This window comes from Nostoc sp., from assembly GCF_036917095.1.
Classification (GTDB): Bacteria; Cyanobacteriota; Cyanobacteriia; order Cyanobacteriales; family Nostocaceae; genus Nostoc.
In genome coordinates, this window is record NZ_JBALFH010000015.1 from 346029 (window position 1) to 576714 (window position 230686).

General features: G+C 43.6%; 188 protein-coding genes, 1 tRNA gene, 13 pseudogenes and 1 riboswitch (2 of these 203 only partly in view). Of the genes and pseudogenes, 118 read left to right on the top strand and 84 right to left on the bottom strand.

The features are described 5' to 3' along the window. Positions 1-456, bottom strand: partial view of a transposase gene (locus V7L01_RS05630; RefSeq protein ID WP_335032703.1) — the 5' portion only. 156 nt of this gene lie to the left of the window's left edge; only the first 456 of its 612 coding nucleotides appear in the window; its start codon is at positions 454-456; the stop codon falls past the left edge of the window. A 551-nt stretch (positions 457-1007) separates the two neighbouring features. Between V7L01_RS05630 and V7L01_RS35345 the strand changes: the two genes are divergently transcribed. Both V7L01_RS35345 and V7L01_RS05640 read left to right on the top strand, forming a co-directional pair. Beyond that, complete coding sequence (locus V7L01_RS35345; RefSeq protein WP_442936947.1) at positions 1008-1151, top strand: HNH endonuclease; 144 nt, start codon at positions 1008-1010, stop codon at positions 1149-1151. Continuing rightward, positions 1138-1380, top strand: a pseudogene (locus V7L01_RS05640) (zinc ribbon domain-containing protein); the annotation flags it as partial. The gene V7L01_RS35345 and the pseudogene V7L01_RS05640, both read left to right, overlap by 14 nt. Positions 1381-1429: 49 nt before the next feature. On the opposite strand, the gene V7L01_RS05645 reads toward V7L01_RS05640, so the two are convergent. Next, positions 1430-3772: a hybrid sensor histidine kinase/response regulator gene (locus V7L01_RS05645; RefSeq protein ID WP_335032705.1), complete on the bottom strand. Its 2343-nt coding sequence runs from the start codon at positions 3770-3772 to the stop codon at positions 1430-1432. Between the two features lie 77 nt (positions 3773-3849). On the opposite strand from V7L01_RS05645, the gene V7L01_RS05650 reads away from it, so the two are divergent. After that, on the top strand, positions 3850-4131 hold the full coding sequence (locus V7L01_RS05650) for a hypothetical protein (protein WP_335032707.1): 282 nt from the start codon (positions 3850-3852) through the stop codon (positions 4129-4131). Positions 4132-4459: 328 nt separating this feature from the next. Here the strand turns inward: V7L01_RS05650 and V7L01_RS05655 are convergent, their stop codons facing one another. Next, complete coding sequence (locus V7L01_RS05655) at positions 4460-4849, bottom strand: aquaporin (RefSeq protein WP_335033172.1); 390 nt, start codon at positions 4847-4849, stop codon at positions 4460-4462. A 108-nt stretch (positions 4850-4957) separates the two neighbouring features. Then, on the bottom strand, positions 4958-5161 hold the full coding sequence (locus V7L01_RS35350) for a transposase (RefSeq protein WP_442936948.1): 204 nt from the start codon (positions 5159-5161) through the stop codon (positions 4958-4960). A 1106-nt stretch (positions 5162-6267) separates the two neighbouring features. On the opposite strand from V7L01_RS35350, the gene V7L01_RS05665 reads away from it, so the two are divergent. Next, on the top strand, positions 6268-9840 hold the full coding sequence (locus V7L01_RS05665) for an NB-ARC domain-containing protein (RefSeq protein WP_335032709.1): 3573 nt from the start codon (positions 6268-6270) through the stop codon (positions 9838-9840). 338 nt (positions 9841-10178) lie between these two features. Here V7L01_RS05665 and V7L01_RS05670 read toward each other — a convergent pair whose 3' ends face one another. Beyond that, positions 10179-10391 (bottom strand): hypothetical protein, encoded by a 213-nt coding sequence (locus tag V7L01_RS05670; RefSeq protein ID WP_335032711.1) that lies wholly within the window; start codon positions 10389-10391, stop codon positions 10179-10181. 74 nt (positions 10392-10465) lie between these two features. Then, a complete protein-coding gene (locus tag V7L01_RS05675) occupies positions 10466-11302 on the bottom strand; it encodes a hypothetical protein (protein WP_335032713.1) in 837 nt (278 codons plus the stop codon). 1688 nt (positions 11303-12990) lie between these two features. Here V7L01_RS05675 and V7L01_RS05680 point away from each other — a divergent pair. From V7L01_RS05680 to V7L01_RS05685, 3 genes are all read left to right on the top strand, one after another. Then, entirely contained in the window at positions 12991-13662 is a 672-nt protein-coding gene (locus tag V7L01_RS05680) for an AraC family transcriptional regulator (RefSeq protein ID WP_335032715.1), read from the top strand. Positions 13663-13749: 87 nt separating this feature from the next. Further along, positions 13750-13893: a hypothetical protein gene (locus V7L01_RS35355; RefSeq protein ID WP_442936939.1), complete on the top strand. Its 144-nt coding sequence runs from the start codon at positions 13750-13752 to the stop codon at positions 13891-13893. Next, positions 13838-14533 carry an ankyrin repeat domain-containing protein gene (locus V7L01_RS05685; protein ID WP_335032717.1) on the top strand — a complete coding sequence of 232 codons (696 nt, stop codon included), beginning with the start codon at positions 13838-13840 and terminating at the stop codon, positions 14531-14533. Before V7L01_RS35355 ends, V7L01_RS05685 begins: the two co-directional genes overlap by 56 nt. 639 nt (positions 14534-15172) lie before the next feature. On the opposite strand, the gene V7L01_RS05690 is transcribed toward V7L01_RS05685, so the two are convergent. After that, positions 15173-15889 (bottom strand): SDR family oxidoreductase, encoded by a 717-nt coding sequence (locus V7L01_RS05690; protein ID WP_335032718.1) that lies wholly within the window; start codon positions 15887-15889, stop codon positions 15173-15175. Between the two features lie 984 nt (positions 15890-16873). Between V7L01_RS05690 and V7L01_RS05695 the strand changes: the two genes are divergently transcribed. The 3 genes from V7L01_RS05695 to V7L01_RS05705 all read left to right on the top strand — a co-directional run bounded on the left by V7L01_RS05695 (position 16874) and on the right by V7L01_RS05705 (position 21055). Further along, the gene (locus V7L01_RS05695; protein WP_335032720.1) at positions 16874-17644 is read left to right on the top strand and encodes a pentapeptide repeat-containing protein; all 771 of its coding nucleotides are present in this window, start codon (positions 16874-16876) and stop codon (positions 17642-17644) included. 293 nt (positions 17645-17937) lie between these two features. After that, positions 17938-18960 carry an NADP-dependent oxidoreductase gene (locus tag V7L01_RS05700; protein WP_335032722.1) on the top strand — a complete coding sequence of 341 codons (1023 nt, stop codon included), beginning with the start codon at positions 17938-17940 and terminating at the stop codon, positions 18958-18960. Positions 18961-19651: 691 nt separating this feature from the next. Beyond that, complete coding sequence (locus tag V7L01_RS05705) at positions 19652-21055, top strand: collagen-like protein (RefSeq protein WP_335032724.1); 1404 nt, start codon at positions 19652-19654, stop codon at positions 21053-21055. A gap of 3 nt (positions 21056-21058) precedes the next feature. On the opposite strand, the gene V7L01_RS05710 is transcribed toward V7L01_RS05705, so the two are convergent. Continuing rightward, on the bottom strand, positions 21059-21619 hold the full coding sequence (locus tag V7L01_RS05710; protein ID WP_335032726.1) for a nitrate transporter: 561 nt from the start codon (positions 21617-21619) through the stop codon (positions 21059-21061). Positions 21620-22394: 775 nt separating this feature from the next. Beyond that, positions 22395-23855 (bottom strand): MocR-like pyridoxine biosynthesis transcription factor PdxR, encoded by a 1461-nt coding sequence (gene pdxR, locus V7L01_RS05715; RefSeq protein ID WP_335032727.1) that lies wholly within the window; start codon positions 23853-23855, stop codon positions 22395-22397. 94 nt (positions 23856-23949) lie between these two features. On the opposite strand from pdxR, the gene V7L01_RS05720 reads away from it, so the two are divergent. Together V7L01_RS05720 and V7L01_RS05725 are read left to right on the top strand one after the other, a co-directional pair. Further along, positions 23950-24618 (top strand): pyridoxamine 5'-phosphate oxidase family protein, encoded by a 669-nt coding sequence (locus V7L01_RS05720; protein WP_335032729.1) that lies wholly within the window; start codon positions 23950-23952, stop codon positions 24616-24618. Between the two features lie 237 nt (positions 24619-24855). Continuing rightward, the gene (locus tag V7L01_RS05725; RefSeq protein WP_335032731.1) at positions 24856-25260 is read left to right on the top strand and encodes a DUF4112 domain-containing protein; all 405 of its coding nucleotides are present in this window, start codon (positions 24856-24858) and stop codon (positions 25258-25260) included. 50 nt (positions 25261-25310) lie between these two features. Here V7L01_RS05725 and V7L01_RS05730 read toward each other — a convergent pair whose 3' ends face one another. From V7L01_RS05730 to V7L01_RS05750, 5 genes are all read right to left on the bottom strand, one after another. Then, complete coding sequence (locus tag V7L01_RS05730; RefSeq protein WP_335032733.1) at positions 25311-25802, bottom strand: DUF1499 domain-containing protein; 492 nt, start codon at positions 25800-25802, stop codon at positions 25311-25313. A gap of 446 nt (positions 25803-26248) precedes the next feature. Beyond that, a complete protein-coding gene (locus V7L01_RS05735; protein ID WP_335032735.1) occupies positions 26249-26521 on the bottom strand; it encodes a GlsB/YeaQ/YmgE family stress response membrane protein in 273 nt (90 codons plus the stop codon). 412 nt (positions 26522-26933) lie between these two features. Beyond that, a complete protein-coding gene (locus tag V7L01_RS05740; RefSeq protein ID WP_335032736.1) occupies positions 26934-27668 on the bottom strand; it encodes a nuclease-related domain-containing protein in 735 nt (244 codons plus the stop codon). A 142-nt stretch (positions 27669-27810) separates the two neighbouring features. Beyond that, complete coding sequence (locus V7L01_RS05745; RefSeq protein WP_335032738.1) at positions 27811-27981, bottom strand: hypothetical protein; 171 nt, start codon at positions 27979-27981, stop codon at positions 27811-27813. 110 nt (positions 27982-28091) lie between these two features. Beyond that, positions 28092-28667, bottom strand: a complete 576-nt coding sequence (locus tag V7L01_RS05750) for a TIGR04376 family protein (RefSeq protein WP_335032740.1) — start codon at positions 28665-28667, stop codon at positions 28092-28094. 249 nt (positions 28668-28916) lie between these two features. Here V7L01_RS05750 and V7L01_RS05755 point away from each other — a divergent pair, with 249 nt between their 5' ends. Both V7L01_RS05755 and V7L01_RS05760 read left to right on the top strand, forming a co-directional pair. Continuing rightward, entirely contained in the window at positions 28917-30425 is a 1509-nt protein-coding gene (locus V7L01_RS05755; protein ID WP_335032742.1) for a DUF3131 domain-containing protein, read from the top strand. Between the two features lie 546 nt (positions 30426-30971). Then, on the top strand, positions 30972-32459 hold the full coding sequence (locus tag V7L01_RS05760) for a helix-turn-helix domain-containing protein (protein WP_335032744.1): 1488 nt from the start codon (positions 30972-30974) through the stop codon (positions 32457-32459). Positions 32460-32603: 144 nt separating this feature from the next. Here V7L01_RS05760 and V7L01_RS05765 read toward each other — a convergent pair whose 3' ends face one another. From V7L01_RS05765 to V7L01_RS05775, 3 genes are all read right to left on the bottom strand, one after another. Continuing rightward, a complete protein-coding gene (locus V7L01_RS05765; RefSeq protein ID WP_335032746.1) occupies positions 32604-34322 on the bottom strand; it encodes a PRC-barrel domain-containing protein in 1719 nt (572 codons plus the stop codon). 32 nt (positions 34323-34354) lie between these two features. Next, on the bottom strand, positions 34355-34540 hold the full coding sequence (locus V7L01_RS05770; RefSeq protein WP_298906380.1) for a hypothetical protein: 186 nt from the start codon (positions 34538-34540) through the stop codon (positions 34355-34357). A 372-nt stretch (positions 34541-34912) separates the two neighbouring features. Further along, on the bottom strand, positions 34913-35362 hold the full coding sequence (locus tag V7L01_RS05775; RefSeq protein WP_335032748.1) for a CAAD domain-containing protein: 450 nt from the start codon (positions 35360-35362) through the stop codon (positions 34913-34915). A 712-nt stretch (positions 35363-36074) separates the two neighbouring features. Here V7L01_RS05775 and V7L01_RS05780 point away from each other — a divergent pair. Continuing rightward, on the top strand, positions 36075-36962 hold the full coding sequence (locus tag V7L01_RS05780) for a DUF2382 domain-containing protein (protein ID WP_335032750.1): 888 nt from the start codon (positions 36075-36077) through the stop codon (positions 36960-36962). A gap of 400 nt (positions 36963-37362) precedes the next feature. Further along, a complete protein-coding gene (locus tag V7L01_RS05785; protein ID WP_335032752.1) occupies positions 37363-40509 on the top strand; it encodes an MFS transporter in 3147 nt (1048 codons plus the stop codon). A 296-nt stretch (positions 40510-40805) separates the two neighbouring features. On the opposite strand, the gene V7L01_RS05790 is transcribed toward V7L01_RS05785, so the two are convergent. From V7L01_RS05790 to V7L01_RS05800, 3 genes are all read right to left on the bottom strand, one after another. Further along, positions 40806-41786, bottom strand: a complete 981-nt coding sequence (locus V7L01_RS05790; protein WP_335032754.1) for a 2-dehydropantoate 2-reductase — start codon at positions 41784-41786, stop codon at positions 40806-40808. A gap of 30 nt (positions 41787-41816) precedes the next feature. Further along, positions 41817-42335 carry a GNAT family N-acetyltransferase gene (locus V7L01_RS05795; RefSeq protein ID WP_335032756.1) on the bottom strand — a complete coding sequence of 173 codons (519 nt, stop codon included), beginning with the start codon at positions 42333-42335 and terminating at the stop codon, positions 41817-41819. Between the two features lie 106 nt (positions 42336-42441). Continuing rightward, a complete protein-coding gene (locus V7L01_RS05800; protein ID WP_335032758.1) occupies positions 42442-43311 on the bottom strand; it encodes an inositol monophosphatase family protein in 870 nt (289 codons plus the stop codon). 353 nt (positions 43312-43664) lie between these two features. Between V7L01_RS05800 and V7L01_RS05805 the strand changes: the two genes are divergently transcribed. Continuing rightward, positions 43665-43835: a hypothetical protein gene (locus V7L01_RS05805; RefSeq protein ID WP_335032760.1), complete on the top strand. Its 171-nt coding sequence runs from the start codon at positions 43665-43667 to the stop codon at positions 43833-43835. 64 nt (positions 43836-43899) lie between these two features. Here V7L01_RS05805 and V7L01_RS05810 read toward each other — a convergent pair whose 3' ends face one another. The 3 genes from V7L01_RS05810 to V7L01_RS05820 all read right to left on the bottom strand — a co-directional run bounded on the left by V7L01_RS05810 (position 43900) and on the right by V7L01_RS05820 (position 45897). Further along, on the bottom strand, positions 43900-44505 hold the full coding sequence (locus V7L01_RS05810; RefSeq protein ID WP_335032762.1) for a PEP-CTERM sorting domain-containing protein: 606 nt from the start codon (positions 44503-44505) through the stop codon (positions 43900-43902). A 232-nt stretch (positions 44506-44737) separates the two neighbouring features. After that, positions 44738-45478, bottom strand: a complete 741-nt coding sequence (locus V7L01_RS05815) for a cobalt-precorrin-6A reductase (RefSeq protein ID WP_335033173.1) — start codon at positions 45476-45478, stop codon at positions 44738-44740. Continuing rightward, positions 45478-45897 carry a DUF1636 family protein gene (locus tag V7L01_RS05820; protein WP_335033175.1) on the bottom strand — a complete coding sequence of 140 codons (420 nt, stop codon included), beginning with the start codon at positions 45895-45897 and terminating at the stop codon, positions 45478-45480. Before V7L01_RS05820 ends, V7L01_RS05815 begins: the two co-directional genes overlap by 1 nt. A 352-nt stretch (positions 45898-46249) precedes the next feature. On the opposite strand from V7L01_RS05820, the gene V7L01_RS05825 reads away from it, so the two are divergent. Beyond that, positions 46250-46323: transfer RNA gene (locus tag V7L01_RS05825), tRNA-Val, on the top strand. Between the two features lie 43 nt (positions 46324-46366). Here V7L01_RS05825 and V7L01_RS05830 read toward each other — a convergent pair. From V7L01_RS05830 to V7L01_RS05840, 3 genes are all read right to left on the bottom strand, one after another. Then, positions 46367-46516 carry a hypothetical protein gene (locus V7L01_RS05830; protein ID WP_335032764.1) on the bottom strand — a complete coding sequence of 50 codons (150 nt, stop codon included), beginning with the start codon at positions 46514-46516 and terminating at the stop codon, positions 46367-46369. Positions 46517-46588: 72 nt separating this feature from the next. Beyond that, complete coding sequence (locus V7L01_RS05835) at positions 46589-47632, bottom strand: phosphatase PAP2 family protein (protein ID WP_335032765.1); 1044 nt, start codon at positions 47630-47632, stop codon at positions 46589-46591. Between the two features lie 137 nt (positions 47633-47769). Next, positions 47770-48414: an HMA2 domain-containing protein gene (locus tag V7L01_RS05840; protein WP_335032766.1), complete on the bottom strand. Its 645-nt coding sequence runs from the start codon at positions 48412-48414 to the stop codon at positions 47770-47772. Between the two features lie 436 nt (positions 48415-48850). On the opposite strand from V7L01_RS05840, the gene V7L01_RS05845 reads away from it, so the two are divergent. Continuing rightward, positions 48851-51226, top strand: a complete 2376-nt coding sequence (locus V7L01_RS05845) for a WD40 repeat domain-containing protein (RefSeq protein WP_335032767.1) — start codon at positions 48851-48853, stop codon at positions 51224-51226. Between the two features lie 9 nt (positions 51227-51235). Here the strand turns inward: V7L01_RS05845 and V7L01_RS05850 are convergent, their stop codons facing one another. The 4 genes from V7L01_RS05850 to V7L01_RS05865 form a co-directional block, all read right to left on the bottom strand. Further along, positions 51236-51814: an HMA2 domain-containing protein gene (locus tag V7L01_RS05850; RefSeq protein ID WP_335032769.1), complete on the bottom strand. Its 579-nt coding sequence runs from the start codon at positions 51812-51814 to the stop codon at positions 51236-51238. A 518-nt stretch (positions 51815-52332) separates the two neighbouring features. Continuing rightward, the gene (locus V7L01_RS05855; protein WP_334839511.1) at positions 52333-52641 is read right to left on the bottom strand and encodes a DUF5132 domain-containing protein; all 309 of its coding nucleotides are present in this window, start codon (positions 52639-52641) and stop codon (positions 52333-52335) included. Between the two features lie 70 nt (positions 52642-52711). After that, positions 52712-54964 (bottom strand): heavy metal translocating P-type ATPase, encoded by a 2253-nt coding sequence (locus tag V7L01_RS05860; RefSeq protein ID WP_335032770.1) that lies wholly within the window; start codon positions 54962-54964, stop codon positions 52712-52714. Positions 54965-55184: 220 nt separating this feature from the next. Beyond that, positions 55185-56393: an HMA2 domain-containing protein gene (locus V7L01_RS05865; protein ID WP_335032771.1), complete on the bottom strand. Its 1209-nt coding sequence runs from the start codon at positions 56391-56393 to the stop codon at positions 55185-55187. Positions 56394-57800: 1407 nt separating this feature from the next. On the opposite strand from V7L01_RS05865, the gene V7L01_RS05870 reads away from it, so the two are divergent. Both V7L01_RS05870 and V7L01_RS05875 read left to right on the top strand, forming a co-directional pair. Continuing rightward, on the top strand, positions 57801-58823 hold the full coding sequence (locus tag V7L01_RS05870) for a serine hydrolase (protein ID WP_335032773.1): 1023 nt from the start codon (positions 57801-57803) through the stop codon (positions 58821-58823). Between the two features lie 331 nt (positions 58824-59154). After that, positions 59155-59649: a DUF6174 domain-containing protein gene (locus tag V7L01_RS05875; RefSeq protein WP_335032775.1), complete on the top strand. Its 495-nt coding sequence runs from the start codon at positions 59155-59157 to the stop codon at positions 59647-59649. 559 nt (positions 59650-60208) lie between these two features. On the opposite strand, the gene V7L01_RS05880 is transcribed toward V7L01_RS05875, so the two are convergent. The 6 genes from V7L01_RS05880 to V7L01_RS05905 form a co-directional block, all read right to left on the bottom strand. Next, positions 60209-60652, bottom strand: coding sequence for a nitrogen fixation protein (locus V7L01_RS05880; protein WP_335032777.1), 444 nt, complete (start codon positions 60650-60652; stop codon positions 60209-60211). Between the two features lie 34 nt (positions 60653-60686). Further along, positions 60687-60974 (bottom strand): hypothetical protein, encoded by a 288-nt coding sequence (locus V7L01_RS05885; RefSeq protein WP_335032779.1) that lies wholly within the window; start codon positions 60972-60974, stop codon positions 60687-60689. A 422-nt stretch (positions 60975-61396) separates the two neighbouring features. Continuing rightward, the gene (xylB, locus tag V7L01_RS05890) at positions 61397-62860 is read right to left on the bottom strand and encodes a xylulokinase (protein WP_335032781.1); all 1464 of its coding nucleotides are present in this window, start codon (positions 62858-62860) and stop codon (positions 61397-61399) included. A 27-nt stretch (positions 62861-62887) separates the two neighbouring features. After that, a complete protein-coding gene (locus tag V7L01_RS05895) occupies positions 62888-63262 on the bottom strand; it encodes a GNAT family N-acetyltransferase (protein WP_335032783.1) in 375 nt (124 codons plus the stop codon). 150 nt (positions 63263-63412) lie between these two features. Further along, positions 63413-64900 carry a mannitol dehydrogenase family protein gene (locus V7L01_RS05900; RefSeq protein WP_335032785.1) on the bottom strand — a complete coding sequence of 496 codons (1488 nt, stop codon included), beginning with the start codon at positions 64898-64900 and terminating at the stop codon, positions 63413-63415. Further along, positions 64857-65207 (bottom strand): TOBE domain-containing protein, encoded by a 351-nt coding sequence (locus V7L01_RS05905; protein ID WP_335032787.1) that lies wholly within the window; start codon positions 65205-65207, stop codon positions 64857-64859. Before V7L01_RS05905 ends, V7L01_RS05900 begins: the two co-directional genes overlap by 44 nt. A 493-nt stretch (positions 65208-65700) precedes the next feature. Between V7L01_RS05905 and V7L01_RS05910 the strand changes: the two genes are divergently transcribed. The 3 genes from V7L01_RS05910 to V7L01_RS05920 all read left to right on the top strand — a co-directional run bounded on the left by V7L01_RS05910 (position 65701) and on the right by V7L01_RS05920 (position 68021). Next, positions 65701-66021, top strand: coding sequence for a hypothetical protein (locus tag V7L01_RS05910; protein WP_335032789.1), 321 nt, complete (start codon positions 65701-65703; stop codon positions 66019-66021). A gap of 108 nt (positions 66022-66129) precedes the next feature. Next, positions 66130-66834 carry a mobilization protein gene (locus tag V7L01_RS05915; RefSeq protein ID WP_335033177.1) on the top strand — a complete coding sequence of 235 codons (705 nt, stop codon included), beginning with the start codon at positions 66130-66132 and terminating at the stop codon, positions 66832-66834. A gap of 98 nt (positions 66835-66932) precedes the next feature. Further along, positions 66933-68021 carry a nucleotidyltransferase domain-containing protein gene (locus tag V7L01_RS05920; RefSeq protein WP_335032791.1) on the top strand — a complete coding sequence of 363 codons (1089 nt, stop codon included), beginning with the start codon at positions 66933-66935 and terminating at the stop codon, positions 68019-68021. A gap of 87 nt (positions 68022-68108) precedes the next feature. On the opposite strand, the gene V7L01_RS05925 is transcribed toward V7L01_RS05920, so the two are convergent. Continuing rightward, positions 68109-68405 carry a hypothetical protein gene (locus V7L01_RS05925; protein WP_335032793.1) on the bottom strand — a complete coding sequence of 99 codons (297 nt, stop codon included), beginning with the start codon at positions 68403-68405 and terminating at the stop codon, positions 68109-68111. A 175-nt stretch (positions 68406-68580) separates the two neighbouring features. Further along, positions 68581-69705, bottom strand: coding sequence for a magnesium chelatase ATPase subunit I (bchI, locus tag V7L01_RS05930; protein WP_335032794.1), 1125 nt, complete (start codon positions 69703-69705; stop codon positions 68581-68583). A gap of 450 nt (positions 69706-70155) precedes the next feature. On the opposite strand from bchI, the gene V7L01_RS05935 reads away from it, so the two are divergent. The 9 genes from V7L01_RS05935 (at position 70156) to V7L01_RS05975 (ending at position 82034) form a co-directional block, all read left to right on the top strand. After that, positions 70156-71406, top strand: a complete 1251-nt coding sequence (locus tag V7L01_RS05935) for a glycoside hydrolase family 10 protein (protein WP_335032796.1) — start codon at positions 70156-70158, stop codon at positions 71404-71406. A 646-nt stretch (positions 71407-72052) separates the two neighbouring features. After that, positions 72053-72940: a pirin family protein gene (locus tag V7L01_RS05940; RefSeq protein ID WP_335032798.1), complete on the top strand. Its 888-nt coding sequence runs from the start codon at positions 72053-72055 to the stop codon at positions 72938-72940. Positions 72941-73054: 114 nt separating this feature from the next. Next, complete coding sequence (locus V7L01_RS05945; RefSeq protein WP_335032800.1) at positions 73055-73330, top strand: DUF5132 domain-containing protein; 276 nt, start codon at positions 73055-73057, stop codon at positions 73328-73330. 1189 nt (positions 73331-74519) lie between these two features. Then, positions 74520-78095 carry an NB-ARC domain-containing protein gene (locus V7L01_RS05950; RefSeq protein ID WP_335032802.1) on the top strand — a complete coding sequence of 1192 codons (3576 nt, stop codon included), beginning with the start codon at positions 74520-74522 and terminating at the stop codon, positions 78093-78095. A gap of 266 nt (positions 78096-78361) precedes the next feature. Continuing rightward, positions 78362-78544 carry an ATP-binding protein gene (locus tag V7L01_RS05955; RefSeq protein WP_335033179.1) on the top strand — a complete coding sequence of 61 codons (183 nt, stop codon included), beginning with the start codon at positions 78362-78364 and terminating at the stop codon, positions 78542-78544. Positions 78545-78705: 161 nt separating this feature from the next. Continuing rightward, positions 78706-80745 (top strand): GAF domain-containing sensor histidine kinase, encoded by a 2040-nt coding sequence (locus tag V7L01_RS05960; RefSeq protein ID WP_335032804.1) that lies wholly within the window; start codon positions 78706-78708, stop codon positions 80743-80745. A gap of 97 nt (positions 80746-80842) precedes the next feature. After that, positions 80843-81226 (top strand): response regulator, encoded by a 384-nt coding sequence (locus V7L01_RS05965; RefSeq protein ID WP_334842248.1) that lies wholly within the window; start codon positions 80843-80845, stop codon positions 81224-81226. A gap of 114 nt (positions 81227-81340) precedes the next feature. Beyond that, positions 81341-81502, top strand: coding sequence for a hypothetical protein (locus V7L01_RS05970; RefSeq protein WP_335032805.1), 162 nt, complete (start codon positions 81341-81343; stop codon positions 81500-81502). Beyond that, positions 81441-82034 (top strand): Uma2 family endonuclease, encoded by a 594-nt coding sequence (locus V7L01_RS05975; protein WP_335032806.1) that lies wholly within the window; start codon positions 81441-81443, stop codon positions 82032-82034. Before V7L01_RS05970 ends, V7L01_RS05975 begins: the two co-directional genes overlap by 62 nt. A gap of 38 nt (positions 82035-82072) precedes the next feature. On the opposite strand, the gene cheB is transcribed toward V7L01_RS05975, so the two are convergent. The 11 genes from cheB to V7L01_RS06030 all read right to left on the bottom strand — a co-directional run bounded on the left by cheB (position 82073) and on the right by V7L01_RS06030 (position 95561). Then, positions 82073-83203: a chemotaxis-specific protein-glutamate methyltransferase CheB gene (cheB, locus tag V7L01_RS05980; protein WP_335032807.1), complete on the bottom strand. Its 1131-nt coding sequence runs from the start codon at positions 83201-83203 to the stop codon at positions 82073-82075. Positions 83204-83557: 354 nt separating this feature from the next. Continuing rightward, positions 83558-85912, bottom strand: coding sequence for a hybrid sensor histidine kinase/response regulator (locus V7L01_RS05985; protein WP_335032808.1), 2355 nt, complete (start codon positions 85910-85912; stop codon positions 83558-83560). 27 nt (positions 85913-85939) lie between these two features. Continuing rightward, positions 85940-87520, bottom strand: coding sequence for a methyl-accepting chemotaxis protein (locus V7L01_RS05990; RefSeq protein WP_335032810.1), 1581 nt, complete (start codon positions 87518-87520; stop codon positions 85940-85942). 21 nt (positions 87521-87541) lie between these two features. After that, the gene (locus V7L01_RS05995; RefSeq protein WP_335032812.1) at positions 87542-88948 is read right to left on the bottom strand and encodes a HAMP domain-containing methyl-accepting chemotaxis protein; all 1407 of its coding nucleotides are present in this window, start codon (positions 88946-88948) and stop codon (positions 87542-87544) included. Between the two features lie 100 nt (positions 88949-89048). After that, on the bottom strand, positions 89049-89228 hold the full coding sequence (locus V7L01_RS06000) for a hypothetical protein (protein ID WP_335032814.1): 180 nt from the start codon (positions 89226-89228) through the stop codon (positions 89049-89051). A gap of 240 nt (positions 89229-89468) precedes the next feature. Then, the gene (locus V7L01_RS06005) at positions 89469-90926 is read right to left on the bottom strand and encodes a methyl-accepting chemotaxis protein (RefSeq protein ID WP_335032816.1); all 1458 of its coding nucleotides are present in this window, start codon (positions 90924-90926) and stop codon (positions 89469-89471) included. A 463-nt stretch (positions 90927-91389) separates the two neighbouring features. Then, positions 91390-92451, bottom strand: a complete 1062-nt coding sequence (locus V7L01_RS06010; protein WP_335032818.1) for a chemotaxis protein CheW — start codon at positions 92449-92451, stop codon at positions 91390-91392. After that, positions 92441-94000, bottom strand: coding sequence for a CheR family methyltransferase (locus tag V7L01_RS06015; protein ID WP_335032820.1), 1560 nt, complete (start codon positions 93998-94000; stop codon positions 92441-92443). The genes V7L01_RS06010 and V7L01_RS06015 overlap by 11 nt, the downstream gene beginning before the upstream one ends. A gap of 375 nt (positions 94001-94375) precedes the next feature. Then, a complete protein-coding gene (locus tag V7L01_RS06020; RefSeq protein WP_335032821.1) occupies positions 94376-94993 on the bottom strand; it encodes a hypothetical protein in 618 nt (205 codons plus the stop codon). A 30-nt stretch (positions 94994-95023) separates the two neighbouring features. Then, positions 95024-95458: a WG repeat-containing protein gene (locus V7L01_RS06025; protein WP_335032823.1), complete on the bottom strand. Its 435-nt coding sequence runs from the start codon at positions 95456-95458 to the stop codon at positions 95024-95026. After that, complete coding sequence (locus V7L01_RS06030) at positions 95436-95561, bottom strand: WG repeat-containing protein (protein WP_335033181.1); 126 nt, start codon at positions 95559-95561, stop codon at positions 95436-95438. The genes V7L01_RS06025 and V7L01_RS06030 overlap by 23 nt, the downstream gene beginning before the upstream one ends. A 91-nt stretch (positions 95562-95652) precedes the next feature. Between V7L01_RS06030 and V7L01_RS06035 the strand changes: the two genes are divergently transcribed. The 3 genes and pseudogenes from V7L01_RS06035 (at position 95653) to V7L01_RS06045 (ending at position 97335) form a co-directional block, all read left to right on the top strand. Further along, positions 95653-96354, top strand: a complete 702-nt coding sequence (locus V7L01_RS06035; RefSeq protein ID WP_335032825.1) for an SDR family NAD(P)-dependent oxidoreductase — start codon at positions 95653-95655, stop codon at positions 96352-96354. A 161-nt stretch (positions 96355-96515) separates the two neighbouring features. Beyond that, positions 96516-96590, top strand: a pseudogene (locus V7L01_RS06040) (DUF1993 family protein); the annotation flags it as partial. A gap of 220 nt (positions 96591-96810) precedes the next feature. Then, positions 96811-97335: a hypothetical protein gene (locus V7L01_RS06045; protein WP_335032827.1), complete on the top strand. Its 525-nt coding sequence runs from the start codon at positions 96811-96813 to the stop codon at positions 97333-97335. A 612-nt stretch (positions 97336-97947) separates the two neighbouring features. Here V7L01_RS06045 and V7L01_RS06050 read toward each other — a convergent pair. The 4 genes from V7L01_RS06050 to V7L01_RS06065 all read right to left on the bottom strand — a co-directional run bounded on the left by V7L01_RS06050 (position 97948) and on the right by V7L01_RS06065 (position 103891). Next, positions 97948-98736 (bottom strand): aminotransferase-like domain-containing protein, encoded by a 789-nt coding sequence (locus V7L01_RS06050; RefSeq protein ID WP_335032829.1) that lies wholly within the window; start codon positions 98734-98736, stop codon positions 97948-97950. 135 nt (positions 98737-98871) lie between these two features. Next, positions 98872-100437 (bottom strand): hydantoinase B/oxoprolinase family protein, encoded by a 1566-nt coding sequence (locus V7L01_RS06055; RefSeq protein WP_335032831.1) that lies wholly within the window; start codon positions 100435-100437, stop codon positions 98872-98874. A gap of 117 nt (positions 100438-100554) precedes the next feature. Continuing rightward, positions 100555-101370 (bottom strand): TrmH family RNA methyltransferase, encoded by an 816-nt coding sequence (locus V7L01_RS06060; protein ID WP_335032833.1) that lies wholly within the window; start codon positions 101368-101370, stop codon positions 100555-100557. A gap of 427 nt (positions 101371-101797) precedes the next feature. Continuing rightward, positions 101798-103891 (bottom strand): hydantoinase/oxoprolinase family protein, encoded by a 2094-nt coding sequence (locus tag V7L01_RS06065; protein WP_335032835.1) that lies wholly within the window; start codon positions 103889-103891, stop codon positions 101798-101800. A 311-nt stretch (positions 103892-104202) separates the two neighbouring features. Then, positions 104203-104345: riboswitch (cobalamin riboswitch) on the top strand. 299 nt (positions 104346-104644) lie between these two features. Between V7L01_RS06065 and V7L01_RS06070 the strand changes: the two genes are divergently transcribed. From V7L01_RS06070 to V7L01_RS06080, 3 genes are all read left to right on the top strand, one after another. Next, a complete protein-coding gene (locus tag V7L01_RS06070; RefSeq protein ID WP_335032836.1) occupies positions 104645-105055 on the top strand; it encodes a DUF1636 domain-containing protein in 411 nt (136 codons plus the stop codon). Between the two features lie 162 nt (positions 105056-105217). Then, entirely contained in the window at positions 105218-105682 is a 465-nt protein-coding gene (locus V7L01_RS06075) for a hypothetical protein (protein WP_335032838.1), read from the top strand. Positions 105683-105700: 18 nt separating this feature from the next. Then, positions 105701-106561, top strand: a complete 861-nt coding sequence (locus V7L01_RS06080; protein WP_335032840.1) for a class I SAM-dependent DNA methyltransferase — start codon at positions 105701-105703, stop codon at positions 106559-106561. Positions 106562-106692: 131 nt separating this feature from the next. Here V7L01_RS06080 and V7L01_RS06085 read toward each other — a convergent pair whose 3' ends face one another. Next, positions 106693-109581, bottom strand: coding sequence for an ATP-binding protein (locus tag V7L01_RS06085; RefSeq protein ID WP_335032842.1), 2889 nt, complete (start codon positions 109579-109581; stop codon positions 106693-106695). Between the two features lie 104 nt (positions 109582-109685). Between V7L01_RS06085 and V7L01_RS06090 the strand changes: the two are divergent. From V7L01_RS06090 to V7L01_RS06105, 4 genes and pseudogenes are all read left to right on the top strand, one after another. Then, a pseudogene (locus V7L01_RS06090) lies at positions 109686-109991 on the top strand (ISNCY family transposase); the annotation flags it as partial. A gap of 821 nt (positions 109992-110812) precedes the next feature. Further along, the gene (locus tag V7L01_RS06095) at positions 110813-112504 is read left to right on the top strand and encodes a multicopper oxidase family protein (RefSeq protein WP_335032844.1); all 1692 of its coding nucleotides are present in this window, start codon (positions 110813-110815) and stop codon (positions 112502-112504) included. A gap of 266 nt (positions 112505-112770) precedes the next feature. Beyond that, positions 112771-113406: a dTMP kinase gene (gene tmk, locus V7L01_RS06100; protein WP_335033183.1), complete on the top strand. Its 636-nt coding sequence runs from the start codon at positions 112771-112773 to the stop codon at positions 113404-113406. 502 nt (positions 113407-113908) lie between these two features. Beyond that, on the top strand, positions 113909-116398 hold the full coding sequence (locus V7L01_RS06105) for an S-layer family protein (RefSeq protein WP_335032846.1): 2490 nt from the start codon (positions 113909-113911) through the stop codon (positions 116396-116398). A 340-nt stretch (positions 116399-116738) separates the two neighbouring features. On the opposite strand, the gene V7L01_RS06110 is transcribed toward V7L01_RS06105, so the two are convergent. The 7 genes from V7L01_RS06110 to V7L01_RS06140 all read right to left on the bottom strand — a co-directional run bounded on the left by V7L01_RS06110 (position 116739) and on the right by V7L01_RS06140 (position 124522). Continuing rightward, positions 116739-120701, bottom strand: a complete 3963-nt coding sequence (locus V7L01_RS06110) for a PAS domain-containing hybrid sensor histidine kinase/response regulator (RefSeq protein WP_335032848.1) — start codon at positions 120699-120701, stop codon at positions 116739-116741. Between the two features lie 153 nt (positions 120702-120854). Continuing rightward, positions 120855-121217, bottom strand: a complete 363-nt coding sequence (locus V7L01_RS06115; protein ID WP_335032850.1) for a PAS domain S-box protein — start codon at positions 121215-121217, stop codon at positions 120855-120857. A gap of 174 nt (positions 121218-121391) precedes the next feature. Continuing rightward, the gene (locus V7L01_RS06120; RefSeq protein ID WP_335032852.1) at positions 121392-122336 is read right to left on the bottom strand and encodes a M48 family peptidase; all 945 of its coding nucleotides are present in this window, start codon (positions 122334-122336) and stop codon (positions 121392-121394) included. A 399-nt stretch (positions 122337-122735) separates the two neighbouring features. Continuing rightward, complete coding sequence (locus V7L01_RS06125; protein WP_335032854.1) at positions 122736-123143, bottom strand: VOC family protein; 408 nt, start codon at positions 123141-123143, stop codon at positions 122736-122738. Between the two features lie 99 nt (positions 123144-123242). Continuing rightward, positions 123243-123653, bottom strand: a complete 411-nt coding sequence (locus tag V7L01_RS06130; protein ID WP_335032856.1) for a VOC family protein — start codon at positions 123651-123653, stop codon at positions 123243-123245. Between the two features lie 30 nt (positions 123654-123683). Beyond that, positions 123684-124127, bottom strand: a complete 444-nt coding sequence (locus V7L01_RS06135; RefSeq protein WP_335032858.1) for a YybH family protein — start codon at positions 124125-124127, stop codon at positions 123684-123686. Between the two features lie 35 nt (positions 124128-124162). Then, positions 124163-124522: a YciI family protein gene (locus V7L01_RS06140; RefSeq protein WP_335032860.1), complete on the bottom strand. Its 360-nt coding sequence runs from the start codon at positions 124520-124522 to the stop codon at positions 124163-124165. Positions 124523-124707: 185 nt separating this feature from the next. On the opposite strand from V7L01_RS06140, the gene V7L01_RS06145 reads away from it, so the two are divergent. The 7 genes from V7L01_RS06145 to V7L01_RS06175 all read left to right on the top strand — a co-directional run bounded on the left by V7L01_RS06145 (position 124708) and on the right by V7L01_RS06175 (position 131798). Beyond that, positions 124708-125970, top strand: coding sequence for an RNA polymerase sigma factor (locus tag V7L01_RS06145; protein ID WP_335032862.1), 1263 nt, complete (start codon positions 124708-124710; stop codon positions 125968-125970). Between the two features lie 103 nt (positions 125971-126073). Further along, the gene (locus tag V7L01_RS06150; RefSeq protein ID WP_335032864.1) at positions 126074-127138 is read left to right on the top strand and encodes a BMP family protein; all 1065 of its coding nucleotides are present in this window, start codon (positions 126074-126076) and stop codon (positions 127136-127138) included. 263 nt (positions 127139-127401) lie between these two features. Then, positions 127402-128874: an ABC transporter ATP-binding protein gene (locus V7L01_RS06155; protein ID WP_335032866.1), complete on the top strand. Its 1473-nt coding sequence runs from the start codon at positions 127402-127404 to the stop codon at positions 128872-128874. Between the two features lies 1 nt (position 128875). After that, positions 128876-129451, top strand: a complete 576-nt coding sequence (locus tag V7L01_RS06160; protein WP_335032867.1) for a zeta toxin family protein — start codon at positions 128876-128878, stop codon at positions 129449-129451. Next, entirely contained in the window at positions 129444-129626 is a 183-nt protein-coding gene (locus tag V7L01_RS06165; protein ID WP_335032869.1) for a hypothetical protein, read from the top strand. Before V7L01_RS06160 ends, V7L01_RS06165 begins: the two co-directional genes overlap by 8 nt. A gap of 117 nt (positions 129627-129743) precedes the next feature. After that, positions 129744-130784 (top strand): ABC transporter permease, encoded by a 1041-nt coding sequence (locus tag V7L01_RS06170; RefSeq protein WP_335032871.1) that lies wholly within the window; start codon positions 129744-129746, stop codon positions 130782-130784. A 75-nt stretch (positions 130785-130859) separates the two neighbouring features. After that, the gene (locus tag V7L01_RS06175) at positions 130860-131798 is read left to right on the top strand and encodes an ABC transporter permease (protein WP_335032873.1); all 939 of its coding nucleotides are present in this window, start codon (positions 130860-130862) and stop codon (positions 131796-131798) included. 102 nt (positions 131799-131900) lie between these two features. Here the strand turns inward: V7L01_RS06175 and V7L01_RS06180 are convergent, their stop codons facing one another. The 4 genes and pseudogenes from V7L01_RS06180 to V7L01_RS06195 all read right to left on the bottom strand — a co-directional run. Continuing rightward, positions 131901-132920: an isopenicillin N synthase family dioxygenase gene (locus V7L01_RS06180; RefSeq protein ID WP_335032875.1), complete on the bottom strand. Its 1020-nt coding sequence runs from the start codon at positions 132918-132920 to the stop codon at positions 131901-131903. A gap of 475 nt (positions 132921-133395) precedes the next feature. Beyond that, positions 133396-134049 (bottom strand): RNA ligase family protein, encoded by a 654-nt coding sequence (locus tag V7L01_RS06185; RefSeq protein ID WP_335032877.1) that lies wholly within the window; start codon positions 134047-134049, stop codon positions 133396-133398. A 273-nt stretch (positions 134050-134322) separates the two neighbouring features. Then, complete coding sequence (locus tag V7L01_RS06190) at positions 134323-135318, bottom strand: type I restriction endonuclease (RefSeq protein ID WP_335032879.1); 996 nt, start codon at positions 135316-135318, stop codon at positions 134323-134325. Positions 135319-135515: 197 nt separating this feature from the next. Then, a pseudogene (locus tag V7L01_RS06195) lies at positions 135516-136040 on the bottom strand (nitrogenase component 1); the annotation flags it as partial. A gap of 190 nt (positions 136041-136230) precedes the next feature. On the opposite strand from V7L01_RS06195, the gene V7L01_RS06200 reads away from it, so the two are divergent. The 3 genes from V7L01_RS06200 to V7L01_RS06210 all read left to right on the top strand — a co-directional run bounded on the left by V7L01_RS06200 (position 136231) and on the right by V7L01_RS06210 (position 139894). After that, positions 136231-137655, top strand: a complete 1425-nt coding sequence (locus tag V7L01_RS06200) for a hypothetical protein (protein ID WP_335032881.1) — start codon at positions 136231-136233, stop codon at positions 137653-137655. Between the two features lie 143 nt (positions 137656-137798). After that, positions 137799-138557: a hypothetical protein gene (locus V7L01_RS06205; protein WP_335032883.1), complete on the top strand. Its 759-nt coding sequence runs from the start codon at positions 137799-137801 to the stop codon at positions 138555-138557. 152 nt (positions 138558-138709) lie between these two features. After that, entirely contained in the window at positions 138710-139894 is a 1185-nt protein-coding gene (locus V7L01_RS06210) for an ARPP-2 domain-containing protein (protein WP_335032884.1), read from the top strand. Here the strand turns inward: V7L01_RS06210 and V7L01_RS06215 are convergent. Beyond that, complete coding sequence (locus V7L01_RS06215; protein WP_335032886.1) at positions 139814-140545, bottom strand: type IV secretion system DNA-binding domain-containing protein; 732 nt, start codon at positions 140543-140545, stop codon at positions 139814-139816. The genes V7L01_RS06210 and V7L01_RS06215 overlap by 81 nt on opposite strands. Before the next feature lie 144 nt (positions 140546-140689). Between V7L01_RS06215 and V7L01_RS06220 the strand changes: the two genes are divergently transcribed. From V7L01_RS06220 to V7L01_RS06345, 26 genes and pseudogenes are all read left to right on the top strand, one after another. Then, positions 140690-146716, top strand: a complete 6027-nt coding sequence (locus V7L01_RS06220; protein WP_335032888.1) for an AAA family ATPase — start codon at positions 140690-140692, stop codon at positions 146714-146716. A 69-nt stretch (positions 146717-146785) separates the two neighbouring features. Beyond that, a complete protein-coding gene (locus tag V7L01_RS06225) occupies positions 146786-147415 on the top strand; it encodes a response regulator transcription factor (RefSeq protein WP_335032890.1) in 630 nt (209 codons plus the stop codon). Between the two features lie 245 nt (positions 147416-147660). Beyond that, complete coding sequence (locus tag V7L01_RS06230; protein WP_335032891.1) at positions 147661-147948, top strand: hypothetical protein; 288 nt, start codon at positions 147661-147663, stop codon at positions 147946-147948. Positions 147949-148422: 474 nt separating this feature from the next. Next, positions 148423-149229: a class I SAM-dependent methyltransferase gene (locus tag V7L01_RS06235; protein WP_335032892.1), complete on the top strand. Its 807-nt coding sequence runs from the start codon at positions 148423-148425 to the stop codon at positions 149227-149229. A gap of 264 nt (positions 149230-149493) precedes the next feature. Further along, the gene (locus V7L01_RS06240; RefSeq protein WP_335032893.1) at positions 149494-150384 is read left to right on the top strand and encodes a 4-hydroxybenzoate solanesyltransferase; all 891 of its coding nucleotides are present in this window, start codon (positions 149494-149496) and stop codon (positions 150382-150384) included. Positions 150385-150586: 202 nt separating this feature from the next. After that, complete coding sequence (locus V7L01_RS06245) at positions 150587-156571, top strand: AAA family ATPase (RefSeq protein WP_335032894.1); 5985 nt, start codon at positions 150587-150589, stop codon at positions 156569-156571. A 7-nt stretch (positions 156572-156578) separates the two neighbouring features. Continuing rightward, positions 156579-157208 carry a response regulator transcription factor gene (locus V7L01_RS06250; RefSeq protein WP_335032895.1) on the top strand — a complete coding sequence of 210 codons (630 nt, stop codon included), beginning with the start codon at positions 156579-156581 and terminating at the stop codon, positions 157206-157208. 207 nt (positions 157209-157415) lie between these two features. After that, complete coding sequence (locus tag V7L01_RS06255; protein WP_335032896.1) at positions 157416-157973, top strand: DsbA family protein; 558 nt, start codon at positions 157416-157418, stop codon at positions 157971-157973. Between the two features lie 114 nt (positions 157974-158087). Continuing rightward, positions 158088-158900, top strand: coding sequence for an alpha/beta fold hydrolase (locus tag V7L01_RS06260; protein WP_335032897.1), 813 nt, complete (start codon positions 158088-158090; stop codon positions 158898-158900). Positions 158901-159121: 221 nt separating this feature from the next. Next, a complete protein-coding gene (locus tag V7L01_RS06265; RefSeq protein ID WP_335032898.1) occupies positions 159122-160750 on the top strand; it encodes a GMC family oxidoreductase in 1629 nt (542 codons plus the stop codon). A 105-nt stretch (positions 160751-160855) separates the two neighbouring features. Then, positions 160856-161767: an SDR family NAD(P)-dependent oxidoreductase gene (locus V7L01_RS06270; protein ID WP_335032899.1), complete on the top strand. Its 912-nt coding sequence runs from the start codon at positions 160856-160858 to the stop codon at positions 161765-161767. Positions 161768-162067: 300 nt separating this feature from the next. Further along, positions 162068-162499 (top strand): cupin domain-containing protein, encoded by a 432-nt coding sequence (locus V7L01_RS06275; RefSeq protein ID WP_335032901.1) that lies wholly within the window; start codon positions 162068-162070, stop codon positions 162497-162499. Between the two features lie 85 nt (positions 162500-162584). After that, the gene (locus V7L01_RS06280; protein WP_335032903.1) at positions 162585-163334 is read left to right on the top strand and encodes an SDR family oxidoreductase; all 750 of its coding nucleotides are present in this window, start codon (positions 162585-162587) and stop codon (positions 163332-163334) included. A gap of 125 nt (positions 163335-163459) precedes the next feature. Continuing rightward, entirely contained in the window at positions 163460-164329 is an 870-nt protein-coding gene (locus tag V7L01_RS06285) for an alpha/beta fold hydrolase (protein WP_335032905.1), read from the top strand. 116 nt (positions 164330-164445) lie between these two features. Further along, complete coding sequence (locus tag V7L01_RS06290; protein ID WP_335032907.1) at positions 164446-165333, top strand: alpha/beta fold hydrolase; 888 nt, start codon at positions 164446-164448, stop codon at positions 165331-165333. 89 nt (positions 165334-165422) lie between these two features. Continuing rightward, positions 165423-165791 carry an alpha/beta hydrolase fold domain-containing protein gene (locus tag V7L01_RS06295; RefSeq protein WP_335033185.1) on the top strand — a complete coding sequence of 123 codons (369 nt, stop codon included), beginning with the start codon at positions 165423-165425 and terminating at the stop codon, positions 165789-165791. A 69-nt stretch (positions 165792-165860) separates the two neighbouring features. Beyond that, positions 165861-166382, top strand: a complete 522-nt coding sequence (locus V7L01_RS06300) for a cytochrome P460 family protein (protein WP_335032908.1) — start codon at positions 165861-165863, stop codon at positions 166380-166382. A gap of 142 nt (positions 166383-166524) precedes the next feature. Then, a complete protein-coding gene (locus tag V7L01_RS06305; RefSeq protein WP_335032910.1) occupies positions 166525-166737 on the top strand; it encodes a hypothetical protein in 213 nt (70 codons plus the stop codon). Continuing rightward, positions 166656-167684 carry an alpha/beta fold hydrolase gene (locus V7L01_RS06310; protein WP_335032912.1) on the top strand — a complete coding sequence of 343 codons (1029 nt, stop codon included), beginning with the start codon at positions 166656-166658 and terminating at the stop codon, positions 167682-167684. The genes V7L01_RS06305 and V7L01_RS06310 overlap by 82 nt, the downstream gene beginning before the upstream one ends. Positions 167685-167782: 98 nt before the next feature. Next, a pseudogene (locus V7L01_RS06315) lies at positions 167783-168121 on the top strand (GMC oxidoreductase); the annotation flags it as partial. A 122-nt stretch (positions 168122-168243) separates the two neighbouring features. Then, a complete protein-coding gene (locus V7L01_RS06320; RefSeq protein WP_335032914.1) occupies positions 168244-168387 on the top strand; it encodes a hypothetical protein in 144 nt (47 codons plus the stop codon). 92 nt (positions 168388-168479) lie between these two features. Next, positions 168480-168857: a hypothetical protein gene (locus V7L01_RS06325; RefSeq protein ID WP_335032915.1), complete on the top strand. Its 378-nt coding sequence runs from the start codon at positions 168480-168482 to the stop codon at positions 168855-168857. Positions 168858-169044: 187 nt separating this feature from the next. Beyond that, a pseudogene (locus V7L01_RS06330) lies at positions 169045-169212 on the top strand (ISKra4 family transposase); the annotation flags it as partial. A 362-nt stretch (positions 169213-169574) separates the two neighbouring features. After that, positions 169575-169766, top strand: a complete 192-nt coding sequence (locus tag V7L01_RS06335; protein WP_335032917.1) for a hypothetical protein — start codon at positions 169575-169577, stop codon at positions 169764-169766. A gap of 82 nt (positions 169767-169848) precedes the next feature. Then, positions 169849-176808 (top strand): PAS domain-containing protein, encoded by a 6960-nt coding sequence (locus V7L01_RS06340; protein ID WP_335032919.1) that lies wholly within the window; start codon positions 169849-169851, stop codon positions 176806-176808. Beyond that, a complete protein-coding gene (locus tag V7L01_RS06345) occupies positions 176795-177424 on the top strand; it encodes a response regulator transcription factor (protein ID WP_335032921.1) in 630 nt (209 codons plus the stop codon). Before V7L01_RS06340 ends, V7L01_RS06345 begins: the two co-directional genes overlap by 14 nt. 93 nt (positions 177425-177517) lie before the next feature. On the opposite strand, the pseudogene V7L01_RS35360 reads toward V7L01_RS06345, so the two are convergent. Beyond that, positions 177518-177647: pseudogene (locus tag V7L01_RS35360) on the bottom strand (IS5/IS1182 family transposase); the annotation flags it as partial. 37 nt (positions 177648-177684) lie between these two features. Continuing rightward, positions 177685-178104 (bottom strand): hypothetical protein, encoded by a 420-nt coding sequence (locus tag V7L01_RS06350; RefSeq protein ID WP_335032923.1) that lies wholly within the window; start codon positions 178102-178104, stop codon positions 177685-177687. A 177-nt stretch (positions 178105-178281) separates the two neighbouring features. Here V7L01_RS06350 and V7L01_RS06355 point away from each other — a divergent pair. From V7L01_RS06355 to V7L01_RS35365, 19 genes and pseudogenes are all read left to right on the top strand, one after another. Continuing rightward, positions 178282-178440 (top strand): annotated as a pseudogene (locus V7L01_RS06355) (transposase); the annotation flags it as partial. 374 nt (positions 178441-178814) lie between these two features. Next, positions 178815-179420, top strand: a complete 606-nt coding sequence (locus V7L01_RS06360) for a DsbA family protein (protein ID WP_335032925.1) — start codon at positions 178815-178817, stop codon at positions 179418-179420. Between the two features lie 60 nt (positions 179421-179480). Further along, positions 179481-182258 (top strand): PAS domain-containing protein, encoded by a 2778-nt coding sequence (locus tag V7L01_RS06365; RefSeq protein WP_335032926.1) that lies wholly within the window; start codon positions 179481-179483, stop codon positions 182256-182258. Positions 182259-182267: 9 nt separating this feature from the next. Further along, a pseudogene (locus V7L01_RS06370) lies at positions 182268-182940 on the top strand (response regulator transcription factor). A gap of 328 nt (positions 182941-183268) precedes the next feature. Continuing rightward, positions 183269-183826: a DsbA family protein gene (locus tag V7L01_RS06375; RefSeq protein WP_335032928.1), complete on the top strand. Its 558-nt coding sequence runs from the start codon at positions 183269-183271 to the stop codon at positions 183824-183826. A gap of 99 nt (positions 183827-183925) precedes the next feature. Then, complete coding sequence (locus V7L01_RS06380) at positions 183926-184738, top strand: alpha/beta fold hydrolase (protein WP_335032930.1); 813 nt, start codon at positions 183926-183928, stop codon at positions 184736-184738. A 274-nt stretch (positions 184739-185012) separates the two neighbouring features. Beyond that, entirely contained in the window at positions 185013-185600 is a 588-nt protein-coding gene (locus tag V7L01_RS06385) for a Dps family protein (protein WP_335032932.1), read from the top strand. 116 nt (positions 185601-185716) lie between these two features. Beyond that, positions 185717-187288 (top strand): GMC family oxidoreductase, encoded by a 1572-nt coding sequence (locus V7L01_RS06390; protein ID WP_335032934.1) that lies wholly within the window; start codon positions 185717-185719, stop codon positions 187286-187288. Between the two features lie 738 nt (positions 187289-188026). Further along, on the top strand, positions 188027-188776 hold the full coding sequence (locus V7L01_RS06395) for an SDR family oxidoreductase (RefSeq protein WP_335032936.1): 750 nt from the start codon (positions 188027-188029) through the stop codon (positions 188774-188776). A gap of 53 nt (positions 188777-188829) precedes the next feature. Then, positions 188830-190290, top strand: coding sequence for a SidA/IucD/PvdA family monooxygenase (locus V7L01_RS06400; RefSeq protein WP_335032937.1), 1461 nt, complete (start codon positions 188830-188832; stop codon positions 190288-190290). Further along, positions 190244-191452, top strand: coding sequence for an alpha/beta hydrolase (locus tag V7L01_RS06405; RefSeq protein WP_335032939.1), 1209 nt, complete (start codon positions 190244-190246; stop codon positions 191450-191452). The genes V7L01_RS06400 and V7L01_RS06405 overlap by 47 nt, the downstream gene beginning before the upstream one ends. Before the next feature lie 309 nt (positions 191453-191761). Beyond that, entirely contained in the window at positions 191762-192157 is a 396-nt protein-coding gene (locus tag V7L01_RS06410; protein WP_335032941.1) for a DUF6130 family protein, read from the top strand. 411 nt (positions 192158-192568) lie between these two features. Next, positions 192569-192814, top strand: coding sequence for a hypothetical protein (locus V7L01_RS06415; RefSeq protein WP_335032943.1), 246 nt, complete (start codon positions 192569-192571; stop codon positions 192812-192814). A gap of 52 nt (positions 192815-192866) precedes the next feature. Beyond that, positions 192867-193271 (top strand): DUF302 domain-containing protein, encoded by a 405-nt coding sequence (locus V7L01_RS06420; protein ID WP_335032944.1) that lies wholly within the window; start codon positions 192867-192869, stop codon positions 193269-193271. Between the two features lie 218 nt (positions 193272-193489). Continuing rightward, complete coding sequence (locus V7L01_RS06425; RefSeq protein WP_335032946.1) at positions 193490-194137, top strand: cysteine hydrolase; 648 nt, start codon at positions 193490-193492, stop codon at positions 194135-194137. Between the two features lie 28 nt (positions 194138-194165). Then, positions 194166-194531 carry a hypothetical protein gene (locus V7L01_RS06430; RefSeq protein ID WP_335032948.1) on the top strand — a complete coding sequence of 122 codons (366 nt, stop codon included), beginning with the start codon at positions 194166-194168 and terminating at the stop codon, positions 194529-194531. 247 nt (positions 194532-194778) lie between these two features. Beyond that, positions 194779-196197, top strand: coding sequence for a mercuric reductase (locus V7L01_RS06435; RefSeq protein WP_335032950.1), 1419 nt, complete (start codon positions 194779-194781; stop codon positions 196195-196197). A gap of 75 nt (positions 196198-196272) precedes the next feature. Next, on the top strand, positions 196273-197220 hold the full coding sequence (locus V7L01_RS06440) for an L-lactate dehydrogenase (RefSeq protein WP_335032951.1): 948 nt from the start codon (positions 196273-196275) through the stop codon (positions 197218-197220). A gap of 8 nt (positions 197221-197228) precedes the next feature. Next, a pseudogene (locus tag V7L01_RS35365) lies at positions 197229-197391 on the top strand (IS982 family transposase); the annotation flags it as partial. Between the two features lie 73 nt (positions 197392-197464). On the opposite strand, the gene V7L01_RS06445 reads toward V7L01_RS35365, so the two are convergent. From V7L01_RS06445 to V7L01_RS35380, 12 genes and pseudogenes are all read right to left on the bottom strand, one after another. After that, the gene (locus V7L01_RS06445) at positions 197465-197638 is read right to left on the bottom strand and encodes a hypothetical protein (RefSeq protein WP_335032953.1); all 174 of its coding nucleotides are present in this window, start codon (positions 197636-197638) and stop codon (positions 197465-197467) included. Between the two features lie 302 nt (positions 197639-197940). Beyond that, the gene (gene tehA, locus V7L01_RS06450; protein ID WP_335032955.1) at positions 197941-198918 is read right to left on the bottom strand and encodes a dicarboxylate transporter/tellurite-resistance protein TehA; all 978 of its coding nucleotides are present in this window, start codon (positions 198916-198918) and stop codon (positions 197941-197943) included. Between the two features lie 670 nt (positions 198919-199588). Continuing rightward, positions 199589-199765, bottom strand: coding sequence for a DUF1427 family protein (locus tag V7L01_RS06455; protein WP_099102416.1), 177 nt, complete (start codon positions 199763-199765; stop codon positions 199589-199591). A 55-nt stretch (positions 199766-199820) separates the two neighbouring features. Further along, positions 199821-199880, bottom strand: a pseudogene (locus V7L01_RS35370) (hypothetical protein); the annotation flags it as partial. 6 nt (positions 199881-199886) lie between these two features. Further along, positions 199887-200375 (bottom strand): annotated as a pseudogene (locus V7L01_RS06460) (hypothetical protein). Continuing rightward, the gene (locus V7L01_RS06465; RefSeq protein WP_335032957.1) at positions 200372-200503 is read right to left on the bottom strand and encodes a hypothetical protein; all 132 of its coding nucleotides are present in this window, start codon (positions 200501-200503) and stop codon (positions 200372-200374) included. The pseudogene V7L01_RS06460 and the gene V7L01_RS06465 overlap by 4 nt, the downstream one beginning before the upstream one ends. Continuing rightward, positions 200500-201528 (bottom strand): phosphogluconate dehydrogenase (NAD(+)-dependent, decarboxylating), encoded by a 1029-nt coding sequence (gene gnd / locus V7L01_RS06470; protein WP_335032959.1) that lies wholly within the window; start codon positions 201526-201528, stop codon positions 200500-200502. Before gnd ends, V7L01_RS06465 begins: the two co-directional genes overlap by 4 nt. Positions 201529-201710: 182 nt before the next feature. Further along, positions 201711-202181, bottom strand: a complete 471-nt coding sequence (locus V7L01_RS06475) for a hypothetical protein (protein ID WP_335032961.1) — start codon at positions 202179-202181, stop codon at positions 201711-201713. Between the two features lie 133 nt (positions 202182-202314). Next, a complete protein-coding gene (locus tag V7L01_RS06480) occupies positions 202315-203628 on the bottom strand; it encodes an NAD(P)/FAD-dependent oxidoreductase (protein ID WP_335032962.1) in 1314 nt (437 codons plus the stop codon). Positions 203629-203778: 150 nt separating this feature from the next. Further along, positions 203779-204318, bottom strand: a complete 540-nt coding sequence (locus tag V7L01_RS06485) for a general stress protein (protein ID WP_335032964.1) — start codon at positions 204316-204318, stop codon at positions 203779-203781. Between the two features lie 75 nt (positions 204319-204393). After that, positions 204394-204558 (bottom strand): LuxR C-terminal-related transcriptional regulator, encoded by a 165-nt coding sequence (locus V7L01_RS35375; protein WP_442936940.1) that lies wholly within the window; start codon positions 204556-204558, stop codon positions 204394-204396. Positions 204559-204582: 24 nt separating this feature from the next. Further along, positions 204583-204792, bottom strand: coding sequence for a hypothetical protein (locus V7L01_RS35380; protein ID WP_442936941.1), 210 nt, complete (start codon positions 204790-204792; stop codon positions 204583-204585). 596 nt (positions 204793-205388) lie between these two features. Between V7L01_RS35380 and V7L01_RS06495 the strand changes: the two genes are divergently transcribed. The 17 genes and pseudogenes from V7L01_RS06495 (at position 205389) to V7L01_RS06575 (ending at position 221058) form a co-directional block, all read left to right on the top strand. Continuing rightward, the gene (locus V7L01_RS06495) at positions 205389-205529 is read left to right on the top strand and encodes a hypothetical protein (RefSeq protein WP_335033193.1); all 141 of its coding nucleotides are present in this window, start codon (positions 205389-205391) and stop codon (positions 205527-205529) included. Then, positions 205526-205804: a hypothetical protein gene (locus V7L01_RS06500; protein ID WP_335032965.1), complete on the top strand. Its 279-nt coding sequence runs from the start codon at positions 205526-205528 to the stop codon at positions 205802-205804. The genes V7L01_RS06495 and V7L01_RS06500 overlap by 4 nt, the downstream gene beginning before the upstream one ends. 20 nt (positions 205805-205824) lie before the next feature. Continuing rightward, entirely contained in the window at positions 205825-207831 is a 2007-nt protein-coding gene (locus V7L01_RS06505) for a sensor histidine kinase (protein ID WP_335032967.1), read from the top strand. A gap of 169 nt (positions 207832-208000) precedes the next feature. Beyond that, entirely contained in the window at positions 208001-209110 is a 1110-nt protein-coding gene (locus V7L01_RS06510) for a hybrid sensor histidine kinase/response regulator (protein WP_335032969.1), read from the top strand. Positions 209111-209494: 384 nt separating this feature from the next. Then, positions 209495-209767, top strand: a complete 273-nt coding sequence (locus tag V7L01_RS06515) for a hypothetical protein (protein ID WP_334861970.1) — start codon at positions 209495-209497, stop codon at positions 209765-209767. Positions 209768-210221: 454 nt separating this feature from the next. Continuing rightward, on the top strand, positions 210222-210431 hold the full coding sequence (locus tag V7L01_RS06520; protein ID WP_335032971.1) for a hypothetical protein: 210 nt from the start codon (positions 210222-210224) through the stop codon (positions 210429-210431). Positions 210432-210495: 64 nt separating this feature from the next. Continuing rightward, entirely contained in the window at positions 210496-212160 is a 1665-nt protein-coding gene (locus V7L01_RS06525; protein WP_335032973.1) for an FAD-dependent oxidoreductase, read from the top strand. A 106-nt stretch (positions 212161-212266) separates the two neighbouring features. Further along, a complete protein-coding gene (locus tag V7L01_RS06530; RefSeq protein ID WP_335032975.1) occupies positions 212267-213664 on the top strand; it encodes an ATP-binding protein in 1398 nt (465 codons plus the stop codon). A gap of 649 nt (positions 213665-214313) precedes the next feature. Continuing rightward, positions 214314-215366: an aliphatic sulfonate ABC transporter substrate-binding protein gene (locus tag V7L01_RS06535; protein ID WP_335032977.1), complete on the top strand. Its 1053-nt coding sequence runs from the start codon at positions 214314-214316 to the stop codon at positions 215364-215366. A gap of 352 nt (positions 215367-215718) precedes the next feature. Then, on the top strand, positions 215719-215955 hold the full coding sequence (locus V7L01_RS06540) for an RRXRR domain-containing protein (protein ID WP_335032979.1): 237 nt from the start codon (positions 215719-215721) through the stop codon (positions 215953-215955). Between the two features lie 31 nt (positions 215956-215986). After that, on the top strand, positions 215987-216658 hold the full coding sequence (locus tag V7L01_RS06545) for a cysteine dioxygenase family protein (RefSeq protein ID WP_335032981.1): 672 nt from the start codon (positions 215987-215989) through the stop codon (positions 216656-216658). After that, positions 216645-217403 carry a class II aldolase/adducin family protein gene (locus V7L01_RS06550; RefSeq protein WP_335032983.1) on the top strand — a complete coding sequence of 253 codons (759 nt, stop codon included), beginning with the start codon at positions 216645-216647 and terminating at the stop codon, positions 217401-217403. Before V7L01_RS06545 ends, V7L01_RS06550 begins: the two co-directional genes overlap by 14 nt. Before the next feature lie 251 nt (positions 217404-217654). Continuing rightward, a complete protein-coding gene (locus V7L01_RS06555; protein ID WP_335032984.1) occupies positions 217655-218779 on the top strand; it encodes a sulfonate ABC transporter substrate-binding protein in 1125 nt (374 codons plus the stop codon). A 107-nt stretch (positions 218780-218886) separates the two neighbouring features. After that, positions 218887-219708 (top strand): NADPH-dependent oxidoreductase, encoded by an 822-nt coding sequence (locus V7L01_RS06560; RefSeq protein ID WP_335032986.1) that lies wholly within the window; start codon positions 218887-218889, stop codon positions 219706-219708. An 18-nt stretch (positions 219709-219726) separates the two neighbouring features. Then, a complete protein-coding gene (locus V7L01_RS06565; protein WP_335032988.1) occupies positions 219727-220053 on the top strand; it encodes an SDR family NAD(P)-dependent oxidoreductase in 327 nt (108 codons plus the stop codon). A gap of 72 nt (positions 220054-220125) precedes the next feature. Continuing rightward, a pseudogene (locus tag V7L01_RS06570) lies at positions 220126-220473 on the top strand (SDR family NAD(P)-dependent oxidoreductase); the annotation flags it as partial. 177 nt (positions 220474-220650) lie between these two features. Next, the gene (locus V7L01_RS06575; protein ID WP_335032990.1) at positions 220651-221058 is read left to right on the top strand and encodes a hypothetical protein; all 408 of its coding nucleotides are present in this window, start codon (positions 220651-220653) and stop codon (positions 221056-221058) included. Positions 221059-221164: 106 nt separating this feature from the next. On the opposite strand, the gene V7L01_RS06580 is transcribed toward V7L01_RS06575, so the two are convergent. Further along, positions 221165-221662, bottom strand: a complete 498-nt coding sequence (locus tag V7L01_RS06580; RefSeq protein ID WP_335032992.1) for a GNAT family N-acetyltransferase — start codon at positions 221660-221662, stop codon at positions 221165-221167. A 125-nt stretch (positions 221663-221787) separates the two neighbouring features. Continuing rightward, a complete protein-coding gene (locus tag V7L01_RS06585; RefSeq protein WP_335032994.1) occupies positions 221788-222216 on the bottom strand; it encodes an MAPEG family protein in 429 nt (142 codons plus the stop codon). A 178-nt stretch (positions 222217-222394) separates the two neighbouring features. Here V7L01_RS06585 and V7L01_RS06590 point away from each other — a divergent pair, with 178 nt between their 5' ends. Both V7L01_RS06590 and V7L01_RS06595 read left to right on the top strand, forming a co-directional pair. After that, positions 222395-222784: a hypothetical protein gene (locus tag V7L01_RS06590; RefSeq protein WP_335032995.1), complete on the top strand. Its 390-nt coding sequence runs from the start codon at positions 222395-222397 to the stop codon at positions 222782-222784. A gap of 22 nt (positions 222785-222806) precedes the next feature. Further along, positions 222807-223241, top strand: coding sequence for a hypothetical protein (locus V7L01_RS06595; RefSeq protein ID WP_335032996.1), 435 nt, complete (start codon positions 222807-222809; stop codon positions 223239-223241). Positions 223242-223262: 21 nt separating this feature from the next. Here V7L01_RS06595 and V7L01_RS06600 read toward each other — a convergent pair whose 3' ends face one another. Continuing rightward, a complete protein-coding gene (locus V7L01_RS06600; protein ID WP_335032997.1) occupies positions 223263-223646 on the bottom strand; it encodes a nuclear transport factor 2 family protein in 384 nt (127 codons plus the stop codon). Between the two features lie 192 nt (positions 223647-223838). Between V7L01_RS06600 and V7L01_RS06605 the strand changes: the two genes are divergently transcribed. After that, on the top strand, positions 223839-224051 hold the full coding sequence (locus V7L01_RS06605; RefSeq protein WP_335032999.1) for a hypothetical protein: 213 nt from the start codon (positions 223839-223841) through the stop codon (positions 224049-224051). A gap of 39 nt (positions 224052-224090) precedes the next feature. On the opposite strand, the gene V7L01_RS06610 is transcribed toward V7L01_RS06605, so the two are convergent. Next, on the bottom strand, positions 224091-230686 hold the 3' portion of the coding sequence (locus V7L01_RS06610) for an amino acid adenylation domain-containing protein (RefSeq protein WP_335033001.1). Its footprint extends 1963 nt past the window's final position; only the last 6596 of its 8559 coding nucleotides appear in the window; its start codon lies beyond the right edge, outside the window; it ends in the stop codon at positions 224091-224093.

Below are 230686 nucleotides of genomic sequence, written 5' to 3' on the forward strand. Positions count from 1 at the left end.
AATAATGCCGGAGCCGGGATTGAGTTGACGGAAATCAGCGAGAAGATGGTGAGATAAATTGACCATGAAGAATGCCAAATTAGCAGCATTAGTCACCGCAGTTTGACTCAAGTTCATAAAGTCTTCCAATCCCCAAAGTTGCTTGGCATCACGGAAGTTAAACTCGATTTGAAAGCGGAGTTTGTAGTAATCTATTATTTTGTCGAATGATAATTCCAAGTCGCTAGAAAACAGAATTACATGGCTGCAAGCATGAGTTTTAAGGTCGGTTTTGACCAAAATCACTACATTGACAGCCTGGGCAAATTCTTTATGAAGAAGAGTGGCTTGATAAATATCAGTTTGAACTTCATCCTCAATACCACTTTGGCATAAATATTTGTCAGGTATATTACGATTGATAAAATGTCGAGCATGGGCTGTTTGTGGGTTTTGAGTTGTCGTTGTGAGAAACAATAACTCTACTACGGCAGCCCTATCTCTTCAAACTTTGCGATGCCTGCGGTGTTCTCGTTGCCATCGCACCCCAGCTTGGAAATTTATGCGAAGACAATAACTCTATTACATCATCCCTCCGAATTCATACTCTTATTTTGGCTAAGGTATTGTTACTCATTACTTATTACGAGCCGTGAAGCGTAAAGCCCCCGTCATTCATGCGGGGGATATAAGCGAATAGCTGAAGTGCGACCCGTTGGCTCTAAATAAGTAGAAAAACTTAAGGACGAGCCGCAAGGAACCAACCCTTCGTATCGGTTGGAACAGAACCTTGACAACTGAATGACCATGAGGGTGTGAATCCCATGCGGTTACAGACACATAGTGACGTAGAAATTATACGCCATGTGAAAGTTAAAGGCGAAGTCAGCCCCTATGACGGAGATTTGATTTACTGGAGTACAAGAATGGGCAAAAATCCCGAAGTTCCAAAGAAAGTGGCAACACTTTTAAAGAGACAGAAAGGTAAATGCGCCCACTGCGGACTATATTTCACAGAAGAATCGGTGATGGAAATTGACCATATCATTCCTAAGTCAAAAGGAGGAAAGAGTGAGTATAAAAACCTTCAATTACTATACCGACATTGCCACGATGAAAAGACTGCCTTTGATGGCAGTCTGGGTAACAAATCTGGCTGTAAACAAAAATAAAAATAAACTTGTTGTATTTATTGATAGATGGTATCCCAGCAGTAAAACTTGTTCAAACTGTGGACATATTCTAGATAGTTTAGATTTGTCAGTTAGAGAGTGGCGTTGTCCAACTTGTCAATCAGTGAATGGACGCGATGAAAACGCCGCCAAGAACATTCAAGCAGTCGGGGCATCGACTGTTAGCTTAGGTGATGTTAGACAGTCTCAGGCTGCAATTGCTGTTTGAAGCTAGAATCCCCCGAATTTAGCGGAGCGCATTCGGGGGAGTATGTCAATTATCCCTTAGTTTTCTCCACGAGGCTGGCGACTAGAGCAGCCAACTGTGTTGCTTCAATCGGTTTGGGGAAGTGTGTTTGATAACCTGAAGAAATCGCCTTGAGCCTATCTTCTTCGCCTCCAAAGGCTGTTACCGCTACGGCGGGGATTTGACCACCTACTTTCATCTCCCACTCCCTGACTTTTCGGATAAAATCATAGCCGTCCTCTTCTGGCATACCGATGTCGCAAAGGATTACGGTAGGTTTCCAGGCTAACACCTCTTTTAGCGCTTCTGCTGCACAAGCACAGGCGCGCACTTCTGCTCCGTGCTGCATGAGTACTGTTGAAACAAGATATCGAGCCTCAGGTTCGTCATCAACCACAAGTACCCGCACATCCTGAAGCCCGTGCAGGCTTTTGTATGGTGAAAACATATCATCGGCAGATGTCATTGGTGGAACGCTAATGCTCTCCCGGCGGGCAATCACAGGAAGTTTAACAGTAAAAGTTGCCCCCTTGCCCTCACCGTCACTATCAGCGTGCACTGTCCCACCGTGAAGCTCGACTAAGTGACGGGCGATCGCCAGACCTAACCCCAAGCCGCCAAACTTCCTTGTAGTTGAGCCGTCGGCCTGGCGGAAGCGCTCAAAGGCGTGTGGCAGGAATTCTGCCTTGATACCCACACCAGTATCGCGCACTATAACCTCGACAAGTGAGTTAGCCATCTGAAGCTTTACTTCAACCCGCCCACCCTGAGGCGTGAATTTAACCGCGTTCGAGAGCAGGTTCCATAATACCTGCTGAAGCCGATTTTGGTCTCCTAAGACAAGTTCCACATTAGTAAGTTGTAGCTGTAAATCGATGCCTTTAACTTCAGCGGCGTGGCGCACCGAATCGAGCGCATTGACAATTACGATGGCTAAGTTTAGCGGTTGTGGTTCGAGACGGAGTTTCCCAATGATAATCCGCGATGTATCGAGGAGGTCATTCACCAGTTGTGCCTGGGCTTTAGCGTTCCGCTCGATGGTATCGATTGCTCGCTGTGTCTTTTCTCGATCGAGCTTCCCAGCACGCAGCAACTGGGCCCAGCCGAAAATGGCGTTGAGAGGGGTTCTAAGTTCGTGCGAGACGGTAATTAAGAACTCGTCTTTGAGGCGGCTAGCGGCCTCAGCCTCAGCCCGCGCTGCTTCGGACTGCTTTAAGTGTTCGTCCCGCTCGCGCTCTCGCTCTTGAAGAAGGTCAGCCGAAAATTCTAAGGCTTGGCCTAACAAGACTATTTCCTTAATAGGTGAGGGACTGATGCGCGGATATTCACCTTTGGCGAGTGCTTCTGCGGCACAAGCAGCCGAGGCTATGCCCTGAGAAATCCACCGCGAGAGGACGAGAGCGCCCACGCCACTTACCACAAGCAACGCCAAACCAGATCCAACAACGAGCCACATTGCGCGGCGAGCTGGACTTTCAATAACTTCAATGGGAACGACGACGGCGGTCGTCCAGTGAGAGAAATTGGCTCGCCTGAAGCCAACGTACACTGGCGCTCCCTCCAAGGTAGTCTCGCGGTAGACTCCCTCGGTTGCTGACGCGATTCGCTTCAGAAAAGATGGCGTACCTCGTTGCCCCACAAAGCGCTCAGGATTGCGAGTCCGAGCTACAACAATACCGCGATCGTCAATGACAGTGCGCGTCCACTCCCCATCAATAGGTGTCTGAGTCTTAACAACACTGGCGAGTGCCTTCGGGGTGATAACAGCGGTTAGCACATACCGTAACTTGCCTGAGCGAATTACTGGAACGCGGATGGGAAAGGCCCATTTTCGCCCTCGATTTCCAAAGGCCAGGGAACCCACTGTCGGCTGACGTGTTTCGACAACACGTCGCAGGCTCTTAAGCTCGTTTGCTAGGGGTAGCGAAATGCCAAAGGGAACAGAGGTGTTCGCCACCTGCTGCCCGTCCGGCATTAGGAGGATCGCGCATAACCAAGTCGGCTGTGTCTGCACTGTGCGCTGTGCTTCGTTATAAAAGTTTTTTAATTCACTTTCGTCGAGCCGATCGGAGGCTGCCAGTGCTTGGAGTGTCCTGGTTGTGCTGGAAACCTCGCGCTCTACATCTTCGGTGAGATTGCGTGCCGCCAGAATTAAGCGGTGCTCTGATGCCGCACGCTCCTTGAGCGAGAGTCTGTGTACAACAGCAACAGCAAAAAGGACAATTGGGAGTAAAACCCCTGTCACAAGTAACACAAGATGCCACTTAAGAGGTAGCGTGCGTCCGCCGAAAGCATTCAAGTCGTCATTTCTACTTGTTTTAGGCAAACCGATTCCCAAGTGTGAGAATAATTCGGTTTTATTTAATCTTGTCACGCTCTTTTGCTGAAAGCACACCAAGTTATTTGTGTGCTGTAATTATTGGATTATAACTACCTATTAATTTTGTACAAGTGATAGTCCTAAAATATTTTCTCTTCATTAAGGCAATCCTCAAAGACCTTTCCCAAATCCGGTACATATGCGAACGATCGACTATATTCGCATACTGCCTCGGCTTGCCACATGAAAAAGAACGAGTCTTTATCATTCCCTACCCCCAAGAAAGCACTTGTGCAGAGAACGGGGAGCAGAGGAGAAAGTTGGAGTGGGATCTGTGCGGTTTTGTCAGATTCGGTAAACAAGGTGCGATGACCGTCGCAGGCATCGCCATCGCTAAATCATTTTACCAGTAGTAAAAATTATTTATATTTTATAAAACGTCTTAGTACTTAAAAATCAAAGATGAGTTTGAGTTACAACTTGCTTGCGCTCTCTTCTTTAGAACTCTTGCAAAAGTGTTTTGTGGTATAATTAAACGCTTGACCATTTGTGAGTAGGACAATGATATTGTAGTGAGAATAGAGAAAGCCAAATAGCTTACTTCAAAGAAATTTAATGCCTCATCGTTTTCTCTTTGTGTCGAATCGCAAATTGTTAGGACTTACGCATCGTAAACGTAAGGATATTCTTGGTTTAATTTCCTAAGAACTCCCTAACTTTGGACTAGAATTTTTAACCTTCCTATTCGTTTCGGTTGTAGTTACAACGAAAAATACAGCGTTTATGGTTGTGATGGTGTAGCTTGGCGCATTTGACGGCAGAATGGCCAAATAGATACGAATACATCCCCCCTGCTGACAACATCCCAATCGGCGGCACGATGATATACAGCCAGAATGCCGTCCAAATCTGAGCCGAAAAAGCAGAGGCAAAACTCCGGGCCGGATTCATGCCAAAGCCTGAGAGAGGAGCTTCAAAGGTAACGTAGAGCATCACCAGGCATCCAGAAAACAATCCAGTGTAGCGATTGAGCTTTGGATTATTGCTGGTGAGTAGCACCATCATCATCATTATGAAAGCGATCGCAATTCTAGTAAAGCAAGTGTAAATTGGCGCTTTAAAATTACGGATGCACGCAAAAAAATGGGACGGTTATATCCGGATGTCTCACCAAGCATTGTTGAGTTGCCAGACTACTAGGTTCACGGAGTGCGGATACTCTTACCCAAAGGCACAAGTTTATCGTGAATCCTTAACCAGGTATCGTCTTGACTCCATGTCCAGCAAATTTCCATAAACAGTTTGCCAAGCGGGAAAATCCCCTGGTAAGCCTCTCCATGTACATCCCTCACACAACACATATAGAATCGCGTTGACAACGGTGTATATAGCTATGCTCTGAGGACGGCCTCCTGGTTTTGGTGATGGAAACTCTTGTGCAATTAATTCCTACTGTTCCCAAGTCAGGTTGCTAGGATATGCTTTAGTCATTTGCTCACGAGGTGCTGATGCTTACAATTTCAGCTTAAACCTTCTGAGCGAATCGCACTAAGAAAAGGGAAAATCGTTGAGGCAGCTCTTGTGCTCTTGAGCAAAGGAGCAGGGGAGAAAGAAGAAATTTTAGGCATTGCGTTCAGATATTTAGAAATTCCCCTCTGCCCCCCTGCTCCCGTGCCCCTGGAGCATCCCTACGCCGCTTACCTTTCACCTTAACTTAGTGCCATTCCCTTGTGAGCTTTCTTACAATAGCCCCCTACTTTTAAAACATCCTCTAAGTATGGGTTCCCAAAGTTACCAACAAATTTCGCTACTGTCGAAATATTTTTTAAGTGAGCCTACCATCTCTTGAATTACATCGCTCTTTGTTCGCTGCATTTTCTCACAGTATCCCTCTAAAATTATTTTATCTTCTAGCGAAAATTGAATTGTTAAGTTAGCAGCATTTTTTCCTAGCCCTTGTAATTGACTTTTAATGACTTTTCAATTACTATCACATAGGAAACTAAGAGTAATCCAGATAAAAATAAAATGATAAACAGTAACTTTTAATTTGCTCTTATTAGAATAAATACCTGGTAATTAAATTCAGGAGATATTTAACCAATATAATTATAGCTATTGGGTATGATTTTGCAAATCAACTTTTAGCTTGCGAATAACATAGTTTACCGTTTAATAATATCAAGGTTAGCTTAGAGGATGTTTGAAAAGTTTTCGGCGAATATAATTCGCTACTACACAGGCTAAGTCCACCTCCGTGGACTAATACAAAATTAAGGTTTTCAAACCCACGCAGGTGGGTTTCGTCTGTGTAGCCGCGACTTCCAGTCGCCAGGGCTGTAATAAATTAGACTTTTCAAAGAACCTCTTAAGCTGTTGTACTCTTTCGGTTTTAGCTATCTGAAATCAAACTTCTAAAATCGTTGCTGATACTAGTTTTTACCGATTGTTTAGCTTTTTTACAACAACTCTAATTTACTAATAATTCCCTTTTCTACACGCCACTGATAGCAACCTATTACTCCAAATGCAATTCTTCCTAAGAAATTATGAAACAGGAGAAACCCAAACGCAATCGTGGACTTATACTGACTCGTGAAGGCTGGCAAAAGCTTCAGAATGCCAAACTTGAGTGGGAATTTAGGGAAAACAATGGCTCCAAGTCTACCTTAGAAGAATTAAGCGAACAAGCTGGGATCACTCCTGTCACCTTCAGAAAGGTACTCACTCGTGAAACCGGGGTTGACAAACGGACGCTTGTTCGTTTGTTTATGATGTTTAATTTAGAATTGGATAAAAGCTATTATACAAGCCGAGAAAACGATCGAGAAGCCTCGAAAGCCCCCAAACGTGTTGATTGGGGAGAGATGGTGGATGTATCTGTTTTCTATGGACGCAGAGATGAACTGTCTCTCTTGGAACAATGGCTGATCCAAGAACGCTGTCGAGTAGTGGCGCTGTTGGGAATGGGAGGAATTGGTAAAACCTCTCTGGCTGCCAAGCTAGCACAAAAGGTTCAAGGATGGTTTGAGTACGTTATTTGGCGATCGCTCTACAATGCTCCCTCGCTTTTTGACCTACTGGCAAATTTAATTCTATTTTTCTCTCACGAGCAGGTTTTAGAAACTGACTTACCAAAAAGTGTAGATGGAAGAATATCACAACTAATTGAATATTTGCAACAACAGCGCTGTTTGCTGGTATTAGATAATGTTGAGACTATTCTGCAAACAGGGGCTTATGCTGGATGCTATCGAGAAGGCTATGAAGATTATGGCTTACTGATCGAACGATTGGGACAAGTTATGCATCAAAGTACCTTGGTGCTGACTTCTCGTGAAAAACCCAAAGACATAGCGTCACTCGGAGGAGAAACACTGGCTGTTCGCTCATTACAACTCAGTGGTTTAGAGATAGTAGCAGGGCAAAAAATCTTTGAAGCCAAGGGTTTTTCTGGCTCAGAGTCAGAATTACCAGCAGTAGTCGAGCGTTATGCAGGCAATGCCCTAGCTTTGAAGATAGTAGCGACAACGATCCAAGATGTTTTTGATGGTAATGTTGGTGAATTTCTGCAACATTACACGGCTGTTTTTGGCAGCATTCGCGATCTGCTAGACCAGCAGTTTTCGCGCTTGGCAAATTTAGAGAAGGATATAATTTACTGGCTAGCAATCAATCGCGAGCCTGTTTCCCTATCAGAAATACGAGAAGATATTGTATCGCCAATACCACCACAAAACTTACTGGAGGCCCTAGAGTCTCTGGTAAGGCGATCGCTAGTTGAGAAAAGCACAGCACTCTTCACACTGCAACCTGTAGTCATGGAGTACGTGACTCAGCGATTGATAGAGATAGTTTGTCAAGAGATTGAAACTCAGAATATTGATTTGTTCAGGTGTCATGCTTTGATGAAGGCGACGGCGAAAGACTACGTGAGGGAAACTCAAATTCGCGTAATTCTGAAGCCACTTATAGATGGCTTGGTCACTGTCTTAAGAAGCAAAAGAAACCTAGAAAATCAGCTGACTAAAATTATAGCAAAGTCACGAGAAACATCACCGCTAGAACACAGTTATACAGCTGGGAATGTTCTCAATCTGCTTTGTTATCTAGGAACTGACCTCAGCAGTTATGATTTTTCTTTTCTGAGTGTTTGGCAAGCAGACCTGCGGAATGTGAAATTGCACAATGTCAATTTTCAAAACGCCAATTTTGATAGGTCTATTTTTGCTGAAACCTTTGGTGGTGTTTCGTCAGTAGCCTTTAGCCCTGATGGAAAATTTTTGGCAATGGGTGATACTGGTGGTGAAATCCACTTTTACCAAGTTTCGGATTGGAAGCACCTTCTAACTTGTAAGGGACACACTAACTGGATTCCGTCACTAGCCTTTAGTCCGGATGGTAGTATCCTTGCTAGTGGAAGCAGTGACTATACCGTGCGCCTGTGGGATATTAGCAGGGGGCGATGTCTGAAAACGTTTCAAAAACATAGCAATGAGATTTGGTCAGTAGCCTTTAGTCCGGATGGTAACACGTTAGTCAGTGCCAGTAACGATCGCACAATAAGGCTATGGGATGTTAGCACTGGTGAATGCCTGAGAACTTTTTCGGGACATACAAATTGGGTAATATCGGTAGCCTTTAGTCCAGACGGACAGACCTTAGCGAGCGGTAGTGATGACAACACAGTCAGGTTGTGGGATATTAGCAGTGATGAATGCAAAAGAATTTTTCATGGACATGATGATGGCGTAAGGTCAATCACTTTCAGTCCTGACGGTCAGATACTAGTAAGTAGTAGTGACGATCGCACAGTGAAATTGTGGGACTTAAACACTGGTGAATGTATCAAAAGTCTACATGGGCATCGTGCTCCGGTTTGGTCAGCTGCAATTAGTCCTCAAGGCAATTTCATCGCTAGTGGCAGTCTCGACCAGACGGTGAGGCTATGGAACATTAGCACTGGTGAATGTCTTAGAACTCTTGAAGGACATTCTGGTTGGGTGCTTTCTGTTGCCTTTAATTTGCAAAGCGATCTTCTTGCCAGTAGCAGTGATGACCAAACCATAAAAGTATGGAACGTTAGCACTGGTCAATGTCTTAAAACTTTCATTGGGTATACTAGCAATTCCTGGTCAGTTGCCTTTAGTTCAGATAAAAGAACGCTGGCAAGTGGCAGTCAAGACCGCGCAGTGAGACTATGGGATCTCAATACGGGTCAAGTTTTGCAAGCTTTCCTGAGACATGGTGGTGCGGTTCGATCGGTTGCCTTCAGTCAAGATGGGCAAATGTTGATAAGCGGCAGTGACGATCGAACGATGAGGCTATGGGATGTGAATACCGGTCAAGCCTTGCAAACTTTCCTGGGACATCGGGCTGCGGTTACGTCAGTCGCCTTCAGTCAAAGTGGGCAAATGTTGGTAAGCGGCAGTGACGATCGAACGGTGAGGCTATGGGATGTGAATACGGGTCAAGCCTTACAAACCTTCCTGGGACATGATGCTGCGGTTGCATCAGTCGCCTTCAGTCCAGATGGGAGGACAGTGGCGAGTGGTGGATGGGATCACACAATAATGTTGTGGGATGTCAATACTGGTGAGTGCAAAGAAACCCTAAAAGGACATAAAAATTGGGTTTGGTCAATTGCTTTTAGTCCAGATGGTGAACTGCTGGCAAGCAGTGGTTATGACGGAACAATCCGGTTGTGGAGTGTCAAAAATAGTACTTGTTTCAATATTTTTCAGGTTGGTGAGAATAATTCTATCGTTAAAACAGTCGCCTTTAGTGAAGATGGTCAGACCCTAGCCAGTAGCAGTCCCGATCACACAATAAAGTTGTGGGATGTCAGTACTGGTGAGTGCAAAAAAACCTTGCGTGGACATTCGGCCTACGTCTGGTCAGTAGCTTTTAGCCCAGATAATCAAACTTTGGCTAGTAGCAGCATTGACGATACAATTCGACTTTGGAATGTGAGCGCGAGTGAGTGCTTAAAGATTTTGAAGCCCAAGAAATTATATGAGGGAACAAATATTCAAGAGGTTACAGGTATAACTGGCGCAACGATTTCTATGTTGAAACTTCTGGGAGCAGTTACTTCCGAAAATAGCTTATCTAACAGTTAAATTACTCCAGATATGCTCTGACTATTAGCCACAAGTTTGAAAGCTCTATAAGCTTTGTACAAAGTAAAAGATGTAATAATAAACAGGACAAAGCCAAAGACTTACAAAGATTAGTTATACCAAACCTGAAGAGACTACACTCTCTAGAGAAACTCACTACTAAATATGACTGAAATATCAGGTTATAAGCGTTAATCCCTGACTGTCTATTTGTCACAGTAGTTAGGTTTAAACAGCCTCAAAGCTTCTTTAAACACTCACCTGATAGTGACTAGACAATCAGGGACATCAAGTGTTAGCTCAAACCTGATTTATTAAAATACACAGGCAAGTAACAACTAAAGATCGCCGCCGTCAATGTCACTTGGCAATCCTCGCGCGAACTCCCTAAGCATAATGCTTTCCAAATCGATCTCCATGTCGTTCAAAACCTCTAAGCTATTTATAATGAGGCTGCAATAATCGGGACTCAAAAATTGCCGATCGATAACTGTAGCTGGTGTAGTTTTCATTGATTGCAGATCGATAACTGTAGCTGTTGTAGTTTTCATTCTCTTCTCCTTGTAGTTATTTGAGTTATATTGTTAAAGGTGTTTTAGACGAGTTGTCCTTGGTTGTTCGGTTACTAAGTAAGCACTAGTGGTTTCAAAACATTCTGAATTTCCTCATCTGATATGTAGTGTTCCTTGGGTGGGCTAAAGCGCAACAATGCTGCTTTGTAACAGGCTCTCGCAACGCGGACACGCTCATCATCACTAAGCTCTGCAATCATCTCAATCGTCTCCTCTACATGCTTCACATCACTGCCAACGGCACTATGTACCCGCAGGCAGCGGGTAGCATTGGTATCCGGTGGTAGCAATGCCTCTACCATCTGGATATACTCCACTCCTCTACATATCGCTAGGCGTTCCCCCGTATAGGAATACCCCACGCAATCGATTGGATCTGAGTCCCGCACGCTTCTGGTAAAGCAATCCATCAAAGCCTTTGCAGCAGGAGGAACAAGTGCTTCCACAACAGCTTCGGCTTTATATCCCATCGACTGGATATCGAGCAAGGCAAGTTGGTCGTGACCCGCTTCCTCTCTGGCTTTTTCTGTAGCCCATTGTGCTAAACTCTTGCGGTTTGCTGAAGCAAAGCCTTGAGCAGCTTCCTCCATCAGTTGAGTGGTGGAGTGGCACAGATGGTAAAGACCTGTAAGTCGCCATACCCAGCGTGTACGGGTCAGTTTTGGTGGTCTGCGATCGCTCTTGACTGTGTACCAAGCATCTGCGATCGCTCTATCTAAAAGCTTCTGAGTTTGAGCTATCCTCTCTGCATCACTTATATTTGAGGCAAAGCGATCGCCACTTGTTGCAGAATTGGCTTGATGCTTTTGAGTGTAATTAGCAGTCTTGAACGCTGTTTCGTCAGGCACGAAACACGCTGAATCAGTTTTAATTAAAAATTCACTACGCATATTTCCTTTCTCACTTAGGGTTGCTACAGAATTGGGGCAAGTCACTCGTGGCAATATAGAGTTGTTGCTAAATAAGCTAAATAACCCATGAAATCCAGCACAGCAAGCATTTCGCCCGATGGTTAAAATGTAGACAGTACAATGGGTTGAGCTATTTGAGGCGTTATTGAGCGACAATTCCAAAAAATTGCCAGTCAAGTAACTAAATTGAACTGTGTTACAGCTTGTGCTATTGGAATCCTAGAGGAATGCGATCGCCTACGGCCGGCAGTTACGCCATCGCACCCCCCGAAATACCAAATGCATATTACATTTCTATGCCTTTCAACATCTTGACCACCACCTTGGATAGCAAAATAGGGGAATTTGCTGACTTTCTTTGAGAAACGCAATTGAACATTGCGAGTTTCGCTAGACATTCGCAAGAAAAGAGGTAGTTAAAGATGACTTAGATGGCGAGAAAATCCCATACCCTTAGGACTTATGTATTGACAGAAACCTTATTGACAAACGGCTTCGTTTCTGTGTAAGGTTTAGGGAAACTAACAGGAAGCTTTTATTCTATAAGTAACAAATGAATTGCACACAGGATGTGTTTCATTAACATTCTGCATCTCAATATCCAGCTAAAGTGCCTTGCTGGAACTCAAAACCGTTCGGCAGCAGACTCAATCTGCACCCGAAGGAGTTCATCCAGAGGCAATGTAGACGAATCTAAAGTTTCGCAGAATTGCTTATTGCTCATCTTACGCACCCTCATCTATGTGGTTGATTGACAGATGCCTGTTGGAGTTAAGTTTGCTAACTTTACAAAACTTTTGCAACTCAAGATAAGAAACTTAAGATAAAGATAAGTTCTTTTTTTCCTGTGACATTTTCCCCTTCAAATTTTAAGTTGAACAGACAAATGTACTATTTAGCTTAAAAAGCTTGATATATAGGCAATAGCGCGATTTCAGTTGTCAAAAACCTACATCTGTAAAAACTGATTTGGCAAAGCATAACACCTTCGTGCAGCTTTGCATAAGTTCTTAGCGAATTAAATTTGGTAAGACTGTGCGTCCCTTTGGGCTTACTTTACGCTCCCGCGTACCCTTCCCTACGAGATGCAAATTTTAGCAAAATTAGCAAAACCTATTATTTACATTTACTATCGGCTAAAAACCGCTTCAGTTGGAACTTTGCCTAAAATCCAACTGAAAAACACAAACTTTTCCGCTTAAGTTTTCTATCTTAACTGGCTAAAACCAATCTTGAAATAGATAATTATACGCAAAGCCCTTAAGAGAAATACTCACTCTCAAGGCGTCTTACCATTAACTTACCCGGTTATATCCCCCAATTGATGCACGGGGGCTTTCCCCTCTAATTTCGCTGGCTGCTATGTGTAAACATTCTGGACAATAATGTTTTGCTTTTCGATTCCTTTTTGTAAGGAGCATACCCTTAGCAGAAACTTAATTTCCTTTTTAGCAGCATATTACTGTCTAAGAATAAATATCATAATAGCGCTTCCAAAAAAAAGTTAAAACTTTCTAAAAAGTTTCTTCATCTATCTTGAAGTTTTAACGACCAGCCCTTTCAATCTGGTGGAATTTCTCCTGATTTTTAGTGTTAACGTTTCCTTTACTTCAGATCATCTGAAATGAAATCCAAGTGTATTTAATACAATGAATGAGGCTAAAGTGATGGACTCTAATTACTTATTAAATGACATTGACTCTTATAACGTTAACATCGCTATTAATACGGCGATACTGACAAGTTTTGAAAAGTTCTTGCTTCAGTCCCAACCTTTGTTAAACCATGTTTTTCGATTTATTGAGACAAATTATCATAATTCAATTAGTCTTAGAGAGGTGGCTGAGGCGGTCAGTCGATCCCCTGCCTACCTCACCGACCTTGTACGGCGAGAGACTGGAAAAACCGTTCTCTGTTGGATTGTCGAGCGTCGTATGGTAGAAGCACGGCGTCTGCTTATCGAAACAGACCAGTCGGTAGAGCAGATTGCTGAAGCTGTAGGCTATCTAGATAGACGCCATTTCGGTCGCCAATTTCTTCGGTTTCACAATACAACCCCGCAAACATGGCGAAGATCGCATCGGAGTAAGAGCATCCCATGTTGGCAAAGAGTCCCAGAAAAGGCAAGTTCAAGCGAATTAATTAACCAGGAAACCACAACTGTAAGTTTTGCAGAAGCTCAACGGTTGCAAGCCTGTATCCAAGAGATTGCTGCAATTTTTAATAAGAGTACTGTTGCTAATGAAGTACTTATGTTAAAAAGCGAAAATGGTTCTGTTGCAAAAATAGACAATGGTTTGATACAGATAACCTTAGTCTCAACTTGCGAATCGTGTTGAAATCATTTTCGACTTTTATTTAAGTTTTGGAGACTTGCAGTTTAGCATTATCCAAGAACCATTAAAGAAGAGGATAAAGCCCGTCTAGTGGAGAATTTGGTTGATAGCTTGAAGTCTGCAAAGCGGGAATTTCAACTGCGACAAATTCTCCATTTCTACAACGCAGACTTAGAATATGGCATTTGTGTTGTTCAAGGTCTTGGTATCGATATTGTTTTTTGGCGTTGCTGAATCAAGGGATGATTCTTGTGGGGTGGGCGACACGAGCGCCCTGAAATACAAGGGACGGGCAAGATGCCCATCCCACAAAACTAGCAAAATCATCCCGCAAATATGCAACGCCTGTTTTTTAAACAGCCTAGAAGTTTTTAATCGTACAAATATGAGTACTAATTTAGTTGCTGCGGTAATTAATAACAACCTTAAAGACGCTAAAAAATTCATTGAAACTGGCGTAAACGTTAACCAAACAGACAGGAGTGGAAATAGCCTCTTGCTGGTCAGTTCTGCTAACGGCCAATCAGAAATGGTGAAACTACTCCTTGACGCTGGTGCTGATATTCACGCGGTTGACTCAAATATGAAGGCCACTGCACTCCATGCCTCTGCCTATTTGAAACATCCAGAGGTCATGAAAATTCTGATTGAATATGGGATTAATATAGATGCTCAGGGGCCTTATAACGGATATACTGCCCTACACGATGCAGTTTGGCAGGACAATATTGAAGGAGTCAGGCTCTTGGTAAACGCAGGTGCTCGCTTAGATATCAAAAGTAATAACGGAGACACTCCTTTAGATATTGCCAAAAAAAGTGGGCGTAAAGAGATTGTTGCCATGCTTTCTGGGTATAAAGCTCACTGTGCTTGAATCTCAAACTTATTAATTCCTACTTGTGTTACCTAAATACTAGACCTGCCTTATTTTCAAGGCAGGTCTATTAATTAAACTGATAAATAAAGTGGCGATTGTATTTCAATATCTCAATTTTATCAAGGAAAGCAATCGCCTAAATGTAGGTTTTGTTTTTTGAAAAACTACGTCAGTCGCTCATTGGGGAAGCCCCCCAAAGTTCTGATAGTTGGAAGCCTGCACTCAGACTTATTTTTGCAAAGCGCCTGCTCTTTTATTTTTCACATCAAGCATTTTTGTCAAGTCCTTGAGTAGTTATCCAACCACTCCTGAAAGCTTTTTCACTTCAAGGAAGGCGATAGAGATATTTGTCAAAGAAGGGTTTGGTAAGCTAATCGGTATTTAAGTTGCATGAAGGTAGGGCTGAAGCCAGGGCTATTTCGTTCTAGACAGAAACCGCCCAGAACTGAAGTTCCGGGCTAATAGCTAAAGTCCGTTAAAACGGACTATAATCTTTTCTCAGTCGTCTTTAGACGACTTTTGCTATTAGACTCAGAATTCATTTTGAGGCGGTCTAGATGAGAATGAAATAGCCCTAGGGCTGAAGCCCTTACTACAAGCGAATCATTATTGGAAAAATGAATGACGATTAGCTTATTACACTGGTTCAGCGGCTGGAACTACCAAAAGCCTGGGAATGAGGACGTTACCTGGCTGTTCTAAGATGAAACGAACACAACGGGCGATGTCTGCTGGTTGCAGTACGCCTCCTGAATAGACGAAATCCTTTTGCTGTTCTCCCCATTTGTCGTATAAGCCCGTATCTACAGTACCTGGGGCAATACTTGATACACGAATATCGGTTCCTGCAAGTTCTACGCGCAGGGAATCTGTAAAGGCCTCGATCGCAAATTTAGTACCGCAGTAAGCAGCTAGTTGGGGAACTGTTTTTAGCCCAGCAATACTTGAAGTATTGATTAAAAATCCACTACCAGATTCCTTGAAGTGCCGCAGTGCCGTGTAACCTATCCTGTAAGCAGATTCTACATTGACTCGAACCATCTGGCAGATTGCTTCGATATCGACACTTTCAATTGACCCCACAGTCATCACGCCTGCATTGTTAAAAACTACATCAAGTTGGCCAAAGGTTTGGATGGCAAAGTCTACCAATTTTTGTGGCAATTCAGGGTTTGTGATCTCACCGGGAACGACTTTGGCATGTTTTAGATTCGACGCGAGGCGTTCAAGTTTGTCTTGCGATCGCGCTGTAAGCACTAAATTCATGCCTGCTGCATCTAGCTCTTTGGCAACTGCTTCGCCGATACCACCACTAGCCCCGGTGATAATAACAACTTTATTTTGTAAATTCATGCACTTCTCCTTTTAGTTTATCGATGAATATGTTGTTTGGACTTTGCCGATTCTAATGTTTTCTCCCTAATAACTGGATTAATAGCGGAAATAGTGTAGTTACTTAATGCTTGTTGCCTAAATAAAAATAACGACAACCACAATTTTTTAGCTATTTTTGTTGATTGCAACCTGGAATTGCCTTTAGTCTAGAAATTACAAAACACTATTACAAGGGTTAAATTTTTGAAGGAAGTTTGTATTCTTTCGCTTGTAGCGTATGTCAAACTAGCTTTTAAGTTTGACTTGATTTCGCTAAACCATATTTAAGTACAACAAAGAAAAACGTAGGCGCAAAGGACACAAAAAAAGAAGTTAAAATGGTTTGGCGCAGCATCATAAAAAAATGGTACAAGAAGATATTTCCGAATAGGAAAACCCAGGTTCAGCAACAATTACTCTTACTGCTGTTGAAATTCCATAATTGACAGGGGAAGAACAAAGCGATCGCAGCCAATCCAGAACAGCAGATTTTAGAGTTTCCTCAAGATAAAGCTATCGTTAAATACGGATATTTAGATTGAAATTGTTGCAGTAGAAAATTAACCCCTGACGATGACTGCCAGAGGCTGCTCAATACAGTTGGTATGAGGCATTCCTATCGCCTACCTAATCATTAAAGACATGGAATATCCACTCAATCATCTGTGCGATCGCTGACAAAATTGGTTGCCAGAATTTGATAAAAGAACTTAGTACCGTGGATACAAATGCATCGAGTGATAGGCAGCACTTATATTTAGACCTCTTGCAAATTCATAAATGGTCTTACCCTTCATCCCTGCATCCATTGCCTCTGGCAAGGAATACAGGGTCAGTTACTGAAATTTACAAGTGATATAGGCAACTACAGAGGGCAAATTGTTGAGATTTCTCATATCATAGGCTGAGGTATAAATCCGTCTCAGTTAATGTTGAATATTGAGTAAGAAATATTACGCGAATATGAAAAAGCAAATTTTAGGCGCAGCAGCATTTTTAACCACGATTAGTTTGACAACAACCGTACAAGCTGCAAATTCTGAACATGTTAGGCAGTTATTGGCAACCAAACAATGTCAAAACTGTGATTTGACTAGTGCAGGTTTAGTGATGGCTGACTTATCTGGAGCCAATTTGAGCGGTGCTAATCTCACAGGTGCTAACCTCAGTCGTGCAAACTTGAGCGGCGCAGATTTGCGGGGTGCAAACTTGAGCGGCGCGAGTTTATTTGGTGTTAATCTGAGCGAAGCTAAATTTCGTGGGGCAAATTTGGCGGGTGCTGATTTGAGAAATACCTATCTAGCAAATGCAGAACTGACTGGTGCTTACTTGAATGGCGCTAATTTCCAGGGTGCAGTTGGTATACCATTACAAATTGCTTCATCAGAAGAATTTTATGCTTGGGGTGTAGCAGAAGCGCAAAAAGGCAACCAACAGCAAGCAATCAGTTATTTTAATCAAGCGATCGCTATTAAACCAGAATATGCGGGTGCTTATTTAGCTCGTGGTGTCGCCCGTTACCAAATACTAGATAGACAAGGTGCATTCCAAGATGCCCAAGTTGCTGACAAATTGTTTACATCCCAAAACAACAGCCTTGGAACGCAAACAACCCAAGCTTTTATTAAAGAACTGCAAACACCCGTAAATGAGAAGCTAAGTGCTGGTAGCCCCAGTTTCGTTGACTTTTTGGGAAGTCTTGGCTCAGTCTTGCTCCAGTTCTTCCCTTTTTAAGGGAGAAAGTTGAAATAATTCCCAGTGGCTAGCAATCAGGTAGTTGGTGGTTTGTCGGTAACAAGTGAAATCGGCGGGAATCCAATCCCTTCATGGGGTAGTAGGAATAGCCGCCCGCCTCCAAAGTCATTATTCATTGGTATTAATGACTTCGATTTCCGTGGGATTAGTTAAGTTGACTTACTAATAATATTTTCCTTTAAGTGTCACACTAAAGATGGAAATGTTTGGTGAACGGACGCATATATCTGTGCGCTCATCAATGGTCAGATTGATTTCGCGGAAAATAACTTATGTCTGATTCAATTAACAAACAAATCACCCTTAAAAGTCGTCCAGTCGGCGAACCAAAGGAGAGTGATTTTGCTTTAGTAGAAACACCAACTCCCGAACCGGGTGAAGGGGAAATTCTTAGCCGCACCATTTATCTATCTCTCGACCCTTACATGCGTGGCCGCATTAGTGCAGGCGAATCTTATGCTGCATCAGTAGAATTGGGTTCAGTTATTGTGGGTGGTACAGTCAGCCAAGTAATTAAATCAAATCATCCTCAATTTCAAGTTGGAGATTTTGTTCTTAGCAATAATGGTTGGCAAACTTATGGTGTATCTAAGGGTGAGACACTGCGTAAACTCGATCCTACTCAAGCACCTTTATCCTATAATCTAGGCGTATTGGGTATGCCTGGTCTGACTGCTTATGCTGCTCTACTTGATATCGGTCAACCAAAAGAAGGTGAAACTGTTGTGGTTTCAGCCGCTTCTGGTGCTGTCGGTGCAGTAGCAGGCCAAATTGCCAAAATTAAAGGTGCGCGAGTCGTGGGAATTGTCGGGAGTGACGAGAAGCGGGATTATATAGTTGAAGAATTAGGTTTTGATGTTGGCATTAATCGCAAAACTCAAGAGCTTGATTCAGCGCTCAAAGAAGCTGCCCCTAATGGCATTGATGTTTACTATGACAATACAGCAGGTGTAATTTTAGAAGCTGTGTTGCAGCAAATCAACCTTGGGGCAAGAATTCCACTAGTAGGTTTGATTTCGGAGTATAACGCTACATCTACTCCAGCAGGGCCTAATTTAAGACCACTACTAATCAAACGGGCTTTAATCAAAGGTTTCTTAGTTAGTGATTACCAACATCGGTTTAATGATTTTTTGCATGATGTTTCTGGATGGTTGCAGTCTGGTAAACTCAAGTATAAAGAAGATGTAGCTGTTGGTTTAGAGAACGCTCCTGGTGCATTCATTGGTTTACTTCGAGGTGATAATTTTGGCAAGCTGATTGTTAAGGTTAATGACGACCCAACAGCAGCTTAATCGATTAGTAAGCTTGATATGTGCTACGTTGACACAAATCATCTCATGTCAGCTTGATTACTTATTAAACCTGAAGAACCTTACCCCGCCAAAGCTACGCTTTGTCTCCCTGCCCCTAATCCCCAGAGGGGACCCCGAGTTCCCCGCAAGCGGCTACGGTGTGCACACAAGTCGGATTACCCCCCTTAATCCCCCCTTGTAAAGGCTGCCGTGTATACATAAGTCGTTCTCTACCCACATTTTTGTCAAAGTGAAACTGTCACACTCACCGATATCCCGCCCAGAACTGAAGTTCAGGGCTGATAGCTAAAGTCCACTAAGCGTGGACTAAATGATTAATCCAGTCCACGCTTAGTGGACAGTAGCTCTGAGACTCGGAATTCATTCCGAGGCGGAATAGAAACGCAGTGCGAGATTTATTAACAAAGATATGGCTGCGGTAAGACTTGTGTGTACACCGTAGCCAATACATATGGGGAGGGTTAGGGTGGGGTAATTCGAGGAGTGGTAAGTGATTCGATAACTTGCGTGTACACCGTAGCCGCTTGCAGGGAGGGGTGTAATGACTGTGGTTAGCATAACCAATTATGCGGACATGATATCAGTAATACATTACTGGACAAAAGGGAGCAAATTGTTGAAATTCAGCGTCAGGAGTAGATAATTCAACTAAAGTTTTAGGTGTAACTAGATGCACAATGGTTTTAGGATTAAGCTGCCGCTACTGCTGACATTCTGCTTATTTACTAGCTTTTTGCCTGCCTCTGGTTCAGTTTTATGTCCAGCCGTTGCCTCTGACGAATACTATAAAGTAGCCAGAAATGATGGCAGAGATGGACGCACAGGAAGCGATGGGCGATCGGGTAGAGATGGTGGCAGTGGTGAAAACCAAAATATTTTTGTTAATAGTTCACCCGTTAATCTTGACTTGTCGGGTAAAGATGGTGAAGACGGAGAAGACGGAGAACATGGCGATCGACCTGACTGTGGTTACCAACGCGAGCGCGTCAGCCATGACATAAATGCACCAGATGGTGGTAATGGCGGTAACGGTGGCAAAGGAGGAGATGGGGGAAATGGTGGTTCCCTCACAGTGTATTACAGCAATTTGGCCGACTTACGGAACGTTTCCGTTCGGGCGACTGGTGGGAAAAGCGGGCGCGGCGGTAGAGGTGGCAACGGTACTGAGGGTTGTAACTGTCACAGACGGAGATGGGAAGTGAAAACCTGCAACGGAACTCCTGGTAGCCCTGATTATAAGTGTACTGAAAAGGTTTATCGATGTAGCGATGGTAGTGATGGGCGAGATGGCAGCGATGGTAGCGATGGTAGCCAAGGGCGCTTAGGAACTTTGAGTATTGTGAATAGCAAGGAACCTTTGGCAGCTGATAGTCCAACTGTGCAGGTAGCAATTTCGGAACTGACAAACAAACAGTTCAACCTCTCGAAGAATAAGTGGAATCAACGTATAGGGGCAGCTTCTCTACTTGCGCCTGGTTCTGCGATCGCTGATAATTACCGTGAGTTTGAACAGCGTCTAGAACAGGCTTTTCAAATAGTTTGGCAAGAAAGACAACCTATCGCCAGCTTTGGCAATCAAGCTGTAACACTAAATTTAACTGACAGCAAAGAAGTAGAAGTTACTTTTCCTGAGGATTTATGGGTTGAGGGTAGCACCAAAAGTGAGGCTAACTTGACAACATTTACTGTTAACTATGCCATTCCCAAAAAAGATGTTACCCGGTTAGCTGTGGCAGAGTTTGCCGATGCAGGACAAAACCTCAACTTAAAAATAGTCGATTTGGCAGCAAAGTCTGATGCTATTAATACTCAATTTCGCGTGAAATTCCGCGCCCAGGATAGCTTGCACGGTTTTTCTGGCTACAAAACTGAATATGAAGGGGATATTCCTAACGAACTTGTGACTCGTGACTACAACCGTTTTACTCTAGCTTTAGGCAAGCTCAAAATTCCTGATGAAGCTTTACGCCCTGGTGTCAACGTTGATATTGAAGTCGTAGCAACTCGTTCTTTGGGAATACGTTCTGCGAAGCAAACTATTAGCTGGCAGGGTGCAATCCGCAAGCCTAGATAAAATTTAGGAAGGTTTTTTCCCATCAGAAACCATTTGCGAGAGAATATAGGCTGCGAAATCTAGTAATTGATCTAGCAAAAAGCCAATGATACCGATGTAGATAATCGTCTGGATTATGTAATCGGCATTGCCAGCTTTATAAGCATCCCAAAGGGTAAATCCAAGTCCTTTTGGGCCGATTAACATTTCTGTACCAATAACTATAAACCAAGCTACCCAAATGCTAACTTTCAAAGCGTGAAATAGATGAAATATAGCTACTCTAAAGTTTTTGTTCTGTCTATGAAAATGCCGCATCCCTATTGCCGTATTAATAATCATCGTCCAGAGAGTTCCCAAAAAAACTACTATGATAGCAGCCGATTCGCTCTCTTGAAATGCTATTAGGGCAATAGGTAGCAAAGCTATAGGGGGGATACTATGCGGTATCTGAAATATCAGCCTAAATAGCTGATAAATCATGTTATTAATGCCTATGAAATATCCGATAAAACTACCTAAGACAACGGCTGGAATGTAACCGACAAATAACCGTTGCAGGCTAGCTAAAATGTCTAAAAACATATTATTCTCTCTGCCTCAGTTATCATAGAAAATATTTGGTAAATACTGTGGCAAAAACACAAAATAGCGATTTTAAAAGTGTATTTAATTACATGTTGTCTTTGAACTACCCAAAATTTTTGATATTTTCTCCTCCTTGATGGCTAATCAAAAACTTAGGTATTCTTACGATGTGGTAGTAGTAATACAAAGAAGAGGTAAACTTGGCTTTACTAAACCTTATCAGAAAAATAAATCCTGATTAGTAAATTAAATACAATTTCCAGAATTCACTTGCTTGATAATTGTACCAATACCAATTATTTGTGAAGCTGCACGAGATCGAGCTTGGTCAGACTTGGGACTTGAGCAAATTGTTCGGGAGCAATCTTATAGGTAATAGACCTCTTGGATAAATCAAAAATAAAGAACCCCACCCCGCATTTGAGTAAAGCAAACGCTCCCCTCCCCGCAAGCGAGGAGGGGGTGGGGTGTTAAGGATTTATATAAGAGGTCTAATCTGTATAAATAAGAATATCTAAAATTTTTAATATTAAATAAATCAGGACTTACGCAAGAACTCTCTGAAACTCTTATTCCTTTGTGTCCTTTGCGTCCTTTGTGGTTCGTTTTATCATAGTTTTGCGTAAGTCCTATAAATAACAAAGTTTGTTATTAGTAATACAAAATATTTTTAATATAGTAAGAATTAGAGGTAATTTGTCAAGCAAAAATAAAAATACTTTAGGGTAGCCAGTGCGCCGCTTGGATTCTAAACTGTTTTACTGGCATTCGCTTAAGCCCCCAAAATTACCTGAGCTAATCGGCGTACTCCTTCCTGAATTTGCTGCTCATTTAATTCAGCGTAACCCAAAACAAATTCACTACCAGGGCTATTATTTAAGTAATAGGGATGGGCTGCGCTAATACCTAACCCAAGCTGGGCAGCATTCTGGACTATTACTTCATCACTCATATCTGTATCTATTTTGACCATCAAATGCATTCCAGCGTTATCCCCTAGAATCTGGACTCTATCGCCAAACTGGGAAATTAAAGACTGCACCAAAATTTGCCGCCTTTGGTCGTAAAGCGATCGCATTTGTCGGATATGACGTTCTAGATGTCCTTCGCCAATAAAATCTGTAAGGGCGTGCTGTTCTAATAAACTACACTGACGATCTGTTAACCATTTAGCACGGGTAAATATATGCACCAAATTATCTGGCAATACTAAATAACCCAGACGCAAAGCCGGAAAAAGTACCTTGGAAAATGTGCCGATATAAATAACTGAATTGCCCCGATCTAATCCTTGTAAGGCTGGTATAGGATGACCACTATAACGATATTCGCTATCATAGTCATCTTCAATAATTATCGCTCCCGATTGCTGCGCCCAATTTAATAATTTTAACCTGCGCTCTAAGGATAGCACCGCCCCTGTAGGAAATTGATGGGAGGGAGTGATGTAAATAAGTTTAATGTTGGAGGTTGTTGTCAGGTTAGTAACCTCCAAACCTGATTTATCCACAGATATAGGAAACAAACAAGCTCCTTGGGACAAAAAAGCTCGTTGCGCTCCTAAATAACCAGGTTCTTCCACAGCAATCAAGTCACCTTTGTCAATCAGCAGGCGTGCGATCAAGTCAAGTCCTTGCTGGGAACCACCAATAATAATGATTTGCTCAGAAGTACATTTTACTGCTCTGGAACGAGAAAGATAAGAAGCGATCGCTTGCCGTAGTGGTTGATATCCCATTGAGTCGTTAGCATAATCAAGCACACTTGGGTGAGAACGGCAATGGCGAGATAGTAGTTTGCGCCACAAGTCTATGGGGAACTTATCAAATGCTGGCCGTCCATAGGTAAAGTTGATCTGCAATTCTAGTTCTGGTAAGCGTAAGAATGCTTTATTATTCAAATTTTTGCCATAGGCTGATAGTGTTATTGATGAATTAGTGGCTGAAGAAATTGACTCAATCGGTGCAGTATTGAGCAGATCGTCAGGGAGTCGATCGCAAACGAAAGTACCCGATCCTAGAATTGTTTCTAAGTAGCCTTCACTCAGCAGCTGTTCATAACTTTGGGTAACAGTGGCGCGGGAAATACCGAGAGATTGAGCAAGCGATCGCGTTGAAGGTAATCTTTGTCCTGGCGTTAATCTCCCTGAAAGAATCTGAAGTCGTATTTCTTCATAAACTTGGCGATGCAGTGGTATATCTGCTTGGGAGTCGATAAGGATCGCAAAGTCCATAGGTAAAAGTGGACTGGTAGTTTAGTAAAAAAGTGGCACTTGTATTATGCCACTTTCAGAATTACTCTGGCGATGTAGAGTTCAAATTCCAATCATGAATCAACAAGAGTCTCCTAGCCAAAGAACAACTATCAAACGCATACCTCAAAGGGGAAGCTATGAGTCTGAAATTATCTATCAAATTTTGGATGAAGGATTAGTTTGTCATGTGGGTTTTGTCGCAGACGGACAGCCTTTTGTAATCCCCACAGCTTATGGACGAATTGACGATACCTTATATATTCATGGCTCACCAGCTAGTCGGATGCTACGCTTCCTCCAGCAAGGTATTGATGTCTGCGTCACAGTAACTTTACTTGATGGTTTGGTACTGGCGCGATCGGCTTTTCATCATTCAATGAATTATCGCTCGGTGGTAGTATTTGGTACGGCTACACTTGTAGAGGATTCAAAGCAAAAATTAGCTGCTCTGAAAGCATTTACAGAACATGTTATACCTGGACGTTGGCAACAAGTGCGATCGCCTAGTCGCAGTGAATTAGCTGGAACGGTAGTGCTATCTCTACCTTTAGTTGAAGCTTCGGCTAAAGTTCGCACGGGTGGGCCAAATGATGATGTCTCTGATTATCAACTACCAGTATGGGCTGGAGAAATTCCCTTGCAATTAAATGTGGCAAAACCCATTACTGATTCAGGCTTACATCCCCAAATTGACGTACCTGCATATATCAGCAACTACACTAGACCAAAAGCTACGCCGTAGCCTCAAACAACACAAAGAAAAGCTTTCCCCCCTACCTCCCCTGCTTCCTCTACCTCCCCTGCCCCCCTGCCTCCCCTGCTCCCCTGCTCCCCTGCCTCCCCTACCTCCCCTGCCTCCCCTGCCTCCCCTGCTCCCCCAATTCATCCCAATATTCTGCAACCCCCTTTTTCTTTCTGACGGTACAAGACAAAGAACTAAAAATGGTGCAAATTAAGAGTAGTGTAAATATCAGAAATTATGGACGCTGCAAAACGCCTTGCTACTCTCAATCGCATCCGCAAACTTAGCCGCTTGATGGATACATCCATACGCATCCCTCTAACAGGTTTTCGCATTGGAATAGACCCAATTATCGGTTTGGTTCCAGGTGCTGGTGATTTAATCAGTACAGCGTTTTCAGCTTACATCATATTTTTAGCTACCCGTTTTGGCATCCCACGTCAAGATTTAGCCAAAATGATTTTCAATGTTGGTTTGGAAACAGTGGTTGGTAGTGTGCCTTTAGTGGGTGATTTATTTGATGCTTTCTATAAGTCTAATATTCGCAATTTGGCAATTTTGGAGCAACATCTAACAGTAGTTGAACCAGAACTCAAAGAAGTGTCTGATGAACTTTACTCTCGTAAGTTCAGCCAAGTTTAAGTTAGTCGTCATAGCATCATTAACCTTGGCATTCCTCACGGATAGTAAAATCAAATCTTTAAGTCCAAGAGAGCCAAACGAATTTGTTCCACACGCCTGCGGTTGACACCAAGATCCGACTCTCCTACGCGAGATGCCGAGCGCAGATGAATTACTGATTCATCGCTGGGGAAATAAAATTCTACATCGTCAACAAATTTAAAGATGCGGCTTTTAGAGAGAGCATGGATGTAATTAGGAGTCTGTTCTATTACTTCTGTACGGGGAACAACAGTGAGAACTTTTAGTAAAGTTTCTCTAGCCGCATCGCGATCTAGATGATAAGTAATCGGCTCGACGGCATGTTTGGCATCAGCATTTTGGCTCACGACACAGTTATCTGAAGCTGGACAAGCAGTAAGATGGCCATTATCAACTCCCAAGCCAGAAGAGGCAGCCCAAGTGGCAGCAGGAAGCATTAAACTACTAATCAAAGTTAGGAGTATTGCAAAAGTGATACTCCGCAAAAATCGCTGCCGGAACGCTGTTAACAGATGGGACACGATCAATTTACTCCTCAAGGTTTAAATAGCACTCAATTATTTTCGGTCATTTTGGATGAGCGCTGCGAGTTGTTGGTTCGCCCTAAAGAGTATCATCCATCCAGCCACAAGGATAGTCCCAATGCACACGCGCTGTGTAGTATCCGTCAAATTCAGTTTATCCACTACAGGTAGCGATGCCTACGCACTTTCAATTTATTCTTTAGGGTGAGGCGATCGCTCTCGCAGTGCAACTTTGACTTCCAAGAGTTACCCGACATCGCCTCTTGGTATTTACTTCTCAATTTTCTCTCTACGAGACGCTGAACGCGAATGCTTTAACAACAAAAGAATATTAGCGCCTACCTATATATAGGCAGGCGCTATTGTTTTATTTCAATTCAGGGAGAAAATATAGTTAAATGAGTTCCCTGATGTTTACTATTAATTAATTCCAATTTAATTGATTACACAGCACTGCGACTATTTAGCAAGTTCCACAAGAAAACAGCGACAATCGCCCCAAGAACTGCTACTGCAATACCGGGAATACTGAGTGTGGGGGCGGCTAATGTCAAGGTTCCTGTACTGAAAAACACACCCAAACTACCACCAACAAAAGCACCGATAATTCCTAATACGATTGTTCCTAGAATTCCGCCGCCTTGATGACCGGGGTAGATAGCCTTTGCAATAGCACCAGCAATTAGACCTAAAACAATCCAAGCAAGAATATTCATTGGTTTGATTTGATAAACGTTTTTTACCTGACAAATACACAATAGCAATCCGAACATTGACATTCAATCTACCAACGGAATCAATTATTAATAGCCTTGAGGATGAATGCTGTTACTTCTCGTGATATACCTCTTAACGCAATAGCTTGGGTTAATAAATTTATCTTTTAAGGCAGGGCGAGAAATAAAAGCTTAACCCAAGCGTATTAACCCCTAACCGAGATGGATAATATATAAAAAAAGCTCCTAGTAGGTCTAATACTGGGAGCTAATCAATTCATTGCTTGATAATTGCAGTATATACATTTTTAATGATTTATCTCATCTTGTTGAAGAATTAAGCTAAGGTTTGAAAGCAGATACTCAATGCGATGGCGTAACCGCCCGCCGTAGGCATCGCACTTAAATTTACTCAACTTGTAGGATTCAGGCGCTTAACAGGTTTGGGCTTAGGAATCGGTTTAGAAATTGGGGTAGTGTTTGTAGGCAGCGTCAAGTTTTCAACTGCTTGGGCAATCGCCTGTACTTGCATTGGTGTTAAACAATCAGGAAAACTATTTATCATCTGTAGCAGTGCAGGGATACCTTGCAAAACCGGAACTGAGCAATCATTTGCTCCTATCCATTTAGCAATTGGGAAGACTACTGGAGCCGCAACAAACCCATTAGGAAGGTTAGGCATTAATGGAGTAATCCACTGACTAAACATTTTTTGATGGTAAATACTTTGAGAAGTCGGACTATTGTCAACTGCTACCCAATTGTTACCTTCACGCCTTTTCCATTTATCTTTGTAAGCGCTAAATGAACCTTTCCAGGTTTTGACTTCTACTAAAAAGACACCACCCTCACCAATAATTAGATGGTCAATTTCCGTTAAAGAGCCTGAATTAGTGGGGATTAAGGCATTATTAAATATCACCCACGTATCGGGGAAAGATTGCAAAAGTAACGATACTCCCCATTCCCCCATATTGCCTTTGAATTTATTTGTGGCTTGATTAACTTCAAATATCAATGAACCTAACCCACCCAAAAAGCCATCACCTAATGTTTCATGAATTTCTTGGTGTTTACTAGATTTTTTGGTGTCGATTTTTTGTTTGAATACTGCCCTAAGTGAGGGTGATTGTTGAAGAGTTCTCATAAAATTTTGGTAACATTTCTCAGTAACCGCTATTTTTAGAGTTCCCAAAATTGGAGGGAAATTACTCTCTCCAACAGATGTCAACGGCGGGAACCACCGCTCTGACTTTTCGCTGCAACAGGTTACGCCGAATGGCACTAAGTTAAGCTGAAAGGTAAGCGGCGTAGGGATGCTCCAGGGGCACGGGAGCAGGGGGGCAGAGGGGAATTTCTAAATATCTGAACGCAATGCCTAAAATTTCTTCTTTCTCCCCTGCTCCTTTGCTCCTCTGCACCCCTGCTGCCTCAACGATTTTCCCTTTTCTTAGTGCCATTCGGGTTACGCCAAAGCCTAAACTTTAGTCAATAAACATGGCTTAATGCGATTAATTTAGGCTTTGTTGAGAATAAAATTTTCCAACTGGCTTCTACCCGTGTTTTGCGATTATTTGCCTAGATTCCGCTTCATTTGTTCTAACTCATCCTGAGTTTCCCAGCTCCGAAACTTCTCTTCTAAGTCATCAAAGCCACCAGAAAAACTGCTAGCTTGATTCGACCAACCACTGGTTTCAAAACGCTGCTGAGTTTGCGATTTAGCACGGGCTGTCTGTGCTTCGGCGGCTTTAGCTTGCACCTCCTGTCGCCGCTGCTGAATTTTTCGCAGTAGTTCCTGAGATTGGTTAATCCGTTCTTTCAGCCCTTGCATGTGTCCCCAACGCTGATTTCCTTCGCGCAACAAGGCTGCTTCTCGCTCGCCTGCCGCAGCCGCTAAATCCTCTCTGCCAGCGTTTTTGGCTTTTTGAATACGGATATGCCAACGTTGAATTTCTTGAGCGGTGGACAGAATTTCTTCTTGCGATCGCTTTTCTTGTAATTTTAAATCTGCGATCAGCTTTAATGTGTCTTCCTCTTGCTCACGCAGCTGTTCTAGCAGCGCTTCTAACTCCAAATGTGGATTGTTACGCAAGAATTCTTCTAAACGGTTTTCTAAAAACCGACTCAAATCATCAAATAAGCCCACTGCTAGAACTCCAGAGATTGGGTGCGTGACTATTTTATTGTAGTAATTATCATCGTGGACGGAATCTAAATTTTAGCAAAACAGAATTCAGGATTAAATTCTGTTGACAATCCTTCGGGAGTCACACTTCTACATCCCGTAAAAAGTCAGCGGAACTTCTGGGTGTTAGTTAGATTTCAAAGTTGGGAAGAATGTATTTGGTGAAACTACGCAAACAACACTGAGTTATAAAATAAGGCTTTAATCGGTATGAGTTCTGATTTTCAACCGCCACCTAAGAGCTTGTCCATGCTAGCTACTGTCGGAGGAGTACTTACCGCTGTAATCGCGATCGCAATTTTAAATGTTTGGTCTAAGCAACTTTCCAAGGCTTCTATAGAAAAACCTGAAATATCAAAATCCCAAACTGCTGCACAGCAACCGCAGAAACCCCAACCCGCTGTCTCTAGTGCTCAAGAAGCTGAAATAGTTGCCAGCCTTGATGCGAAATCTGTAGTTTTGCCAGGTCAATCTATTCCTAAAAACCAACTAACAGTAGCCATAATTCCCTATGTTGCTCCTGGAGTTGGAAAACTGACCCCAGAGGAAACGACAACAGCCCGTCAGGCTTGGTCATACTTCCAGCGCAACTGGAACGATGAAACTGGCTTGGTCAATTCCGTTGATGGCTTTGCCTCCGTAAGTATGTGGGATCAGACAGCAGCGATCGCAGCTTTGGTCAGTGCTAGAGAACTCAATATCGTGCCTGCGGCTGAGTTTGATGCCAAAATGAGCAAAATGTTGAAAACACTGGCATCTATGCCCTTATACAAAGGAGAACTACCCAACAAAGTCTACAATGCAAAAACCCTCGTACCCGTTAATTATGGTCAACTAGAAAAACGCGAAGAAATTGGTTGGTCGGCTATTGATTTAGGGCGGATGGCAATCTGGTTGAAAATTGTCGGGGCAAAATATCCAGAGATGCGATCGCTTTCCACAGACGTTTGGAAACATTGGCAAGTCAAGCGTCTGACCGAAAATGGTCAAATGTACGGTACTGCCGTTATCAAAGGCAAAGAACAGTACAACCAAGAAGGTCGCTTGGGCTATGAGAATTATGCTGCCTATGGTTTAAAGCTTTGGGGATTGGATGTAAAAAAAGCTTTGGATTATCAATCCCATGCTGCCTTTGTCGATCTTTACGGACAGGGAATTCCTTACGACCAACGTGACTATAAAAATTCTGGAGCCAATAACTACGTTCTGAGCGAACCCTATATTTTAGATGGCATCGAAACTGGGTTTCAAGCTTTGCCTAAAGCCTATGCCGATCGGATTTTAGCTGCTCAAGCAGCGCGTTATGAAGCCACAAAACAATTAACCGCTGTTACCGAAGACAACCTAGATCGCCCGCCATACTTTGTTTATAGCAGTTTGTTTGTCAACGGAGAACCTTGGGCAACCATTGCAGATACCCGACAAAAGCACAACGATTTACGATTCCTCAGTGCCAAAGCTGCGATCGGTTGGCATGTGCTTTATAATACTACTTACACCACGCAGTTATTTGATTTTGTCCAAGCTAACCTCAAATCTAAAGACGGCTGGTACAACGGCTTTTATGAGTCTCTGCATCAGCCCAACAAAACTCTTACCGCCAACAATAATGGCGTAATTCTGGAGAGCTTGCTATATAAGCAAGTTGGACAACCGCTCACCGTTTGGGCAGGAGTCAAAAGCCAGAAGTCAACTGAGAGGGCTATCAGAACACGGTAAGTTACAGTTAAGATTCTCAGACCATGAAAAAATTGGCGTTGCATAATAGAGGGATAAATTGAGTCCATCTACTGTGCAATGTCCATACCGTGGATCTCAGCAATTCTCATAATGAGAATTGTTATCATGACTTGAAGAGTAAAACTAACTGATAGAACCTGAAAGCTGTTGATTGATATTTAGATAGAGCTTTAAGTCTTATGTATCAAAAACTATAAATATTGCTGCGCTTACCCTGTTGTAATTAGGAACTTGCTAATACCAATTTAATGTGAAGTTGCACATATCTTGATCCCCCTAAATCCCCCGATAAATTGGGGGACTTTGAATTCCCCCCTTTTTAAGGGGAGCCAGCGCGGTCTTGGGGTCTCCCCAAGTGGAGCGACTGGCGTGGGCTAGGGGGGATCGAATTCTATGCAGCTTCAGAAAGAATTGGTATAAGAATAAATTATTCCAGTTAAAAACTTATAAAATAGTTGTATTCCAACAGTTTTCACGGTTATTGTCTACCATTTTTACCCACATGAGCAGCGTATTTTTAGAGAGATGAAACAGTTAGCAAAAACGTTACAGAGTAAACTTTTTCATCTTTTTCAGCAGGTAATAGCAATTACCATTTACCGTAATCCAAATCCAAACAAAACTAATGTTGCTCTTGATGAAGAAATTGTAGAAGACCCGACTGCCCAATTATCAAAGCAAATTCCTCTTCCAGACAGAGTTAAGAAAGATGGGCAAAAGTTACTGTTAAATAACCCGTATCCAGCTAAACCCCGACAATTCAAAAAAGCTTCCTTATTTCCTGACAGTAAGACTAGTATTGCTGCATTGTCGCTAGTTTTGCATGGAGTCGCGGAAGTCTTATCTCAAAAAATGAATCTGTCATGGAAAGATCGAGTAAATAATACTTTCAGCTACGAAAAAGAAATTGAAAGTGGAAAAGGAAAAATCTTTTACTATGTAACAGATAATCCCGAAACCCCACAACCAGAAACTCTGGCCGAAGAGGCTGCTCTAGTTGTTATAGATCAATTTGACCCCAGGGCGTGTGCAATTCACCTGATTTACTGTGCCTTAGTAGCTAGCCTAGATAAACCTTGGCAAGGCAATTTTATCATAGATGATAGGCAACTACTTGAATACACAGGGCTTGTTAAACGCAGGGACTTATGCAAGCATGAAAAATTGAGTATTTTGTACCACTTGTTACGGCAACCTGCTCAGGTACTAGCCTGTATCACATGGCCTAAACAGGGTAAAGTGGGAGCTTTTACTGTTGCTGATTTAAAGATTTGGGATGTTAATATAATACGAGATTTTCAAACAGATAAAGCTGGCAATCACAAGCTAGTGGGTTTAAAGGTAATCGGTCAAGCTGGAGTATGGACAAAATACTTCCTCAACAAATCTAAATACCACTACCACACTGGAATTATTACCAAGAAAACCGTACAGAAACTATTTAGCATTGGGAAACAAAATGCTGGCGCGGCTAGAATATTAGTTTGGCTAACCTTCCAAATCCAGCCAGAATTCCAGGATTGTGTAATAGGTAAGACTTTGATGGAGATTGCTTACAGTGCAGACAAAGTATCAACAGCAGAGCAAGACAGACAACTGAGACGGCAAATGGCTGATGACTTTGAAACTGACTTGAAAGTTGTCAAAGAAGCAGGATGGCAAGCAGAACTTGAAACAGGCCCAGCTTGGTTAACAAGCAGCAAAAGCACTAAAAGACCTATAGGTTACTGGAGTGAAATACTGAATTCTAAATGGCGTTTTCATCTACCAGTAGAAGTAGAGTCACGCTTGATGGATTCAAATCAGCTAAGTGCAAACAATATCCAGCCTCTATCAGGTAATGCGATCAGAGAAGCTAGAAAAGCAAAAGGCTGGTCTAGGGCATTTTTCGCTACAACGATGGGAAAAAGCGTTTCCTGGGTTGATGCAGTCGAGACGGGTACACGTAAGGTTTCTCAGAAGGACTTGCCTAAGTTGCTCAACACACTGGAACTACACCTTAACAGGTATTGATTTCAACTAAAATTGAATAATTTGACAAAAAGCGCACTCTAGATGATGCCTGTTACCGCAAATAAATGCGATAACCACAGCAGCAATTGAACCGGATAAAGCACAACACACGAAAAAAATGCCCAAAGGCATTAAAGTCGGGCATTAGTTGACTGAGATTGATTTGCCTTCAAGTTGCGATCGCCCATTATCGTGATGCGACAGGGCCGCCATTCCATGTTCTTGGGCACGTAGTTCTCGATCGGATATTTCTGGTTCTTTAATATAGACCGAACTAAGTAAGATATTTAGGACTCCACTTTCTTCAGCCTGACGCACAGCAGAATGCGTAATCAATTCACCCACATTCAGAATCACGTTGTCTTCTGGATCGAGAATGACGCGGGTAACTGGACGACCCAGTGCAAGTTCAATTCGTTGCTTCCTCATTGCCCGTGTGCTGCGTCTTTGTAGCATTTCTGCCTTCTGTTTCAAGGCTTGCCAGAAAGTGTTGAGGTTCTCTTGAGCGACACTTGCCCCCTGGCGCAGTTGAACTTTGGTTTCTAACCATGTGTCACTTGTGGTAGAACGAACTGCGGTTGCTAGAGCCAGACCAGCAGCGTTGAGTAATTCTGCTTGTTTGCCATAAGTCTGGGCACGAGCAAGGACGGATTCAGTTACAATCTGCCCAGATGCCGCAATAATTAAGCCATCTTCAGCACGCACCGTTTGTAGGACTCTGCGCCCTCTTACCTGCTGGATCGCCTGTGCTGTCAGCCCATTAACGGAGTGACGTAGGTTAGCAGCACTGCTCATCGTTGCACTCCCGATTCGTTTGCTAGTAGATTCTGTTGCTGCTTGCAAATTGCGGGTGATATTGGCAGTTAGACTGCCACCCGTGGCTCGATAGAGTTCATCGAGGATACCTATGCGCTCGGCCGCTTCTGCATCGACTAGCGTGACTGACTGCCCCTGTAGTAGGAGTACACTACCGTCTGGAGTTAGCACATCCCGCTCAACATGCTTGCCAATCACATATACTTTTTGCTTTTCAGGGTCAACCAAATTGTTTGTCAGGGAGGCAGCTGCATCTCGATTCAGGTCTTGCAGTTTGCTGCTAGTAGCATCAGTTGCTGCTTGCAGTTGCTCACCTGCATTCTGGCTTGCTGACTGTAGCCTGCGGTTCACATTCTCTACTGAGCTTTGCAGTTGCTCACCTGCATTCTGGCTGGCTGACTGTAGCCTGCGGTTCATGTTCTCTACTGAGCTTTGCAGTTGCTCACCTGCATTCTGGCTGGCTGACTGTAGCCTGCGGTTAGCCGTTTGAGCCGATTCTTGCAACCTGTCTTCAGTTGCTTGGACGGCTCCCCGGATACCACCGACCTGTTCTTCCATCATCTGAGCAGTTTCTGGAGGTACAAAGGCAACATCGTCACCAATTGTCAGTGCTTCGGGAGCAGGAACGAACGATCGCCCCGAATAAGCATCGGCAAATACACCGCCAGAAACTTCGTATCCTTCCACCAGTCCACTATGCTCATCAAAGAACAAATCCACCAATCCACCAAGGTAAAGTCCCTCAGTGGTCAGAATTCTCGTTCCTCTTAGTACGATATTCTGGTGCAGAATCTCTTTAATTGCAGGCACACGATGTGCTTTAACAACAGATTCTTTCGATTTAACTACGATCGCATCGAACCCGATCGCTAGCACCTCTTGTAGGGGAATTACTTTTGCATCCCGAAACAGTCCCTTCTCTTCAACCAGGAAACCCAAAAGTTGATTGCGTTTGCAATCAAAAATTAAATCTAGAATTCGCTGAATTTTTTGACCCTTGTCAGAGGTGACGACTACTTTATCGATCGCATCACTACCTTTACGCATTTATCTATCCCTTGCAGTTATTATTGATTGGGTTATTTAGTGACTTGTTCGTTGGTTGGCTGAATTTTTAGCTGAAAATATCGTCCCTCTCTGCCAAAACCGGGAACAATATCTATAACGCCAAAGTATTCCATAAATACCCCAAAAATGGCGACAAGGATGATGAGAACGGTGATGTTTGCTCCAGTATTAGAGCGCTGTCCTACGAGTCTAGGCATTTTTTCCCTCTTATTTATTGTTGTTTTTTTATCGCCAAGCTTGCTGTAAAAATCAGATAAGGTTGTTTACATCATTATTAATTGGACTTATCTATCTATCTGCCGCCATCTGCCATCGCTCAGTTTTTTGTTTAATAATAAATTCCACAAAAAATATGAGCATTTTATTATTTGGATTTCCCTTAGCAGTGGTTTGAGCCATTTTAATTAGCGCTCGTACTGGTGATGGGGCGACTTAGTTTAACGCACACCCCTATATATCTGTACAACGATCGAGTAAAAAGCCGAGTTTTACTTGAGCACAAGTATTTCAATAACACAATATATGGCGAAAAACAAAGTTTTTCATTCGCCGCTATACTGTAGTTAGCTCTAAGTCTGGGATTCTTGTCTGCCTAGAATTTGTTTTTTAAGCAAACGAATTTCTCCTGCTAATTCTTGCCGAGTAGAATCTTTAAGCAAATAGCGAAAAGTAAACCAAATTGTGTAACCCAGTCCAATGAACTGTAGAATTGGAGAAACTAATGGAATACCATTTATTGCGTTCAGTACTGCGAGAAATATTCTCAGTGTCGTAACCGTTATCACAAGCAAAGCAAAGCTGATAATTGGTAGTTTGTATTCTTGGTAAAACCTACCTATGTACTCAGGTAGTTGTGCCAAAAATGTAGAAATCTGTCTACCAATTCTTTGCCATTGTTCTTCAGTTTCCGAGGCAGGCGGTAACATTGCCAAGTTTGTAGCCTCTGAACCTTTAAGTGCTTCTATCCGGTTTTGGGAGGCAGCATCGACGTATTGCTGTTGCTCTAATTCAGTTTCCATAATTCTCTCCTAATTTTCTGCAATGAGAATAGTTTTAAAGTTTAGACTTTGTTGCTATCAACTTTGGCAACGGTTGCTTTAATAATTACATTTTTAACGCTTTTTATTTCCTTAACGATGAACTTTTGACTCTATACAGTTTCATGGCGGCAGTCAACAATGATAACAGCAGACTCTTCACTGTTGTTATCAAAACTCACTGTTTGACGAACTCGTCGGTTGTTACCTGCGGAGGCATCATCAATAATGAAATCCTCAATTCCTCGCCGTTTGAGAATCGCTTCCGCACGCTTACTCTCAGTAGCATTACCTTTAATTATTACTAAGTGAGCGGCTCTATTGAAGCGATCGCTTAATTTATTAGGGCTTTGATAAGATTAACGCATTTTCATATTAGTTTATCATCAATCTCTTGGAGTAAGTTTTTTTTCTCTAGACTGAGATCGGAGTTTCAACTCAAACAATAAGCGCTAACAAAATATCAAGATATTTGATTTAAATGTAAGGTTTTAAGAAATTTACTTAGCTGAAACTTCTGATTACATATAAATTTAGCTGAGTTTTCATCTGACATTTCCGGCTAGAAAGTAGTCACGAAAATGCTAGAACATAGTCACAAAATATTAATTAAAAGAGCTTGTCCAAAAATTTTATCTAAATTGAATGTGCTAAATTATAAAAAAGAAACAGCACGTTTTTAAGGAACAGAATAATGCCGCTCCAAAAAATAAGTGAATTTGATACAGACTACCGGAATGCTATTCAAGGTAACGACATCAAAGGAATGGATGTATATGTTCAGGGAACTGATGAGAAGATTGGCACAGTAAATGATGTTGTAGTAGACGACCAAGGAGCATTCCGTTATTTAATTGTTGACTTAGGCTTTTGGATTTTTGGTAAGAAAGTATTACTACCAGTAGGGAAATCGCGTATTGACTCTAGAGCAAACCGTGTATATGCTGTTGGGATCGCAAAAGAGCAAGCGGAAAATTTGCCTGAATATCAAGAACACACAGCGCTTGATTACGACTATGAAGAACGGGTGCGTGGAGGATATCGCACACCGTCTGTAGAAAGTTCGGGTGCGGTAGCATCGACAGATGGTCGTACTGCTCCGACTTACGATCGCAACAACTACACATATGCAGACGACGCGGATCTGTATGATGTCAACGCTCATGAAGACCAAACCTTCAAACTCTACGAAGAAAGGCTGGTTGCCAACAAACAGCGCCGGAAAACTGGAGAAGTGACAATTGGCAAGCACGTTGAAACAGATACTGTAAGAGTTTCTGTTCCAGTGGAAAGAGAGCGAGTCGTGATTGAGCGAGTTACTCCTCAAGACGCAGGCGAAGTTGTGTCGCCTCAAACAGCTAACTTCCGCGAGGGCGAAGTAGCTCGGATGGAAATTTATCAAGAAGTTGCTGATGTCCACAAAGAAGCTTTTTTACGGGAAGAAGTCAGAGTGCAGAAAGTTGTAGACAAAGAAACCGTTGAAGTTGAAGATACCATTCGACGTGAAGAGTTAGATGTTGATGCTGATGGTCGTACTATTGAGGAAACAACTGGTAATAAGTTGCCCAAAGACCGTATTTAAGAAAACTGCTTTTAGCCTTCATCGCTTGTCAGACAGCACAGAAATTCTAGGCTGAGTCTGGAATCTCTTCAAGGGTTTTCGGCATTTTTGCGATCGAGCAAATGTATTTGCTTTCTATATGGGTTCGCAAGAGTTGTAGAGATCCCCAATTAGATTTAATCTACTGATTTAGCCACAGGAGAGACTTCTTTAAATCAGAAAGCGCCAAGTCTGCGTTGGCCGAACTTGTCGGCACGTTTTTTCTGACGCTTGCTGCACTCTCCTCAGCAAACTGGCATCTTTCACATATCATAGCCATCCTGACATCTTCCAATCCGTGATGGCTTTGAGATATTGTCCTGATTAAGTTCTTTTTTTCGCAAGTGGCAATGTCTAATTGAGATCGAACAAGGAAAATAGAATGTTTACAATTGCAGATTTTACACTGTTTGGTTTAGCACCGATGACAATGGCTCAGGAAGTTTTAACTCCAGAACAAGCATCGCTTGTTTTTTCTGGGCCGAAATTTTTGGTGGCGTTACTTGCTGGTATATTGATGGCATTTGCTTTTCAATTGCTATTAACAAACTTCTCGGTAGCTGTAGGAATTTCAGCTTTAGGCGGTAACGAAAGTTCTGATGAATCTGAAAGCTTGGGTGGAACGATTCGCAAAGTTGAAACAGCGGTCGGTCTTTGGGCGCTTGTTACCGCAACCATTGCCTTATTTGGTGCTTGCTTTTTAGCGGTGAAACTCAGCTTAATTGATAGTGCGCTCTTAGGAGCGATTATCGGTGTAGTCATTTGGTCTGCCTATTTCACAGTCATTATGTGGTTAGGTTCGAGTGCAGTCGGCTCCTTGATTGGTTCTGTTGTTAGCACTGTTACAAGTGGTATGCAAGGAATCATGGGTACAGCAACTGCGGCTTTGGGTGCTAATGCTGCTAAAAGTCAGATGGTTTCTACAGCTGAAGAAATCACCGCCACCGTTCGTCGGGAACTCACATCAGGTTTTGATGCTGATAGTATCAAAAATACATTACAAAGTTCTTTATCCGGTGTACAGTTACCGCAGCTGGATACCAAACAAATCGGCTCTCAATTTCAGAAGCTGCTCAAAGAAGGAGACTTACAATCAATTGCTGATAGTAACTTACTAAAAAATGTTAATCGCCAGACTTTTGTTGATTTAATTAGCTCTCGCACAGACTTTTCCAAGTCAGATGTTAATCGGATTGCAGACCAATTGCAAGGTGCTTGGAATCAAGTTGTGAAAGGGGCAAATCCCACAGATCAAATAATTAATTTACTTCAACAAGCATCACCAGAAGAATTGCAACCTGAAAAACTAGTTGAAAAAATTCAGCAATTAGCAACAGTTGGAGGTGGAAATGGTAAGCAAGGCAATGGAATAGTTAAGAAAGCTATTGAAGTTGGCTTAGGTGCGGCTTTACCTGCGGTGATGAAGCGGGTTGACTTTGCACAAATAGATGTAGAAAAAGTTGCTCAACAGCTACAAAACTTGTCAGGGAAAGTTCAGGAAGTAGATGTTGATAAAATTACACAACAGTTGCAACAACTTAAAGACCAAGCAACCCAGCAAGCAAGTAAGCTTAGTAGTTCTGTAGCTGAGAAATTACCTACACTTCCAAATAATACTGTCAAGACAGATATAGAAGAATACATCTTGAGTTCTTTCCCTTGGCACTTTAACCGCATCACAATCCAAGAGGAATTTAAAGAAGTCATCTTTGACCCGAATGCTAATCCAGGAAATGTCAGACGGGAATTGGAGGAATTAAACTTAGAGTATTTTGCTAACTTGCTCAAGCAACGGGAAGATATCAGCGAAGCAAAAGTCAAAGAAATTTCTGAGCAGATGGAAAGCATTCGCACGGAAGTTTTAAAAACTGTCAAGCAGGCAGATACAACCGAAAAATCACAAAATCTTCGCACCCGTCTAGAAGATTATCTGCGTTCAACTGGGAAGGAAGAACTCAACCCAGAAGGTATTGAGCGAGACTTGACGAAGTTGCTAGAAGACCCAGAAAGCGGCATTGAAGATTTAAGTCAGAGATTTTCGGAAATTGACCGCGATACTTTGGTGAAGTTACTAGCTGACCGCGAAGATATCTCAGAAGAGGAAGCTAATAATATTGTTGGTCAATTTGAACGTACTCGCGATCGTGTCTTAGGTCAGGCAAAAGAACTGCAAGAGCAAACCAAAGCAAAAGCTGATGAGTTGCGGCAAAAGGTAGAAGAGTATCTGCGTAATACCAATAAAGAAGAACTCAATCCTGAAGGTATTAAGCGCGATTTTGTCACACTGTTAGAAGACCCACAAGCCGGAGTCTCCGCCTTAAGAGTCAGATTATCACAATTTGACCGCGATACTTTGGTTCAATTATTGAGTCAGCGGCAAGATTTGAGCGAGTCACAGGTAAACCAAACCATCGACCAGTTGCTCACAGTCCGGGATAACGTTTTGCAAGCTCCGCAAAAAGCCGCCGAGACAGCAAAACAGCAGTACGAAAAAACCACGAGTACTATTAGTGAATATCTCCGCAATACCAACCTGGAAGAACTCAACCCTGAAGGTATTCAACAAGACTTGCAAAAATTATTGGCTGACCCCAAAGAGGGCGCTGATGCACTTAGAGAGCGGCTTTCACAAGTAGATAGAGAAACTTTAGTCAAGCTGCTGACGCAACGGGGAGACTTGAGCGAGGAGCAAGTAAACCGCACCATCGACTCAACAGAACAAGCTATCAATAATATTGTCAAAGCACCGCAACGCTTGGCAAACCGTGCTACTCAAAAAGCGCAGGAATTTGAAGCTTATCTAGAAAACTATCTGCGTAACACTAATAAAGAAGAACTCAACCCGGATAGTATCAAGCGCGATTTGCAATTGTTGTTGTCTTCTCCCCGTGTTGGTGTGTCTTCTTTAGGTGAGCGTGTTTCTAAATTCGACCGTTCTACACTCGTAGCTTTGTTGTCCCAACGTGAGGATATTTCAGAAGAAGAAGCTAACCGCATTGTGGATCAAATCGATTCTGTGCGTAACTCGATTGTCGAACAATATCAGCAGATTCAGTCAAAGGTGCAATCGGCACTTGATGGTATTTTCGACTCTGTTCGCAACTACCTCAACTCGCTAGATCGTCCCGAACTCAATTATCAAGGTATACAGCAAGATTTTGCTAAAGTGTTTGACGATCCGCAAGCTGGATTTGAGGCTTTGCGCGATCGCCTATCTTCAGTAGACCGTGATACCCTAGTTGCTGTACTCAGTTCGCGTGAAGATATTTCTGAAGCGCAAGCTAACAAGATTATCGACAAAATCGAAGGCACACGGGATAGCGTACTGCACCAAGCCGAACGCATCCAGCAAGAAACTCAAAAACGCCTCAGTGCAATCAAAGAGCAAGCACAAAAGCAAGCAGTTGAAACCAAAAAAACTGTCGCAGGTGCTGCTTGGTGGTTGTTTAACACAGCTTTTGTTTCTTTGGCAGCTTCCGCTATAGCGGGAGCTTTGGCTGTATCAGGTTTTGACCTATTTGGTTACTGACTTTTCACGGCATCTGGAAAACCTCTCTCTAAATCTCTCTCCTTTAAGGAGAGAGACTTTGAATTTCCCCCTTCCCGCATCGGGAAGGGGGTTAGGTTTTTCGTGGACTTTTCCACATAACGTGAAAAGTCAGATTTGGTTAAGAGTTCTACGAATTCATACTTAAGCCTCTGTATTAAGAGGCTTTCTTATCTAAACTTGATTTAATTACCTCAAATTTTCGCCTGTATTAATTAGGAATTATAAATTAGTATAAATCTTCATAATGATAACAATCCTCATTATGAGAATTGCTGTCAAATCTTTAGTTTAGTCGCCTCTAGCAGCTTGACGCTGGCATAAATAGCATCAATATAAGGTGTGGGAATTTGAGTAAGTTTTCCCAATTCTGCCACCGCACCTACAATAGCGTCTATCTCCGTAGCGCGTCCAGCTTCAATATCTTGTAGCATTGAGGTTTTATGAGCGCCAACATTTTCTGCCCCATTAATTCGCTGTTCCAAAGTGATGCCAAACTTTATACCCAAGTTTTCTGCGATCGCTTGAGTTTCAGTCATCATTTGCCGCGCTAGTTCGCGGGTGAGGGGATAGCGACAAATATCCTCTAAAGTAGCGCCAGTCAGGGCACTGATCGGATTAAATGCCACATTTCCCCACAACTTGATCCAAATTTCCGTGCGAATTTGATTGCGGATTGGGGCTTTGAATCCTGCCTGTTTGAGAGTTTGTGCTAATAATTGGATGCGTTCTGTTTTAGTGCCGTCGATTTCACCGAGAGTAAAGCGATCGCCTTCAATATGCTTAATTACACCTGGTTCAACTATCTCAGTTGCTGGGTAAACAACGCAACCGATAGCGCGTTCAGCACCGATACTAGCTTCAATAATCCCATCTGGGTCAACAGATTGAATCCGCGTACCTTCATATTCATCACCATGCCGACGGAAATACCACCAAGGAACGCCATTTTGGGCTGTCACCACCATCGTGTGAGCATCGTAGAGTGAAGGGAGAAAAGGTGCGATCGCAGGTAGACTGTGAGCCTTCACAGTTAAAATTACTATATCTTGTGGCCCCGCTGACTGAATATCGTTAGTTGCCAGAGACGGAATAGCAATTTGGCTAGAACCATCTGCCATCAGCAACTTCAGCCCATTTTTTTGAATCGCCTCCAAATGAGAACCACGCGCAATCAGCGTCACTGCTTCACCAGCCAGTGCCAGTTTTGCTCCTAAATATCCACCAATTGCACCCGCGCCAACAATACAGATTTTCATTTTGTCAAAAGAATCTGAATTAATTATCTATTAGGGTTTGCGGTACTGTACTTCGTGGTCGGATTCATCTTGGTTAGACTCAATATTTTGGAAAAATGCCGATCTGACAAATCCCAGATTATGTAGTAAGGCAATAGAACGGTGATTTTCTACATCAACGTCAGCGCGAAAATCAAGATTTTGGTATGTCTCAACTAAATAATTCATCATCCACTTCAACGCTTCGAGCGCATAACCTTTTCCCCAGAAATTAGGGAAAAGCACATATCCAAGTATTGCACTATTATCTATAGTAATTGTTGCTTGAACATATCCAACGTAGCATTTCTCTATAAGAGAGTAGACAGCCCAGTTCAACCAAATCTCGGTTCCATCTGGTGATTGACGACGTGCCAAAACCATGTAGCGATCGCGAAGCGATTGAACGCTTTGTGGCGGCACATCTTCAATAAAGTTGTATATACTCGTACTCTGTAATGCATCAAAAAGCAGTTCGGCATGATATGGTTCTAGTGGTTCTAAACAGAGTCGTTGAGAGGACATTTTCATTTGTGAGCCAGTTACTTACGAGTCTAGTTTCAAAATGCAAAAACCTTATTATGCGACAACTTTCCCGAACAAAAGTACATTACAACAGTACCCGATATTGTAACCCTCAAACAACTAGGCTTTCCATCGCTGACAGCAGGTGTTGATGAACAGATTTTGAGGCAGCTACGATTAATCCAGGCAGACTATAGTTTTGACAAGTATGCAATGGCGGTAAAGTCGAACCGTCCAGAGTAGTCACAATCCAGCCAGCCTCTTTCGCAATAAAAGCGAGTGCAGCACTATCGAGAAATTTGCCAGATTTGACAACTGCTCCACTCAAGTCGCCACTTAGAATACCATTGAGATTGGGAATTTGAATATCACTAGAGTAATCAGCCGCTATATCGATTACTTGATATCGATCTTTTAGTAAATGGGCAATCGAATTCATTCCCCATCCCAACAAAATAGCAGGTTTGGCGGATGTTATGTCTAACGGGCCACAGGCTTCTAAGTCCATTTCCAGAGTCCCTTTAAAAGCACCTTCGCCTCGAAGGGCGTAAAAATAAATGTTTTGGGCAGGGGAAATGGCAATTACTGCTTCAAAGTCATCCGAATTTAGAATACCCAGAATAATTTGGTAATTAGAATGTCCATCCATGTAAAACTTCGTGCCATCAATCGGGTCGAGTGTGACTAAATAATCACCTTCTGAACCGAGTTCGGTAGCGCGAAAATATTTAGTGTTATTAGAACTTTCATATTCTTCACCATAAAAGCGAATATCTGGGAAAGTTCCCAGTAAAACTACTTCTACCAGATTTTGAATAGCCACATCTGCATCAGTAAGTGCAGCACTAAAAAAGTTGTTTCCTTGCTCTTTGGCAGGAAGTGCAGCAATTTTTGGTTGAAGAAAATGGGCATAGGCTGCTGCTACTTTGAGATGGGGGAGTAAAGTCTCCAAAATTAGTCGAGTAGTTGGTGTTGTGGACATTGCAGCAAACTCCTTGTAGAAATAATCTACCGTTGGCAGGGCGATATTATTCTATATCTAGACAAAATTACGGTATCATATGGATGCAATGATACCACCGTTGCTATATTACTCTAATCTGTATGTCTCAAAGAGCCTATAGAGAGATCGCAATTTTTATCACAGTGTACGCACCTCATTTTCCTTATGAAAAAGTTTGATGCTACGAAAAAGATGATTGCAGTAGTTAAAATAGTAGGAACATAGTAGAAAACTTTCGATCTCAATCCCTAAAAGGTAATATTAGGAATCCAACTAGAGTCTTGCTAAATATAGTCAAAACAAAAACCTTATCTAGCAAACTTTAAGTCAGCTTGGCTTTACAAAAATCAAATGGGATTCCTATCGAGTTAGGTCAACCAGAGGCTTTTTTGGAGGTCATAGCCATGATGGGAATATATTTGTTTTTAGTTTGCTGCTTTCTTTGGCTAATTGGTTTAGCACTTTTGGCGGAATTTTTCCTTTATGAAGAAGAGCAACAGTAGTAAGGGTGAGCAATGAACTCCTTCACTCTCTTGAAGGAGTGATTGTGAGTTTTTATTGATGGTTTTAGGAAACTTTTTCGAGCTTCTTGTGGGTGAATTTGGATAGCTTGCTACGTTTGAGTGCTGAAGGTGCGCCGAGAGTGCCGACGACGAGTAAGCTAAGGATAGAGCTGGGTTCAGGCACAGTGATTATGGTTGCAGAAAAACTAATGGGTAACTCACTATCTTCCAATCCCAAATTTTCAAAACCTGGTATGATTGGCGGCGCAGAAAAAACCTCTAAATAACCTGGTGTCGGTAAAAAACTAGCGAAAAATGGACTAGAATAGTTTCCTGCCGAAGTGGAATACCCAAAACCGTCACCTGTTAACTGCTGAGTATTAAGACTAATTAAATTGTCAACATCAAAAGGTTCGTTTCCCGGTATTGGAGTCTCGGCGGCTTGCAGACCAGTAATTGTTTCACCATTTCGTGTACCAGTAATTCCAGTAATTAGGTAAAAACCCAAATCGTTAGGGGTGTCATCAGTGATGAAAGTACCACTCGCAGCTATGCCAGTACCAGAATAATTCCAGTTCCAACTTAAAGCAGAGGCGGCTGGCATTGTCCCGAAAACTAATCCAAATGTGGTGATGAGGGCTGTGGCAGTAGCAACTGTTAGATTTTTCATAGAGGTTGTTAGTGCGATCGCTTTTAGCACACCAAGGGCGATCGCGGATCTTCTAGAGGGTTCCCGTGTATTATACGAAAATTGGGAAAGGTAGTATTATTTGGGCAAGGATAATTCAAGAAGCATAAATTCAATCTGTTCGCTACCAAGATAGAAGTGGTACAGCAGATGCCTCTATTGATGCGGTAGTCGGTTTTTCCTTGTCCGATCGGTAGCTTCTGCCATTGCACAATTAGTGCAACTTGTCAAATAGCCATGCCAAAGCACCATCAACATCAGTAACCTGCTCCCCTGGCGGTATGGCTGGACGATTTACCATAACAATCTTCACGCCCAGTTCTTGCGCTGCAATAATCTTGGGCTTTGTGGCATCGCCACCGCTATTTTTACTGACTATGGTATCAATCTTGTTATGAATCAGGATTTGTCTTTCATTATTGAGGGTAAAGGGCCCGCGATCGCACAATACCACCCCTGGCGGCACTAAAGCATCATCGGTAGGAGGGTCAATCATCCGCATCAGAAACCAAATTTTCTCTAGGCGAGCAAAAGCGGCGAGTTCTTGCCTCCCAACCGTCAAAAAGACCCGCTGTGCCTGGTTTGGCAGAGATGCCGCTGCTGCTTCAACGCTGTCAACTTCAATCCAGCGATCGCTACTTCCTTTTTCCCAAGGCGGACGAATTAACATCAAACGGGGTACTCCGACTTCGGTTGCAGCATCTGCCGCATTAAAGGAAATCTGAGTAGCAAAAGGATGGGTTGCATCAATTAATAAGTCGATTTGCATTACTCGCAGATAGCTAGCCAATCCAGCCACACCACCGAAGCCTCCAACTCGTAAATCGCCCAACGGAACAGATGGTTCGCGGGTGCGGCCAGCAAGAGACGTGATTGCTTCTAACCCTTGGAGATTCGCCACTCTGGCAGCTAGTTCTGCGGCATCTCCCGTCCCGCCCAGAATCAAAACGCGCATCATTGAGATAAAGGTGGAATTTTTGCCAAAATGCCTTTTTTCAGCGCTTCCGGACGCTCTGACCAAGGTAATAAACCATCAGCTTTTACATAGTATTGAGCAGCACATTCTAGTACCGCAGATGCACTACCATCAACGGCTAAATCACCAAATAAATATGTTAATTTTCCTTTGGCAGCAAAAGCAACTACACAGGAACGATTACAAGCACTCATGCATTCAACTTCCTGGATTGGGAATTCATCTCGTAACTCCCAATCTTGTGCAAGCTGCTGAAGTTGGTGTAGAAGTTTTTGACCACCACTTTCACCTAAGCGTTTTCCATCTTGCCAAACGCTAGCACAAGTTTTGCAAACAAATAAAGTATGGTCAGCAACATTCAAGGGGCTAGCTGGAGAAATATTTTCAGTAGTAGTCATCTGTACCTCGCAGATATGGGGAACTGATAAATCTATTTCGGCGGGCATCCTGACTCACTCAATTTGAGATTTTCGATTACTTAGTTCCTTAATCTCAAATTGGTTCACAGTTGCTCCCAAGGGCCGGATTTGCACCGAACTTTAAGAGTTACCTCTGGTAGCTGCTCCCCACCAGAACCGAATAACCTTATCGATCATACACTAGGGTCATCTAAGAAAAGAATATTACCAATGCTAGAAACCCTGTTTTTGCTACAGGTGGAAGATGTTAAATCATACAGTTCGCCTGATTTGGGTATTTATCTTGCTCGATCGCAGAAGTATATGCTAATATCAATAATTGTGTGGTTAAGGACGTATAGCTCAGTTGGTTAGAGCGCTACGTTGACATCGTAGAGGTCACTGGTTCGAATCCAGTTACGTCCATTTTTCTTTTACAGTGACTAGATTATTTGTCGTTGGTGACTAATTAACTGTCGTCAAGACAACTTAGTGCATCAAAATCCATTGATAGGTATAGTTTACCATTTTCCCTATTCGTGCAACAACCAACGGCTTCATAAGTTGTGCGATCGCAGGGTTCCAGTAAACTTTGAATTACCTCTAAGAAAGTCGGCACAGTAAAACCAAACTGTGTGCATAAAAGTAAATTCAGGATACCGTATTTTCAAAAGAGCCGCACCGTAATTATTTACGCCAACCTACTTAGCTTGACTTGGGCTTCTTCTGAGAGTTGCTTCCTAGTAACCTCCAAGCTAAGAATACAGACAATCAACCACAGTAAACCTGCCCCGTAGCCAGCTGTCACATCAGTTAGCCAATGTACTCCAAGATAAAGCCGACTGAAACCAATCGCAGCAATTAAAACAATAGTCAAGCCATAAATCCAAAAGCGCCATTCAGGAAATTGCTTTGCCAGAATATAGCCGATAAAACCGTAAATCACTATTGAAACCATTGCATGGCCGCTGGGGAAACTGTGTTGACCCACTTTAATAATATGTTTCCACAGTGCTGGACGCGCTCTACCAAATAATAGTTTCATTAAACAATTTAGCAAGGTTGCGCCTACTCCAGCTATACCCAAGATAGTTGCTTCCCGACGACGATTATAATATAACGGACTAATTGCCAGCCCTAAAGAAGATAAAAGTATTACTAGTGGATCGCCAAGAAAAGTGATACTAACCATGATGCGATCGCGTAGTGGTGTATGCAGTTTCTGAATCAAGAGCAAAATGGCTTCGTCAAGATTATATGCATACAACAGTCCGGTGACGCATACAAGAGCGCCAACAGCCCCCAATACCGGAATAAGTTGACTACCTGTTTGGTTTAATTGTCGCTGCATGGATATTTGAGGAAGTACGGCTGAATCAAATATGTTTCGATTATTACTCCTAACGGAAGCAGTATTTTCTTTAGTGACTGCGGTAGAAGGAAGTGATTTACTGCTTTTTTGCCGATAATCTAAGAGGATGTCTTGAATTAGGAGAGCGATCGCATTTAAACTCTTATCTGGAGTAAAAATAACAAGCACATTCCCTGTGTAACTATTAGCACTAGCTCGCAAGATTATTTTCTGCTCTAATAATCTCGATTCAAGGTATCTTTTAAAAGCTTCTGAATGATAAAGTCCATTTACCTTATATCTAGCTCTTCCTTTAACAGCAGTATGTATTGGTTGAACCCAATGATTTTCATTGAGAAGTTCATCGAAATAAGCTGTACCCATTTTTTTTTGATTGGTAATAGGGACATTTGGACTGGGGGCTAGGGAAGAGAGATTTTCATGGGTTCTGAGGGAGCGCAGTTATTTCAAGGCTACTTACTCTTAACCATCAATAATATTAATGGTCACTGTATTGGCAACTACACAGCCTTAACTTCCCTCAAAGGTTGCAGTTGTAAAGGCTGGGACTTCACCTCGTCATTGCCGCGCAATCGCCATCGCTTGTTGGGCAAGATAAACATGGTGGCAGATTTTAGCCTCTTAATTATGCTTCTTGAGGTAGAAAGTATCCGTTCCCAAACGTCTGTTCTAACCCTTCGATACACAATAACATTACGTGCTTGGTTGATTTTGCGTGTACTATCAATTAAGTTGATTAGAGCGTCAAAGATAGTCCCTATGATTGATTTGGTCGTTACCTCTTTTGGCAAAACCACATTTTGGGCAGTTTGAATTAGACTGACCAGATGCTCGCGCATTTGATTATCTGAAATTACACCTACTTGATAATTGATGACGATGGATGCAGCTTTCGGGTTAGCACGAACATTTGTAACCTTAGTGTCGGATTCTATCACCAATTTGAGTTGATTAGCATACTCAGGATCTTTGGCTAATAGAGGAATCCGAAAACGAATGCGTCCAGGTATTGCATGGACAATGCTATATAATATCTTTTTAGATGGTGCTGTTTTATTAGCTACGCTTTTAGCTACCTTTTTTGATGGTAAACGCAGATTAAGGCTAAAATTTTTGTCAGAATTAGACCGTTTCATAGAAGTCATAAGAACAATTTTTATTTTAATAAATAAAAAGCAAAAACGACGCTTATAAACTTATCTATTGATGCTCTCAGAGAGCGTTTTATTAAACTGCATTGACTTTACTTTAGTTATACCTATTCTTCTGAGTGAAAAAATCTATCCCAGTAGTGAATCTAGCTGTCGCTGCTATCAGGTTGATTAAGTTTCTTTAACACTACGTTTTGCTAATAATCTGATAAATACTCTCTCCCCTCTGTTAAATGATTATCATTTTTATTTCTATTTTCTTAAGTATATATTCGTATTAAAATGTCAAAATTTTAACTTGTAATAGTTGGACTACTATATTCCCAAGTAGTAAAATGAAGAGTATATATGAATTTACTGGATGGCAGTATTGGCTTAATTTCATGCAAGCGTTGCTTGTTTATTTTATTTAGTTTCTAGGTATGTGTTTATGCAGCAAGGGTTAAAGTTACTAATTCAACTGGTACTAGAGTTTGCACCTGTTGTTGCAGAGCTAGTACAAAAGAGAAGTAAAGATTTAGCTCTGAGTAAATATGAATCGATTGAAGTAATTCCCGAAATACTCAAAGTTCTAAATCCTTCAAATAAAAAAAGCAGTTATGCTGAAGACTTTGAACAAGAAAGAATTTTCCAACAGCAATTAGTAGCCAACAATCAGCAAACGCAATTAAGAATAGCTGCCCAAGAGCGAGAAACAGCACTCAAGTTGCCAGAAGTCAATAAAATTCTTGATAGCTGGCCCTTAAGATTATATCCTTCACAGATTTTAGACCGCACCAATTACGGGCGCACTCCACTGAAAATTTTTATTGCTCCTCCTCAGATACATTTTGACCAATTTAACGATAATAGAGATGAAACAATTTCCCAAATTGAGTTAATGTTGGCTGAAGGATTACGAGATTTTCTCAATAAACATTACTCTTTAAACAGTCAAGTTAGACCAACAGAATTATTGGCAGGAGCTTGGGATAGTAAGCGTTTTCACAGTGAATCAAGTATTAAGGCTCTGTTTGGAATGTTGAAGACAGAGCCAACTTTGATTTTAGAGTCAGAAAATGATGGCAATTATTTAAATTTTCGGATTGCCTACTGGGGTTTGGGACAAGGTAATTATTATTATAAAACAATTGCTCGTTTACCTTATCGAGAGATTTTGGAAGAGTCTGCTAAAAGACGGGCGTTAGAATGGAAAAAAATTAGAGATGAACTCCTGGCATTGGGAGAAGAAAACGAGGAAATTAATCATATTGGAAAAGACAATATTGTAAATTTGGCAATTTTAGAAAAGGTAGAAAAATGGAATGAAAAAGGAATTGATATTAGTAAGTTATCCTTACAATATCAAGTCAACCGTCAAGATTTTGAAAACCTTTGCCAGGTTTTGATTACTTATCACTGTTTGGTTGCAGGTTGGATAGCAGATGTTTACCACCTGGTTAATCATGGTATACCTCCGCTACTACCAGAGTTGCTGCCGAGTTTGCTGTCAGATACTTTTGATTTACAATCAGTACAGGTTATCGCTTCAGGTTACAAGCAAGTTTACCAAGCTCTAGAAAATGAGCGTTGTTACTGGATTCCAGAATTGGCTTTGCAATTAGCCCAGAGTTTATCTCATTTAAGCGATGCCTACGGTGGTAAACTACGCTCTTGGGCAAATGAACAGCTAAATTATTCTGTGAATACATGGTTACAACTACGCCAAATATCACTACAGGATTCTACTAACCCGCTTCAGGCAATGCAATCAGCCGTCAGCATCAAAGATGAGGAATATGTCAAAAAGTTAAGAGAATATTTTGTTGCAGTGGGTGATAGTCAGAGTCTTGCTGATGTTGAGAAAATTTTGAATTGCGTCGCCAACCTCAAACACCAAGTTGCACTACAACATATTGTTCTCAGCCATACCCTAACTGGACATTCAGAAAAAGTGACATCTGTCGTGATTAGTCCTGATTCTGAGAGTTTAGTTACCGGATGTGCAGATAAAACCATCAAGGTATGGAATCTTAAAAGCGGCAAACTTATTCGCACCCTCACAAAAGATTTAGGCGAAATTTCTTCTGTTGCAATTAGTCCTGATGGACATTATCTCGCTGCTGGTAGTTCCCAACATCCCAAAAGTAATGTCAAAGTATGGAAACTCAATTCTGACAAACTAATCCACACTCTGTTAGGACATCAAAAACCGGTTAACTGCATCGCCATCAGCCCTGACGGACAAATTCTTGCTAGTGGCAGTAATAAAATCAAAATTTGGAATTTGCATAAAGGCGATGCCTACGGCGGGCTATGCCAACGCATTTGTACCCTTTGGCATTCATCCGCAGTTAATGCTGCTGCTATCAGCCCTGATGGTACAATCCTTGCTAGCGGTAGTTCTGACAACAAAATTAGGCTGTGGAACCCACGCACGGGCGATCCATTACGCACCCTCAACGGGCATTCAGGCGGGGTGAAATCAGTAATCATTAGTCCTGATGGAGAAATTCTCTTTAGCGGTAGCACAGACAAAACTATCAAAGTTTGGCATCTATCTACAGGTAAAGTACTACACACATTGACTGGACAGACTGGACATTTAGAAGAGGTAAGATCCTTAGCTGTTAGTCCTGATGGAGAAATTCTCTTTAGCGGTAGCGCAGACAAAACCATCAAAGTTTGGCATTTGCGGACGGGAGAATTACTGCAAACTATTACAGAACACTTAGGAGCAGTAAACTCTATTGCTATTAGCCGGAATGGTCAATTTCTTGCTAGCGCTAGTTCTGATAAAACCATCAATATTTGGCAGATTAATTAAGCTTTTTAGTTACTCGTTTGGTGATTGTTTTTGGCTAGTTCCGTGCAACTTAATAAAGCTATCAAAAGCATACCATGCTAAAACATACCAAGGAATAACTTCTAACTGCAACCCTTTATTAAGTAATTGCCGCAGCGAAAGACTAGCTAATCCCAAAGGAAAAAGAATCCGCAGATCAAAAGCACCGTATGTTGACTGTTTGACGCGCTGGTTTAAGTCAACAACCGCAGATGATACTCCTGCTGCTGCCTCGGTGTTACCCTCGGTAACATCGGCAAAAATTATTCCTAAATCTTTAAGTGTTGCTAGCACATTTTCTAGACTGCCATCTTTACCATCGTGATTGATAAGAATACTGCCATGATGGACATTTGTCTTAACTTCAGTAATATGATAGTTTACTAACAAAGCATTGGCGATGCGTTGCATCTTTTCTGCTTGACGATGGGAATGAGCCACTCTTAACCGCAATCTTCCGGGGGTTGAACTTACAACTTTTGTGGATATCGGTTTTGGTGATGTTTTGAAAGTGGGTTTGTCTAGAATTTCCGGCATTTTATTGTAAGTGCTATAACCATTTGTCAACATGCAACCACCTTTTTTACTTGTGTGATAGTGGATTTTTTGTTGTGGGTTTGTTGTTTACAGGAATGGGTGGAAAATTAAGGAAAACGAACCGCAGAGGACGCAGAGAACACAGAGGAAGAAGAGGAGCGAGAGAGTTTTTGCACTATCTTGCACTAGGGACTTTCAAAACATAAATTATATTATGTCCGCTTGATTACTTATTAAACCCGGAGAAACCCACCCCGCCAAAGCTGTGCTTTGTCTGCCCTCCCCGCCTGCGGAGCTACGGTGTACACACAATTCTTCTAGAGTTACTCCACAGCCTTTGATCCCCCCAACCCCCCTTAAAAAGGGGGGCAAAAACCTTTCAAAGTCCTCCTTTTTAAGGAGGATTTAGGAGGATCTACAAGACTTTGGTTTTGTATAGAGATGTGTGTACACTGTAGCCTGCGGGGAGGGGCTGGGGGTGGGGTTCTTTTATTAGGGGAATTGGAAGTCGCCTATGGCAAAAAATTTAACTTGCTAATGGGCTGATGAAATTACACACCATTATCGGCGACATTATCGCCATTGGTGGCAGTGGCTTCAAACACGGGGGTTTCTTTTTCATCAGCAAGTTCTGCTCTGGCTTCGGCTACCATGTCTTCCCAGGTTTCGCCCATTTCTGCAATGGTTCCTTTGCTTCTTTCATAAAGACCAATTCCGCCTTTAATGACTGATTTGACTAAGGGTTTACCAACTCCAGCGACAATGGGCAGGAGAACGGGTGCTAAGAGGACTGCACCAATTCCGGCTATAATACCGGGAGCGCCTGCATCTTCAACAAAATCACTAATTTTAGGTGCCATGTTCAATTTTCTCCTATTAATTAAGAAATCTCGGAAAGCTTTTTAAGATACTCTTGTCGGCATAGTTGGATCATCTTGCCGATGGTAGAGCTTTATGTTGACGATTTTTAAGAATTGGACGCAAACCGTTGACTCCGGCAACTACAGTTGAGCCATTGTTGACTACTGTTGCAGCTAAGGGGTTAAGACCAAAGAAAACGGCGATCGCCATTGCTGCTAAATTAGGAAAGGCAACAAGTGCTGTGTTTTGCCGAATCAATTGCTTGGCTTGACGAGCGATCGCGATCGCTTCTAATAAACTATGCAAGTCATTCTGCATCAACACTAAGTCTGCTGTCTCGCGGGCGATCTCAGAACCGTTGGCAAAGGATACGGAAACATCGGCGTAGGCTAAAGCTGGCGAATCGTTGATCCCATCGCCTACAAATGCAACCGTTTTACCTTGTTCGTGCAGCTGGCGGACAACTGTTGCCTTTTGTTCTGGAAAAGCTTCGGCGTGAGTATGCGTTGGCAAAATACCAAGTTCAGCAGCTACAGCAGTAGCAGTTCGCTTATTATCGCCGGTTAGCATGTGAATTTCTACACCTTCGACCGTCGAAAGTGCTGCGATCACTTCCCGGCTTTCGGGACGAAGAAGGTCACTATATTTAATAATACCTTGAAGTTGACCGTTGCTAGCTACATAAATCGCTGAATTTGAAGATTTTTGCTGACCATTTAGCGCTTCGGTGTCAATGCCACTGGTACGCAAAAAGCGATCGCTCCCAACATAAACTGTCTCTCCATCAATCTGAGCTTGCACCCCCAAACCTAGTTGATAATCCCACTTGCTACGCGGCAAAATTTCCACTTGCTCTGCTTGGGCATAGCGAACAATTGCTTCTGCTACTGGATGAGTTAAACGTTGTTCGGCGGCGGCGGCCAATTCCAACACTCGCAATCTTGAGGTTGCTGGATTGAGACTTTCCACACTGACAACATCGACTTCTCCCTTAGTCAGTGTCCCCGTTTTATCAAAAACTATGGTATCAACTTCTGCTAGTTGTTCTAACGCTCGTCCGCTACGAATCAGAATACCCCGTCGTGCAGCATAAGTTAATGCTGCTAAAACTGTTGTGGGGACGGAGACTCGAATACCTGTAGCAAAGTCTAGAGTTAAAACGCTGGCTGCCCGTGAAGGATTGCGGCTTGCGGCAAATACTGCCCCACCAAGTAGCAAAGTTGGCACAACAGCTTTTTGAGCAAATTTCGTGGCATAATTCTCCATCCGGGTATCGTGGACAGGCGCTTCTTGCATTAACTTAATGCTCTGTCCGGCGCGGGTATCATTGCCTATCCATTCTGCAAGAATATAAATTCGTCCTTCTCGTACCAGCGTTGAGGCGAAAACTGGTTGTCCCTTTTTCTTCAGTACCGGCATCGACTCGCCAGTTAATTTCTGCTCATCTAGCAGGGCTTTACCTCGCAAAATGCTACCATCAACCGGCACTTGTTCGCCAGGGTAAACAATCACTGTATCGCCACGCTGCACATCTTGAATGGGAATTTGTTGCTTGTCGCCATTGCGTTCCACCCAGACGAATTGCCCTAGAGAACTAAGTAAATCTAGAGTTTGTTGAGCAGAAGAACGAGCCGTGCGATCGCGGATATTTTCGCCTACTTCAATTAAACCCAGCATCAGCGATGGTGTGAGAAATTGCCCTTGGAAGGTAGTAATGGCGATCGCCATCAGATCCAAAAAGTCAATATTCAATTTTCGCTCTACCCTAATACCTTCCCAGGCTCGTTGGACAACGGGAAGTGTAGCAATGGCGATGGGAAGCACCACTATCAACGGTGGGATCGGTAATCCTAACGGCCCCCCTAACACTGCTAAAGTAGTTGCAACGGCGGAGAGTTGTAAACCTGGCCAAGATGCCTCTTTTTCCGTTTCCGATATAGATGTAGAGTTTTTGAGAACGACTACCTCACTAGCAGCCTGAATCAAATCATGAAGGTGCGATCGCATCTTCCCATCGGAAACTTTATCAGATTTATAAGTAACTGCAACTGACATCGCCGCAGGCTTGACACGGACATTCTTCACCAGCCCATCTGCTGTTAACAATACTTCGAGACGCTTGGCATAATCTGCATCAGTGCGTAAGCGAGGTAAGCGAAACCGCAGTCTTCCCGGAATTGTATGGACAACGCTGTAGGTAACGTTGGGTAACTCTTCTTGAGAGTGTCCATTAGTCTCAATTAAAGAAACTTTTCCATTCCCTTCCAACACAGGGAATTGAGATTTTGGGGGTGATGGTAGTTGCACTGCTACTTTTGCCATAACTTTTCTTTAATCCAAAATTGTTACACTTCGATGAAAATCAGGCTCTTTCCTGGGGTAAAGAGAGCAAATTAGCCACCAATCCTGCGAGATTGATTAGCTATCAAAAGTTTGATTATTTGCCATCTTCTGGACTCGTCGGCTAACTTATCGTTGTAGGTAAGCTAAGTTTATGAGCCACGGCGTTTCAGAGTCAGGGCGATCGGGTGCAATATTACGTTTATAAAGGGAAATTCGCCATAAACCCTAAGGAAACACACATCGCAGGCGATTTTAGATTACTCCATAGACTGGATAACTCTGGAGTAGGATGATTTGCCGTTGTTGCGTCTGTAACTTCAGCAGTCTGAACAACGGGAGTAGTATGATGATTTGCCGTTGTTGGATCTGTAACTTCAGGCGTCTGACTAACTTCTTCTAGAGGTTGGTTAGCCGTTGTCATCCCTACTGTTGGTGGGTTTATCTCCAACGCTAATTCCATCAGACTCACCCAATAAGATAATGGAATATCACGAGACTGATAAGCGATCGCAATCGATGCTGCATCAAAATTCACACGCACGCTTGTAACTTGAGCATCGGTTTTCACTATTCTCTCAAGTCGCCGCCCATAAGCTCGATTTTCAGCGATTTTCGGCACATTCAACCGAATACGTCCGGGAATTTGATGAACTACGCTGTAGTCAATCTTTGCAGGCGCTACCACCTCATTAGCGTTATCAACATTTGTTGACTTTTCTTGTTGAATAGTAGATTTGCGCTCTTCTTTTGATAATGCCGACTCAGATTTTATGTCGCTTTTTATCCCAGAACTGGTATGAGAATTTTTGCTGTCTGATGTCGAAACTTGAGAGCCAAGATAACCAATTACACCACGAGTTGCATCCGCCGCAATCATATAAACTGGAATCGATACCCAGCCATGAATTCCCAATCCTCCTGTTACCGCCAAGCCTGTCATCATCGGAATTAAGGAAATACCTTGCTCTTTCCAAAATGAAAGCGATTTCCAAGCTGCAAAGGGATCGGCGTTGCTAGGTGAATCAGACGAAGCTGGCGGCTGTTGGATCTGAAGATCGGATTTTAGCGCCAAAATTTGCGGGAATGACAGTTTATGTTCATCAAAATTAATTACCAAACTGCCCGTTTGCTGATTTACAGAAACTTCCCTCACTCCCTCTAAGGAGCGTAAATCTTGGGCTATGCTGTCTAGTATCGAGTTAAGACTACTGTCAGTAGTCCGGAGTCGCACGCGCCCGGCAGTTAAATGAACTATTTGCAAGCCAGCTGAGGGCTGTGACTCCGTTGACTCTGCCATCGGTTTAGTTGTATTATGATTAACTTTATTACTTTGTTGTGTAGAGATTAAGTCAGATGAGATTTTACCCGAAGGACTTAATTTTTCATGATTACTGATACTTTTAGTCATTTCCTCGATTACCCAATAGCTCAATCAAGCAATAGGTTAACAACAGGTTAAATGTAACACGTAGCTTTGGGGCTAAATCTATTTCTTCCGGATTATTTTCTATTAAAACTTATTAAGATTTCCTGTTCATATTCTTATTCAGTAAATACGTCTAAAGTCAGTAAACCAAAAATTTTTTTAATGTAGCAGACTGTCAAGCCTTAGCAACCAATCAGTTTGTGGGCAATTTATACCAATTCTTTCTGAAGCTGCATAGAATTCGATCCCCCCTAGCCCACGCCAGTCGCTCCACTTGGGGAGACCCCAAGACCGCGCTGGCTCCCCTTAAAAAGGGGGGACTTTGAATTCCCCCAATTTATCGGGGGATTTAGGGGGATCAAGATATGTGCAACTTCACATTAAATTGGTATTAGAAGCTTTTGAAGCACAGCTACAAGCCGACTCTAGCCTAGAACACGAAACAACAACTTAGATAGTCGTCCTACCACGACAACCAAGCCGAACACGAACATGATGAAGGGATTAATGTGGTGCAACTACTGCTAGTCCAAGCATTTGAGCCATCTGTCCTAGTCAAACACTTGCAAACATTGATGTAATAGCAAGAAAGTTATCGAATCAAAGGATTTGTAGCAGTCCGAGAAAAGCCCTGTATCTAGTATTACAGCGAGTAAGTAATTGGCTTGACTACTTATTTCTTAAATGCTTGGTTAGCAGCACCCGATACCGTACTATTGCAAAGACACTTCATTAACGCTGATATTCTCGACGCGGTAGATAAGTATAATCACTAAAAAGATGTTGTATTTTTGTTGGAGTACGGTCATCAAGCTGGATTTATCTATTTAGCTAATTTACCAATTACACTACCGCAATGTTACCAAGCTGTACGCAGATAATGAGCAGAATTACAACCAATATTCATCCCCACAGAGAGAGAAAAGCTATATCAAGATTAATTCAACATAAAATTACTATAGCTGGAGTGAAACCTTTTGCAGGTAACTCTCCTGGAGACTTCTGGAGCAGTTAGAGAATCCTAAATAACTAATGAATATTGGTCATTTTTGACCTTTTAGTTTCCGCTTTTTAATCAGTTCAATTGCAGGTGCTTTCTTCATTCCTGTTGCCATATATAAATCATAGCTGGTAAAACTAAAGCTGCAATCTTAATCTCTGAGCCTTTGTATAAATTATATAATTAGTTGACTGTAATATATGTAAAAATTATGTACTCATATTTTGCTTTTAGTTCCTAGTTTTTCTTTCCCAACTTGCAGAAAACTATGCTATCTATATATCTTGACATGGAAAATCTTAGTGAATATTATGTCAATCAATCCGGATTTGATTTACTTATCCGGAAAATCTCTGTAAAGAAATCCACCTCTATCCTCACACCACTACATGAAACTACGCTGGCTCTTACTTAGCTTCACAAGTATTCTTCTATTGTCGTCGCCAGTAAGGGCGAATCCTAGCATAAATCAAGTTGACAGCGCAGATGTCGCGATTGGAAATCAATCAGATTTACAACTACCAGAACTTAAATTCATTCCTCCAACTACCTCAAGCGATGTTGTTAACCCAACAGGTACTCCTAAATACACTGGTATAGTTCCTCTAGGACGAGAAATATCGGAACTACAAACTCCAATTAAAGCATTAATGGCTCGTTACAGATTCCTCACCCCCGGAATCTTTTTTATGGACTTAGAAACAGGGGATTATTTAAATATCAATGGTGGTCAAGCTTTCTCTGCCGCTAGTACAATTAAGTATCCGATTTTGATTGCCTTGTTTCAGGGAATAGATTCAGGGAGAATCAAACTAAGCGAAACATTGGTGATGCAACGCAAACATGTTGCTGGTGGTTCTGGAGATATGCAGTATCGGCGGGTGGGAACTAAGCTTAGTCTTTTGGAAACTGTAACCAAAATGATGACTATTAGCGATAACACCGCTACAAATATGATTATCGACCGTTTAGGCGGTAAGGCAAATTTAAATCAGCGGTTTCAGTCTTGGGGATTACAAAGTACTGTGATTCGCAATATGCTAGGAGACTTTCAAGGAACTAATAAAACTAGTGCGAAAGACTTAGTACGATTGTCAGCTTTGATTGCAAATAATCAGTTAATTTCTGATACAAGTCGCTCTCAAGTTTTTGGTATCATGATTCGTTGCCATAATAGAAGCTTACTCCCATCTGGTTTGGGTTCTGGAGCAAGTATAGCTCACAAAACAGGCACTCTGCGGTTTGTACTGGGAGATGCAGGTATCATTGAAACGCCATCAGGTAAGCGTTATTTAGCAGGAATTTTTGTGCGAAGACCAAATAATGACGAAAGAGCAACAGCTTTTATTCGTCAAGTTTCCCAGATAGTCTATGGCTACTTTGAGCAAGCAAAAGTTAGCCATCTACCTTAATTATTGACGCTTAAGTTTGCATTTACCCTAAAGTCAGATGAGCCGTTTAGCCACAAATTTTTAGTGAGTCAAATTGTGTAATTTCTTGGTGCTGGGTTTGCTAAATCTGTCCTAAATTCATTTTGGCTTCCTGGTATTTGGCATTGAACTCCAAAGCTTTTTGATAGCAAGGGATGTCTACGACGGGCTACGCTTACGTTTCTTCGATCTGTCTTTGTTGTTGCAGTACAATGTACTACAATAGTAAGTGAGTATCAAAAATAAATTCACTGTTTTGGTAATCACATTGAAGCACGTTAAAGTGAGCAATTAGAGTTAAGGATAGATTTATATGCGCTTGCCAATGGCAATTAGTGCCTTTTTAGTGATGTCTTTGGGTTTGAATGCACCTGTTATGTCTCAACCTCCTATACAGGTAGCGCAAACACCAGCGTTGAATAGTTCCACAATTGAACAATTTAAGATTAATTATCGATTATGGAGACAGCAAAAAATCTCTAACTATCGCTATGAATTCACTAGAAGTTGCAATTGTTTACCTAAAGCTACAGAACCAGTGATTATTGAAGTACGTAACGGTGTCACAACTTCTATCACTTCTAAAGCAACTGGTCAACCAGTAGATGGACAATTGTTTCAAAAATACAATACTATTCCTAAACTCTTTAATATCATTAAAGATGCGCTCATTCGGAGAGCGGCAAATCTGACTGTACAATATTATCCGAGAATCGGCTACCCAACTCAAATTAACATTGATTATAATAGTCAAATCACTGATGATGAAATCTTCTTCACAATTAGTAATCTGCAAAAAATCAAGTAAATACAGCTAACAAGAGCATTCATATAATAGAGAGTTATTGACTTGTAACAAAAGGCTACTTAAGTCAATAACTCTCTAAAACTTGAAGCAGGAAAACCAAAAATATCTAAATAACGCGATGTGCAACTTATTCTTAGAACCCCGCTTCCATTCCTCTCCCCGAAAGGTCGAGAGGCTTTGATTCTTGCTCCCCCATCGCTAGCTCTTAAGGGGCTGGGGGTTAGGTTTGAAATAAAGTTGCACACGGCGCTAAATATAACAACCCACCCCTTAATTCAACTAGTTCTGTATCAGCAGATATTGGAGGTGGGTTGCTTTTGTTATTTTGTAGATGTAAATTTTATTTAGAAATCGGATTTTAATCGGTGGCAGTAGTAAGCAAGCGGTGTAACTGTTAGAAAGTCTGAATTTGATGCAATTGTTTACATCTGGAATAATATAGCGGTTCTCAGTTGAGTGAGGTACAAGAACCCCACCCCCAACCCCCTCCCCGCAAGCGATGAGGGGGCTATGATGTACTTTCCAGAAAAATTTGTTTGATGATGAGCAGTATCATCACTTACTCGGATAAGCTGGCTTGAGGTGTTGCTGCTTCATGCATACTTTTAGAGGGATTGTAATTATCAGTAATAACTTGAGGACAACGCATACAAGCTGCCTGACCTTCTTGTTGCCACCAACGACAATTTCGGCGTATGGAACAGGGAGGCAGCTGTTCTACTACCGCAGATAATTTATCGACAATTTGCATTGCTAGACGGCAGTCTCTACCATCAAAATACTGGCAACCTTTGCTAGCACAAGGGGCTGCCGTCCGAAAAATTTCAGTAGGTGTAACTGGGCTAGCCAAAGCTAGTAATTCATTCGTGATAGGTATTGATTGCTTGAGATAAGTGACAATTGGCTCTGTCACCGTTCCAGCGATGACACCAAAGACGACACTATCAACCATTTCTGGTCTAGCACTGGGGCAAAGAGTAGTCTGATTATCACTAATTTCCATCAGTGGAGCCTCTAACGAAAAGTATTTGTTATAGTTAACCGCTTGTGATGCTATTTGGTGTGATGCTATTTGGTGTGGTGCTATTTTGTAATAGTTCTGGTTTAATCGCTGGACAAACAGCTTGGAACCCAATTATAGTCGGGTCTACAGGCGCAATAGGTTGAGTAGCATTAGTCAAACCGCCAGCAATATTAGCTGCTTCCTCATCGGATAAACTTGTATAACCATCCTCAAGTTGTAGAGCTTCGTTTCGTCTTACTAGTGCATTTTCTACTGCCTGCTTAATCAAGTCAGTAATTTCAAATCTTGGTTTCCCTGCCATATATATGTTCCCCTGAATTTTCAACTTTAGTTAGGAATCCGTTGCCTAAGAATAGATGTTTTTTACATGTAATAATCTATACGCCATAACTATGCAAAAACCCTGGATTACTTATTAAGTAGCGCAGAGCGTATCTGGGTGTTTCAAACAAACATTTTGCCAATGAGCTACACCTCAGCATACTTGACCTTCTCAATTTAATTGAGCGATAACTAAACTATATCCAATTGGTTTTTGCTTGTAGCAATTTGAATTTTCTAAATTCACTTTTATTATCCTAAATCAAAAGAAATTTATTTAGCTAAATATTAAAACTTTAATCGGACAGAACTGAAATAGTTATGTCCCTAAAATACCTCCTGCCGTTTTTTAGCTTATCGAACTCACGTTGGATTAATCCTGCTTTTGGCGCTGGTGTTCTGTCAACGAACAGCTTTCAAGGTATTGTAAAGTAACTTATAGCGCTTAAACCCTGCTTCATACAAAGGATTTGCCTGTGGCTTTACCACATTACTGTCCTGCGATCGCATCTTGAGTGCAGCTTCTAAATTAGGGTAGGCACCAACCCCCACCATTGCCAAAATAGCTGCTCCATAAGCAGCTCCTTCTTCAGCTTTGGGAGCAATGAGTTCTGTTTGCAAAACATCTGCCAAAATTCTTAACCAGATGTGACGTGCGCCTCCACCCGTTGCTAAAAGTTGCTCGACGGGAGCGATCGCGCTGATAACTTCTAACGCTTCTCGCAAGCTGAATGCAACCCCCTCTAGAACAGCACGAGTTATATCCGCTTGCGTATGAGCTAATGACAAATTCACCAAAGCACCCCGACTATCTGGATCGAGGTGGGGACTGCGCTCTCCTGAGAGGTGGGGCAGAAATAGAATACCACGAGCACCAGGCTGCGATCGCTCTGCCATATCCATCAGATCGGTGTAAGATATATGCGATGCAAATGTATCTTGATACCAACGCAAAGAACCACCAGCCGCCAGCGTTACTCCCAAGAGATGATAGCCACCATCCACATGACAGAACAAATGTACTCGACCTTCTGGATCGGGAATTGGGCGATCGCACGGTGCAAAGATAACTCCCGATGTACCAATACTCAAGCTACCCCGATTTAAATTGCTTGATGAAATGCCCAAACCGATTGCGGCTGCGGCATTATCACCTCCGCCTGCAACTACAGGTAATCCCACAGGTAATCCCACACGGGCGGCTATTTCTGATTTCAACTTTCCAGCGATCGCGGTAGATTCTATTACTGGCGGGAACAACGCTGGATTGATATTGAGAGCATGGAGAATATCTCTATCCCATTGCCGATTTGCCAGATTCAGACAGCCGACACCAGACGCATCAGATGGTTCTGTGACTGCTTCACCCGTTAGCACATATCCCAGATAATCTTTGGGCAAAAGAATCTGCCACAGCCGAGCATAGGCTTGTGGTTCTTCAGTCCGCAACCATAGGAGCTTTGGCAGTTGAAACCCTGTAATTGCCGGATTTCCAGTGCGCTGGATCGACTCCTGACGGGGAATGGTGGCTTCAATCTCAGCAACAGCTTTACCCGTGCGCTGGTCATTCCACAAAATTGCTGGTCTAATTGCTTTGCCTTGGGCGTCGATCGGAACCATGCCATGCATTTGTCCAGATAAACCGAGGGCAATCGGCCGATGTCCGTTTAGCTGTTGACTAATATTGAAGAGAGCATCTAAACTTGCTTCGACCCAATCTGATGAGTTCTGCTCCGTCCAACCGGGTTGTGGAGTTAACAGGGGATAGCTTCTGGTAGACTGAGCGATAATTTGCCCTTGCAGATTAACTGCGATCGCTCTTACTCCTCCTGTACCTAAGTCTAAGCCAACTACGATGTCGCTCAATTGCTCCTCCAAATCCTGAATCGCGAACTAACCCAACTTCTTAAAGTACCTGGCGACTGGGAACAGCCCAAAACCAAGCTTTTCATAGGTACAACGTGCCGGGGCATGACCTGGATCGCCTCCGGTTTCAACCATAGCAACAGACATCCCAGCAACTTTCATCCAATCAAGAGCGAATTCCATCAAAGCGGTACCAATGCCTCGACGTTGAGAGTCTGGATCGACGGCGACCATATAGATTTCTCCCATACTGCTCTCAGAGTGGAGTTTCACAGCTACAAAGCCCAGGATTGAACCGGAGTCGATGGCAACCCACACCTTTGTATCCGCAGCAGCACAGACTTCCTCGACAGCATGAAGCTGGCTTACACGCCAGCCGTCGGGATAGAATGAACGGTACACGTCAAGATCCATCGCTTCTTGAAGCGAATCAAAAACCGGAGTCCATGCCCGAATAGAAAGGCTCTTGATGGCATCAAGGTGACTGTCTTCGTATGGTTCAATTCGCATTTCGGTATGGACTCCACTTAATAATCGAAAATCGGTTTTCTATCAGAATCGAGCTAACGTTTCTTTAGCTCCAAACTCATACAATCTGCGTAAATGGTTCGTAACTGCATCGACAAAAAGCGGTGACTGGGATAAATCGCCAAAAATCTCAGTTAGGTTGAGCAATGGTTTGGCATCGGAGCCGCTGGAACGGGCTAGTTGAGTCAGAGTACCTCCTATTGGGTCATCAATGGGAATGGGATTACCTTGGTCGTCCTTGCCGTTGAGGTAACGGAACCAAGCTGCAACTGTTAGGCTCATGTAGTCGATGGCTCCTCCTTGGTGCAGCGCATCGCGGACTGAGCCGAGTACAAATTTTGGCATTTTAGCGGAGCTATTGAGGCAAAGACGCGGGAGTTGATCCCGAATCTTGGGATTGGCAAAGCGTTCAATTAAGGTATTTTTATAATTATCTAAATCAATTCCAGGTACAGGTTGGAGCGTCGGCGTAACTTCTGCCATCAAACGATCGACAGCTTGCCGAATCAATGGATCGGCCATGACCTCATGAACGTAGGTGTAACCTGCCAAGGAGCCGAGATAGCCAATCAACAAGTGACTCGCGTTGAGTAACCGGATTTTCATCATCTCATAGGGATGAACATCGCTAGTCATCTGAACGCCAACTGATTCCCAATCAGGTCTACCTGCGCTGAAATTGTCTTCAACTACCCACTGAAGAAACGGTTCGGCAACAACTGGAAAGGCATCATCGATATTAAATTGTTCCGCCACCATTTTGATATCTGCTGGGGTTGTGGCGGGGGTAATGCGATCGACCATGCAGTTGGGAAAGGCAACCTGTTCGGCAACCCAATGTCCCAATTCCGGGTTCTGCATTTGGGCAAATGCGGTTAACATTTTGCGGGCAATGTTACCGTTACCTTGCAAATTGTCGCAGGACAATACGGTAAACGGTGCGATTCCCTGTTGACGGCGGCGATTAAGGGCAGCTGTCAAAAAGCCATATACTCCAATTGGCCGATCGGGATGCTGCAAATCGTACTGGATTGTCGGGTGATTGACATCAAATTCACCGCTACCTTCAATATAGTAGTAGCCGCCTTCGGTAATTGTGAGGGTGACGATGCGGCATTTGGGATCTGCTAAGGTATCAATTACTGCTTGGCTGTTATCTGGGGCAAACAAATACTGGGTGATTGCCCCAATTACACGAGCGCGATCGCCTTCTGTGGATCTTTCAACTAAGGTATACAAACAATCTTGAAAATTCAGTGCATCCCGCATCCGTTGATCGAATTCTAGTAGCCCAACCCCGCAGATTCCCCATTCACTACCAGGATTTTGATGAAAGTAATTATCTAAGTATAATGCCTGATGTGCGCGATGGAACCCACCCACACCGATATGGACAATACCGTTAGTGATTTGATGGCGATCGTAATTGGGTACGCGAACGTTATTTCCTAAATGAGACAGAGATGCTTCATTCAGCTTGATTGCCGATCCTGTGCTGATATTGCTGTTCATGGGATTCATTCAGAGTTAGATGGTGACGATGAACTTTGGGAATGGCTTCACCGTCTCGATCGAACAAATGGCAAAGCTCACCGTTAATGTAAATAGGGACGTAATCGGGCATAATGGCTGGATTATCTCGGTCTGTTTGCACAACTATGGTCTCGCTACCCCCAATTTTGATGTAGCGATCGGTTTCTTTGCCCAATCGTTCTACGGCTAATACTTCGCCATTCACCCTTGGGTTATTGCGATCCTCATCAAATAAGTTTTTGATTTTATGCTCTATTTTTGGGCAAAAGCTCAATAAATAAATCATACCAATCTGATTGCGATCGCGAGTATTTGCAACAATTCTTCAATAAAAGGTTAAAAATATGACGATAAAAGCAACCTATCTAGCTTGCTTGCTCGTCAGAACGTCCAGGTTACTGGAGGAGAATATAATTTGGAAGATAATTGAGCAAAAATTATATCTTTAGGTATATGCTCGAAACAAAGCGATCGTACCTTTGATAGGTACATAGCTTTTAAAGATGGGATATGGGAAAATCGGCTCTCGGAGCGATCGCTAAAATTTAGGGCTGCTGAAGCGAGGACGGATTATTTCTTATACTATGTATGTCGTAATAAATATTTAACCGAAGCGCATCAATAAATTTATTTGCTCTGAAACTCAACGGTTCCTGGAGAATTCCGCTCCCCTGCCTCTCTGGTCAGAGATTCTTTCGATTAATATGTATGATCTTATAATCACACAAGAGAGTGTGGTGATAGGATTAATTAAATTTTGAGCCAATTCAACAGAACGGATGGTACACAGAACCCCAGGACAGAAGATTCCTATTGATATCCAAGCGGCTCTAGCTTCCCTAGAAAAGCTAGAACAGAAAGATAAAGAAGAACTATCGCTCCCAGAGAGTGTTTACTTTTTGCAAAATCAGCTTCCATCGGCTCTGAAGAAAGGTTATAACTATCAAGACCTTTCTGAGATCCTAAAAACTCAAGAAATGAAAGTTTCCGCAGCGACATTCAAGCAATACTTAACTGAGATTGAGGAAGAAAAACGTTCTCGTAAAAGAGAGGTTAAACCAAACTTCAGAGATTCAAGTTCAGCAAAAATCAAAGGATGAGATAAAGGCATTTCAGAAAACTACCAAAACTAATAGGCGGCAACCGCCAAGTTATAAGCCTGGGAAAAATGTATTAGACAAGTTTAATAAGTATTAGGGGTGGCTGTAATGCCGACAATTCATTTGGTGGATGGTGAAAAAGGCGGGGTAGGAAAGTCTCTCTTTACTAGGACAATGATTCAATATTGTCTGGATAAGAAAATCCCGTTTGTACCAGTGGAAACAGATAGATCGAATCCAGATGTAGCAGGGGTGTATAAGGAGATATGTAAGTATGCTGTGTTTAGTGAAAACGAACGACAGGCAGATAAGGCAGATAGAATATTTGAGTGGGCGATAGAGAGGCCAGTAATTGTAAATTTAGCCGCACAATCGCATAGAGCAGTACAAGGGTGGATTGACTCTAATCAATTAATTGAACTAGGGAGTTCGCAAGGAGTGATGTTTTGCAAATGGTTTGTATCGACAGGAGGATACGACAGCATCAACTTGTTTGCTCAGTCAGTGAATACCTACGGTGAGAAAATCCCTCATATTCTAGTGAGGAACTTCGGGCTGTGTGATGATTGGGAGCATATAGAGTCAGACTTAAACTTTCAGAAAATAATAAATAAATATAAGATAAAAGTTATAGATTTTCCGAAGTTAGCATATAAAGAAAGAAACATAATTGACCAAAATCGCCTGACGTTTGCAGAAGCAAGAGAGTCTAGAGATTTAGGGGTAATTGGCAGACAGAGAGTAGTGAATTTTCTCAAGCTTGCTTATAGTGCTTTTGAGAAAGTAGGTATCTGGTATGAAAAAGTTGAATAGCAAAGCCCTCTATTAATCTCAATTTAGTCTTTCTCTGCTTCCTATCTCCCCACCTGCCTAACTCATAAGTTAGGATGACTATATTTTAATCAGGTGATATGAAAAGAATAGAAGTTGAGCAAAGAACTATTTTTATTGGTTTGGCTGGTAGCCACGGCTATGGTTTAAATCGTCCTGATTCAGACTTTGATTATCGGGGAGTATTTATCGCACCCAAAAGGTACTACTTGGGATTCGATCGCATAGAACAAAAAGATGCTGGCTGGGATGAACCAGGAATATTTCCCTTCGTGGATGGCAACAAAGACACAGTTATATATGAATTAAGAAAAATCCTCCAGTTATTAGCGGGCGCAAATCCCAATGTTTTAGAATTACTGTGGTTAAATAACTATCCATTTTTAAACGCTGTGGGGCAGCATTTAATCGATCGTAAACAGTTATTTTTAAGCAAGAAGGTAAAACATACTTACACTGGTTATGCTTTTGCCCAAATTAAAAAAATGGAAACTCATCGCAAGTGGTTGTTAAAGCCACCGCAAAAAAAACCAATACCATCTGACTTTTCCATAGAAGACGAAACCCCCCTCAGCAAAGATGAGCTAAATGCTTTTTTGGAGTATCTTTATAACTTAATCAGAGGGCGGATTGAGTTTTTGGAAGAAGCAGAACAATTATACCAATTGCTGACAGCAGATATTGATTTTAAAGGGGTGTTAAAACAATATACTTTACCCGACGAAACTTTAGAATATACCCAACAGTTGACCAATAGCCGTAAAGATTTTATCCGTCTGCTTCAGAAAAGTCAAAGCTATCAAATAGCTTTAAGAGAATGGAAGGCTTACCTATCTTGGCAGGAAAATAGGAATCCGGCTAGGGCAGAAATGGAAAAAAAGTCGGGTTATGACCTCAAACATGGGATGCACTGCATTAGATTATTACGCAGTGGAGTAGAAATATTGCGGCAAGGTGAAGTGATTGTAGATAGGAGAATAGCTGGTGATGTTGAGGATTTAAAAGCTATTTTAAAGGGTGAGTATTCTTACGAACAGGTGATGAAAATGGCAGAAGATTTGGTTGCCGAAATGGAAATTGTTTACGAACAATCTGCCCTACCTCACAAACCTGATTTGGAGCAAATCAATGAGTTGTGTATGGAATTGGTGGAAATGCAGAATTGGTAAATGAAAAAGTTAGCAGCGGAGCCAGAAACGCTCCGCCTGCGGTTAGGAGTTAGGAGTTTCTAATTAATTTCTCACTCATAACCAATTTTATAAACTGTACATTAAGTTAGCAAAGCCATAGAGGCTAATGATGAGCAATATAGATGTTGCTAGTTGGGTAATTCGCGTCTGGGGTGAGGGGGCGATCGCTTCCCGCACTAAGATAGAAATAGATGCCCCAATTATTAAGCTCAAGCATAAAATTAAATATGGTCTATCGCGTAAAAAACTGTCTATTGCCAGCAGTGCGATCGCTAATAACAGCATCAATAATTCTATAAACCTGGGCGGATCGTATTGGCTAGATAGAATAAAGCTGTTGAACCAAAAAGACCAAAATCTCATAGTCAGTGCTGAATGTTGAGTGAGGAATTAAAGTTGTCAGTTGTGAGTTATATACTCAGTACTAAGTGCTGAGTGAGGAATTAAAGTTGTGAGATATGAAGCAGCTTTCCATTCAAAACTCTTAACTCTTAACTATTCACTGGAGGCGGAGCGTTTCCGGCTCCGCTTCTAACTTTTAACCCCTAGCACCTAACTTTTGACCTGTGCCATTTTTTTGTGCAATATCACTTTCTGGTAGTTCGACGCCAAAGACGCGGCTAAAAACTTTGGCGACTTTATAGCCAGAATCAATCGATTCTAAGGGGTCTTTCCGCAGCCTGTGACGCAAGCATAGCGTAATTACACGGTGAATATCATCAACTGTAACTTCAGTCCGTCCTTCGTATGCTGTTAAGGCTTTGGCGGCGCGGTTACTAACAATGTCACCCCGCAAACCATCTACATCCAGTTCTGAGCAGACTTCAGAAATTTTTACCCGTAGTTCATAGTCAATTTTCACTTCTGGCAAAAGCTGTTGAGCATTGACAATTTGCTCTTGCAGTGCTTCTTGCTGGGGTTTGTAATTTTCGAGAAATACTGGAGGATTTTGGTCAAAATCTGCCCGTTGTTCTACGATTTGTACCCGCAAGGCTGGTTCTTTGACGGTGTGAATTTCTGCGTGCATCCCAAAGCGATCGAGCAATTGGGGGCGTAGTTCGCCTTCTTCCGGGTTTCCAGAACCCACAAGAACAAAACGCGCTGGGTGACGAATAGAAATACCCTCCCGTTCTACCGTGTTCCATCCACTCGCGGCGGAGTCGAGTAGCACGTCTACGAGGTGGTCATCTAGTAAGTTGACTTCATCCACATAAAGAATGCCTCGGTTAGCTTTTGCCAGCAGTCCCGGTTCAAAGGCTTTAACACCTTCAGATAAAGCTTTCTCGATGTCGATTGTGCCACAAACTCGGTCTTCTGTAGCTCCTAGCGGCAGGTCTACCATTTGGACTTTTTTGTGAGCTACAGGAATTTCCGCCCCTTGTTCTAACAGTTGGCGGACTTCATCGCTCATCAAGTCGGGGTCGCTAGGATCGCTACTGAAGGGGTCATTGGCAACCACAGAAATTTCTGGCAGTAGATCCGCCAGCGCCCGGATAGTTGTGGATTTCCCGGTGCCGCGATCGCCCATGATCATTACACCACCAATTTTGGGGTCAATCACGTTCAATAGCAACGCTAGTTTCATTTCTTCTTGGCCCACAATTGCCGTAAAAGGAAATACTACGCGACGCGCACTTGCCGTGGATTGAGCAGTTGGACTCACTAAATTACCTTAACAATATTTTTCTTATTACAGTTCTTTATTGTGACACAGGTAGGGACTGGGAGAAATCAATTCAAAATTCAAAATTCAAAATTCAAAAAAAAGACTTGGAAAAATGTAGCTTTAGCTTCCCGCAGGGGGCAAGCAGGGGAGGTATTTTAGAAGTTGCCAAATTATCCCGCTTTCTCTGCAACGCCGGAAAATCAAGTATAAGCAATGTCCAAAGCCGTCTATTGGGCACTAATGACTACTAGCTGCGTCAAGCACCTTATAGCTTTGCTAGGTCTGCTTTAGTTTATTTGGTGCAAAAATTCCATAAGCAGGGAACGAACAACTACCAACTCATCAATCCTGTAGTAAGCATAAGTACTTGTAAACTATAGGGTTAGTAGATTCAATCATAAAAGCAAGCAATAGCGTGTGTGAGTAGTTAATGCATCATTCAAATCTATGAAATCACCTTTTATTCTTCAAAGTTGGCGGCGTAGATGCACAGCAGCTTGTCGTCAGACATTGCTCAAGTATCTTTTTCCGATTCTCATTTTAATATCCTTTATTACTGTATTGCTGGTAGACAGTTTCACCCCTGGGATCGCAGAAGGCGATCGCTTCAGTGCTATTGCACAGATACCCCGTCAGGAAATTCGCGGGGTTTGGATGACCAACAATGATTTTGACACCCTCAAAAGTCGCGATAAAGTACAGGATGCGGTGAGTCAATTACGACGGCTGAACTTCAACACAATCTATCCTGTGGTGTGGAATTCTGGTTATGTAATGTATCCCAGTGCGATCGCACAACGTGCAGGTATTCAACCTTTTGTCTCCAAAGGTTCAGATGGACATGATATTCTTGCAGACCTGATTAACCAAGCCCATCGCAAAGGATTGCTAGTAATTCCCTGGTTTGAATTTGGTTTCATGGCTCCCTCAACGTCGGAACTGGCACTGAATTATCCAGATTGGTTCACACAAAAGCGCGATGGTAACCAAACTTCAATTAGTGCGGCTGGTGAGGTGATGTGGCTCAATCCATTCCATCCACAAGTGCAAAAGTTCATTACCAGTCTCGTGTTGGAAACGGTCACTCAATATGATGCCGATGGCATTCAGTTTGACGATCACATGAGTTTGCCCCACGAATTTGGCTACGATCGATATACAATCGCCTTGTATACCAAAGAAACCAATAATGCTCCCCCAACTAATTCGCAAGATGCGGCATGGGTAAAGTGGCGGGCAGATAAAATTACAGCGTTCATGGTACAACTTAACCAAGCTGTAAAGCAGAGAAAACCCCAGGCGATTTTCTCTGTTTCTCCTAATTACTATGATTTTGCTTACAAGTTTCACTTGCAAGATTGGCTGAGTTGGATGCGGCAAAATATTGTGGACGAGTTAATTGTGCAAATTTATCGTCCGGATCTGCAAAGTTTTGTGGCAAATATTTCCCGCCCAGAAATTCAAGAAGCGCAACAAACAATTCCAACTGGAATTGGCATTATGACAGGCTTACGAAATAATCCAGTTCCCATGCAGCAAATTAAATCTCAGGTACGGGCTGCCCAAGAACGCGGTCTAGGCGTAACTTTCTTTTATTATGAAAGTCTTTGGAACGATGCCTTAGAATCTTTAAACGAGCGGCAAGCTGGATTTGAAAAATTCTTTCCATCTCCTGCACTCCGCGCCAGAGTTGAATAACTTTTCTGTTTAATTTGAGTTCGACGAAGCTAATAAAATTCACTTTCAAGAATTAGGCAAAGGGGCAGGGGTAGAGGCAAATTCCTCCTGCCCCCTGCCTTTAAAGGGAACATAAATCCCATGTTGAGCCTACATCCTAGCCGCATAACGTTCCTGCTCAGGAGAAGGGAAGACAAATCAATTCAAGATGAGGAATCCATTTTTCTAACTCAGCACTCTAAACTCACGTTATATCATGTCCGCATAATTAGTTATGATTCCCACAGTAGCTACAAATATTTTAGCGATCGCTCTTTGAGGAAAAACTTTTTGGTTTATTGATATTACAGCCGTAGAGTAACAGAGATAGAGAAACGCAGAGATGGCAAGATGTAGTTATTTCCTTCTGATATCATGTCCGGATAAATAGTTATGGTTCCCACAGTCATTGCACCCCACCCCCAACCCCTCCCCGCTTGCAGGGAGGGGAGACAAAGCATAGCTTTGGCGGGGTGGGGTTCTTCGGGTTTAATAAGTAATCAAGCGGACATGATATGACAAGTTTTTCTTTTTCAGGAGTTAAACAGATAACTCATAAAGGTTAGCTTGTCTTCAAGTAGTTATACTTATAATGATTCCAGTGTTTACCAATCACCCCCGATGATTTATGGCAATCCTTCAACTGATTGAACCCGAAGTTAAAAATCTGGGTGGGTCTTTTGCCCGCCGCAGTTTGCCATATCCTAATCGCCAAACGGTCGGGCCGTTTATCTTTTTCGATCATCTTGGCCCGACCGTTATGCCCCCCAATCAAGGCATTGATGTCCGACCACATCCTCATATCAATCTTGCAACGGTAACTTATTTATTTGATGGTGCTTTGATGCATCGCGATAGTTTGGGTACTGTGCAGGAAATCCAAGCAGGTGCAGTTAACTGGATGACAGCGGGAAAGGGGATTGTACATTCAGAACGCTCGCCTGACTCTGACCGTCACAAAGAAACTACTATTCATGGCATTCAAACCTGGGTCGCCCTGCCTGTTGAACACGAAGAAATCGATCCAGAGTTTATTCACTATCCTGCTGAAACCCTTCCCACTTGGGAAGAGAATGGCGCTATCATCAAACTTATTGCTGGACAGGTACCTGGCTATACCTCACCTGTGAAAGTTTTTTCACCTATCCTCTATTTAGATGTGGTGTTGTCTGCCAATGCTCACTTCATTATCCCTACTGATTATTCACAAAGTGCAGTATACAGCGTCACCGATGGATTAAGTATTAATAATGAACCGCTAGAGCAATATCGCCTAGCTATCCTAGAGCCAGGTTCTGAGATAAGAGTTTCCGCTGCTGCCGCTGCTCGATGCATCGTTATTGGCGGCGAGCCGTTGGGTACACGCTACAAATGGTGGAATTTTGTCTCAAGCCGACCAGAGCGAATAGAGCAAGCTAAAGCTGATTGGCGCGATCGCCGCTTTGCTACTGTGCCAGATGAAACAGAGTTTATTCCACTGCCAGAAGTGGTGACAGAAGCTAATCCTTTTTCATAGACATGTCGAGGAAGGATAGCAGATTATCGTTACAATAAATTTTTTGAGGTTTTGATAGAGAGCTTTAACGAGAAAATAGAATGAAGTGAGGTAGACAGAAAAGGTAGAAATAATATGTCAGTGAAACTTTTACCCGATCTTGGAGAATTAGCTGAAGGGTTGGGAGTTACAGGGATTATAGGAATAATTCTTATACCTGTGTTCCTTCCAGTTATAGGTGGTGTTAGCAGACCGATAGCCAAAGCGGCTATAAAAAGTGGAATCCGTATTTATGAAAGAAATAAAGAAGCTTTGGCACAATTAGGTGAAACTTGGGATGATATCACAGCACAAGCAAAAGCAGAGTATGGGGAAGCAAAAATGAAATCGGCTGAACCGAGAGAAACTTAGTAAGCGATCGCTTTGCCAAAAAGATAAGGGGAAAAGTTAGAACGCTCAAGCTGCCCCTATATCAAAGTCCTATTCTCTCGTTGCCCATTATCATTAAATATAAATTGTTGAGAATTCGTCTTGGATTCAAACCCTTATGATTTCGATTCCAGACTTAGAGGATGTTTGAAAAGTTTTCTTCTCGGTAACAAAACGTTCTAGATCCCCCTAAATCCCCCGATAAATTGGGGGACTTTGATTCCGGTTCCCCCCTTAAAAAGGGGGGCTAGGGGGGATCGGTTAGTGCCTAAAATCACAGCCAATCACTTTTCAAACAACCTCTTAGGGACTTCCAAATAAAAAAAGATTCAATTATTGATTGTGGGGTGGGCAACATGAGCGCCATATAAACTGGGCGCTCATGTTGCCCACTCCACAAGATTGGATAATTTATTTCTTGGAGTTCCCTTAACGGGAAAAGTCATATCAAGTTCGGCAAATTACTTACGATATGTCATTGCGAAAGTAACGAAGTGGAATGTACTCCTTCGGAGAACCCGTAGGGTAGCAATTCACTTGCGCTTTGGGATTGCAGCGCTTCTCTACGAGACGCTGCGCGAACGCTCGCAATCACATAAGTATTAAGTCGGACATGATATCAGGTATATCTCTGCGGTTAGAGCCTCAGTATACATGGTAAGATTCAAGTCGGTTTCCTATAGCTATTTTCTAATCTAGAACTAAAATAGTTTTACGCATATCTTAATATTCCCGACAATACATAAATGTAGTTGCTCTGTCCTTCTAGGCTATGATGCATAAGGGGAGCGATCGCACTTCTTCCGAAGTGCCAGAGTGCGGCGATTGTACGTTTCATATCGAAAGGCGATCGCAATGAAAATTGCTTGTGCGGGACTTTCAAGAGCGTCGTGGACGATCTTTTGTTTTGAAAGATTTTTAAGTATTCTGATAAACTTTCATAAGGTATTTCTTCACTCACTCCCCAACGAGTAGTGTACGCGATCGCCTTTAATCAAGTGCCCAGTCCCAAAGGAAGATGCTTGGCGAATGCGCCATCACGTCCCATTTTTTAGATATTGTTAGCCTTGATTCCATGCATGACTAAGCTTTGAGCCAAAAGTGACAGGGATCGCTACTTTTAAATGTCTATCCATAAGCTTTTGCTTTAAAAAATAGGTATTCATAATTTATGAATCAGCACAAGCTAAAACGGAATCGTGGCGTTATACTCACTCGTGAAGGCTGGCAAAAACTTCAGCAGGCAAAACTTGCAGGGGAACTTCGAGAAAAATCTGGCTCCAAGTACACTCTAGAAGAAATAAGTGAACGCGCTGGGTTAACTTCAAATACAGTTGCAAAGATACTTACCAACCAAGAAGGAGTTGACAAACGAACGTTAGTTTATTTATTCATGGCGTTTAACTTAGAGCTAAATTCGCAAGACTATTTTAAGTTAAATCCTGATTTGGCGATACTTCCAGCTTTGGAGTCTGCAAAGCGCGTTGATTGGGGAGAGATGGTGGATGTGTCAGTTTTCTATGGACGCACAGATGAACTGACTCTACTAGAGCAATGGCTGATCCAAGAACGCTGTCGAGTCGTAGCGCTGTTGGGAATGGGAGGAATTGGTAAAACCTCTCTAGCTGCCAAGTTATCACAAAAGGTTCAAGGATGGTTTGAGTACGTTATTTGGCGATCGCTCTACAATGCTCCCTCACTTTTTGACCTGCTAGCAAATTTAATTCTATTTTTCTCTCACGAGCAGGTTTTAGAAACTGACTTACCAAAAAGCGTAGATGGTAGAATATCACAACTAATTGGATATTTGCAACAACAACGCTGTCTGCTCGTATTAGATAATGTTGAGACTATTTTGCAACCAGGTGCTTGTGCTGGATGCTATCGAGAAGGCTATGAAGATTATGGCTTACTAATAAAACGACTAGGGCAAGTTATGCATCAAAGCTCCTTGGTGCTGACTTCTCGCGAAAAACCCAAAGACGTGGCCTCACACGAAGGACAAGCACTACCTGTTCGTTCATTACAACTCAGGGGACTGAAAGAGGAAGAAGGAAAAAAAATTTTTCACCTCAAAGGACTATCTGGAGAAGAGTCCCAAAAAGCACTGATTGAGCTTTATTCTGGTAATCCATTGGCTTTGAAGATAGTTGCAACGACTATTCAAGATGTTTTCAATGGTGATGTTTCTGAGTTTTTGAACCAAAAGACAGCTGTTTTTGGTGATATCTGTGCTGTTTTAGAGCAACAGTTTGAGCGTTTATCTAATTTAGAGCGTGTGGTTATGTACTGGCTGGCAATTAATCGCGAGCCAATTCCACTCTGCAATTTGCAAGAAGATTTAACTTCATTAGTAATACCGCACAAGTTACTAGAAGCTCTAGAGTCTTTGATCAGGCGAAGTCTCATCGATAAATTTCAGCCAACATTAAGTGAAAAAAGTGGTTTACTCTTCGCATTACACTCTGTAGTAATGGAGTATGTGACTAGCAAACTAATTCAGCAAACTTATCAAGAAATTGCGATTCCGGATATTGTGCTTCTTAAGTATTATGCTTTGAGTCAAGCTCAGGCTAAAGACTACACTAGAGAAACTCAAATACGCTTAATTATTAAGCCCGTTCTAGATGAACTTTTCACTATTTTTAAAACGCCAACAAGACTAGAAAATCATTTAAATGAAATTTTAGTCAAGCTGCAAGGAGAATCTCCATTGGAAGCTGGGTATACAAGCGGAAATATTCTCAACTTGCTTCGTCAGTTAAAGACAGATTTAAGAGGTTATGATTTTTCTAACCTAAGCATTTGGCAAGTAGATATGCGGGGTGTAAGTTTACCTCAAGTCAATTTCCAAAATGCTAATTTATCTAAATCGGTTTTTAGTAAAAATTTCAGTAAAATTTCTGCGCTAGCATTCAGCCCCAACGGAAAAATTTTAGCGACGAGTGACGCCAATGGCAAGATTTGCTTGTGGCGAGACTTTGCTGAAGGCGAACAACTTTTGACCTGTCTAGGACACATTGATTGGGTTCGAGCGATCGCCTTCAGTCCGAATGGTAGCACTCTTTGCAGTGGAGGTACTGACCAGAATATGAAATTGTGGGATGTCAACACAGGTGAATGCTTGAAAACTTTAACAGGACATCCTGAGCGGGTAAGAGCTGTTGCCTTCAGTCCTCAAGGTGAAATTCTAGCTTCTGGCAGTGACGATTGGGCAGTGCGTTTGTGGAGTATTCCGGATAGTAAGTGTTACAAAATTTTAGAGGAACATACTGATTCAGTATTATCTGTAGTTTTCAGTCCTAAAGGTAAAATTCTCGCCAGTGCTAGTAGCGATAAAACCGTGAAGCTATGGAATTTCCGCACAGGAGAATGCGTCAAAACTTTGCAGGGACACACCAGTTCGGTTTCCTCAGTAGCTTTCAATCTAGATGGTCAAACCTTGGTTAGTGGTGGTGATGACCAAACTGTGAAACTCTGGAGTATCTCAGATGGGAAGTGCTTGAGAACTTTGCAGGGACATAGTGACAGGGTTACGTCAGTCGCCTTTGCTCCTAGTGGTAATATTCTGGCTAGCGGCAGTGATGACCAAACTGTGAAACTATGGAATTTCCGCACAGGAGAATGCGTTAAAACATTGCAGGGACACACAAGTTTGGTCTTGTCAGTTGTTTTCAGCCCGGATGGTCAAACCTTGGTCAGTGGTAGTGATGACCAAAGTGTGAGGTTTTGGGATGTTAGCACTGGTCAAGCCCTAAGAAACTTGCAGGGATACAATAATGGGGTGTGGTCTGTTGCCTTTGCTCCTGGCGGTCAGACCATAATTAGCAGCAGTAATGACCAAACTGTAAAGCTTTGGGATGTCGCGGATGGGAAGTGCTACAAAACTTTGCGCGGACACCCTAATCGAGTCCGAACCGTTGCGTTTAGCCCTCAAGGTAATATCTTGGCAAGTGGCAGTTACGACCGACTTGTGAGGCTGTGGGATAGCAGCACCTGCCAATGTTGCAACATCTTACGGGGACATACTGGCTGGGTAAAGTCAGTTGCCTTTGCTCCTGGAGGTAAAATTCTGGCCAGTGGCAGTGATGACAAAACTGTAAGGCTTTGGGATGTCAACACTGGTCAAGTTTTGAATATTTTGGAACATAGTCATGGGGTATGGTCAGTTGCTTTCAGCCCTGAAGGTAAAATTCTGGCCAGTGGAAGTGATGACCAAACTGTAAGGCTTTGGGATGTTAGCACAAGTGAATGTCTCAAAATTTTGTCGGGACATACAAGTTGGGTATTGTCCGTCGCTTTCAGTCCTGAAGGTAAGACCTTAGCCAGTAGCAGTAAAGATAAAACAGTGAAGCTTTGGGATGTTAGTACAGGTGAATGTCTCAAAATTTTGCTGGGACACACAAGCTGGGTATTGTCGGTTGCTTTTAGTCCTGAAGGTAAACTTTTGGCTAGCGTTAGCGTAGATCAAACGGTGAGATTATGGGATGTCCAATCCGGTCAATGTATCAAAACTTTGTATGGTCATACCCACTGGATAAGATCGGTTGCCTTTAGTCCGGATAGTCGAACTCTGGTAAGTGGCAGCGAAGATGAAACTGTTAAATTATGGGATGTTTTGACAGGTGAATGCCTAAAAACTTTAAGAAACGAAAGACCTTATGAGGGAATGAACATTACTGGTGTTACAGGTTTAACTGAAGCAACTATTGCTTCTTTGAAAGTTTTAGGAGCAATTGAGAATTGACTTTTTCCCTGGTTGGATTCGCTTCACTTTGTGTTGAGCCTGGGGCTAAGATAGGGGTTTTGAATTTATTTGTTGTATATAGAAAATTTCAGACGCGCTAACCCTACTACTACAAATAGCCTCATCAAGAGTATGTTCCACTTAAACTATCTTTTCCTATTCATAAAAATAAATATTTTCAAATCACAATTATCAATTTTGTCTCGGAAATTTCTGCAAAAGAAGAATTTTGCTTCTTTGAAAGATTTAATTTAATTTATCAAAAAATTAGCCTTTTTGACTCGTATTCCCCAATTCCTAAAAGCGAAATTGGACAAAATAGTGGTACAGGATTAGGGTTAGCTTTGGTGAAGAAGCTAGTGCAATATCTCCAAGGCACAATTGAAGCCACAAGCAGTCAGGGCTGGATAAGTTTTACAATCCATCTGCCATTGACAGCATCGAAGTGAACGGCGTTATACTTGAACTCGCATTCATAATTTGATTTAAAATATTGCTACAAAATAAGAGTTTATGAAATCTAAAGCTTCAGAAAAACTTAGAGTAGCGATTGCAAATGCACCTGTTTCGCTGTCAAATTAGCGATCGCACCCAAATATAAAAAAAAACTATGAAAATTCCTGATTTATTACTTGATTCCATGCTCCCCTGCACAACGATGGCCTGCACCAACGAACTGACACGGCTCAAAGCAGTGTATCAGTTTCAGGGTTTGGATGCTGTACCCAATCGGGCATTAGATGACTTAACAGCACTGGCAGCCGATCTGTGCCAAACTCCAATGGCACTGGTGAGTTTTATCGGAGCCGATCGCCAGTTGGTTAAGTCTAAGGTGGGAACCACATTAACAGAAATTCGCCGAGACTTCGCATTTTGTAACTACACGATTCGCCAGTCAGATGTCTTTGTGATTCCAGATACTCTGGCCGATCCCCGCTTTGCCACCAATCCCTTTGTTATAAATGCTCCCAATATCCGGTTTTATGCCGGAGTCCCCCTAGTAATAACTGGCGGTTGTGCCTTGGGTACACTCTGCGTCATGGACATTGAACCGCGCGATCTGAGCCAGAAACAACGGAAAGGATTGCAGACACTCAGCCACCAAGTAATAGCGCAATTGGAGCTAAAGCGCAACACCACAAAGCTGCGGCAAACGATCCCGGAAATCAAACAACTAAAACAGCAATTGATTACTCAGGAATTGGTTGGTCAACAAGATTCAATTCTGTTTAATCTGGCAAATCAAATCCGTAATTCTCTGGATCTGGACACGATTTTACAAACGGCAGTGAATGAGATTCATACTCTGTTGCAAGTCGATCGCTGTGACTTTGTGTGGTGTCTGCCCAACAAAGATCGGTTCAACTTTATGGTGACTCACGAAGCGACTAACCCAGAGATTCAGATGGCGTTGGGGGAACTTTCCCTTGGGCCAGGCTCAGTTCTGGCAGAAACTATCTTAAATCTAGATATGCTACGGATTAAGGATGTTTCTACTACCTCAGAGGCACTCACCCCGGAGGATAGCGTCCTGCTGCATCAACTGGCAGTAACCTCGATGCTGTTGCTGCCACTGAGAACGCATTCTGGTCAATTGGGTGCTATTATTTGCCATCACTGTCGCGGTTCGCGCCAATGGGCTGATAGCGAAGTTCGGTTACTCAAAGCTGTCACCGATCAAGTAGCGATCGCTCTCGATCAGGCAGAACTGCTTGCCCAAACACGAGCAACCGCCTTTGCAGCTCAAACTCAAGCCACCTATCTGGGGAACGCCCTGAGCCAGTTGCAGCAAACCCAAATGCAACTGGTACAGCAAGAGAAGATGTCGAGCCTGGGGCAATTGGTGGCCGGAGTTGCCCACGAAATCAACAACCCGGTCAACTTTATTAACGGTAATATTGCTTATGCAACCAACTATGTTCGGGATTTGCTAGAACTATTGGATCTTTATCAGACAACCTATCCCAATGGAACTGATGCTATTCAGGAAAAGATAGAGTGCATCGATCTTGATTTCTTGATGCAAGATTTGCCTAATCTATTGTCATCGATGCAAATGGGTGGAGAACGAATTCGGCAAATTGTCCTATCTCTGCGGAACTTCTCGCGCCTGGATGAAGCCGAGATGAAACCTGTGGATATCCATGAAGGGATTGAAAATACGTTGTTAATTTTGAAGAGTCGGTTGAAATTAACTAGTGCCAAGTTTGAGATTCAGGTAATTAAAGCATACGAAAATTTACCGCCTGTTGATTGTTATGCGGGGCAATTGAATCAAGTATTTATGAATCTTTTGGGTAACGCGATCGATGCCTTAGATGAAACGCCTAATCCGATCGTTACCATTCAAACAGAACTCATTAGTAGAGAATCGGGTAGTTCCGATCTATCCCAATTCTCCCACGCAGATAGTGTAGTGATTCGGATTCGAGATAACGGTTCTGGGATGACAGAAACAACCCAGCAAAAACTGTTCAATCCATTCTTCACCACCAAACCCATCGGCAAGGGAACCGGGCTGGGACTGTCTATCAGCTATCAAATTGTGGTTGAAAAACATCGCGGCATTTTAAAATGCTCCTCAGAACTTGGGAAAGGCAGCGAGTTCTTGATTCAAATTCCGGTTGAGCCTCTGGTTAAAAATACTTAAAGTGTGTATAAAATTATCAAAATATCAATTGTTCAAGTCTTACTTTGGGAATGCTAGAGTAAACGCCAACGATGATTGACTCATCGACTTGTAAAGTATGTCAAATGGTACGACAAGCTCACCGATTGTTCTTGCGCTTGATGACAGCCCTGTGATTCATCAAATGATTAAACGAGCGTTAGAACCGGGCTATCAAGTAATAACAGCCGCTAACGCGGTTGATGCCCTGTCGATCATTTATCATCAACGGATTTCAGTCTTGCTATTAGATGTACAGATGCCGGATGTAAATGGGTTGGAGTTTTGCCGCACGGTGCGGAGCCTGCCCCAGTTTCAGCATTTGCCCGTGATTATGGTGACTTCTCAAGATTCCCCCTTCGACCGGGTGAAGGGTCATCTGGCGGGTGCAACAGAATATCTGATCAAACCTTTTGATGCCGAACAATTGCGAGAAACTGTACGTAAATTTATTTACACCTGATCTGCTTGTTCATCAGACTTCGGCGTGAGCGCTCAGTCGAACGCTGCCCACCCCACAATAGTTATATAAATCTTAGGTATGTAAATTAGATGTGGTTTAGCTTAACAGTCTGCGATGGGTAAAACATTAGCGCAGAATGAGGATTTGCTAAGATTGGCACAGCCAGTTTTTTATCCTGACAGCCTTGCAGCGGCGATCGCGGAGATTCCTACCCATGACTCAAACTGCACCCAACGTCCCCAAGTTGATGACAATGGAGGAATACCTTGCCTATGACGACGGTACTGACACGCGCTATGAGCTTGTAGATGGAGAGTTAGTAGAAGTGCCGACTGAATCCCCAGAAAACTGCAAGCTTGCCAAACTCCTCATGTTGGAATTGGCAAAATACATTTCGATTGTGCTGATCAACCTCAAAGATATGGAAATTGTGGTGAGTGGCAAACGGGCAAAGGTGCGCTTACCCGATCTGACCGTACTGAGTGAAGAAGGATACGCAACGCTGGCAGGACAACGCAGCAACACGATTACCCAGGATATGCCACCGCCAATCTTGGTGGTTGAGGTGGTTTCACCTGGACAAGACAACCGCGACCGAGACTATCGTTACAAACGCACAGAATATGCGGCGCGAGGGATTGCGGAATACTGGATTATTGACCCGGAAAGGCAACAAATGACGCTGTGCTTATGGGTGAACGGGCAATATGAAGACACGATTTATACGGGTGACACCCCCCTAGCATCAACGAGTATTCCTGGTTTTAAGTTGAGTGCTGCTCAGATTCTGGCATTTGGACAAAATTAGCCTTTTGGATTAAGATGCGTTGCACGTTATGGCTACACCTAACCCAGCCTATAACTGAAAATTCGATTCAATAGCATGGGGGCAATTTCGCCGATCGCCAAAATATGTTGGGCGGCTCCCAGAGTGATCGCTTCTTTGGGCATCCCGAAGACAACGCAGGTTTGTTCATCCTGGGCAATGGTAGTGCCTCCAGCTTGAGCGATCGCTTGTAATCCATCTGCACCATCTCGTCCCATGCCAGTCAGCAAAATACCAACCGCCGATCGCGGGTAGCAGGTGGCAACGGCTTGAAACAAAGCTGTGACGGAGGGACGATGCCCGGAAACGGCAGGGGTGCTGATGGTGGTTAATCGCCCTTGAGTGTCGAGTTGCAGGTGTTTTCGTTCGGGAGCGAAGTAGACAGTACCCGGTTTGGGAAATTCTCCCGGTTGGGCGATCGTCACGCGCAGGAAACATTCTGCTGCTAGCCAATCTACCAGTCCTTGCAGAAATCCTTCGCTGATATGTTGGACGCACAGAATGGGTACGGGAAAGTTGGCAGGCAGTTGTTTTAGGATCGTGTAGAATGCCTGGGGGCCGCCTGTGGAGGCTCCGATCGCCACGATTTTGGGCAGGGAGAACGGGGAATTACGAATGGGGAATTGCGAGTTACTGACCGGTTTTGGGTTGAATGGTTCTGCCTTACTTTTGGGGCTAACAGGATGCGTTCTCGGTTCTACCGTCGCAGTTCGGGAAGTGTGGCGAGTAAAGACTGTAACCCCTGCCAGAACTTTGATCCGGTTGATTAATTCGTGCTTAACGTGTTCGTAGTCTGAAAGTGAGTCAATGCTGGGTTTGGGAAAAACATCCAAAGCACCCGCTTGCAGCAGTTTAAAAACATTGCGGGAATCTTCTTGGGTATTGACGGAGGTGCTGATTACTAGAATCGGACGGGGATAGTCTGCCATAATCCGGCGGGTGAGTTCCAGTCCATCCATTTTGGGCATGTGGAGATCGGTGCAGATTACCTGGGGCTGTGCGGCTGGAATTCGCTCCAATGCTTCCACGCCATTGGGAGCAGTTCCCACCACATCTACTTCCAGGGAACTCGCCAGAATCCGCTTGAGGATGGTTAAGGCGACGAGCGAATCCTCCACCAGAAAGACGCGAATTGGGGCAGAGTTTTTCATCGGTTGACAGTAAGTTGAGATTTTACGAGAAAATTATTGTTTATTCATCCGAAAACGAATGGCACTAAGAAAAGCTTTTTGTTCGGGTGAGGCAGGAGTTATAGCAGTTCTCGAATGGAAGCAATACAGTTTGACCTCACTTCCATTCCTCTCTCCTTTTAGGAGAGAGGCTTTGAATCTTACTCCCCTTCCCTTATAGGGAAGGGGCTGGGGGTTAGGTCTGTATTGCACTCAACTAATAACCGCTATATGAAATTTTTATACTGTAAGACTTTCAACTTTTTATTTTATTTTCCTTCTGCCTCCTGCCTCCTGCCTCCTGCCTTATCTTCGCGCCATTTCACCCGAAAACCTCTACACTAACCGTTTGAGGGTTGACAGCAAGGCTTCTTGATTAAAACTGCCTTTGATAATGTAGGCATTGGCTCCGGCTTCCGCACCCCGACGTTTATCCTCATCGCTGGCAAGGGAAGTAACCAGGATAATTGGAAGTTCGCTATATTCTTGATATTGGCGGATTTTGGCAGTTAACCCGAAGCCATCGAGATTTGGCATTTGCACATCGCTGACAACGGCATCAACGGCGTGCGATCGCAGCTTGTTAAATCCATCCAAACCATCTACAGCAGTAATTACTTGATAGCCTGCGGTTTCTAAAATCCGCTTTTCTTGCGTGCGTGTGGCAATAGAATCTTCCACTAATAAGACGGTTGGTTTTGTGGGTGCAAGTTGACGAGTTTGGGTAGAAGAAATAGACTGCGATCGCGAGCGGGCTGATTTCACCAAATCCTGGGGATTCAACACCATACACACATCTCCAGTGCCTAAAATTGTTGCTCCAGAAACATTGCGGACTCGTTTAAGTAACTGACTTTGGGGTTTAATCAGTATATCTTGCTCATCCACTAAGGCATCCACCACTACACCCAGTTGTGCTTGCCCAACCTGAAGAATAATACAAGAAAGTGCCGTTTCTTGAGTTAATCCAGATGGCATCGGCGGCAGTTCTAATAGATCGGCCAACTGCACAATCGAAATGGGTTGGCTATCCCGAATTATTGTGTCACGTCCCTCCAAGGGAAAAATCTCTTCTGACTTGATTAAGCAAGCGGTTTGTACAAACTCGACTGGAATGGCGTAAGGCATTTCGTTCACTTGCACAATCAAGACATGGGCGGTTGCCAAGGTGATACTGAGATTGACGCGCAGCGTACATCCCTGTCCGGGAAACGATTCTACCTGAATCGTACCTTTCAATTTCTCGACATTGGTTTGCACCACATCCAGCCCCACACCCCGCCCTGATACTTCTGTCACCAGGGGGGCTGTTGAAAACCCCGGTGCGAAGATCAACGCTTGGATTTGGCTGGGAGTCATTGCTGCTAATTCTTCTTCCCCGCAAATGCCCCGTTTCACCGCTATTTGTTTGATTCTATCCAGGTCAAGCCCCCGCCCATCATCACTGATTTCCAGCACAATGTTAGTGGGAGTCTGGTAAGCTTTGAGCCGAATTGTTGCCGTTGTTGGTTTACCTAGCCGTTCCCGTTCTTGTGGTGGCTCAATTCCGTGATCGATCGCATTCCGCAGAATGTGCATTAGCGGATCTTTCATTTCTTCCAACAGGCGTTTGTCGGCAAGGGTGTCTTTGCCTTCCAAGATCAACTCCACCAATTTTCCCTGCTGCTGCGCCAGATCGCGCACCATCCGCGGGAAGAGGTTGAAAATCGTTGCAAAGGGCAGCAATCGCAGGGTACGAATCCCCTCTTCTAGATCGCTACTTAGTTGTTCCAGTCGGGTTGTGTCTTCTGAAAGGGAACTCTGCAAGGTTTTCACCAAATGCCCCAATTGCTCTAATCGTTTTTCAGAGTGATGATGAAAAGTTTCTAGACGTTGGTGGGCGACATCACCTTGTTGCTCTCGGCTGAACGCAAACCGATTAGTGAATAAATCTCGATTCCATTCTTCCCACAAATTGGCGATCGCTTCAATTTCTCCCAGCCGATGAGCAATCCGAATTTTGGTTACAGTTAACTCCCCTGCTTGCGTCATCAGCGTATCTAGGTGGCGAGTACCAACGCGGATGGTTTCGATGCGGTAGCTATTGGTGGGAGTGTGAGAATTTTGGACTTCGGCTTCTCTTTGAGACGCTACGCGAACGCTCTGTCGAGCAATTTCGGATTTTGGATTTTGGATTGCTCCGTTTTCCTTTGGCTCTTGATTCCTATCAAAAGTATTGTTTTTGACTGTATTTATAACTTCAATACTGTTGACTTCTGGTTCCTGACTTGGATTGTCTTCCCTTTTTCCCGGCTGCGCTCCCATCAATTCTGCCAGAACAGAAAAGGTATCAACCCTGGCAGGTTCTCCGGTGACGGCTTCATGAACGAGTTTGCGGATAGCAGCGATCGCATGAGCGAGGCGTTCGTAGGGTGAGTCTGTTGTATCATTGCCCAACGAGGATGCCGGGTTTTCTTGTTGCTTGAGTTGAGTCAAAATATGCTCAATTTGATGTGCCAGAGTGCCTACATCTTTGACTCCCAGCATATTGGCATCGCCTTTGAGAGAATGCGCCTCTCGCATCAAGGCTTCTAGGACAGCCAGATCGTCGGGATGGTTTTCCAAATGCAGCAATCCATCATCCAGGTTTTGCAGGTGTTCTTCGCTGGCTACTTTGAAAACGTCTCTCAGTTCTTCATCATCGATCATCATAGTTTTAAGTAGTTAGGGGTTGAGCGACTAAATGGTTGCCTTGAGTGCTTGCGCTGACTCGTTTAGTTGTTGAGTACCAGAGCGGATCTGGCTAATGCCACTGGCAGTTTCACGCGCAGCAATATTCAGGTCATTCATGGCAGAGACAATTTGCTGAATAGCGATCGCTTGCTGGTTGATATTGAGTGAAATCTGTTGACTGTTGATCACAATGTTATTCACTGCAACTTCTACACCCGCAAAGGATTCTGACGTTTCCTGGGCAATTCGCGTCCCTTCTTCCACAGTTTTAGTGCCTTCATGGGTGACAACGACAGTGATGCTGATGGCAGATTGAATGTCGCCTACCAAGGTACCGATCTTTTCGGTTGATTTTTTGCTCTGGTCTGCTAGTTTGCGAATTTCAGCAGCGACAACGGCAAAACCTTTACCATGCTCCCCTGCCCGAACTGCTTCTACAGCCGCATTTAACGCCAGCATATTGGTCTGACTTGCCAACTCGCCCACCAAACCAGAGATACTGCCAATCTGCTTGGTTTGTTCATTTAAGCGTGTGATATGCTCCGCGATCGCTCCGACTTTCTGCTGTAGGGTTTCCATGCCCTTGAGGGTGCGTTTTACAGCTTCCGCACCGTTACCTGCAAGAGCCAACGCCTGCCGTGCGCCTGCTACCGCCGATTCTGCCTGTTCGGCTGACTGCTGCGATGAGGCTCCCAATTCATCGATGGTGATAGTGGTTTGATTGACAGAACTTGCTTGCCGAGTCGCAGTCCGTTCTTGCTGCTCAACCGCAGCGGCGATTTCATTGGTGGAGGCAGCCATTGTTTGAACAATTTGAGCAATTTTGCCTGTCAACGGTTTAGCAATTTTGTTGCTCAGAAAAAATCCTAATAAGATTGCCCCTAGAGGCCCAGCAATAATCCCAGTAAGCACCCAACCTGTGGTCAAGCGGGTATCGTCACTGGCGGCTTTATTTGCATCTTCAGCAGTATCCTGATTAATTTTGATCAGTTGCAACAATGAGTTAGTTGCCGCCGCAAAGGAAACATCATTTTTGACAACCGCATTTTGTCTGAGTTTTGTCAGTCGATCGGCAGCAGCGATCGCCACCTTCATTTCTGGAGAATTTTCTCGCTTCTGGCTGGTCAATTCCAGCTGTCTGGCTGTGGGGTTTACAACACCTAACCGGGCAAAATCCTGGTAAGCCTGAAGATAGGCGGCATGATCCTGCTTCCACGTCTGCCACTGTTGCTTAAACGTCTGATAGAGTTTGTCTTCGTCGGGGCCGCGAGGCGTGCTTTCATATTCCTCAAGACCTGCGTCAATCTGCTTCCAGGCTGCCTGCATTCGATTTAACTCAGACTGTTTGGCTGCGGAAGGTAGTTCGGGGTTGATAATCGCTCGCTCTGCCGACTGGATCTGGGTCTGCCCTTCATTAACTCTCCACAATCCGTCAATGCTGGGGAGGCTGTTATTACTGAGGGTGTCGATATGGTTGCTTAATTGATGAGCGCCCCGCCAGCCGAAAAACCCTACGACCAAAACGACACCGCCCATCAGCAAAAACGATCCCATCAATCGTCCATGAAGAGACATATTTTTTAACATAGCTGTTACTCCAATACATTTTTAGACAACGGCTTTGAGTTCTTGGGCGGCATCATTCAGTCGTTGGGTGCCGGCTTTAATTTGACTAATGCCAGAGGCGGTTTCCTTAGCAGCAATATTAAGCGAGTTCATGGTTTCTACCACCTGTTGCACTGCGATCGCTTGTTGATTGGAAGTAAGGGAAATTTGTTGACCATTTATGGCGATCGTTCTGATGGCATCCACAATCTTTTCTACGGTTTTCGTGCCTTCATCTGTGACAATAACGGTGGAATTGGTCGATTTTTGAATGTCTAAAACCAGTACATTAATTTTTTCAGCCGATCGCTTACTCTGGTCTGCCAGTTTGCGAATTTCGGCAGCAACAACCGCAAAGCCTTTGCCATGTTCCCCGGCTCGCACGGCTTCTACTGCCGCGTTCAGCGCTAGCATATTAGTTTGACTTGCTAAGTCACTAACCAGGGTGGAGATCGTGCCGATTTGATTGGTTTGTTCGCTGAGATGGAGAATTTGGGCAGCAATATCGCCTACTTTCTCGCGTAGACTCGATTGGCTGAACTGACCCTCTTGAGTGCGACCGTCTACCAGCAACAACACCTGCCGCGCCCCTGCGGCTGAGGATTCTGCTTGTTCGGCAGACTGGCGCGAAGAAGCCGCCAATTCATCCATTGTCGTGGTGGTTTGGGTGACAGAAGTGGCTTGTTGGATGGTGGCGCGTTCTTGCTGCTCGATTGTCGTGGCAATTTCGGTTGTAGAAGTGGCGATCGCGCTGGCAGAGGCGTTCATCTTGCGGGAAGTGCGGCTAATGACCCAGATGCCAATTAAAATAGATAGCACCAGGGAGAGTCCACTAGCTAACATCACCGTGAACTTAAGGGCATTGAGCGCCTCTTGTAGCTCTTTCGCGGCGGTTGCAAAAGTCTGATCTTCTCGCTGCTGCATTTCTCCAATCATGTCTACGACATCCTGCCCTTGATTGCGGGAATTTCCCTTACTCCAGCTTTCAACAGCTTCTTTGACTTTGCCGCGATCCACATTTGCCATCACGTTATCGTCAAAAGCAATCTGTTTATTGAGCAGTTCCTCCAGTTTGGTTAAAGACTGTTGTTCCTGTTGCGATCGGGCAAGTGTCATCAGTTTTGCTAAAAATTCCTTGGAATCCTTTTGAGTCTTTCGGTAGCTCTCAAGCGATTGCGGATTTTGTTCTAACAAATAGCCTCGATTTGCCTTGGAATTACTTTGCACGCTAACAGAAAGATCGTCAAGTATTGAGTTAATGTCATAAGAAGTCAATAAATTTTCTGACCGTTGGTTCACCGTGTTGATATTGACGATCGTCGCTCCGGCAGAAATTAACAATGCCAGCACGGGAACTGCATACCCGCCAATAATCCAGTATCTTAGTCTCCAGTTTCGTTTGCTTTCCATTTTGCGATCTCCTGTAAGTGGATAAGTTCGAGAATTTCCAGATATTGCTATTACACAATTTTGGATTTTAGATTTTAGATTTTAGATTGACCCCATCAAGCTACGGTATACACACAAGTCTCTTAATCTGCACCTTTGTTGCATCGACTTGCACCTTTGTTGCATCGGCTTGCACCTTTGTTGCATCGGCTTGCATCTTTGTTGCATCGGCTTGCACCTTTGTTACATCGACTTGTACCTTTGTTGCATTGGCTTGCACCTTTGTTACATCGACTTGCATCTTTGTTGCATGGTTACGCAGTAACTTGAAAAAACTAGTGGTCTATCGCATTAATTTTGAGGGATAAAAGAACGAACCGCGAAGACGCAAAGTACGCGAAGGAAGAAGGAAAGAAGAGAAATTGAAAAATTTATCTACTTCTCAGAATTAATGGGACAGACTACTAGTAGGCTTCACAGCAAGAGGAAAGGGCCATTTCCCCCTGCCCCCTGCTCCCAGATCCCTGCCCCCTGCCTCTGACTACACAACACTTTGTAGCTTATAAGCTGCATCATTGAGTTGGTGAGTGCTAACGCGAGTCTGACTGATGCCGATGGCTGTCTCTCTAGCAGAGCTATTAAGTGCATTCATTGCTTGTAAAATTTGCTGAACCGCAATCGATTGCTGGCTAGCGTTTAGCGAGATTTGCTGAATATTCAACACCATCCGGTTGACGGACTCGGTGACACTGGTAAAGACCTCTACTGTCTGCTTAGTTATTGCCGCGCCCTGTTGAGCAGTTTTTGTACTTTCATCTGTCATCACAACGGTTGAGTTGATGGCGGATTGAATGTCATTCACCAGCACATTAATTTTTTCAGCCGATCGCTTACTCTGGTCTGCCAGTTTGCGAATTTCGGCGGCGACGATTGCAAAGCCCTTCCCCTGTTCCCCCGCCCGGACGGCCTCTACTGCTGCATTTAGCGCTAGCATATTGGTTTGATTTGCCAGGTCACTCACCAACCCGGAAATACTGCCAATTTGCTTAGTTTGTTCGTTCAGGCGCAGCATCTGGTCTGCTACCGCAGTGACTCTGTGGCTCAAAGCTGCCATTCCTTCCAGGGTGCGGTTGAGTGATTGATTGCCTTGATCTGCCAAATTTAAGACCTGTTGAGCGCTGGTTGAGGCAGTGGATGCTTGCTGGGCAGACTGTTGAGCAGAGGCGCTGAGTTCGTCCATTGTAGTAGTAGTTTCGCTGACCGAGGCTGCTTGTTGGTTGGCAGTACGCTCTTGTTGCTCAATTGTGGCGGCAATTTCAGCCGTCGAGGTGGCGATCGCACTGGCTGATTCATTTATCTGTCGAGCAGTGCGGCTAATTACCCAGATGCCAGTCCAAACCGACAACAGCAAGGAAAGTCCAGTCGCGGATAGGATGGTTAGCTTGAGCGTATCGAGCGCTGCTTGTTGTTGCTTGGCAGCCAAAATTACATTCTGGTCTTCTCGGCGCTGAACTTCATCGATCGCACTTGTCAGGTCATCAACCAGACTGCGGGCATTTTCGTTACTCCAGGTTTCAACAGCTTCCTGAACCTTGCTTTGATTCACTTTGCCAATCAAATCATCCTCGACAACCATTAAATTATTTAGCAGCCCCTCTAGCCTGTTTAATGACTGTCGCTCTTGCTCCGTTCTGGCAAGCGACATTAGCTTTGATAAAAGCTGATTGAAACTTCTTTGAGATTTTTGGTATTCGTCAAAGGATGTCTGATTTTTTTCTAACAAATAGCCCCGAACTGACTTAGAACCTCTTTGGACATTCGTGGCAAGGGCATTAATCGCTGAATTAACGTTATAAGAAGAAACTAAATCTTGCGCTCGCTGACTCACCAGATTGATATTAATAAATATCAGCCCCGCAGAAATTATCAATGCCAGAATGGGAACCCCATAGCTGCCCATAATCCAGTATCTCAGTTTCCAATTTCGCTTACTTTGCATCTTGTTATCTCTTGTGAATGAATGAGTTCAAGGATTTCCCAATATTTCTATCATTTGTAATCTTTGCGATCGCACTTTTGAATCAACGAAAGATTGCACAACATTCCGAATCTCATCAACGATCTGCTTGGCTTTATTGGAACGAAACCTAATACCATTTCTTTGTCTGACTTTTCACGTTATGTAGAAAAGTTAACGATTGACCTAACCCCCTAACCCCCTTCCCGACGCGGGAAGGGGGAAAATTCAAAGTCTCTCTCCTTTTAGGAGAGAGATTTAGAGAGAGGTTTTCCACATACTGTGAAAAGTCAGATTTCTTTGTGAGGCTGCGCCAAACCCTTTTAACTTCTTTCTTTGTGTCCTTTGCGTCCTTTGCGGTTCGTTTCTCATTCGTATTTCTTGTACTTCAATATGATTTAGCGCACCTTCATACAGAATTGGTATAACCCTAGATTTATGGGCGTTAGACTTCTTCATTCACAACCAACACCTCTGAAGTGAGCAATTTAGACAAATTGATGATGCTCATCATCCGATCGCGATAAGGTGCGACACCCTGGAGATAGTCGTCTTTGGCAGAATTCAGGGCAATTGGAGGCGTGGTCATTTGGGAGGGATGAATATACGTCACATCAAAAATGTCATCGACGGCAATGCCCGCCACTCGTCGATCCAGACGCACGACAACGGCTTGCTGATGCAATCGCACCCCATTCATGGGCAGATCGACCACGTTATTGATGTTAATTAAGGTGACAATTTCCCCCCGCAAGTTGATGTTGCCAACAATGTGCGGCGGACAGCAGGGAATTGGAGTAATCTTGTGAATCTCGGTAAACTCATGCACCGTTTCCAAGCCAAACCCAAAGTACTCACCCCCCAACCCCACAACCGCTAAAGGCAAAAGCGATGTCGAATCCTCCTCATCAATCGAACATCGGAGAGCTTCAGTTCGCTCTTGCAAAATCTGTCGCTCCTGCGAATCGAAACGAGCGTATAAGCCCTGATTTAGGGCTGAATCAGAGGGGTGTTTTAGTGCGTCATTGACTGAGCCGTTGTTAAAATCAGAATTTAGATTGAAAACAGTCTCTATAAAGGCGTGTTGCACTAACAGTTCGGGATTGAGCAATGTAACGATGCCCTCCTCAACGTTGGCAATGCCAGTCACTAATCCATCCGGCAAACTCTCTTTCGATCGATCGCAAACATTGGCAGCGATCCGATCGGGTGCGATCGCTTGCACACTGTCCACTTGATTGACGATGATTCCGATTCGTTGAGTTTGCCACTCCAGGACAATCATGCTGTCAGTCAATTGAAAAGGGGGACGTGCTTGTTCTAAACGGCGATATAAATCCATCACGGGCAGAAACTTCCCTCGCAGGTTAATCACGCCTAAAATTGTGCTGGGAGTTTCCGCGATCGCAGTCACTTCTGGCAGAAAGAAGAGTTCTTGCACGGCTGTAGCCGGAATGCCATAGCGTGAATGATTGAGTTTAAACATTAAATAAGATTCATGGCTCATAACTAGTTGAATTTAAGTGCTTAAGAACGTGTGCTTTTAGTTCAGCAGGGGTTTGCTGGTTATGGGAATCGATCGCTTGTTGGGGTAAATTTTCCAAAATTTCTAGAAGCGATCGCCAGGTTTTTTGAGCCTGTTTTTCATTTCCCTCTCGTTCGTATATAGAACCCAATTCCAGGTGAGCAGTAACAGAATTAGGAGCCAGATAAATAATCCGTTTTAAGAATAATTTGGCGCTGTCGCGTTCTCCTTGCTCTTCGGCAATTTGAGCCAACAAATGATAGGGTTCGATTGCCAATGGATCGATCTGGAGTGCCTGCTGACACGCCTGATTTGCCTGGGAGTAATCGCCAAAATTCGCGTAAGCTTCTGCCATCAAACAATATGCCTGAAAGTGTTGGGGGACAAGAGCAATCAGTTGTTCCGCTATTTGAATGACATCGGCATAAGCTTCTTGAATTAGCGATTCCTTAGCTGCATCTAAAAGAGTTTGAGTGTTTGCGCTCGCGTCGAACCCCGTTTCCAAGCTTGGCAGAGAGGGGTAAGAAATTTCGGTTTCCCTGCTCTCAATGGCAGCAGGTGTTATGGTATTTAAGACTTTGCTCTGCTCGTCTAGTAAAGTATGCTTTTGATAAACCGCAGATTGCGGAAAATTTTTGACTTGAAACGGTTCAGTTTTTTGCCCGTGTAATTCCGTGTGGCCTGTGAGCAGAAACCCTCCCGGTGTCAGAGAGCAGTAAAACTTGTCTATAACTTGTGCGATCGCGTTGAAGTCAAAATAAATAAACACATTGCGGCAAATAATCAAATCGAAATCGTGAATGCTAGAGGCGTAAGCCGGATAGTTATCCTGCATCAGGTTTCCAGGTTGAAACGTCACCATTGCTTGAATAGCAGGATCGATTTTCCAACCTTGTTTGTGGGAACGAAAGTAGCGATTTTTGATTTCTGGAGTGGTTGTCCGAAAAGACCAATCGCTGTAAATTCCTTGTTGAGCCAGAGCGATCGCGGGTTGATTAATATCTGTGCCCAAAATCAGAATGTCCCATGTCTGATTGTCAGGAATTAGTTCCTTCACCAGAATGGCAAGTGAGTAAGCTTCTTCACCAGTCGAACACCCAGCACTCCAAAGCCGTAATGTCGGCCGATAAAATTCTCCATTAGCAGGGTTGCGCTGAGTTAAACTAAGTACAGTTTTGCGCTCGATTAACTCTGGGAGCAGCTGATTTTTGAGCAGCGACATCTGCCCCTCATCCCGAAAAAAATAAGTTTCAGTGACAGTGAGTAAAGAGATTAGTTCTTGCCACTCTCTCGCAACAGTAACTAATTGATTTCTTGCCACCAAGAACTGATAGTAATCATTGAGCGAGCATAATCCCAGCACTCGGATGCGAGTTAAAAGATTTTTCTTTAATGTATTTTGATAGTGTGGCTTGATGTGAATGCCGAATATATCAGCAATCAGAGCAACCATCTGTGACAAACTAAAGTCATCACTGTGTTGAGAATTGGATTCAAATAAAATGGGGCGATCGCCGATCGTTTGATTCATCACTACATGATTTTCGAGCCGATACGCTTAGGTTTCCCATTTCAATCTCTTGATTCGGATTTGTATGATATTTGGTATTGAATTGAGATATAAGTAAAAGCCTCTATAGTCTAAAAAACCTTGCTGTATATAAGTTGTAGCGAATCAGCTTTTTAAGGTTAACCCGGTTTTCTGTTCCATTGATGATGCTGTTGGCGAAATATTGCTTAACATTTCAAAACCCTTGTATACCTAGCTTTTCCCATTTATGTAAAACTTTTCTGACTGTTTGTGCAGGTAAGAAAAAAAATCGGCGGACTAATAGTCTTGTCGCCGAAGTCATCAATGTTTTAATTGCTACTGTTTTGTCTGGCTATCAATTCAGATTTATGACTCTCAATCGCTTGGAGCATTAGGGCTTTGTACATCAATATCAGATGAAGCTAAATTAGGAATTTGCCAGTTGAGTTGCTCGGCTTTGAGTACTTCAATCAGTGCGGTTGGAGCAATGAACTCAAGTTCTTGGGTGTTAGGATTAGTTTTAGCAACCAATTGAGTCCCATCTACAATTTTTAAAATTGCTGGCTCTCCGATTGGCAGATTTAGCCCAGCGACTTTCGCATCATTTGGCAGGTAAATCGCGTCACAATCCCAGTCTTCATCTGTAGTTTCGCCATTACCGAGATAGTAAAGAGCGTTTGGAGTTGAGTTTTCAGGTTTCCGAGCATAGATAGCTAATGGTTTCCCCGTTTCATTGCGACATCTAGCCCAATCCTCTGAAGTCTCCATAGTCTGTTTTTGCAATTCTAAAGCAGCGATTTTCTGCTGTAGTTCTTCTGCGGTATATCCCAACTGTTCTGGATTATTACTAACTTGCATCAGACTATTAAGCGTTTGAACAACTTTTGGATAGTCAGGGCTATCTTCAGAAATTTTGTCTGCCCATGAAGGTTGAGCTACTCCTATAGCGATCGCAAACAGCAAGATGATTAAAATAATTTTCCCAGGTTTCATAAACTTCCTCTTTTCTCTTTTGTGAAAGCATCATTTCTTAGCGAAAATTTGCTTTGAATGCGAAGACCGTAGATATATCTTCAACATATTGCGACTGACTAATAAAATCAAATACTCTTGATTGTCAAAACCATAAATTAAAGTAATTACTTGACAAACTGGGCAAACATAAGCATAAAATTTTCTCTTGACTCCCCCTGCCAAAAGATTCATACACGACTCAATGGCATCCGAAAGCAGCCCTACCGCTCCTGTTAGTAGGTAAGCCCCAAATTTTAAAGCAATAGTCACGACTGCTGCTTTATCACCAATGCCGATCCATGCTATTCCTCCGGCGAATTTAAAGGCATAATCTAATTGTGGTCTAATTACAAACTTTCCTGTTTTGCCGATGCAGCCTAGCTTACTGTTAGCTCCAGCCGCAGTCAGTCCTTTAGAAAACTTATAACTTTGGCTGGAGAACACGATAAATAGCTTGATTACCAATGCTGACTAATGCTAGCCCTTCGGAAAAGTTAGCAGCAAAATCAAACTGTAGTGGAATAATAAAATTACCGACTTTATCGATATAACCCCATTAATCACGGTACAAAAACCAACGACTTGCTATTCCCTGATTCAACAAAAGCAAACATTCTTAACACAAGGTAGAACATAAGATGGAATCCACACAAGACAAATGGGCATTAGTCACAGGTGGGAACCGAGGCATTGGGTTTGCCATCGCTCAAGGTCTACTAGCAAAAGGCTATTCGATAATTATCACTTCGCGATCGCTTGATAACGCAAAACTTGCGGCCCAGAAACTTCAACCAAAGGTAATTCCTATCGAATTGGATGTCACTGACGATGAGTCTATCAATCAAGCAGTAAAAACCCTACACCAAAAGATCGATCGGTTAGACGTTTTGATCGATAATGCTGGCGTGTATCCAGACAAGGATGTAAATATTCTTACCATTGACCGTGAGTTACTTGATTCCACAATGAATGCCAACACCTTTGGCGTAATTCGGATGGTGCAAGCATTTTTACCCCTGTTGGAAAAATCCCCTGATGCTAGAGTTGTTAACGTTTCAAGCGGATATGGAGCACTAGAAGGCTTGTCTTACGATGTCCCAAGTTACTGCCTATCGAAGCTGGCATTAAATGGCGCAACGATTATGCTTGCACAAGCATTACACTCCAAAGGAATTGTTGTCAATTCCATTTGTCCGGGGTGGGTCAGAACAGATATGGGTGGTTCATCAGCACCCCGTTCGCCAGAACAAGGAGCCGACACTGCAATTTGGCTGGCTACTGATGCTCCACGCAATATAAGCGGTAAGTTTTTGCGGGATCGTAAAATAATTTCTTTTTAGGCGTTAATTGTCGTTATAGTTTTTTTTACATAAAAAAAGCATAAATCTTTTATGCCTCGAAAAATCCCACCTTCATCCCACTCTACTCTTGAAACTTCACTGACTTTCTCAATTACATATTCGACGATGCCGAACCTATCTAGAAAGTAAGTTATTTCGATGTCACAGCAGCCTATGACATTCTCAGAAACTGCGATGTAGAACTTGGCAAACAAGACTTCCTTGGTCAGCTTTAATCGGAGCAATATCTAACGCAATTTTTTCGATAATTTCCGATCGAAACTTGCTTTTTTCGATCTTGCTTGGGTTAGTAAAAAATAGACTTCTTGGCATTGTAGGGAAAAGTTTTTTCTTCTTCAAGATTTACTTTTTTCTTTCTCAGTAATTACACTCACTTAATTATGTAAATTAATTAGTAAAATATAAAACTAGATTAAATTCAATATATGTTCGGTTATGAATATGATTTCGTTTAGACCTTTGATTTTGATTATAGGCATAAGTATTGGTTTGCTGCCTCTGTTGTCCAACTGGCGAGTCCTTGCACAAAATCAATCACAAAACATTGAGCTAAAAGTTCATAGTGAAAACGAGCAAAAACAAAGCTGTCCAGACAAAGTGATTGTCACTGAAAAAGCCCATCCTTATCAAGAAGGCAGTTTTTCAACAGATGGCTCTGTTAACCTGAGTGCCTATGCCAGTAACATCTCTGTTCAAGCCAGTAATAGTTTTAGTGTTACATGGGTTGGGACGCTCAAGCCGAGATATGCCAAATGCTTTGCATCTGCTGGAATGACTAAGGTTGATGGACAAGCCTACTCTGAACACCTTAATTATTTACGGATGCACTTTGTTAAAGGTAAGGTTTACTTCATCTTAGATTTGGCTGGTGGCTCCGATCCTAATGATTATCCTCTAGTAGTGCTAAAAAACAGTTTAAAGAAAAGCAATCCTACCTGGACTTGGGGTGGTAGTGACTAAAGGTCATACTGTCACTCTGAAAAAAGAGGGATAAAAACCTTCGATGTCAAGTCGCAACACCTAATGTGCAATTACCTTAACCTCTCACGGATGGGCTATTTCCCATAAGTGGGGTAGCATTGCTTGAAACTTTACAGCTATTTTCAGGTAAATAGACCGCGCGGTAGGGGCGCAAGGCCTTGCGCCCCTACGACAGGTGTGGTTCAAATACATGAAAACTGCTGTAAGTCAAAAGTGGGAGCAAATTGTTTAATTATGCTCCCAAATTGTAGGCTTCATTCAGTTTGCTTGCTGACTCTTCTAATAAGCGTTGTTCGCGAGCATTTATTGGTAACAAAAAGAATCACTGTTACTCATTTACGCAGTAGCACTAAAGCATTTACTACGTCTGCACCCACATTACCTGCACTAATGACACCGACCTTTGATGTTTTGCTACTCATGCCATATCTACTTTTGGCGTTGCTGAATCAAGGGATGATTCTTGTAGGGTGGGCGACACGAGCGCCCTGAAATACAAGGGACGGGCAAGATGCCCATCCCACAAAACTAGCAAAATCATCCCGCAAATATGCAACGCCCTACTTTTTTGTATAGGGCATCTGTGCTAACCTACAAACTGTGAACAAGCGGTTGATAATTAGATATGCGATGTTTGACGACAAGCCGCTCTGTATCTACGCATCCTTTGGAAATATACTTTTTCAGCAACTTACCCACAATCGAAATACCTTGCTCAATCTCCTCTGGCGGGAGACAGAAAGTCAGACGCATCGCGGGATAACCCTGCTTATCGGGGAAAAATGCCGAACCGCACGCCAGGTAGACATTTTGTGCAAAGGCTTCCTTACGAATTGTCCCAATCGGAATATCATCTGGTAACTGTACCCAGAGAAATAATCCACCCGTGGGAACTGTCCACCGGATCTCTTCAGGAAAATAACGCTCCAAAGCTTGCAGCATAGTATTACGACTTTGCAGATTATCTGTGCGAAGTCGGCTGAGGTGACGGCGGTAATGCCCTGAAGCGAGATATTCGCTAACTATTGTTTGCGAAATACTGGATGTGTGCAAGTCATGGAGCAGCTTCCGCTCAATAATTGCTTGATAATGCTTACCTGTAACTACCATATAGCCTACTCGTAAACCAGGCATTAAAGTTTTAGAAAAGGTGCTTAAGTAAGTCACCAAATTATTTTTATCTAAAGCTTTAATTGGCGCTGGCACAGCATCGAAATTTATGCCTTCATAAGCATTATCTTCTAAAATAGGACACTCATATTTTTCGGCTAATGCTAATAATTGTTGACGATGAGCTTGTGTTGTCGTCAATCCTGTAGGATTGTGAAAAGGAATCAGACTGGCACGGGCACATTTCTTGTTGGCGTGCTTACGATCCAATGACAGGACGTTCTGCCTGTTTTGGTTCTGAAAAAGAAATGCGAGTTTGGATTGATAAATGTTATTACAGATAAAAACTTTTGCCAATAGATATGACAAATAGACACTGCTGAAACTTTGAAAGTTGAAAAGTCGCTAGGAGACTTTACCAAATCCGCCGCCTCCAGGAGTTTCTATCACAAAAACATCCCCAGGTTTCATCTCTACTGTTGCTGTGCTGTCTAAATTCTCTTCAATTCCATTCTGGCGTTGTATCCAATTGCGTCCCACAATCCCGGCTTCCCCACCATTTAATCCAAAGGGAGGGACAACCCGATGTCCAGAGAGAATATTAGCTGTCATGGGTTCTAGAAAACGGATGCGACGGACAACTCCATTACCACCGGAATATTGCCCTTTACCACCGCTATCGGGACGAAGACTAAAGCTTTCTAAAAGTACAGGATAACGGGTTTCTAAAACTTCTGGATCGGTCAAACGGGAGTTAGTCATGTGAGAATGAACACCATCAGTTCCATCAAAATCAATTCCTGCACCCGAACCACCGCAGATAGTTTCATAATATTGATATTGCTCATTACCAAAAGTAAAATTATTCATCGTTCCTTGAGAAGCAGCCATGATACCCAAAGCGCCATATAAAGCATCGACAATAGTTTGAGAAGTTTCGACATTACCCGCTACTACTGCTGCTGGATAAGTTGGATTCAGCATACAGCCAACCGGAATAATAATTTCTAAAGGATTAAGACACCCAGCATTAAGTGGAATATTATCATCAACTAAAGTACGGAAGACATATAATACTGCTGCTTGAGTTACAGCTTTGGGAGCATTAAAATTACTATTTAGTTGCCAAGAAGTTCCAGTAAAATCGATGGTAGCACTACGGTTTTCTGGGTGAATCGTCACTTTAACTTGAATTTGTGCCCCATCATCCATTTTATAAGTAAATGAGCCATCCTTGAGAACTGCGATCGCACGTCTAACAGACTCCTCAGCATTAGCTTGCACAAAGCTCATATAAGCTTGAACAGTATCAAGTTCGTATTGTGAAACCATTTTACGAAGTTCTTTAACTCCCGTTTCATTTGCGGCAATTTGTGCTTTAAAATCAGCAATATTTTGGTCAGGGTTACGAGCAGGATAAGTATGATTTGAGAGATGCTGTCTTACTGGGATTTCTCGAAAGTTCCCCTCTTCAACCAAGAGAAAATTATCAAAAAGAATTCCTTCTTCTTCTACTGTGGTACTGTGTGGAGGCATAGAACCGGGAGTAATTCCACCAATATCTGCTTGGTGTCCGCGAGAAGCAACAAAAAATAGGGGAGTGGAGAATAAAGTATTTTCACTACTTTCCAAAAATACAGGGGTAATTGCAGTGACATCAGGAAGGTGTGTACCGCCGTTATAGGGGTTATTAGATAGATAGACGTTTCCCGGTTTTAGAGTGTCGCCTTTATCGTTAATTAAACTGCGGACACTTTCACTCATTGAGCCTAAATGTACGGGAATATGGGGGGCATTTGCTACTAGTAATCCCGATGAGTCAAAAATAGCGCAGGAGAAATCCAGCCTTTCTTTGATATTTACTGATGTGGCCGTATTTTGCAACACAATTCCCATTTGTTCGGCGATAAATTGATAGAGATTTTTAAAGATTTCTAAGCGAACAGGATCGGGTTGAGATGTTGTGTACATTTTTAATTCGTATTTGTTCAAATTCAATGAATTACTTAACATTTGCTGATATAAGTTGAGTTAAGCAAAGTGCAACCCAACACAAAACTTGATTGATGTTGGGTGTCACTTCACAGATTATGTTCTCGACCTATAAACCTCATACATTAAGAGGCTACCTGCTACAGCAAGATTGAGAGAGTCAACCGCACCTACCATCGGAATCCGAACAAGATGCTGGCATAAGTCTCGCTGTTCTGTGGTTAGACCTTGGCGCTCCTCGCCCAGGAAAAGAAGAGTAGAATTGGGATAATTAAACTGATGAAATTCAGACATCCCATCTGGTAAAGCACCAATAACAGGACAGCGGTGGTTCTGTACCCAGTGACGAAGCGCAGAAAAGCTTGTGCGTACAAACTTCTGGTTAAAGAGCGAACCCACAGATGCCCGAATAACATCGGGAGCAAAGGGATCTACGCTATCTTTGATAAAAATAAACCCAGCACCGCCAACAGCTTCGGATGTGCGAATCAAGGTTCCGAGGTTTCCTGGCGAGCGAACAGTTTCAAGAGCCACCCAGCACAAATCAGGTTGTGGCGAGATATCACGCAGCTTGAACCAGCGCTGACGAACAATTGCACCAACTCCAGAAGCACGTTCGCTCAGGGAAATACGTCGAAACTGTTCGGGTGTAAGGCTGATGCAAGGAACACCAGAACGCCGAGATTGCCGAACTAGTTTCCGTGCTAAAGGTGCTGTGAGCAGTTTCTCACTAAATGCGATCGCTGAAATATCAAAATCGTTGTCAATTACCTTTACAAAGTTACGCACACCTTCGATATAGAACAATCCAGAGGCGTCACGATGTGCGCGGTCAAATTGGAGCCTTTTAACTTCGGTTAGCGTAGCCTCGACATCTAACCGTTCATGGCTGGAACTATTAACACCAGCCATCCTCCTTCAGCAGAGCTACTTGGCTCTCTAGATAAAAAACTTGAATTAGCATGAGATATTGCGGAAACTATACCGCAGACATCAACTTCACTGCGATCGATATTAGCACATCTTTTTTCTAAGTCATACCATTTCTTTGTGAGGCTGCGCCAAATTTCCTTTCTTTCTTTCTGTCCTTTGCGCCCTACCCTGCGGGAAGCCGCTGACGCTCCTTCGTCGCTACCGCTTCGCTAATGCGTCTACGCGGCTCGTTTCTTATATAGTTTGGCGCATCTTCATACAGAATTGGTATCAGGTGTATTTAATTTTCCATCTAGACAAAGCTAGCGAATTTCCGAAGGAAGAGAAGATAAATTTAACATTGAAAATCTCCGAATATTTTTCTGGAACTTAGTATTTTCGGTTAATGAAATTAAATCATAAATCTCTATCTAAGACGTTGTAAAATTAAATGATTACGTTCAGTTAATCTTGCTTCCCAATTTGGTTCAACTACAATCGTGCTAATTTTTTCGATAATTATTGCAGGGCCATTAATACTATCTTCTGGTTGTAAACCTTCGCGCCTATAAACAGGAGTATCATGCCATCTATCAGCAGTAAACATCCTTACTATCTCAACCGCTTCGGTAGCTCCAGCTATAGAACGTGTACGAGTAATTAAGGGTTCTTCGGGAGTCTCCATTTTCTGAATTACTTCTACTGAGACGGATTCCATAATTAAAGTTTTATCTAATTGAATGAAACCATAACGGGATTTATGTTCATCCTCAAATTCTTGCCGCATCAATACCACATCATCGGCAAAGTTAACGGTTAAAGTAGAATTAGTTCCTTCATATTTTAAGTTGACTTTTTGAACTATTTCTGTTTGAGCATTAACTTCATTTATTTCACTTCTAGCTTGAGTTTCTAAATATTCCATTAACTGGTGTAATTCAGGAATTAATTCTTGGGTTAAAGGCTGTTCTACTCCTCCTTCTCTAATCGCCCGGACATCAGCTAATCCCATTCCATAAGCAGAAAGAACACCAGCATAAGGATGTAGAAATATCTTTTTCATTCCCAAGGTATCGGCAATTAAACAAGCAACTTGTCCGCCTGCGCCGCCAAAACAACAAAGCACATATTGGCTGACATCATAACCCCGTTGCAGACTGATTTTTTTAATTGCATTCGCCATATTTTCCACTGCGATCGCAATAAATCCAGCCGCTACTTGTTCGGGAGTAGAATGATTTAATGTAGCGGTTTGAATATCTTGGGCTAATTGTGTAAATTGCTCAATTACAGTATCTTTATCTAAAGGTAAATTGCCATCAATTCCAAAAACCGAGGGAAAATATTGTGGGTGGATTTTGCCTAACATCACATTAGCATCAGTAACCGTCAATGGGCCCCCGCGTCGGTAACAAGCAGGGCCAGGATTTGAACCAGCAGATTTAGGGCCAACACGATAACTATAACCATCAAAAAAGAGAATTGAACCGCCTCCAGCCGCAATGGTATTAATTGCTAATACGGGAACTCGCATCCGCGCCCCAGCAATTTCTGAATCTAATTGTCGTTCATACTCTCCTTTAAAGTGGGCGACATCTGTACTTGTCCCTCCCATATCAAAGGTAATTACTAACTCAAAACCTGCTCTTTTACTAGTTTGAACTGCGCCGACAATACCGCCAGCCGGGCCGCTTAAAATACTATCTTTTCCTTGAAATTGTTCGGCTATGACTAAACCGCCATCAGATTTCATGAACATTAATTTGACGTTGGGTAACTGATTCGCTACTTGGTTAACGTAGCGACGCAGAATAGGAGTTAAATAAGCATCGACTACTGTTGTATCTCCTCGGCTAACCAACTTCATTAACGGGCTAACTTGATGGGATACGGATATTTGAGTAAAGCCGATTTCTTGGGCAAGCTGGGCTATTTGTTGTTCGTGTTTAGGATAGCGATCGCTGTGCATAAAAACAATCGCACAACTCCGAATTCCTGTGTTGTAAACTGCTTGTAAGTCATTTTTGACTTTTTGAATATTTACAGAGGTTAATTCATTGCCATGAGCATCATAACGTTCATCTATCTCAATTACCTGCTCATAAAGCATGGTTGGTAAAACAATATGACGGGCAAAGATGTTAGGACGGTTTTGGTAGCCAATTTGTAGTGCATCTTTAAACCCTTTGGTAATGAAAAGAACGACGCGATCGCCTTTCCTTTCTAACAGTGCATTTGTTGCTACTGTTGTCCCCATTTTTACCACTTCTATCGCTTCATTAGGAATAGACTCGTTGCTAGCAATACCTATGATATCTCGAATACCTTGAATGGCTGCATCTTGATAGAGTTCGGGATTTTCTGAAAGTAGTTTGTAGACTATAATCCATTGCTGATTAGGCAGAGAGACAATTAAAAAACGTTCAGGATGTTTTGAAACTCCATCGATAATTGCTTGATTATTAGTAACAGCAACAATATCTGTGAATGTACCACCACGGTCAGCAAAAAACTTCAACATTACTCTGTTTACTCGACACTATAGAAGTAGCATAACAATAGAATTTGGAGTGTTTATACTTCCTCAATTTTAAGTTTTGATTTTCAGCTAGTGAGGCGGGTTAGCGTAGGCGTAGCCCGCACTTCTCTACCAGACGCTACGCGTAGCTTGCTTCCACGTTCGCGGAGCGTGCCGTAGGCAAGTGGTACGACAAAGCTCAGTGACCATCGTAGACATCGCTACATTGAACCCAGGCATCCCTTCTGATAAATTGTAACTATTGCAACCAGTAAATTTAAGTATTCTTAAATTTATTCATAATCATGCTATTATAAAACCAATATCAAATCGGTTCTGGTGGGGATCAGCCATCAGACGCAAGGGGGAAAGTTCGGTGTAAATCCGTCGCTGTCCCGCAGCTGTAATGAAGCTTATGCCTCAAAGTCAGAATGCCCGCCGAAAGTAACAGACAAACTTACATCTGCGAGGTACAGGTGAACATTTCCATAAATATTTCAAAGATACATCAGTTTCACGCTTTCATAGTGCCAGCGATACGCCACGGACTATTCATGGCTATGAAATTATAGGCAGTTTATTGATAGTTAGAATTGTGCTTTAGTGTAACTGTCATTTACGCTATTTTTTCCCTAGCGTGAAAGCTTTTGCAACATCATTTGTGCCAATTTTACTCAATAGCTATGTTGCAGTTGCACGACTGCGACAACATGTCATATCTGCGATTCGGACTTAATCCTACACACTTCAAAATTAATGCTCGACAAACAACATAGTTTATTTGTTTGCACGACCTGCGCCAGCGTCTGGCAAGATGGTAAACGAGTTGGTGAAAGTAAAGGTGAGCAACTACTATTACAGCTTCAGGAACTTGCAGAAGATTGGGAATTGCGAAATAAATTCCTCATTCAAGGAGTTGAATGCATGAGTGCTTGTAACCATTCTTGTGTTATTGCCTTTACAGCAGAAGGTAAATCAACCTATCTCTTTGGTGATTTACCAGTCGACACTAGTGCATCTGATGTTTTGCAATGTGCTAGTCAATATTATGCTAAACCCGATGGTTTATTGCCTTGGTCAGAACGACCGGAAATTTTGAGAAAGGGTATTTTGGCAAAGATTCCACCACTAAATAAGTGGGCAAAATTAAACATAAGTTGTTGTTAATTGATGATTGGGTAAAATTTTTCAGTTTCTAATCTCTAGTACCTAAATCATTAATCTTAAAAGGAATAGAAAGTAATGCAAATAAAAACAGCAAGATTAGGCGATCCTTACATTGGTGAAAACCGGGAAGTGAAGAAACAAAAGTCTTATGGGAGGAAGTGAATGCGACCCTCCAATAGTGTCTGGCAAGGAAATTTTGGCTACTGGCAAAACAGCTTTATTCATAATAATCTGCTGGTAATCGGCTACACAGGATGGCAGGGATTTCAGTCATTTGGGCGGGGAGTTGTCATTTGTGATGTGGATACTAAAGTTACTCACCCTACAAATACAAGTCTTGATACAGTTCCCTTCACCCTGCAATTTCTACCCTCCGATCTGATTAGGTTCTACTTGCGCTCGTTTCAGGATTGTGGAACTATATCGCAATCAATCTGCTCATCCATGATTTCATCAATTTTTCCAGCAGTGGCAACATACAATCCCCATCAAGATATTCTTCTAGTGCTAAAAGCTGATCCTCAGATTGAGGTTAATTTTTTACACCAACTAAAAATTACTCCAGCCGATTGCTACGAACAAGTTTGTAAACGATGGTCAGAATTTAAGCCAAGCTTAATGCCCTAAAACTTACTTTATTCCTCAATGCTCAAGCCAAAATCAAGCAAGATTCCGAAACCAACTCGCTACCAAAATGCAGCGATAGATTATTACATTGGACTCACAAATTCCGACTATCTCCATTACGGGTATTGGAAGCCACTACCTACTCAGGATGAAGAATTAACTCTAACTCGTCTGCGTGTGGCGCAAGCTGCATATACAGCCAAACTTTTGAGTTTTATCCCAGAGGGGACAAAAACTGTGCTTGATGTAGGCTGTGGGATTGGAGGTAACGCAGCATATTTGTGCGATCGCGGTTTCACTGTTGAGGGACTAGCACCCGATGCACTTCAGCAAGAAAGATTTATTCAAAATACCAACGGTCAAGTACCTTTTTACTTAACGAGATTTGAAGATTTTCACAAATCATCCTCCTACGATCTGATCTTATTTAGCGAAAGCAGCCAATATATTACTGCTCTCGATTTAGCTCAAGGTGCGGCTCGTTTACTAGATAGTGGTGGCTACCTGCTGCTTGCAGACATGATGCGTTTCGATACCGAATACCAAGAAGGTATTTTTTCTAATTGTCATATCGCCAGTGAACTCCAGATAGCGTTGGAACAATCTGGATTTAATTTAATCAAGACTGAAGACATTTCAACCCATATTGCGCCAACGATTGATTTGTGTGTTGATAACTTCCGTACTTTTGGACTGACAACAGTTAAATATATTGCTGATGTTGTGGCGATCGCTGTCCCTCCATTACACGCACTTGGTCGTTTAGCATTTAAGCGTTGGTTGGAAAAACCGATTACGGAAGGTTTAGCAGCACGGGCAATTTTTGAGAGCCATCTGCGTTATGAAATCCAACTTTGGCAGTTATCAAAAAAAGTTTAATCAAAATGACCCCAGAAATAAATACCCAAGATTGGTAACAAGCAGCAACTAAACACAATCATTTACCACACCCGAAAATGGGACACGGATACTCATTACAATTTTTATTTTTGCTTTCAAAATGTTGAAAATTAAATAGCTTGCTGGTTTAGCGGAATTACAATTACAAATTCTGTACCTTGTCCAGGAGCAGAAATACATTTTAATTGTCCCTGATGTTTTTGGGTGATAATCTGATAACTAATAGATAAACCTAATCCCGTACCTTTTCCAACTGGTTTAGTAGTAAAGAATGGTTCAAACAAGTGTTGTTGTACGTTTTCTGGAATGCCTAGACCATTATCAGCAATGCTAATAACTACCTGCCTTTCGCTAGTGAGTTTAGTATGAATCCGAACTTTTCCTCTGCCATTAGTTATTTGTCCCTGTTCGCGTAGCGTCTCCCTTGGGAGAAGTTCTGATTGTCGCAAACCTTGGCTTATACCTCTCTCTTTGTCTTCTACAAATGACGGATTACTAATGACTAATGATTCTTCAATTGCATCGATCGCATTTGCCAGAAGATTCATAAATACTTGATTCAGTTGTCCAGCATAACATTCGACTAATGGCAGGTCGCCGTACTCTTTGATAACTTCAATTGCTAGATTGTTAGGTTTAGGCTTGAGGCGATGTTCCAGAATCAGCAACGTACTATCTATACCCTCATGGATATCCACAGCTTTCATCTCTGTTTCATCTAAGCGGGAAAAGTTTCGTAGAGATAGGACGATTTCTGTGATTCTTTCAGCACCAACTGTCATAGAAGTTAGCAAGTTTGGCAAGTCTGCCATCACGAAATTTAAGTCGATAGCTTTTGTTTCTTCTTGAATTTCAGCTACTGGGTCAGGATAGTTTTGCTGATATAATTGCAACAAACTAAGTATATCTTGGATATATTGATTCGCAAAAGTGATATTGCCATAGATAAAGTTAACTGGGTTGTTGATTTCGTGCGCTACACCTGCTACCAACTGCCCTAAGCTGGACATTTTTTCACTTTGCACCAGTTGAGATGCTAGCTGATTTGCCTCTTGGCGCAATTGTGCTTCTGAGTATCGCAATATATCCTCTGCTTGTTTGCGCTGGGTAATGTCGTGGAGAATGACGACATACTCCTCAAAATCCTGATGGGGCCGGTCTGAGATGGAAACTTCCAGGATTTGGTTTTTCCCATTGCGGAGTAAAGTTTGTTCGCTGCGCTTTGCCCACTGGTCTGGATAGCAGACTAATGCGGGTAGCCATTTGTTGAGGTGATTTCCTGGCAACTCAGAGGGGTTAACACCAAAGAAAGATTCAGTGGCTGGGTTAGCCTGCTGGATAATGCCTCGATCGTCCACGACTAAAATACCATCCTGGGCAACAGTAAACAGGTGTTCGGCAGCTTCTCGTGCTTCTGCGATCGCCACCACTTGCGGTAAACTTGTCCAACAAGCGATCGCTACTCCCACAAATGCCACCGTCATCAGCAGCACCACAAATAGATTTTCACCCCCCGAACTCGAAACTTTATTAAGTTTGTCACCAAATAACCAACCAACTCCCACTGCGCTACACAGTAAAAAAATCAGGATGCTCACCTGGAGAACTACCGAATCTTTGATAATTACCACAGGGCGCGTGCGATATCGCCGCATCCACCAATTGGGATGAAATGGAGGGAAGTTCGCGCGGCGAATCACTGCATCTATTCCCATGACACCAATGGGAAATAATAGCCCAATTAGCAAGTTGAGCCAACCCCAGGCAAGTCCCCCCACCACTAGTACCACAACTTCTAACAGCAAAATTCCCAAAGAGATGCGAGGGAACAAAACTTCCGGGCGATCGCGCCGCAGCCAAAGCCCCAAATGGAATAACATAAAGGAGACAAACCAACCGATGTTACCAACAGCTACGATTCGCGCTACATCTCCCCAAATTAGATAGATAAGGCACAACACTAGTGTCAATGTCAATGCTGGGACAAACACACCGCGACGCGATACAACGGAAAATACTGGTGAGATGTGGTTATCTAAAGCCAGCTGATACAAAATTCGAGGGCAATTAGAAACAACCGTTGCCGAACCTAAAAGACAAGCAGCCACCAGCAAAAAGGAAACACTTATAGCCGCCGATTTTCCCCAGAAGGGCTGGGAAGCCGCCACAAGATTCATAAAAGCATTGTCTTTGAGGTTTGGATCTGTTGCTAACCGCATCACTACCCAAGACCCCCCTAAAAAGATGGGTGGCATCATCCAAGCTGCAAAGTCTAGAAAGCGTAGCGTCTGGGTAGGGTGACGGCTATCGGCGACAAAAGAAGAAGCCGTTTCACAGCTATAGGTTGCATAGGTGACGAAAAAGAACCACTTCGCCCAATCCACAAAGCCCAAAGATGACCAATTGCTAGGAAAAAACCCAGGACTATCACTAGAAAACGCTAACCAGCCAAGACCCTGTACGCAAAAGGTAATTAGCAATCCAAAGGCTGGAATTACAAAAAACAAATGTAAAATACTCAGGGCGCGAGTACCACTAAACGCCACGATAAACGGCAATAGTGTAAAGCCAATATCCAGAAATATTTCCGGACAGCCAATACCCAGCGCCTCCAAATTCACTTTAATTAAATCTCTGAGTACGATTGTATTAACTGCTAAGTAAGAAACCCAGTTGAGGAGGTATCCAATTGCTGCATAGCGAGCTAGTCCGGGGTAGTTTTGCAGCAGCTTGGTAGCATAGTTCGGTGTTCCTCCAGCCACGTTCATAAAATGCATACCCAAGCGTTTTACCTGGTAGTTGAGCAGCATTCCGAAAATCACCGCAGGTATCCAGACAAAAATAGCTTGGGAACCGAGATCGGCATGAATTGCTGGAACTAATGCTGTCCAGGAAATATGAGCTGTCAAACCAAAGCCCCAACTTTCAACAGCACTCAGGCTTCTAGTCAAGCGAGGGGAAGAAGATTGGCCCAAAGTGGCATGAGCAGGATGGGACATGATTGGCAGTGCTGAGTGAGATACTGTAATTAAGCTTATTAGCTAGAGTTCCCATCTCCTATATGTTCTGAACAGATTTATGAAATTTATAACTACTGCTATTTCCCTTACGGGATGGCGAGGACGCTTTACTAGTTAACTGGTGTGAGTTAACCATTACTCGTTCTGATGGCACTCTAATCTACAAAAATACCTTTGCGACAAATCATCAAATTACGGCTCTTAATGTTGAGAAAATTGTGTTGACTGGTCGCGCCAGTTGGGAGATAGAAAACGAAAATAACAACACGCTCAAAACCAAAGGTTACAATTTTTGACATGGCAAAGAGCATTTATCCTCTTTATTAACAACCTTTAATATCCTTGCTTTTTTGTTTCATACTCTACTTGACATTGGAGATGAAAAATACTAATTTATCCGCCAGCATTTACCAACACTAAAACCTTCAGGATTAGTCTGAGTGGCAAAGTGTGTTACGCGAAAAGCTAATGCACCAAACCCTTAATAAGAGTGCGTTACGCTGTCGCTAACACTCCCTACTGGCGTGGCAAGCTTAAAATAGTGTATTAAACGTAGACGTAGGTTGGGTGGAGCGGAGCGCAACCCAACATATATCAGGATGTTGGCTTTGGCAAAGCCTCCACCCAACCTACAATTTTTTTGCAACATTTTAGCCTTGCCACGCCACTACGTATATATCAAAAACTCAAATAGGAGTGCTATAGTAGGTTATCAAGTTAATAGTACTAGGTTATCAAGTTAATAATCTTAGTAGTAGATAATCAAGTTAGTAATAGGTGGTTATCAACTTAATTCTTGTGGGTTTAATGGAAATAAAAGCCTAAGAGAATTAGAGATTATATTAGCAATAAAAAGTTTTCTTGACATGACGAATACACTTTGATATTTTGTTTGAGTACATTAATAAACGAGAATTATAAAAAATCGCTCTAAGCTATAAAAGTTTTTAACTTTTTTCCTTTATATAGGTTTGCTTACCAGCTTTTGGCTTGGTTCTGAACAATCTATCTATACATTCTTTTATAACTGCTGAAATGCTTTTGATATACACATTTTTGTAGTTTTTGAACCAATCTTTTTTCACTCTTTATGAAAAATCCAGGCTAAAGGGCTAAAGCTTATTTAAATCTGAAGAGCTGTTTATTCGATACCTGGAAAATAGACATGGCAAGTGCTACTTAACTTCTTTAAGAGAAAACCAAACCATTTATGACCAGAATTATTAGACAAATAGCATTAAAGCTTGCAGCGCTCCCAGGGGTATTGAAGAGGAGACAACTGCGGCAACTCTTGAAGATTGCTAGCAGTGTTTTTTTTGCTCTTTTTGTTGTCATATATGCGTTGCAAGGGAGAGCGCAAACCATATCCTCATCTTCTGTTTGCGCTCTACCGCCTGCGGGAAGCATTGTCAACAACCCACCAGAAATCCGCAATCCTGATACCGCTCATCCTGCAAACTTTACGGTTGTCAACATTGCCCCTAAGCAAAACTGCTATGTTGCCAATGGTAACCTGCAAGCACCAACGCTTAGGGTGAGTCCAGCTAAGGCAAACTTAGTACTGAAATTGACTAACCAATTACCAGGTCAAGTAAAAGAAGCACAAGATCAAAGCTGTCAGCGCAGATATTCTGGAGGAATGGCACCCCCAAATTCAACCAACCTGCATTTTCATGGTTTGAGTATATCTTCAAAGTGCCATCAGGACGAAGTTGTACGGACGGTTGTTAAGCCGAAAGGGACTTTCGAGTACAATATCAGTATTCCACAGGGAGAGCCACCGGGGCTATATTGGTATCATCCCCACGTCCACATGCAGAGTGAAGCTCAAGTGCTGAGTGGATTAACAGGTGCCATTATTATTGAAGGCATTGGGAAGTATAACAAGCAAGCTGCTCAATTTCCAGAACGGGTGTTTGTGCTGCGTGATACAGACCTATTAAAATATTTTGACTATCAGCAACCACTGAAGGATATTTCCATCAACTCAGTTCCAATTAGGTATAAAGGTAGCGGGATTTACGATCCGCCAGCTATCATTCAAATGAAACCCAATCAAGAACAGTTTTGGCGTGTGGCTAACACTGCGGCGGATACCTTCTTTGACTTGCAAGTCCAATACAATAGCATTGCTCAACCGCTTAAATTAGTAGCGATGGATGGTGTTCCTATCAATGCTGATGGTCAGTTGCAGTACCAGAATAAATCTGTCTACCACATTATCCTACCTCCAGGCGGAAGGGCAGAGTTCGCGATTAAGGGCCCTGGAGCATCGGTCAAGGATGCCAAGTTTTTGACGCTGAATTATCGCACAGGGACACAACATGATAATAATCCACAACGAACGATAGCTAGAATTCAGACGCAAGCCACATCCTCGGCTTCAGCCTCAAATCCTGAATTAAGCGTTGACTTAAGCAAGGTATCGGGCAATCGCTTTTCTGGACTAAATCAGAACAACTCTGTAAAACAGCGCAAGCTCTACTTTTCTCAAACAGCTGCTAATGTAGAGCCAGAGCAGTTCTACATCACAGCAGAGCCAAATAAGCCTAAAGTTTACGATCCAAATTTCCAGACTCCCGATATCACGGTTAAGGAGGGAACGACTGAGGATTGGATCGTGGAAAACCGAAGTTTGGAAGTCCATACCTTCCATATCCACCAAATCCACTTCCTTGTCTTGAACAGTTCCGATCCGAGTGAGATTGGGATAATGCGCGACACAATCAATATACCTATCTGGAACGGTAAACCAAACACCCCGTTTCCCAGTGTGAAGCTGCGAATGGATTTCCGAGGTATTCAGAATGGTACAAGTATTGCAGGTATCTTTGTCTACCACTGCCATGTTTTGGGACACGAAGACAAGGGTATGATGGGATCTATTGAAGTCAAGAGCTGAAGTCAAGAGCGCTGAATAGACCCGTCAAAAATATATATTGTGGACACCTTTTCCAAATAGGCTTTGAGCATTGTTACGTCCTTTCTTCAGTACCAGCAATTATTGACACCATAATTTTGCCTTCAAGATGCGATCGCTTAGAAGATTTCAAAATAAAATATCCAACTACTGATTCTGGGGTGGGCATTTTGCCCGCCCGTAACACTTCGCGGTATTCTCGATCGTAACGTCAGCGAACAAGTTTATTGCAGCGAACTTTAAAAAGCATGGGTGGTAAATTAATTGTATTTGAAGGGGTAGAAGGCTGTGGTAAAACCAGCCAAATCCAGCTTTGTTCTGAGTGGTTGGAAAGTCTGGGTGTAACTGTTGTTGTAACTCGCGAACCAGGAGGAACAGAGTTAGGCTTACATCTTCGCCGCTTGCTACTAGAGAAGGCAGAGGATAAACCAGTTGCACAAGTGACAGAACTTTTGTTGTATGCTGCTGACCGATCGCAACATGTTGAACAAGAACTCAAACCAAATCTGGCAGCAGGAAAATATATTTTATGCGATCGCTACACTGACTCTACCATTGCCTACCAAGGATATGGTCGGGGTCTTAACATGAGTTTAATCAATCAGCTTAACTATATTGCTACTGGTGGCTTAGAGAGCGATTTAACTATTTGGCTAGATGTCGATGTCGAGGTGGGACTGGCCCGCAAACTAGCAGGCATTGTAGGGCTAGACCGGATTGAACAGGAGACAATCGCTTTTCATCGGCGCGTTCAGCAAGGATACGCACAAATAGCCGCCTCCCAGCCCTCACGAATTGTTCGGGTAGATGGCAGCTTGAGTAAAGAAACTGTACAACAAGTAATTCAAGGAATTTTGGGCGATCGCCTGCATTTGGTGAGTTGAGGCAAAACAGCTAGTCGCAACGATCGCAATTGAGAGAAGCACAACGTATACTTTTCATAACCATGATATTTCTAAATATCATCAAACCAGCGCAATCATTTACTTCTCCAGAAACTTTGATTCAAGCAACAAGTTGGCGACGTAATGCTGATGCCAAAATTGAGTTATATCATGTCCGGCTGATTAGTTGTCATTGCGTACCGCCCTTGGCGTTCCCGCAGGGTACGAAGTGTTCGCACAGCGTCTCGAAGAGAAGCAATCTCCGAATCCTTGCGGTTGCTTCTCTACGAGACGCTCCGCGAACGTTCCACTTCGTTGCACTCGCAATGACATATTGTAAGTGATTAGGCGGACATAATATTAGTTGCCGATAAATCTTTTACTCAGTTGCAAGAATAATTAACCTGTGCAGAAATTCCCAAAAGCTAATATAGGCATGTTCGTGTTAGTAAAATATTTTTTAGGGAACCCTAAGTATTACTGTTTTAATAAGGATAGGGTGATGAAAGTAGCTTCCTTGTGCTTGGGCTTAGTGAGTGGAATTTTGACAAACGGAATATTTCTGCCAGCAACGGCTCAGGTGACACCAGACGGGACTACGAACACTACTGTCAACTCAATTGGCAATAATTTTACTATTCTTAACGGTCTAGACAAAGGTAATAATTTATTTCACAGTTTCAGTAATTTCTCTGTACCTACAGGTGGCTCCGCTCATTTTGATTTAAATACTACGCCAAATATTACAACTATATTTAGTCGGGTTACTGGTGGAAATGTTTCCCATATTGATGGGTTAATTAGCACCCTTAATAGTAGTAACCCGGTAAGTTTATTTTTAATGAATCCTCATGGGATTATATTTGGGCAAAATGCCAGGTTGGATATTGGTGGCTCATTTGTGGGGACGACGGCTAACAGCATTAAATTTGCCGATGGTGTAGAGTTTAGTGCAGTCAATTCGACAACGACCCCGTTGTTGACGATGAGTGTGCCGATCGGCTTGCAGATGGGACAGAATCCAGGGGGGATTACTGTGCAAGGGACTGGACACCAGATGACAAATACTACCCCTTCAGTTCCCAGCAAGAATCCCATCAGGTTACAAGTCGCGGCAGGCAATACACTGGCGCTGATCGGCGGTGCAGTGAACTTATCGAGTGGCATTGCCTCTGTTAAGGGGGGCGGACATCTAGAAGTGGGTAGTGTCAGCGCTGGGCAAGTTGGACTCAATTCCACTCTTGCGGGATGGGTAGGGGATTACTCAGCCGTGTCACAATTTAATGATATCCACCTCGCCCAACAATCTTTGCTAGATGCCAGCGGTAGCGGTGGCTCAATCCAACTACAAGGACGAAATATCAGCTTGACCGAGGGTTCTGCTGCTTTGCTCGTCAACCTGGGTGCCCAATCATCTAGGGGGATTACAGTCCATGCGACTGGTACCGTTAACCTAACGGGGAATACACCTGATGGCAAATTGGGCAGTTTCATCGCAATTGAAAATTTAAGAACAGGGCAGACGGGCGATATTACCCTCTCCGCCGCGCAGCTATCCCTTAAAAATGGAGGAGTAATCTCTTCTCGGACGTTTACTCAAGCACCCGGTGCGAATATTACAGCCAATGTTGCCGACACGATCGATATCGATGGCTTTGCCCCCGCCAATCCAACCACTTCGTCCAGGATATCGACAAGCACCCAGAGAAGTATCGGCAATGCAGGGAAAATTACCGTATCAACCGACAATTTGAGGCTTCTGAATTCTGCGACTATTAGCTCTGTAACCACAGGTTCTGGACAAACTGGAACAGTACAAGTTAATGCAGCAAAGCAATTAGAAATTGCGGGTTATAATCCCATCACATTTACACAAAGTGCAATAGTTGCAATCACTCTTGGCTCTGGAAACGTCAATGACACGCTCGTCAACACGTCCAGATTAGTGATTCGAGACAGTGGATTTCTAGGTTCTAACACCCTTGCTACAGGTTCATCTGGTAGCGTGACGGTTAATGCTTCTGAGTCCATCGATATCCAAGGGCGCATTGTTGGATCGATCGTGCCTAGCCGGATCGCTTCAACCGCCGAGATTCTCGATCCAGCGACTCAGGCTGCCTTTAGACTTTCGCCGATTCCCAGTGGCAACGCGGGTTCTCTTACAATTAACACTCCGTCGTTACGCATCACTAACGAGGGATCTGTCACCGTCAAAAATGATGGGCCAGGTAAAGCCGGGGATTTGCACATTAACGGCAACTCCATTTTTCTAGACAAGCAAGGTAGCATCGCGGCATCAAGCGCCTCAGGAAATGGGGGCGATATTCGCCTAAACCTGCAAAACAATCTGCGGATGCGTGACAATAGCTTGATTTCCGCTACATCTACAGGTACGGGAAATGGAGGTAACTTGTCAATTAATGCACCTGTTATTGTCGGTTTAGAAAACAGCGACATCATCGCCAACGCTGTTCAAGGTAACGGTGGAAATATCGACATCTCTACCCAAGGTATATTTGGGTTAAAATTCCGCGACGAACTTACTCAAGAAAGTGACATTACCGCTAGTTCTAAATTTGGTGTTAAGGGTACAGTCGATATTAATAACTTTGGCATTGATCCGAATTCAGGTTTAATCAAATTACCAGCAAATATTACAGATCCATCACAAAAAATTGCTACAGGTTGTTCTAATAATACTGCTAGTCGATTTATCGCAACGGGCCGGGGTGGTGTGCCGCAAAATCCAAATCAACAGGTAATGAGCGATCGCACCTGGGATGATGTGCGAGATTTATCTGCTTACCGCAAAACTGGTGAGCTAAATACCCAGATCCAGATTCCATCATCGCCAGAGGTTCTCGTTGAAGCTACAACTTGGCATCGCAACCCCCAAGGAAAAGTTGAGTTAATTGCGGCGCAACCGAATACCTATGTACAACTGCCATTAGCCTGTGCTGCGATTCCAAGAGTTAATTTGCCTAAAATTTAATCCGCTCAATGCCAAGCGATGTCTAATATCATGTCCGCTTGATTACTTATTAAACCTGAAGAACCCCACCCCGCCAAAGCGTAGCTTTGTCTCCCTGCCCCTAATCCCCAGAGGGGGCCCCGAGTTCCCCGCTCTTCGGGAGGGGCTGGGGGTGGGGTGCAATGACTGTGGGAATCATAACTATTTATCCGGACATGATATAACCACAAGCTTGTCAAATAACTTGCGAGAACACTGATTCAGTAATCAGAATTAAGTAGCAGCCTGCTCAGTAGTATCAGTAAAAATTTTGGCAAGCACATGAATTTTTTAAAATATTCCCACCCCCAATAATCATTTCTTATGGTTGTGTTAAATCAATAACTTTATCAATCCGAAAGTTATTAACCCAATCAGACAGAGTGTTTGCTAAAAAAGCAGCTTCTTCAGGAATTTGCTCAAGCAAACTGAAAATAAGCTTTTCATCAGTACACAGTGCCGCTTGATGTAGCTGTGTCACCCACTCAGTAGGCATCTGAGCCAGAATCTCTTCTAATGATAAAAGTTTAAAGTTTGAGTTTTCTGAAAATTGGTCTTTTTGAAGGGGTTCCTGTTCGTAGACATAACGCACTCCCAAATATTTAGACATCATATTCAAGATTACTTCCTCTCGAAAGGGCTTACGCACAAAATCGTTACAGCCTGCCGATAAAACTACAAATCGTTCCTCGTCAAAAGCACTAGCAGTTAGAGCAATAATCACAGTAGCTTGACCTTTTAAAGTAGCTCTGATTTGTTTAGTAGCTTCATAACCATCCATTACGGGCATTCGCATATCCATTAAAATCAGGTGGGGTTCCCAAGTTTGCCACAGAGCGATCGCTTCTTCTCCGTTAGCTGCTGCCAGAGTTTCAAAACCAATAGTATTAAATAACTGCCTTAATAAATCGCAATTGTCTTCGCGGTCATCAACTATCAGAATTCTGTATACAGGTTGCCCTGGTATCAAAGCAATTACTCTGCGTTTAAGTGTTGGTGGTGCAATTTCAAATGACTCTACTAGTTCAATTTTGATCTCGAAGTAAAAAGTTGAGCCACGGCCTACTACGCTATGAACTCGGATATCGCCACCCATTAACTGCACAAATTGACGGCTGATTGTTAGTCCCAGTCCTGTCCCTTCTCTGACTTGTTTAGCACTTGCAGTCTGAACGAAAGGCTGAAATAAATTATCTAATTCCTCGGTGGCAATTCCCAATCCTGTATCTTCAATTTCAAAGGTAATCAGGGATTGGGGATTGGGCAAAGAGGAGACGGGGAAAGAATTATCAATATTATCTTCTCTTACTTTTACGCGCAGCGTCACTTCTCCGGTATTGGTAAATTTGATGGCATTTCCTAATAAGTTGATCAGCACTTGTCGGAGCTTACTTTCGTCTGTGAGGATATATTGGTGCAAATTCGGAGCAAGTTCAAATGAGAGTGATAACTTTTTGTCCTTGGCTCGTACCTGGAACATCTGTTGTATGTCTTCCAACAAGCTATACAAATCAAAGGATGTAGGATTAAGAACAATTCGCCCAGCTTCGATTTTGGACATTTCTAGCACATCATTAATTAACTTGAGCAGGTGTGCTCCACTACGATTGATAGTTGCTAAAGAGTTTCGCTGACCTTTGCTTAGGGTGGTGTCTCGTTCCATTAGCTGGGCAAAACCCAAAATGGCATTGAGTGGCGTTCGCAGTTCATGGCTCATGTTGGCTAAGAAGGCGCTTTTTGAACGGTTGGCAGTTTCGGCGGCTTCTTTGGCAATCCGTAGTGCCTCCTCAGCCTTATGCCGCGATCGCCCAATGGCTATGAGTTCGCTCACCCGTTGCAGTAAGTTGATTTCTTCTTGGCTCCAAGTTTTAGATTTGTTTACAGCATCTAATTCCAGTAGTCCAACGACTTTGCCAGCGTAAATCATCGGTACAGCCACTACAGATTTAATTAATTCTCTGTAGGTCAATTCTGTCTCGGCGTTCGCCTCTGGTGAAATATCTGCAATGCGAGATGCTTGTAAACCTTGGATAGGATTACCGTTAAGAATTTGGTTGTAAAACCAGGGCAACGGCTCAGATGAAGTGGTGCTGTTTAATAATAGTCTGCTGCTTGGATCGTACCACTCATGGGCGATGTAAAATTGCTGTTGTGGTTCGTAGTATTCAAAGATACAGCTGCATTCAGCCCCCATAAATTCAGCGATCGCTTGCAGTGTGAAATTGATTGCGGTATCTGCATCCTGGTCAATAAATTGGCGAGAAATGCTGTTTAGCAGTCTATCTACTTGAGCGCGGTGCCAAAGTGTGGCTTCAACTTGCTTACGTTCAGTCAAATCTTGCACCAACCCTTGAATGAGTGTGCGCTCACCGAGCTTAAATACAGTTAACCACACCTCAGCCGGAAAATCTGTACCATCTGCGCGACGGTGAACCCATTCAAAACGATGTCTGCCTTGCTCGTAGGCGATCGCAATTTGTTCGCGGGCTAAACTCGCAGAAGTTTGACCGTTTGGTTGAAATGGTGGTGAAAATTCACTTGGATGCTTCTGCAAAAACTCTTCCCGAGAATAGCCGAATAGTTCTTCTGCTGCCCGGTTGCAATCAAGAGGAATTCCGTTTTCCTGTAACATGACAGCAATACTGGTTGATTCGTAAAGGGCGCGAAATCTGGCTTCTGATTGCCGTAAAGATTCTTCCGCAAGTTTGCGTTCGCGTAGCGCAGCTTGCTGTTCGCTAATATCTGTAATTACGGCATCTATACAGCCATCTTCAGCATTCCGTCTCAGCGAAATTAGTCCCCAACCAAGAGATTTATCCCGACGACACAGTTGCAACTCAAAGTTACGTACCTCACCCTGCTGTGCCATTTCTGCCAATAGCAGTTGGCGATCGTCTGGATTTGCGTAAAACTCTGTCGTGAATTGCTTGCCAATTAGATCGGTGGCGGAACTATAACCCAAAATTTCGGCTTGGCGTTGATTGGCTTCCAGAAACAGCCCATCTTCTAAGCGAATGCGAGCAATCCCCACTTGAAAGTTTTCAAAAATATTGCGATATTTCTGTTCGCTGCGACGTAGAGCTTCTTCTGCCTGTTTGCGCTCGGTAATATCCCGGAAGTACCAAATTCTACCGTAGTAATCTTCTGTTGGCGATCGCACAGATGCAGAATATCGGTCTAGAGTTCTTCCATCTTTCAGGCGAATTTCATCCCGGCTAATTTGGTCTGGATGGGCGTAGAGATACTCAACTTTTGCCAGAAACTCCTGTGGCTGCTCCAGTTTGTCGAGTGCTAATTCCAGTAATCGCCGATCGTTAGTATTGACGAATGTTTCTGGAATTTGCCATAACTGGCAAAAACGTTGATTGTAAGATACTATTTGACCATTTTCATCAACGACTAAAATTCCATCAATTGAAGCTTCTTGTTGGGCTTTAAGTATGGCATTACTCCGGTGTAAATCTGCCTCTACTTGCTGGCGTGCAGTAATATCCCGAAAACTCCAAACACGCCCAATAATTTTATCGCCTTTCCATTGAGGCTGAGAGTAACGCTCAAAAACACGTCCATCTTTCATCTCTACCAAATCAAAAGCTTCCTGTTCTGGATACTCATAAAACAGTTCCTTGACTCTGGCAATAAAAGCTTCGGGATCTCGCGTTTGTTCAGACATAAACTTAAATCGTTCATTGCTTTGAGTAGGTTGCAACAACGATTCTGGTATTGACCACATCTGAATAAACTTTTGATTAAAGACTGCTACATTAAAGTCTTGATTTACAACTATAATTCCATCAGCTGTAGATTCAAGTGTCGCTTGCAAAAGAGACAAAGTTTCTGCTTGTTTTTGTTGTGCTAAGTAGCGTTCTGCTTCCCAGTGTTTTGCTTGAGTGACATCTCTAATTACTAATATAGATGACCTATCACCTCCTGCAAGTTCGACGCAGTTGCCTGATATTTCTAAAATTAAGGAGCGATGTTTGCCGTCACGACATTCATATTCTTCTGCGATTTCATACTCTCCCTCTAGAACCCTCATATTTGGATAGGATTCTGGTGGAACTGCTTCACCAGCTAGGCTCAAGAATAACAAATCATTCAGCTTGGCATTAAGAACTAAAATATGTGGTTGGTTAACAAGTTTATCAAAAGCAGTATTGCACCATTGTATCTTGCCATTACTACCAGTCCAGACAATAGCATCAGCGATCGCCCCCAGCGCCACCTCCATCTTGCCCAAAATTGCCCGTAATTGGTTGACTAAACTAGTCAAATTTATGCTCATCGGCAGACTCCCCCTGGGGAATTAAAAATGAAAAATTAAGAATTAAAAATTGTAAATATTGGGGACTTGTACCCAATATTTATTAAAACTTAGTATTTTTAATGAAAAAAGGTCAATTTGTGATTTTTTTAGCGATCTATCTTCCCATTTATTTTACAGAGGACGCAATATGGCCATAAACACCCATTCTCCGTGATGTTTCTCTGCCATAATCAAATGCTCGGCTTCAATTTCTAGACCATCTTTAGCGATCGCAACCAAACGCAGTGGGTGATTGAGAATAGTAGAATTTTCTGTTGAAAGAAAGCGGGAAAAACCAAGGTGGTGCGGGGCATGAAAACCCTCTGGAATAACTACCGTGACGATTTGACCATAAATTTCAGCCATGCTCCAGCCAAAAACAGCAGTAAAGCGATCGTTTACATAAGTGACGAACCCTTGTTGATCTGTAATTACAACTGGCACATCTATTTCTCGCTTCATGTCACTCAGGGTTTTCATCGCTGCTTCAGTCATAAAGTTCTGCTACGGTTGTCCCAAGAATAGATCGCTTTTATTTTAATTGCTTATTTTTTTGATTTAGTCTCCCTTTGAGGGCTAAAACTGCCCTAGAGTGGCTCACGTTATCTCCTTGATGGAGCGATGTCTACGACGGGCTGCGCCTACGCTTACTATACCCCTAACCCAATTTTAATTACAGCGACTAGATGCTAATTTGTCTAACCATCTTGATGCTTCGTTATAAAATTTGAACTGGCTTTCATTGACACGAAACTCTTTAGTGTGAACCATTCTTCTTCCTTGAACCCACTTCGTGCCGTGGTACTTGTGCAATAATTCGTGATACAACACAAACTCAACTACGAACCCAGGTACTTTAGCATCATCTAGGGTCAAACTCATCACTATTCTGTCTCTAGCTGACTCGTAGTGTCCGAATTTACGGTAAGTGTTAACTCGGCTCCATGCTAAACGTGGTTTGGCAAGACTTGATGCGAAATATTCATGATTGACTTTATCAAATAAGTCATTTAGATTATAAAACTTGCCTTGTGGGTTTTCTGCCACTACCTCGGCAATCAAATCAAGCTCTAACAATACAGCAATGTATTCTTCTGTACTAGCAAACGATCTAATCAGTCGTGTATTATCTTGACTCTTGCCAAAAAGAGCAGATTCCAATAACGCTTGCAAAACTGCTTTTGGTGAATTTATAAACCCCTCACTAATCATAATCTTCGCTGTGCTAGCAGACCTTTTAACCTGATAAAGCCCAGCTAAATTAGTTATTTCAATCATTAGTTCAAGTGATTTTTGACCGTGTATATCAAGAAGTTGTTTAGCACTTTCCAACAAATAACCAGTAGTTTTCAGGTGAAGTTGTAGATATTGTTCATCTGTCAAAAATTTGATCCATGAGTAGATTTTTCGGGATGAATTTGTCAGATTTGATGGCGTTACCTGGCGATTAGAACAGATGCTTTCAATTGTTGTTGCTGTTTGAATGAAAGTCTGATTGAGTTTTTGTATTTGAGTTGAATCATAATTATAATTTGAAGCTAGATGAAAAATTTTCTGTAATATGTTATTTTGCTGGACTTTAATATTTTTTAAACTAATACTCTCAACGCTCATTTGATTTTTGGATATATCAGGAATATGCCAGTTCTCACACCTCAATATTACTATTTCATCTGAGGCAATGATTCCTTACCCCCATTAATGAAGATGGAAGTAATAATCGGGGGGTATGGACGGGGATGAAGAACTCAGTGATTCTTGGCGGGACAACGTTAAATATTATGCTTAGTTCGTAATTGAGCGCTTTGAGTTCGGGGTTGACCAGGTTAAAGAATTACTCAGTACCCTAATGAGTGATGAGTGGTGGGGCGTAATGCTTGAGTTTGAGGAAGTTTGCTCTAAAAACTTTGGTCAGCTTGTGTCAGATGCTCCACAGTGGACTGAGTGGATAGCGTGAGAAAGTTGGGTTTAGTGCAGACCAGTTTAAGAGTTAATTCCTCAAACATCGCATTTTCAATCTTGATTTATTGCGCTTGGCTCCATGTAGACAATTTCCCAGATGTGACCATCTAAGTCAGCAAATCCATGTCCATACATAAAACCGTGGTCTTGCGGTTCATTATAGGTTGTTCCACCGGCGGCGACAGCAAGGCGAACTATTTCATCGACTTGTTGTCGGCTATCAGAAGATAGGCACACAAGCACCTCTGTGCTTTTTGTGGCATCACAAATTTCTTTGGGAGTAAAGGTTTTAAACTTCTCATGCGTCAAGAGCATGACGAAGATGCTTTCGGACACAATCATACAGGTGGAAGTTTCGTCAGTGAATTGAGGATTAAACTCAAAGCCGAGTTGGGTAAAGAACTCGATCGATTGATTGAGGTTTTTGACTGGCAGATTGACGAAAATTTGAGTACTCATAAGTTATTCTTTTGAATTTTTGCACAGTGAAGGATCGGCGAAAAAGTGCTGAGGTTTGAGTCTAAAGGGGAGGCCCGTAAGCACCCCAGTAATGACAGGTCAAGTCGCCTGGTCGCAGTTAACCATCCACGGAATACCGAATCGATCGACCAACATCCCAAAGCGGACAGACCAGAAGGTTTGCTCGATCGCCATCTTCACTTTTCCGTTTTCTGCCAGGGCATGAAAGACACGTTCTGCTTTTGCTGGCTCATCAACGCTGATTTGCACGTAGAAGCCTTGGGGTGTTTCAAAATACCCAGGCGGGCTATCAGACCCCATCAAGAGGCGATCGCCCAGATCGAGGCAGACATGCATGATTTTGTCATGCCATTCGGCGGGTACATGCTCCGCTGAGGGGGCATCTCCGTGGGTCAGCATCATGACAATTTTGCCGCCAAGACAGTGTTCATAGAACTTGAACGCTGCTTCACAGTTGCCGTTGAACATGAGATAAGGATTAATTTTCATTGGGGGTTCTTTGAGTTGGCTCTAGTTGGGCTATGGGTTTAGCGTGAATGCAGCATGATTTGTCTGTGGATCGAATGGAACCGAGAGGTGTTCGTGTGATATCTGCCATTCGCCTTGATTTTTCTGGCAAACAGCGGTGACGCGCATCCACGTCTGCATTGCTGGATGGTCTTGGGTTCCTGTGAAGCGAAATAGCCAGTGTGCAACTGCTAAGTCTTCGCTGACGGTAATGTTAAGGTCTCGTGTTTCAATCTCAAAGGTGTCCGGGAAGTAAGGCAAACATTCTGACCACACTTGACTCCAAGCATCTTTCCCTTGGGTTTGGAAGGGAGGTTTAACATCGAAGATGATGACCTCGGTGGCATAGCGAGACATGATTTGGTCAACATTCTTGGTGCAGATGGCACGTTGTTGCTCGGCAATCAGTTGGCGAATCTGAACTTCGTTAGTTGCGATCGCGTTTTTGGTTGTCATCGGAATTTCTCCTTTTGGGTTGAAGTTGAGTACAGTTACGAGTTCTCTGGCAAACCCGCAACTTCAATCACAGGTCGAATTTCGACGGTGCCGACGCGTGCGCTTGGAATTCGGGCAGCGATCGCGATCGCTTCGTCGAGATCCTGAGCATTAATCAGAAAGAAACCGCCCAATTGTTCGCGGGTTTCTGCAAACGGCCCGTCAGTCACTAGCGATTTGCCGTCGCGCACCCGAACGCTGGTTGCAGTTGCGACAGGGTGGAGCGGGGCGGTAGCGAGATACTGCCCCTTCGAGTTGAGTTGTTGTGCCAATTGCGCGGATTCTACATAACAGTGTTCCCGCTCAGTTTGGCTCAGGGCATTTTCCTCCAGGTAAATCAGTAGCAAATATTTCATGGGCTTGCCTCCTTTATTTCCCGTTGCTGCTTCCCTTCTTTAATAAGTCGAATGGTGCTGACTCAAATCGACACTCCGCCAAAAATTTTGATCGTTTAGTACGATCGTGGTATACCTTCCTTGTTTCCCTTCTTTGGTAAGTCGAACGGTGCTGCCTCAAATCGACACCTCGCCAAAAATTTTTTATGTCAGGTATAATCCCAAACGCAAAAACAGACGTAAACCAAGCACTCGCCTCCATTTACCGGGCTGAATGGGGGCGGATCGTCGCCATCCTCATCCGGTTGGTGGGAGATTTCGACGTGGCTGAAGAAGCGGTACAGGAAGCCTTCATAGCCGCCGTGAATCAGTGGCAGTCCAGCGGCGTGCCCAATCTCCCCCGTGCGTGGCTCATCAAAACAGCCCGATACAAAGCCATCGATCGCCTCCGCCGGCGAACACGGCTGACGGAAAAACTGGAATGGTACGCCGCCTCCGGGTTGATTCCAACCCAAGAGGAGCTAACTTACGACACAGACGAAATTCCAGACGATCGGCTGCGGTTGATCTTTACTTGCTGCCACCCAGCACTGGCGATCGAGGCGCAGGTTGCTTTGACGCTGCGGATGCTGGGCGGACTTGAGACAGATGAAATTGCGCGGGCGTTTCTCGTACCCACGGCAACGATGGCGCAACGGCTGGTGCGTGCCAAGCGCAAGATTCGGGATGCAGGTATTCCCTATAAAGTGCCGGACACTAACAATCTGTCTGTGCGGGTAGACGCAGTGCTGACAGCGATCTATCTGATTTTCAACGAAGGCTACGCGGCGACTAGGGGCGAAACGATCGTCAGGGCTGACCTCTGCACAGAAGCGATTCGGTTGGGTCGTCTCCTGAGGACGTTGATGGCACCGCAACCGCCCTCAGAAGTGACTGCCTTGGTTGCCTTGATGTTGCTGCACGACTCCCGGCGCGATGCCCGTTTGGATGAGGCGGGCGATTTGGTGTTGCTCGAAGATCAGGATCGTTGTCGCTGGAACCAACAGCAGATTGCTGAGGCGCTGCCGCTTGTTGAAGAGGCGCTGCGGGGCGAAATTGGTTCGTTTGGAGTGCAAGCAGCGATCGCGGCACTGCATTGTCAGGCGGCACAGGCACAAGAAACGGACTGGTTACAAATTGTCCGCCTCTACGATTTGCTAGAACGCTTGCAGCCCTCGCCGATCGTGTCGCTCAACCGCGCGGTGGCAATCTCAATGGTAGACAGTCCTCAGACAGCGCTTGGACTCATCGATAGGCTTGCCCCCCAACTTGATGGCTATCATTTATTCCACGCCGCGCGTGCCGAGCTACTACGCCGTATTGGAGCCTCCCAAGAAGCCGCACAGAGCTACGCGCTAGCCCTGGCGCTGGTCACTAATAACAGCGAACGCCGCTTTCTGGAGCGTCGGCTGCGCGAAGTTCAGCCCTAACCCAGATTTCTCACAAACAATAAAAAATCAATTTACATAACTTGAGAGAAAACATTTTAGAGTGTTGAAATAACTAAAATAACTATTTATCTGAAGGCGAGGTATGACAACAAACTTTAATCGGCGTGAATTTATCTTGTTTGGTTCAGCCGCCTTTGCTACCAGCTTAGTAGTTCAAGCTTGCAGTAATAAGCCGACGACACCAACAGCGACAACAACGGGTGGTACTGAAGGGTTTAAAATAGCGATCGCTCTCCCTGGCACGATTACCGATAAAGGCTGGAATCAATCTGGTTATGAAGGAATCAATTTAGCAAAACAAAAGTTAGGTGCAGAAACTGCCTATGTAGAAAAAGTAGCACAAGCAGATCAAACAGAAGTATTAACAGATTTCGCTCGTAAAGGCTACAATCTCATCTTCGCGCATGGGGGACAATTTGATGCCGCAATTGAACAAGTCGCCTCACAGTTCCCCAACACATTTTTTGTGGGAGTAAATGGTAATCTCAAAGGTGAGAATATTGCTTCTTTACGAATAGATCACTTACAAGCTAGTTATTTATGTGGCATTATCGGTGCTTCTATCACAAAATCTAATAAATTAGCTTATATTGCTGGAGAAAAGTTTGCTGCTACCGAGGGAGAATTGCGGGGATTTGAATTAGGGGCAAAGTCTGTTAAACCAAATATTCAAATTACTTCTACTTTTACGGGTGATTGGAATGATGTTGCTAAAGCCAAGGAAGCGACTCTCGCGTTAATTTCTTCCGGGGCTGATGTCATATATCAATGGTTAGATAATGCTTCAGCCGCAGTTTTACAAACAGCAGGTGAAAAAGGAGTATATGCTTTTGGTAACACCCAGGATCAATTAGACGTTGCACCAAAAGCTGTTTTAACCAGCGCTGTCAAACGCTTAGATTTAGCTATAGCTTATATAGTAGAATTAGCCAAACAAAAACAAATCAAAGGACAAATATATACAATTGGGCTAGAAAGAACAGATATCTTATTTTTAGGGAAATTTGGGGCAATCATACCGGAGGCAGTAAAGCAAAAGGTATTGAATACAAAGCAAGAAATTGTTAGTAAAAAAATCGTTTTTGAAGACTGCAAAGAGGCTGGTAAGGATACGCGTTGCTTGAAGAAAACGACAACATCGCTTTAGCAGACTAGATTAAAAAACAGGAATAATTGTCTTTGTAGAGACGGCGATTTATCGCGTCTGTCTAATGCGCCAGTATTTTAGACGCGATGAATCGCGTCTCTACAATGGGGGCTTTCTGGCTTATCCCCAGCGTCTTGGGCTAAAACTGGATCTGACTTGTGTGTACACCTTAGCTTTACCAAAGGGAGGGGTTGGGGGTGGGGTGTTAGGGACTTTTGCAAGAGGTATACTACAGTCCTCAACGAACTATCAGTTTTGTGAATATGAACTATTTACGCTTAAAAAATATTACCAAACGCTTTGGGTCTTTTATCGCTAACGACAATATCAATCTTTCTGTTGCATCTGGAACCATTCACGCAATACTAGGCGAAAATGGTGCAGGTAAGAGTACTTTAATGAATATTATTAGTGGACTCTATCAACCTGATGCTGGTGAAATTTATCTTCAAGAAGAAGCAATAAAAATTACCTCACCAAATGAGGCAATTAAATTAGGTATTGGCATGATTCACCAACACTTCATGCTTGTACCCCAGTTGACTGTTACAGAAAATATCATCTTAGGGATGGAGAAAACTTGGCGGCTAAATCTACAAGATAAACAGCAAGAAATCTCCGCATTATCCCAAGCTTATGGATTAGAAATTGACCCCACTACCAAAGTTGAAAATTTATCTGTTGGGGCACAACAACGGGTAGAAATTCTCAAAGTTCTCTACCGTCGAGCAAAATTGTTGATTCTTGATGAACCTACAGCAGTTTTGACACCGCCAGAAGTAGAATCATTAATTGCTATCTTGCGCCAATTGGCAGCCGCAGGTAACACAATTGTTTTTATCAGTCATAAATTAGAAGAGGTAATTAATCTCTGTGATTCAGTAACAGTTTTGCGCCAGGGAAAGATAGTAGGAACAACATCAACTGAAGCGGCGACACCTCAGCAGTTAGCAACATTGATGGTAGGGCGGGAAGTAGCTTTACAGTTAAATAAAAGTCTTACATTGCCAGGAGAAATCATCCTATCGGTACAAAATTTGCAAGTTGCTGATGAAAGAAATATTCTTGCTGTAAACAATGTATCTTTTGAACTGCGGGCGGGAGAAATTTTGGGAATTGCTGGTGTCGATGGCAATGGACAGCGAGAATTAGCTGATGCCATCGCTCTTGTGAGGACTATTAAGCAGGGTAAAATTGAGTTTACGCACAAGAATTCCTCAGTAGGCTACATCCCAGAAGATAGGCAGACAATGGGATTGGTGTTGCAATTTAGCATCGCCCAAAATTTGATTTTAAAAGCTTTTAAATATCTGCCATTTTGTCGCCGTTTTTTGTTACAACAAGAAGCGATCGCTAATCGTGCCCAAGCTGCAATGCAAGAGTTTGACATTCGGGCGAATGGGATTGATATCAAGGTAAGTCAGCTTTCGGGAGGAAATCAACAAAAAGTGGTGTTAGCGCGAGAACTGGCGCAAACACCAGCTTTAATTATCGCCATGCAACCCACAAGGGGGTTAGATGTAGGGGCGACAGTAGCCGTTCAGTCTCGAATCTTAACAGAACGCGATCGCGGTGCGGCAATTTTGTATATTTCTACTGAGTTGGAAGAAGTGATGGCAATGAGCGATCGCATTGCCGTAATCTACAGAGGTGAGTTTGTGGCTATTTTGGATGCACAAACGGCGAAGGTGGAAGAAATTGGTTTGTTGATGGCTGGAGGAACACCCAGAGACTAAAATGCCAAGTCTTTATATCATTGGTGGTGCAAATGGTTCAGGAAAAACTACTGTTTCAATGAGTTTATTACCAAATTTTCTAGACTGCTTTGAGTACGTAAATGCAGATGCTATTGCTGCTGGACTATCTCCATTAAATCCCGATTCAATGGCTATAGAAGCAGGAAGATTAATGATTATGCGACTGCGGAGGTTATCTAATTCAGGTAGTGATTTTGCTTTTGAAACTACGCTAGCAGCTAGAAGTTTTGCACCTTTTATTATTGGTTGTAGAGCAAAAGGCTACACAATTAACTTAATATACTTTTGGTTACAAAGCGTTGACTTGGCAGTAGAACGAGTAGCAGCAAGGGTTGCTAGTGGTGGACACTCGATTCCAGAAGATGTTATTCGTAGACGCTACCAACAAGGGCGAAAGAACTTGATTTCTTTATACTTACCTTTGTGCGATCGCTGGATTATCTATGATAACTCTAACAATGATACTAGGTTAGTAGCTGAGTATCGTCGTGGTCAACAACTTGTTGTTTATGAAAATGCAATTTGGAATCAAATCAGAGGACAGGAAAATGGCTGAACAAGAATTAGAGCTTTTATCAAGCAAAATTGATGCTGGAGTCAAAGCAGCAATTGCAGCAGCAATAGAACGACATCGTAAGCTTGGCCAATCGATTAGTATTATGCGAGAAGGAAAGGTTGTAACTTTAACGCCTGATGAAATTACAGCGATTCAAAATCAGCAGAACAGTTAGAACAAAATTTAAAACTAAAAATGATGTTTGTAAATTGTTCAATTTGATTTAGCTTTGAGGAGTTAATGAACTGCATAGAAAATCATATTTCCAAACCTAACGATCGCAACTAATCGCATGAAATTCCTGTTACCAATCCTATCACCGCTAATTGCCATTGCCTCCGCCCTCATCGTCGGTGCTATCCTGATGCTAATTGCTGGGGCAAATCCCATCACCGCATACAGCATCTTATTTCAAGAATCTCTCTCTACCTACTTTGGATTTGGTAACACCCTCACCAAAATGACACCGCTATTGTTCGCTAGTTTAGGCGTGTTAGTGGCGTTGCGGGCTGGGCAATTTAATATCGGTGGAGAAGGACAAATTTATCTGGGTGCGTTAGGAAGTACTTTAATTGGTTTGTATGTGCAAGGATTACCTGCGGTGATTCATATCCCCTTAGCACTTTTAGCAGGATTTTTCTTTGGTGCAGTTTGGGGTTGGATTCCTGGTTATCTCAAAGCCATGCGCGGAGTGAATGAGGTAATTACTACATTATTGCTCAACTATATTGCCGTGAATTTAGTTAGCTACCTCGTCCAAAATCCATTAATGGCAACAGGTGCGCCTAGTCCTTATTCGCCATTAATTGCCAAAACATCGCGTTTGCCAATTATATTACCGCAAAGCCTCGCCCATGCTGGGATTTTATTCGGTTTAATTGCCGCAGGTATTTTATGGGTATTGTTAGTGCGATCGCCTCTAGGTTATCAAATTAGGGCAGTGGGATTTAACCCGATTGCCGCCCGTTATGCCTATATCTCTGTTGAACGTACCATTATGCTGGTGATGGCTTGTTCGGGTGGTTTAGCTGGGTTAGCTGGGAGTTGTGAAGTGATGGGGTTGAAATATCGGCTATTTGAACAAGTTTCCCCAGGTTATGGATTTGATGCCATTGCGATCGCTTTTTTAAGTCGTGGTAGTGTTGTCGGTGTAGTACTAACTTCTTTATTTTTTGCAGCCCTTCGCAGTGGTGCAAATGTGATGCAGCGTAGTGCAGGTGTGCCTGTAACTGTAGTTTACGCAATCCAGGGGTTTATGGTGTTATTTATTGCTATCAGTTTCGCACTGGAAAGAGAGATAAGAGTAAAAACGCAAAGGGACGCGAAGGTTTAACGCAGAGGAACACAAAGAAAACTCTGCGATACTTTGCGCTTCCCTCTGCGAACCTTTGCGTTTAAAAATAACTCTATGAATAATCTCAACTTCTTCTCCGATTACTTAATAGCTACCTTACGTCTAGCCGTCCCCCTAGCATTTGCAGCCCTTGGAGGATTGTACTCGGAACGTTCGGGCGTATTAAATATCGCCTTAGAAGGGATGTTACTTACGGGTGCTTTTACTAGTGCTGCGGCTACTTTCTACACTGGCAATCCTTGGCTTGGTATCCTTGCGTCCTTGATTTCTGGGGGATTAGTCGGACTACTCCATGCTTTTTTATGTATAACTTTGCGTGTCGATCAATTAGTCTCTGGGCTAGCAATTAATCTTGTCGCAGCTGGATTAACATCGTTTTTAGCCCGGTTAGTGTTTAGTGGCAGTAGTACGCAGCAGTTACCTGGAATTGGGACAATTATTATTCCTGGTTTAGCCAATATTCCCCTGATGGGGCCGCTACTATTTCAGCAAGATTTTTTAGTATATTTATTATTTATCTTAGTTATTTTAACTACATACATTTTATTTAAAACTAGCTTTGGATTGACATTGCGGGCAGTGGGTGAATCTCCGAAAGCTGCTGACACGGCTGGAATTTCAGTACAATTTGTCCGTTATATTGCAGTGGTAACTAGTGGCTGTCTTGCGAGTTTAGGAGGTGCTTATTTAACTCTCGTACAAGTAAGATTTTTTGCCGAAGGGATGAGTGCTGGTAAAGGATTTATTGCGATCGCAGCATTAATTTTTGGTAGATGGCATCCTGTAGGTAGTGCTTTGGCTTGTTTGCTGTTTGGGGCTACAGAAGCTTTACAACTGCGAATTCAGGCATTAGGGGCAAATATCCCTTACCAATTTTTAGTAATGCTACCTTATGCGATCGCTTTATTGGCATTAGTCGGTAAGTTGGGCAAATCTACACCCCCTAAAGCTTTAGGTACTCCCTACTTTGGAGAAAATCGCCACTCAGACTAAAAAAACGTTCCTTCGACGAACTCAAAAACAGCTTACTTTTACTTTTTAAAATTAGCATTGAATATGCGTGGTGGTTACGCCGTGCTATCCATGTACAGCACTTTAAAACACTGTTTGGCGCAGTTCTGGAAATACTTTGGAGACTTTATTCAAAAGATAATCGCCATAAGTCCCGCGAAATTCGTGGACACTGGCTTTATCCCAGCGATCGCTTCGATCGTCATTCACTACTATATCGTTCAGTTCAATGGGTTTGACTTCAATGTTGAAATTGGGATCGAAGAAGAATGGAAATGACAAACGATTACTTGTTGATAGGTTCTGAACGCGGTGGGGTGTCGAGCGATACAGTCCTCGTGTCATGCGATCGAGCATATCCCCAATGTTGCATACGAATGAACCAGGAATAGGAGGTGCATCTATCCAACCAGACTTTGATTTGACTTGTAATCCACCGACATTATCTTGTTTTAGTATAGTTAATACTCCATAATCTGTATGTTCGCCAACGCCCCATTTAGATGCAGATAATGATGAATTCGGAGGGTAATTGAAAATCCGAAATAATATCAATGGGTCTTTTGTATAACGGTCTGCAAAGTAGGACTTTTCTAACCCCAAACTTAGAGCAATACCAGCCATTAGGGTGTGTCCAAGTTTGGTCATTGAGTCTATATAATCCAGCACTGTTTCCCTAAATTGGGGAATATTGGATGGAAAAAGATTTCGACCGTGCATTGGTACACCAGTTTTCACAAGTGGGTGGTCTGATTCTAGTTCTGTACCAAAGTAAATACCTTCTTTTAAGTCTGGTTTACCTGATGTCAACTCGTTACCCACGGGGAAATATCCTCGCCATGCTTTACCACCAAGAGCCATACGAATCTTTAGTTTTGTTTCTACATCCTGCGCGAAAAACTGTTGACTGAGATGTTCTAACTGCTTTTGTAGTTGTTCATCAACTCCATGTCCGACGATATAGAAGAAACCGTAATCATGGAGAGCTTGTCTAATTTGGTCTGCAATTACATCAGAATAGTTGTTAGTTTGAGAAACCAATGTACTAATATCAATGATGGGAACTTCTGAAAACTTTTTATCCACAATTTGTAAGATTGTCATACTCTGTTTTTTTAGTCATGCGTAGACTAATAACTAGACTACATAATAAATTATATCGATAACTATAATGTTTTAATCAGAGCTATCTCATCAAGTCTAAGTCTTTTTCAATTCAAAGGTTTAAAGATGTTGATGTGAGTATTAATCAACGCCTATCCAAGGGACATCACCGCATCGAAAATCGCTTGGTTTACACTGTCTCACGTTGCTGACTCGCTGCCAAGCGCAAGTATGATTGAATGCGAGAATCCATAAATGGTTAGCTCGGTTGTGTAGAGTTGCTCAAATAGAAAACTCAACAGAATTTAACGAACGCCTAATAACTCATACACTGCCCCCAGTAACTGGTGACTTTCTCTGAGTCGGCAGCAGATCGAGAATTCTAGAGGTGTATTGCATACATAGAATGCACAGTGGCTTTAAGTGGGCGCAAGTTTGTAATCGCTAGGTCAATTTGCATATAGTACAAATTGCCTTATTCCCAATATGTTTTCCAATCAACCTTGAAAGCTTGCTGTAATTTCTTCATATAACTATACGTTTTAATTTTCACCATCCATACGTTATTACTGTTACTGTCGCCTCCTTTACAGACAACACCTTCAGCTACACCATATTTCCCTTGTCGAACATCATCAATAAATTGACCTGTTAGCTTACCACGATAAACAACTCGTGCAATGTTTAAGTGGCTAAAATCTCGAAGAAATTGTTCAGGAGTAATAATACATTTATCTGTTTGTACATCAAAGAGAATTAGTTGTTTCAAGTCCTCATTTCGATGCATTCCTGCAAATGAGTTAGTTCCCAAAAACTCTGTAAATACTGTTAATTCAGGGTATTGATAATTTAAATTTTCTCGAAATATTTTTTCTAAAGAGTTGGCAAAGTCTCTGTAAAAAATCTCAGGAGCTTGTTCTAAACCTGGATGTGCTTTGTTGAATTGTGCAATTCCTATCTCATCCAAATCATAACGGTCTCGACGTGTACCAAAAGCATACCATCCAAGTTCAAATTCCCAAACCCAGTGGAGATTTGTACCATCATATTTCTCAAAAGCTATACAGCGCTCCCAAGGGCAATTTTTACTATCTGGAATTTTAGGATAAGCTAGTTGCACTCGTGCCATTGCGATCGAGACAGGTTCGTATTTTACTTATATTATATACAATTACAAAAATCTTGGAGCAATTATATAAGTTTTACATTAGCTTTTGTGACAACTCATTGAGACAACAAATTTCTCCATAAGGCTTTCCATCAATCGTTATAGGCAACTAAAGCGACGCAAAAGGTAAACAAAGCAGCTTGTGTTCATAGTTATAACTTTCATGTTGAAAGTAGCAATTGGGAATTTTGAATTGTGAGTTAGTTTTTCTACTAATTACTGATAACTCTGCATTTACCAGGCTTGGCGCAAATATTTTTTGCGATATTGTGTAGTACAAAAAGGTTGGCGAAGCAATTTTTTACTAATGCTGGTTTCGTTCTCCTCAAACACTATCAAGTGCAATACTTGCTCTAGGAAACGCCGTTTGTCAAAAATGCCTTGAATCAGTACCTCTAGTTGAGTTGCGCCCTTGGCAGAAAAATCCTCACCATCAATGGTGTACCACGGTAAAAACTCCTGCCAGTCTGAGGTTAATGTACCGACTCGCGCCTGATTTCCATAAGTAATAACTAGGAAGGTATTGTAGTCAAACAGCTTTGGTATTTGTTGACAGTAGGTCTGAATTCGCTGATAACCTTCTTTGAAAGTGGGCTGTTTATCACTTGGCTGAATCGAGACAATAACTGCCAAGGGTAAACCATTGATAAAGACAACTACATCAGGACAGTGAGCATAACTCCCCTCAACTACAGTCAAGGGATTAATAACTAGCCAATCATTGTTTAGTAGATTAGACGTATCAATGAGCCACACTTTGTCATGAACTATTTCTTGGTTATCCAGATATTCGACTTCCACTCCATCGGTCAAGAATTTGTGAAAGCGGTGGTTATTTTTCAGTAAGTCGGAACCATGAGTGCAAGTAACCTGGTGGATAGCTGCGGCGATCGCCTCATCCGGTTTGTTCGGGTTAATTTTCCGTAAAGTACTATGAAGGCGATCGCTCAAAACCACATCTCTATAACTACTCCGTCCTATCTGATGCTTACCCAAAGCAATATCTGGCTCTAATAAAACTGTATAGCCAAGAACCTCGAACCAGGTGAGCAAAGATGGTACGATGGCTTTGCCCGCCGCAGGCATCGCAACTCTTAGAGAGGCTTTACCAACGCGTAGGGGTACGTCCGCCGTCGGCATCGCAGATTGTGTGAAATCAAAACGGCGGCGAATCTTTCTTGTAACACGACTCGCTTTGGCAGTTGTTTTTTTTAGCTGTGCTGGATTCATGAATAGTAAAAGACTTAATTTGAGTCAATGCAGGAGTTAGGCACGAACCGATCGGCATTGGTTGGTATATTTTTGATGGAATATACGACTAGACAGTAACTATCAAAGCTGAAGTCGATCGGCAAAATTGTATCTTGTGCTACATATTACCAATAATATTGGTAATATTGTGGTAAACATTTAGAATTGGCTCTGTATTAATGCTTAACCTTTGTTTCCTGCTCTAAAAACAGGTTGCCAATATCAAATAAAAGTTGCATAGTACCTCGATAGCCAACCTTGGTAAACTGGCCGGAATCTAAGCGGTCAAAAATGGGAATCCCTTGACGGTAGAGAGGAATTTTTAAGCGTTGAGCGATCGCTACTCCATGAGAGTTGGTAATGAGTAAATCAGATCCAACCGCCAATTGCTCAAGTCTTCCAAATTGCCGATAGTGACGCTCTTGATCGGGAGTTTTTCTAACAGAGGAAAGCGTGTCGTTGTCAGGGCTGAGTGAATCTCAACTCCTAGCGATCGCAAAAAAGAAACTGTTGACCAAAGCAAATCTGGTTCCAGCGCTAAAGACACTCGCTTGCAACCAAAGTAAAAGTGATTTTCCAACATCACATATTTTAACTGACGGCGTTCGGTATTTCTCCGGTACGCTGACACCACTGATATCCGCCAAAGCTTGCAGGAATTTATCTACTGCTGCTAGTCCGGTTAGTTCACCAAATATCTCATTATTAGCGCCGTCAAAGTTATCTATGCAGTTTCCTCTAGCTATTTTCTAATCTAGAACTTAAAATAGTCGTTAATACTGTTTGCGGGACTTTGGTGCGACTTCCGAACCTAGCCTGTAACGCTATCCTAGCTTGTCGTGTCGTCATTCCCCGAACAGTACCCCCTTCAAAAAAGCCACTATGCCAACAATGGACATTAATCGGGCTAACCAACATCAGCAAGTGGCAAGGGAAGATTTAGTCATGTTTATTAATGCCTGCCTCTCCTGCACAGGACAGCGTGAGTTCTATGGTGATGGTTACGGGCAGCGCGTATCTATTGACTTTTTGCACGACTATATTTTAGGTAATTACCGCTTACTCTATACCCGGACATTGGCAGCAGGGATCAACCACTTCAACCAAGCGCAGATTATCCTCAAATTATTAGCAACAGGAAAACATACACCCCCTGAACATCGACAAGAGGAAGGTGCATTAATTGCCGCAGCATTAACAGCCTTACCACCACAACGAGGTTGGGAAGTATTGCAACAATTACGGAAAAGAAGCATCAATAATCGTCGTAGCAGAGCGATCGCTCGTGATTATCTCCAACAAAAACGTGACATAAACTTTGATGCTGTCAAGTATCGCTCCAAATTTCGAGCGATCGCTTCCCATGCTCACCTCACCCTACCAGGGGAATTAGGTAATTTTCTCTTTGGGAAATGGAAACAGCAAGTTTATCAAACAGAATTATTCGAGACATTTCGCCAAGCACACTATAGCGCTCAAGCAGTTTATCAATTACCCTTTACAGTTGCCGAAGGTTTAGCAGCGAAACATGGAATTAAACGAGAGGTCTTTTTATCTCGTATTCAAGAGCAAATGACCTTGAATGAAAAATTGCGCTTTCAAAGTTCAGCCAACCGCACAGAAGTAGAAATCGACATTAATTTAGGTCGTCTCCCCCTAACTCGTTTGGCACTATATATCCTATCTTTGCCATTGGAGACTCGCAAACAGCAGTGGGATATCTTAAACCGAGCATTAGAGAAATCTGCTGCCTTCACATTAAGAAAATCACCCCTAAAACTAGGAAGAGTAGCCGCAGTTCTAGATTGCAGCTACTCCAGTTCCGCTTCAGCCGAAAAACATCGTCGTCCTCTAGGGGTAGCTTTAGCTACTCATTACTTACTAAAAGCAGCATCCCAGGAATACCAAGCTTTTTGGACAGCATCAACCAGCGATCCACTCCTGATTCTAGCTCGTGGACAAACAGACCTAGCTACTCCCCTACTGGATGCTTTGGACTGGGGCGCAGATTTAATAGTACTTGTCACCGATGGTTGGGAAAACGATCCCCCCAGTGGAGCATCGGAAATTCTACGTGTATATCGCGATCGTTTAGACCCGAAACAAAAAACTTCGATTATTCATTGCAATCCTGTTTACAATGCCGATGACTTTTCTTTACACCCCCTTAGTCCCACAATTCCCACAGTAGGATTACGAGATGCAGAAGATTTACCTACGATGTTGGGCTTTGCCCGGTTTGCTGAAGGTTCTGCATCTTTAGCTGAACTGGAAGCATATTTAGCAGAACGAGTCAAGCAAATGTTAAGGGTGTAGAGTATAGAGTTTGCAACAATTAAATTGATTGATTTTCAATAGCTTAAATAAAATACTGTTGCCCAAAAAATTTATTCTCTGTAAAGTTTATCCCACAATTATCGGAACATAAAATAGTTAGATTCCTTAAATTTAGATTACTTATGAAACCACTACATTATTTAATATTTCATCCTGACTACGCAAGAAAAAAAACTGAAGTCCAAGCTAAGGTTTTGATGGATGATAAACTTACAGATTGGCAAGGTAATGTTTGGGTGGATGAACCGTGCGGAAATGAAGACCCATTCGTATTTTCAGAAAGGTGGCTTTATTCATACTGTCATGCTACTCAATTAAGAAGAAAACCTATATCAGAATCTTCTCATGTCACAGCAGGATCATATATTTTTTTCTGTAGTGGAGATGCTGCCAATAAAAATACTATTCAGCTAGATACAGTTTTTGTTGTAGATCATAGTGCTGAGTGGCTGGATAACCAGCACGGAATACCTGAAGAGTTCCAACAGGATTATAAAAATAATAAATCTGAGCGATGGGAGAGACATTTTAAGTACTCTTTTCTTGGTCAACATACTGGAAAATATACCTATGTGAGTAGGCAATGGTTTGATAGCAAAGATGAGTATTCTTTTTTGCCAATTTCTCAGAATGGCGATAGAGTAGAGTTTAATTTAGGATTACTTACATCAAATATTCAATCGAAGATAAAAGACAAAGTAAATGGGAAATATCCAGTAACATTAAGTGAGGAACAAAAAACAGAATTACTAAAAATAGCATTATCTCTAGCGAGTATTAAAGTAATCGGGAATCTGAAGCGGCAGGATAACAATATCAAAACAATAAATCCTGGTAATATAAGCTGTGGATCAAAGTTAGTAAAGTTCGGAAAGTGTTAGGTTTAGTATGGCTACACTCAATACAATATCACTATCAAAATCAAATTGTAGATATTAAAGACAAAAAACTGGATTCAGGACAACATAAGAGAAACTGATATTGCTCAAGATACGGTATTGCTTAAAGTTAATAAAAATAGACCCACCATCCTATGGCATCCAAAAGCAATCTGTTAACAGACATATCACTCAAAGGATTAGAAATTGCTCCTTCTCAAATACGGGGAGCAGTGCGGATTGTGCCATTATTGCGCCATCAAGTACGTAACGACTTGCGCTTGCTGCGTCGTAGCTACGATGAAGATTTAGCAGTTGTTTCCTTAACAGGAGAAATGACAGCACCCGGAATGAAATATTTTTCCTATGTTCCTCACGGGCTAGTGTTGTCTTGGACTAATGACGGCAGCCCTGTGGGGGCTTTTGGGGGACAGCTTTTTAAAACAGATGGTAAACAGCTAAACTATGGTTGTGCCAGTGTCCGATTAATGCACCGGATGGTGAAGCGGGAATCTACTAATCAACTGAGATTTTTGCCACTGCACTTGGCAATGGAAGGCTTTTTATCAATGTTTTTCTCTGGCCCTGATATCGCCTGGAGTGAATATTCTAAGTATGCCCTTTCTCATGGGCTGGGTAGCCGAATGGAAAGCTCTTTTAGTGGACGTTACATTGCTGGACTTGAAGATGCTTTGCGGGTATTTGAAATTCACTCTCGACAGGTTGGGGTATTGGTATTTGTTGCCGAAGCATTAGCATCAGCTTTTGTAGTACCGACACCAGAGGACTATCGACTTTTGCACAATAGCTTGTTAGAAGATTTCTATGGTGAGTTATTGTACCAATACGCGTTGCTGCACGATACTACTTTTCCAATGAGTGTATCTTTAGATGAGTCCAAAATTAATGATTTAAAAGCTTTGAGAGCAGCAGTACAAAATATGCGTTCAGATTGGGCATCGTTTCAGGGTTTCATGGCAGAGGGGCTGTTAGGACGCAAGTTAATTTCCCAAAAAGTCTATACTGCTGGTTCGTTCATGTTACAAAGATTTATTACTGACCTTAACCCCAACGAAGAAAATCATATTGGGGAAGCGATTATTCGAGAGAATGGTGAATTGGAGTATTTGAAGACTTACCGCTTATCAGGAATGCAGACTCGCCGAGTTTATTTGCTGAGTCAGTTAGCGAACCATAATTGGAATTTGGATGCTACAGCTAGTAAATTGCGGAATACACGAGAGGAATTTGTGCTGCGTTTAGAAAAGGTGGGTTTTGGTTATTTGCTTAATGCAGAAGTACGACAAGCGGCATTGAAAAAAGTTAAGGGTAAAAGGTGATATCGTCTTGCTAAGATTCAGCATTAATTTGTAAAATTTTGATTTCAATACATTCGCCAATTTCCGAAGGAGCAAGCTGTCGTGCGTATAAACTTCACTTTTTATGTCTGCAACCATTGGTAACTCTGTAATGCTCTGGAAAATTACACATATGGTACGATTTTTAATCAGCACTTCCTTCTCACCGTAACGCTTTGAGTAATCCTCAGCCGTTTTGTAATTACCAGGATTGAACAAAACATGAGTACTACAAGCAGAAGCGATACCTTCGGTGAGCTTCGCTAACGCACTCCCCATTTTATCCCCATAAATATCGTAAAGTTGCTCTAAACTTTGGATACCTAGAATAAAGCAGGCACCATTAGAACGATATTCATTAATCCACTGTGGCAGTCGGTCTAGCTTAATTGATGGTAATTCATCCAAAGAAATAATCAACGGATCTTTGCGGGGACGGCTCAAGTTACCAACAATCATCAAGTGCATTGCAGCTGCCAGCAGAGGCCCCACCACACTGCGACGTTCATCATCTAGCTTGAACACCACCATCTCTCTACCTTCAAGCTTAGTGGGAATATCCGATTTCCCTATAAATGCCCTCAGCAAATCAGCTTGAATGAAAGATGAGAAAGTACCTGCTACTGTGGTCAATACAGCGCTCGTAAGTGAACGCCATCACTCTGCAACTGGCTAGAAATGAACAAAACCAAATAGAACCTCAAAAATGAAAAATGTAGATAGCTGGATTGCTGTATAGTTTGGGTTATGCCAGATTATCCTCTCAAGAGTTGCTTTATGATTGCTCTACCTGGTATTGCCATCCAAGACAAGATATACGAAAGTTGTAATTCTCTCGTGTACCGGGGCATCAGAGACGATGGAGTAGGGATCGTGGTAAAAATGCTAAAGCTTGATTATCCCTCACCTCAAGAACTAACCCGTTACAGACAGGAATATAAAATTATCCGTTCCCTCACAGTCGAAGGAGTGGTGAAGGCATACAGTCAGCAAGACTATCAACGCACTCTGGTAATTCTCTTAGAAGATTTTGGGGCAGAGTCCTTAGAGCAATGGATGCACAAGCGTCCAGATATTTTCTGCCCCATGCCTTTATCGACTTTTCTAGGTTTTGCAATCATTATTTGCGACATTCTAAGCAGAATCCATGCAGCCAATGTCATTCATAAAGATATCAACCCTGGAAACATAGTCCTCAATCTGGATACTGGCGTTATCAAAATTATTGACTTTGGAATTGCCACCCAATTTAACCGCACGAATCCGACTTTCAAAAACCCTCATGTATTAGAAGGGACACTCCCCTACCTTTCTCCAGAGCAAACAGGACGAATGAACCGTTTGCTCGATTACCGCACCGATTTCTATTCACTAGGTGTAACGTTTTACGAACTGCTGACTGGGCAGTTGCCGTTTCCCACAACGGACATACTTGAGCTAGTCCACTGTCATATAGCTAAACAGGCTGTTCCGCCTCATGAAGTAAATACAACGATTCCTAAGCCAGTTTCAGATATCATTCTCAAACTGATGGCGAAAAATGCAGAGGATCGTTATCAGAGTGCCTGGGGCATCAAAGCAGATTTAGAAATCTGTGCCGATCAATTAGCAAAAATCGGTCAAATCTCTAATATTCAACTGGCACTTCAAGACATTTCTGAGCAGTTTCAAATTCCTCAAAAACTGTATGGACGGGACAAGGAAGTTGCAATGTTACTGGCAGCGTTTGATCGCGTAGCTTCTCCAGAGTCAAATCGCGTCGCTGCTTTACGAAACAATTCAGAAACAACTTCACAAACAAACAATCCAAAATTCCAAATCAAAATGATTTTGGTATCTGGCTATGCTGGTATTGGTAAATCTGCGTTAGTGCAAGAAATCTATAAACCAATTACCCAAAAGCGCGGCTATTTTATCTCTGGTAAATTCGATCAATTTCAGCGCAATATTCCCTACAGCGCGATCGCAGATGCTCTGCAAAAATTGGTGCAGCAACTGCTGGGTGAACCAGACGAACAAGTTCAACAGTGGCGATCGCTCTTACTTACAGCTTTGGGAAACAACGCACAAATCATCATTGATATCATCCCAGAAGTTGAATTAATTATCGGCAAGCAGTCGCCTGTACTAGAAGTTGGAGCAACTGAAGCTCAAAATCGCTTTCATCGAATCTTTGGGCAGTTTGTGCGGGTGTTTTGTTCAGAATCACATCCCCTGGCGATCTTCTTAGATGATTTGCAGTGGATAGACTCAGCAACACTGAAGTTAATCGAGTTGATGTTGCTGGATGAGCAAACCAAATCACTATTTTTGATTGGAGCCTATCGAGATAATGAAGTAAATCCAACGCATCCATTAGCATTAATGCTAGAAAGACTGCGAAAACAAGGGGCAGTGCTTCAGGAAATTATCCTAACACCATTAACGCTTAAGCCGTTGAATCAGTTAATTGCCGAGACGCTACATCGAAATGCAGACATTGTTCGTCCCTTGGCTGAATTAGTGTTGCGTAAAACTGAGGGTAATCCCTTTTTTGTCAACGAATTTTTGAAAATGCTGTATAGCGAAAATTTATTGAGCTTTGATACACAACACTTAAGCTGGCAGTGGAACATTGCTCAGATTCAAGCCCAAGACATCACCGATAATGTTGTGGAGTTGATGCTTCACAAGTTAAAGAAATTACCAGAAATCACCCAGCAAATTCTCCGTTTATCCGCTTGTATCGGGGCTGAATTTAATTTAGATACTTTATCGATTATTTGTGAGAAAACTGCGAAAACGGTTTTCTTGGAATTAGTGGCAGCTATACAAAGTGGATTAATTCAACCTCTCTCTGAATTAGATCGGGACTTGTTAGTTCAAGAATATAAGTTTTTGCACGATCGCGTGCAGCAAGCAGCTTATGCGCTAATTGATAAGGCACACAAACAAGTTGTTCATCTCCAAATTGGTCGCAATCTCCTCGAAAAGACTTTGCCAGAACGGCTATCAGAGCGGCTGTTTGAAATTGTCGATCATTTGAATCATGGAATTGAGCTTGTCAGTGAGCAACCAGAAAGAAATGAAATTGCTCGATTAAATTTAATCGCAGGACAGAAAGCAAAAGCTGCGATCGCTTATAGTATGGCTCAAAAATATTTAGCTACAGCAAGAGTTTGGCTAGCAGCTTCTAGCTGGCAAACCAACTATGATTTGACGTTAGATTTATATTTAGAAACAACAGAAGTTGCGTATTTATGTGGCGATTTTGAACAGGTAGAATACTGGATGGCGATCGTTCTACAAGAAGCTAAGACTATTCTCGACATCGTAAAAGTTTACGAAGTCAAAATTCAAACCGACATCGCACAGAACCACCTATTAAAAGCAATAAATACTGGATTGCAAGTGTTGCAGCAATTGGGGATCAGTTTTCCCGAAACCCCCAGTAAGTCAGATATTCAGCTTGAACTAAACACAATCATATCCCACTTTGATAACAAACCGATCCAGGACTTGATCCAATTGCCAGAAATGGCTAAACCAGAAAAGCTAGCAGCAATGCAAATCCTCTCAAGAATAACGCTTGCTGCCCATCATGCGGCTCCTGATTTGGTGTCTTTACTTGTGTTTAAACAGGTCAACTTGTCAATCCAGTATGGCAATATGTTTGTGTCTCCCTTTGCATACGCCAACTTGGGGTTAAGTCTTTGTGGGATGGTCGGAAACATTGAGGCTGGCTATGAGTTTGGGCAGCTTGCATTAAGGCTGTTACCCCATCTGAAAATTCATTCACTTAAAGCTAGAACATTGTTCATGGTGACTAATTTCATCATCCATTGGAAAGAGCATATTAGGGAAACATCGAAGCCATTCCTGGAAGCTTATCAAAGTGGGCTAGAAACTGGAGATTTAGAGTTCGCTGCCTATTGCGCTTTCACTTACTGCCTCCAACTCTTTATCGTTGGAAAGGAACTTGTGGAGGTTGAACACCAGATGGCAAAATACTGTGAAGCAATCCATAAAGTTAAACAGATAACATCACTCACTTGGATTCAAATATTTCAGCAGTCTGTCTTAAATTTGATGGGATATTCGGTCAATCCATCCCGTCTCGTTGGCGAATCGTACAATGAAGATAATAGACTGCCACACCATGAAATAGATGCAGTTATACTCTTTTTGGTACATCTCAACAAACTTATTCTATGCTATCTATTTTCTGAGTATGCTCAGGCATCTAAGAACGCAGCCATAGCGGAAAGTCATGCGATCCGCGTCATTGCAACACCCCTCGTTCCTTTGTATTACTTCTATAGCTCTCTGGCAAGACTCGCAATATTTCCTGGAAGCAGCGCTCAAGCGCAGTCGGAAATCCTCAAAAACGTTGCGATTAGCCAGAAGCAAATGAAGCAATGGGCAGCTTATGCGCCAATGAATTATTTACACAAATATCATTTGGTGGAAGCAGAGATTGCACGAGTTTTGGATCGGTTACTTGAAGCAGAAGAGTTCTACGAACAAGCAATTCAAGGAGCTAGAGACAATGAGTATTTGCAAGAAGAAGCATTAGCATACGAATTAGCTGCCAAATTTTACCTGTCTCGTGGCAGAGAAAAGTTTGCCCAAACCTATATGAAAGAAGCTCGCTACTGTTATGAACGCTGGGGAGCGGCTGCAAAGGTCAAAGATTTAGAAACTCGATATCCCCAACTATTTCCTCAGTCGTCGGGCATAGCTCACACGCCAATTTGCACTACTTCTGGAACTACCTTTAATCACTCACCTATCGCTTTCGACTTAGCAGCAGTGATGAAAGCTTCCCTCGCAATTTCGCGTGAAATTGAATTGGATAAGTTACTCAGTTCGTTGATGAAGATATTAATCGAAAATGCTGGCGCACAAACAGGATTTTTGATTTTGGAAAACTCAGGAAAATGGGCGATCGAAGCTTATTGTGAACTTAATGACGGTGAGAAGGTCTGTGCTACGCAAGTGCTGCAATCGCTCCCAATTGCAAATCATCTACCTGAATCAATTATTAATTATGTTATCCGTACTTATGAATCTGTCATATTAAATGATGCAACTCGTGAAGGTCATTTTATCAATGAGCCATATATTCAGCAGAACCAAACGAAATCACTTCTTTGTTTGCCGCTGTTGAATCAAAGTAAACTTGTTGGCGTGTTGTACCTGGAAAATCAATTAGCAACTGGAGCATTTACACCGGAGCGATTCTCCGTTCGCGCAAGCGTGCCGGAGGCATTAGGAGACGCTACGCGAACGCAAGTTCTGAATTTACTATCCACTCAAGCAGCCATTGCAATTGAAAATGCCAAACTCTATTCAAAGCTCCGTGCGAGCGAAAGCCAGATGACTCAGTTTCTAGAAGCAATTCCAATAGGAATTGGAATCATGGATGCGGGAGGTAGTCCTTACTACTTCAATCAACGGGCAATTCAGCTATTGGGCAAAGGGATTGATCCTTCCGTAACACTGGATCAAATCTCAGAAGTTTATCAAATTTATTTAGCAGGAACGGCTCAAAAGTATCCAACTGAGAAACTGCCAGTAATGCGGGCGTTGAGCGGCGAATGCACTAGGATCGATGATGCAGAAATTCGCCAAAATAGCGCAACAATTCCAGTTGAGGCATGGGGAACTCCAGTATTTGATGAGCAGGGCAATGTGGTTTATGCGATTACAGCTGTCCAAGACATCACGGAGCGGAAACAAGCCGAGCGACTACTAGCCGACTATAATCACACATTAGAGCAACAGGTAGCCCAACGAACGACGGCTTTACAGAAAAGCGAAGCAGCACTGCGCGAGCGAGAACAAGAATTACGGCTGATTGCCGACGCTCTACCAGTTCTCATCAGCTATGTAGATGCTAATCGGTGTTATCAATTCATCAACCGTACCTATGAGGTTTGGTTTAACCGTAGCCGCAATGAAATTCTGGGCAACCCTGTTCGCCAACTTCTCGGTGAGGCGGTTTATCAACGGGTTGAACCCTATATTAATCAGGTGTTTGAAGGGCAAACTGTACCTCTAGAAGCAGAAATCCCTTTTCCGCTTGGTAAGCGGTGCATCAGCGCGACCTTGATCCCTGATTTCGATGACAATGCTCAAGTGAGAGGCTTCTACAGTCTCATTACAGATATTAGCGATCGCAAACGAGCCGAACACGCCTCCATTCTGGAAGAACGCAACCGCATGGCGCGAGAAATTCACGATACGTTAGCCCAATCTTTCACAGGCATTTTGCTGCAAGTCGGAGCGGCAACGCAAGTGCTGGCGGACGATCGAGAAGCAACTCAGGAACATCTGGAAATGCTGGAAATGATTGATGAACTGGCACGCATTGGGCTTTCTGAGGCACGGCGATCGGTGTCAGCACTCCGTCCTCAGCTATTATTGGAGGAGGGCGATTTACATAGCGCCCTTCATCGCCTTGTGACTCAAATGATATCTGCTGCTGATACCTCTGCGATCTACGAAATAAAAGGCACAGCCTATTCCTTGCCAGCCGAGGTTGAAAATAACTTACTACGGATTGGGCAAGAAGCATTAACCAACGCCATAAGATACGCTGATGCTACCGAAATTCGTGTTGAGTTGGTATATGACAATGCCCAATGTATTCTGCGCGTTAAAGACAACGGACGGGGTTTTGGGGTTGCTACAATCCCAGCTGTTGGCGGGTTTGGATTGCTGGGAATGAGCGAGCGGGCAGAACACCTTGGAGCGCAACTGAGTATTCAGAGCCAACCTGGGCAAGGAACAGAAATTGTTGTCATTGTAAATCGAGAGTGAGAATATTATTAGTAATGCACTGGCTACAAACGTAACCTGTAGTAGCTCAATTTCTAATTCTTCATAATTATGAGCCAATCAACGAATATTCGGGTTCTGATTGTTGACGATCATTCCATTGTCAGGCAAGGATTGACAACCATCATTAACCGCGATCCAGAGATGACGGTGATTGCTCAAGCAGAAGATGGACAACAGGCGATCGCGCTTTTTCGTGAATACCAACCAGATGTAACGCTAATGGATTTACGAATGCCGCAGATGACAGGAGTTGAAGCCATTACTGCTATTTGTGCTGAATTTATTGCTGCCCGAATTGTTGTGCTGACAACCTACGATGGTGATGAAGATATTTATCGTGGTTTACAGGCAGGCGCTAAAGGATATTTGCTCAAAGATGCTAAACCCAATGAACTTCTGAGTGCCATTCGCACAATTCATCGCGGTCAGCAGTATATTCCACCAGAAGTAGGAGCAAAACTGGTGCAGAGGATGAGCAATCCAAAACTGAGTGAGCGAGAGCTAGATGTACTCCGTTTAATGGCGCAAGGAATGAGTAATTTAGAAATTAGCACTACTTTAAGTATCGGTGAAAGCACCGTTAAATCTCACGTTAATCGAATTTTGAGTAAATTGGGAGTTAGCGATCGCACTCAAGCCGTGATTATTGCTGTTAAACGAGGGATTGTCAATTTGTAAGTAAGTTGTACTAAAGTTGGAATCCAAATTTCAACTTTAGTTGGAGCCAACATTCCATTTTGAGATGGACTGATTTATCAATCACTCTATTGAGCAAAAGTTTCAACTTTTAGGGGACGACAAGTTAGAGTTAATTGCATATATTTGTACAGAAAGCCGCCAAAGCTTCAACAAAAGTATGTAAACGTTTAGTTTCTCACTGGCGGCGAAATCTTCTAGTTAATTAAAAAAGGCAGAATACAATTATGGATGTTTGGAATTTGGCTAAAGGTTTAGGAGTCGTAATCGTTGGCGCAATAGCTTTCTCTGGAAACTCTGCTGTTGCCAAAATCAATCAGGGTGTGACTCTAGAGAATAATCTGAATGCACCTACTTTAAACACACCGATTAAAAAGCACAATACATTAGGAGACGATGCGCTGAAAATTAATTACAGCATTAAACAAACTCAATTTCAAAATATAAATGCTGTAAATAAGAAAAAAACTTTGATAGCAGGCTGCGGGGGATCGTACCACTGGGGGTGTTTATAAGCCTTAGCGTTTTTGATTTCATCCTAATAAAAAAGCTGCCGAAATCACAGCCAGCTTTTTTATTAGGTTAGATTAGGTGCGAACGCACTTATTCACTCATCAAATTTAATAGGCTTGCCATTGAAGTGACCCTAGATAATTTCCGGTCTAAGCCACCCAAGGTAAATTCCAATTCGTTGCCATTATTATCCACTAATACCTCAAGTATTCCCTTGAACAATAGCTTGCCTTGTGGCTTAGTCTTCTAGTTGAGTCTGTATGATTTAACAGTTATCAAAATAATTTTAGTTTACAAAGTAAAATCCGTTGACTAGCTGACACAAAAGAGCGTTATTAATATAACTGGTAATTGTAAGCCTTGTAATAGGTGATTAAACCTCTTAATTACGAATTACAAGACTTACAAACGCTCTAATTCTTCGTATAGATTTAAGAATAATTAGTTAAGTCAAGCAGTTCTAAGATAAAGAAAAAATGATACATGATGACCGTTATACACTAGCCACTGGAAAAGTAGGCGCAAATCGATTGCAAATTCTTCACCAAATCCATAAGCCATATACAGAGTTTTTACTTGCGCGAGTTGGACTCAGCGAAGGGATGCATATAGCTGACATTGGTTGCGGTATTGGAAGTGTTTCCACTTGGTTAGGCGAGCAAGTTGGATTCAACGGTTCAGTTACTGGTGTAGATGTGAGTACAGAGCAGGTAGAACAGGCACGACGAAATGCAGACGCACTTGGCTTGAGCAATGTAAAATTTGTCTTGGGCAGCGCTTACAATACGGGATTACCTCATAACTCCTTTGACCTAGTTTACTGCCGCTTTTTGCTAGTCCATCTAACTCACCCTGAAGATGCACTGGAACAAATGCTGGCACTACTCAAGCCGAATGGGTTGTTAGTGTGTGAGGAAGCCGACTTTAGCACTGGTTTTTGTCAACCTCCTAATTCTAGCTACGACCGTTGTATTGAGCTTTTCCTTAAACTGGGTAATGCTCGTAACCAGCACTTTTGTATGGGAAGCAAGCTTTACCAAATATTTCAAAATGCTGGTTTGCTGACGCAAGAAATTTTTTTAGGGCAGCCTGTCGCAGTTCACAAAGAAACTAAGCGTTTAATAGATTTGTCACTCAAAGAGGCAACTGATGCTTTAATTGAAACTGGAATAACAACACCAGAAGAGATTAAGCAAACTATAGAGAAAATAAGAGAGTTGGCAGAGGACGAAACAACACTGTTTGGCATCCCTCGTGTGACACAAATCTGGGCGCGAAAATAACTATACAGTTTATTACGGTATTTTTCCTCTTCGCCCCACTGCGACAGATGTTGATAAACAGGCCCATAGAATTGTCGCTCGATCGTGCACAGGTTCCTTTACTCACGCGATCGCTCCCGACGTATATTGTCAATTAGCTAGTAGCTACCCGTGCAGGCAAAGAAAATACATCAAATGCCCAAAAACGCAACAAATCTAGATAATCTATCAAGAAACTAAGCGAAACGATGGCATTAGTAACTACAAATTCAGCTTTGCAAATTTATGGCTACTCAATCACAATCTCAAGTAACAGAGCCTTTATGGCATAAAATTATCCGACTTTTAAGATGGGAAAAACCGGCAGGACGGTTAATTCTAATAATTCCAGCGCTTTGGGGTATTGTTTTGTCAGGCAAAGGAATGCCATCAATAGCACTTGTTAACCCGATCATTTTTTTTGCTTTAGCCACTAGTGCTACAACTTGCGTAATCAACGATTTGTGCGATCGAGATATTGATGCACAAGTAGAAAGAACGCGTGAGCGTCCTTTAGCTTCGGGTGCGCTTTCAGTTTCGGTTGGGATTGCAGTTGCCCTAATCTGTTTGGTTTTGAATGGGATACTGGCTTTTACTCTTAAACCACTTTCGTTCTGGTTATGGGTCGGAACAATTCCGGTAATTATTTTATACCCATTGTCTAAACGGGTATTTCCAGTTCCCCAGTTATTACTGGCAATAATTTGGGGTCTTGTAGTTTTGACTAGCTGGACTGCGGTGAATGAGCAGATAGAATTTACTACTTGGTTGCTGTGTAGCTCAACTGCCCTGTGGGCTGTGGGATTCGACACCATTTACGCTATGTCTGACCGCAAGGATGACCAGCGGATTGGCGTTAAGTCCAGCGCTCTGTTTTTTGGGAAGTATGCTCCTGTTGCTGTTATGATTTGCTATGCAACTGCTGCCTTTCTATTGGGTTTGCTAGGCTTTTATATGCAATTGCAACTGAGTTTCTGGATTAGTTTGATAATTGCAACTATTGCTTGGATTTGGCAGTTTATACAATTGCTTGACTCAGAACTTCCAAATACTGCCTATAATCAAATGTTCACTCAAAATGTCTGGATTAGCTCTGTATTACTTTTTGGGATGATTTTCGGTTTTTTAAAATTATAAATTGAGGAACTTAATAAGGACGCGCTCCAGAAGAAACGTTTACTCGATGAAATACATTTTTTTGGGTTTCATAAATATTAGGTATCCAGAATTATGACAATTTCGATATTCGCAGAGGATAAATATAAAACTAAAATAATGTAGATAGCTGGATTGCTGTATAGTTTGGGTTATGCCAGATTATCCTCTCAAGAGTTGTTCTATGATTGCTCTACCTGGTATTGCCATTCAAAACAAGATATATGAAAGTTCTAATTCTCTAGTGTATCGGGGCATCAGAGACGATGGAGTAGGGATAATTGTAAAAATGCTAAAGCTTGATTATCCCTCTCCCCAAGAACTAACTCGCTACAGACAGGAATATAAAATTACCCGTTCCCTCAATTTGGAGGGAGTGGTGAAGGCATACAGTCAGCAAGACTATCAACGCACTCTGGTGATTATCTTAGAAGATTTTGGGGGAGAGTCCCTAGAGCAATGGATGCACAAGCGCCCAGATATGTTTTGCCCCATGCCTTTATCCCAATTTTTAAGTCTTGCGATCGCCCTCACCGATATTCTAGGCAGAATCCATGCAGCCAGTGTCATTCATAAAGATATCAACCCTGGAAATATAGTTCTCAATCTGGATACTGGTGTTGTCAAAATTATTGACTTTGGAATTGCCACCCAATTTAACCGCACAAATCCAACCTTCAAAAGTCCTCATGTTTTAGAAGGGACACTCGCATATCTATCTCCAGAGCAAACAGGGCGGATGAACCGTTTGCTCGATTACCGGACTGATTTCTACTCACTGGGCGTGACATTTTACGAACTGCTCACTGGGCAACTACCATTTCCCACCACAGACATCCTTGAGTTAGTCCATTGTCATATTGCCAAACATCCTATTCCGCCTGATGAAATAAATACAACGATTCCTAAGCCAGTTTCAGATATCATTCTCAAACTGATGGCGAAAAATGCTGAAAATCGCTATCAAAGTGCCTGGGGCATCAAAGCGGATTTAGAAATCTGTGCTGAACAATTATCAGAAATCGGTCAAATCTCTAGCATTCAACTGGCGCTTCAAGACGCTTCGGGTCAGTTTCAAATTCCCCAAAAACTGTATGGACGGGACAAGGAAGTTGCGATGTTACTGGCAGCATTTAATCGCATAGTGTGTCCAGAGTCAAATCGCGTCGCTGCTTTACCAAACAATTCGGAAACAACTTCGCAAAGGGAACAAGCGGGCAATCCAAAATTCCAAGTTGAAATGATGCTGGTCTCTGGCTTTTCTGGAATTGGCAAATCAGCATTAGTGCAGGAAATCTACAAGCCCATCACTGCAAAACGCGGCTATTTTGTCTCTGGTAAATTTGATCAATTTGGCCGCAATATTCCCTACAGCGCGATCGCAGATGCTCTGCAAAAATTGGTGCAGCAATTGCTCAGTGAACCAGACGAACAAGTGCAACAGTGGCGATCGCGCCTGCTAACGGCGTTGGGGAGCAACGGACAACTCATTGTTGATGTCATTCCTGAATTAGAACTAATCGTCGGCAGACAGCCGCCATTACCCGAAGTTGGATCAACGGAGGCACAAAATCGGTTTAACCTTGTCTTTCAAAAGTTCATTCGAGCCTGCTGTTCCTGTGAACATCCTTTGGTTATTTTTCTAGATGATTTGCAATGGGTGGATTCAGCCACGCTTAAACTTATTGAGTTAATCCTGAGCGATCGTGCGACGCAATCCTTGCTTATGATTGGAGCCTATCGGGATAACGAAGTTACCCAGGCACATCCGCTTCTTGCAACAGTAGAAAAGCTAAAACAGGAAGAGGTCGTAATTAATCAATTAACGTTAGCTCCGCTGGGACTGGGGGCTGTGGCTCAACTGACTGGTGAGACTTTGCACACATCTACTGAGTCGATCGCGCCTTTAGCAGAGTTGGTATGGCGGAAAGCAAACGGCAACCCCTACTTCACGAATGAGTTCCTCAAAACGTTGTACACTGAATATCTCATCGTCTTCAACGTTAATCAACAACTCTGGCAATGGGATGTTGCTCAGATCAAAGCCAAAAATATTACCGACAATGTGGTGCAGTTGATAATCGGGAAGTTGAAACAACTGCCGGAACAAACTCAATGGGTTTTACGTTTAGCGGCTTGTGTTGGTGCTGAATTTGATTTAGCGGCACTCTCAGCCATCTGCGAACGATCAGTGGCTGAAATTTTTGCAGAACTGACAACAGCGATTCAGTCGGAATTGATTCTAGCTACTTCAGAGCTAGATGAGAACCTATTAATTCAAAATTACAAGTTTTCACACGATCGTGTGCAGCAAGCCGCCTATACTTTGATTGATGAGGGACAACTACAAACTGTTCACTTGCAAATTGGTTACTGTTTGTGGAAAAGTAATGAAGCTGAAACTAGCTCAACCAATTTGTTTGAGGTAGTCGATCACCTTAATCTCGGTCGTGATTTAGTCACGGATCAACAAGAGCGCGATAAGATAGCCAGGTTAAATCTAATTGCAGGTCAGAAAGCCAAAAAAGCATCAGCTCATAGTGCTGCACTACAGTATTTAACAATAGGAATAGAATTACTACCTGCTGATAGCTGGCAGTTTCAGTACGCTCTAACTCTTGCACTGCACGAAGAAGCAACAGAAGCAGCATACCTATGCGGCGACTTCCAACAAATGGAACAACGGGCAATCGTTGTTCTAAAATATGCAAACACTGTTCTAGATAAAATAAAAGTCTATGAGACTAAAATTCAGACTTGCATGGTGAAATATAGACAAACAGAGGCAATTAAGATTGGTTTAGAAGTTTTAGGGTTGTTGGGTATATCTCTGTTAGAGACACCAACAGAAGTTGATGTTCAAAGGCATTTAAAGGAAAAAGTAGATTACTTTAATACCATAAATACAGAAGATTTGCTGGAGCTACCATTCATGAGGGAGCCAGATAAACTGGCTGTTATGCAAATCCTATCCAGCTTAGTTTCAGCTGCATTTCAAGCTGCTCCTTCACTACTACCACTAATTGTGTTAGAGCAGGTAAATTTATCTGTTAAGTATGGAAATACTTCTTTTTCATCTTTTGCCTATGCTACTTATGGTGGCATCATTCTCAATGGAATAATGCAAGATTTTGAAAGAGCTTACCAATTTGGCAAACTGGCATTGAGCTTGACTGAACGGTTAGATAGTAAAAAACTTCAGCCGAAGGTCATAGAGATGGTTGCGGCGCATCTCATGCATTGTAAAGCTCATATTAGACAAACTTTACCCTTACTTCAGGAGGCATATGAGACTGGGCTAGAAACTGGAGATATAGAATTTAGTATGTATGCTGCGGGTTTTAGCTGTGTATACTCGTATTTTGCTGGTTTAGAATTAACAAAGGTTATATCGGCAAGCAGGATCTACAGTGATGTTTTCGCTCAGTTTAAACAAGAGAGCATTTTAATTTATTTTCACCGATTGCAGCAAGTTGTCTTTAACTTACTAGAACAAGTTGAAAATCCAGGTCGATTACTTGGTGACCATTATAATGAGGCTCAATTTTTACCAATTCACCTTGAAGCCAATGATAGAACTAACCTTTACAATCTGTATTTGGTCAAGCTTACTTTAAGTTATTTGTTTGAAGATATTTTACAAGCAGTAGAGTATGCTTCTCAAGCTGAACTTTATTTAGATGGAGTAGGAGGAACTTTTTTAACATCTCTATTCTATTTCTACGACTCTTTAGCTCAGATACAATTATACCAATCTGTTTCTTTTTTAGAAGGAGATCATCTGCTGTTCAAAATAAATAGTAACCAGGAGAAAATGCAGAGATGGGCAGATTCTGCTCCAACTAATTTTCAACACAAATATGATTTAGTCGAAGCTGAAAAAGCACGAATCTTAGGTCTATTTTTTGAAGCAGAAGAATTGTATGAGCAAGCTATTCAAGGAGCTAAGAATAACGAATATCTTCAAGAAGAGGCGTTAGCTTATGAATTAGCTGCTAAACATTATCTGGTGCGAGGGCGGGAAAAAATTGCCCAAACCTACATGAAAGAATCACACTACTGCTATAAACGCTGGGGAGCAACAGCGAAAGTCAAAAATTTAGAAGCTCGCTATCCGCAGCTATTTCCTCACTCATCGAATGTATCTCATACGCCAATCCGTACCACTTCTGGAACCACCTCTAATTACTCAGGCATCAGTTTTGATTTAGTGGCGGTAATGAAAGCATCTCAGGCGATTTCGAGTGAAATTGAACTAGAACAACTCCTTCACACCTTAATGCAGATATTAATCGAGAATTCAGGCGCACAAACGGGCTGTCTGATTCTAAAAAATGCAGGGACATGGGCGATCGAAGCTGCTTGTGAACTCAACAATGGTGAGAAGGTCTGTGCGACGCGAGTACTGCAATCGCTTCCAACGGCAAATCGCTTACCCGAATCGATTATTCAGTATGTCATTCGGACTCGTGAATCTGTGATCTTAAATGATGCAACTCATGAAGGTAATTTTATCAATGAGCCATATATTCAGCATCATCAAACTCAATCACTTTTGTGTTTACCACTGCTGAATCAAAGCAAGCTCGTTGGCGTGTTATATCTGGAAAATCAACTGGCAGTTGGGGCATTCACACCAGAGCGATCGCAAGTTCTGAATTTACTATCCACTCAGGTAGCGATCGCGATCGAAAATGCCAAACTCTACTCAAAGCTCCGCGCGAGCGAAAATCAGATGGCTCAATTTTTAGAAGCGATTCCCGTAGGAATTGCCGCTATTGATGCGACGGGTCGCCCTTACTATGCCAATCAACGGGGCATTCATCTCATGGGCAAAGGGATTGATCCTGCCGTACCGCCGGATCAAATCGCAGAGGCTTATCAATTTTATGTGACGGGAACGGATCAAATCTACCCTACTGAAAAAATGCCAATCATCCGGGCGTTGAGCGGCGAACGCACTACGATTGATGACGTAGAAATTCGCCAAAATAACCAAACGATCCCTGTTGAGGTGTGGGGCACTCCCGTCTTTGATGAACAGGGCAATGTAGTTTATGCGATCGCAGCCTTTCAAGACATTACAGAGCGGAAACAAGCAGAACACCTCTTAGCAAATTACAACCGCACTCTAGAGCAACAGGTCGCTCAAAGGACAGCGGCGTTACAGCAAAGCGAAGCCGCACTGCGTCATCAAGAACAGGAATTACGACTGATCGCCGACGCACTACCAGCATTGATTAGCTATGTAGATGCCAATCGTTGCTACCAATTTATCAACCGTACCTATGAGATTTGGTTTAACTGTAGTCGTGATGAAATTTTGGGCGAGCCTGTTCATGCGCTTTTAGGTGAGACAGTTTATCCAATATTTGAGCCGTCTATTAATCAAGTGTTTGAAGGGCAAACTGTAGCCCTGGAAGCAGAAATCCCTTCTTTGCTTGGTACACGCTGCATCAGCGCGACCTTAATCCCCGATTTCGATCGCAATACTCAAGTGAGAGGCTTCTACAGTCTCATCACAGACATTAGCGATCGCAAACTCGCTGAACAAGCTTCCATTTTAGAAGAGCGTAACCGGATGGCGCGAGAAATTCATGATACACTAGCTCAATCTTTCACAGGTATTCTGCTTCAAGTTGGAGCAGCAATACAAGTGCTGGCGGATGACCAGGAAGCAACCCAAGTACATCTGGAAATGATTGATGAACTAGCACGCGCTGGACTAGCAGGGGCACGGCGATCCGTATCAGCACTCCGTCCCCAGCTACTAGAAGAAGGTAATTTAGAGAGTGCCCTGCATCGTATAGTGACTCAAATGCGAGCAACGACCGACACGGCTCTGATTTGCGAAACTCAGGGTATAGCCTATTCCTTATCAATCGAAGTGGAGAATAACTTACTCAGAATTGGGCAGGAAGCATTAACCAATGCCATAAAATACGCTGATGCTGGCGAAATTCAGGTTGAGTTGGTGTACAACGAGACACAGTGTATCTTAAGGGTGAAAGACGATGGCAGGGGCTTTGGAGTAGGTAGCATTCCTTTGAGCGGTGGGTTTGGCTTATTAGGAATGAGCGAACGGGCAGAGCGCATTGGCGCACAACTAACGATTCAAAGCCAACTGGGTCAAGGAACAGAAATTATTGTCACTATCAATCGAGAGTGAGAATTATATGAGTCAATCCACTAAGATTAAGGTGCTAATTGTTGATGACCATGCCATAGTCAGAAAGGGTCTAGCAACCATCATTAACCGCGATCCAGAAATGACAGCGATCGCTCAAGCAGAAGATGGACAACAGGCGATCGCCGCGTTTCGTGAATACCAACCTGATATCACACTAATGGATTTACGAATGCCCAAAATGGGAGGTGTTGAAGCCATTATGGCGATTTGTGCTGAATTTAAGCAGGCTCGGATCGCGGTACTCACAACCTACGATGGCGATGAAGATATCTATCGCGGTTTACAGGCGGGCGCTCAAGGCTATCTGCTCAAAGATGCTAAACCTAGCGAGCTTTTGAATGCGATTCGCGCCATTCATAATGGTCAAAAATATATTCCGCCAGAAGTGGGCGCAAAATTATTGCAGCGAATGAGCAATCCAGAACTCAGCGAACGAGAGTTGGAAGTGCTGCGTTTGATGGCACAAGGAATGGGTAATCAAGAAATTGGGACTGCTTTGATTATTGGTGAAAGTACCGTCAAATCTCATGTAAATCGGATTTTGAGCAAACTGGGAGTAAGCGATCGCACACAAGCCGTGATTACTGCTGTTAAGCGTGGGATTGTCAGTTTATAAGCTGTGCTAAAGTTGGTATCCAAATTCCAACTTTAGTTGGAGACAACCTTCCACTGCGAGACGGACGGGTTCATCCATCACTCGATTGTACAAAAATGTCAACCCAGAGTGGACTACAAAAGAGGGTCAATTGTTTATATTAAATCCATAGCAACGTTAGCGCAGTTGGGTTGTAAGGCAAAAGTATTGCTTAATACAAACCGAAACATGACTTACAACCGTGATAATTATTCTTTATTCGTTCTGCCTTCAACCCAAGATCATATTCAAGGTGTACTGAATGCTGCTGTAGTATTCGTCATGTATGGAGATTATGAATGTTTTCAAAGTGCCAACGTCTATCGATTGATTAAAGTTGCCGGGCAGCAATTGAAGCTGGAGTTTGGAGAAAACAATTTAGGTTTTATCTTCCGTCACTTTCCACAAATCCAGATTCATCCACATGCTCAACGGGCAGCCCAAGCCGCAGAAGCAGCAGCGGTTCAAGGGCAGTTTTGGCAAATGCATGAGCTATTGTTCATTCATCAACAAGAATTAGAGAATGGCTATCTAGTAGAGTACGCCAATCGTTTAGGACTTGATATTTCTCATTTTTTGCAGGATTTATCCAGGGGAAGGTATGTCGATCGGATCAATGCAGATATCGAAGGTGGACTGCGAAGTGGAGTGGAGGCTGCACCCGCTTTGTTTATTAATGGAATTCGCTATCTCGATCGCTGGACTGTTGAGCAGATAATGGCAGCTATTGTTGCTGCAAATGATTAAGGTTTTTGATGCTTATCTTAACAAGTATTTCATCGGGGAGTATTTCACAATTTCTATACGGACGACAAGAATCATAGATTTCAGCAATTTAGCAAGAATACAGAGGCGATCGCAATGATGGTTTTTATATGGAAAAAAGTTCAAAAATTGTTGCTGTGGTTATTTGCATTAAGTGTTGTCGTTGGAATATCAATGCATCCAACACCAGCCACCTCCAAGGAATTACCTCAAACGTCCAACTCTAAACCTGCGATCGTTCTCGTTCATGGGGCTTATGCTGATGGTACATCATGGCAACACGTTATTCCATTGTTAGAGCAGGATGGCTACAGAGTGACTGCTGTGCAGATTCCGCTCACCTCACTTGCTGATGATGTGGCAACAACGAAGCGGGTGATTAATAATCAAAAAGGTTCCGTTGTTGTGGTCGGACATTCCTATGGTGGAAATGTGATTACGGGTGCAGCGGCTGGCAATTCACAGGTGAAAGCTCTGGTTTATGTTAATGCTTTCGCACCAGATGTCGGTGAAAAGACGAGTGATTTGAATAAAAGGTACGCAGCACCTCCGATTAGTACGGCAATTGTGTCTGATGCTGCAAACTTTCTCTATGTCGATCGCGGGAAGTTTCACGAATTTTTTGCCCAAGACGTATCAAAGGCTGAGGCGCGAGTGATGGCAGCAACCCAAAAGCCGATTGCCAGCGCCGCGTTTGAGCAATCAGTGAATGAAATCGCCTGGAAAACAATTCCTTCCTGGTTTCTGGTGACTCAAAGCGATCGCGCCATCAACCCTGAACTTCAACGATTTATGGCTAAACGGATTAATGCTAAGACAACCGAAGTTAACTCCAGTCATGTTCCTTTTATCTCTCATCCAAAAGAGGTTGCCAAAGTGATTAAAGCAGCAAGTACTGCTGTGAAGTAATCCCAATTTAACGATTTGTTAGTGAGCCAAGTCCTGCGAACCAATGAGACGCAAGTTTGGTTTCTGGCAGAACATTTGGTGGATACACCATTGGTACGCAGTTAAATTCAGCAGATCGGGTGTTGTAAATGAATAACTAACAATATTTCAGCGATCGCTCTTTAAATCAGTTCATTCTTGACTCCATTTATCCATTGTAGATAACAGAGGAAGAGAACTTTATGACTAATTATGACTACATTGTAATCGGTGCAGGTTCGGCTGGTTGTGTGGTTGCCAATCGTCTAACCGAAGACAATGACACAACTGTGTTACTACTCGAAGCGGGTAACCCAGATACGAAACCAGAGATTTTCATCCCAGCGCAGTGCGTCAATCTACTAGGCTCAGAGGTGGACTGGAGCTATTTCTCTGAACCAGAACCCTTCTTGAATAATCGCAAAATCTTTTGTTCCCGTGGCAAAGTCTTGGGAGGCAGCAGTTCGATTAATTTCATGATGTATGTCCGAGGCAATCATCACGATTATGACCACTGGCAGGAGTTGGGAAATCCCGGTTGGAATTACCAGGATGTCTTGCCTTATTTCAACAAATCTGAACACCAGCAACGCGGTGCCTCCGCTTACCACGGAGTTGATGGGGAGTTGAGCGTTACCGATCCCATTGCGCCTACTGCAACTTCTCAACGGTTTGTAGAGGCATGTGTGGCAATGGGATTTGACTACAATCCTGATTTCAACGGGGAGCAGCAGTCAGGAGCCGGACTTTATCAGCAAACTACCAAGGAGGGTAAACGGCACAGTGCTGCTGCTGCATTCCTTGTGCCCATTGCCCAGCGTCGCAATTTGACCATAACGACTGGGGCATTGGTGACTCGATTGTTGTTTGAGGGAACCCGCATCGTTGGGGTGGAATATCTGCACGAGGGAATGCTGCACCAAGTCAGGGTTGAGCGGGAAGTGATTTTAAGTGCGGGCGCGTTCGATTCGCCCAAGCTGCTAATGCTTTCCGGCATTGGGGATGCTGCACACTTACAAACATTAGGGATTCCTGTTGTCGTCGAGCTGCCAGGTGTTGGGCAAAACCTGCAAGACCACATTTTCTCTCCTGTGGTATACCAGGCAACTCAGGATTTATACTTTGCCAGCACTAGTAGTATCGGGGAAGCTGGATTATTTTTGCATAGCAAGTGGAATTCAGCGGTTACACCCGATTTACAGTTTCTATTCGGTTCCATTCAGCTCTTACCCCCTGGCTATGCTCCAGCGGCATTTGGATTTACGGGTGCAGTCGCTTTGACCCATCTGCAAAATATTGGCAGTGTCGGTTTGCGTTCGCGTTCGCCTCTGGCGTCTCCCCTTGGGAGAAGCGTGGGCTCTGCCCAATCGCCCGATCCTAAAGACACACCGATGTTGCGGATGAACTATCTGCAAAATGAAACTGATGTGAAGAAGCTGGTTGAGGGAATTAAATTAATGCGGCAATTGTTTCATAGCAATTTTTTTGATGAGTTTCGTGGTGCAGAAATTGCTCCGGGTGCTGAGGTTCAGAGTGATGCAGCACTCGTTGCTTACATTCGGGACACTTGCAGCACTGTGTGGCATCCGGTTGGCACTTGCAAAATGGGCATTGACCCAATGGCAGTGGTCGATCCTGAGTTGCGGGTACATGGGGTTGAGGGATTGCGAGTTGTTGATGCCTCCATCATGCCAACAATCACCACAGGAAATACGAACGCACCCACCATCATGATTGGTGAGAAGGCAGCGGATTTAATTAAAGCAGGTCGCACAGCACGAACGGTTCTCAGCAAATCTAACGTCCAAAATCCGGCGTATTCATCTATTTAGAAACGGGCGATCGTCTTTGAGCAATCTCAGATTATCATACCTGTTGAGCGTTTATCGGTCGATGTTAGGCAAACAGAACACTCTACCTCTGTAAAGGAATACACAATGGCACTGATTACAACACCATTCGGACGACATTCCACCGCCGCCGAGGTCGTAGAGGGAATAGATCTTTCCGGCAAGCGGGCGATCGTTACGGGAGCCGCATCGGGCATCGGCGTAGAAACGGCACGGGCACTGGCTCAAACTGGAGCGATCGTCACACTAGCTGTGCGTAATACCGATGCTGGAGCGCAAGTTGCGGCTGACATTATGGCTACTACTGGGAACCGGAATATTCATGTTGCTTTGCTTGATTTAAGCGATCGCAACTCAATTGCCAAGTTCATTGCTGCCTGGCGTGAGCCTCTGCACATCCTCGTTAATAATGCAGGGGTAATGGCACTGCCCGAACAGCGCACACCCGAAGGCTGGGAGATGCAATTTGCCACTAACTATCTCGGACCCTTTGCCCTAGCAATCGGACTACACGACGCTCTCGCAGCAGAGGGTGCCGCCCGTATCGTGTTGGTTAGTTCTAGCGCGCACCTGATGTCGCCCATTGTGTTCGATGATATTCACTTCATGTTCCGTCCTTACGATCCGTGGTTGGCGTATGGACAGTCCAAAACTGCAAGCATCCTCTTTGCTGTGGGTGCTACTGCACGCTGGTTCAAGGATGGCATTACCGCTAATGCCCTGATGCCCGGGGCGATCGCAACCAACCTCCAGCGTCATACGGGCGGTCTTAGAACCCCACCTGAGCGGCAGAAGACAATAGCGCAGGGTGCGGCAACTTCCGTTCTGTTGGCAACCTCTGGGCTACTAAAGGGCGTTGGCGGACGCTATTTCGAGGACTGCAATGAAGCCACTCTCGTCACCAACGGGAACGGCTATATGAGCGGAGTTGCCCCCTACGCCCTGAACCCAGACAATGCCGATCGGCTCTGGAATGAATCGTTGCGCCTGCTCGCTTGACCTGGCAGTAACAGTGAGCTTCACGCTGTTGATGAACGAATTGCCGGTCGTAAGCCTGCCAGCCTTTCGTCCATCATGCCAACAATCACCACGGGAAATACAAACGCACCCACTATCATGATTGCTGAGAAGGCAGCAGATTTAATTAAAGCGGAGCGTACCTCGCAAAGTCTTCCCAACAAGCTTAATGTTAAAAATTTGTCACACTTGTCTATCTAAAAACGGCATGAACGCCTGCCTTATCTGAACCGCAAACTTGAGCATTCGTAACACAATTCATTCATTAGAAGCATCTATTCCATGACAAAATCATTCTGGCTTCTTGGTTCTCGCCTCACTATCCTCGCCGATCGCACCACGACTGACGGTAAATACGACCTGATTGAGGGCTATTTCACTCCTGGTACGCAGACTCCACCCCATCGCCATACACGCTATTCCGAACAACTTTATGTGCTGGAAGGAGAGTTTACTGTCTGGGCAGGTGAAAACAAGGTTGTGCTAGGCGTTGGTGAAAGCTTCTTCATTCCGCCTAACACCATCCATGTAGTCGCCGCACTTAGCGATAAACCAGCTCGCGGGTTGGTTGTTGCTGCGCCTAGTGCTTTTGCTCAACTAATAGAAGCAACAGGGACGCTAAACGAGAATGAGGAAACTGACTTGGCATTATTCATGCGCGTCTCTAGCGAAATTGGCGATGAAACTCTGGGTGCGCCCGGAGATATCCCTTAGAGATTAAGCTGATTATTCTTCCTCCTGACTCCACTCTCCATTAGTAACTGACCGCTTTAAACCCAACAATCAAAGGATTAGCATAATGAGAAAACTAGAAGGAAAAATCGCCCTTGTCACGGGTGGTAACAGTGGCATCGGTCTTGCCACTGCCAAACAGTTTGTTGCTGAAGGTGCCTATGTCTACATCACGGGTCGTCGCCAAGTCGAACTGGATGCTGCTGTGGAAGCCATTGGTAAAAATGTTACGGCTGTGCAGAGTGATGTTTCTAATCTGGCAGACCTGGATCGTCTGTTTGCCACCATTAAGCTTGAGCTTGGACACCTCGATATCATCTTCGCTAATGCTGGAGGTGGACAAATTGCCCCACTTGGAGCAATCACTGAGGAACACTTTGACAAAACATTCAACATAAATGTCAAAGGTTTGCTGTTCACTGTACAAAAGGCACTGCCACTGTTGCCAGAGGGCGCTTCTATTATCCTGAATGCTTCGATTACTTCTATAAAAGGTACGCCAGCTTTCAGTGTTTACAGCGCCACCAAAGCCGCCGTGAGATCATTTGCTCGGAATTGGATACTCGACCTCAGAGAACGCAAGATCCGAGTGAATGCCATTAGCCCTGGTGTGGTTCCGACTCCTGGTTACGATCATTTGGGACTGAATGACCAGCAGTTGCAAGAATTCGTGGACAGCCAAGCCAGCACCATCCCACTGGGACGAGTCGGTACACCCGATGAGATTGCCAAAGCCGTTGTCTTTCTCGCTTCAGATGACAGCAGCTTTGTGAATGGCATTGAGTTGTTTGTTGATGGCGGTATGGCACAGATTTGAAGTCCAAAAGGAGTTAAAGCTGGCGGGACTACTTTCAGGAGCAGATCCATCGTCAGGATGTGAGATAGATCGACCTGTCGTAAAACGCCATCATGTCACTTTTATCACTTATAAGGAGTAATCCCATGACGACATATCGCACAGTTTCGATCGATGGTTTAGACATCTTCTATCGTGAAGCTGGTTCTCGTAATAATCCGACGATTTTGTTATTGCACGGCTTTCCAACTTCCTCTCACATGTTCCGCAATCTCATACCAGCACTTGCTGATAAATTCCATCTCGTTGCTCCTGATTATCCTGGCTACGGCAACAGTTCGATGCCAACTGTAAATGAATTTGATTACACCTTTGATCGCTTGGCTGAGATTGTGGAAAAATTCATTGCTGCGATCGCTCTCAAAAAGTACAGTCTTTATGTGATGGATTATGGCGCACCGATAGGCTATCGGATTGCCGCTAAATATCCAGAGCGCGTGCAATCTCTGATTGTTCAAAATGGCAATGCTTACGAAGAAGGTCTGCGCGAATTTTGGGAACCAATTAAGGCATACTGGCAAGAGCGATCGCCTGAGAATGCTGAAAAGCTCAAATATCTTGTCACCCTGGAAGCGACGAAGTGGCAATATACCAACGGTGTTCGCAATCTAGAAGCGATCGGCCCCGATACCTGGACTATCGATCAACATTTCCTCGATCGCCCTGGCAACGGTGAGATTCAACTGGCACTGCTGTATAGCTATGGTACGAATCCACCATTATATCCGCAATGGCAAGAGTATTTTCGCCAGTATCAACCCCCTACCCTGATTGTTTGGGGCAAGAACGACTACATCTTTCCTGCTGACGGTGCTTATCCCTACCAGCGTGACTTGAAAGACGTTGAGTTCCATCTACTCGATACCGGACATTTTGCCCTGGAAGAAGATGGGGATGCGATCGCAAACTATATCGATCAATTTCTCACATCACGACTGCAATCCGTTCTCACCTGATCGGTGGAAATGATGGATTATCCCAGCATGGCTCATGCTCAGGTATAAACCTTTGAATAAACAAGATCAACTATTTCTGATTCTGTTGAACGGTTTAAATTCAAAAAAGTAAACACATGATCGCTTATCGCACAGTATCGATCGATGGTTTAGATATCTTTTATCGTGAAGCTGGTTCTCGTAATAATCCAACGATTCTGTTATTGCACGGCTTTCCAACCTCGTCCCAGATGTTCCGCAATCTAATCCCGGCGTTGGCGGATCAATTCCATCTGATTGCACCTGATTATCCGGGTTTTGGCTATAGTTCTATGCCAACGGTGGATGAGTTTGATTACACCTTCGATCGCCTTGCCGAAGTGATGGCAGGCTTTGTCGCTGCGATCGGATTGAAACGCTATAGCCTTTATTTAATGGATTATGGCGCTCCAATTGGCTATCGATTAGCAAGACAGTATCCAGAGCAGATTGAGACGCTGATTGTGCAAAATGGCAATGCTTACGAGGAAGGACTCGGTGATTTCTGGAAGCCCATGCGCGCTTTTTGGCAGAATAAGACACCCGAAAATGCCGATCGCGTGCGACAAGCTCTGGCAAGCAAGGGCACGAAATGGTATTACATCACTGGAGCCAGGAATCTAGAAAACCTTAGTCCTGATACCTGGACTCTGGATCAAGCACTCCTCGATCGCCCTGGCAATATAGATATTCAATTGGCATTAAAATACGACTACCAGTCCAATGTGCGGTTATATCCACAATGGCAAGCTTACTTGCGCCAATATCAACCACCGACGCTAATTGTATGGGGCAAAAATGACCAGGGCTTTTTAGTCGAGGGAGCTTATGCCTACAAACGCGACTTAAAAAACCTGGAGTTTCATTTGTTTGATACGGGGCACTTTGCTCTGGAAGAAGATGGGGACGCGATCGCAGACCATATTCGTCGCTTTCTGACCACTCACGTTGTAGATAATACCAAGCTAACCCCTAGTAATAAATAGTTTTGGCTGAGAAATGATGTCGGTAAAAAGTGATTGTGATTTTACAATTACTGCTTATCAAGCAGCAGTGTTAAATCAATTAACTTAACATTTCAACAGATTGTTTACAATTTGGCGATCGGCGTTTTCTGACTGTACCAACAATGAAGTGGATGTATGACATGTACATCGCTGACCCAGAAAAGCGCAAAGACATCTATGCTTCTCCCCTACAGGCGACGGTTGAGCAACTCAAAGGCTTGCCTCCGGGGTTAATTGTGGTTGCAGAAAGCGATATTTTGCATGACGAAGGCACAGCCTACGGACGCAAGCTCGATGAAGCTGGGGTCGAGGTGACAACTGTGCAGTACAACGGCATGATTCATGACTTCGGACTACTGAATGGTTTAGCCGATCTGCCACAAACCCGTTCTCTGTTTGTTCAAGCTGCTGCCCAATTGAAGAAATATCTGCAATAGGATGCAGAGAGGGAGACGCGGAGATGGGAAGACGCGGTGACGCAAAGAGCTAAAAAAAGGAGGCACTGTATGAGACGGATCGCTTTATTGCTGGTTGTAGTTGTAATGGTGGCTGGCATGGTTGTCTGCATGGTTCCCCCCTCTCGACACGCTGATGGAGCGGCCGCCCCAATCTTCGGAGGCAAAATCCCCCCCGGATACCGCGACTGGACGTTGATCTCTGTAGCCCGCGAAAAAGGCGACCTCAACGATATACGCGCCAAATTGGGCAACGATGTAGCGATCGAGGCATACCGGGAAGGGAAGCTTCCGTTCCCGGACGGCACAATCATTGCCCGGCTCGCCTGGAGTTACGTCCCATCGGAGGAAAACAACAGAGCCTTTGGCCGCCTCCAATCTTACGTAGCTGGGCCACCCAAGGAGGGGGTTCAGTTTATGGTCAAGGACTCAATAAAATACGCCTCGACCGGCGGCTGGGGGTTCGCTCAATTTAACGACGGCAAACCCGCCGACGTAGCGGTACACAGCTGCTTTTCTTGCCATGTGAGCGTCAAAGCTCGCGACTTTGCCTTTACGCATTACGCGCCTTGAATGCCGAAGGTGCGTTAGCCAACATCGTGAGTTTCAGCAAGTTTTGTGACACCGAGATGTCAGGCAGCACATCTGAAGCTAACCTCCTGCCAGTCCCGCTACGCACGAATGCACGGTAGTCCATCGGCTTGAAGAAACATGAATGTCCGAAGAAGTCAACGATCAAACTAAAGAGATTAACAAATGTCTGAAAGAATCAACTATCATCGCCGTCGCTTTTGGGCACTGCGTTCCGCCCGATCGCCTCATCCACCAATTCAATGAACAAATCCCATGCTCAAAGCAATTAAACACAACCGCCGCCGCTTTTTGGGAACGGCGGCAGCAAGCATTTTCACAGAAATGGCACTCATGAGTACCGCACACGCAAGCTTCGACAAGCCCAAACGTTCTGAATTTAGGTTTACTCCCATCAAGCAGATAAAAGCGGGTGTCCTCGACATCGGTTACTACGAAGCAGGACCGAGCGATGGATCTCCGGTGTTGCTACTGCATGGGTTCCCGTATTCCATCGATAGCTACATTGACGTTGCACCAATGCTTGCTGCACGCGGATGTCGGGTGATTGTTCCCTACCTGCGAGGACATGGATCAACCCGTTTTCTTGACAGTGCCACACCACGCTCCGGGCAGCAAGCCGCCATCGGTGTCGATGCGATCGCCTTGATGGATGCATTGCAGCTGAACCGTGCTGTGCTTGCTGGCTATGACTGGGGTGGACGATCCGCTTGCGTTGTTGCGGCTCTCTGGCCTGAACGATGCACAGGTCTGGTGTCCGTCAATAGCTACCTAATCCAGGATATTGCCAAGGCAGGGCTGCCACTTTCACCCGCGATCGAATCTGGTATCTGGTACCAATACTATTTCCAGACCGAGCGCGGACGCGCCGGACTGACGGCTAACAGACGTGAGATTGCGAGGATTCTCTGGACTCGGAATTCGCCGAACTGGCACTTTGACGAGGCAACGCTCGATCGGCACGCCAGCGCCTTCGACAACCCCGATTATGTGGAGGTCGTCATTCATTCCTACCGCCATCGCCTTGGACTTGCTGCCGGCTATCCCATGTATGAGGAACTTGAGCAGCGACTCGCCGCGCAACCGACCATTACGGTGCCGACCATCACGCTGGACGGGGACGCAGATGGTGTCGTGCCAGCAACCGATGGGAAATCGACGGCAGCGAAGTTTAGCGGCGAACGTCAGCATCGGGTCATTCCAAACGTCGGTCATAACCTGCCCCAGGAAGATCCTAAAGCATTCGCAACTGCGGTCTGGGAACTTGCATCAAAGAAACGTTAATGGCTTCTCTGGAGCAATGACTCTGCGCCGTTTCACCTTTAAATGGATCGTAATATAAACTACTCTCAGGTACTTACGCTATGAACACCCACACACCGAGCGTTGATGAATTTCGCGGTGAGGAAGTCGCTCCTGGTAAAGATAAGCAGAGCGATGAAGCACTCGTTGCTTACGTGGGAGAAGTTTGCAATACGGTGTATCATCCAGTCGGCACCTGCAAAATGGGTATCGATCCAATGGCAGTTGTAGACCCACAACTGCGGGTATATGGGGTTGAGGGGTTGCGTATCGTGGATGCATCCATCATGCCAACAATCACTACCGGAAATACGAATGCGCCCACTATTACGATCGGCGAAAAAGCCGCAGGTGGTATTTCACAGCCAACATCTTTAGCGATTGCGCGGAGCGCAGCGCCAAAGGCGATCGCAAACTAACACAGAACTGTACAACTTATCTAGCAGAAATGTAACAATTTGAATTTTTTGAACAGGAAAATTACAATGACTAGTAAAAAATCTGTTCCCCACGCAGTCATTCATACGCTGAAGAAACAGCTTTGGGTGCAGAACTAGTATGCAAATTATACCGTTTCACAGAAGTCAAGTATTCTATCTTACAACGGGGAGGCGATCGCAAATACCACTGGATACTGGGTTGTCGTCTTGACGATCATCCTGGATTGTCCGACCTCAATCTTTGAGAATTGGATGGCACTTGCACTTAACGCAGCACTGATAAACTTTGGATAATCGCCAATACCGTCTAATTAGTTTTTCAATACTCTTGAACACAATGAAAATACTACTAAAAATATCCGCATTATTCCTTGCTCTGCCAATTAGTGTATTAACTAATTGTTCCTTAAAAGCTTCTGCTGACTCTACTGCTGGCATCGTCTTGAGTACGAAATGCCAGGGTGGTTACAACATCAATATTTGGCGGAATTATACTTCCGGCGAACTGCTCTATCGCGCGACCAATCCCAACGGTAATTTAAGTTTGGGTAAAGGAACTAGCAAAGCGACAGAAGGTGTTCGAGTGTATAAATTTCGGAATGGAATTTATGAATATTGGGTGTGGGATGGCACATTGGATAACCCACAGTCTGGAACTTTAGAGGTATATAAAAATAACCGTATCTTGATGCGGCAAAATTGTAGAAAAAGTTGACTTACAAAATTCAGGAGTCAAGAACCAGAATTCTTTTGAATTCTGACCGAAAAAGCGGTGCTTGTCTGTGAGACGCTTTGCGAACGCAGGGTTAGCAAGCTACGCGTCTTGATTCTGACTCCTGAATTCTGACTCCTGAATTCTAACTTCAACAAACTCAAAGGATATGGAAGTGGACACTCAACACAATGATCAACCACTGGCTAGCACAATTACTTGTATCGGTGATGGACATGATGGTATTTGGAATATCGTCGACCAACTAGCCCCTGATGTACAACGCCGAGAAGTGCTTGATTGGTTCCATTTGATAGAAAACCTCCATAAAGTTGGGGGTTCACAAAAACGCTTGAAACTCTTCCCATGCTCTACTATGGAAATTTCCCCATGATGGAACTGGGCTTTGGGTAATCCAGGCAGAGAATCTTGAACAGGCTCAAGCTGTTGTAAACAGCAGTCCTCGTGTGCGAGATGGTATGCTGGCGGACTCTGCTAGAGTTGTGGAGAGTTAATTAGCGATCGCATCAGTCGGGTGTATTCCGATTCGCTGGAGGAGACAGTCAAAAGTCTGTTGCAGTCGTTGGGGAAGGTGAATCGTCCTTATCTAGCACAGCAGTAAGATAAGCTGTTGACGCTTCTGGAGTCTGAATACGAGATAAGATAACCCCTGAACAATTTTGGCAATTTGGCATCTAATGTCTTTGGGTTGCAGTTTCAATGGAGATATCATCACAACGGGACATTCAAGAAGTTGTACGAGGGATAGGGCAAAACTTTCCGCTTCTGGTGTCCCGTGCTACGCCAGTTGTAAGCGTGAGTGTTCTAGAATGGCTCTACATAATTGATACAGCGCTCAACGGAGTTCAGTTAAGGCTCTACAATTGGTTAGAAATGAACAAAACTAAATAGGATTTCAGAATATGAAAAATGTAGATAGCTGGATTGCTGTATAGTTTGAGGTATGCCAGATTATACTCCCAAGAGTTGTTCTATGATTGCTCTACCTGGTATTGCCATTCAAAACAAGATATATGAAAGTTCTAATTCTCTAGTGTATCGGGGCATCAGAGACGATGGAGTAGGGATAATTGTAAAAATGCTAAAGCTTGATTATCCCTCTCCCCAAGAACTAACTCGCTACAGACAGGAATATAAAATTACCCGTTCCCTCAATTTGGAGGGAGTGGTGAAGGCATACAGTCAGCAAGACTATCAACGCACTCTGGTGATTATCTTAGAAGATTTTGGGGGAGAGTCCCTAGAGCAATGGATGCACAAGCGCCCAGATATCTTCTGCCCCATGCCTTTATCCCAATTTTTAAGTCTTGCGATCGCCCTCACTGATATTCTAGGCAGAATCCATGCAGCCAATATCATTCATAAAGATATCAATCCTGGAAACATTGTTCTCAATCTGGATACTGGTGTTGTCAAAATTATTGACTTTGGAATTGCCACCCAATTTAACCGCACGAATCCAACTTTCAAAAACCCTCATGTATTAGAAGGGACACTCCCGTACCTTTCTCCAGAGCAAACAGGACGAATGAACCGTTTGCTCGATTACCGCACCGATTTCTATTCACTAGGTGTAACGTTTTACGAACTGCTCACCGGACAACTACCATTTCCCACTACAGACGTGCTGGAGTTAGTCCATTGTCATATTGCCAAACATCCTATTCCGCCTCATGAAATAAATACAACGATTCCTAAGCCAGTTTCAGATATCATTCTCAAACTGATGGCGAAAAATGCTGAAAATCGCTATCAAAGTGCCTGGGGCATCAAAGCGGATTTAGAAATCTGTGCTGAACAATTAAAAGAAATCGGTCAAATCTCTAGCATTCAACTGGCGCTTCAAGACGTTTCGGATCGCTTTCAAATTCCCCAAAAACTGTATGGACGGGACAAGGAAGTTGCAATGTTACTGGCGGCATTTGTTCGCATAGCGCGTCCAGAGTCAAATCGCATTGCTGCTTTACCAAACAATTCGGAAACAACTTCGCAAAGCGAACAAAAAGGCAAACCAAAATTCCAAGTCGAAATGATGTTGGTATCTGGCTATGCTGGCATTGGTAAATCTGCGTTAGTGCAAGAAATCTATAAACCAATTACCCAAAAGCGCGGCTATTTTATCTCTGGTAAATTCGATCAATTTCAGCGCAATATTCCCTACAGTGCGATCGCAGATGCTCTGCAAAAATTGGTACGGCAATTGCTCAGTGAACCAGACGAGCAAGTGCAACAATGGCGATCGCGCCTGCTAACGGCGTTGGGAAGCAACGGACAAATCATCATTGATATCATCCCAGAAGTTGAATTAATTATCGGCAAGCAGTCGCCTGTACCAGAAGTGGGAGCAACTGAAGCTCAAAATCGCTTTCATCGAATCTTTGGGCAGTTCGTGCGGGTGTTTTGTTCAGAATCACATCCCCTGGCGATATTCTTAGATGATTTGCAATGGATAGACTCAGCAACGCTGAATTTAATTGAGTTGATGCTGCTGGATGAGCAAGCCCAATCATTATTTTTAATTGGAGCTTATCGAGATAACGAAGTAAATCCAACACATCCATTAGCATTAATGCTAGAGAAACTGCGAAAACAAGGGGCAGTGCTTCAGGAAATTATCTTAGCACCCTTAACGCTTGAGCCGTTGAATCAGTTGATTGTCGAGACACTACATCGGAATGCAGACATCGTTCGTCCCTTAGCTGAGTTAGTTTTGCGTAAAACTGAGGGCAATCCGTTCTTTGTCAGTGAATTTTTGAGAATGCTGTATAGCGAAAATTTATTGACATTTGACCCCCCTCAATCCCCCCTTAGTAAGGGGGGAAGTAAAGGGGGGTGGCAATGGAACATAACTGATATTCAAGCCCAGAATATTACCGATAATGTGGTGGAGTTGATGCTTCACAAGTTGAAGAAACTGCCAGAAAATACACAGCAAATTCTCCGGTTAGCTGCTTGCGTCGGTGCTGAATTTAATTTAAATACTCTATCGATTGTTTGCGATCAACCACCTGAAACGATTTTTCAAGATTTACTAACAGCCATACAAGTTGGATTAATTCAACCACTATCTGAATTAGATGAAAACTTGTTAATTCAAGAGTATAAGTTCTTGCACGATCGCGTGCAGCAAGCCTCATACACCTTAATCGATGAGTCGCAAAAACAAATTGTTCATTTACAAATTGGTCGCAATCTCCTCGAAAAAACTTTGCCAGAGAGACTATCAGACCGACTGTTTGAAATTGTCGATCATCTTAATCATGGAATTGAGCTTGTTGCAGATCAACTAGAACGCAATGAAATTGCTAGATTAAATTTAATCGCAGGACAGAAAGCAAAAGCTGCGATCGCCTATAGCGTGGCTCAAAACTATTTAGCCAGAGGTAGAGTATGGCTGGCAGACTCCAGTTGGCAAACTAACTATAAATTGACCTTAGAGTTATATACAGAAACAACACAAGTCGCGTATTTGTGTGGCGAGTTTGAGCAGGTAGAATCCTGGGCAGTGGTTGTTCTGCAAGCAGCCAAAACGGTTCTCGACATCGTGAAAGTTTACGAAGTCAAAATTCAAACTGACATCGCGCAGAACCAGCCATTAAAAGCAATCAACACTGGATTGCAAGTTTTGCAGCAATTGGGAATCAGTTTTCCTGAAACGCCAACTCAGTCAGACATTCAGCTTGAGCTAGACGCGATCGCATCACTCATTGGTGAGAAGCCAATCGAGGACTTGCTCCATTTGCCGGAAATGACCGAACCGGACAAGTTGGCGGCGATGCGAATCTTATCAAGCATCACGATCGCTGCCTATGTTGCGGCTCCTGATTTGATGCCTCTGCTTGTGTCTAAACAAGTAAACTTATCAATTCAATCTGGTAATGCTGTTGTATCTCCCTTTGCCTATGCTTTTTACGGATTAATTCTTTGTGGAACGAGTGGGAACATTGAGATTGGGTACGAGTTTGGACAACTTGCGCTAAATCTATTGTCACACCTTAATGTTCATTCTCTCAGAGCTAGAACATTACTCATTGTGAATAACTTTATTATTCATTGGAAAGAGCATATTAGAAACACAATCCAGCCCTTGCTAGAAGCCTACCAAAGAGGTTTAGAAGTTGGAGATTTAGAGTTTGCTGCTTATTGTGCTCATTGTTATTGCTTCCAATCCTACGCAGTTGGAAAGAAACTCGTAGAAGTTGAGCGCAAGATGACGAAATACAGTGAAGCAATTCGTCAAATCAAACAGAAAACGGCGCTAACCTGGAACCAAATATATCAGCAGACGATCGCAAATTTGATGGGCTTTTCGGTCAACCCAACTCGTCTAGTTGGCGAATTATACAATGAAGAAAATGGATTGCCACAACATGAAGTAACAAATGATGGAACGGCAACCTTTGATGTCTATTTCTATAAACTTTTCCTGTGCTACCTATTTTCTGAGTATGCTCAGGCAGTTAAAAACTCAACCATAGCAGAACGTTATTTAATCCGAATAACAGGCACACCTGTTGGCCCTTTTTACTATCTATATGATGCGCTGGCAAGACTCGCCATATACTCTGAAAGCAGCGCTCAAGTGCAGGAGGAAATCCTCAAAAAAGTTACGGTTAGTCAGGAGAAAATGAAGCAATGGTCAAAGTATGCGCCAATGAATTGTTTGCATAAATATCATTTGGTGCAAGCAGAGACGGCACGAGTTTTGAGCCAGTGGTTTGAAGCAGAGGAATTTTATGAACAAGCAATTCAAGGAGCCAGGGAAAATGAATATATCCAGGAAGAGGCGTTAGCTTATGAGTTAGCTGCTAAACATTATCTGGTGCGAGGTCGGCAAAAGATCGCCCAAACCTATATGAAAGAAGCTCACTACTGTTATGAACGGTGGGGAGCAACTGCGAAAGTCAAAGATTTAGAAACTCGCTATCCGCAGTTCTTTCCTCATTTATCCAGCGTGGCTTCCACACCAATCCGCACTACTGCTGGAACCACCTTTAATACCTCACACATCGCTTTTGATTTAACGGCAGTGATGAAGGCAATTCAGGCGATTTCGAGCGAAATTGAACTAGATAATTTGCTCCGTTCCTTGATGAAGATATTAATCGAAAATGCTGGCGCACAAACAGGTTCTCTGATTTTAGAAAACTCAGGAAAATGGGTGATTGAAGCGTCTAGTGAACTTAATGAGGGTGAGAATGTCTATGCTACACAAGTGCTGCAATCTATCCCAACTGCAAATAATCTACCTGAATCAATTATTAATTATGTTATTCGTACTCATGAATCTGTCATCTTAAATGATGCTGCTCGTGAAGGTAATTTTATTAATGAGCCATATATTCAACAGAATCAAACTCAATCAATTTTATGTTTACCTCTGCTCAATCAAGGTAAGCTAGTGGGCGTGTTGTATCTAGAAAATAAATTAGCGGCTGGAGCATTTACACCAGAGCGAGTCTCCGTTCGCGCAAGCGTGCCGGAGGCATTAGGAGGCGCTACGCGATCGCAAGTTCTGAATCTACTTTCTACTCAAGCAGCGATCGCGATCGAAAATGCCAAACTCTACTCAAAGCTCCGCGCTAGCGAAAGTCAGATGGCTCAATTTCTAGAAGCGGTTCCAGTGGGAATTGGGGTCTTGGATGCGACTGGTCGCCCTTACTATGTCAATCAGCAGGGAATTGAGCTGATGGGTAAAGGCGTTGATCCTACCGTGACATCAGATCATCTTGCAGAGGTTTATCAAGTTTACCTGGCTGGAACGGATCAAAACTGTTCCCCTGAGAAGATGCCAATTGTCCAAGCGTTAAAAGGCGAACGTACAAGAACGGATGATTTAGAGATTCACCAAGGCGAGACTATTATTCCCATTGAGGCATGGGGAACGCCAGTCTTTGATGAACATGGGAACGTGGCTTACGCAATTGTAGCCTTTCAAGACATCACAGAGCGTAAACAAACCGAACATCTCTTAGCCAATTACAATCGTACCCTGGAGCAACAAGTAGCCCAACGAACGGCAGCTTTACAGCAAAGTGAAGCAGAATTGCGCGGTCGAGAACAAGAATTACGGCTGATCACCGACGCTCTACCGGCTCTGATCGGTTATGTGGATGCCAATCGATGCTATCAATTTATCAACCGTACCCATGAGGTTTGGTTTAGCCGTAACCGTGATGAGATTCTGGGCAAATCTGTTCATGAACTTTTAGGTGAGACGGTTTATCAACGGTTTGAGCCGTCTATTAATCAGGTGTTTGCAGGGCAAACTGTAACCCTGGAAGCAGAAATTCCTTCTTCGCTTGGTAGACACTGCATCAGTGCGACCTTGATCCCCGATTTTGATCGCAATGCTCAAGTGAGAGGCTTCTACAGTCTCATGACAGATATTAGCGAACGCAAACAAGCAGAAGAAGTGTTGCGTCAGTCCGAGGCTCAATTTCGGGAACAGGCAATCCTCTCCGATTTTCGTGCCGATGTGGATAGTGCCTTGGCTCAAAGTACTAGTTTGCCCTTGATACTGCATCGCTGTGCCCAAGCCGTTGTTAAGCACTTTAATGCGGCATTTGCTCGGATTTGGACGCTAAATAAAGACAATAATGTTTTGGAGTTACAAGCCAGTGCGGGGATGTATACCCGTCTTGACGGTGAATACAGTCGAGTTCCTCTAGGTAGCCTCAAAGTTGGACGAATTGCTCAGGAATGCTGCCCTCTGTTGACTAACAATGTGTTTGATGAACCATCCATTGATAAAGAATGGGCAAAACGAGAAGGCATGGTGGCATTTGCGGGCTATCCGATACTGCTGGATGAGCAGCTTGTTGGAGTTATAGGGATGTTTACTCGACATCCCATTCCGTCGTCTAACTTTGAGGCGTTGGAGTTTTCAGCCCGCGAGATTGCATTAGGAATTAGACGCAAACAGGCAGAAGAAGCGTTGCAAGCCTCCGAAGCAGAACTTCGGGCGCTCTTTTGTGCAATGCCCGATCCGCTCTTGGTAGTAAATGCAGAAGGGCGGATTTTGAGAGCAACCCTGATCGAGTCAGAGAAATTATCTAACCCGATTGACGAACAGGTGGGTCGAACATTTTCCGAAATTTTTGAGCGATCGCAAGCCGATACATTTCTTGGCTGTATTCGGCAAGCATTAAGCACTCAGCAGCCTCTAACGGTTGAGTTTAGCTTGATCGTGGGAGGGTGGAAAACCTGGTTTGCAACTCGCATCTCGCCCATCTCACAACATTCTGTCATTTGGCTAACAAGAGATATCACCGATCGCAAACGAGCCGAAGAAGCCTCCATTCTAGAAGAGCGCAATCACATGGCACGGGAAATTCACGACACTTTAGCCCAAGCGTTTACAGGTATTATCATTCATGCTCGCTCTGCTTCCAATAAGGTAATGGCAGACCCAGAAAAAGCGCAAACTCTCCTCACTCAGATCCTCGATTTAGCCCGTTCTGGGCTTGCGGAGGCACGTCGTTCAGTAGAGGCACTACACCGCCCATACCTTTTAGAGAGCAGTAACTTACAGGATGCCTTACGCCGTCTTGCTGCTGAATTAGACTCCTCGATCGCAACCCAAATCGTCTACGAAGTCATGGGTAGACCCTATCCCCTATCCTCCGATCTGGAAAATAATCTGTTTCGGATTGGGCAGGAAGCTTTGACAAATGCAATCAAACATGCTAACGCACGTGAAATCCACATTGAACTGATCTATGAACCGACCCAATGCAGCTTGCGAATTAAAGACGATGGGCAGGGATTTAATGTAGAAAACCAGGCGATGCAGAATGGCTTTGGTCTACTGGGGATGGCAGAACGGGCTGAACGCATTAGAGCTGAATTAAAGATTCAAAGTGACTTAGAGCAAGGGACAGAGATCGCGGTATCTATTAATCGGGGGTTAAGTCAGCATGAATCAGCCTAGTAGCATTCGCGTTCTGGTTGTGGACGATCATCCTGTTGTTCGCCAGGGTTTGATCGGAATGTTAGAGGAGGCTCCAGATATTGTCATTGTTGGTCAGGGGCGAAATGGGCATGAGGCGATCGCAGTTTTTCAGCAACAGCAACCTGATGTGACTTTGATGGATTTACGGATGCCCGATATGGGGGGTGTTCAGGCGATTACGCTTATTTGCAATGAGTTTCCCAATGCCCGAATTATTGTGCTGACCACGTATGACACCGATGAAGAGATTTATCGAGGATTGCGAGCCGGGGCAAAGGGGTATTTACTGAAGGACTCTGAGCCAGAGGAACTATTGACAGCAATTCGGACAGTGACCAGGGGACAACAGTATATTCCCCTCAACGTGGCTGCCAAGCTAGTCCAACGGATGACTGCTCCAGAACTGAGCGATCGTGAGTTAGAAGTTCTCCAGTTAGTCGGACAGGGCATGAGCAACCAGGAAATTAGCACTGCTCTCAATATTAGTGAAAGTACAGTGAAGACTCATATCAACCGAATTTTAAGCAAGCTAAATGTCAAAGATCGCACCCAGGCAGCCATTATTGCGTTGAAACGCGGAATTGCTAGCTTGTGAACTACCTACACCGACCTTAAGGTACAGTGTAGGCTTCCCAACTCATTGGGAATTGCCTCAGAGGATGTTTGAAAAGTTTTTCGAGGTTAAAAATTATGCTAATCGTCTCACCATAATACGTATCATGGCAAGATAAATAAAAGTCTCCGATGTCTCGGGTAATAACTCGCGCGTCTCGAACTAATCGGCGACATCCCGTCAGGCAACCAAAAGTTCGCTCTACACGAACCGACGTTCAGCGGCCGGTTAGCCGCAGCAAGTCATGCCACCTGATAGAACTCCTGCGCCTGTCGGAGGGCGCGCCCGACCGAGAAGTCGGCGAAGTCGCAGTCACATCGGGCGATGTACTCCAACGCATCCTGTGCCGGGTCACTGCCGTGGGCGCGGAGGAACTCCTTGGTCTGCTTCAAACCCGCTCCACATAGGAACTGGACATCAATCCCGCAGTGTGTATCGAAGTTGCAGGACTTCGCCTCCCAAACCAACAGGGAGTCTTCGACCACACCCAGCGAGAAAAGCTGGGCGCACAGGAGGCGCATCAGGAACTGGTCGCCGACCTCATTGGCCTCAAGTCGGATTTGCTCACGCAGTGCCGCGACAATCGCCGGGCGGTCGGCGTGCTTCGCCGGGAGCCCAAAGCGCCTCAGCGCCTCGTTGACACCTTTCCAACCGTCATCCATCACGCTGCCTAACTATTTATTATGCGGAAACTTTCTATATAACATTCATATTCGGGTATTATAGGGAATTTTTCCGTATAACTACCTTAAGAGGGTGTTTAAAAAATTATGTAGGGTGCAAAAAAGCTCTCTAGGTATAAGCTGTGAATGGATAATAAACAGCACTGAGAGAGCAACATGAGTAAAGCATATCCCAGTAACCTGACTCGCGATCAATATGAATTTCTCAGTGAGATGATTCCAGAAGCAAAACCTGGTGGTCGAAAGCGTGAAGTTGATATGTGGGAAGTTCTAAACGCAATTTTCTATATCTTGGTAGAAGGAGCGAGATGGCGAGGGTAACAGGCGTGACTTTCCTGCTTAAGGACTGTCTTCAACTCACACGCAATTCATCTCATCACTTACCGCAAAGCGGAAGTGAGAGCCTTCTCGCTGTTTAAGGTAAAAACAAAGATGGTACTTCTGCCTGGGTTAACCATCATATTTTAGTCTGTGAAGCAATCAAACCTGAGTTTGATTCGTTCTACTCCCTCAAATTGACTCATCCTCAATCATTTTGTTGATTAAAATACAGACCCTAAATTGACGACAAGCCTAAGCAAGTCTCATACATTAAACTCATACCAAATGATTATAGGCTTGAAGGGAAGAAATTTCAGAGTGCAGACGATGAATCTCTTTTCCTCAAAGATTTAAAATGAGAGTTTAAAATGAGCGATGTTATTCCTGACGACACACCTGGCGACCCTTGCGGTAACTGCGAAGCAGAGCGCAATCAATTAGTTGTAATTCCTTCTGAGCAAGACCATCGACAAGGATCATTGAATGCTCGCGTTGTGCTTGTTGAGTATGGGGATTATCAGTGTCCCCAATGTAGTGAACTTTATACCTCAATTCAGGCAATTCAACGCCAGCTTGAGGCGACCTTATTCGGGAGAGATTCTCTATGCTTTGTATTCCGACATTTTCCCCAACCTCAAATCCATCCTCAAGCTCAAAAGGCAGCAGCAGCAACAGAAGCAGCAGCAACACAAGGGCAGTTTTGGCAGATGCACGAGATGCTATTGAAGCATCAGCAAGAGCTAGAAGATGGGTATTTAGCAGAATACGCTGACAATTTAGGGCTTGATGTAACTCAGTTTATTCGAGACATTGCCCAAAAAGTGCATGTCGATCGCATCAATCAAGACATTGCCAGCGGAATCGATAGTGGGGTAGTTAGCACTCCAGCTTTATTTATCAATGGTGTGCGTTATAGAGACGCTTTAGAGCTTGAGCCACTACTTGTTGCGATCGTTGGAGCTTCTCATGGCTAGTATTTTCTGTCAAAAAATGGACTAACGTGCGCGAACTGCCCTAAATGAGGAATCTGATTGATGAGCAGTCTTCTCAAGCAAGTTGTAGCTCAAGTTTCCAGAACGGTGCCATTGCAGACGGTTTTGATTGTGCCGTTTGTGCTGCAAACTTTGGTGACAGTCGGCTTAGTGGGGTATTTTTCCTTCCAAAATAGACAGGAAGCCATCAGCGATCTCGCCAGTCAACTGCGGCGCGAACTGACGAGCCGGATCGAAGGCAAACTACAAACCTATACCGAGATACCCCATAACATCAATCGGCTCAATGCCAGCACCTTCGCTCAGGGAAAAATTGACCCTAGCGCAGTGAAAGGTGAGTTTCCACTCTGGCAGCAAATTCAGATTTATCCGATGGTGAGTGATATCTACTGTGGCGATCGCAAAGGTTCTCTTCTAGGGGTGCGACGTAGCCCTGCCGATCGCTCAATTGAACTGCGGTCGAGTAATGTTGCTACAGATCGTAAACTCTACGGCTCCAGCCTCGATCGCAATGGTCAGCGAGACCAGTTAATCAGTCAAGGCAACAAAGCCTTCGATGCGCGGGTTCGTCCCTGGTATAAAGCAGCAGTGACGGCAGGCGAACCAAGCTGGAGTGGAATCTATGCCGACTTTGCTAGCCAGTTGCCAACGATCACCGCCAGTACGCCTGTCTATAGCACTGCCGATCGATCGCTGTTGGGAGTCTGTGCCACCGATGTATTTCTGCCTAATGAGATGAGCCGTTTTTTGGCTAGCCTGCAAATTGGCAAGACAGGCATCGCCTTTATTCTAGAGCGATCGGGGCAACTGGTTGCCACCTCCACCGGAGAGGCGATCATAAGTCCTGGGGCAGCAGCAAATCGATTGTCCGCAGTTGAGAGCCGTAACCCTACCGTGCGAGCTACTGCTGCCTATTTACGCGAGCATTTCAGCGATTTGTGGCAGATCCAGACTGCGGAACAGCTTGATTTTAAGTTCGATGGCAGGCGGCAGTTGATTCAGGTGATGCCATTTAAAGATACTCGTGGGCTAGACTGGCTGATTGTCACGGTGTTGCCTGAATCCGATTTCATGGCAAAGATTAATCAAAGCATCCGCACGACGATTCTGCTTTGTATTGCGGTTTTGCTGCTTGGCATTGCGATCTGCATTTTGATTGCCCGATGGATCGCTAAACCGATTGTCAGCGTCAGTCAATCGGCAAAAGCGCTAGCAGACGGTGCATGGAATCAAACGGTAGAAATTGAGCGATCGGGCGATTTGGGCGAACTGGCTCGATCGTTCAACCAGATGGCACAGCAGCTTCAAATCGCATTTGCCAAAATGCAGTCTTTAAACCAGACCCTCGCCCAAAGTGAAACCCGCCTCCAGAAAATTTTAGAGTCGGTTCCGGTAGGAATTGTGGTTATGGACGCAACAGGTCGCCCTTATTACGCGAATCAGAAGGCAATCCAACTCTTGGGCAAGAGCGTGCTGCCGTCTGTCACCCCAGAGCAAATTGCCGAGGTCTATCAACTCTATGTGGCAGGAACCGATCGCCCCTACCCAACCGAACAACTGATGATTAGGCGAGCGCTAAATGGCGAACAGGGCAGTGTGGATGATATCGAAATTCACCAGGGGAATCGGATCATTCCGATCGAAAGTTGGGGAACTCCAATTTTTGATGAGTCTGGCAACATTCTGTATGCGATCGCAGCCTTTCAAGACATCACCGAACGTAAACAAGCAGAGAAGCTTTTAGCAGAATACAATCGCACCCTAGAGCAACAAGTTGCAGAACGAACGACAGCATTGCAGGCAAACGAAGCAGAGCTACGCGGTGTCTACGAGGAGCTTCGCTTACAGGAGCAGGAATTACGACTGATTGCCGACGCTCTACCCGTTCTGATTAGCTACGTCGATGCCAATCGCTGCTTTCAATTTATCAACCGTACCTATGAGGTTTGGTTTAACCGTAGCCGTGAGGAAATTTTGGGCAACCCTGTTCGCCAACTGCTCGGTGAGGCGGTTTATGAACGGATTGAGCCGTATATTAATCAGGTGTTTGCAGGGCAAACTGTCCCTCTAGAAGCAGAAATCCCTTTTCGGGATGATAAGCGGTGCATCAGCGCCACCTTTATTCCTGATTTCGATGACAATGCTCAGGTAAGAGGTTTCTACAGTCTCATGACAGACATTAGCGATCGTAAACGAGCTGAACACACTTCTATCTTAGAAGAGCGTAACCGGATGGCGCGAGAAATTCATGATACACTAGCTCAGTCTTTCACAGGTATTCTGCTTCAAGTTGGAGCAGTAACACAAGTGCTGGCGGATGACCCAGAAGCAACCCAAGTACATCTGGAAATGATTGAGGAACTAGCACGCGCTGGGCTAGCAGGGACACGGCGATCCGTATCAGCACTCCGTCCGCGGCTACTAGAAGAAGGTAATTTAGAGAGTGCCTTGCATCGTATTGTGGCTCAAATGCGAGCAACGACCGACACGGCTCTGATTTGCGAAACTCAGGGTATAGCCTATTCCTTATCAATCGAAGTGGAGAATAACTTACTCAGAATTGGGCAGGAAGCATTAACCAATGCGATTAAATACGCAAGTGCTGGCGAAATTCGGGTTGAGTTAGTGTACAACGAAACACAGTGTATCTTACGGGTTAAAGACGATGGCAGGGGCTTTGGAGTAGGTAGCACTCCTTTGAGCGGTGGGTTTGGCTTATTAGGAATGAGCGAACGGGCAGAGCGCATTGGCGCACAACTATTGATTCAAAGCCAACCGGGACAGGGAACAGAAATTATTGTCACCACCAATCGAGTGTGAAGAATTACAATGAGCCAATCCACTACGATTCGAGTGCTGATTGTTGACGACCATGCCATAGTCAGAAAGGGTCTAGCAACCATCATTAACCGCGATCCAGAAATGACAGCGATCGCTCAAGCTGAAGATGGGCAACAGGCGATCGCCGCGTTTCGAGAATACCAACCTGATGTCACACTAATGGATTTACGAATGCCCAAAATGGGAGGTGTTGAAGCCATTATGGCGATTTGTGCTGAATTTAAGCAGGCTCGGATCGCGGTACTCACAACCTACGATGGCGATGAAGATATCTATCGCGGTTTACAGGCGGGCGCTCAAGGCTATCTGCTCAAAGATGCTAAACCTAGCGAGCTTTTGAATGCGATTCGCGCCATTCATAATGGTCAAAAATATATTCCGCCAGAAGTGGGCGCAAAATTATTGCAGCGAATGAGTAATCCAGAACTCAGCGAACGAGAGTTGGAAGTGCTGCGTTTGATGGCACAAGGAATGGGTAATCAAGAAATTAGCACTGCTTTGTGTATTGGTGAAAGCACTGTCAAATCGCATGTAAATCGGATTTTGAGCAAATTGGGAGTGAGCGATGCCTTCGGCAAGGCTTCTCTACGAGAGGCTACGCCAACGCCAACGCACACAAGCCGTGATTACTGCTGTTAAGCGTGGGATTGTCAGTTTGTAACAGGACTTACGCAAAATTATGAAAAAACGAACCGCGAAGAACGCAAAGAACGCGAAGGAAAGAGGGTTTCAGAGAGTTATTGCGTAAGTCCTATGTAAGTGGGAAAAGAAGGGAAGGGAAGGGAAGTAAATTAAATTGGTATTAGACTCCAACTTTAGTTGGAGACAACCTTCCACTATAAGCTGGACGGGTTCATCCATCACTAGATTGTATAAAAATGTCAACCCAGAGTGGACGACAATAGAGGGTCAATTGTCTATATTAAATCCATAGCAATGTTAGCGCAGTTGGGTTGTAAGGCTTAAGTTTGCTTAATACAAACCGAAACATGACTTACAACCGTGATAATCGTTCTTTATTCGTTCTGCCTTCAACCCAAGATCATATTCAAGGTGTACTGAATGCTGCTGTAGTATTCGTAATGTATGGAGATTATGAATGTTTTCAAAGTGCCAACGTCTATCGATTGATTAAAGTTGCCGGGCAGCAATTGAAGCTGGAGTTTGGAGAAAACAATTTAGGTTTTATCTTCCGTCACTTTCCCCAGAAACAGATTCATCCTCATGCTCAACGGGCAGCCCAAGCCGCAGAAGCAGCAGCGGCTCAAGGGCAGTTTTGGCAAATGCATGAGATGCTGTTTATCCATCAACAGGAATTGGGAAATGGCTATCTAGTCGAGTATGCCAATCGTTTAGGACTTGATATTTCTCAATTTTTGCAGGATTTATCCAAGGGAGCGTATGTCAATCTGATCGATGCGGATATTGAAGGTGGACTGCGAAGTGGAGTAGAGGCTGCGCCCGCTTTGTTTATTAATGGAATTCGCTATCTCGATCGCTGGACTGTTGAGCAAATAATGGCAGCTATTGTTGCTGCAAATGATTAAGGTTATTGATGCTTATTCCAACAAGTATTTCATAACTTCTATACGGACGACAAGAATCAGAGATTTCAGCAATTTAGCAAGAATACAGAGGCGATCGCAATGATGGTTTTTACATGGAAAAAAGTTCAAAAATTGTTGCTGTGGTTATTTGCATTCAGTGTTGTCGTTGGAATATCAATGCATTCAACACCAGCCACCTCTAAAGAATTACCTCAAACGTCCAACTCTAAACCTGCGATCGTTCTCGTTCATGGGGCTTATGCTGACGGGACATCATGGCAACACGTTATTCCATTGTTAGAGCAGGATGGCTACAGAGTGACTGCTGTGCAGATTCCGCTCACCTCGCTTGCTGATGATGTGGCAACGACGAAGCGGGTAATTGAGAGTCAGAAGGGTTCTGTTGTAGTAGTTGGACATTCCTATGGTGGAAATGTAATCACGGGTGCAGCGGCTGGCAATCCACAGGTGAAAGCTCTGGTTTATGTTAATGCTTTCGCACCAGATGCCGGTGAAAAGACGAGTGATTTGAATAAAAGGTACGCAGCCCCTCCGATTAGTACGGCAATTGTGTCTGATGCTGCAAACTTTCTCTATGTCGATCGCGGGAAGTTTCACGAATTTTTTGCCCAAGACGTATCAAAGGCTGAGGCGCGAGTGATGGCAGCAACCCAAAAGCCGATTGCCAGCGCCGCGTTTGAGCAATCAGTGAATGAAATCGCCTGGAAAACAATTCCTTCCTGGTTTCTGGTGACTCAAAGCGATCGCGCCATCAACCCTGAACTTCAACGATTTATGGCTAAACGGATTAATGCTAAGACAACCGAAGTTAACTCCAGTCATGTTCCTTTTATCTCTCATCCAAAAGAGGTTGCCAAAGTGATTGAAGCAGCAAGCGCTGCTGTAAAGTAATCGCAATTTTAAGAGAAGCAGTTTCTCGGTACATACAAGAATGGCACGCTTGATAAGGGAAAATCGTTGAGGCAGCAGGGGTGCTCTTGAGCAAAGGAGCAGGGGAGAAAGAAGAAATTTTAGGCATTGCGTTCAGATATTTAGAAATTCCCCTCTGCCCCCCTGCTCCCGTGCCCCTCTGCAATCCCTACGCCGCTTACCTTTCAGCTTAACTTAGTGCCATTCGTATATACAAATAGAACAGACCTAATTATTGATTCTAGGAGATGCGATCGTGCCGACTCAAAATATAAGTATCACTGAAGTCGATGGCAGTCAACCCTTACTGCATCAACATGGATATGAAATTCAGCAGTATGGAACTCTTCGTGATTTGCCAATTGTTCTCAACCCCAGTGCCCGCAGCGAAAGCTGTGTTTTAGTCAATCAGATTTTGGCAGATACGATTATTCTCTATCACCTTTACAAGAAACATCACTGGTTGATGCGCGGACATACGTTTTATCAACTGCATCTGTTGCTTGACAAACACGCCAGCGAACAAATTGAGTTAATTGATGCACTAGGTGAACGAGTACAAACCCTGGGAGGCGTGGCGATCGCTGATCCGCGTCATGTAGCAGAAGTCACTAAGATTAAGCGTCCGCCCAATGGTGTTGAGGAAGTACCTGTGATGTTGTCGCGGTTACTAGAAGCCCACGAATTGATCGTTGGGGAATTGAGAGTAGCGATCGATAAAACAGCAGCAAATCAAGATAGTGGCACTAACGATTTGTTAGTGAGCCAAGTCCTGCGAACCAATGAGACGCAAGTTTGGTTTCTGGCAGAACATTTGGTGGATACACCATTGGTACGCAGTTAAATTCAGCAGATCGGGCGTTGTAAATGAATAACTAACAGTATTTCAGCGATCGCTCTTTAAATCAGTTCATTCTTGACTCCATTTATCCATTGTAGATAACAGAGGAAGAGAACTTCATGACTAATTATGACTACATTGTAATTGGTGCAGGTTCGGCAGGATGCGTTGTCGCCAACCGTCTGACAGAAGACAATGACACAACTGTGTTACTACTTGAAGCGGGTAATCCCGATACGAAACCAGAAATTCACATCCCAGCGCAATGTCTCAGTCTACTAGGTTCTGAGGTGGACTGGGCATATTTCTCCCAATCAGAACCCTACCTGAATAACCGCAAAATCTTTTGTCCCCGTGGCAAAGTCCTGGGCGGCAGCAGTTCGATTAATATCATGATTTATCTGCGGGGCAATTCTCACGATTATGACCACTGGCAGTCATTGGGGAATCCCGGTTGGTCGTACCTTGATGTTTTGCCCTACTTCAAGAAATCAGAACACTTCTCACGAGGCGCCTCTGAATTTCACGGGGTCGATGGAGAGTTGAGCGTCACGGATCTGATTGCGCCTGCTGTGGTATCCCAACGTTTTGTAGACGCAGCAGTGGAACTAGGATATGACCACAATCCCGATCCCAATGGAATGCAGCAGTCAGGAGCAGGACTCTATCAGTTGACGATCAAGGATGGTAAGCGCCACAGCGCCGCCGCTGCCTTCCTGTTACCCATTTTCCAGCGTCCCAATTTGACTGTAACCACAAGAGCGTTGGTAACTCGCTTGTTGTTTGAGGGTACTCGCACTATTGGGGTAGAATACCTGCACGAGGACATGCTGCACCAGGTTAGGGTAAACTCCGAAGTGATTTTAAGCGCTGGCACGTTCGATTCGCCGAAGCTGCTGATGCTTTCCGGTATTGGTGATGCAGAACACCTGCAAGCGATGGGAATTCCGGTAGTGGCTGATTTGCCGGGTGTCGGTCAAAACCTCCAAGACCACCCTGTTGTGTCCGTGGCACACGAGGCAACTCAGGATTTACACACGGCAAGCAGCAGTAGTGTCGCTGAAGCTGGCTTGTTTTTGCATACTCCGGGTAATCTGGATGCCGCGCCAGATTTACAGTTTCTCTTCGGCCCGGTTGTGTTGGCACCGCCTGGTTATGCCCACTCTGGTTTAGGATTTACAAGTTTCGTTTGTTTAACTCATCCTCAAAACATTGGTAGTGTCAGTTTGCGTTCCCCCGACCCCAAAGACACACCGATGATTCAAATGAACTTTCTCCAAAGTGAAACTGATGTGCAAAAGTTAGTTGTCGGGATTAAATTACTCCGTAACTTGTTCGGTGCAAGTGCTTTGGATGAGTTTCGCGGTAAGGAAATCGCTCCAGGTTCCCAGGTTCAGAGTGATGCAGCACTCGAAGCTTACATTCGGGACACTTGCAGCACTGTGTGGCATCCGGTTGGCACTTGCAAAATGGGCATTGACCCAATGGCAGTGGTCGATCCTGAGTTGCAGGTACATGGGGTTGAGGGATTGCGAGTTGTTGATGCTTCCATCATGCCAACAATCACCACGGGAAATACGAACGCACCGACCATCATGATTGGTGAAAAAGCAGCAGATTTAATTAAAGCGGAGCGTACTTCACAAAGCATTGCCAATAAACTTAATGTCCAAGTTCAATCGCATCTCTAGCGAAATTGGCGACGAAATCCTGGGTGTACCTAGTGGTCTATTGCATTAAATTTGAGGGATAAGAGAACGAACCGCGTACTCCTACGGAGAAGCAAGCTACGCGCAGCGTCTCGCAGAGAAGACGCGAAGTACGCGAAGGAAGAAGGAAAGAAGAGAAATTGAAGAATTTATCTACTTATCAGAATTAATGCGATAAACCACTAGTAGTCCGCCAAGTCAACAATGCTTGGTTTGTAGTGAGCGCTTGGGCGCTCAAATCAAGGACTAAAGTCCTTACTAAAAACTTATTCACCCATCAAAGTTAGTGTGGTGGACTACTAGATATCTCCCTTAGAGGGTGTTATTAACTTCTATATAACTTAGTCCAGAAGCGAAATTCAGCCCTCGTTGCGATTTTCGAGGAATGATTGGAACTGGCTCAATTTTCAGAGTTCATAACACCCTCTATGCCGCTTGAGAACTGGTCTATCACTTAAAAGGAAAACTTAAAACTATGAATTTACAAGCAGAGGCTCAACGTCAAGTGACTGACCTCGTTGTAAGTCTCAAGCAGGGTCATTAAGCAGATCGATCAAAGGAGATGTAAGAAATGGCACTAAGTTAAGATACAGCCCTTGCCCCAACTGGTTCCAAGAATGAATGAAGGGTTAAATCTACTGTTCTCAAAGCTGTGATGCAACAGAACCGATAACACTTCAATGGTTCACACAAATCCACAATCCCCATCAGATTAACATAATGAAAAAACTAGAAGGAAAAATCGCCCTTGTCACGGGTGGCAACAGTGGCATCGGTCTTGCTACAGCCAAACAGTTTGTTGCTGAAGGTGCCTATGTCTACATCACGGGTCGTCGCCAAGTCGAACTGGATGCTGCTGTAGAAGCCATTGGTAAAAATGTTACGGCTGTGCAGAGCGATGTTTCTAATCTGGCAGACCTGGATCGTCTGTTTGCCACCATTAAGCTTGAGCTTGGACACCTCGATATCATCTTCGCTAATGCTGGAGGTGGACAAATTGCCCCACTTGGAGCAATCACTGAGGAACACTTTGACAAAACATTCAACATAAATGTCAAAGGTTTGCTGTTCACTGTACAAAAGGCACTGCCACTGTTGCCAGAGGGCGCTTCTATTATCCTGAATGCTTCGATTACTTCTATAAAAGGTACGCCAGCTTTCAGTGTTTACAGCGCCACCAAAGCCGCCGTGAGATCATTTGCTCGGAATTGGATACTCGACCTCAGAGAACGCAAGATCCGAGTGAATGCCATTAGCCCTGGTGTGGTTCCGACTCCTGGTTACGATCATTTGGGACTGAATGACCAGCAGTTGCAAGAATTCGTGGACAGCCAAGCCAGCACCATCCCACTGGGACGAGTCGGTACACCCGATGAGATTGCCAAAGCCGTTGTCTTTCTCGCTTCAGATGACAGCAGCTTTGTGAATGGCATTGAGTTGTTTGTTGATGGCGGTATGGCACAGATTTGATGTCTGCTATTCCGATTCTTCCATCCATCGCAACGAGATATGAGGAGATCAAGATGACAACGAGCAATTTCGATTTTACTGCCCGCGAAGCACTACGCCTACTCGGTCCCGATCCCGAAAACTGGGTGCCCGATCGCCCTGGCATCGATCGCAATGTCACTATAATAGGTGGCAGCGGCAGTGGTAGTACCTTTGCATTTGCGCTACGGCGTGCTGGGATCGGTCGCGTGACGGAGATCGATGCAGCCGATGACGAGGCTCATGCAGGCGTGTGGTTGACGCGAGCGCGGATGAGAACGCTCCGCACACCGAAACATCTGCCTGGTCCAGAACTAGGCATCCCAGAATTGTCCTTTCAAGCCTGGTACGAAGCGCGGCACGGTGCGGCAGCCTACGCGGAGATCGATCGCATTGGGCGAGTGACTTGGGCTGAGTACCTCAGTTGGTATCGGCATTTCCTGGGTATCCAGGTTCGTTACCGGACGAAGTTGGTGCGGATTGAACCAGTCGCAGGTTTCTTCCGCCTACACCTTGAGGTAAACGGTGTCCCGCTCTTAGAGACTACGCGCAAAATTATCTTCGCCAATGGCGTGGCTGGCACGGGTGGTTCGTACATACCTCCAATACTGGCTGACTTACCCCGCACGTTGTACGCACATACCGCCGATGCCATCGATTTTGAAGCACTGCGCGGTAAGACTGTGGCGGTGCTGGGTGCGGCGGCTTCAGCTTTCGATGCAGCAGCAGTGGCGCTGGAATCGGGAGCTAAGGCAGTACATCTATTTGTACGGCGATCGGCGATCGCATCTCTGTCAGTCCTTCGGGTACGGGATTACCCTGGTGCTTACGACAACTATCCCCAACTACCCGATGCAGCCCGCTGGTTCCAGGCTTGGCACTTTCGTCAAGCAGGCACCGCGCCACCCCCGAACTCGATTAAGCGAGCGATCGCTTTCCCGAACTTTCACATCCATCTATCTGCACCTTGGAAATCGGCACGGAAACTGGGCGATGCGGAAGCCGCCGCCAAAGGCGAACGCATTGCCATCGAGGTGAACGATGATGTTTTCGAGTTTGATTTTGCGATCGCTGGCACTGGTTACTTCGTTGACCCAACAAAGCGTCCCGAACTAGCCGACTTTGCCCAGCATATTGCCCTCTGGCGCGATCGCTACCAGCCACCAGAAAACCTGCGCGACGACGGTTTGGGGGCACATCCTTACCTCGGTAGCGCCCACGAATACCAAGAAAAAGTACCTGGCACTGCCCCTTATCTGAAAGACATTCACGTATTTAATCCTGCTGGTTTGGTCAGCTTCGGATTGCCAGTTGGTGACATCCATAGCATCCGCCGCGACGTACCTGCAATAGTATCGCGCATCAGTCACGACTTGTTCTTTAAGGACTGGGCGCATCATGAGGCACGGATCACAGGCGATATTGCCCCCGATTTTGAGAACTCGCTCTATGCTGCTGCGGTGTGGAAACAACCGATCGAGGCAGCGACCCGCTAGGTCAACAACCTTTTCACCAGTAACAAATAATTCCGGCTGGGAAACGATGTCGGTAGAAAGTGATTGCCATTTCACAATCACTGCTGAATCAAGTATCACTGTTAAATCAATTCACTTAACAGTGTCATTTCAACAGATTGTTTACTACTTATCAAAGGAGAATGTCATGGTTGCTCAAATAAACTCGTCAGCAGCAAAAATTTTGGAAGTTGCAGACGATCCACGTCTTTCCAGTGGGGTGAAGGAATTTTTGAAAGTGCTGAATTCAGGAGGTGTGCCGCTAGAGACACTCACTGCAATCGAAGCACGTCAAGTACTCGTGGATGCACAGGTTTCTGTTCCAGTAGACCTTTCAGGCATTGAAGAGTCTGAGAAGAAAATTATCGCTGACGGTTATTCGATTACGCTCAATATCGTGCGACCGGAAGGCGTCAAAGGCACATTACCTGTTTTCATCTTTATTCATGGTGGTGGTTGGGTGTTGGGTGATTATCCAACACACAAACGCATGGTTCGCGATCTGGTTGTGCTTTCAGGGTTTGCAGGGGTCTTTGTCAACTACACGCGCACGCCAGATGCTCAGTACCCACAGGCGATCAATGAGATTTATGCTGCGACCAAATGGGTTGCCGAGCATGGTGAGGAGATTGGGGTGGATGGCAAGAATCTGGCAGTGGTCGGCAACAGTGTCGGCGGAAATATGACAGCAGTCACTGCTTTGAAGGCGAAAGAAAACGGAGGGCCACACATCAAGCTACATATCATGATGTGGCCGATTGTCGATGCCGATTTTGAAACGAATTCTTATCATCAATTCGGCGACAAACGGTACCTAACTGTACCCACGATGAAGTGGATGTATGACCTGTACATCCCTGACCCAGAAAAGCACAAAGACATCTACGCATCTCCCTTACGAGCGACGGTTGAGCAACTCAAAGGCTTGCCTCCAGCATTAATTGTGGTTGCAGAGAGCGATATTTTGCATGACGAAGGCACAGCCTACGGACGCAAGCTCGATGAAGCTGGGGTAGAGGTGACAACGGTACAATATAACGGCATGATTCATGACTTTGGACTGCTCAATGGTTTAGCCGAACTGCCACAAGTCCGCTCTCTGTTTGTTCAAGCTGCTGCTGAATTGAAGAAACATCTGCAATAGGATGCGATCGATGTTTTTAGGGAAAGGAAAAGACGCTCTTCCATCGCTTTGCTGCTTACCGAGTTAGCGTAGGGGAAAAGGGTAAAGCGGAATGGCACTAAGTTAAGACACAGCCCTTGCCCTGACTGGAACAAGCCTGGAGGCTGGGAACTAATTCTGAGAGGCTCCGCCTCCAAAGGCTTGATCGGAGGCAGAGCCTCTCGAAATACATTCCCAGCCTACAGGCTGGGAACGAGGTAAAACAAGACTTTCGGCTTATCTTAGTGCCATTCGATCGTAATACAAACTACTCTCAGGTAATTACCTGCTATGAACAGCCACACACCGAGCGCTAGGGACATTATTGGATCGTCACCGTTGATTGCGATTGAAAACGAAGCACCACCCAAGCTGATTGTCGATCCACCGCTTCCCGAACCACTGGCACAGGGACGTGTCTTCATCCAGTACCGGACGGAGAATTTGCGCGTGTTGCCAGTGTTCGGCAAAGGTGCCCTCGAAGTATCGCCGCGCATCGGTCATATCCACATCACCGTTGACGACGCGCCGTGGCACTTTGTCGATGCCAGTGGGGAAACGATCATCCTGGTCGGACTAGAACCTGGCGTACACAAGGTGCTGATCGAACTAGCTGACCCCACGCACAAAGTAATCACTAGCGAAACTGTAGAGTTCACGCTGCCCGATCCTAAGAAATCATCATGAAAAAACTAGAGGGAAAAATCACAGTTTTGACGGGGGCATCTGGGGAAATGCTGCACATCGCGGGTGGTAGTCATTGATTCTGTATTAAACTGCTTTTGAGGTAATTCGGTCGGCACGCACTTACAGCAGAATTCAGAATCCAGAAGTAAAACAGGGTTCATATCTAGCTTTGGGACTTAGTTTGTGTACTCCACCAACTTGAAACCTGCTGTAATTTTAATTTAACCATGTTGAGACGTTGGTGTACCACTGCGTGAAAGCAAGCTACGCAAAGCGTCTCCAAGAGTTGCCTCTCGGAACGAGAATCGCGATTCTACCGCTTACATACTATGAACAACCCCGAAAATTCTCGACTACCCCTGCCGCCTTTTGATAATGAATCCGCTATCCAAAAAGTCCGAATTGCAGAGGATGCTTGGAAAGGAGACGCTACGCGAACGCAAATACCACTGGATACTAGTAGTTCGCTTTCCCCAAAATTGCTGGGTGGAGGTCGGCGCTTGTGCAGGGGAGCAGGGGAGCAGAGGAGAGGCAAATACCAAGTTCTTTCCCCTCTGCCCCTCTGCCCCTCTGCTAACCACCATGCAAAGTTTCCTTGGCAGACTACTAAATCGTCGTCCTGACGATCGTCCCGGATTGTCAGACCTCAATTTTTGAAAAGCCCAACGGTCATATCACCCAGTTTTTATCCTACAAAAAGTCCACTGCTATGAATGCAAACAACGGCATCATCAGCCAGATCAGCCCGTATGCAGTGACCGAAACTATCGATCGCTTTGCAGCCATCCTTCAAGCAAAAGGCATCACCGTTTTTGCCCGCATCGATCAACAGGCTGAAGCCGAAAAAGTCGGACTTAGCCTACCTCCTACACAGTTGTTGCTGTTTGGCAACCCGAAAGCCGGAACTTCTCTCATGGTGGCAGAACCAACGATCGCCCTGGATTTACCCCTGAAAGTACTGGCATGGGAAGCGACTGACGGCAAGGTGTGGGTGAGTTACAACGATCCTAATTACTTAAAACAGCGATTTTCTCTCTCCGATGAGTTGGTGAAAAATATCGCTATCATTGCACCTTTAATCTATCAAGCACTTAGTTCCGCCGATCGCCAATAAGTTGCAGAATTAGCACGCGATCGCACCTTGGCGTTTTTGAAACAGCATTTAGGCAGTGGTGTCAAAGTCTGAAATAGGTCTACTGACCGATAATTCGCCCACCGCGATCGCTCTAGCAACCAAGATATTCTGATTCTGAATCACTGGGAAAACGCTGCATATCGCGGGTGGTTTTTAAGAAAGAGAACAGTGAAAATCAACAAGCAAGCAGAAAAACCATGCACATCAACAAGAATGACACCGCAATAGTCGTCATCGATCCGCAAAACGATGTCTTGAGCGAAAAAGGGGTTTCCTGGGATTTGGTGGGTGAGAGTGTTAAAGATAACAACACCGTCGAGAACATTGAGCGAATCTTCAAAGCCGCAAAGCAGAATGAATTTGAGGTTTTTATCTCCCCTCACTATTACTACCCCACCGATCATAATTGGAAATTTGCCGGCAACCTAGAGCAAATGATGCTTGAGGTTAAGGAGTTCGATCGCCGTGGCGCGTTGAGCCTCGATGGATTCTTGGGATCGGGTGCTGACTGGCTCGATCGCTACAAGCCCTTCATTGAGGATGGGAAGACGATTGTGGCCAGTCCTCACAAAGTCTATGGGCCGCAAACCAACGATCTCGTTTTGCAACTACGTAAACGCAACATCAGCAAAGTCATTCTACTCGGAATGTTGGCGAATCTTTGTGTTGAAGCTCACCTACGCGAATTGCTCGAACAGGGATTTGAGGTTCTTGTCGTTAAGGATGCAACAGCAGCTCCTCGGCATCCGAAATTGGGCGACGGCTACAAGGCAGCACTGATCAACTTTGGGTATATCGCCAATGCAGTTCTTTCTACAGATGAAGTTGTTGCAGCAATGCAGTAATGTCAAACTCATTAATCTTACAACACTCATGAAAACATCCGCGTTACTCCTGGCTCTGTCAATCAGTATCTTAGCTAATTTTTCCTTACCAGCTTCTGCTGATTCTACTGCTGGCCTCATCCTGAGTACAAAATGCCAGGGTCGGTACAACATCAATATTTGGCAGAATTATAATTCCGGTGAATTGCTCTATCGCGCGACCAGTCCCAACGGTAATTTAAATTTGGGCAAAGGAACTAAGCAAGCGACAGAAGGTGTTCGAGTGTATAAGTTTCGGAGTGGAATTTATGAATATTGGGTGTGGGATGGCACGTTGGATAACCCGCAGTCTGGAACTTTAGAGGTGTATAAAAACAACCGTATCTTGATGAAGCAAGCTTGTAGAAAAAGTTGAATCCTAAGCGCGGATGTTATGATGCACTTTTTGTCAACCCAGCTAGTGGTCTGTCATAATTCATTTTGACGGTTAAAGAGACGCGATAAATCGCCGTCTCTACAGGAAATTTATCCATCAATTATTTATTGACACAGTACTAGGGCAAATACGTTATCGCTAAAACCCTCTTAGTCAGCCAGTTTTTTCTGAAATTTATAACACCTTCTAGAGATCAATCGTACTCACCCGATCAAACCCAAAGGATATGGAATTGGACACTCAACACTATGACGACATTATTATCGGCGGCGGCAAAGCGGGTAAAACACTTGCGCCGGCGTTGGTTGCTGACGGACGTAAAACCGCTCTGGTTGAACGCAGCTTAAATATGATTGGTGGCGGGTGCATTAATATTGCCTGCATTCCTACTAAAACTATGGTGGCGAGTGCCAATGTCGCAAACACAGTGCGAAAAAGTGCCGCTTATGGGGTTAAAACCAATACACCCAGCGTTAATTTAGCAGAGGTGATCCAACGAAAACGATCGGTTGTGCAAGGGATGCGTGAAATGAACTTGCACAATTTAGAAACTGCTTTGGGTCACGAACTGATCATTGGTACAGCCCGCTTTGTTGCTCCCAAAACAATTGAAGTAACGACGACTGAGGGGAACAATCGCTTACTTACCGCCGAACGGTTATTTATTAATACAGGCACACGACCGTTAATTCCATCCATTCCCGGACTCACAGAAGTTGAGTTTTTAACGAGTGAGTCGATTATGGAGCTAGAATATTTGCCTGAACACTTGATCGTTCTCGGTAGTAGCTATATTGGTTTAGAGTTTGCCCAGATGTTTCGGCGCTTTGGCTCTAGGGTTACTGTCATTGGGCAAAGTGAGCAAATCCTGTCACAGCAAGATCCAGATATAGCGATCGCAGTTCAAACACTGCTAGAACAAGATGGTATTGAATTCTTGCTGAAGGCGAAGGTGTTAAGGATCGATTGCACTGGTAATGACACCATCTTGCAAATCCAAGTTGGCGATCGTGAAATCACCCTCAAAGGGTCGCATTTGCTCGTCGCCGTTGGTCGTGCGCCCAATATCGAGAGCTTAAATTTAGCTGCTGCTGGTGTGGCAACTAATACACGCGGATTTATTCAAGTTAACGATCGCTTAGAGACAAATGTACCCGGAATTTGGGCGTTAGGCGACATCAACGGCGGCCCGCAATACACTCATATATCGCTCGATGATTATCGCATTATCAAAGCTAATTTAATTGATGGGGGCGATTCTCCTTTGGAGAGGCTACGCCAACGCAGTACAGGCGATCGATTGGTTCCATCGTGTCTATTCATCGATCCAGAACTGGCTCATGTAGGTTTGACTGAAACTGAAGCACAGCAACAAGGATATGCTATCCGCGTGGCGAAGATCGATGCGTCAGCCGTTCCTAGAGCGAAAACGCTTGGTCAAACCGATGGACTGCTAAAGGCGATCGTGGATGCAGATACAGGTCGTATTTTAGGGTGTTCCCTGTTGTGTCATGAAGCAGGTGAAGTGATTTCAACAGTGCAGATGGTGATGCAAGCTCAGATGCCCTACACCGTTCTGCGCGATGGTATTTTGACTCATCCCACGATGACCGAAGGGTTAAATATATTGTTTTCCAAGTTGTAAAAAGACAGCAATTGCAGACCCAAGGATTTACCAAACAAACGACATTTCACTCTTGAAAAAAGTAGATATAGCATCATGAGTAAAACATCTAAAGTCGGTATTATTGGTGCAGGTAATGTAGGTGCAGACGTTGCAAATGCTTTAGTTTTACTCGGTAGATGTGTAAGGGTTGTCCTTTTTGACCGAACCTTATCAAAAGCTGAAGGACAAGTATGGGACATTGAAGACAGCATTCCCCTACTTAAAGAGATGGAAATTATACCATCAAACCAGTATGAAGATTTAGCTGATTCAGATATCATTGTTGTGACTGCTGGGGTGCAGCCGAAACAAGGACAGACCCGATTAGATACATTGAGCGACAATGCAGAGATTATACGTTCGACAATCAAAGAATTGGATCGAGTTGCACCGAACTCAATCGTAATTATCATTAGCAATCCAGTGGATGTACTAACGCGGATTGCGATCGCTACTTCCACCAGAGCAGAAAACCTAATTTTCGGTTCGGGAACTGTTCTTGATACTGCTAGACTGAGATATCAACTTGGAAAGCGACTGAGTGTTGCAAAACAAGACGTTCATGCTTATGTGATTGGAGAGCATGGAGACAGTGAATTTGTCGTTTGGTCTAGTGCATTTATTGGGGGAATTTTGTTAACTGAATTTCCCATACCACAAGGAGCAACGCTAGAACAAATTCAGCAAGAGTACGCACAGTTAACTCGTAAACGAGGCTATAACATTTTTGAACGCAAAGGAAATACAAGCTATGGTATATCAACAGTAGTTTGTCAGTTAGTTGATACTATCCTGCGAGATGAAAAGCAGATATTTCCAGTATCGGCCAGAGCAGATTCTAACTATGGAGTTGGCAGTGAAGTTGTTTTTGGACTTCCATGTATCATTGGCTCAACAGGTATTGAGCGCCAACTGCTGTTATCAAGAAATGCTCATGAACAACACTTATTAGAAGAATCAGCCAACAAACTCAATGAAGCCTATAATTCTTTGCATAATTAAAATCAAATTGGAACCCTATTAAACAACATACTCGGCATTCCATCCGAAACGGTTTTTAGTGAGATAACAAGTGATTTACCTAAATCGATTCATGCTTGTAGTTTGCCAAGTTTTTTACTGAAACTTCAAGCATTTATTTTGGCATTTACTCTCCAAAAAGCATTTATTTAATCAGTTTACTTTAATATATTAAAATGATTTAATGCTCTGATCTTAGTACAGCACTTCCTTAATTCGTAGCGAATTAAATTTGACAATACCCTGCAATGGCAATGAATGCGCCGACTTGCATTGTTAATGCGTTGGCTTGCATTGTTAATGCGTTGGCTTGCATTGTTAATGCGTCGGCTTGCATTGTTAATGCGTTGGCTTGCATTGTTAATGCGTCGGCTTGCATTGTTAATGCGTCGGCTTGCATTGTTAATGCGTTGGCTTCCTCTGCATTGGAAACGCTACGCTTTTACGCAAAACTGTACTTAGCTTGATTCTAATTTCCGGTCGCCCATAACGCCACCGCTAGTTTTTCATGTGCATTTGTTTCAATCAATAGTCACGAAGTATTCAGAATTTTATAACCCGCAACTTGGGTTATCTAGTTGCGATCGCATTTCTACAGGAATATCAATTCAAGTTGAGTAAACGAACGATTTAGCGTTATTTGGCTTAGTTGTTGCAGCCATAAGTTCTACTCCCAATATGTTCTGGAAAAATGAATGATCGTTAGGTTAGTAATTTGCCCCGCAGCAAGAGCCGCACTGTCCCTAGAGCAATACTACCGATCGCAATATTTGCGCTTATGAATAGCAGTAGTGCCAATTCTTGCATCACTCCAGTCATGCCGCGTTCAACAAGGCGCAAGGATGCCAGCGACAAGGCGGCAATGCCGAGGGTGAATGCCCAGTAGGTAGCTGTAAAGGGTTGTTGAAATAACCACGGTAGCAGCCGCAGTAAAATCAGCCCTTGAAACAGTCCATAGCCGAAGAGGAACTGAGCAAAGGCATCGGGCTGACCACTGGTGAGACTCAAATAAGCAACACAGCCAACAGCAGGGGGGGCAAGTTGAATGCCCAGCGTTGGACGTAGTGGTTTAGGCAACGCTTCTAACAAGTAGAGGCGCTGCATAATCATCGACTCCAGTGCTAGCCACGAAAACAGCCCTCCTCCAAAAAACAACGGGCCCCATTCTCGATAACCGAGGGTACTAGCAACGATCGTACTGACAAAACTACCCGCGACTGTAGAGAGGTAGAGAATGGGTGTAATTATTTCTGGCTTACGTCCTCCCATCCATAGCTGACCGGAACGATACACGCCAAAGCTTAACTGACCAATTGTACCGACGACAAATAATGTGATGGCGATCGCACGAGAGTAGGGTGCGATCGCTAGCGCCACAAACATCGTAGACACAGGCACTAAGCTGATAAAGCAACACAAAATAGGATGCTCAAATTCAGCTAAGGCATCTGCTCTCGCCCACAGCCATTTACCCACATAAAGCAGCAACAACACGAGCCAGATTGCAATTGTCAGCAACATAATTGCTTCGCTAATCCAGGTAGGCAAGTGCCAAAGTTTAGCAGCTACTCGCCAGCAACTACCTAATCCTGCCAAACCCAGAATCATGCCAAAAAAGGAAGCAGGAATGATGGCACGATAATTTTTCAATAGGGTAGACTTTGGACGGGATTTTCTCATGATCTAGCTTTCCTGGCAGCAGTAGAGAGATGCAAGCGATGAAAAAAATCAGGCATATTGGGGTAGGGAAGATTGCTTCAAGGTGAGGATTTGGTTTGTAATAGAGACAACAAACCCAATTTTTAGCTGTTTTGATCGATTTCGATCGCAAACTTATCAAAACAGTCTTGATAGACAAATTAGGTCAGTGCAGAATGGCACTAAGAAAAGGTAAAATCGTTTGATGGTGACGAATGTGCCGCAGGAGTAAACTAGTAGTTCGCTTTCCCCAAAATTGCTGGGTGGAGGTCGGCGCTTGTGCAAGGGAGCAGGGGAGCAGAGGAGAGATTTGTACAAGTTCTTTCCCCCTTGCCCCTCCGCACCTCTGCCCAAGAGCTTGCCACCACGCAAAGTTACCTTGGCAGACTACTAGAACAGCATAGACAGACTGTTTCATTCATTGCAGCGCTAAAGCGTTGATCGAAGACGCTTTTTGCGGATGTCTGCGGCATTGCTTCCTAAAATAAACTGTTCGACTGCATTGGCGAATTTTTCCTCTTCGTAAGCTAATCAGCATTTAAGTTGCATAAAAGCAGGGCTGAAGCCCTTACTACGAGCGAATCATTCTAGAAAAATGAATGACGATTAGCTTAGGATGTCGTTACGAACTGAGCTTGCTTTTGCACCATAGTTATTGTTTCATCAGAAGTCTGGCAATAATTTCGTAGCAATAACCACCGAGCAGTACACCGGCTGCTCCAATTAACCCCATAAGTGGAGGAACAGGTGCGGGTAGCTTTGTCGCCATAAACACCACACCGATAATCCAGCCACCTAATAGAGATAAACCTGCTTGTTTGAAATCCATTACAATTGCCCCTGCTTTCAACTCCCACCGTTTCCGCCATAGTAATCTGCACGTAGTCGATATTATTACGATTCCAGATAGGCTCAAACAGTCCATTCCCAAAGCGAAACACCATAATATTCTAGACAGTTTCTTTGCCCAGGTAGCGATCGATACGGTAAATTTGGCTTTCCTTCAGTACGCGACTGATATTTTCATTTAGGGTGCGAGCAGAATTTAGATGGCGTCCAAATGGTTTTTCAATAATGACGCACCGCCATTGTTCGTCTTCTTCCTTAACCATTCCAGCCGAACCGAGTTGCGCGATGATGTCGCAAAAGAAGTTAGAGGAAGTTGCTAGATAGAATAATTAATTTCCTTGAGTGCCGCATTCGCGATCTACTTGAGTTAACAAATCTTGTAGTTGCTGGTATGTCTTAGCATTCTGAAATTCACCTTGAAGATAGTACGATCGCTGCTCGATCTGCTGCCAGAGGCGATCGTCAACCGCAACCGTTGCGAATTCGTGGATATCCCGATTGAGTTGGCTGCGAAAGTCGTCTTGGCTCATGGGAGTGTGAGCAATCCCAACGATCGCAAACTTCTGTGGCAGTAAATTACTGCGTTTCAAGTTATAAAGGTAGGGATCAGCAGACGCTTGGTTAAATCTCCGGCAGCACCAAAGATGACGATCGCAAAAGGTTCAGCTGGATGAACCGAGCTTTCAACTTGAGACTGAGGTGCAGTGGCGATCGTCATGATTTTATTTCCGCCTGTTGTTCTACGTGTCCGCCAAACTGGAAACGCATGGCAGACAACAGCTTATCCGCAAAATCATTTTCGCCGCGTGAGCTAAACCGTTGATACAGGGCTGCGCTGAGTACAGGGACAGGAGTGCCTTCGTCAATGGCGGCTGCGATCGTCCATCGTCCTTCGCCTGAATCAGACACGCGCCCCCCAAAGCCTGATAGGTCTGGTTGTTCCAGGAGGGCGATCGCAGTTAGATCCAGTAGCCAGGAGGCAATTACACTGCCCCGTCGCCAAACTTCGGCAACATCAGGCAGATTAAAGTCATACTGATAGTGTTCAGGATTGCGGAGGGGGGTCGTTTCAGCATTAGCCACACGGTTTTGCTTACCCACATTGGCGTGATGCAAGATATTCAATCCTTCTGCGTAGGCTGCCATCAAGCCATATTCGATGCCATTATGCACCATCTTGACAAAATGCCCCGCCCCATTCGCTCCGCAGTGCAGATAGCCTTCTTCAGCCGTACCGCCCACCTTTTCCCGTCCAGCAGTACGCGGAATATCACCCCGTCCGGGAGCTAATGATTTAAAAATGGGATCGAGATACTGAACCACCATCTCAGATCCACCAATCATCATGCAATAACCACGCTCCAAACCCCACACTCCGCCACTGGTTCCCACATCTAGGTAGTGAATGCCCTTTTGCATCAGATCATTTGCCCGTCGAATATCGTCAATGTAGTAAGAGTTGCCGCCATCAATTAAGATGTCGCCGGAATCCAGTTTTGCAGCCAGTTCCTTCACCATCTGCTCGGTTGGTTCTCCGGCTGGCACCATCAACCAAATCGCACGAGGTTTATCGAGCTTCTGGACAAAATCATCCAAGCTGTAAGTGCCGATCGCCCCTTCTGATGCAAGCAGTTTCACTTTGTCAGGTGTGCGATTGAACACCACACATTCATGGTTGTTTTGCAGCAGTCGCCGAACAATGTTCGCACCCATACGTCCCAGACCAATCACTCCCATCTGCATAATTTTTCTCCAATGTAATTCTCGTTTGCATAGAGTCGGTTCTAATTAGAGATAAGATTCTGGTTCATTAACAGAACAGCAATATTTCATCCTTTCTGCTCAAGTACATCACCTGTGCAAAAGGGAGGCGATGGGCTTAAACCTCGCCAGAGGAAGATCGCAACTCCGTTCGATGTATTGTTTTATCGATTATCGATTGATTTCTCAAATGTATATAATTGTGAGTGACCCGTTCTAGTTGGGGCTGAGATGACAAATCGACTCACCCCTTGCTCCCACTTTGCGGTTGCATCAACGGTGTAAGGACTAGCGGTGCCAAACTGGTTAAGGCTGCTGGGTGGAGGGGTGAAAACCAGATGAAACTTACTTCCGCGATGGGAACCGCTAATTTGAGCAAAGTTCTCACCATCATTAGACTTCAAACTTCCGTACAGTTTGCCGGCAGGATCGATAAATACGAGTATCTGCCCCTGAGAACCGACAGTACGGAAGGTTCCCGTCCAACTGCCCCGGTAGGGAAGTACATAGTCTTGAGAGGAATTTGGTTGAGCTTGGCTGATTGTAAGCGCGAAGAGAGGCTGCGAGTGTAGCAGTCCCATCATGCCAATCGTTAAGATTCCACCAATCAATCGTTTTGTTGTTCGTGTCTTCATCAGAAAAATGGGTAGAAACGCCGTCATAAAGCACGGCTTTACATGGAATGCGGTAAAAAGTTTTCGCTTGGCGGCGATGAGGAGGTTGTCCACTCTAATCCAGTAGCATACACAGCTGGATGAGCGATCGCTCTCATTGTTCAACCGAAGAAAGAGGCTGTTTTGCGGTGGTTTCTGGCTTCATCTTGGGTCTGTGATAGCGATGGAAAGTTTCTTCCTTCAGCCATTCTGTGGTTGCCTTAAAGTCATGCAGTGGGGTGGGCAGCATTTCCAAATACGTTGCACTGCGAATTAGATCGCCAGGTTTGCCAGTTATCTGCACTTTGTGAAACAAGTTTGCTACCCCATTTCCTAAACCCAATTTCATTAGCGTACCCCGAAGATTCACATGGGCTGGGCTAGGGGATGCTCCTTTAGCAAGGGCAATCAAATTGTGGGCAATACTCGCACCTTGCTGATATGCCACCTGCGCTAGAGCCGGTAAGGTTTGTGGCTGCACGTCCGCGCAATCGCCTGCGGCAAACACTTCTGGAAAATCCAGCAGTTGCAGAGTTGAGGTGACGAGTGGTAGCCCATGCTTATCCAGGCGATCTGCGGGAATTTGGGACTTGAGATTTTGGATGAGTGGGTTCACGGCAGTCCCGGCTGTCCAGATAGTGGTTTGAGTCAACAGGGTTTTTATCTCAGTGCTGTTGGCAAGTTGATACTCCAGGTGGTCTTGAGCAACCGCTTTCACCCCTACGCCTAATATCAACTCAACAGGTACTTTTCGAGTTCTGAAAGCGTGGAGAGCCTCTGACTGCAAACCCGCGTTGACATCGCCTGCGAGAATCGTCTTGCCATGATTGATTAAGACAATGCGAATCTGACGAATATCGCCGCCGAGTTGGGCGTACCAGTCGGGTAACAAATCTGCCAGGGTTGCCGCCATTTCTACCCCTGTCGGGCCTGCCCCAACGACAGCAAAGGTGAGGAGCGATCGCCGTTGTATTTCGTCATCCGTTTGGCTAGCACGTTGCAAACATTCTCTTAACTGGCGTTCCAGAGCGATCGCATTCTCTTGTGTCCGAAATGCGAATGCGTTTTTTTGTGCGCCCTCTGTTCCTAAATAACCCTGAATACTGCCAACAGCTAAGACCAGACGATCGTAGATATAATCTGAGCCAGAAGCTAACTTAAGATGTTTTTCTTGCAGGTCGATCGCCACTACTTTGTCCTGTACAAAGTTGATATCACTGCCTTGCAGCAACTCTTTATAAGTCGGACAAACGGTATCTTCTGACAATTCACCTGTCAATAGTTCATACAACATTGGCTTGAAGACAAACCGTTCTTGTGGATCGATCAAAACGATCGAGCGCAAGTCTTGTTGATGACGCAGATGCAAGGCTGTAAAAAGACCTGCGAAGCCTGCTCCGACAATCACTGTAGGGCGAGAAGAATTCATTTTAGTAAAGCAGTATCGCTAAGTTGAGCTAAACCTTGAAGCTTTCGTGGGGTTTCAGAACTCTGGAACGATCAGAGCTTTAGGGGCGGCATAATTAAGAGATGAGGTCAGAAATAAAATATGACATTACAAGGTGTGGCTGCTGTTAATTTAAACAACAACTTCTTGAGCAGCTTTAGGATTTACCCTAGTTAGAATCTGTTGCGCTCGATAGATTTCCTCATCTGTTCCTGAAACAATCACCATAAACTTGCCAGCTTTGATTTCTGTTTCGTACTTCAGGGCTTGCTCTTTGGGAATACCCAATCCTACAAGGGCACCTGCCAGCCCCCCTGCAACAGCAGCTCCTACACCCCCCACAACCATACCTTCAAGCCAACCTGCCAGCACTCCGGCAACGTGTCCAGCTACAATTACAGGGCCGACTCCTGGAATAAACAGCAAACCAACCCCTGTGAGAATGCCAAATAGTCCACCAAAAAAGCTGCCCCAATAACCTGCTTCTCCGGCTCCAGCTTTAGCCGTATCTTTCCAGGTAAGAAAGCCACGGATATGCTCAGTGGTTTGATAGTCTTTACCGATGATCGAAATCTTTTGCATATCGAAGCCCGCTTTTTGCAGTTCTAATACGGCGGCTTCTGCTTCAACATGGGATGGAAAAACTTTCACAGTTTCGTGTTTATCTGACATAGATTTGACTCTTTATAAGTGAGAATTAAACAGCATTATCTTTTTAGTGAACAAGACCTAATTGAAGCGCCCGGATTACTGCCTGAGTGCGTTGGCGTAGCCTCTCGCACAGAGCTTCTTCAAAATATTGCGAACATGGGTTTTCACCGTACCCGTACTGATGTACAAATTTTGGGCGATTCCATCATTGCTGTGCCCGTCAACAATCAGTTGCAATACCTCTAACTCGCGCTCAGTCAACGGTTCAATAGTAAGAATTTGGCTTTATTCCGGTTCTATGGCTCGAATTGCAATTGTTTCAGCGTGGTTGCTGCCATCAGCTTGAACAGGATTTGCGTGTTGAAGCAATCTAGCGACCTCTTGGGCGACAGCAGTAAGTGCATGATTAATAGGAGACTTTCTAAAAAAGTTACTCTGAGTTGGAACTTTGGAATACTCAAAATCATCTTCAACTAGTAATGGCATACGTGTCATAAAATTATCCTCAACGAAATATTGATTGAGATTACTGACCTCAATTAGTAGATGATCTAAACTGTTTGAAATACTGAGAAATTATTCTGTTGCCAGAAGACCATGAATAAGAATCAATAACACAATTGATCTGACGATGACGTAAAGCCGATCGTGCTGTTACCAAAACGCGAACATTGATGCGAGCAATGTACACTTTTTTAGATATATCAGGCAGGAATTGGGAAATATCAGGTCACAGTCAAAGCTCACTGATACTGTATGTTCAGGATCGGCGTTGAGCATACAACCCTCTTCTTACTCTCCTTGTGTCAAGGAAACTGAAATATTGCAACTAAATTACTCTCAATATTTGCCTGAATTAAATATATGCAATTAACTCTAACTTGTCGTCCACTCAAAGTTGAAACTTTTGTACAATACAATGATTGATGAATCAGTCCATATATCAATGTAAAGTTGGCTCCAACTAAGGTTGGAATCTAAATTAATACTAAAGTTCAATACCTTATACCAATTTAATATGAAGCTGCATAGAATAAAGCTTCCAGGATAAAGTTATAAGAAGAGACAGAAATTACCTGCTCAAATGTAAGTTGGTCGAAGATTTCTTGGATGCGATGCCTACGGCGGGCTACGCCTACGCTAAAATATTGTACGAAGATACGTCAAAAGAAAAGCTCACAAATCTTGCAGGGATTGAAGAAGCAGTGCAAAGCCAAAAGCAGAAGTTGTGAATGTTAGCCGCACGGCTGTTTACGATAAATTAAACGGGGTGGAAACAAATGTTAGTTTGAGCGATGCCGGAAAATCCTTGCCGATCAGGCGAGTTGTTTTGAAACTAAAAAAACCAGATCGCAACGGTGAGAATGAAATCGTCATTTTTACAATGCTTCCAACTCCCACTGTTACCGCAGCAGTTGTCACACAATTATACCGAGAAGGGCGCAGTGTTGAAAATCTGTTTCAAAATGTAGGGGACTGGGGATTACCCACTTGTAGGAAGCTTTGAGTAAACTTCAGGAGCTAACTATGATGTTAAAACTAGGTTTGCTGGTAGCTGTTCTGTCTACAGCCAAGATCGTTTTTTGCTCTCTGGTTGCGCTTGTTTCATTCACCACTACCGACAACTTCGAGAATCTGTTGCGACTGGGACTGTGTTTCCTGGGCATCGCGATCGCGGGCTTCCTGGGTGTAATGTGGGAGCGTATGAGACAAAAGAGCGCTGTTGATGATATAGCCCTGCGTCAAATCCAGGAAAGCGAAACGAGACTGCAACTGGCTCAAAAAGCGGCTCACATGGGGATTAGCGATCGCTCTTTCCCGATTTGCAACCCCCAAGGCGAGATTTACCAGATTGCTGGACTTGCGGAGGATATCATCAATCGCAAAGCCGCCTTGCAAATTTCTGAGCAGAACCTGCGTAGCATCTTCAACAATGTTAACAGTATGCTTTTCGTGCATGACGTGGATGGGACTCTGCTGGATGTCAATAATCGTGTGCTGGAACACCATAAGCTAGATCGAGAACAGGTGCTAAAACTCTCGATTGTCGATGACTACTCTGCACCGGATGCTCCCTTCCACCTTCTCCCAGACTATTGGAAGAGAGCGATCGCTGGCGAGACGGTTCACTTTGAATGGAAGAGCAGAAAACCCAGTGATGGCACGCTCTTTGTCTCAGAAGTCACACTCAGCCCCATCATCTGGAATGGTCAAGCAGTCATTCTCGCCAATGCACGGGATGTGAGCGAACAGCAAGCTGCACTTCGCGAACGCAAACAAGCAGAACTGCGCTTGCAACGTCAAGCCGAAGCAGACCAACTCTTAGCAACCATCGCCCAAACCATTAATCAATCTATTCAAATAGAAGAAGTTCTAGAAACTTGCTTGGAGCAGATTCGGCAATTTTTGCAGTGCGATCGCATTCTTGTCTGTCGCTTTGATAGCGATTACAACGTTTTCATTCAACTAGAAGCTATTTCCCAACCTGAGTTGTCTCTCTGCGGACAAACTATCGCAGATCCCTGTTTCAATCAAGACTGGGCAGAACGCTATCGTCAAGGTTACATCACTATCTGCAATGATACACAATCCGCAGACATCCTTCCCTGTTATGCCGAATCTCTGTCTCAAATGCAGGTGCGGGCAAACCTAGCGGTGGCGATTCTGCAAGCCAACCAAATTTGGGGACTGCTGATTGTCCATAATTGTCATACACCCCGCCAATGGCAACCATATGAAATCAATTTACTCAAACAATTGGGGTTACAAATCGGCATTGCCATTCAAAAAGCCAGCCTCTACAGGCAACTAGAAAATCAGTTAGCCCAAAAAGAAGTTTTGCTCAAAGAAATTCACCACCGAGTCAAAAATAATCTGCAAGTAATCTCCTCAATGCTGTGGTTACAAACCGAAGCAACGAACCATCCAGCCGTTTCCGAGGCGTTAGAAGAAACGCGCCATCGTCTACAAGCCATGTCGCTGATTCACGAAACCCTCTACCAACACGGCGACGTTGGACGGAGCAACTTCCATGACTACATCCGGCGTTTAGCCAGCAGTATTTTAGCATTCTGTAGCATTCACCCAAATCAAATCAACCTGCACTTTCGCCTGCAACCCGTTGTTTTCAATCTAGAAACGGCAATGCCCTGTGGGTTGTTGCTCAATGAACTGATTACCAATGCCATTAAGCATGGCTTTCCCGATGAGCGCAAAGGAGAAATCTACATCACCCTAGAAGAAGTATTGCCACCAGAGTCGCAGCTGCCTAACGTTTCCACTTCATCCACATTCCAGGATGCACCGCCCCCCAAAAAAACGCCACCTCAAGCTCACTCTCAATATATTCTGACGATTCAAGACAGTGGGGTTGGTATCCCAGAATCCTTGAACCTCAAAAAGCTAAAATCTTTAGGACTGAAGATTGCCTACGACCTGACTCTGCAACTTGAGGGGAAATTAGAGCTAGAACGCAGCAATGGCACCCTATTTCGCTTGACTTTCTCAGCTTTGGAGTATGGGAAGCGATTTTAGCCAATTTATAAAAATATTTCTTAAATTAAAATAATAACTTGCTCTTTTTTTCTATAATTATTTTATGATGCAGTTTTACTAATATTAATATGTAGAGCTTTTTAACTCGTGATTTCCTTGGTGTCTTCAAGTCAAAGTCACCTTAAAGAGTGTCTAGCGGACAAAACTTATGGCAGACACAAGGATATTTGTTGTAGAAGATGAAATTTTAGTTGCTAGAGAAATTGAAGGGTCTCTTCAGAAGTTAGGATACCATGTTGTTGGCATTGCGGCGAGTGCAGAAACTGCCTTAAAGGAAATTGCTGAAGTTCAGCCCGATTTAATCTTAGTCGATATTGTACTTAAGGGAGAACAGGATGGTATTGCTGTCGCCGAACAGGTGCGCGATCGCTTCCACATTCCAGTTATCTATCTCACAGCTTATGTCGATGCCCCAACCCTTGAGCGGGCAAAGCACACCTATCCTTTTGGCTATATCCTGAAACCGTTTAAACAGAGTACTTTACAAGCAAACATTGAAATTGCTCTGGCTCGACATCATGCAGAAATAGAAGCAAAAAACGCCATTATCGCTGGCACAAATCACTCCTCTGATTATCTTTCTATCCTCTCCCACGAACTCCGTAATCCCCTGGCTGCCATCCAGATCGCAACCGCCATGTTGGGAGATAGTAATTATCCAATAGATGAAACAAAAAAGCAGCAATTACTTGGGCGCATCCAATCTTCAACTCAGAGGATGAATCAATTAATTGAAGACGTGTTAATGATGGGAGAAACAACCCATAACACAGCTTTATTTAATTGTGAAATCGTTGAGATTGTGGAGTTCTGCCGCGCATTACTTGAACCCTGGCAATGGAACCCACAGAGACGACACACGATCGCTTTTTCTCACAACCCCGACCAGATACACGCCAGTGTGGATCAAAAACTGCTTTGGCATCTCCTGAATAATCTCATCAGCAATGCCATCAAGTATTCACCCGATGGCAATCCGATTCTGCTCCGGCTTTATAGTACAGATGAAGCCATTTATTTTGAAGTCCAGGATCGGGGGATTGGCATTTTACCAGAAGATATAGAGCATCTGTTTGAGCCATTTCAGCGTGGTAGAAATGTGGGTAAGCTGCAAGGGACAGGATTGGGGTTGGCGATCGCCAAACGAGCCGCAGAACTCCACAGAGGAGAAATTGCTGTGGATAGTCAGGTGGGTTGTGGGTCAATCTTCACTGTTAAACTACCGCACTCTGATACCAGGGAGAGCGAAAAAATTTAGCCTAGTAGTTCGCCAACCCAAAATTGCTAGGTGGAGGTCGGCGCTTGTGCAGGGGAGCAGGGGAGCAGGGGAGCAGGGGAGCAGGGGAGCAGAGGAGAGGCAAATACCAAGTTCTTTCCCCTCTGCCCCTCTGCCCCTCTGCTAACCACCATGCAAAGTTGACTTGCCAGACTACTAGTTTGTACCTATTTCTTTTGCCATTATTGCTGCCAATAACAGAATAAAGCCAAAAAGTGACCAATAATTCAGATTTCCATTGACTACGAACCCAAAATCATTAGCAGGGGTTGCTACTGTATTCCCTCGTGATTCCAGCTTTGACTTGCAAGAATTGGCTGGCATCGCCTTTGTTGTGGCCAACGTTACAAAGTTTGATAATTACAGATGAACATAGGAATAATCGAGTCTTACAATAGCGGATTTTTAGACGTTGTACCAGAGGGTGAAGACAGCGACTATTGGCAGATTGCAGCTATACATATCAATGGCCAAGCCTACTGCCCTACTCCTCGGCTTTATCGTTCAGAAAAAGTGGCATTAGCAAAAGCTGCACAAATTTATGATTGGCTAGCTGACCACGAAGGAGAAATTAGCAATGGGGCTTGCAACTGCTCTGAATTGAAACTCATCTTATGGCAGCAACCGAAAGTCTCTTAGTTAGCTAGGGAGTCATTTATTTTTTTGGTAATTCCCAGATGACCGCTTTTTGACAATAGTCATATCAAGTCCGGTGAATCACTTATGATTACCGGATCTGTGCAAAAATCGGAAAAGCCTCTTTCCCCCTGCCCCCTGCGCTCTAAATAATAAGTTTTTAGCCGGACATGATATCACAGGTTCAAGGCTCTTTAGTAGCTTGCTGAACAAATCGGGGGCGATGCCTACGGCGGGCTGCGCCAACGTAAGGAGCGAGAATTTTCTGTACTTAAGAATGACCAAAATAGTTTTATAATTTTCTACAAAAGCATATTTGAAATTATTTAGGTGTACTACCAAAATATTCTCAAGCTAATTCTGGAACATGGGGAATCAGCTAAAGCTGATTCATGCAATGCTGGTGTTGAACCTTCTTCCGGGGTCAAATAAATCAAGTGCAGGGAGATGAAAAAGTATGGCTGAAAACCTATTTCATGACCAACTGAGTTTAGAGGAACAAGCTGAAAAACTCGGAAAGCAAGCAGTAAGCTTGGGTTTGATTCCAAGCTTTGTGGTGCATTACTTTCCTGATACTTGGATATTTTATATACCTAATGAAAGTCAATCAGAAGCGCTGACACCAGAAGAGGCATACTTTCGTTTAAAGCAATTGGTTGAGCAGTAGATATTTTAACGACAGATTATTAAAGATAACGGCTAGGCACTGCAATTGTTGAGTAACAGTAGTTATGGCAAAACCAGCAATTTTAACCGTCGATGACGATCCAGAGGTTCTGCAAGCAGTGTCACGAGACTTACGGCATCAGTATGGCGATCGCTTCCGCATTATCCGGGCAGATTCCGGTATTGCCGCTCTGGATGCGGTACAGCAACTAAAATTGCGTAATGAAGCAGTTGCCCTATTTTTGGTGGATCAAAGAATGCCCCAAATGGGTGGTGTGGAGTTTATCGAACAGGCAAAACGCATCTTTCCCGATGCGAAACGCGCTTTGCTGACGGCGTATGCAGATACAGATGCTGCCATTAAGTCAATTAATACTGCCAAACTTGATTATTACTTACTCAAGCCCTGGAATCCACCAGAAGAGAAGCTCTATCCGGTTTTAGATGATTTGCTAGAAGATTGGCTAGCTGGATTCCGCCCACCTTTTGAAGGGATTCGAGTCATTGGTAATCGCTGGTCGCCTTTTTCCCATCAGGTGAAAGACTTCCTGGCGCGTAACCAGGTTCCATACAAGTGGTTAGATATTGAACTAGAGCAAGATGCCGCAAAACTGGTGGAATACGCACAAGCTGATGGCAGACAAAAATTGCCCTTGGTGCTGTTTCCCGACGGTTCCCGGTTAATTCAACCATCGAATTTAGAGATTGCCGCCAAAATTGGACTGCAAACTCACGCAGAGCGCCCCTTCTATGATTTGGCGATCGTGGGTGGTGGCCCTGCCGGACTGGCAGCAGCCGTTTATGGCGCTTCAGAGGGATTGAGTACTGTCTTAATTGAGCGTGAAGCACCAGGAGGACAAGCAGGCACGAGTTCACGCATTGAGAACTATCTGGGGTTTCCTGTTGGCTTGAGTGGCAACGATTTGGCAAGGCGGGGAGTCACTCAGGCGCGGCGATTTGGCGTGGAGATTCTCACACCTCAAATAGTAACTGGGGTTAGGCTGCAAGATACTTATCGGGTTTTGCAATTGGCGGATGGCAGCGAGATTAGTTGCCATGCACTTTTAGTTGCAACCGGCGTTTCCTATCGCTGGCTAAATGTGCCAGGAGCACAGAAGCTGACAGGGGCAGGAATTTACTACGGTGCTGCCATGACTGAGGCGATCGCCTGTAAAAATGAAGAGGTTTACTTGGTAGGCGGGGCAAACTCTGCCGGACAGGCAGCAATGCACTTTTCTAAATATGCCAGCAAAGTGATTATGTTGGTGCGAGGTGAGTCGCTCTCATCGAGTATGTCCCAATACTTGATTGACCAAATTGCGGCTACTGAAAATATCAAAGTTTGCACAGGTTGCAGCGTTGTCGAAGTCAAGGGAGAGGAACATTTAGAAGCAATAGCGATCGCCAATGCCCAGACTGGACAAACCGAAACCGTGCCAGCGCGATCGCTATTTATTTTCATCGGTGCTAGCCCCAAAACTGATTGGCTCGATGGTCTTATTCAACGCGATGCTCAGGGCTTTATCATCACAGGGCCAGACTTGATGGATAATGGCAAATCTCCCCAAGGCTGGCATTTGGAACGTTCTCCTTTCTTATTAGAAGCCAGCGTTCCTGGCATCTTTGCCGCCGGAGATGTGCGACACGGGTCAATTAAGCGGGTAGCGTCCGGTGTGGGTGAAGGTTCCATCGCCATTCAATTCGTTCACCGTTACCTGAGTAATGTTTAGCTGAAGCAGCGAATACTAAGCTGCAAGCTGTTTAAGTAAAATCTGCAAACCGTCTCCCCTGCCCCCCTGCCCCCCTGCCCCCCTGCCCCCTCAAGGAGGTTCACTGATGTTGTGTGTTGAAGAATTAATCAACTTAGACCCATTTCAACAGCTTCCCAAAGAGCGATTGCAGTGGGTGTGCGATCGCGCTCAAACAGTTGAACTTTCTGCCGGAGAAGTGTTGTCCCATGAGGGAGACCCTGTATGTCGTTTATTTATCTTAGTCAAAGGTAAAATCAACATCACCCGCCGCAGTGAAGGAGTTGAAATTCCCATAGGGCAACACGAAGCCCCATCCTTTTTTGGTGAAATTCCAGTACTCACAGATGAACCTGCACCTGTGACAATGCGGGCATTGATAAATTGCCACATTTATCAGCTGAAGGGAGAAGATTTCCGTAAACTGCTGCATGAATGTCGTGATTTTGAACGGATGGTCTTCCGGATTATGCAACGTCGTGTCCGGGGGCTAGAGTCTTTCATTCGTGGGCGGGAAAAGATGGCAGCTTTAGGGACACTTGCCGCCGGTTTAGCTCATGAACTCAACAACCCAGCCGCAGCCCTCGTTCGGACTTTAGGAGAAATGCCAGCCGCCATCCTAGAGTTACAACGAATGAACTTAGTTTATGGGCAACGCAATGTAGAGGAAGCGCATACTCAACAATGGTTGAAGCTACGCGATGATGGCTATGATGCAATTTTGAATAATCGCCTAGATCCTGTGACACTAAGCGATCGCGAAACCGTGTTGCTGGAATGGTTAGAAGATTATGGTGTGAACCAAGCATGGAAATTAGCGGAACCTTTAGCGGAAGGCGGTGTTGAGGTCGAAACCCTAGAAAATCTCATGGAACGCTGGCGCAACGACAAGACAGAAATGCGAGAAATCGGATTGCACTGGCTATCGCTCTCCTTTGAAGTCATATCGATGATTAAACATGGTTTGCGAGGAGCCGAGAGGATTTCTGAACTTGTGCAAGCGATGAAGTCTTATACTTACCTCGATCGAGGCGTTCAGCAAGAAGTAAATATACATGAAGGCTTGGAAGATACCTTACGATTATTTGTTCATAAACTCAAGTGCGGCGTCCAAGTGCAACGCAATTACGATCGACATATTCCGAAAACCCTTGCCTATGGCAGCGAACTCAATCAGGTGTGGACGAACTTAATTGATAACGCTATTGATGCAATGGATGGTAAGGGATTGCTGGAAATTACAACTGGGCATTGCGATCGCTATGCCCATATTGAGATCGTCGATTCTGGCAGTGGAATTCCACCTGAAATTCAAACCCGCATTTTTGAACCTTTCTTCACCACCAAATCAGTAGGGCATGGTTCAGGACTCGGTTTGGAAACCGTTCGCCGGATTGTAGAAAATCGCCATCACGGTACGCTCTCATTTGAGTCGCACCCAGGCAGAACTCGTTTTACCATTTGCTTGCCCTTATCAAATCAATAGACATCTTGTAAAAGTAACAAATGCCAAGATGTTGGGGAAAGGGGAAAGGTTAAAGGTAAAGGGGAAATTCCATCCCTTTTCCCTTTACCCCCGCCCCTTATCCCCAGAGGGGACCCCACCTTCCCCTTTCCCTTTCTCCCACTTCTGCAACAAGTCTAATGAATCATTTGAATACAGCGATCGCAACGCCTTTGACGTTGGGTGAAGTAGCGATTCCAGCATCATTGATAGCAGTACCTAGTCTTGTGTGCGATTAACCAATTCTTGGGAAGGCCTGAGTAAAGCTTTTCCTTGCTTTTTGTCATTCTAGACGAACGATACACATCTAGATGATATAAACAATTCCACCTTTTTGCGTTGCTCCCACCCAAAAGTACAACAATCGGCTTGCTTTTTAAAATTGGATGTGATAATTTCTGCTTGTAGTTAATTCAACGGTTATCCGACCGATTTACCGTATTTAAAGAAACCAATATCACAGCTAAGAGACTTTCCAATAAAAAATATCCAACTACTGATTGTGAGGGAATCCTACAAGATTGAATGATTTATTCCTTGAAAATCCCTCATCAGCAGTAAAGACAAGAGTGCTGGAGTTTCCCTTTATCTCATTCTTATCTTTTCTTTTATAAAAGGAGTAATAAAAAAGTTGTTGAATCAGTTCAAAAAGTTCTTATTTTTATTGCCACAACCCTCAGTCAAATCCCTCAGTGCCTTATTGGTTGCTAGTTCCTGGCTAGGTTTGGCGATTTCTGGCTGCGCTGCAACTAACTCTGCAAATACTAATACCACTGCCCAAAATGTCAGTAACCAGACTCAAGAGAAAAGCAGTTTGATTCGTTTGGGATACCAAAAAGGAGGTGTAGTACCAATTGCACGTCAACGAGGAGTGTTAGAAAAGAAGCTTGCGGCTCAGAATATCAAAGCTGAATGGGCTGGCCCATTTGACAGATGTGCTACTTTACTCCAAGCAATTAGTGCCAATCAAGCCGATATAGGCGGGTGTGGGGACATTCCTGGATTGTCAGCGATTGCTGCCGGTCAGGAGCTTTGCATTGGGGCTGTCCAGCGTCCCAGACCTGAATCATTGGCCAGTGCGATCGTAGTCCGTGGTGACTCTCCTATCCGTAAGCCTGCTGACTTATTAGGTAAAAAAGTTGCTGTAAATCAGGCTGGTGCAGGCGAGTATCTGTTATTAAAAGTATTGGAAAAAGAGAACATTCCTAAAGAGAAAGTTCAGCGTGTCTTCTTAGCTCCAACTGATGCTGCGCCTGCTCTCTATCAAGGAACTGTGGACGCTTGGGCAGTTTGGGAACCATATATCTCAGTTGCCGAATTAGAGCATGGTGCTAGGAGAATCACCACAACCCATCCAGCGCCAACCTACAGTGTAATGCTTGTGCGTAATGAGGCTGCGGCTAAATCTCCAGAGGCTGTAAAAGCAGCTTTTAGCGGTTTAAGCGAGGAATACGATTGGTTGAATGCAAATACGGCAAAATCAGCGGAATTTCTGGTCAAGGACATCAAAATTTCCCCAGCCGTAGCCAAGCAGGTAACTGAAAATCAAGGCCCACAGCTACTTGCCACACCTAATGCTGATGATGTTGCCAAAATTCAGAAAACGGCTGACTGGATGCTGGAGCAAAAGATTTTACCGAAAAGGGTAGATGTTGCTGCAACTATCTGTCCCACGGCGAAGTAGGGCAGGAGGCAGGGGGCAGGGGGCAGGAGGCAGGGGGCAGGAGGCAGGGGGCAGGAGGCAGGGGGCAGGGGGCAGGGGGAGAGAAAAAAGCTTAACTGAACTGTATTGGCTTTTAGGATAGGGGGCACTTAGCTGGGGGAGGAAAAATTGTTTTGATTCCAAAAATTGGATAGATAATTCATTTTTTGGAGTTCCCTTATTAGAGAATGGGGATTAGAAAAATTCCTTTACTGAGCTAAATTATTCTCCCCTGCCCCCTGCCTCCTTCAATTGTTAGAAATCCGTTAGCTCAAGATTGGATGATTGATTTTTGATAGTCCCTTAACAACTTTATTCGTAAGGAATATCATAGATGACCAAAGTATTGATTCTCGATGCCAACCAACAGCCGTTATATCCTGTACGCATCAGCCGTGCTAGGCTGCTCTTGTCACAAGGTAAAGCTACAGTATTCCAGCGATATCCCTTTACTATCATTCTGAAGGAGTCTCTTTCTCATCTAAAACTTGAGCAACTTGGCTTCAAAATGCACCCTAGTGTTAAAACTACTAGTACTATTGTCAGCAAAGATAAAAAAAATTGGTATTAATCTTAGTCGCCTCTCAAACCGAGGAATATAGATGACGAACCACACTATCTTAGAACCATTGCCAGAAGACCAATGGTTTATTGAGAGCCAAGAACTACGATCCTTTGTAGCAACAGTGCGTGAAATTAGCGCTAGCACTGCTGACGATCGCACACAAACTCTCGCTAGACTAGAACCATATTTTCAAGAACTGCTTGCCCAACAGGAATGGCTAGCTGAAAAGTTTGCCCAAGTCAATCCCGAAAGCAAGATGGGCGGCGGTATTGGTCAGTGGCTACTTTATCGCGCCAAAGACCGTTCCCTGTCAGTCTTCAGTTTGGTAATTCCCCCAGGTTCAACGACTCCCGTCCACGACCATTTGGCCTGGGGATTGATTGGTTTATACAAAGGCAATCAAGAAGAAACAGTCTATCGCCGTGTAGATAACGGCGACGCTGAAGGACACGCACAATTACAAGTAACTGAAGTGCGATCGCTTCAACCAGGGGATATCTACCGCCTCTTACCCCCAGATGGTGATATCCACGCTGTCAAAACCACATCCCAGAGCGCATCTGTATCCATCCATATCTTGGGTAATGATACTGGCTGTATCTTGCGTCACCAGTTCATCCCAGAATCTCACAGTGTCAAATCCTTTCGCTCTGGATATTCCAACGCTCCCTGTAAAGAGGAAGAGGAAAAAGAACATGCCCTACACTAGACCACAACCCCCAATATTCGAGCGAGTTGAAGACGAACGCCTACACCGTAAGCAACGCCTCGCTGCTGCCTTTCGCCTGTTTGGTAAATTTGGGTTCAGCGAGGGAATCGCAGGCCATATTACAGCTCGCGATCCGGAGTTTACAGACCATTTCTGGGTCAATCCATTCGGGGCATACTTCGGTCACATCCGAGTTTCTGACCTGATCTTGGTTAACAGAGAAGGTGAAGTGGTTAAAGGCGATGCTGAAGTAAATCAAGCTGCTTTTGCCATCCATTCTCAGATTCATGAAGCTAGACCTGATGTAATAGCGGCGGCTCACGCCCATTCACTTTATGGTAAAGCCTGGTCTAGTTTGGGGCGTCTCCTTGACCCTTTAACTCAAGATTCTTGTGCTTTTTACGAAGACCATGCATTGTTTGATGACTATACAGGTGTCGTATTAGATACCTCTGAAGGCGAACGACTAGCTCAAGCTTTGAGCGCTAATAAAGCGCTAATCCTGCGTAACCACGGTATTTTAACTGTGGGACATACTGTAGATGAAGCTGCCTTTTGGTACATTAGCTTAGAGCGATCGTGCCAAGCCCAACTCCTGGCAGAAGCTGCGGGTAGACCCACTATTATCAAACACGAAACAGCCCGTTTAACACAAACTCAAGTGGGGTCATATACAAGTGGGTGGTTCAGTTTCCAACCACTTTACGATCGGATTGTGCGCGAAGAACCCGATTTGCTTAATTAGTGCTGTATTTTTTGGCACTCACTATATAGTGTGCTAAAACTTTGCCTACCTTGAACCAGTTGCTCAGAGCTACTTGTCTGGTTAATTCAGATGGTGGCTCGATTTGGCCTGTACTGGACTAGGAACGTAGGCAATGAAGTATAAATTTACCCATTAGCTGTTATTTTTATGTGATTTAACCTAAATTTATTTATATACTCCGGTAAGTCTATAAGTTTATAGTATTTTTATAGTTCAGAAAAATCATTTTGATGATTAACCTAATCCTTCGCCGCTTAATTCCAAAATGGATATCGTTGATAAAATTCAGGAATATTCCTTTTAACAATCAACACAAATTATTCTTCTCTTCTTCTGTTTTCCCAATTGCAGGGGCTTTTGTTACAGGGCTGTGTTTGAGCGTGCTATTTGCCGCCTGCTCATCGCCATCGACTGTTAATTCTCCTAATCCCAGTGCCACATCTGTTAGCAGTTCTGCTTCCAGTAAAGCAACAGTAGTCAGATTTGGTTATCAAAAAGCAACCATTTTGCTTAGAACTAAGGGCCTTTTAGAAAAGCGTTTGGCACCAGAAGGTATCACTGTAAAATGGACTGAATTTCAAGCGGGGCCCCAACTACTAGAAGCGATGAATGTGGGTAGTATTGACATCGGCCCTGTAGGAGAATCACCGCCAATATTTGCTCAAGCAGCGGGAGCATCACTAACTTATGTTGTTGGTATCGCTGCGAGTCCGGCTGGTTCAGCAATTCTTGTTCCTCAAAATTCCCAAATTCAAAAACTTACTGACCTCAAAGGTAAAAAAGTTGCCTTTCAAAAAGGGTCTAGCGCCCACTTATTGTTAGTCCAAGCTTTAGAAAAAGCGGGATTGAAATATACTGACATTGAACCTAAATATTTGGCCCCGGCTGATGCCCGTGCTGCATTTGTCAAGGGTAGTGTAGATGCCTGGGTAATTTGGGACCCCTTCTATGCAGCAGCTCAAGAGGCAACTAAAGCTAGAGTCCTGATTGATGGCACAGGAATTAATAAACAGGGAGGATATTATTTAATGACTCGCAAATTTGTCACTGAAAATCCTCAAACTGTCAAGGCAATACTGGAGGAAATTCAAAATCTCGAAGAATGGTCTAAACAGAATCGAGAAGAGGTAGCAAAAACTTTAGCACCTGTGTTAGGAATTGATGTAGAAACAATGAAAAAAGCAACTAACCGACGGACTTTTGGTATTGTGCCAATTGACGATAATCTAATCAATCTACAACAAGGTGTTGCGGATACATATTATAAATTGAAGTTAATTCCCAAAGAGGTAAGTGTGAAGGATGCAGTGTTGACAAAAGAGCAATACGCTGCATTTTCACCAAAAACTTCTTAAACCAGTGCAATAAATCGTCTGTAGGGGCGTACAGATGTATGCCCTTACAAATGGAATTGGTAGCAAAACAACTAACAATTTTTGAAATGTGAGTCTTGGAATAAATTATGACTAATCCTACAGAACTACTGCGATCGCGCTATGGTGAAATTCCCTTCAATCCCGAAATTGAATGGAATGATTCCCTGACAGCACTATTATCTCACCGTTCAATCCGGTCTTATTTATCCGATCCTCTACCGTCGGGAACTCTGGAGTTGCTAATTGCAGCCGCCCAATCTGCATCCACTTCTTCTAATTTGCAAACCTGGAGTGTGGTAGCAGTCGAAGATCCACAGCGCAAAGAGGAGTTATCCAAATTAGCGGGAAACCAAGCACATATTAAACAGGTTCCTTTATTCTTGGTTTGGTTAGCAGACTTGGCGCGTATCAGTTACGTTGCTGACAGTCGCAGCATATCTCATGATGCGCTGGAATACTTGGAAATGTTTGTGATGGCAACAATCGATGCAACCTTGGCGGCGCAAAACGCAACAGTCGCAGCCGAGTCACTCGGTTTAGGAACAGTATATATCGGTGGAATCAGAAACCACCCGCAAGAGGTAGCACAAATATTAAATTTGCCCTCCTCTGTGTATGCTGTATTTGGGCTGTGTGTAGGCTATCCGAATCCTGAAGTAGAAGCAGCGATTAAGCCAAGGTTGCCCCAGTCAGCCGTGCTGCATCGTGAAACCTATAAATTGGCAGAACAAGAAGAAGCGATCGCTCACTACAACGAGGTCATCAAAGAATTCTATACTGAACAAAAGATGAATGTTCCTGGCGATTGGTCAGAACACTCAGCCCAAAGGATCGCAACTGTCGAGTCATTGAGAGGACGCGATCGCTTGCGTGAGGCTCTCAATAACCTCGGTTTCAAGTTACTGTAAACAAGAAGAATCAAGATTATGGATTTGCAACTCCGTGGCAAAGTTGTCTTAGTGACTGCTGCTAGTAAAGGTTTGGGCAAAGCTACAGCAAAGCAATTTGCCCGTGAGGGTGCAAAAATTGCCATCTGCGCCCGCAGTGAGTTAATTGACAAAACCGCTGCGGAGATTGAAAGCGAAACAGGTACAGAAGTGCTATCTCTGCGTGCAGACGTTACCAGTCAAGAAGACATTGAACGGGTAATTAATGCCACAGTAGACATCTCCGAAAAAGATTTAGATACCACAAATTTGCACCCAGACCTAACCCCCCTTCCCCCCTTCCCTACGAGGGAAGGGGGGTTTTAAAGCCTCTCTCCGTTTCGGGGAGAGGTTTGGAGAGGGGTCTTTTTTCTTTTCTGGAGATGTCTAGTAGAAAAATTCGGCGGGTTGGATATCCTCGTTACCAACGCCGGAGGCCCACCCGCTGGCACTTTTGACGATATCGATTTGGCAACTTGGGAAACTTCGATAAATTTGACTTTGCTGAGTGCGGTACGTCTGGTAAAGTACGCGTTACCTCACTTACGCCAATCTACAGCACCGGCAATTCTGACCATTACCTCAACCTCAACTAAACAACCAGCCCAAAATCTGGTGTTGTCTAATTCCATTCGATTAGCGGTAATTGGTTTAACAAAAACTCTCAGCCAAGAACTGGGTAGCGATAAAATTCGCGTCAACAGCATCTTACCAGGCTGGACATATACAGAACGGGTAGAAGAGTAGTTAGTTTCCAGATTAGCATTGCGATCGCATTCTGCCAGTTGCGTAAGTCCTGAAAACAAAACGTTACATCGAAGTTATGGATTGGGTTGTTGCTTAAGGCAACTTTGCCCCAAGCGATCGCTAGTTAACCCACAAATTTAGTTTTATATTTTAAAGTAGAAAGTAGTTTAATTGAAAGTGTTGTGGCTACCAATGAAAGTTTTAGGGTTAGTCCTGCCAGTCCTGTTGATGCTAGTCCCACCTGCGATGGCAGTTGAGTTCAAAGGTCAGAATATCGACGATCGAAAGCTGCCTGCTAGAGCTTACTATTATGCAACTGGTGGAGTCTACAAAGTTCAGGTGCGCTTTCATCACAAACGAGCCACAATTTACTTTGACAACGGCAACCAAATAACTATACAGTTGAACCAGGAAGCGATCGCTGACTCAAACAATATTGAAGGTTTTGGAAAACTAGGGCAATATCCTCTAAGTAGAACATTCAGTGTTGGGTTGATGTATGAGAATAATTGGCTCGGCAGCAGTGATAGTCAATTCCAACAGTCCAATCCGCTAGATGGGTTGTGGAAAATTAGTTTGGAGTGAATACTCATCCAATGCAAAAGGTAACAGCAGAGTCATTCGCATAAAAATGCGAGCTAAATTTTAGCCATAACTATAGCTGCTTGGGAATCAGTAACCTATCAAGTAGTTAGCCATTATACGCAAATATCAGAAATTCAGTGCCTTCATAAATAAACTCTGCCTTCTTGCACATACCCATCTTTTGATGTGCCTGAAGTGATGCTTTGTTGTTTGCCTTGATGAATAATATCCCTTCTCGCTCTGGCAACAAATCTTTTAACTTAGCGAACATTACCGCAGCAATACCTTGCCCGCGCATGGTTTCATCAACACATATGGGGCCATACAAGTAAGCGTCTTTAGTACCCGCGTAGGTTTGTAACATCACCTTTATAATTGGTAAATTAGCAGTTGTTTTTGACCAACTGAGTAAAAATCCGACAACTTGACCATCTTTATGGGCGACTACGCTCGGCATTTGAGATATAGTCTTCATCACTGCCTCTGGCTCAAGATTACCTAACAACATACCACCATGTTCTGCATCATTAGCTTGGGCCAACTTGATAATTCCAGTAACATCGCTGGGGCTGGCACGGTCAATCATCACATTATTGAGACACATACCTGGTTGAGATAAATGGGAGAAATACCTAAAGCCAAATAATTTTCTTTTACAAGAATAACAGAGCAGAGCAAATCAGAGATTAACAAAAGCTAAAAATAGGTTTTATTACGTATCAGCCTAGCTTACCTACTAAAGTGCATAAGAGCTGCGCGGATTGCGATGAACCACACCGCAAGTGTCGCGAATAGGTAGAGGTAGAACCGAAGCATAATGAGATTAAATGTGCAATGGACAGCACTATGTAATGCCCGAAAGATAACGAAAACCCACGCAGCGTTCACATAAACTGCATCCACCTGCTTTGTGATGAACAGGTATAGAACGAGCGCGTAAAAAAGTACCGGAATCTCAAATAGGTTCTTGAAGTTATCTGATGGATTGGATACATTTGGTGGTGATATCTGCGCTAATGTGCTGGGTACAGCAAGCTCCTGTGGGCGGATCTTTCTATTTGTGATGAAACTGATACGGCGGATGTACATATACACCCAGACAATGAATGTCAGAAACACTGTTGCAAAGAAAGGACTGAAAATTGCCTCTTGCGTCATTTCTACCTCTCAAACTCGATTATTTTGATGGCTGGTGGGCGAGCAACTGCGCCGTCTGCGCCCGTACAAAGCTTGACAAAACAGAGAGTAATGCAGATTTAATCAAAAAATGTAGTACCTCTATTTGTTGTCATGTCAAGTTGTTTTTAAGATTAAAGGATAGTGTAAGCTTCCTTCCTTGGATATTTCTAGTCCTCGAACGGGTACACTTGAGACAAGGACAACTAAAGGCGATCGCTCTGCAACATGGTTTGCGCTCACGGATGCTGTTGGCGAAGTCAAAAAATGCTTTTGTTTGGATAAGTGGATGCGTTTTTGGGCTTGTTGGCTGCGTTCCCAGTTCTGTTGCTTACGACGGTCAAAAGGTATCAGTCAATCCGGTGCAATTGATGGCAGTCCCTACAGTCAAACAGTAGGTTATGACCTGAGTCGCACTTGGAATGTGGGTATGACTCCTGACCAATATTTGAAGTTAGGAGATATCAAGCATTACAGGCAGAGGAGTTTTCTTTGCAGGCGATCCAGGCGATCGCTCTGGGCACGTTCCTTTTTTCAGCTACAAGGTTAACTCCCTGATATTTGTAGGCAATTTGAACGAACAGAGGACAAATACTGCATCTTTACCAACCAGAGCTACAAGAGAGCCTAAAGCTAAGACTACCAACCGTACTGGAGTAAGAGAGAAGATTAATCCATGCACGTTTAGTAATGGTAGTCAGTCGATAACAGGTCAATCATTCTCCGGTATTGATTTGCGATCGCTCTCAAATGCGATTGCGGAAATTGAGAGTGCTGGTAGCCGGGATTACAAAGCCATTGGCATACATACCTGTGCAGATGGGGGTTTAAATTGTGGTCGCGCTCTCGGTCGCCTCAGCCTCAAAGATTACGGCAAAACCGCTTTAGCTAGTTATCGCAACAGTAATAGTTCAATGGCACTGGCTATCAACTTGCTGATAGTCAGCTTTTCACTACTGGTAAAAATTCCGAAAGTTGATAACTCAAAAGCGGGGTGGCCGCCCTGAAGCGTTCGCTCGAGCACCGTGTTAGGCTGTGTGGCGGGACGATGGAAGCGGACAGACTTCCATGTCTTGAATCAAGCCCTGCGCAATGGTGAAACGATGACCGACGTGCTCATCGGCAAGAACGGCTCCAGCCAGGTCGCGCACGACCTGATGCACTTCGACCAAGATACGCCCGGCCTCCTCCGGGTGAAAAGTCACCGGCTCCACGTGCGGGTTGATCTCGCTCCATTGCTCCGTCCAGTAAGCGCGGACTCCTTCATGGCCAAGGGCAGAACCGCCTTTGAATGCTTTCGGCCAGTTCACGTCCGGAGTCATGAGGGCGAGGGCGGCGTCAATGTCCCGCGCATTAAAGGCTGCGTAGGCCGCGCGGAGCAGTTCGATTAGGAGTGCAGGTTGATCTGGCATAAGCGGTGTGGTGAAGGATACGCAGTAGGGCCTAACAATTGATAGACAGAAAGTTTCCGCCTAAGATCCGCCCACTGCGGATAGACAGAAAGTTTCTGTATAATACTCCAAAGCCGCTGTTTAAGCCGAATCTTTCCGCATAATACGCTCATTTGGGTGGATAGGTCGAAAGTTTCTGCATAACATCCTCTCATGGTAGAGGGTGGACTGGCTCTATCTATCTTCCGAACCGTTGGGGCGATCGCCCTTCGCGGAGTGTTCCAGGGTTCAGGTGGATTTTTCTTTGCCTACGAGACGCTAGGCGAACGATCATCTTGTCAACGGGAGCAACGCGATTTTGCGATCATTTTTGAAATTTTCTGCGTCATAGCGAAATTTGTAGCTTTTTGGGATGACACCGCATAAATCGTCTGAGTCCGCCCCAACATTAAAGTAAGAAACTATTTAAAAATTCTGTCTCTTGTTTTTTTTGGAATGATTTATTATTTGGAAATCCCTTAATATCTCTGCAATTTCTACTGCAAGTTTTCTGACATGAGGTTCTTTCAAAACTGTTTGATGTTCACCAGCTACAAAACAAACGCGCACTCGGTCTTTGGTTAATTGCCCCCAAGCCACAGTAGGGTCATCTGGAAACTGTTCTGCTAACGATGCAGTTTTGAACAGTGAGATAGCAGCTTTAATGGGTTGTGGTTGATAACGCAGACTTGCGTGCAAATTAGCTTTGTAAACGTTGAGTAAGCCGAAAATTATATTGCGTCCCGAATCAGCAGGAATTAGTTCGTGGTGTTGCAAAATTTGCAGTACATAATTAAATTGAGCCGCTTTATCTAAAGGCGAAAGTTCCTCACAAGTAACACTTATATTTTTATAAAAATGCAGCCCGATTTGCTCAACAATGAAGCAAAGAATAGCAGCATCATCTTCAAGAGAAGCCTCAATTTTTGGAGTAGGTAATGGTGGATGGGTATCGATAATTAACAGATGCTCAACCTGTTCTCCCCTAGCTTCCAATTGGGAAGCCATGTCGAAAGCAATAAGTCCTCCCAAAGAGTGACCACCTAGCAAATAGGGGCCAAAAGGCAGGATTTCTCGAATTGCCTTTAGGTAACTAGCAGCCATTGCTTCGATAGTATCTAAAGGCAGTTGTTTCCCATTTAAACCTTTTGCCTGAAGTGCATAAACTGGACGTTCTTGACCCAAAGCTTGAGCAAGTACGGAGTAGGAAAGGGCATAACCACCTGCTTGATGTACGAGAAATAAGGGGGGTAAATAGCCCTTAGTTTGTAAAGGAACTATAATATCTAAATCACTACTTGAACGCTCTTGCTCCAGTAAAGCTGCCATCTTCTCTATTGTACCTTCCCGGAATAAAGTAATAACAGATAGATTACATCCTAATCGCTGTTCAATTGTTGCTATTAACCGAATAGCTAAGAGCGAATGTCCACCTAAGTCAAAGAAGTTTTCAGTAACGCCAATAGGGTTAACTTGTAGTATTTCTTCCCAGATTTGAACTAATTTATGCTCTAAGGCTGTCCGAGGGAGAATTTGTTGGCCGGAGTCGATATTTATTTCAAAGTTAAGTGCAGATAGTACTTTTCTATCAACTTTGCCATTAGGTGTTAAAGGTAGAGAATCTAAGATAACAAAGTGTGCAGGCACCATGTAATCAGGTAGTTTTTCTTTCAGTAAGGTACGTAGCTGATTTACAGAAGTAAGTTGCTCGGTTGAGGGGACAATGTATGCAATTAGGCATTGGCTTCCTACTGAATCTGCACAAGTAATCACCACCGCATTGAGGATATCTGGATGTTGATTTAATACTCCTTCAATTTCTCCTAATTCGATGCGTAAACCCCGAATTTTTACTTGGTTATCAATACGCCCCAAAAATTCTATATTGCCATCAGGGAGATAACGGGCTAAGTCACCTGTTTTATAGAGACGTTCTGATTTTAAATTATTAAAAGGATTGGGAATAAATTTCTCTGCGGTTAACTCTGAACGGTTTAAATAACCCCGCGCCAGTCCAGCGCCACCAATGTGTAGTTCACCAGGAACACCAATAGGAACGGGTTGTAAATTACGATCGAGAATATAAATCTGGTTGTTAGAAATTGGGCGGCCAATTGGAATAATTTTTTGCTTAATTCCAGGCTGACAAGTTGAGAAGGTTGTATTGATACAAACTTCAGTTGGGCCATAGAGATTGTGAAAGTTGACCTTTAGTTTACTAAACAAACCTTCTTGTAGAGAAATTGGCAAAGTTTCACCTCCACAGAAGATGTGTTTTAGAGAATTACAAGTTTCAATTCCTCCTTGTTCTAAGATCATTTGTAATAAGGATGGAACAAATTGAACAAAAGTAATTTTCTGTTCATTAATAAGTTTAATTAGATAAGCGCTATCCTGATGACCTCCTGACCGAGCTATAACCAACTGTGCGCCTACTAACAATGGTGCGTATAATTCCCAGACAGAAGCATCGAAACTGAGGGGAGTTTTCTGGAGCAGTTTGTCTGCTTCCGTCATGGGAAATGTTGCTTGTATCCAGAACATATGGTTGCAAATAGCGCGGTGAGAGATCATTACTCCCTTGGGCTTACCTGTGGAACCAGATGTGTAAATAGTATAGGCTAAGTTTTCTGCTACTATTTCATTAACTGGGTTTTCTGCACTTTGTTGGGTAATTATTTCCCAGGCAGTATCTAAACAAATAATCTGTATATTGTCTTGAACACCAACTTTTTTCAGTAGTTTTTGTTGAGTTAATAAGACTGGTGTTTGAGCATCTTCTAGTATGAAATTTATCCGCTCTTGGGGATAAGCTGAATCGATGGGGACATAAGCACCACCAGCTTTAAGAATACCCAACAACGCAATTATCATTTCTAGCGATCGCTCAACACAAATACCAACCAGTACGTCTGATTTTACCCCTACTGAATGCAGATAATGCGCCAATTTATTCGCCCGTCTATTCAACTCCTCATAAGTCATATTTTCGTTTTCAAACACCACAGCTATTGCATCTGGTGTCTTCTCTACCTGCAATTCAAATAATTGGTGAAGGCACTTATCTTGGGGATACTCAACTTGAGTCTGATTCCAATTTACTAATAATTGATTTTGCTCAGTTGCTGTTAGTAGAGGTAACTCTGTAATTCGCTGTTTGGGATTAACAACAATACTTTCTAGCAAGGTTTTAAAATGACCCAGCATCCGGTTAATTGTTGTTACATTAAATAAATCAGTTCTATATTCCCATGTTCCCTGAATTCCTGCTTCTGTCTTTATCATTAATAGAGTTAAATCAAACTTAGCGGTCACCTGTTCCAATTCCAAGGGAATAAGGCTCAAATTAGGTAATTCCAAGTTGCCCATCGGGGCATTTTGTAAAACAAACATCACCTGGAATAAGGGATGATGGCTGAGATTTCTTTCTGGATGTAGTTCTTCAACAATTTTTTCTAAGGGTACATCCTGATGGGCATAAGCTTGCAGCGTTTCTTCTTTGATTCGCAACAGTAATGTATTAAAATCAGGATTGCCAGTTAAATCGGTTCTGATGACTAAAGTATTGACAAAAAAGCCAATTAGTTCTTCAATTTGTTTGTGATTCCGGTTAGCAATGGGCGTAGCAATTAATAAATCCTGCTGTCCCGAATAACGCATTAACAGGGTGCTAAATACCCCTAACAATCCCATAAATAGGGTAGCACCTTGAGATTCGCATAACTTCTGCAAGCGATCGCTCACTTCTCTGTTAATCGTAAAAGATACAGTAGCGCCTTGATAACCTGCGATCGCAGGACGAGGAAAATCAGTCGGTAGCTCTAAAGTTTCGATTTTTCCACCAAGTTTTGCTTTCCAATAAGCCAGTTGTGTAGGTAGTTGGGTTTGCTCAAAAGTTGTTCGTTGCCAATGGGCAAATTCTCCATATTGTAGAGATAAAGCTGATAAAGGCGATGCATCACCCTGGCAAAATGCTGCATAAGATAAGGAGAATTCCTTAATCATTAAACCCAATGACCAACCATCAGAAATAATATGGTGTATTACTAAGACAAAAACATGAACGTCCTCATTTAACTGATAGAGATGGACGCGCAGTAAAGGCAGTGTGCGAAGATTGAAGGGAGAAATAATTGCTTCTCTAATTAATTTTTTAACTGCTTCTTCCTGCTTTTCCGGCTCTAAATGGCTCAGATTTATCGGCGTCAACGGCACTTCATCGGATTCATGAATAACTTGTACAGCAACTCCGTCTTTAGTCTCAAAAGTTGTGCGTAATACTTCATGACGTTGAATTATTTCTTGTAAACTGCGGTGTAATGCCTTTTGATTCAAATCTCCATGCAAACGAAAAGCGATCGCAATATTGTAAGCAGGATTATTCGGTTCCAACCAATCTAAAAACCAGAGTCGTGCTTGAGAAAAAGAAAGCGGTAAGTTTTCTCGGTGGGCAATTTGTGGAATAATATCTTGAAGCGTACTTGTAGAATCGCTCACCACAGCCAAGCGCTCAATTTCCGCAGCTAAACCTGCGATCGTTGAATGTTCAAAAACTTTTCTTAACGGTAAGGCTAAATTAAATTCTTCACGAATTCGAGAAACTAGCTTAGTTGCTAAAAGAGAATGTCCTCCTAAATGGAAGAAATCGTCTGTTACGCCGATGGTATCAATGTCTAGCACATCAAGCCAGAGGGTGCATAGTCTTGCTTGGGTGGGGGTTGTGGCTTGAACAGAGGTTTGTTTACTAAGCGCTAAATCTCGCTCTGGTGCAGGTAAAGCACGCCAATCCAGTTTACCGCTGGGAGTCATCGGGAAGCTTTCTAGAAGAACAAAGGAAGACGGACGCATATATTCTGGTAATTCTTCCCGTACCTGTTCTTTTAACTGGGAAATTAGCGTTTTTGCAAAACGTCCTTTGAGCGGATCGATCCAGTAAGAATTAGTAGCTTGAGTAGGGACTATACTAGTAATTGGCATTACTGGAGAGCGGTGTTTTCCATCTGTTGTTGGATAGAAGCAAACGTCAAAATAACTCGGACTCAAATCTGGAGAGTAGCTAATAGTTAACTGACAACCTATCTCTTTAGCTATAGCAGATAAATCTGTTGGATCTATTGCTTGGTTTAAGTTAATTTTATCGATGGATTCGCGTAAATCCTCAATTGTATTTTTTCTATCATTTCCTTCCATCCACTGTAAAACTGCTTCATCTTTAATTAAACATGCATTGGGAATTCCACGCCAACCAATTGCACCTGATTTAATAATTTTCTGACGTAAATCGTCTAATTGCAAAGCTGCTTCCCAATTTTTCCAAACAGGTTCTATAACATCATTGGGTGACGCACCTAACTTGTGTAAGACGACATCATAACGATATTTAGTCAGTTCGTTGTGGCTATTTTCCTCTTTTAGGTGAACTTCTACCGCTTCTAAATTGGGAAAAACTTTGGTCAGATTGACGAAGAAAGTTGGATCGACTACTAATTCATTTTCTTTTTCTGCGAGCCGTCGAACTTGGGTTTTAAAACCTTCTCTATTTGTCTTGTCATCAGCTTGATAAAAAGCAACGCTAGTATGAAAATAATTTAAAAGCGGGAAATTCCGATTATCACCAATAAACAGACTTCCTCCCGGTGCTAATATTTCCAATGCGCCTGCAATTACCTGCTGTAAATACTCAATAGATGGAAAATATTGAGCTACAGAATTAATAATAATAGTATCGAACTCAGCATCAGGAATTTGGGAAAAATCAGTGGCTTCTCGCGTCAATAACTTTACATGATTCCACGAGCGATTTTGAAGAATATTTGTCAATCGGCTAATTGCTTCCTGGGAAAAATCAGTTCCCCAATAGGATTTTACCTGAGTAGCAATATTCAATAAAATCATCCCCGTACCGCAGCCAATTTCTAGAACCCGTTGGGGTTTGAGTGCTTGGATTCGCGCCAGGGTATTATTTAGCCATTGACGCATATCGGCGGCGGGAATGGGTTGATTATCATAACTACTATTCCAACCAGTGATGTTAAAGGCTTCGTTGGCTTCAGTTTCACTATGACGATAGGTTTCGTTAAAGGTATATTGCCATTCTTGAGTTTGTTCCTGCTTCAAAGTTTCATAGTCTGAAATTTCATCTTTGGGAACGATGTAAGCGGCTATTCTCACATCTTCTTTGCTTTCTTCTCGAACAATTACTAAAGCATCGCGCACCCCTGGATGACGTTTGATAACTCCTTCAATTTCCCCCAATTCGATGCGAAAGCCACGAATTTTAACTTGATGGTCGTTACGTCCTATATATTCAATTTCGCCGTTCTCAAGAAAACGAGCTAAATCACCAGTTTTGTAGAGGCGTTCTGGTTTTAAATTGTTAAATGGATTGGGAATCATCCGTTCTGCGGTTAATTGCGGACGGTTAAAATAACCGCGAGTTACACCCGCACCACCAATATACATTTCACCAACTACCCCAATGGGAATGGGTTGGCAGTGACGATCTAAAATATATAGAGAAAGGTCGGGAATCGGTTTGCCAATTAAACTACCAAGACGTTGTTTTACATCCCTTAAGCGAATCGGACGGTAGGTAACATGAACAGTAGTTTCCGTAATTCCGTACATATTTACTAGCAACGGAAGCCGATCGTCATGGCGTTCAAACCAAGGTTCTAGACTTGCTAAATCGAGGGCTTCTCCACCAAAAATGACATAGCGTAATTCTAGCTCTCCTTCTCGACAAAGTATTTCTTCCGCTTGCATTAATTGTCTAAAAGCTGAAGGTGTTTGGTTTAAAACTGTGACTTTGGCATCGCACAGCAAGTTATAAAAATCTTCGGCAGAACGACTTACTAAATAAGGTACAATTACTAAACGACCACCAAAGAAAAGAGCGCCCCAAATTTCCCAAACTGAGAAATCAAAGGCGCAGGAATGAAAGAGTGTCCACACATCTTTGGCGTTAAAGTTGAACCATTTTTCAGTAGCCAACATTAAACGCACAACATGACAATGGGTGA

Coding starts and splice junctions, on each gene's coding strand:
- V7L01_RS06445 (WP_335032953.1), bottom strand. CDS start 197,638: ATGCAAGCCGACGCATTAACAATGCAAGCCGACGCATTAACAATGCAA.
- V7L01_RS05695 (WP_335032720.1), top strand. CDS start 16,874: ATGAAAAAGCAAATTTTAGGCGCAGCAGCATTTTTAACCACGATTAGT.
- V7L01_RS06160 (WP_335032867.1), top strand. CDS start 128,876: ATGCCAAGTCTTTATATCATTGGTGGTGCAAATGGTTCAGGAAAAACT.
- V7L01_RS05910 (WP_335032789.1), top strand. CDS start 65,701: ATGGTACACAGAACCCCAGGACAGAAGATTCCTATTGATATCCAAGCG.
- V7L01_RS06515 (WP_334861970.1), top strand. CDS start 209,495: ATGAACATAGGAATAATCGAGTCTTACAATAGCGGATTTTTAGACGTT.
- V7L01_RS06220 (WP_335032888.1), top strand. CDS start 140,690: ATGATTGCTCTACCTGGTATTGCCATCCAAGACAAGATATACGAAAGT.
- V7L01_RS05905 (WP_335032787.1), bottom strand. CDS start 65,207: ATGATTTATTTATTGAGCTTTTGCCCAAAAATAGAGCATAAAATCAAA.
- V7L01_RS06185 (WP_335032877.1), bottom strand. CDS start 134,049: ATGGCACGAGTGCAACTAGCTTATCCTAAAATTCCAGATAGTAAAAAT.
- V7L01_RS06105 (WP_335032846.1), top strand. CDS start 113,909: ATGAAAGTAGCTTCCTTGTGCTTGGGCTTAGTGAGTGGAATTTTGACA.
- V7L01_RS05815 (WP_335033173.1), bottom strand. CDS start 45,478: ATGCGCGTTTTGATTCTGGGCGGGACGGGAGATGCCGCAGAACTAGCT.
- V7L01_RS06325 (WP_335032915.1), top strand. CDS start 168,480: ATGAAAATACTACTAAAAATATCCGCATTATTCCTTGCTCTGCCAATT.
- V7L01_RS05925 (WP_335032793.1), bottom strand. CDS start 68,405: ATGAGATTTTGGTCTTTTTGGTTCAACAGCTTTATTCTATCTAGCCAA.
- V7L01_RS06265 (WP_335032898.1), top strand. CDS start 159,122: ATGACTAATTATGACTACATTGTAATCGGTGCAGGTTCGGCTGGTTGT.
- V7L01_RS05705 (WP_335032724.1), top strand. CDS start 19,652: ATGCACAATGGTTTTAGGATTAAGCTGCCGCTACTGCTGACATTCTGC.
- V7L01_RS05850 (WP_335032769.1), bottom strand. CDS start 51,814: ATGTTGACAAATGGTTATAGCACTTACAATAAAATGCCGGAAATTCTA.
- V7L01_RS06600 (WP_335032997.1), bottom strand. CDS start 223,646: ATGCCAGATCAACCTGCACTCCTAATCGAACTGCTCCGCGCGGCCTAC.
- V7L01_RS06225 (WP_335032890.1), top strand. CDS start 146,786: ATGAGCCAATCAACGAATATTCGGGTTCTGATTGTTGACGATCATTCC.
- V7L01_RS05880 (WP_335032777.1), bottom strand. CDS start 60,652: ATGGAAATTAGTGATAATCAGACTACTCTTTGCCCCAGTGCTAGACCA.
- V7L01_RS06005 (WP_335032816.1), bottom strand. CDS start 90,926: ATGCAAAGTAAGCGAAATTGGAAACTGAGATACTGGATTATGGGCAGC.
- V7L01_RS06440 (WP_335032951.1), top strand. CDS start 196,273: ATGAGTAAAACATCTAAAGTCGGTATTATTGGTGCAGGTAATGTAGGT.
- V7L01_RS05735 (WP_335032735.1), bottom strand. CDS start 26,521: ATGAATATTCTTGCTTGGATTGTTTTAGGTCTAATTGCTGGTGCTATT.
- V7L01_RS06110 (WP_335032848.1), bottom strand. CDS start 120,701: ATGAGCATAAATTTGACTAGTTTAGTCAACCAATTACGGGCAATTTTG.
- V7L01_RS06260 (WP_335032897.1), top strand. CDS start 158,088: ATGATGGTTTTTATATGGAAAAAAGTTCAAAAATTGTTGCTGTGGTTA.
- V7L01_RS06530 (WP_335032975.1), top strand. CDS start 212,267: ATGTTGTGTGTTGAAGAATTAATCAACTTAGACCCATTTCAACAGCTT.
- V7L01_RS05945 (WP_335032800.1), top strand. CDS start 73,055: ATGTCAGTGAAACTTTTACCCGATCTTGGAGAATTAGCTGAAGGGTTG.
- V7L01_RS05950 (WP_335032802.1), top strand. CDS start 74,520: ATGAATCAGCACAAGCTAAAACGGAATCGTGGCGTTATACTCACTCGT.
- V7L01_RS06035 (WP_335032825.1), top strand. CDS start 95,653: ATGGAATCCACACAAGACAAATGGGCATTAGTCACAGGTGGGAACCGA.
- V7L01_RS06405 (WP_335032939.1), top strand. CDS start 190,244: ATGCTGCTGCGGTGTGGAAACAACCGATCGAGGCAGCGACCCGCTAGG.
- V7L01_RS06525 (WP_335032973.1), top strand. CDS start 210,496: ATGGCAAAACCAGCAATTTTAACCGTCGATGACGATCCAGAGGTTCTG.
- V7L01_RS06060 (WP_335032833.1), bottom strand. CDS start 101,370: ATGGCTGGTGTTAATAGTTCCAGCCATGAACGGTTAGATGTCGAGGCT.
- V7L01_RS06435 (WP_335032950.1), top strand. CDS start 194,779: ATGGAATTGGACACTCAACACTATGACGACATTATTATCGGCGGCGGC.
- V7L01_RS06130 (WP_335032856.1), bottom strand. CDS start 123,653: ATGAAAATTAATCCTTATCTCATGTTCAACGGCAACTGTGAAGCAGCG.
- V7L01_RS05900 (WP_335032785.1), bottom strand. CDS start 64,900: ATGAACAGCAATATCAGCACAGGATCGGCAATCAAGCTGAATGAAGCA.
- V7L01_RS06075 (WP_335032838.1), top strand. CDS start 105,218: ATGCGACCCTCCAATAGTGTCTGGCAAGGAAATTTTGGCTACTGGCAA.
- V7L01_RS06000 (WP_335032814.1), bottom strand. CDS start 89,228: ATGCAAGTCGATGTAACAAAGGTGCAAGCCAATGCAACAAAGGTACAA.
- V7L01_RS06340 (WP_335032919.1), top strand. CDS start 169,849: ATGATTGCTCTACCTGGTATTGCCATTCAAAACAAGATATATGAAAGT.
- V7L01_RS06390 (WP_335032934.1), top strand. CDS start 185,717: ATGACTAATTATGACTACATTGTAATTGGTGCAGGTTCGGCAGGATGC.
- V7L01_RS06345 (WP_335032921.1), top strand. CDS start 176,795: ATGAATCAGCCTAGTAGCATTCGCGTTCTGGTTGTGGACGATCATCCT.
- V7L01_RS05960 (WP_335032804.1), top strand. CDS start 78,706: ATGAAAATTCCTGATTTATTACTTGATTCCATGCTCCCCTGCACAACG.
- V7L01_RS05885 (WP_335032779.1), bottom strand. CDS start 60,974: ATGGCAGGGAAACCAAGATTTGAAATTACTGACTTGATTAAGCAGGCA.
- V7L01_RS06560 (WP_335032986.1), top strand. CDS start 218,887: ATGACTAATCCTACAGAACTACTGCGATCGCGCTATGGTGAAATTCCC.
- V7L01_RS06605 (WP_335032999.1), top strand. CDS start 223,839: ATGGTAGAGGGTGGACTGGCTCTATCTATCTTCCGAACCGTTGGGGCG.
- V7L01_RS06210 (WP_335032884.1), top strand. CDS start 138,710: ATGGCATCCAAAAGCAATCTGTTAACAGACATATCACTCAAAGGATTA.
- V7L01_RS05940 (WP_335032798.1), top strand. CDS start 72,053: ATGGCAATCCTTCAACTGATTGAACCCGAAGTTAAAAATCTGGGTGGG.
- V7L01_RS05785 (WP_335032752.1), top strand. CDS start 37,363: ATGTTTACAATTGCAGATTTTACACTGTTTGGTTTAGCACCGATGACA.
- pdxR (WP_335032727.1), bottom strand. CDS start 23,855: ATGGACTTTGCGATCCTTATCGACTCCCAAGCAGATATACCACTGCAT.
- V7L01_RS06365 (WP_335032926.1), top strand. CDS start 179,481: ATGAGCAGTCTTCTCAAGCAAGTTGTAGCTCAAGTTTCCAGAACGGTG.
- V7L01_RS06115 (WP_335032850.1), bottom strand. CDS start 121,217: ATGACTGAAGCAGCGATGAAAACCCTGAGTGACATGAAGCGAGAAATA.
- V7L01_RS05725 (WP_335032731.1), top strand. CDS start 24,856: ATGGACGCTGCAAAACGCCTTGCTACTCTCAATCGCATCCGCAAACTT.
- V7L01_RS05975 (WP_335032806.1), top strand. CDS start 81,441: ATGACTCAAACTGCACCCAACGTCCCCAAGTTGATGACAATGGAGGAA.
- V7L01_RS05745 (WP_335032738.1), bottom strand. CDS start 27,981: ATGGCACTAAGAAAAGGGAAAATCGTTGAGGCAGCAGGGGTGCAGAGG.
- V7L01_RS06305 (WP_335032910.1), top strand. CDS start 166,525: ATGTCCGAAGAAGTCAACGATCAAACTAAAGAGATTAACAAATGTCTG.
- V7L01_RS06510 (WP_335032969.1), top strand. CDS start 208,001: ATGGCAGACACAAGGATATTTGTTGTAGAAGATGAAATTTTAGTTGCT.
- V7L01_RS35345 (WP_442936947.1), top strand. CDS start 1,008: ATGGAAATTGACCATATCATTCCTAAGTCAAAAGGAGGAAAGAGTGAG.
- V7L01_RS06180 (WP_335032875.1), bottom strand. CDS start 132,920: ATGACAATCTTACAAATTGTGGATAAAAAGTTTTCAGAAGTTCCCATC.
- V7L01_RS05810 (WP_335032762.1), bottom strand. CDS start 44,505: ATGAAAAATCTAACAGTTGCTACTGCCACAGCCCTCATCACCACATTT.
- V7L01_RS06285 (WP_335032905.1), top strand. CDS start 163,460: ATGACGACATATCGCACAGTTTCGATCGATGGTTTAGACATCTTCTAT.
- V7L01_RS06395 (WP_335032936.1), top strand. CDS start 188,027: ATGAAAAAACTAGAAGGAAAAATCGCCCTTGTCACGGGTGGCAACAGT.
- V7L01_RS06400 (WP_335032937.1), top strand. CDS start 188,830: ATGACAACGAGCAATTTCGATTTTACTGCCCGCGAAGCACTACGCCTA.
- V7L01_RS06520 (WP_335032971.1), top strand. CDS start 210,222: ATGGCTGAAAACCTATTTCATGACCAACTGAGTTTAGAGGAACAAGCT.
- V7L01_RS05795 (WP_335032756.1), bottom strand. CDS start 42,335: ATGAAAATGTCCTCTCAACGACTCTGTTTAGAACCACTAGAACCATAT.
- V7L01_RS06335 (WP_335032917.1), top strand. CDS start 169,575: ATGGAGATATCATCACAACGGGACATTCAAGAAGTTGTACGAGGGATA.
- V7L01_RS06135 (WP_335032858.1), bottom strand. CDS start 124,127: ATGACAACCAAAAACGCGATCGCAACTAACGAAGTTCAGATTCGCCAA.
- V7L01_RS05935 (WP_335032796.1), top strand. CDS start 70,156: ATGAAATCACCTTTTATTCTTCAAAGTTGGCGGCGTAGATGCACAGCA.
- V7L01_RS35380 (WP_442936941.1), bottom strand. CDS start 204,792: ATGACACGTATGCCATTACTAGTTGAAGATGATTTTGAGTATTCCAAA.
- V7L01_RS06410 (WP_335032941.1), top strand. CDS start 191,762: ATGAACAGCCACACACCGAGCGCTAGGGACATTATTGGATCGTCACCG.
- V7L01_RS06205 (WP_335032883.1), top strand. CDS start 137,799: ATGAAACCACTACATTATTTAATATTTCATCCTGACTACGCAAGAAAA.
- V7L01_RS05700 (WP_335032722.1), top strand. CDS start 17,938: ATGTCTGATTCAATTAACAAACAAATCACCCTTAAAAGTCGTCCAGTC.
- V7L01_RS06145 (WP_335032862.1), top strand. CDS start 124,708: ATGTCAGGTATAATCCCAAACGCAAAAACAGACGTAAACCAAGCACTC.
- V7L01_RS06020 (WP_335032821.1), bottom strand. CDS start 94,993: ATGAAACCTGGGAAAATTATTTTAATCATCTTGCTGTTTGCGATCGCT.
- tehA (WP_335032955.1), bottom strand. CDS start 198,918: ATGAGAAAATCCCGTCCAAAGTCTACCCTATTGAAAAATTATCGTGCC.
- V7L01_RS06420 (WP_335032944.1), top strand. CDS start 192,867: ATGAATGCAAACAACGGCATCATCAGCCAGATCAGCCCGTATGCAGTG.
- V7L01_RS05920 (WP_335032791.1), top strand. CDS start 66,933: ATGAAAAGAATAGAAGTTGAGCAAAGAACTATTTTTATTGGTTTGGCT.
- V7L01_RS06415 (WP_335032943.1), top strand. CDS start 192,569: ATGCTTGGAAAGGAGACGCTACGCGAACGCAAATACCACTGGATACTA.
- V7L01_RS05720 (WP_335032729.1), top strand. CDS start 23,950: ATGAATCAACAAGAGTCTCCTAGCCAAAGAACAACTATCAAACGCATA.
- V7L01_RS06155 (WP_335032866.1), top strand. CDS start 127,402: ATGAACTATTTACGCTTAAAAAATATTACCAAACGCTTTGGGTCTTTT.
- V7L01_RS05790 (WP_335032754.1), bottom strand. CDS start 41,786: ATGAAAATCTGTATTGTTGGCGCGGGTGCAATTGGTGGATATTTAGGA.
- V7L01_RS05675 (WP_335032713.1), bottom strand. CDS start 11,302: ATGCGTAGTGAATTTTTAATTAAAACTGATTCAGCGTGTTTCGTGCCT.
- V7L01_RS05995 (WP_335032812.1), bottom strand. CDS start 88,948: ATGGAAAGCAAACGAAACTGGAGACTAAGATACTGGATTATTGGCGGG.
- V7L01_RS06200 (WP_335032881.1), top strand. CDS start 136,231: ATGGACATTAATCGGGCTAACCAACATCAGCAAGTGGCAAGGGAAGAT.
- V7L01_RS05915 (WP_335033177.1), top strand. CDS start 66,130: ATGCCGACAATTCATTTGGTGGATGGTGAAAAAGGCGGGGTAGGAAAG.
- V7L01_RS06235 (WP_335032892.1), top strand. CDS start 148,423: ATGATACATGATGACCGTTATACACTAGCCACTGGAAAAGTAGGCGCA.
- V7L01_RS06125 (WP_335032854.1), bottom strand. CDS start 123,143: ATGAGTACTCAAATTTTCGTCAATCTGCCAGTCAAAAACCTCAATCAA.
- V7L01_RS05670 (WP_335032711.1), bottom strand. CDS start 10,391: ATGAAAACTACAACAGCTACAGTTATCGATCTGCAATCAATGAAAACT.
- V7L01_RS05820 (WP_335033175.1), bottom strand. CDS start 45,897: ATGACTACTACTGAAAATATTTCTCCAGCTAGCCCCTTGAATGTTGCT.
- V7L01_RS05965 (WP_334842248.1), top strand. CDS start 80,843: ATGTCAAATGGTACGACAAGCTCACCGATTGTTCTTGCGCTTGATGAC.
- V7L01_RS05970 (WP_335032805.1), top strand. CDS start 81,341: ATGGGTAAAACATTAGCGCAGAATGAGGATTTGCTAAGATTGGCACAG.
- V7L01_RS06085 (WP_335032842.1), bottom strand. CDS start 109,581: ATGTCCCATCCTGCTCATGCCACTTTGGGCCAATCTTCTTCCCCTCGC.
- V7L01_RS05870 (WP_335032773.1), top strand. CDS start 57,801: ATGAAACTACGCTGGCTCTTACTTAGCTTCACAAGTATTCTTCTATTG.
- cheB (WP_335032807.1), bottom strand. CDS start 83,203: ATGAAAAACTCTGCCCCAATTCGCGTCTTTCTGGTGGAGGATTCGCTC.
- V7L01_RS06555 (WP_335032984.1), top strand. CDS start 217,655: ATGATTAACCTAATCCTTCGCCGCTTAATTCCAAAATGGATATCGTTG.
- V7L01_RS06550 (WP_335032983.1), top strand. CDS start 216,645: ATGCCCTACACTAGACCACAACCCCCAATATTCGAGCGAGTTGAAGAC.
- V7L01_RS06565 (WP_335032988.1), top strand. CDS start 219,727: ATGGATTTGCAACTCCGTGGCAAAGTTGTCTTAGTGACTGCTGCTAGT.
- V7L01_RS06310 (WP_335032912.1), top strand. CDS start 166,656: ATGCTCAAAGCAATTAAACACAACCGCCGCCGCTTTTTGGGAACGGCG.
- V7L01_RS06455 (WP_099102416.1), bottom strand. CDS start 199,765: ATGGATTTCAAACAAGCAGGTTTATCTCTATTAGGTGGCTGGATTATC.
- tmk (WP_335033183.1), top strand. CDS start 112,771: ATGGGTGGTAAATTAATTGTATTTGAAGGGGTAGAAGGCTGTGGTAAA.
- V7L01_RS06095 (WP_335032844.1), top strand. CDS start 110,813: ATGACCAGAATTATTAGACAAATAGCATTAAAGCTTGCAGCGCTCCCA.
- V7L01_RS06360 (WP_335032925.1), top strand. CDS start 178,815: ATGAGCGATGTTATTCCTGACGACACACCTGGCGACCCTTGCGGTAAC.
- V7L01_RS05985 (WP_335032808.1), bottom strand. CDS start 85,912: ATGATGATCGATGATGAAGAACTGAGAGACGTTTTCAAAGTAGCCAGC.
- V7L01_RS06120 (WP_335032852.1), bottom strand. CDS start 122,336: ATGAGCGTTGAGAGTATTAGTTTAAAAAATATTAAAGTCCAGCAAAAT.
- V7L01_RS05740 (WP_335032736.1), bottom strand. CDS start 27,668: ATGAGAACTCTTCAACAATCACCCTCACTTAGGGCAGTATTCAAACAA.
- V7L01_RS06290 (WP_335032907.1), top strand. CDS start 164,446: ATGATCGCTTATCGCACAGTATCGATCGATGGTTTAGATATCTTTTAT.
- V7L01_RS06015 (WP_335032820.1), bottom strand. CDS start 94,000: ATGAATCAAACGATCGGCGATCGCCCCATTTTATTTGAATCCAATTCT.
- V7L01_RS06245 (WP_335032894.1), top strand. CDS start 150,587: ATGATTGCTCTACCTGGTATTGCCATTCAAAACAAGATATATGAAAGT.
- V7L01_RS05685 (WP_335032717.1), top strand. CDS start 13,838: ATGGCATTTGTGTTGTTCAAGGTCTTGGTATCGATATTGTTTTTTGGC.
- V7L01_RS06485 (WP_335032964.1), bottom strand. CDS start 204,318: ATGTCAGATAAACACGAAACTGTGAAAGTTTTTCCATCCCATGTTGAA.
- V7L01_RS06165 (WP_335032869.1), top strand. CDS start 129,444: ATGGCTGAACAAGAATTAGAGCTTTTATCAAGCAAAATTGATGCTGGA.
- V7L01_RS05710 (WP_335032726.1), bottom strand. CDS start 21,619: ATGTTTTTAGACATTTTAGCTAGCCTGCAACGGTTATTTGTCGGTTAC.
- V7L01_RS06250 (WP_335032895.1), top strand. CDS start 156,579: ATGAGTCAATCCACTAAGATTAAGGTGCTAATTGTTGATGACCATGCC.
- V7L01_RS05860 (WP_335032770.1), bottom strand. CDS start 54,964: ATGGCAAAAGTAGCAGTGCAACTACCATCACCCCCAAAATCTCAATTC.
- V7L01_RS06070 (WP_335032836.1), top strand. CDS start 104,645: ATGCTCGACAAACAACATAGTTTATTTGTTTGCACGACCTGCGCCAGC.
- V7L01_RS05765 (WP_335032746.1), bottom strand. CDS start 34,322: ATGCGTAAAGGTAGTGATGCGATCGATAAAGTAGTCGTCACCTCTGAC.
- V7L01_RS06475 (WP_335032961.1), bottom strand. CDS start 202,181: ATGAAGACACGAACAACAAAACGATTGATTGGTGGAATCTTAACGATT.
- V7L01_RS05875 (WP_335032775.1), top strand. CDS start 59,155: ATGCGCTTGCCAATGGCAATTAGTGCCTTTTTAGTGATGTCTTTGGGT.
- V7L01_RS06055 (WP_335032831.1), bottom strand. CDS start 100,437: ATGTACACAACATCTCAACCCGATCCTGTTCGCTTAGAAATCTTTAAA.
- V7L01_RS06350 (WP_335032923.1), bottom strand. CDS start 178,104: ATGGATGACGGTTGGAAAGGTGTCAACGAGGCGCTGAGGCGCTTTGGG.
- V7L01_RS06275 (WP_335032901.1), top strand. CDS start 162,068: ATGACAAAATCATTCTGGCTTCTTGGTTCTCGCCTCACTATCCTCGCC.
- V7L01_RS05845 (WP_335032767.1), top strand. CDS start 48,851: ATGCAGCAAGGGTTAAAGTTACTAATTCAACTGGTACTAGAGTTTGCA.
- V7L01_RS06255 (WP_335032896.1), top strand. CDS start 157,416: ATGACTTACAACCGTGATAATTATTCTTTATTCGTTCTGCCTTCAACC.
- V7L01_RS05855 (WP_334839511.1), bottom strand. CDS start 52,641: ATGGCACCTAAAATTAGTGATTTTGTTGAAGATGCAGGCGCTCCCGGT.
- V7L01_RS06430 (WP_335032948.1), top strand. CDS start 194,166: ATGAAAACATCCGCGTTACTCCTGGCTCTGTCAATCAGTATCTTAGCT.
- V7L01_RS06280 (WP_335032903.1), top strand. CDS start 162,585: ATGAGAAAACTAGAAGGAAAAATCGCCCTTGTCACGGGTGGTAACAGT.
- gnd (WP_335032959.1), bottom strand. CDS start 201,528: ATGCAGATGGGAGTGATTGGTCTGGGACGTATGGGTGCGAACATTGTT.
- V7L01_RS05760 (WP_335032744.1), top strand. CDS start 30,972: ATGAAACAGTTAGCAAAAACGTTACAGAGTAAACTTTTTCATCTTTTT.
- V7L01_RS05775 (WP_335032748.1), bottom strand. CDS start 35,362: ATGGAAACTGAATTAGAGCAACAGCAATACGTCGATGCTGCCTCCCAA.
- V7L01_RS05690 (WP_335032718.1), bottom strand. CDS start 15,889: ATGAATTTACAAAATAAAGTTGTTATTATCACCGGGGCTAGTGGTGGT.
- V7L01_RS06230 (WP_335032891.1), top strand. CDS start 147,661: ATGGATGTTTGGAATTTGGCTAAAGGTTTAGGAGTCGTAATCGTTGGC.
- V7L01_RS06150 (WP_335032864.1), top strand. CDS start 126,074: ATGACAACAAACTTTAATCGGCGTGAATTTATCTTGTTTGGTTCAGCC.
- V7L01_RS06010 (WP_335032818.1), bottom strand. CDS start 92,451: ATGAGCCATGAATCTTATTTAATGTTTAAACTCAATCATTCACGCTAT.
- V7L01_RS06175 (WP_335032873.1), top strand. CDS start 130,860: ATGAATAATCTCAACTTCTTCTCCGATTACTTAATAGCTACCTTACGT.
- V7L01_RS06425 (WP_335032946.1), top strand. CDS start 193,490: ATGCACATCAACAAGAATGACACCGCAATAGTCGTCATCGATCCGCAA.
- V7L01_RS05665 (WP_335032709.1), top strand. CDS start 6,268: ATGAAACAGGAGAAACCCAAACGCAATCGTGGACTTATACTGACTCGT.
- V7L01_RS06585 (WP_335032994.1), bottom strand. CDS start 222,216: ATGACGCAAGAGGCAATTTTCAGTCCTTTCTTTGCAACAGTGTTTCTG.
- V7L01_RS05800 (WP_335032758.1), bottom strand. CDS start 43,311: ATGTCCACAACACCAACTACTCGACTAATTTTGGAGACTTTACTCCCC.
- V7L01_RS06300 (WP_335032908.1), top strand. CDS start 165,861: ATGAGACGGATCGCTTTATTGCTGGTTGTAGTTGTAATGGTGGCTGGC.
- V7L01_RS06465 (WP_335032957.1), bottom strand. CDS start 200,503: ATGACGATCGCCACTGCACCTCAGTCTCAAGTTGAAAGCTCGGTTCAT.
- V7L01_RS06045 (WP_335032827.1), top strand. CDS start 96,811: ATGAATATGATTTCGTTTAGACCTTTGATTTTGATTATAGGCATAAGT.
- V7L01_RS05680 (WP_335032715.1), top strand. CDS start 12,991: ATGGACTCTAATTACTTATTAAATGACATTGACTCTTATAACGTTAAC.
- V7L01_RS06540 (WP_335032979.1), top strand. CDS start 215,719: ATGACCAAAGTATTGATTCTCGATGCCAACCAACAGCCGTTATATCCT.
- V7L01_RS06080 (WP_335032840.1), top strand. CDS start 105,701: ATGCTCAAGCCAAAATCAAGCAAGATTCCGAAACCAACTCGCTACCAA.
- V7L01_RS05755 (WP_335032742.1), top strand. CDS start 28,917: ATGAGTTCTGATTTTCAACCGCCACCTAAGAGCTTGTCCATGCTAGCT.
- V7L01_RS05770 (WP_298906380.1), bottom strand. CDS start 34,540: ATGCCTAGACTCGTAGGACAGCGCTCTAATACTGGAGCAAACATCACC.
- V7L01_RS05840 (WP_335032766.1), bottom strand. CDS start 48,414: ATGACTTCTATGAAACGGTCTAATTCTGACAAAAATTTTAGCCTTAAT.
- V7L01_RS06065 (WP_335032835.1), bottom strand. CDS start 103,891: ATGTTGAAGTTTTTTGCTGACCGTGGTGGTACATTCACAGATATTGTT.
- V7L01_RS05835 (WP_335032765.1), bottom strand. CDS start 47,632: ATGGGTACAGCTTATTTCGATGAACTTCTCAATGAAAATCATTGGGTT.
- V7L01_RS06170 (WP_335032871.1), top strand. CDS start 129,744: ATGAAATTCCTGTTACCAATCCTATCACCGCTAATTGCCATTGCCTCC.
- V7L01_RS05865 (WP_335032771.1), bottom strand. CDS start 56,393: ATGACTAAAAGTATCAGTAATCATGAAAAATTAAGTCCTTCGGGTAAA.
- V7L01_RS06545 (WP_335032981.1), top strand. CDS start 215,987: ATGACGAACCACACTATCTTAGAACCATTGCCAGAAGACCAATGGTTT.
- V7L01_RS06580 (WP_335032992.1), bottom strand. CDS start 221,662: ATGTGTCTCAATAATGTGATGATTGACCGTGCCAGCCCCAGCGATGTT.
- V7L01_RS05780 (WP_335032750.1), top strand. CDS start 36,075: ATGCCGCTCCAAAAAATAAGTGAATTTGATACAGACTACCGGAATGCT.
- V7L01_RS06480 (WP_335032962.1), bottom strand. CDS start 203,628: ATGAATTCTTCTCGCCCTACAGTGATTGTCGGAGCAGGCTTCGCAGGT.
- V7L01_RS06190 (WP_335032879.1), bottom strand. CDS start 135,318: ATGAATCCAGCACAGCTAAAAAAAACAACTGCCAAAGCGAGTCGTGTT.
- V7L01_RS06505 (WP_335032967.1), top strand. CDS start 205,825: ATGATGTTAAAACTAGGTTTGCTGGTAGCTGTTCTGTCTACAGCCAAG.
- V7L01_RS06375 (WP_335032928.1), top strand. CDS start 183,269: ATGACTTACAACCGTGATAATCGTTCTTTATTCGTTCTGCCTTCAACC.
- V7L01_RS06140 (WP_335032860.1), bottom strand. CDS start 124,522: ATGAAATATTTGCTACTGATTTACCTGGAGGAAAATGCCCTGAGCCAA.
- V7L01_RS05990 (WP_335032810.1), bottom strand. CDS start 87,520: ATGTTAAAAAATATGTCTCTTCATGGACGATTGATGGGATCGTTTTTG.
- V7L01_RS06240 (WP_335032893.1), top strand. CDS start 149,494: ATGGCTACTCAATCACAATCTCAAGTAACAGAGCCTTTATGGCATAAA.
- V7L01_RS06270 (WP_335032899.1), top strand. CDS start 160,856: ATGGCACTGATTACAACACCATTCGGACGACATTCCACCGCCGCCGAG.
- V7L01_RS06380 (WP_335032930.1), top strand. CDS start 183,926: ATGATGGTTTTTACATGGAAAAAAGTTCAAAAATTGTTGCTGTGGTTA.